The organism is Endozoicomonas gorgoniicola (genome assembly GCF_025562715.2).
Taxonomy (GTDB): Bacteria; Pseudomonadota; Gammaproteobacteria; order Pseudomonadales; family Endozoicomonadaceae; genus Endozoicomonas_A; species Endozoicomonas_A gorgoniicola.
Genome location: NZ_JAPFCC010000001.1, coordinates 1,800,587 through 2,031,272 on the forward strand (window position 1 = coordinate 1,800,587; position 230,686 = coordinate 2,031,272).

Here is a 230,686-nt window from a genome sequence, read left to right on the forward strand (position 1 = left end):
CGTCCCTGAGGCCAGGCCATACGTTTCCAGCAGCCGGTTGGCAATCACTTTTGAAAGATCCGCTTATGGGGTGCCGGGATTTAGAGTGGCTGTCAATACAGCTGCCAGCAGTGTGTATGTATTTATACCAGTTTACATAGATAAGCCGTTTGCTTTATGGTTAAAAAATATACCGTTGTCACAGGAAATGTAAATGTTGTCAGGTTCTGCCATGCGTCTTGAAAAAGCTTCTTCCAAAGCCCGCATCGCTGTGCCTGCCGTCCAGATCATTTCCGCCGCTGTACTACTAGCTGTACTACTAGTAGTCATTAGCTGTTAGCTGACGGTGTAATTTTTCCGTCAGCATGACTGGCGGAAGAAGGCTTTCCAACCTTACCTCTTCCTCTGCCAGAACCTGATGGAACACCTTTTGAATCAAGGTCAGGAGTACTTATGGCACACTCGACAAACAATAAAGCATTAAGTCTTAAAGATACGGTCGTTATCAGTCTGATGACGTTTGCACTGTTTCTTGGTGCAGGGAATGTCATCTTCCCTCCAGCCCTGGGGCTTGAGGCAGGAACAAGCCTGCTGCCAGCCATGTCCGGGTTTCTTTTTACCGCCGTCGGACTGCCTGCTTTTGCTCTGGTTGTACTGGGTATGGTGGGTAAAGCCAACCAGTTAACCTCGCCGCTTGCAACCGTACTGAATCGTGGGTTCTGGATTGGATTATTTGTAGCCATAGGGCCTGCTTTTGCCATGCCCCGTGCTGTCACCGTTGCCTATGAGATGGGGTTACGTCCATTTGTACAGGGTGACTATCTGCTGCCATTTGCCATTGTGTTTTCCCTGATTACCCTGCTCCTGACTTATAACTCACAAAAGCTGGTGGACCTGATTGGCAAAGTGATGACTCCGGCAATGATTATCATGCTGGCTGCTATTGCTGTCGCAGCACTGTTGTTCCCGCTGGGCAATCCTGCAGAACCGGGTGGTCGGTACGCCATTGCGCCTGTAACCGAAGGTGTGATGCAGGGCTACATGACCATGGACGCCCTGGCCGCCGTAGGCTTTGGCTGGGTAATTATTCAGGCCATCAATAGCAAAGGCGTGACCTCCTCTGCCCAGATCGCAAAATCCACAATGCATATCGCCCTGATTTACTCCGTATTGATGGGAGGATGTTATATTGCACTGGGCTACGTTGGCGCAACCGCCACTTCGATTACCCAGGGAGCAGCCAATGGTGGTGAAATCCTGAGCTTCTATGTTTATGAAATCTTTGGCGACTCCGGTCAGTTGCTGCTGGCAGGAATCATTATTCTTGCTTGCCTCAGTACTACCGTTGGTCTGACCCAGGCTAATGCAGAGTATTTCAGCTCAACCTTTAAATTAAACCGGAACACTGTGTCCTTTACGGTTGTGATTGTCACCTGCATCATTGCCAACTTTGGTCTGGAGCAGATTATCACCTACAGCCTGCCAGCCATTTTGATATTGTGTCCAGTTGCTCTTGCCCTGGTGGTGGCATCGTTTGTGTCTCATTATTTTCCGCAGGTTAAGCCTGCTCATAATGTAGCGATGATTCTGACACTGCTGTTTGGTACAGTCGACGCAATGCATATTGTGGGTGTTATTCCTGCCTCTATGGACAATGTATTTGCAGCACACCTGCCACTGTATACTGTCAACACCAGCTGGTTAATTCCATGTCTGACTGGCATTGTCGTACAAAGCCTGATGTCGGTACTGACAGGCTCTGCCACTAAGACCCAGGAAGCAATCTGATCAGTTAGACGACTACAGCCCCAGGTTGGAATGCCTGCGTTAATTTGCCAGTACTCACAGGTTCAGCGCATCATTTGATATGGAAGGAAGATGCGCAGAGCCTGTCAGTCAGGCTGGAGAAAATAGTGACGTTCAACTACCTTCAAACAACGCCTTGCCAGAAGCTTGATATTTCATTCGAAAATGACATAACCAAGATTTCCGTTATGCACCCGTCCACTCTGCAAATGAATCAGCATGAGGAACCTGAAAATGTTTCGTTTTCAGTATTTGCTTTCAATTCTTTTTATTGTCTCATTTTGTAAAAAATCCACCGCAGAAACGGTATCAGTCGCTACCCCGGGTGTGCAAGAGAGCGCTCAGCTGTGTGATGAAGAATCATCGAGGAATACTCTCGAAGGAATTGCATATGTAGCCAGTGCTAAAGTGAAATCAGGGCAAACTGACCCTACATTGACAATATACAAAATCCTCTCAGGAAAAGAGCTTACCCTTTCCGGAACAATGAACCGGGGCAATTTTTATCTACACAGATATTGTGTACACAATGGGTTTCTGACCATTCAATCGGCTGATCTCAAAGAACCATGCACTTCTCGGGTTTTCAGGATCATTGTTAACGGAAGAAAGGTTTATTCCAAAAATGATGATATCGTCACTCCACCTTATGTCGACGTTAATGATTTGCCATTTACATCTAAAACACACCCTCTCGGTTTTACTTATATGGTCACTACGACAGGTGTAGGCTGTGACTTTGGGGCAACGTATAGCGTGTTGTTAAAAAACGAAAATAAATATGACGTTAGTATAATTTGCAAAGATTCACCATGGTAACGGTCTCAGGGTAAAAAGCTGTTGTTCAGCTGTTCAGGCATATAATGAAAAAAGGCAAACCTCGCAGAGAGAAAATATGTCAGGTATGCGGTTTGCCTTTCACCTGGCGAAGAGTATGGCAAAAAAAATGGCACAAGCTCACCGCTTCATTCAGAGGCAAACCCGTTTTCGGTTCTACGCAGAACTGAATGACTACCTGCCTGTAGCTTATCGGTATCAGATAAAGCCCTATACGTTTATCGGCACTCCATCCGTCAAAGATGCTATCGAAGCCCAGCAGGTGCCACATACAGAAGTGGACCTGATCCTGATTGATAGCCAGTCATCCGGTTTTGATAAGCAGATTGAAGGTGGTGAGCAGGTGTCAGTGTACCCGGTTTTTGAGCGACTTGATCTTGAAGGCTTGCAAAAGCTGCGCCCAGCCCCATTGCGTACTCCCTGCTTTATTGCTGACGTACACCTGGGAAAGCTGGCGAGATACTTGCGGATTCTCGGTTTTGATACTTTGTACCGGAACGATTACAGCGATCATGAAATCGTCGATATTGCCCTGAAAGAACACCGGATTATCCTCACTCGAGATCTTGGTATTCTGAAATACCATCAGGTCACTCACGGCTACTGGCCAAGGAATATCCACCCCCGCCTGCAGTTGAAAGAGGTGATAGAGGCACTTCAATTGGACAAACAGTTCAAACCATTCACCCGTTGTAGTACGTGTAATGATCGGTTGGTGCCGGTACCGGCTGAGCAGGTTCGCCATCGCCTACAGGAGCAGACCCGATTGTACTATACCGAGTTTTATCAGTGCCGGGGTTGCCAGCAGGTTTACTGGAAAGGTTCTCATTACCACAAGCTGAGGGCGTGGTTACGGGTATGAGGCTGCTTTCAGTCACACCTTGGGTGTTTCCTATATTACCAGGCCCAATGTGTGACAGCAGTAGTCATATTAGCCATGAATTTGAAATCACGCCCTGCGTGAATTTCACGGAACCTTGGTATGAAAAAACCATTTTCATGCACGTAGCGTCGCCTGTTGATCAACCGGACATTAAAGTCATGGCAAAGCAATTCAGTCAAAACCAGTCTGCCAGATCGTCAAGTGAAAAGCCCCTGTACTCAATATCATACCCCTTCAGTTGCTGCACAAGTTTGGTGGCTTTCTCCTGTAAATGCGTTCTGCGGATATTTTTCGGGTTACGCTTAACTTCAGCAATCAGGACTTTTTTATCCAGTTCATTGACCGCTACAAGATCAATTTCATTCTGATTCCCTCTTTCCCAGTAACTACCCACAATATTGTATTCACCGGTTTCTGCAACCACTTCCCTGACGATTTCTTCCAGCCAGTGACCGCTCCAGGTTGGGTAATCCCGCTCAATGACTTTATGAATAAACGGAAAGTTTCCAATCTCCACTGCGCTGCGGTGCTTATAAATGAAGCGAAACCAAAAAGCCAGGAAAGCATCGGCAATGCGATATTTAACCAACCGGGTTCCCGGTTTAGACAACACTGGTCGATTTCGGCTTATAATATCAAATTCATTTTCCAGACGATCAAGCTGTGGCCCCACAGAAATGCCCAGCAAAGATTCTATTTCAGGCCGGCTCGTACTACCGCAAGCGATAGCCGCCAATATGGAAAAATAGGTACCATGTTCAGGCCCAAACTCTTCGGCCAGACGATAATGCCCTTCCTCAATAACCAGACTGTGTTCATTAATAAGCTGCGACCAGAGGTCAGCTGCAGGGTCAATGTTAAACAGCCACTCCAGATATTTTGGAACACCGCCACTGAGCATGTACCACTGCAAGAGTTTTTCTGGCGTAAACTCCTGCCGATCACTCAACATCTGAGCGATATAGCGGCAACGCAAAGGCTGAAGGTTGATGCGATGATCGGCACGGCCAAACAATGGCTCACGTCCATCCTGAAACAACCGGGTCATAAGGCTGTACAAAGAACCACAGCAGACCAGATGCATACGGCTTTGTTGTCTGTATCGATCCCACAAATCCTGAAGTTCGGAAAAAAACGCTCGATTAACCCGCTGAATATCCTGAAATTCATCCAGTATGACGGTAACAGGCGTAGTGATGCTGAACTGCAACAGAATTTCCATAACTTCCCGAAGGCGTGCAGGCTGACCAAATATGGGGATATTTAAAACCGTTCTGATTTGCTCGACAAACTCTTCACACAGTAATGACTCCTGTTTTCTGGATACAAACAGATAGATAGAGGCAGCAGAAGTCGTGTTCTGAGGAAAGGTTTTATTTAACAGCGCTGTTTTACCGACCCGGCGCCTTCCTACCACAGTTGTCAGGTGAGCCGTTCCTTTAGAGGCTTGTTCACTCCACTCCCGAAGCTGCTCAAGTTCATCTTCTCGATTATAGAATTTCATGTAAAGTTACCGTAGCAATTATTACAGTAACTATATCATAGTTTATTCATTCATACGGAGAGTATGAGTGGTGTCTGTGTATACATACAGCTAAGACGGTGCAGCCAGATCTGCATCCATGAACGGGTTCTACGCCCTTATTTCTAGCACCAGAAAGTACCCCGATTGACCATATCTAACTAATTTTTGGCTCTTTTGAAAAAAAGGGTCATGAATCAGATGGGTGCGGTTCATTTGCTACGACGCTCTACCCCAGCAAAACCAACCACTTTGACGACTGAGAGCAAAGAAAAAAGGGCTGTTTCGTGGTGATATAACGTCGCCAAACAAATAACACCGGAAAAGCAGCCCTTTGTGAACGCATCTTACGCCAATACTCTCGACTTTCAATTTTTTTCTCCTGCACAGGATCACTTTAATAGCATGATCCGCCACCTCGAATCTGCCTGCCTGCAGGAACATGGCACAACTGAAGAGTACATTCGAACCAATGGGGACGAGCTGCTTCGGCTAATGTTTCAGGGCTATCTCGATAAACAGGCTGAAGATGAAGAAAGAGCAGTGTCTGTCACTCCCGCTGACGGCATACCTCGTAACCATATTCGTCAAAATACCAGCCGGGTTCTCACCACGGTGTTTGGCAAGGTAACGGTCAAACGGTTTGCTTATAGCCAGCGCAATGTCTCCAACGAATTCCCACTGGATGCCGGGCTCAACCTTAATAACGACCAATATTCTGATGGTGTACGCAAGCGTGTGGTCACGGATGCTATTGATCGTTCTTATGACAATGTCGTCAAACGGCATCGTGAAAATTGCCCCGGCATAGTTGGCAAGTACCAGACAATAAAGCTGGTTGAAGGCACAGCTCAGGATTTTGTCGAATTCTATGAACAACGAACCATAGAAGATGAGCAAACAGATGACCTATTGGTTCTGAGCTTTGACGGGAAAGGTCTGGTCATGTTGCCAGATGGGTTAAGAGAAGCGACCCGCAAGAATGCAGAGAAAAGCAAGAAAAAACGTCAGACACGTTTAAGTCCGGGAGAAAAGAAAGACCGGAAGCGTATGGCTATGGTGGCGACTGTTTACACTGTGCGGGCAAACCCACGCTCACCAGAGTCCATCATGAACTCTGAAAAGAAAGCGGACAATGTCGTCAAATTTCGACCTCCAATACGCAACAAGAGGGTTTGGGCCAGTGTTGAGAGGGACGGAGAAACAGTCATCGAAGAAGCCTTTGATGAGGCTCTCAAGCGTGACCCGGAACGAAAACGACAATGGGTTGTCCTGGTCGATGGGCATCCGCATCAACTGAAAATGATTGAAAGAGTTGCCCGCAGAAAACAGGTCAAAACCAGCATCATAATGGACTTCATTCATGTGCTGGAATATCTGTGGAAAGCCGCTCATTGTCTGCATGATAAAGGTGATAAATCTATTGAGAAATGGGTTGAGCAGCAAGCACTGAAAATTCTTCATGGGCAGTCGGGTCGGGTAGCCAGGGGCATAAAGCAAAGTGCCACGAAACGAAAATTGAAGAATCGGGAAGCTATTGATAAATGTGCTGGCTATCTGCAAAAAAACAGAGACCGGCTTTGCTACGATAAGGCGCTACGCTCAGGCTTTCCTATTGCCAGCGGAGTGATTGAAGGCGCTTGCCGACATTTGATAAATGACCGTCTTGATATAACAGGCGCACGATGGAGCCTGCAAGGCGCGGAAGCCATTCTGAAGCTTCGCTCAATAAACTCCAGTGGAGACTGGGATGAATACTGGTCATATCACCATTCGTGCTCTAAGAAACGAAATTACGGTGAGTTGATGGTGAATAGGGAGGCTTCGTCGTAGCAAATGAACCGCACCCGAATCAGATGCGTTGATCTCGTATATTTTTCGGAAGAGCTTTGCTGATACTCTATCTATTTTTTCCCTATGGCAATCATTAAAGTTGTATGTGTTCACTGTGATACCACAAATGGAGTTGTGAAAAATGGCAAAGCACCCTCAGGTATACAGCGTTACCTATGTCGAAATTGCAAACACAGCTTCCAGCTTGAGTTTCTCTACAACGCTAACAAACCAGGCACCCACGAGCGCATAGTGAGCATGGCTATGTAACGTCACTCCCTTTCGACAATGAAGAGCTGGTGCTAATCTGCCAGATGGATGAACAATGGTCCTATGTTGGCAATAAGAAAAATCAGCGCTGGCTGTTTTACGCATGGGAGCCTCGCTACCAGAGGGTGATCGCACATATCTTTGGACGCAGAACGAAGAAAACCTTGAAGAAGCTGATAAAGTTGGTCAAACCCTATAAGTTCAGGATCTACTGCACCGATGATTGGAAACCCTATGGCTCAGAGCTACCGGCACAGAGCCATATTATCAGCAAGAAACTGACACAAAGCATCGAAAGAAACAATCTGACACATCGTACACGTCTTAAATGATCAACCCGTAGAACTATCTGCTTTTCTCACTCAGAGGAACTGCACGATAAGGTGATCGGAGAGTTCATCTCACGGATATGGTATCAACCTGTTTGAAACGTGACCCTTTTTTTATGTCGAATGTCCGTGCCTGATCAATACCTTTTTTTCTGACCCGTGCCAGCCAGCCTGATTTTCTCTTTTCGAGCCTCGCCATGATAACTCCGCACTTCTCTGAGAAAGGTAAAAACTGTGTTGATTCTGTGCCAATCCCAGTGCCAAAAATGAGTGGCACAAATGACACAAGCGAAGTTTAGCAAGATGAAGAATGATCAATAAAAGAAATGGTTATATAGGAAGAGTTGAGCGCAACGCCTTGTCGCAGTTGACGTATAGTGAGAAAACGTGGGGAACAGATAGAAAAAAAGCCCATCATTTTCACGATGAGCTTTCTGATTGGTGCCCGAGGCCGGAACAGAATTTATCGGAAAATCAGGCGCTTGCAGAATTTGTTGTGGCTTGTGTTGCGATCAAAAAATTTGAACGTTGCCAGCTTAGCCTTTTTTCTGAAGGCTTTCAGGGTGCCTGTGGTCGGAGCCCGACCGGAACACGTCTCTGTGTCAGGCGTTCACCCTCTGCCTTGATTCCGTCTGGGCAGCAGTAGCATAGTAGCCATAAGTTTGAAATCGTGCGCTACGTGAATGTCAGGAAGGTTTACCCTGAAAATTTTATTTCATGCACGTAGCCGCTCGTGATTTCTTTCCTCTCTAACGATCGAGTAGCCCCGTCTGAAATCCGATTAACTCCCGAATGGTTGAACTTGAAGGATTATATATCCATTCACGATCAAAATGGCTCCTTAACCGGTTAGACATAAATTCATTGCCAATGCAGAGAGAATAGAAGCGGTTGCCATCAAGCCTCTGTTTTTCAATGGTTTCAAGCATCTCTGACGATAGTGATGACATCACAAAGTCGGAAATTATCAGCATATCTGCATTACGGTACTCATCGCTCTCCATGATACCAAGACCATGCGAGATGGCAGGCTCAACGTCAGTTCCCCCATGGAATGATTTTTGAAGAAAAGCGAGTAATGTTTGCAAGTTATAGCCAGCTGACAGATCAAGAGTTTCTATGGCAGTAGAAAAATTGATTAAATAACAAGCCCGCTTATTCTGATTGGCTACCGTTGCCATATACAAGGTAACTGCCTTCGCGATAGTTTCCGGAGATCCATGCATAGACCCACTGGTATCCACGCAGATTACAATTGGCCCCATCTTCTCTTCTTCATTAACCTGCTGCTCCTCTTCGATTTCAACCTCCTTGTTATGACTTTGCATGCCCTGCATATCAAAACACATCAAACGAGATTCAATATATTTCAAATCAAACAGCATAGCGGTGTCTGAATCTGAAAGTAGAGCCAGTTCCGAGGGCAGCAAATGTTCTATATCCTTACCCAGCTTGATGCCAATAATTTCCTCTCTTGAGTTCACATCAGGAATCGTCACGGGTACTGAAACAACTGTTTTTGCCATTTCTACCTTTTCTGAGAGGCTGATCTGGCGAACCTTTCCTAGCAGTTCACAAAGTTCTTTGACTCCTTTATCCTCTGAAAGGTATTTAGCCCAATGTCTAATCTGTTCAATATCAGTAAGCGAAAGCCCTCCCCTTGAAAGGTCCAGAAAATAACCGGGCTCCAATCCTAATTCTTCAAGGTAATTAACAATTTTTTTTAGATTTTCAAGCCATTCATCAATCTGTTTCAAAAACTGTGCTCTGTAACGATTAACGGCATCTAGCTCCCACTCTGATCGTTTTAGTCTGAGCCTCTTTCTCCATTCTTGAAGTAATAGTTTCCTTTGCAATCTGACATCAACTTGCTTGAGATTATTTCCCCTTAAAGCCACTACTGAAGTTGGATAAGCTACAGCTTTTTGCCAATAAGAGATATCTCTTGGAAGTTTGGCGTCTTTGAGGAATGCTTCAAAATCAACCAGATTATTTTTGTAAGCAGAGGCACTATCTGGATGTAACTCAAACTGTGCTTCTGCCTCCGAACACTGTGTCTCGCTTCGAGAAAAAGGAAAGTTCTCAGCAAGTTTCAGCTTTGTATCCAATTCCCAGCTTTTCAGTTCAGAGTTCAATGAATCACTTGCAGCAATGTTATCTTTCAAGAATTTAAGGTTGCTAAGTAGTCATGCATACGAAATCATATATTCCTGACCGACCCCATCAAAAACTCGCTTTACCTCTTTCTCAAAGCCTCTGAAATTCACAATTGATAATATATCGATCCATTCATATTTAGCCTTATCCCATAGAATCTCAATCAGGTTGAGCTCGGGAGAGTATGTGGGGAGAAATAAAACAATCATTTTTTTCTCAAGAATCCAGTCATCAATTCTTGCTCGGAACGCTTTACTGGTGTGAATGCTGGCATTATCAATAATGACCACAGTGTAACGATCATCTCCTCCGTACTCTGGAGCTGTCATCTGATAGGCAAAATAGTCGAAAATATCAATGACTGTCTTGCTATCAACTGATCCAATTACAGGGTAATAAAACAGTTCACAGGAACGGTTCATAAACCCCAGAACATTGATTCTTTTACTTTTTACTGAAGGTATACGGAGCTGTTTGCCTTTCTCCTGCCAGCCATAAGGTACGCAAGGCTCCTGACTAAACCCTGACTCGTCAAAATAGAACAAATTAATTAAACCTTTATCTTCAGCTTCTTGAGCATCTTTCAATGCTGCCTTACTACGCTGAAACTGCTCCTCATCTCTTTTATGCTTGCATGATTTACGGAGTCTTTTGTAAACCATCCCCAGCTTTTTTATTATTCTACCTATTGTCGTCTTTGATGCGGATTTGCCTGTTTCCTCTTCGATTTTGGATTGGACATATGATATACGGCGGGGTTCCTTAGCCACCAGTTCTTTAATGCGCAGTTCTTCTTCAGAATTGTAAATAGGTTTCTTCCCTCCGTCGTGTGTTTTGTATAGCCCTCGAATACCATAATCCTCCCAGTCATCAAGCCAGCGTGATACCGTCTGGTACTGAACCTCAAAGATATCGGCAATTTGAGCCATAGGAAAGCCACGAGAGCTGAGCAGTACAGCGTGTGCTCTTTCTCTGACATAGGGTGTTGGGCCATGACTCCTGGCGATCTGCAGGGTTTCTCTAATGGCCCCATCTGTGATAGGTAAAACGGTTTTCATTTTCGTTGAAGCAGTAACGCAGGTGTTGTTGGTGATAGCTGGAGTATAATCACTACACTGAGCGCTGCCGGTAGAATTGGAATAACTATTTTTAGTAACCGGACGGTCAAAAATATTCGATAGCTAATTTATAACTACTTATCGGAAAGTGATTTCTCTAGGGAAAGCAAGCTTGTTTTCACCACAACCTCACTTACACAGATCAATTAAACGATCACAATCAGCAATTCTCAAATTGAGATCATCAATCTGCTTTGAAATGCCTTCTATAGCAACCGATTGTACCGTCTTTGGTACAAACGGGCTATGTAACATTTTTTCATGCTGCTTTTTATTCTTTTGAACTTTATTTAATGAATCAGTTAGTGATTTTTTAAATTCAAAACCAGCTTTTATAAGTGATTTTATAAGACGTTCATTAATAGTAACTGCTCATATTCCATTGGCAAGAACCGTTTCCTGATAGCCTGATGCCTTCAGGATGAGATGCCCCAGCTGCGGAATCAGATTGGTTCCAGTCAGCCTGTCCCTGAGATAGTTGGCAAAGGACACCCCGTGTTGTTTACAGGTCTTTTTCAAACTGGCAAAGGTGTCGCGGCATTTCCTCCCAAGTTTACTCCGGGTACCACCGCCAACCTTTCGCCGTTTCACATACTCTCTGATCTGCCTCTCGCTCAGGTTGTTGTGCAGTGGCAGCCACGGATACTCAAGAACCAATAACAGCTCTTCCCTGACAACCATCAGTTTGCCCAACTCAGCCTGCAAGGCAGGGTAGTCAACCCGCTGTGTTACCCAACGATCAAACTCCTGGTAGAGCTTCTGTTTCTCCTTGTCCGTTGGTTTTTTCTGGTAGGCCTCAATGTCGTCGTAGAGGCACCAGTACTGATCCTGCACGGTGTCACGGGCGGCTCGTTCCAGGTCATTGGCCGGTATCAGCTTGTCCATGTTTCTTCCCGCATGGTACCAACACAGCGAATGCTGAAAGGCTGTATCAAACTGCCGGGCTCCATCGCTATGGATAATCAGGTTCTCAAGGCGATGATTGAGCATCAATGCGGCCTTTAAAACACCCTCTGTCGCCCAGCGCCTTTGTTGCGGGGCAGCACAACCAATGCTGTTAAGGAAGCTCTCCCACTCTTCTTCTGTTGAGAAACGCTTCTCGCCGCATTCGGATAGCGCAGTGATCCACTTCTTCGACACATCAACCTGATTCTCCATGTAGTCAATGGCAACGTCGTTGAGAAGATAAAGCCGCTGCTGCCCTTGCAGACAGCCCAGGAAATTAATCCTGCTCTTACTGTCGCTGCTATGGAAGTAGGAAAAATAAGGGTTGCCGATAAACAGGCAGTAGCCGTTTTTTCCTTGGTGGCGAGCACCTGTGTCGTCGGCCTGGAGATAATCAGAGCAAGTCAGCCCTGCTTCCAGCAATTCTTCTTTTTCCTGGTGGAAAATATCATGGCCTTTCGTCAGGATGTTGCTCAGGGAACCTTCTGATATTGAGCATCCATGGTCGTGCAGCCAAGATAGCAGTAGTGGCTGTGTCGTACTGCATGAATGATAAAAATCCAGCAGATGGGCTTTCAGGTTGTCGCCAAAACGGTCTTTCACATGATCAGGTAGCGGGGCTGACACCCCGCCTTCCGGAGTTGTGTAATACTCACGCCTGTAGCGAGTAGTGACAAAACGCAAGTCCAGCTCAGTATGGAAAAAGTCGATATAGCACTTGAAGCGCCAGTTCTCACCGGGAGCAGCGATTGAACAGATTTCCTCTCGGTCAACAGTCATTGGTGGTGCAGCGGTTTCACCGGCTTCTTGTGATCGTGGTCGTTTACTTTTCGGCGGACGATCAGTGTCACTTTTCCCGGCAGCCTGATCAGTGTCTTCCGCAGAAGAGCTGTCTTCCTGATCATCGCCCTTGTCCGAGACATTAGGCCTGATTTTAGGCTTGCCCTTGTGCTTCTTCAGGTGGCGAATTTCTGCTCGAAGCTGTTCGTTCTCTTCGACCAGCTGTTCGATCTGAACGCGCTGCCTTTCAATTTGCACAGATTGCTTCTCGACCGTGTCGAGAAGGTTTTTGACGAATGAACGCAACTGTTCATTGTCTGTACTGGAGAATAGTGAGTCAGGCAGGTGCATACGGTGAAATATACGAAAGATCAGGATAACTTTCTTTGACCTGTAGAGGTTGATTTGCCAGTCAATTTTGAGCAGTTACCATTAATATCATCTTTCTTGTCACCTTTGTGGAATATAACTTTTGGAACATAATTCTTTAGCGTGTTATGTCCATGGTAATTGTATTTATACTTAATTGAACAGCTACCTTGAGCATCAAAAGTACAAGTAACTTTGCTCATTTCATTACCGCTACGATCTACGGGATGAAAGTTATTCATAGATTTCATTTTTTCAACACCAATATAAAAATCTATTTTTTCTCCATTACTGCGCCGATTATCAATATCACGCGTCACATGGAAGTATTTTTTACCGGCCAAAGTTTTAGTGTCGTATACATCATGACTATGAAAAAGTTCTTTGTGTATTTCCTGATCCAGCTTTTCTTTTTCCTTGTCGAGCCGAGCCATATCTAAATCAGTACTAAATCCGCAGTCTTTCACTGCATCTTCTACAATTTTAATCATAGTCTCACGATTACTCTCTTCAATCCAAAGACAGTGCCTGAGTAACAATGCATCTGAATGATTTGACTGCTTACGACCACAGAGCATAGCTGACGCCTTCATAACAATAGCCGCTTTCTGCCAGCGACGATCTGAAACATAAACAGGCTCTTCCATTTCCCCCAGTGCTATTCGTATCAGGGAAATAATAGTTAATGTTTCTATAGACAGTTCGACACTATGAATGCCCTGGATGATTTCTTTCCAGGTAGCATTGTCAATTCTAAGCTCTTGAGGAACTTCAATCTCCGCACTGACAGGTTCACCATTGATCAGGCTTTCGAATTTCTCTCGGCTCTGCAACGGAGGAACCAACATGCGAAGGGTGAAACGGTCATACAGTGCATCCAAACCCTGCCCCTCCGCTGGCGTCTCATTTGATGCAGCAAAGAGAGCTTTTAGTGGGGCTTCCTGGGTTTCATCTCCATTACGAAAGAGGCGTTCGTTTGTCAGGGTCAGCAAGGTGTTCAGAACAGCTGGACTGGATTTCCATATCTCATCAAGAAATGCGAAGTCAGCTGTTGGCAAGTAACCATTCGTCTTGCGAGTGTATTTGTCCTCTTTCAACGCCTTCAGTGATACAGGCCCAAACACTTCTTCCGGTGTACTAAACCGATTCATTAGGTATTCGAAGTACTGACTGTCCTGAAACGCACAGGAAATACGGCGGGATATCAGGCTTTTTGCAGTACCTGGGGGACCATACAGAAATGTATTTTGCCCAGACAAGGCGCCCAACAGAGCAACTGCGACAATTTCTTCGCGCTCGTGAAGGCCAACTCCAAGTTTCTCAACCAACTGCTCTACTTTTTCTTTTATTGATCTGCGCACACCCTATGCATGAACTTTTTCTAAGCAAGCATAGGCAGTGTTCTCAGCTCGGAAGAACCCTAAAATCATCTTTTTCTTCCTCTGTATGGATTTCAAACCAGAACTGACCGCTCTGAGAAACTGATCTTTGGTTTTCAACGCCATACGACCTATGCGGCCCGACTTTAATACACTCCAAATGAGTTCTACGGGGTTCAGTTCCGGAGAATACGGAGGCAGTATCTGGATACCCAACAGCCGCTCTTCCTTGCTGAGATATTTCATCACCTTCTTGGCTTTATGTGCCGAGTGTCCATCTGTTACGACCATAACCGGACGATCATGAGAACTGACAATTTGCTTCAGAAACTTGATGAAAACATCGGCGTTGAAGCGACCAGGAATGGTCATGTAGCGCATATGTCCCTCACCACTCACTGCAGAAATCATGTTGATGCCAAACCGGGCTCCTGTCTTTGTGACAGTCGGCGTATAGCCTTTTCGGCTCCAGGTTGTGCCACTGTGATAGTCAGAGCGTATGCTGGCTTCATCAATAAAGTAGATAATTGCTTTCTTTTCTTCAGCCAGTTTGCGAAGGGTCGGATAGCGTATATCCAGATACTCCTGTACTTTTTTTTTTGCTCTGCTGCCAGGCTTTTCGCACCGGCCGCTGAGGAGTTAATCCCATTCTCCTGAGCATCTTACTAACGGCTGCAGGGTGCATGGTTACATCGAATTCTGTTTTTATTACTGAGGCTAGAATATCCCTCGACCAGAGCGTTTTATAAAATCCGTAAGCGGTTGGGTCTTTGGTCAGAATGATTTGGGTCAGGGACTCTCGTTGCTCAGGTGAGAGCTTAGCGTTTTTGCTCTGGGCGATGGGTCGAGTTTTTAGGGCTTCCATCCCGCCATCGCGGTACCTTCCAGTCCACCGATAGATGCAGGATTCATCAGTTCCATACTCTTCAGCAAGGCTCTTTACAGTCGCACCATCAAGCCATTTCTGAATAGCTTCCATGCGAATGGCTTCTCTCACTTCGTGGGAAATTTTGCGACCGTCAACCTTGCTCATAAACACCTCAAAAACAGAGGTGTCACAATACAGACTTTGCACCTGCAAAGTATTGGCTCACATCAATAACTTCATGATACGTCCAATATTTTTGATCCAGCTGCTACTTATGGCAGCAGCTGGGTTAAGGTTGTCGCCCTATTGTTGATTATTTTTTCTTTTGATTAGGGTTTAGCTGCTTGCCTCTGTTTCCCTGATTCTGATCATACTGGCGATTAGTACCAGAGCTTCCTCTATTGGCATTTTGCATATTTGCTGCATTATCTTCTGGCTTGATATTATCTTTGCTCATTTTCAATTCTCTCATATCAGTAAATATGGATAGATTACGCTATGACATAGCATTGCGCCTTCGCTTAAACCTTTTCTCGTAGGACTGTCGATTGAGCAAAGTCATTTCACTTTTATTGCTCTCGGATTTGAGCAGGAGTCTGTGATTTTTTCCTACATGAAATCGAACGAGGCTATCGTTACTACGAATTTTCTTACCTCCAAGCGCCAGGTAAGGGACTCCAGCGTTTAGAGCATTAACCAGATGAACAATCCTTTTTCTGTGGCTATGAGGCAGATTTGTCCATATTATTGGGAGAATCAGACGTTTGCGGCCTTTAGCTTGAAATTCTGGTCACGTTTCAAACAAGTTATTACCACTTTCGTGAGCTGAAGTGGTTTCTGCTACTTAAAGAGAAGACTGATTGTCTGCAGTCAGCTGACCGAGCCAACTATTACGTTTTAGCTCAAGTTCTGCCCGTTTTTTTTCACTGGCATCAATCCAGAGGTGCCCCTTAAAGCCATCCAGAATAACTTTCTGACCGTCACAGGTTTGCTTTATTCCATTTTCCGCTTTAACAATGCTGGGAATTCCCAGTAATCTAGCCAGAATAGCGCTATGAGATGTTTTGCCACCGCCGGTCAGGCAAATACCCAGTACTTTGTCCGGATCGAGATTGACGGTGTCAGAAGGAGCCAGATCGTTCGCCAGCAGAATAACAGGGGAGTTAATCTCCAAAGCAGGAAGTCCATGCTCTAGCAGATGAGTTAACAAGCGACGACCGATGTCTATAATATCGCTCGCTCGCTGACGGGTATATTCAACCTCTGAAGAGCGATAAAGTTCAACCAGTGTGTTGACTGCATTAACCCACGCCTGCTCAGCACAGAGGCCGTTAGATATAGAATGATGAACACTTTCCTGCAGTTCTTGATCATCCAGTAATACTGAGTGGGCATCAAATATTGAAGCGGCTTCAGACCCAACAGAATCAAGGTTTTTTTGATAAAGTTGCTGCAACTCAATGATGGTAGCATCCAGAGCTGCGGTAAAGTTTTGCCACTCAACACTCTCCCCCTTACTCTTACGCTCAGGAAGTTCTGGAATCCCGAAGTGATAGTGCATAACCTGTCCAAATGCTATGCCGTCGGAAGCCGCCAGTCCTGTTACAGCGCCTTCTAAGGATTCTGCTTTTTCAGTGTCGTTTTCGTTTAGTTCGGTTGAACAGCTATGAATATCCTCGCCAAAATGTTCTTCAGCCAGTTTCTGAAAAGCCGCAACAGCCTGTTGAGCCTCAGGGCCTGAGGCAACAAAACGAATTTCGTCGTTTCTGCGAACGGCAAGAGTTGCAATCTGATTAAGGCTACGGGCGTCAGCTGATTGATCACCTTTTAAAAGGGGTATTGCGCCCATTCCCTCGAAAAGTTCACTGTGCATAAATCACACTACTATTGACGATCTGCATTGAAAAATTTAGTGGGTGTGCTGACTGATTCTTGGCAAGACCTCTGGAATCCCCTGGAGCAGTTGCCGCTTCCACTGGCTGACCTGAACGGCTGCGATTTCATGCTCGCTGGCCAGCTGATTTATGGTTTTATTTCCCTTGTAGGCTTCCAGTGCTACCTGTGCCTTGAATTCAGGCTTGTGTCGTTTTCTTTTTGCTGCCATGACTCCCTCCTGAAAGGGTATATTACAGCCAGAAAACTTAACTTAGCTACCTGTCCAGTTTATGGGATCCATCATAGTAAGCACAAAAAATCCCTAGAATAGCTGCCATGGTAACTGCTCCAAAAAGTGTAGAAAAAAATGCACTTTTTCAGAGGGCACCCCCTGATTTTATTGGGCTGTAGCTTACTGACCTGGAAAATTGCCTACGAATTATGAGCAGTTACTTGCCATGCCTAGACGCTTGTTTGTATTATTCAAAGTTACCTTTCGCATCGATGATATGGTGGAGATTCAGAAAGATAACGATGCTGGATTGAGGAATCCAAAATAAAAAAATGGATTAATTATGAACACAATAAAAATGAAAACAGAAGTCGCAAATTGTTTGACAACAGTCCAACTAAAAAACCTCTTCAATAATAACACATTATTATTACGTCTTCCCGAGTTTTTTGATCCGTTTTCATGCGCAACATTGAGCCAGAAGATACATCAGAGAATGCCTCTTGGGTTTTATGAAAATGCCCCAAAAATTGGCCGGATCGGGAAAGCATTCTATGAAACTATTTCAAACCCTGATTCTCATGATGAATATTTTCAGAACTCGTCCCAATGGATTGAGAATCTACGGAAGTGCTGTTTTCCTTACATTAGTCCGATTGATGCTTTGCGAGTAATGCTAGATGATTTGTGGCCCAAAGGTTCAACAGTTGCATCACTCGACGGGCGAAGAATGTTTGTAGGGCTGGCAAGATATTTCACATCCGAATCATCAGCAGAACCGCATCAGGACATTATACAAAGAGATGCTCCTGGAACAGACTTGAGCGCAAAAGTACAAAGGCAGATAGCTTTTAATGTCTATCTGACCACTCCTGAATACGGTGGAGAGATTGAAATCTGGGACTGGATTGCAACTCAAGAAGATTTCTACAGGTTCAAGGACTCCCGCACTGACTTTGCCTATGCTTTTGATAGAACGTTGATACCTGAAGCTGATTTGCTCATTAAACCCAATACGGGAGATTTGATTTTATTCAATTCTAATAATGTTCATGCAGTTACCCCCTCATCGGATGATCGCCTCAGTATTTCATGTTTTATAGGCTACTGCGGAGATGATTCACCATTAGTTCTATGGAGCTAAATTAATTTAATCTACAACTATAAGGATATTTCTATGGATAAGTTGGTTATTTTGGTTGGGATACACTTTTTAGCTTTAGCTAGTCCTGGCCCTGATTTTATTGTGGTTCTACGATCCAGCTTGGCAGGCAAACTCAGAAGAACACTCTTTTGCTGTGCAGGTATTGCTTTAGGTGTTGCATCTCATCTTTTACTAGCTTATTTTGGCTTATCTTTGATTTTAAGTCAGTCAGGTTTTTTGTACAGTGTTATTGTTGTTATTGGGTGTGTTTGGTTGATCAATATGGGGCTTTCAGGTCTAAAATCACAAGGTAGTAATTTTTCCGGGGTAAATCAAATAGACTACTCCAACCATTTTACAGCTTTTCGAGATGGTTACCTTACAAATCTTCTAAACCCTAAGGCTCTAGTTTACTTTGTCAGTGTAATTTCACCTTTCGTAAGACCTGGAGAGGAAAATATTCTCTATGCAGCAGTTGGTTTTATATTCACTATTATGACCTTTATTTGGTTTTCATTTTTGGCAGTATCTTTGAATACGTTTGTTGTCAGGAAACTTTTTGAAAAATACGCATGCTACATAGATCGGTTTTTTTCAATTGTTATTCTGGGGTTGGCATGTTATATGCTTTACCATGAAATTCAGAAGTTGTTTGTGTAAATCTGTCTATGCGACCTATTATTGATCTTCATCGATTAATTACTGTACCTTCAACCATAAGAAAGAGTGATTGGTTCATTCCAATCGCTCGATCTTACACCATGTTCTTGTTCGTGCCTGTAAGTTGGAGAAACACAGATGTGCATCACAAAATGGCTTAAGCTGCAATATCTTGATCTTCAGATACATAATTTGCCAGAGGGTCAACGCTCTCCAGCATACTATAAAGGTTCAACAGACCATCACGATTGCCAAAGACATAATTTCCTGCCAGCTGTATATGAGTCCAGGCCACAGGTGAGAAGCTGGCAATCATATCAACGACTCTTTGGTTGCCGTTTTTCTGGAATTTTTCAATCAGTGCCGACAGTAGAGCCGAGTTATAGTAAATGATGCTGTTGGCGATCAATCTGGCACAGTCATTCCATTGGTCGATCTGATAGTCATTGCCACCCCGGAACAGGTTGCCATTAACTGAAGCGATGGCTTTTCGCAGCTGATGATAAGCCTCACCCCGGTTTAGAGCCTGCTGCACGAACTGTCTCAGGGTTTTGTTATCCACGTAATCAAGAAGGTAGAGGCATTTAATCAGCCGGTCATACTCATGCAGGGCTGACAGGGTTCTGCTGTTTCGCTTGTTGTTGGAAAGCTTTCTGATCACCGTACTTTGCTGAGTGGCTTTCCGGCTCAGTGAGCAAACAATATGCTGAATCTGATCCCATTCTTGCTCAATCAGCCTGCGGTTTATAGGCTTTTTCAGCCTGATTTCCAAATCACCCTTCCCACCAACTACCTCAAACTGATCATTGAAAGCTCGCTTGAACCGCGCATAACGTGGAGAAAACTGATAGCCGAACATATCCAAAATAGCGAAATTGACATTGTTGATGCCGTGGGTGTCCGTTGCCAGCGACTTGGGCTGGATGTCGCTGCTGTTGTTATAGAGCAAGTCAAAGGCAAAGTGACCCTCGTACTCATTTGGCGAAATGACAGCAGTATTAATCGGCACATGGTTAGAGACCAACGTCATTGCAGACACACCTTTGCCTTTTCGGAAATACTTGGCGGAGTATCGGGCCTTGAAGGTATTGATACGGCAGGCGTATTTTTGCCCATCGATGCTACCAAAAGGGGCTGATTCGTTGATCGTGTAGTGCTTGAATACCGGAAGGCTGGCAATGCCATTGGAAATCAGGTCATTAGCTGCGCTGATGGTTTCAGGCCGGACAAACGCATCATTCACCCCACGTAAAACACCTACGCTGCGGTCTGAAATTGCTGCGATCCGGTGAAGCCCGTAATTGGTGCCATTACCAAAAATACAGGCAATCAGATCATCCTCCTCAGCTTTGGTATTACGTTTCCTTGTGGAAATTCCTTCAAATGCATCAAGGAAGCCGGTTTTTCGGTTAACGTAATTCATGATTTCGATAATCCCCATGTGCTTTATCTGGCTGTAAATGGGGTTATCAATATCATCACGCCAGCGTCGGTTTGCCAGAGTCCATGCCAGCTGGTTTGAGCGGGGCTGGAGCTTTACAAAGTCATTGGTATCGTTGGCGATGGTTTCGCCTACCTGAGTCATGCGCTCATTGAGTAGACCCTCAAGTTCATCCAGAGTTTGAGTGACTGGTGTCAGAAGGCGATGCAGGCCGGTCTTGGCAATGATGGATTCTTTGTTGTTTTTCCAATCCCTGACTGGAATCAGGTCATCCTCCAACCGTTTGTTTTTCTCGCTTTCAGTGATATATGCCTTGCCACTATCCAGATGTTTGCTGATTCGGTAATAGAGGTAAAACTCAAAGCGTTTTGCATGAAGCTCACCGTCAACGACCAGATATGGCCGCTCACTTTTCTTGATGAAACTCTGGTTAAAAGTGGTGAGTTTGCGCTTCTCTGCCAGCTCAGTTCTGGAGTGTTCCAGCTGTTCTGACAGAATGACCTGGTTGGCATCACACTCCACATCAATAGCGATGAATAATTTCCGCAGGGTGTTGGCCACCTTTCTGGACTGCTTATCAATATACTCCCAACGATATCCGGCCAGATCAAAATCACTTTTATTCAGGTGTTTACTGATCGCTCCCAGCTCTTCTTTGGAGACCAGAGAAAAAGCCTGCTTGCGGACTTCACCGAAAGTTAGATTGTCACTGACGTTTTCATCCACAAAATAATGCAGAATATTTCCGGCAAATTTCAGTTTCTCGCGGACAGCCTCCAGCTCCTCTCCGACTTTCTGCTGGGCGTGGGCTTTCGACGCTTCCCGGTATTTACGAACCAGATAACAGAATGAAGTGACCAGCTTGTCATTAGTTTCCCGGTAACGAAAATACAGATAGCAGGCCAGATATAAGAGTCCCTGCCAGTGAGGATACCGACGAACCTTATAAACAGAGGTGTGCCGGACGATGGATGCATAGTAAGCCATATTGCCCTGCGACAGTCCCAGGGAAGAAATCAGTGACTTCAACTCCGGGTCCTGTGGAAGAACCCTCGAAAATGACGAGTAGAATTTTACTGCACGATTTCAAGCTCTGACTGCACCATATTTTCCTGATCCAGCCCTTCCCCCTCATCACTCCAAAAGTGCTGTCTCACATGGTCTTCGAGTATTTGTGCCATCGCTTCTACATCAATTTGACCGTTGCTTTTCATGAAACTGTAACGACCAGTTAATAGAGTGTGTGTCCAGGCAATCGGTGAAATCCGGGTGAACTTATCAATGATCTCTTGAGGTGCGCTAGCTGCCAGTAATTAACACTGATAAACCCCCGGCTATGCCGGGGAGACTCTCATAGGTTTAACCGTAGCGACAGTAGCTAACCTTCAGTTTCCGACCAAGAAAATTGAAGGTAAAACCAATGAGAGACTACAAGAGTTTGGCTCATACGCGTTGGGATTGTAAGTACCATATTGTCTTTATCCCAAAGAGAAGACGAAAGGTAATCTATGGGAATTTGAGAAAGTTTCTCGGAGAAATATTTCATGAGCTTGCCAGAAGGAAAGGCTGCAAAATTCTCGAAGGGCATTTGATGTCTGATCATGTTCACATGTGCATCAGTATTCCACCCAAATATCCGGTATCTCATGTCGTTGGATATCTGAAAGGAAAGTGTGCAATAGAGATTGCGAAAAATTTCAAAGGCAAGCAGCGTAACTTTAACGGAGAGCATTTTTGGGCAAGAGGTTACTTTGTCTCAACAGTAGGACTTGATGAAGAAGTGGTTCGGGCATATATCCGAGATCAAGAAAAGAATGATGGAAATAGAGATCAGTATGATCTTGACTGGTAAGCGCCCTTGGGCGCAATAAAAGCCCTTAGAGGGCGTAATCTGATAAGCCTCCGGCTATGCCGGAGGTCAGTTAACTTTTCGTACACAAAATTCAGAATCATGCTGTTGTAGGCAATGATACAGTTGGCAACCAGTCTGGCTGCATGGGCACTAACACGGTTTTCGACAATTCGTTTGCCCCGAAAAATACCGTTATAGGTTTTTCTGATATTACTCTGGAGCTGGTGATAAGCTTCGGTTCTGTTTCTGGCGATCCGGATGGCCTTTCTGAGTTCCATATCATCAATGAGGTTCAGGATGTGTGTGCTCTTGAAGATGGCATTGTATTCAAACAACGCAGCTTTCAGTCTGGCGTATCGGGCATGTGAATTGAGTTTACGTATGATATTGCTCTGGGTGTTCTCCTGCATGATCAGTGACAGCAATACTCGCATCACACCCCGCCGTTGGGAGCGAATTCTTTCAACATTGATAGTTCCTCTTGGCTTTAGGATGCCTGTGTCGTAATCCAGTGGCTGGGCAGCATACAGGTCGTCAGCCGCTTCACGTACATTCTTAATACTGGGTACGTAATCTACATCTATAGAGTCCAGTGCAATAAAATTAAGCTTGTTCAGCGAGTGGTTGTCACCTGTCACCATATGGATATCAATATCGGTTTTGTTGTTGTAGATCATGTCGTACAGGGAGTGACCTTCGTACTCATTCAGACCAATATTCTTGGCGTTTACGGCAACATGGTTAGCGAGCAAGGTGTAAAGCGATATACCTCGACCTTTGCCCAGGTATTTTTTGGAATAACGAGACTGAATAGTGCTATCGGTGGTTGTGAATTTTTGCCCGTCTGCATCTGCCAGTACCTTTTCGCTCATGAGATTCCACTGCTTGAAAATCGGCAGCGAGTGAATATGGTTGCTGACAATATCATTAGCTGCACACAAGGTATCAACACGAACAAAGTCCTCCCGTATTGACCGCAACTGGCTCAATTCGAGATCCGACATATCAGCCATTTTAAGAGCGCCAAATCCAAAGGCTTCTGAAAGCAAGCAAGCGTTTATGACCAGTGGTAAAGGGTTTTTCCGTTTGGTGTAGCGATCCTTCATGTGGGTAAAGCTATTCCACATGCCGATCCGGTCACCAACAAACATTACGATATTTGCTATTTCAGCTTTAGGCAGGCTCTTAAAAAAGGCATTATCCAGCTTCTCTGAGCTGTCATAAAGTAAGCTCCAGCGTTGTTGCCCTGTCCGGGTTTTCCGGATATTAAATCCTGGATTTTTATTCTCTTGAATATTGTCTGTCGTACGTATCCAAGCGTCATTGAGTTCCTGAAGAGCCTCATCAAGACGCTGATCACAATAGATGGGTATCTTTGGATAACCAAACTCCGCAGCAATTGTTTCTGCGTCGTCTACTAAAGAATCGTCGATCAGGTCAGTATCGATATCACAATAGGACACACTGTCATTGCAATACAGCCTGCCCCTATCAATTTCATGATAGATCTTCTGGTACACATAAAATTCAAACAAATACGGGTCCAAGTGCGTATCCGTGGGTTTCTGTTTCAGGTATTGCACCATGCTTTTCGGCACTGTTAGCCCCAGATCATCACAAATTTCCAGCTCTGATGGACTCTTGCCACTCGCGTAATGTGATTTCAGTACATCCATTAAGCTACTGATATGGCTGTTTTTCTTGATGTACTCGAACGTAACGGTGAGGAAAATGGGTCTGAGATAGAGTGAGAATATCCGCGAGGATTTTCCGTAATACTCCCAGAGAGCAGCTTTTTTATCGAAGGACTCTCCATCCAGAAATTTAGCCAGCACAGAGAATTGTTCTTTCGGAAGAATGCCATAAGCAATGGCATTCTGTTCTTCCTGAGTCAGGTTCAAGCTCCGGGCAGGGAACCATTTCAGGAATTTAGCCAGCTTTGGAAAGTCCGTGACGACTTTGGAACTGTGTTCCATTTGTTCCGTTGATGCATAGACTTTGCCTGCATCAATGATTGTTCGTATGCGGTAACAAAAGCTGATGATCAGGTTATCCATGATCTGCTGATAGCGGTGATAAATGAAGCATAAAGCGTGCAGCATCTGCTGAGGCTTATTCAGTCGCCGTAGCCGAGAAGCTGCATATTGCTCGGCAAGATCGGCATAATAGCGTACGGCATTTTTTGCCAGATTCAGCGAAGGGATAAACGCTTTGGTGAAGACGTACAGCTTCTCGATACGCTGAGCTTTATCAATTTCTGTTTTGACCGCCGTGTACTGGAAATCTTTCTGATCGGCGCGAATGATATTCAGTGCGGTAATGCCATCCTTCCGGTGAATTAATGCAGCCAGCTCATCGCTGATCGATGATGGGATCGACTCGATAATGGTCGAAAGCCGCTTATCTTCGGCAGCAAACGCTTGGCTGAAAATATCCTGAAGCGTGGTATAGGAAGGGATGATGATCTTCTGGGGGTATTGCGCCCATTCCCTCGAAAAGTTCACTGTACATAAAACGCACTATCCTTTGAGTGCAATTTCCTCATGTTTCTGAAATTTATTCCCCTGCTGAATTTACGACATTTTTATAGTGAAGGTTTTTCATCTCAATAAAGCTTTCTATGGAGTCAAGGCAAGAAATTTTACTGTGACCAATGTCTCCTTCCAACCTGAAGATTTTGTAGCCCAGAGAACCGAGTCTACTTTGGACTGGGGGATTTTTGTGTGTCGGGATCTACTGCCCGATGGAAATAAATGTATGCAAAACAATTAGAAGACAATTCTCAACCTGTCAGTGCGAGGTTATCAGTCAACAACATCGCTTCTAATATCCCGTATGGGCCGTACTTACAGTCTTAGATTGATGATCTGCCCAGTTTCGCTTCAGGCTCTTAAAAACTCTCCATCACTGTCGTATCATGTCATTCATCTTATAGATATAATAGGCTAATTAATTTATTATATAAAAACATAAGGGTTTATGGTGAAGTACACATTCAGCAATGTGAATGGCTTCAGGCTCAACTCATCGCTTGCTGCTGTTAAGCGAGAGATTGTCTCTAGTGCCAGAGAAACAGTGCCAAAGATCAAACGAGAAGATGGCACTACTTCCCCAGGCTGGTTATTCCTCCTCCGTTGCCAGACAGGAATCGGCAAGACATACGCTTCGGCAGCATTCATTCTGGATGAACTGATTGATGTCGCCAAAAACGCTTATATCCCCAACATGAATGATGCCATTGTTTCTGCGGCTGACTTTCTTGAATGGGCGTCCGGCATCACAGGTTTTGGCAAGACTCAGCGTAGCCCTGCTCTTGCAGCCAGCATCACACTGAAAAAACTAAAAGACAGGAAATTTTGGAATAACGAAAGCTCATCCTACCTGTCATTCATGGATGCCCTGGTTACCAGATGTAGTGAAGTTAATAACCTGATCGTTGAGTCAGCGGCTGATGAAGGTATCAAGACTCACTCTGAAAAGATGTTATCTCGCCTTGTAGCCATTTCTGAAAGGAAGATAGAAAGAAAGCCGATAGTTGCTATCACCGACACCGGAGATAACATCAAGGGTTTTCGTGATGAGCTTTTAGACCACATAAAGGATGACCGACGGCTTGATGACTTCCAGCGAAGCTTCCTCAAGTCTCAGGTAATATTCTTGAAAGCTAACCGTGATCAAGTGGCTGACGTGTTTGAATCCACGGTCAAGCCAGTAATAGAAAACCACTTCTCAGACTCGGAAACACTGAAGGCTTGTCTGGATGAGTGCGAAAGACGCTACAAGCTCAAAGGTGATGACCCTGTCACCAAAGCTGACTTTGGCAAGGCTTGTGATGAGATTAATCGTGAACTCATTGGCGTATACCGGCAATACGTCAAGAAGTGTGAGCAGGACGAAAAGGCAGTCGATAAGGGGCTCGAAACTAAGATCACTAAAGTATTTCCTGCAACCCGGTTTGTGAATGGTGATGTGACAGTTCTGTTCATGACTACGGCTAAATATCTTAATGCTATTACTCATAGCCGAGGCCGGTTCAACTTCCAGAACGACTATAAAGAACACCTTCTGTTTATTGACGAGTCTGATAAGCAGGAGAGTGTTATTGCCAAGACAATCATTGAAGGTCGGTCTTACAAGATCGTTGATGGTTTTCGAGCTGCTCATGAAGCGGCAACTTCATACAAGTTGAGCAATACTCAAAGATATGAAGGTGTCGAAGAAATCATGAAGCCTGCTTTCGAGAAAATCATCGAGGTAGCTTGTGGCAGTTTCCCTCCTGACCATTCCTGGAACGTGAGCAAGGCTCTTTCTTCTCAAGATCCTGTTCAGGCTTTCTCTTCTATGGGTAGCCTTCCAGCAATGGTTTTCAACGGTATGCTAAGAAGTACGAAGGAAGAGTACGACGACAGTGATATTGAATGGGTAACAGCTAAACCCGCCAGTACACGCCATGCAGTCCACATGATCACTACTGGCAATAAAGACTCTGACAGCTCTGATTCTGACGGCGATGGTTTCCCAAAAGTAATCAATGAAATGAGCTTTGCCTATGTCCAGTTTCTTGGAAGCCTGAAGCGTGCTGCCTACAAAATTCTTAAAAATGTTACAGAGGTAGACGCAAAGCGTGCATCGCTAGGCGGAGCTATTAAGTCGCTTATCAAATACTATGGCATAAAGTCTATCAGCAGTGACGTTTACGACTATATCACCAAGACTTCGAGCCTGCGGATCAATCTGGACAGTACGCCCGTTGTTGATACAGGATTTCATACCTCTGGCTTCAACTACACACGAGTTACACGAGAGGATGCCAGCGAAGATTCTGTAGAGTTCCAGCAGTATAAACTTCCAATGTCCGCTACCGGCGTTTTGATGGGGATTGTTACGGGTGGTGCTGAAGTAATCGGTATTTCTGCTACAGCTAACGCAAAGACTTCACTTCACAACTTTGACTATGACGGCATGAAGCGTCAGCTCAGCAAACGGTTTGTTGAAATGACCCCTGAGCAGGCTCATCGTGTCCATGAAGAGTACTGCCAGAAAAGGAACTATGTTGGTCATGGTGTGAAGATTAATATCAACTTCACAAAATCCTGGGAGAAGACACTTGTCGATGTTTTTGACGGAGATTATGGAGCCATGCTTTCGGCTGTAGAAGCAACATTTGATGAAGTTCCTGATAGCAGCAGCATAGACGGGAGGGTCGGCCAGCTCAGTCGTGTTCTTCAAGCCATGAGAGAATTTACTGAGCAGGAAGACACACGCTACATGCTGTGCCTCTGTTCTCGCGGTATTGGTGGAAATGATCAAGAAAAGAAGCTGATTAAAAAGGCACTGGCAAAGTTTGCAGATAAAGGTGAAAAACCGAAGCTATTTGTAAAAATGAATGCTGATGCAATGCGAGCGGGGGAGTTCGATGAAGCACTGGGGGTACTCAGTAGTTCTGCCACCAGGAAAGTGATTATTCTCTCCTCGTTCCAGTCTTTTGGTGCTGGTAAAAATCCTCAGTATATTCCTGGGGTGAAGGCTGACGTAAATAGCCTGATCAAGGTCGATGACACTCGACCAAAGATTGATGAAAAAAAGGCAGATATCGATTCACTGTATGTAGACCTTCCCACTTTTATGTTTCCATGTGGTGATAGTAACAGTCGCCTGATGGATACAAATACACGACTAACCCTGTTCTATAACCTCATGTGCCTGAAGGAAGCTGGAGTTATAGATGGCAAAAAGGCCAAGCAGTTTGTGCTGAATGCTATGGAGGGCAAGCAAAGGGATAAAACGGTTGCTCAGTTTGTTGGAGCATACATGTCGAAGATTTCCACCCACTCAACTTTTGAAAACAGCCGCGACTACTGCTCTGCTGTTATCAAGTACATAGAGCAGGCCGTGGGTCGCATGGCTCGCTCATCGTTCAAACGGAAGTTTATTAATATCTACGCCGACCATGGTTTGATAGACATTATCAGCCGGGATAACCGTAGCCACGATCTACTAAGCCATGAATACATAGCTCTGATGAAAGAGGCCAAGAAAGTAGCTACTGAAGAATGTATAGATTCAGTACTGATCGTTACCAGTGAGCTTGATGATATGACCAGAGCTGCTTTCGATGCCAACGTTAAGGCTCATGATAAGATCATGCGTCAGGTTAAGGCTATCAACAGCTACAGCCGGTACGAAGATCATATTGAGTCTGACATTCCCACCCCTTCGGCTGATGCGCTTTTCGATGCAGCTAAGGCCATATCTGAAATGCCAGAGCCGTCTTTTTGGGAAATGGTAGATATTCTTGAATCGGCCAGTGATGAGGTTGGCGGGGTTAGTCAGGTTGGTAGCTTCGTTGAGGTTATCAGAAATTGTGAAAAAGGCGGCAAGGATATACTCACTACTCAGAAAGCTATAGCTGAAAATTTGGATAGAGTGGCTGATGGCATCAGAAGTAAAACCATTGAGAACGTTGAGAGGGAGAGAGAGAAACGCCGGGTGTCGTCCAGGCTGGTAGTGAAACGATGGGACAGGCTTCGTGTGTATGTTCTGGAGAATCCCACGTTGATCTCTGATGAGGATATTCCGGATGATCTGTCCTGCATCTACATCAAGGTTCCAAAGCCAGATGGTGATGAAGCTTCATACAAGTATCTTGGTACACCGGATGATTCCTCACCTTGGGGGATGGGATACAGAAATATCCGCAAGTATGAATTCTTTGATGGGTTCTCTGGTGGTGGTGTTAAGCGTGTCTGTGCAGATGAAGCAAACCTGTCCCACATCACAGGCAACCCTGTCATCCGGAAACATTTTGAAGATCGTGGATTTGCTACTGCCTGGGAGTCTGGTCAGTGCATGATGACACCTGTTGTATTCACCAATATTTACAGGGCAGCAGTGAGTGAGCAGGCATGCGAGGCACTTCTGAAGGATGCAGGTTTTATCTGTGAGCCATTACCAAAGGGGCTGGAGGAGAAGTTTGACTTCACCATCACAGACCGTAGAACTGGCAACAAAGCACTGGTCGATGTGAAGTTTTGGCGTATGTCCCGAATGCTGAAAGAGGGTGCAGCTGACAAAATAGAAAAGGTTTCAGGCATCACCGGCATTAACCGTGTGATCTATATGAATATGCTTGATTTCGACGGTAATCGTGACATCTATCACACCGACAGGTTTAGCAAGGTTACTGGAACCAATGATGATAATGTGATGGTTATTCCCGGCCTCATGTACAACCACAAGCCAGAAGTAATCCCCGGCCGCATGCAGCGCATTCGTAACTTTATAAATAATTGAGAAAACAGCCCCACAGGAATGAGGGGCATCAAGGAGTGAAAGTGGCTAAATACAAAAAGCCAACGGACTTGAAGCCTTTAGCTGAAGGTATTCGTGCTCAGACTAATGAGATTGACCGTTTTAATACTGTTATAAATATCGACGCTCTGTATGGCATGTTCGATTTCTACACATACCACCTTGGTGATGAAAATACACCTGACAGTGAATATCGTGAGCGTTCGATTTCCATCAGTAAGGCTATGAATGAGTCAGGTGGCCTGCTGGCTTCAAACCATCAAAAAGCCAAAAAAGGTTATCCGGGCTACAAAGCATTTATGGTCAGGAAGGGGTTTGATGTAAGTGCCTATGGCCTGAACAAGACAGACTCAAGTAACCACAACCGTCTTATGAGTTGGGTTATTGAGCACCTGATTGTGAACGGCATGAATGGCGTAGAGAGACTGGTCGGTGACGACGGTTATGCTCATTTGGCAACCCATGAGGAGCGATGCTACCGTATAATCGGTGCGAAAAGATGGAGTGATGTCACCGAGATTCTGAGTGTCCATTGTCAGCTCGCCCCGGACTGGAAGCTTTCAACAACTGAAAGAAGTGGTGGTTCAAAACTACCGGCAGTCTTCAAAGCAGGCACTCAAACGTTCACGAACAAGGAGGCTGTAGAAAAGTCTGGAATGAAGAAGAAGCGTAAGGATGTCCTGCTTGCTTCTGAGCCTTTCAGGCTGACACCTGATTTTGTGGTGCCTGTTTATAACAATAGAGGTGAGCAGGAAATCATTGAAGATACTGGTGAGCTGAGCACTATCTCTGACGGTGAGTTTTGCAAATGCAGCATTAAACGCGGCAACAATCGCGTGAGTGCATACCATGTTGACCATGACACTCTTGCATCCACAGAGCGCACCAGAGCTGGTGTCATGTTTGATCAGATTGAGAAAATCCACAGCGCATACGGCGGAGCAGTCAGTCTTACTTTTAAGTGGCGCGAATTTGATACTGTCTACGACTGGGGTGCCCTTGGTAAGGCAAAAGATGGTGAATATGAACAGATCAAAGAGGTTATTTCCTCACGCACTTTAAGAGTCATTAATAAATCTGATACCACCAAGATCGACAAGGTTCGCAAGGGTATCGCGAAAGCTATTAAGGGCTCTGAAGACAAGTTTACGGTCGAATATGGTGGCGATGTATGCGACGGTGATCTTGTTCTTCTGATCGTGAATTCAGAAGAAAGCTATAGAGACAAGGTTGACCCGTACAAGGAGTTCAAGGCTGTCAATCATAATATACCCTCTCAGGCGGTTGTTATTGAAAATATTGATGCCGTTAAAAATCCTGAGACATCCATTCTCTGTGACATGGCGCAGCTTGTTATCAAGGCTGAGATCCTTGACGGTAAGTTCCTTATGGAGCGTTGCACGATACCAGAGGGAGTCTGGTTCATTGAACCAGTACGAATCAAAGACGATGATGTCATTTCAGATGACGAGGAAGGCGATGAAACAGAAGACACTACGGATTGCTTTGAATATTACCGGGGTATTGTTACCTGCGATGGTCTGAAGTTCTCCAAACTGAATGACAAAGAGGTCAACCTTTTGAAAGGCATCATGAATGACGATGCAGACCTTGTCTTTGGCCGCATGAAGAAGGATGGCACTTATACAAAAGATCGCAACCCCGTTGCATTCTACCCTGAAACTGGGAAGTACATGATTTTTGCGGAAACCAGTCGAAGTATTATTCCAGATCATATCTATATTAACGGCTACAAAAATGATCTGATTGCAGGTGAAGCACAGAAAGTTGGCCGTGGTTTTTTTGAACGGTATGAGAAAAACTCGAAAGCCCGCAAAAAACCAAGAGCTGCAATTGCAAAGATGCTTGCTGACAACCCTGACGCCAGCTCATTTGGCAAGCAGACTGTCTTTGATGCTATTAGCAAATGCCGACAGGACAACCGCGATGAAGTTCCTAACATGATCTATGAAGAACTCGGCATCCAATGGTTGAACATCTCTAAGAAGAAGATCGGCAAAGACCTCGTTAAGCATAAGAGTGGTTTCAATTTTTCATATAAAGAAAAGATGTACTATTCAGGTTCTGTTGGTAGTCATAACGGTAAAAACCCACAGGAGAGCTTCTGCACCCTGTACGAGATATTTACCAACTTCAAAGAGCTGCCGGCAGAAATGCACGAATGGTTTCTGTCATTCTCTGTCCGAAACAAGCAGACAACTGCAAAGCCGTACTTCTGCAAGCACGTTCGTGAATTCGCTCATATTGACCGATTTAAACCTGCCGGAATTATCGAGTCGGTAACTCCTGTTGATAAGGCTCCAGAAGTAGACCCACTAGCAGCCCTGGCTGCCATTCACTAATCACTCATAGCCCGCATTCTTGCGGATATTTTATTAAGTATATAATAGGTTAATTAACCTATTATATACTTAGTGAGGTTTCATATTGTCTTTCAGAAATGACATTACAGGCTACTACCGAAGCATCAGACAGTTTGTTAAATCTATTGAGCATCTTGAAGGCGCTGAGGTTTACGAAGTTCACGACTTGCTAGGTCTTGAGTCCAGACAAAGAGACGACGGGGGTTACTGGCGTGAAAAGTACTTGGTTCTGGTCAATGAAAATACACTGGCAGATATCAGGCCGTCTATAGATGATATTAAGCTGGCCTCAATAGAGCTGAGATCATGCCTGAATAAGAAGACTAGATCATGCCTCCCACCGAGAGTAGTCACAGGTCTTTCAGGTGTCAGGCCCAGAGCTTCAAAAGCTATTCAAAGTATCAGGGCGGATAAAGATGTAGTGTTGAAGACACTAGATAAAGTTCTCAGTCGCCATAGTGAGTGCATAAAAGACCAGAAAAAGTTTGATGAAATGGTCGAGGCCGTCAATATTCACAGCTTTGAGGGACTTAGGGTTATAAGGCACACCGGTTATTCATTCAAAATCGACTATTTCGAGGATGACTACAAGACCGGTGATGATAATTTTGGCACCATAGTTGTAGCATCAGGATATAGCATACCCAAGGTTATGAAGTGGCGACCAAGACAGGAACGATCCGACAAGAAAAAGTGGCAGCCTCTGTTCGATTTTGATGAGTTGATAAGTTATGTGCCCAATCTCCCCATTGGCTCGGGTCATGTGATTTATGAGGAGAGTTCATAACAAACTGATTAACAAAACTATTCTTTGCTCACTGAGAGGGCTGCTCGCCGCTTGATACCAACTCTGATAGAAGGACCATTAAATCAATAAATGTTCCGACAGTTTATGCTGGCTTTAGGGAAGCGGCAAAGTAGAAACTTGCCACTTCAATGATTATTGGTCAGCTTGACAGGTCTTTCTTCTCTTTTCACCAGCAAGCTATCTATGCGTTCTGCCAAGGCGAGAATGTTATCAATACCATTTTTAGTGTCTAAGCCGCAAGATCCTGATCGTCAGGCTCATAGTTTGCCAGAGGGTCAACGCTTTCCAACATACTATAGAGGTTCAACAGACCATCACGATTGCCAAAGACATAGTTTCCTGCCAGCTGTATATGAGTCCAGGCCACAGGTGAGAAGCTGGCAATCATATCAACGACTCTTTGGTTGCCGTCTTTCTGGAACTTTTCAATCAGTGCTGACAGTAGTGCCGAGTTATAGTAAATGATGCTGTTGGCGATCAGCCTGGCACAGTCATTCCATTGGTCGATCTGATAGTCATTGCCACCCCGGAACAGATTGCCATTAACTGAAGCGATGGCTTTTCGCAGCTGGTGATAAGCCTCACCCCGGTTTAGTGCCTGCTGCACGAACTGTCTCAGGGTTTTGTTATCAACGTAATCAAGAAGGTAGAGGCATTTAATCAGCCGGTCATACTCATGCAGGGCTGACAGGGTTCTGCTGTTTCGCTTGTTGTTGGAAAGCTTTCTGATCACCGTACTCTGCTGAGTGGCCTTCCGGCTCAGTGAGCAAACAATATGCTGAATCTGATCCCATTCCTGCTCGATCAGCCTGCGGTTTATAGGCTTTTTCAGCCTGATTTCCAAATCACCCTTCCCACCAACTACCTCAAACTGATCATTGAAAGCTCGCTTGGGTAGTGGGGTAAACCTGATATTTTGTAGTTGTTTGCTAAAATACGGCGTATGCCGTATTTGTCATGGTGCGATATGAAAATGTGCTCCACACCAGTTCACTGCCCGAAATGTGGCGGTAATGATGTTAAAAGCTTTGGTTACAGTGTTCATAATGTTCCTCGCTACTTTTGCTGTAATGCTGAATGTGAAACCAAGTCCTTTATGCTTGAGTACCGGTATAAAGCTTATGAGCCAGGCGTTAAAGAAAAAGTCGTCGATATGGCAATTAATGGTGGCGGCATCAGGGATACAAGCAGGGTTTTGGGAATCAATAAAAAAACAGTAATAAACACATTAAAAAAAAGAGAAAGGCTTAGTTCAAGTTAATCCAAATATTCAGAAAATGGATCTTGGAACGGGTGCTGTGATTCACGTAGGCCGTGCCTGCCAAGAGGCTGAGATAGATGAACAGTGGTCGTATGTGTTTGAAAAAAGTAACCAGCGTTGGCTTTGGCATGCAGTTGATCATGCGACCAATACTGTTTTGGCTTACGTTTTTGGGAAACGAAAGGATGAGGTTTTCAAAAAACTAAAAGAGCTTCTTGAACCATTTGGTATCAAGAAATTTTATACTGATGATTGGGGAGCCTATGAACGTAATCTCGACGAAAGCAGACACATCATTGGAAAAGAAAATACTCAGAAAATTGAACGTAAAAACCTGAATTTTAGAACTTGGATTAAGCGTCTGGCCAGAAAGACAATATGCTTTTCAAAGTTAGAACAAATGCACGATATTGTTATTGGCCTGTTGATCAACAAAATCGAATTTGGCATTGACATCCATGAAATATAACAGGTTTGCCCCACTACCCTCGCTTGAACCGCGCATAACGTGGAGAAAACTGATAGCCGAACATATCCAAAATAGCGAAATTGACATTGTTGATGCCGTGGGTGTCCGTTGCCAGCGACTTGGGCTGGATGTCGCTGCTGTTGTTATAGAGCAAGTCAAAGGCAAAGTGACCCTCGTACTCATTTGGCGAAATGACAGCGGTATTAATCGGCACATGATTAGAGACCAGCGTCATTGCAGACACGCCTTTCCCTTTTCGGAAATACTTGTCGGAGTATCGGGCCTTGAAGGTATTGATACGGCAGGCGTATTTTTGCCCATCGATGCTACCAAAAGGGGCTGATTCGTTGATCGTGTAGTGCTTGAATACCGGAAGGCTGGCAATGCCATTGGAAATCAGGTCATTAGCTGCGCTGATGGTTTCAGGCCGGACAAACGCATCATTCACCCCACGTAAAACACCTACGCTGCGGTCTGAAATTGCTGCGATCCGGTGAAGCCCGTAATTGGTGCCATTACCAAAAATACAGGCAATCAGATCATCCTCCTCAGCTTTGGTATTACGTTTCCTTGTGGAAATTCCTTCAAATGCATCAAGGAAGCCGGTTTTTCGGTTAACGTAATTCATGATTTCGATAATCCCCATGTGCTTTATCTGGCTGTAAATGGGGTTATCAATATCATCACGCCAGCGTCGGTTTGCCAGAGTCCATGCCAGCTGGTTTGAGCGGGGCTGGAGCTTTACAAAGTCATTGTTATCGTTGGCGATGGTTTCGCCTACCTGAGTCATGCGCTCATTGAGTAGACCCTCAAGTTCATCCAGGGTTTGAGTGACTGGTGTCAGAAGGCGATGCAGGCCGGTCTTGGCAATGATGGATTCTTTGTTGTTTTCCCAATCCCTGACTGGAATCAGGTCATCCTCCAACCGTTTGTTTTTCTCGCTTTCAGTGATATATGCCTTGCCACTATCCAGATGTTTGCTGATTCGGTAATAGAGGTAAAACTCAAAGCGTTTTGCATGAAGCTCACCGTCAACGACCAGATATGGCCGCTCACTTTTCTTGATGAAACTCTGGTTAAAAGTGGTGAGTTTGCGCTTCTCTGCCAGCTCAGTTCTGGAGTGTTCCAGCTGTTCTGACAGAATGACCTGGTTGGCATCACACTCCACATCAATAGCGATGAATAATTTCCGCAGGGTGTTGGCCACCTTTCTGGACTGCTTATCAATATACTCCCAACGATATCCGGCCAGATCAAAATCACTTTTATTCAGGTGTTTACTGATCGCTCCCAGCTCTTCTTTGGAGACCAGAGAAAAAGCCTGCTTGCGGACTTCACCGAAAGTTAGATTGTCACTGACGTTTTCATCCACAAAATAATGCAGAATATTTCCGGCAAATTTCAGTTTCTCGCGGACAGCCTCCAGCTCCTCTCCGACTTTCTGCTGGGCGTGGGCTTTCGACGCTTCCCGGTATTTACGAACCAGATAACAGAATGAAGTGACCAGCTTGTCATTAGTTTCCCGGTAACGAAAATACAGATAGCAGGCCAGATATAAGAGTCCCTGCCAGTGAGGATACCGACGAACCTTATAAACAGAGGTGTGCCGGACGATGGATGCATAGTAAGCCATATTGCCCTGCGACAGTCCCAGGGAAGAAATCAGTGACTTCAACTCGGGATAGATATCCTTGATGGTCTGATGGGTTTCCAACTCCCGGTCAAGTTCAGAGGGTGAGAAATCACGGGCTGATCCTTTGTAGACCGATAAGTTGTTCAGTGCGCCTTTGGTCGTGAGTATCTTATTCAATTTATGTTGTGTGGTTTCAGACATCTGCTGTGACAGAACAGCCTCGATGCGCTGCTGCTCTCCCACAAGAGCCTCTGTTACCAGGTTTTGCAAACTGGTGTAACCTGGCAGAGCTATCCGCTGCTGGCCAAGAAAGGCAAGCCCTTCATCAAAAATATATCTGGGATCAGTGCAAATGGTGGCAACATCCTTCATACGCGCAATCAGGTGTGTTTGGTGAGCTTTCGACAAACGAGTAAAACCCAGTGTTTCAAGCATCTTGCCAACCAGTTTAGAGCGTGTACTCTTGGCCATCTGCCCCAAGACAATATGCTCTTCAGGGAAATAGGTTTTGCGAATATACTCGGTATCTCCAGCTACATCGTCCAGGGTGAATTTTGGAATTACCGGCTTGGCTCGGAAGTAGCCAACAAGGAGAATGAAGTAGAGCCTGGTTTCCAGCTTTTCCAATCCTGCAACGATTTCCTGCATATGAGCATCAAGAGAAAAATAATCTTCCCGGTCAGCTTGATTGAATACTGGTCGTTCATAAAGCTCCCTGACTTCATTCGGGCTTAGAATGTGAATCCGCTTCTCGTTCTTCTGTGACATACACTGCTTATACTTTTTTCGAGTATCAAAATTTAGAAAATCTGATACTGTACAGAAGCGTGAGAAAAAAGGTATCAAAAATCTTATTTTTCTGGTTCTGAGACCTGATAGTATCAATTTCGATATTTGATACTGAGATCGATCAAAATGGCACTTCTGGGCTACGCAAGAGTTTCAACGATTCAACAAAAACTGGATATTCAGATTTCAGCCCTGAAAAAAGCCGGAGTTCGTGAAGACCGGATTTTCACCGACAAAATGACCGGCAAAACAGACGACAGAAATGGACTGCAACGACTGCTGGCCAGAGCCGAAAGAGATGACACCATCATTTGTACAAAGATGGATCGTTTAGGCCGTAACACGGCAGACATGATCAAAATCGTTGATAACTGCTACAAAAAAGGAGTTTCCATTCGCTTCTTGGATAACAGTCTCAGCACCGAAGGGACGATGGGAAAAATGATTATCCAGATATTGGCGGCTGTTGCCGAAGCAGAGCGAGAGCGCATTCTTGAACGTACCAACGAAGGTCGTTTAGCTGCCAAAGAGTCTGGCGTTAAGTTTGGCAGAAAGCCCCATAAAAGCACCGATCAAGCCAAAGCCATGATTAGTGAAGGAGTACCCATGAAAGACGTAATGGAAAGGGCTGGAGTATCCAGGGCAACTTATTTCAGGCTAAAAAAAGCGGTCTAATTTTTGTACAGTGAACTTTTCGAGGGAATGGGCACAAACCCCCCTTATTGAGTCTGGTGCAATAGATAACCTCCGCCACTATTTTGAATTTCATGATCAGTTATATAAACTGGTTGAGGAAGGAAACACGCAAGAGGTACATAATACCTTAGCTAAGCGTATGAAATTTGAGTTTCATGAAGTGCAGAGCTGTGTTGAAAACTCTTGCAATGAATTCTGGAAAGACAAAGTAAATCCAGAGTGGGTCGCCAAACACCGCTCTAAATCGGGTAGCCGGAGGTCTCTAACCTCCAGCCCCCACATCACACCGGCGTGCGGGTCCGCACCGGGCGATTCACCGGGGGTGGTGAAACCTGATCCACAAGTCTTTCAGGGAAACAAGCCCGAGTTTACTGAGAAAACTGTCGTTTAATGCTAACTGTGCCGCATAGGTTTTGCTTAGCCGGTAATACCCTTTGCTACTGGCTGCAATCGAGGCGGCCTTGATGTGATCAACACCTAACCTGATCAAATTTCTGTAACGGGTTTTCGGCTTTCGCCATTGTTTGATAAAACAACAGCGAATCCGCCGACGTATCCATTGATCCAGTCGCGGTATAGGACTGTAATATTCGGTTATCCTGAAATAACCCATCCAGCCCCGGATATATTCGGCCAGCTTCTTCAAGCGATATTCCATCGATACTCCCCAGCTTCGGCTGGTGAGTTTCAGGATTTTTCGCCTGAAGCGGTTCAGACTCTTCTCCGACCAGCGGATTCGCTTCCCTGTGAAGGTAAAACTCAGGAACTCAGCTTCGGTAGCTTTCACCACCTTGCTCTTTGTCGGGTTTATCCTCAGTTTCAGCTTGCGCTCAAGGTAACGTGTGATGCTTTCCATCACTCGCTCCCCGGCTCGCTGGCTGCCAACGAGGATCACAAAGTCATCGCAGTAGCGTGCGAAGCAATGCCCCCGGTACTCCAGTTCCTTGTCCAGGTCATCGAGAAGGACATTCGACAGCAGCGGTGAAAGTGGACCGCCTTGTGGCATACCTACCCGGGTTGGTTAGCATTGCCCATCAACCATGACGCCAGCACGAAGGTAGCGGCCAATCAGCTTCAACAGACGCTTGTCGTGAATCTTGCGAGAGACTCTCGACATAAGAACATCGTGGCTGACAGTATCAAAGAATTTACTCAGATCAACATCAACCGCCTGATGCAGCCCCTGCTTAATGTATTGATTAACCTGTTGTACAGCGTCTTGTGCAGACCTTCCCGGTCTGTAACCAAAGCTGCTGGGAGAGAAGTCAGGGTCAAAGATGGGTGATAATACCTGCACAATGGCCTGTTGTATCACTCGATCCATAACTGTCGGGATGCCCAGCAGCCGTTCTCCACCATCGGGCTTTTCTATAACAGCCCGAAGGACGGGAGATGGTCTGTAAGTCCCATTGAGCAAGGCTTGGCGCGCTGAAGGCCAGTGCTGACGGGCAAAGTCAGGATAGGCTTTAATGATGATCCCATCTATTCCGGGAGCCCCTTTGTTACTTCTGACTTGTTTCCATGCTTTCAGCAAATTGGCAGGTTCCAGTGCGCAACTCAGTAGATCGTGGTTCAAAGCTGGTTAAAGATTCTTTCGCCAACTCCAGTGAGTCGCCGGACGGCTGCACTGTGTTGAGGGAATCAGTCTCCTCTTTTCGTCGGTGTTCAGTCCTTCGTTGACGACTTCCAATCGGATTAACGACTTCTGTCGAACAACTACTATGACGTCTGCTGACTTCTGTTCAATCACCACACAGAATTACTTCTGCAGGCGCTATTGGTGGTCATCGGGTTTGCTCGAACAGGGTGATGAACCCTGTCCGCCGAGCCTGTTGTAACCAGTGGCTGAGAACTGGGATTGACCAATCGCATGTTGAACAGACCTCCCCGGATAAGAGCATGAACTTTCAGTACACAACCGCCGCATTTACCGTATCTCTCAAACCAGAGGGCTTTGTGATCCTTGGCTCACTCGCCCACGAGACTCGGCCTTGTATACGATTTCTGTCCGTCGGCTCGCACTTTTGCAGTCAGACTGCCTCCGCACAACCCCTCGTGAGATTGCACTTGCCTTAAGCTAGGAGCCTGACCGAGAATAGGATTTATCTGATATAATAGCGTTCAAAACGCAGCCCTGATGAAGCCTGATGTCGCCACCACCAAAATTCAAGGATAGCCCTGTTGAGTTCGACCAGCACCTGCTGTTTCCAACCAACATCTTTGATCTTCTTCCCAAAGATCATGACTGCTACATCTATGAGACCATCTTCCAGAACATTGATACCTCGGAAGTTGAAAAGCAGTACCATCACCTTGGACAGCATGCCTACCCACCCAAGCTGATCGTAGGTATCCTGATCTACGCCTACAGTCATGGTGTATTCAGCTCCCGTGAAATAGAAAAACGGTGTCGGCAGGACTTGGCATTCATGTACATCTCTCAGATGAATTGCCCAAACTTTCGGGTCCTGGGGGACTTCCGCAAAAACAACCTGTCGTTTTTTCATGACTGTTTCAAACAGTCCGTCAAGCTGGCGATGGAGCTGAAACTGGCATCGCTTGGGCATATCAGCCTGGATGGTTCGAAATTCAAAGCCAACAGTTCAAAGCATAAGGCCATGAGCTACGGCCGGCTTAAAGCCAAAGAGGCAGAACTCAGCGCTGAGGTTGATGAACTGATCAAAAAAGCCAGCCAGTGCGATCAGGAAGAAGACGACGCCTACAAAGAAACCAATGGCTACAGTATTCCTGAAGACCTCCTGTTTAAAGAAGAACGGCTGAAGAAAATTAAGGCTGCTAAAAAAGCACTGGAAGAGCGTGAGAAAGCCCTCAATCCGGACGAGCCAATAGACGACAAGAAACAGATTAGCTTTGCAGACCATGATGCCCGGATGATGAGCAAGAAGGGGTACTGCGAATACAGCTACAATGCTCAAATTAATGTAGATGCGGATCACCAGATCATTGTCGGCCAACACATCAGTCAACGCGCCAACGACGTACAGGAAGTAGAGCCTGCTCTTCAGGCTTTGTCAGAATCTACCGATGGCGCGGCTGTGGATAAATGGAGTATGGACAACGGCTATTTTTCAGGGCCAAATCTGCACACCTTGGATAAACATGGAATAGACGGTTATATCGCTACTGACAAGGAAGAAAAACCGGCTGTTACGGACCTTGAAAATACTGATCGAAAATTTGTCAAAGCGGATTTTACATACAATATTGAAGCTGACGTCTTCATCTGTCCGGCTGGGGAAAAATTGGTTACCAATCCAGCCAGTAAAGCTAAGAGGAAAGGCTACCGGGCAAACAAGGAAGTATGCCGAGAGTGCGCTTACCGCTCCAGATGCAGTGGCTCCAAGAAAAGTGCAGGCAAGGTAATTCGCACAGACAAGTTTGAAACTGCACGACAAGCCATGAATAAAAAAATGGAAACAAGCGAAGCGAAAGCGGTATACGAACGTCGCAAAGTAATAGCGGAACCGCCGTTTGGTCAGATAAAAAACTCTGGATTCAGGAGTTTCAGTCTGCGCGGGAAAGAGAAAGTGGAAGCAGAGTTTTCACTGGTATGCACAGTGCATAATTTCAAAAAAATTGTGAAGAAAGCTTTAACGGGGTCACTCCGTCTTGAGGATTTAAAAAAGGTTGAAAAAGCGGCATAAAGGTAAAGAAAAGCTGTAAATTGGCAAAAATGAGCAAATCAACCTCAAAAAGTGGTTGTTTTTTGCTCATTTTGAATTTTGCGAAACCTTTAGGAGGACTGCCTAAGCTATTCTCGGTCAGGCTCCTAGAGAGGTGAAAGTCCTCTTACCAGGTATTCGCAGAGCCGAAGGTTAGCGAAAGGGCAAGGGCGTTGCCGCGAGGCAGGGTCTGAAGGAAGCCCAACGCAAAACTACGGGGCGACGAACAGAAATCCAATATGAGGTGTGACGTACTCGGGGCCAGTGGGCACGTGACCATTAAGCCCTCCATCTGCAATCGGGGTGCGTTTTATAAATTGGGCGTCTACGTAGTGAAAGTTAAGTGTCTTACCTCGGGAGGTCTGCATTGTGTTGAAGGAACAACTGACACAGGAGCAATCCTGTGTGACCGCAATACAGAAGTCAGCAGAAGGCATAGTACTGAAATCTCAGGAAGGCCTGAACGGTTGAAACTGGGAATCGCTCTATTGGAGAGTTTGTATGGCATCTGTAGGTCGAAAGATCGCTAAGGTGAAACATTCGCTGGCTTTAGGGTAGAACTGAACAGTGTTAGCAAAATTTCATGGTACCTTTCTCAGCATAGAATTGTCTGAGAAGGTATCCGAAAGATAAAGGGTCATAAGGTTCTTATTCCCTGCTTGGTGGTAAAGTACACGCCATTCGTGGCCTGTTGAACCTGAGAACGGATATCCTTCAATAGCTTGAGAGATTGCTAAATTAATCAACCGAACCGCCGTGGTACGTGATCCGTATGCCCGGTGGTGTGGGAGGAGGGGCATCGTGAGGTGCCTCCCTATCCCGATTATATGCATCAAGGAATTTAGGTTATGTATTCTAACCCGGATATTTCATAAAAAGAGGCAAGTTCCGCCCAATCACTTGATATAATTGGGTCGACCAAAAAAATGCTTCGGAAGAAGCAAACCGGAACTTGCCATGAACAAATTTACACAAGAACAGCTTCGTTTTCACCCCTCCAACGGAAAAACTATCCGGGCAGACTTCAATGGCGGAGAATTATCCTCTGATTTTGGCGCCCTGATGCTACGTGAAACAATGCTTCACAGCGGTATCATATCCAGGCTGACTGACGGCATTGACGATAAACGTCATCAATCCTACATCGACCACACCCTGCAAGAACTCATTGCCCAAAGAGTTCTGCAAATGGCCTGTGGTTATGAAGATGCAAACGACAGCAACCATCTGCGTAAAGACCCAATCTTTAAGCTTGCCAATGGAAGAAACCCACTGGACGATGATAACCATCTGGCTTCCGCTCCAACGTATACAAGGCTTGGTCAGTCCATGACCAAACGGGATATTTATAATATGACCAAAGCACTGGCTGATCACTTCATCAGCAGTTATGAATACCCACCATTAGCCATCATTATCGACCTGGATCATACGCCTGCTATCACCCATGGCAGCCAGCAGATGAACCTGTTCAACGCCAAATATCAAGACTACTGTTACTTGCCCTTAATGATCTTTGAGGGGCTCAGCGGCAAGCTGATCACTTCGATCCTGCGTCCTGGAAAAACACCCACAGGCCGAGAGAATGCAGCTATTCTCCAGCGCCTCATTAAGCTGATCCGTACAAGATGGCCGAAAACCCATTTACTGGTTCGTGGGGATAGCCACTTTGCCCAACCAGAGTTAATGCAGGTTGTTCAGGATGACCCTCACTCCGACTACGTGCTGGGAAAAGGCGCAGGACACAAGACGGCCTTGCGACCTAAAGCCAAAGAGTTGCTGGATGAAGCGCGGAAAGCTCTCGACGTTAAAACCGGGCTGGCAAAACTGAACAACATGCCAGAGCCTGAGCGACTCAGGCTCTACGGAGAAACGGACTATCAGGCAAAAAGCTGGAAAGGGCTGGACACCCGGATAATCTATAAGGCAGAGGTCAACCAGAAAGGCGACAATCCCCGCTTTATTGTGACTTCGATGATGGAGGCTTCCCCCGAGGAAATATATGAAGACCTTTATTGTCCCAGAGGGCAGGATGAGAACTTCATTAAGCATCTGAAAAGTGATTTGTCCGGTGATCGCTTGTCAGATCAGGGCTTTCTGGCAAATCACCTGAGAATGTTTTACGCCTGCGCTGCTTATGTTCTTCACTATGAGCTGAGAACCAAGGCACTGAAAGGTACGGAGCTGGAAAAGGCACAGCCATCAACCGTGATCACAAAACTTTGTAAGGTCGCGGTTAAAGTGGTTGAGTATAAAGACCGAATCAAACTTCACTTGCCCCGCAGCTGTCCAATAAAAGGGCTTTTGCAGCATATAACCGAAGTCTTTTATTCAATGCCGCTGCCTCGACCGGGATAGTCAGCTTCATAAACTCAATCAGAATAAAATAGCGACCAACAGAAAGAGTGTTGGGGAATTCTGTTGTCCTGAAAAAGCAGGTGCTGATCAAAAAACATCCGAATTAATGGTGAGTTCGGGTTGTAATACCTTTTTCATGGACAGTAGAGCAACAGACCTCCGAAAAAATCAGAATGGGATGTTTTTTCCGGAACTTGTTGCTCATTTATGAAATATTCGGGCTAACGCTTTCTGTTCAAAGTTTGTAATATTTTTTAGAATTTGTTTCTCTTTGTGTTTTTTCATCTGATCTAGAAAATCTATTTCTTCATAATCGCTCTTCATAGCAGTTAGTTGAAACCTTGAATTTAAAGCACCCATAAACGTCATGTAGTTGTCTGTTGTAATTTCTGAGAATAAAATAACAGAAACGAGATTGTTATTTATAAAGCGAAAGCCAAGATCAACATACTCACCTGCAAACTGCTGTTCATTTAAGCATAAAGCACCTTGTTCAAATTCTTCTGAGCAGTCATAAACCTCAACATCTTTTAGTATTTCATTTTTGGTCATGCCAAACTCGTAGTCTCTGTATAACTTAGACGAAGAGTTTGCACTTCCTGAAATTGATGCGAAAAGACTGAGTAAGCCTGTGAATAATAAGATAAATTTTTTCATAAAATTTCCATTAAAGTAAAAATAAAAAAGTTTGTGCAGCGAAAGGAGGGATAATTATAAAAAAGTTTAATTGTATCTGTCATTAAGCATTTTCTAAACAGCTGAGGTTTGGTGTAGCCAGCTAACGCCTGGTTCAGCCGCGTGCCGAAGGCACGTCGGGTGAGCGAAGCGAACGAACTGCAACCATTTGGTACGCCCGGCATGGGCATGAACTTATGGGGTGAAAGTCCCCTGTGGGTAAACCAGCATCGGATCTGGAGCCGAATAAGCCCACCGATGATAACCACTAGCCCGGATATTTCATAAAAAGAGGCAAGTTCCGCCCAATCACTTGATATAATTGGGTCGACCAAAAAAATGCTTCGGAAGAAGCAAACCGGAACTTGCCATGAACAAATTTACACAAGAACAGCTTCGTTTTCACCCCTCCAACGGAAAAACTATCCGGGCAGACTTCAATGGCGGAGAATTATCCTCTGATTTTGGCGCCCTGATGCTACGTGAAACAATGCTTCACAGCGGTATCATATCCAGGCTGACTGACGGCATTGACGATAAACGTCATCAATCCTACATCGACCACACCCTGCAAGAACTCATTGCCCAAAGAGTTCTGCAAATGGCCTGTGGTTATGAAGATGCAAACGACAGCAACCATCTGCGTAAAGACCCAATCTTTAAGCTTGCCAATGGAAGAAACCCACTGGACGATGATAACCATCTGGCTTCCGCTCCAACGTATACAAGGCTTGGTCAGTCCATGACCAAACGGGATATTTATAATATGACCAAAGCACTGGCTGATCACTTCATCAGCAGTTATGAATACCCGCCATTAGCCATCATTATCGACCTGGATCATACGCCTGCTATCACCCATGGCGGCCAGCAGATGAACCTGTTCAACGCCAAATATCAAGACTACTGTTACTTGCCCTTAATGATCTTTGAGGGGCTCAGCGGCAAGCTGATCACTTCGATCCTGCGTCCTGGAAAAACACCCACAGGCCGAGAGAATGCAGCTATTCTCCAGCGCCTCATTAAGCTGATCCGTACAAGATGGCCGAAAACCCATTTACTGGTTCGTGGGGATAGCCACTTTGCCCAACCAGAGTTAATGCAGGTTGTTCAGGATGACCCTCACTCCGACTACGTGCTGGGAAAAGGCGCAGGACACAAGACGGCCTTGCGACCTAAAGCCAAAGAGTTGCTGGATGAAGCGCGGAAAGCTCTCGACGTTAAAACCGGGCTGGCAAAACTGAACAACATGCCAGAGCCTGAGCGACTCAGGCTCTACGGAGAAACGGACTATCAGGCAAAAAGCTGGAAAGGGCTGGACACCCGGATAATCTATAAGGCAGAGGTCAACCAGAAAGGCGACAATCCCCGCTTTATTGTGACTTCGATGATGGAGGCTTCCCCCGAGGAAATATATGAAGACCTTTATTGTCCCAGAGGGCAGGATGAGAACTTCATTAAGCATCTGAAAAGTGATTTGTCCGGTGATCGCTTGTCAGATCAAGGCTTTCTGGCAAATCACCTGAGAATGTTTTACGCCTGCGCTGCTTATGTTCTTCACTATGAGCTGAGAACCAAGGCACTGAAAGGTACGGAGCTGGAAAAGGCACAGCCATCAACCGTGATCACAAAACTTTGTAAGGTCGCGGTTAAAGTGGTTGAGTATAAAGACCGAATCAAACTTCACTTGCCCCGCAGCTGTCCAATAAAAGGGCTTTTGCAGCATATAACCGAAGTCTTTTATTCAATGCCGCTGCCTCGACCGGGATAGTCAGCTTCATAAACTCAATCAGAATAAAATAGCGACCAACAGAAAGAGTGTTGGGGAATTCTGTTGTCCTGAAAAAGCAGGTGCTGATCAAAAAACATCCGAATTAATGGTGAGTTCGGGTTGTAATACCTTTTTCATGGACAGTAGAGCAACAGACCTCCGAAAAAATCAGAATGGGATGTTTTTTCCGGAACTTGTTGCTCATTTATGAAATATTCGGGCTAGCTTAAGGCAAGTGCAATCTCACGAGGGGTTGTGCGGAGGCAGTCTGACTGCAAAAGTGCGAGCCGACGGACAGAAATCGTATACAAGGCCGAGTCTCGTGGGCGAGTGAGCCAAGGATCACAAAGCCCTCTGGTTTGAGAGATACGGTAAATGCGGCGGTTGTGTACTGAAAGTTCATGCTCTTATCCGGGGAGGTCTGTTCAACATGCGATTGGTCAATCCCAGTTCTCAGCCACTGGTTACAACAGGCTCGGCGGACAGGGTTCATCACCCTGTTCGAGCAAACCCGATGACCACCAATAGCGCCTGCAGAAGTAATTCTGTGTGGTGATTGAACAGAAGTCAGCAGACGTCATAGTAGTTGTTCGACAGAAGTCGTTAATCCGATTGGAAGTCGTCAACGAAGGACTGAACACCGACGAAAAGAGGAGACTGATTCCCTCAACACAGTGCAGCCGTCCGGCGACTCACTGGAGTTGGCGAAAGAATCTTTAACCAGCTTTGAACCACGATCTACTGAGTTGCGCACTGGAACCTGCCAATTTGCTGAAAGCATGGAAACAAGTCAGAAGTAACAAAGGGGCTCCCGGAATAGATGGGATCACCATTAAAGCCTATCCTGACTTTGCCCGTCAGCACTGGCCTTCAGCGCGCCAAGCCTTACTCAATGGGACTTACAGACCATCTCCCGTCCTTCGGGCTGTTATAGAAAAGCCCGATGGTGGAGAACGGTTGCTGGGCATCCCGACAGTCATGGATCGAGTGATACAACAGGCCATTGTGCAGGTATTATCACCCATCTTTGATCCTGACTTCTCTCCCAGCAGCTTCGGTTACAGACCGGGAAGGTCTGCACAAGACGCTGTACAACAGGTTAATCGATACATTAAGCAGGGGCTGCATCAGGCGGTTGATGTTGATCTGAGTAAATTCTTTGATACGGTCAGCCATGATGTTCTTATGTCGAGAGTCTCTCGAAAGATTCACGACAAGCGTCTGTTGAAGCTGATTGGCCGCTACCTTCGTGCTGGCGTCATGGTTGATGGGCAATGCTACCCAACCCGGGTAGGTATGCCACAAGGCGGTCCACTTTCACCGCTGCTGTCGAATGTCCTTCTCGATGACCTGGACAAGGAACTGGAGTACCGGGGGCATTGCTTCGCACGCTACTGCGATGACTTTGTGATCCTCGTTGGCAGCCAGCGAGCCGGGGAGCGAGTGATGGAAAGCATCACACGTTACCTTGAGCGCAAGCTGAAACTGAGGATAAACCCGACAAAGAGCAAGGTGGTGAAAGCTACCGAAGCTGAGTTCCTGAGTTTTACCTTCACAGGGAAGCGAATCCGCTGGTCGGAGAAGAGTCTGAACCGCTTCAGGCGAAAAATCCTGAAACTCACCAGCCGAAGCTGGGGAGTATCGATGGAATATCGCTTGAAGAAGCTGGCCGAATATATCCGGGGCTGGATGGGTTATTTCAGGATAACCGAATATTACAGTCCTATACCGCGACTGGATCAATGGATACGTCGGCGGATTCGCTGTTGTTTTATCAAACAATGGCGAAAGCCGAAAACCCGTTACAGAAATTTGATCAGGTTAGGTGTTGATCACATCAAGGCCGCCTCGATTGCAGCCAGTAGCAAAGGGTATTACCGGCTAAGCAAAACCTATGCGGCACAGTTAGCATTAAACGACAGTTTTCTCAGTAAACTCGGGCTTGTTTCTCTGAAAGACTTGTGGATCAGGTTTCACCACCCTCGGTGAATCGCCCGGTGCGGACCCGCACGCCGGTGTGATGTGGGGGCTGGAGGTTAGAGACCTCCGGCTACCCGATTTAGCTGTTCCTTCTAAGCTGTGAACTCTCGTATTTTTGCCCAATATTATCGACTCTGACCCCAGCCACATACTCTGAACTAAAAATGCTACAAGTTTCACAGATCTTGAGCTTATTTGCCCCAGATACAAACTCTGTTGCCTATTCTGGCGTTGCACGAATGAAAGAAACTCTGAACCTGCTTGCCGACCACAAACTCAGGAGGTGATGCGAATGGAATAAGCCAAAAACTCTTGATTCGATGGTCGGCATTGCACGCTGGAAAAAGTAATAAACCTGATCGCCAGATTGCACAGAACCAAAGAAGTCTTTTGCTGATGAACGCTACCGCCTACCAGCAAAGATAAAACTTACAGTACATTCCTTTGCGCATTTAGGGCTGACATGGATGAAAAATATACGACAGCTCCCAATCGCTAACTTTGTACGCAGAGAATACTGGTTTCAGGTCTTGATTTCGAGGGTTATATGAGATGACAACAGCCTTTTGCTGTAGAGGAAGAAAAGGTACTGAAGTTTAGGAACAGCTAACGCCAATTTCAGGGGCTGCGCCGCAGGCGCAGCCCCCTGGAAATTTTTGGTACGCCCGGCATGGGCATGAACTTATGGGGTGAAAGTCCCCTGTGGGTAAACCAGCATCGGATCTGGAGCCGAATAAGCCCACCGATGATAACCACTAGCTTAAGGCAAGTGCAATCTCACGAGGGGTTGTGCGGAGGCAGTCTGACTGCAAAAGTGCGAGCCGACGGACAGAAATCGTATACAAGGCCGAGTCTCGTGGGCGAGTGAGCCAAGGATCACAAAGCCCTCTGGTTTGAGAGATACGGTAAATGCGGCGGTTGTGTACTGAAAGTTCATGCTCTTATCCGGGGAGGTCTGTTCAACATGCGATTGGTCAATCCCAGTTCTCAGCCACTGGTTACAACAGGCTCGGCGGACAGGGTTCATCACCCTGTTCGAGCAAACCCGATGACCACCAATAGCGCCTGCAGAAGTAATTCTGTGTGGTGATTGAACAGAAGTCAGCAGACGTCATAGTAGTTGTTCGACAGAAGTCGTTAATCCGATTGGAAGTCGTCAACGAAGGACTGAACACCGACGAAAAGAGGAGACTGATTCCCTCAACACAGTGCAGCCGTCCGGCGACTCACTGGAGTTGGCGAAAGAATCTTTAACCAGCTTTGAACCACGATCTACTGAGTTGCGCACTGGAACCTGCCAATTTGCTGAAAGCATGGAAACAAGTCAGAAGTAACAAAGGGGCTCCCGGAATAGATGGGATCACCATTAAAGCCTATCCTGACTTTGCCCGTCAGCACTGGCCTTCAGCGCGCCAAGCCTTACTCAATGGGACTTACAGACCATCTCCCGTCCTTCGGGCTGTTATAGAAAAGCCCGATGGTGGAGAACGGTTGCTGGGCATCCCGACAGTCATGGATCGAGTGATACAACAGGCCATTGTGCAGGTATTATCACCCATCTTTGATCCTGACTTCTCTCCCAGCAGCTTCGGTTACAGACCGGGAAGGTCTGCACAAGACGCTGTACAACAGGTTAATCGATACATTAAGCAGGGGCTGCATCAGGCGGTTGATGTTGATCTGAGTAAATTCTTTGATACGGTCAGCCATGATGTTCTTATGTCGAGAGTCTCTCGAAAGATTCACGACAAGCGTCTGTTGAAGCTGATTGGCCGCTACCTTCGTGCTGGCGTCATGGTTGATGGGCAATGCTACCCAACCCGGGTAGGTATGCCACAAGGCGGTCCACTTTCACCGCTGCTGTCGAATGTCCTTCTCGATGACCTGGACAAGGAACTGGAGTACCGGGGGCATTGCTTCGCACGCTACTGCGATGACTTTGTGATCCTCGTTGGCAGCCAGCGAGCCGGGGAGCGAGTGATGGAAAGCATCACACGTTACCTTGAGCGCAAGCTGAAACTGAGGATAAACCCGACAAAGAGCAAGGTGGTGAAAGCTACCGAAGCTGAGTTCCTGAGTTTTACCTTCACAGGGAAGCGAATCCGCTGGTCGGAGAAGAGTCTGAACCGCTTCAGGCGAAAAATCCTGAAACTCACCAGCCGAAGCTGGGGAGTATCGATGGAATATCGCTTGAAGAAGCTGGCCGAATATATCCGGGGCTGGATGGGTTATTTCAGGATAACCGAATATTACAGTCCTATACCGCGACTGGATCAATGGATACGTCGGCGGATTCGCTGTTGTTTTATCAAACAATGGCGAAAGCCGAAAACCCGTTACAGAAATTTGATCAGGTTAGGTGTTGATCACATCAAGGCCGCCTCGATTGCAGCCAGTAGCAAAGGGTATTACCGGCTAAGCAAAACCTATGCGGCACAGTTAGCATTAAACGACAGTTTTCTCAGTAAACTCGGGCTTGTTTCCCTGAAAGACTTGTGGATCAGGTTTCACCACCCTCGGTGAATCGCCCGGTGCGGACCCGCACGCCGGTGTGATGTGGGGGCTGGAGGTTAGAGACCTCCGGCTACCCGATTTATGTGCGGGGTCAATGCTTTGTTTCTGAGGGGGCTACTGGTACACCCAAAATATATAAGGTATCTTTACTGAAATCTTGTTCATTTGGCCATTCAATTGAACCAAAAGCTACTTTGACTTGTTTAAAATATGACTCGTTTTTTAATTCAGAGAAAATCCCTTTTTCTAAAAAAGGCTCTACATCAAAAACCTTTTGCTCATTATTTTCAAACTCAACTCTGAGCTTGAAATTCTCCAATGCTTCGACACTTTTAACTGATGGATTCATAGTTGCACCTATTTTAAAGGATCAATTTTGAATACCGAGTCACCATTAATGGCTAAATCCCAATTCGCCATTAGGTTTTCTTTGTGAATTTCAATCCAAGCATCTACAAGTTTTTGTTTGTTCTTTGGTAAATTACCTTCGAGCACTTTCCCTGAAGGAATTTCAATGATTGCACTATGATCCTGATAATGAACATGGATATGAGGCATATTATGCTGCTGATTGTCAAAGTAATACATACGAACAATCAGACCATAAAACATTGATATTGTAGGCATTTTCAAATCCCTGGATTGAAGTCACATCTCATTATACCTGATAAATTTTCGATGTTCATTTGAGGTTCTCAGGTTTAGAGTTCTTAAAACATGAACGTTCGGTAAAATATTTAGTGTCGGCACAGCCAACCCCGTCAGGCGCACAATTTAAACCTGCCTGAACCGTTTAAATCATTGGTTCTGAGTTCATTTATGCCGCTTTTTCCAAAAAACTATCCGGACGTTCGTTTTTATCCGGCAATTTCAGCTCTAATTTTTGCTCATATCGGTTCCAGCAGCCACGAATTCGAAACTGCGGAATAATCCAAAACAGCGCGCGCCTAAGCATTCCGGCCGTGACAGTATCGGGATGCCTCCAGGCAGTTTTGGCCAGGGCAATAGCCGCTGGATTTTGACAAATGGTCAGCAATTGCAACAGCGCATACCCTGCCATTTTAATGTGCATCCATCGTAACAGCGTTCTGAGTTTCTGCTGCCATAAATGCTTGCATCCAAACTCGTGTTTCAGTTGCTGGAACATAGGCTCTATAGGCCACCTGAGCGAGTAGGCTAATAGCACTTCATCGGCTTTCAGGTCAGGATTGGTGGACAGAAATAGTTTGGTTTCTGTTTCTCCCTTGTCGTTTTCAAAACGACTCCAGACGATTCGGACAATACGGCCTTTCAAAAAACGAGCCCGGCAAATACAGGAACGAAAAGAGACAGTCCGGTTCTTTCTGTAAAGCCAGAGAGTCATCTTGGTCTCTGGTAATTTCTCTACTTCCTCAGGTGTCATTTTGACACCATACTTACGCTTGCGGCCTTTCCTTTTGAAAGGAGAGGGAGGAAGCGCATCGACTGGAAGCGCATAAAGTGCCCGGTTTTTGGGTATATGGCCAATGACCTCATACCCAAGCTCAAGCGCGGGCTGCATCATGGTGTGATTCATAAACCAGCAGTCAGTGAGTAGCCGCAAAGCTCGCCCCTGAAGAGTCTGCCGTACAGATTTCAGCATGGCCTTTGCAATTTTAAGTTTACTGATATTGCCTGATTTAGGTGATGGAAATGCCATCACTGGAACCGCAGTATGCACCTTGTCTGATGGTCTCTGGAAAGGAATAGCCAGAAAGACCCAGCATTGACCAAGAAGATAAGTACACCGGTTCTTTTTCTTGCTGTGTTGGTGATGTATTCGGCATGCCGGTGCTTTGTCAGAGCAACGTTCGAGTGTCAGGTCGTCAAGAATCAGGGGAATGGTCTGACCGTCAGGCACTTTAGAACTGACCAGCAATATCAGACGATGCGCCAGGTTTCGCCAACGCCACTTACCTTGGGAGACCCAATGATGGTAGCTGTTCCAGAAATTTTCGTAGTGGATCGTCAGAAGGGCTTGTGTAACAAAGCCTTCGCCAGAAAGCATGCCACCCAGAAGTAACTCACAGAACGTCGGTGCCGCAAGTGGTGATAGCGCTTTTGCAAGAAATGTCGTATATAAAGAAAGCTCTCGAAGGATTACTTTCTGATCTGAAGTGAGCATGGCAACCGCTTTTTCCTGGTAGATGAAGCGGTTGCTTAACCTATTTCGGCATCAAAAAATACAAAACGTTAGTACTTATAATTCTCTTCTGAGTAACTCCTTCGGGACTAGTTATTTGCATAGAGTCAAGATGGTGAGGCTGTTTCAATTTCGACCAGTTTGTAACCCATGTCTTCAGCGCGCTTTCTCATGTTTTTAATGACTCGGTCACGGTATTGCTCCTCGTAGTAATCCTGACCTCTATCTACGTACTCTGAGCCGTTTTTCAGCATGCTGTAAATCAGCCGGGCAAGTTTATGTGCAGTCGCTGTAATCGCTTTTGGTGCCCCCAGCTTACTTCTCATTCGACGATAATAGGCTCCCAGCGCACTTTTCGAACTCACCAGAGTCAGTGCAGCCATACGCAGAGCAGAAGCGGCCCGGTTAGGGATTCTTTTGGTCTTGCTGCTCAACACTTTGCCTCCTGATATCTTGTTTCCCGGGCTCAGTCCCAGCCAGGAACAAAAGTGCTTCACTGTCGGCCAGCGACTCATGTCTGTACCAATTTCAGAAACTACCTTCAGGGCGGTATTTTCCTCTATTCCCTCAATCGATGTCAGATCTACCCCTGTCACCCGGTAAAGGTGAGTTCTTACATCAAAAGCAGGGGCGCTGGCTGATTTGCGTTTTGCAGGCAGAGAGATACTCTCGGACTTATCATCAAACTGGTTCAACTGGTCTTCCAATGCCTTGTCACAAGCTTCAATTTGCTTTTCGTAAAAATCATAAAGCTCAACAGACTGCTTTAAGGCAAATAGGTGTTCCACCCGGTAATGCCCATGCAGTGACTTAGCAATGACTTTCTCTGATTTTTTACAATGAGAGTCCCGGTGTTTGGCCAGTACCTCTGGGTCACGCTCTCCCGCGAGAATGGAGAGAATGATACCCATCCCCGTTTTGCCAGTGATATCCGCAACGACATTGTCCAACAACAGGTTCATTTGCCGTAAAGCTTTCTGCATGTGCTGTATGTGCGACGCCCGGTAACGGATCAGGGTTTCACGCTGACGCATATAGGCACGCAAGGCACACACCTGATCTTCAGGGCGAAAAGCTCCCTCAAGCAGGCCATGAGTATGCAGTTGTTGTAACCACTGACAGTCCTGCACATCACTTTTACGACCAGGGACGTTTTTAACATGACGAGCATTCACCAGTTTGACGTCAAGGCCGTGCTCTTCAAGCATTTCGAAAGCGGGAATCCAATAGATTCCGGTAGACTCCATGACCACGGTCGTAATTCCGATTTTCACGAGCCATTGAGTCATCATTTCGAGATCAGAGGTAAAGCAGGCAAAAGACCGAACCGACTGTTCATCGAGCTCTTTAGGGACAGCAACAAAGTGGAACTCTGAACCAATATCAATGCCTGCAGCATAGAGGTTCACGGTTTTTAGATGGCCAGATATCCGCTTTTGAACTTTAGCCGGATTTGGGTTGTGTTTCATGACTGCGTTCCTACACTACTGAACGAAGGCATATCCGGGTATGGGGCTGTCGATCATATGCAGTCTTCTGAACGAGATCGCCAGGCGTCATCAGTGATGCGGTCGCCAGCCTCCCGACCACGCTAAACTTCGGGCAAGAGCACCAGTGTGCGTTCGGTCTCTGGCTCGGATATGCCTCCTTCCTTATCGTAGGACGAAGAATTGAGGTTGGCAGCTAAGAGTTACTCTGGGTTGTGTGCCCGCCGGGCGGGCTAGTCCGCTAAACTCGAGTTGAGGTTGGTATGAGCACATAACGCCTGGTTCAGCCGCCGCCGAAGGCGGTCGGGTGGAGGGGCATAGCCCCGGAACGAACTGGAACCATTTGGTACGCCCGGCATGGGCATGAACTTATGGGGTGAAAGTCCCCTGTGGGTAAACCAGCATCGGATCTGGAGCCGAATAAGCCCACCGATGATAACCACTAGCTTAAGGCAAGTGCAATCTCACGAGGGGTTGTGCGGAGGCAGTCTGACTGCAAAAGTGCGAGCCGACGGACAGAAATCGTATACAAGGCCGAGTCTCGTGGGCGAGTGAGCCAAGGATCACAAAGCCCTCTGGTTTGAGAGATACGGTAAATGCGGCGGTTGTGTACTGAAAGTTCATGCTCTTATCCGGGGAGGTCTGTTCAACATGCGATTGGTCAATCCCAGTTCTCAGCCACTGGTTACAACAGGCTCGGCGGACAGGGTTCATCACCCTGTTCGAGCAAACCCGATGACCACCAATAGCGCCTGCAGAAGTAATTCTGTGTGGTGATTGAACAGAAGTCAGCAGACGTCATAGTAGTTGTTCGACAGAAGTCGTTAATCCGATTGGAAGTCGTCAACGAAGGACTGAACACCGACGAAAAGAGGAGACTGATTCCCTCAACACAGTGCAGCCGTCCGGCGACTCACTGGAGTTGGCGAAAGAATCTTTAACCAGCTTTGAACCACGATCTACTGAGTTGCGCACTGGAACCTGCCAATTTGCTGAAAGCATGGAAACAAGTCAGAAGTAACAAAGGGGCTCCCGGAATAGATGGGATCACCATTAAAGCCTATCCTGACTTTGCCCGTCAGCACTGGCCTTCAGCGCGCCAAGCCTTACTCAATGGGACTTACAGACCATCTCCCGTCCTTCGGGCTGTTATAGAAAAGCCCGATGGTGGAGAACGGTTGCTGGGCATCCCGACAGTCATGGATCGAGTGATACAACAGGCCATTGTGCAGGTATTATCACCCATCTTTGATCCTGACTTCTCTCCCAGCAGCTTCGGTTACAGACCGGGAAGGTCTGCACAAGACGCTGTACAACAGGTTAATCGATACATTAAGCAGGGGCTGCATCAGGCGGTTGATGTTGATCTGAGTAAATTCTTTGATACGGTCAGCCATGATGTTCTTATGTCGAGAGTCTCTCGAAAGATTCACGACAAGCGTCTGTTGAAGCTGATTGGCCGCTACCTTCGTGCTGGCGTCATGGTTGATGGGCAATGCTACCCAACCCGGGTAGGTATGCCACAAGGCGGTCCACTTTCACCGCTGCTGTCGAATGTCCTTCTCGATGACCTGGACAAGGAACTGGAGTACCGGGGGCATTGCTTCGCACGCTACTGCGATGACTTTGTGATCCTCGTTGGCAGCCAGCGAGCCGGGGAGCGAGTGATGGAAAGCATCACACGTTACCTTGAGCGCAAGCTGAAACTGAGGATAAACCCGACAAAGAGCAAGGTGGTGAAAGCTACCGAAGCTGAGTTCCTGAGTTTTACCTTCACAGGGAAGCGAATCCGCTGGTCGGAGAAGAGTCTGAACCGCTTCAGGCGAAAAAATCCTGAAACTCACCAGCCGAAGCTGGGGAGTATCGATGGAATATCGCTTGAAGAAGCTGGCCGAATATATCCGGGGCTGGATGGGTTATTTCAGGATAACCGAATATTACAGTCCTATACCGCGACTGGATCAATGGATACGTCGGCGGATTCGCTGTTGTTTTATCAAACAATGGCGAAAGCCGAAAACCCGTTACAGAAATTTGATCAGGTTAGGTGTTGATCACATCAAGGCCGCCTCGATTGCAGCCAGTAGCAAAGGGTATTACCGGCTAAGCAAAACCTATGCGGCACAGTTAGCATTAAACGACAGTTTTCTCAGTAAACTCGGGCTTGTTTCCCTGAAAGACTTGTGGATCAGGTTTCACCACCCTCGGTGAATCGCCCGGTGCGGACCCGCACGCCGGTGTGATGTGGGGGCTGGAGGTTAGAGACCTCCGGCTACCCGATTTATGCGACGGTTGGCACGGAGTAGAAGTATATGAGTTTGAAAACATTAAAGTCGCTGCACGGTAAAGCTAATGAAAACGACTTCGAGACAATCAATTTTCTTTACCAGAACAGAGGGCAAGATTTATCAGATGCGCTGGATAACTTGATAACTTATTTGAGCAGGGATCAAATCGAGCAAAGGTACTTCAGGCAGTCATCAAGGTTACGAGTTAAAGGCGCTACAACAGGAACGAACTTTAATTATTTCGTTCTTCTGGGGGGAGTGATAACAGTAAACAAATATAGACAAGACGAACTGAAGTGGGTTTTAGGCGCATAACGCCGTTTTCAGGGGTGCGACCACCGGGAGCATCCCTTGGAAAACATTGGTACGCCCGGCATGGGCATGAACTTATGGGGTGAAAGTCCCCTGTGGGTAAACCAGCATCGGATCTGGAGCCGAATAAGCCCACCGATGATAACCACTAGCTTAAGGCAAGTGCAATCTCACGAGGGGTTGTGCGGAGGCAGTCTGACTGCAAAAGTGCGAGCCGACGGACAGAAATCGTATACAAGGCCGAGGCTCGTGGGCGAGTGAGCCAAGGATCACAAAGCCCTCTGGTTTGAGAGATACGGTAAATGCGGCGGTTGTGTACTGAAAGTTCATGCTCTTATCCGGGGAGGTCTGTTCAACATGCGATTGGTCAATCCCAGTTCTCAGCCACTGGTTACAACAGGCTCGGCGGACAGGGTTCATCACCCTGTTCGAGCAAACCCGATGACCACCAATAGCGCCTGCAGAAGTAATTCTGTGTGGTGATTGAACAGAAGTCAGCAGACGTCATAGTAGTTGTTCGACAGAAGTCGTTAATCCGATTGGAAGTCGTCAACGAAGGACTGAACACCGACGAAAAGAGGAGACTGATTCCCTCAACACAGTGCAGCCGTCCGGCGACTCACTGGAGTTGGCGAAAGAATCTTTAACCAGCTTTGAACCACGATCTACTGAGTTGCGCACTGGAACCTGCCAATTTGCTGAAAGCATGGAAACAAGTCAGAAGTAACAAAGGGGCTCCCGGAATAGATGGGATCACCATTAAAGCCTATCCTGACTTTGCCCGTCAGCACTGGCCTTCAGCGCGCCAAGCCTTACTCAATGGGACTTACAGACCATCTCCCGTCCTTCGGGCTGTTATAGAAAAGCCCGATGGTGGAGAACGGTTGCTGGGCATCCCGACAGTCATGGATCGAGTGATACAACAGGCCATTGTGCAGGTATTATCACCCATCTTTGATCCTGACTTCTCTCCCAGCAGCTTCGGTTACAGACCGGGAAGGTCTGCACAAGACGCTGTACAACAGGTTAATCGATACATTAAGCAGGGGCTGCATCAGGCGGTTGATGTTGATCTGAGTAAATTCTTTGATACGGTCAGCCATGATGTTCTTATGTCGAGAGTCTCTCGAAAGATTCACGACAAGCGTCTGTTGAAGCTGATTGGCCGCTACCTTCGTGCTGGCGTCATGGTTGATGGGCAATGCTACCCAACCCGGGTAGGTATGCCACAAGGCGGTCCACTTTCACCGCTGCTGTCGAATGTCCTTCTCGATGACCTGGACAAGGAACTGGAGTACCGGGGGCATTGCTTCGCACGCTACTGCGATGACTTTGTGATCCTCGTTGGCAGCCAGCGAGCCGGGGAGCGAGTGATGGAAAGCATCACACGTTACCTTGAGCGCAAGCTGAAACTGAGGATAAACCCGACAAAGAGCAAGGTGGTGAAAGCTACCGAAGCTGAGTTCCTGAGTTTTACCTTCACAGGGAAGCGAATCCGCTGGTCGGAGAAGAGTCTGAACCGCTTCAGGCGAAAAATCCTGAAACTCACCAGCCGAAGCTGGGGAGTATCGATGGAATATCGCTTGAAGAAGCTGGCCGAATATATCCGGGGCTGGATGGGTTATTTCAGGATAACCGAATATTACAGTCCTATACCGCGACTGGATCAATGGATACGTCGGCGGATTCGCTGTTGTTTTATCAAACAATGGCGAAAGCCGAAAACCCGTTACAGAAATTTGATCAGGTTAGGTGTTGATCACATCAAGGCCGCCTCGATTGCAGCCAGTAGCAAAGGGTATTACCGGCTAAGCAAAACCTATGCGGCACAGTTAGCATTAAACGACAGTTTTCTCAGTAAACTCGGGCTTGTTTCCCTGAAAGACTTGTGGATCAGGTTTCACCACCCTCGGTGAATCGCCCGGTGCGGACCCGCACGCCGGTGTGATGTGGGGGCTGGAGGTTAGAGACCTCCGGCTACCCGATTTAGGTGCATGGCACAGACTGAAAAGGAAACAAAAATGTTTATTTATGAACTAGACCCTATTGATTATTTTTCAGGTTCTATTCCACTGGAAGATTACTTGAAATCAATTAAAGAAATGGATGATACGTTTGGCGAATATGAATTTACCCAGAGACAGATAGGCCGACTAACTTCAAAGATGAAAACCATTAGCTCTTGGGAAGGTGACATAATAGATGGCGTTTATGTGTTTGCTATGCCTGGTAGTAACATGGACACAAATCTCGCTCTTGGGATCGTATGGAAGCAAAGGAGTAATGGGACAACTTTTGTGGTATCAGAGCTGGAACTACCTTGGCTTGAAGAATGCTTAGTATGAGTAGCACCTAACGCCTGGTTCAGCCGCGTGCCGAAGGCACGTCGGGTGGAGGGGCGAAGCCCCGGAACGAACTGGAAGTTTTTGGTACGCCCGGCATGGGCATGAACTTATGGGGTGAAAGTCCCCTGTGGGTAAACCAGCATCGGATCTGGAGCCGAATAAGCCCACCGATGATAACCACTAGCTTAAGGCAAGTGCAATCTCACGAGGGGTTGTGCGGAGGCAGTCTGACTGCAAAAGTGCGAGCCGACGGACAGAAATCGTATACAAGGCCGAGTCTCGTGGGCGAGTGAGCCAAGGATCACAAAGCCCTCTGGTTTGAGAGATACGGTAAATGCGGCGGTTGTGTACTGAAAGTTCATGCTCTTATCCGGGGAGGTCTGTTCAACATGCGATTGGTCAATCCCAGTTCTCAGCCACTGGTTACAACAGGCTCGGCGGACAGGGTTCATCACCCTGTTCGAGCAAACCCGATGACCACCAATAGCGCCTGCAGAAGTAATTCTGTGTGGTGATTGAACAGAAGTCAGCAGACGTCATAGTAGTTGTTCGACAGAAGTCGTTAATCCGATTGGAAGTCGTCAACGAAGGACTGAACACCGACGAAAAGAGGAGACTGATTCCCTCAACACAGTGCAGCCGTCCGGCGACTCACTGGAGTTGGCGAAAGAATCTTTAACCAGCTTTGAACCACGATCTACTGAGTTGCGCACTGGAACCTGCCAATTTGCTGAAAGCATGGAAACAAGTCAGAAGTAACAAAGGGGCTCCCGGAATAGATGGGATCACCATTAAAGCCTATCCTGACTTTGCCCGTCAGCACTGGCCTTCAGCGCGCCAAGCCTTACTCAATGGGACTTACAGACCATCTCCCGTCCTTCGGGCTGTTATAGAAAAGCCCGATGGTGGAGAACGGTTGCTGGGCATCCCGACAGTCATGGATCGAGTGATACAACAGGCCATTGTGCAGGTATTATCACCCATCTTTGATCCTGACTTCTCTCCCAGCAGCTTCGGTTACAGACCGGGAAGGTCTGCACAAGACGCTGTACAACAGGTTAATCGATACATTAAGCAGGGGCTGCATCAGGCGGTTGATGTTGATCTGAGTAAATTCTTTGATACGGTCAGCCATGATGTTCTTATGTCGAGAGTCTCTCGAAAGATTCACGACAAGCGTCTGTTGAAGCTGATTGGCCGCTACCTTCGTGCTGGCGTCATGGTTGATGGGCAATGCTACCCAACCCGGGTAGGTATGCCACAAGGCGGTCCACTTTCACCGCTGCTGTCGAATGTCCTTCTCGATGACCTGGACAAGGAACTGGAGTACCGGGGGCATTGCTTCGCACGCTACTGCGATGACTTTGTGATCCTCGTTGGCAGCCAGCGAGCCGGGGAGCGAGTGATGGAAAGCATCACACGTTACCTTGAGCGCAAGCTGAAACTGAGGATAAACCCGACAAAGAGCAAGGTGGTGAAAGCTACCGAAGCTGAGTTCCTGAGTTTTACCTTCACAGGGAAGCGAATCCGCTGGTCGGAGAAGAGTCTGAACCGCTTCAGGCGAAAAATCCTGAAACTCACCAGCCGAAGCTGGGGAGTATCGATGGAATATCGCTTGAAGAAGCTGGCCGAATATATCCGGGGCTGGATGGGTTATTTCAGGATAACCGAATATTACAGTCCTATACCGCGACTGGATCAATGGATACGTCGGCGGATTCGCTGTTGTTTTATCAAACAATGGCGAAAGCCGAAAACCCGTTACAGAAATTTGATCAGGTTAGGTGTTGATCACATCAAGGCCGCCTCGATTGCAGCCAGTAGCAAAGGGTATTACCGGCTAAGCAAAACCTATGCGGCACAGTTAGCATTAAACGACAGTTTTCTCAGTAAACTCGGGCTTGTTTCCCTGAAAGACTTGTGGATCAGGTTTCACCACCCTCGGTGAATCGCCCGGTGCGGACCCGCACGCCGGTGTGATGTGGGGGCTGGAGGTTAGAGACCTCCGGCTACCCGATTTATGCGTCATTTGCGATACCATACTCGTTCAGGCTTCATGCTTAATTGCCACTTAATATAGTCTTCTGGTGGCCTATCAATATCAATGACATGCTCGGTTGAAAAAGGAATTTCAGCTCCAAATTGGAGGTAAACATCATCATCTTCTTTATCGATACACAATGGTTGAAAGTCAAGTATACCGATATATTTATCTTCGATTACTTCGGAAACAATCAAGTAACCTCTTTCGCCTTCAATAATAATTTCACCATCTTCGGTTTCGCATTCAATTTCAAAAATTACCTTAGCGGCATCACCAACTTTTAGATTTTGTCTTTCTTCTAGAGATGGTATCCAAAAAGTTTCAGGATGCTCTTTATGGCATTCTTCACCATTGCGAAGCTGCCAATAATCTTCTTTGAACTTGGCTAATTGCATGATTACTCCTTGATGACGCATAACGCCTGGTTCAGTGGCAGCCGTAGGCTGTCCATTGGAAGCATTTGTTATGTGGCTGGTTCCAACTTGGAACATACCACGAACAATTTCTATTTTGGAAAGAGTTGGATTAAGCATGAAAAAATATATGTTTGAGGTCTGGCTAACAATAGGTCTATTCGGTGTCGCTATCACTGATTATGACGATCCAGACGGTGCGCTCGAAGGGAACCTGAACGCCATTGGTATAGAGAACTGGATAGAGAACTGGATAAAACCTCAAACTGAAAACGGATTAGAGGTTGGTAACTGGCATTTGAAAGGCACGATTGATGCCACAGACTTCAGTTATACCATTGATTACGCTATGCCTGATTAAGCCACATAACAGTCGCTTACACGAAACCATTTCGCATAACATACTGTAGATTTTTTATCTGTACCAGCAGAAGCCCAAGTCTACCAAGGGGTACAGCATTTTTTTGATCTTTCGTGGTTTATCTGCCAGTTCGTGTTTTGTGATTTGTATATTTTTCGGTTAAGTCATTTTCCCGGTTAAGACTCCTTTTTATATCTTTGATAACAATGGGTTAGTGACACCTTGTATATTTTGCTTATGCGAACTACTTTATCTGTATAAAAATACAGTAAAAGGGCTAATTTACATGCGACTTCAACAAAGGTTTCAGATTGCCATTCGTTCTGCCAATTATTCCCTCGCCACCGAACGTGCCTATTGGGATTGGGTCAAGAGGTTTATCAAATTTCATAAAATGCGCCATCCCGATTCCTTAACAGGAGAAAATATTCGTGATTTCCTCACTCATTTAGTGATGAAAAAACAGGTCGCAGTCAGTACCCAGCAGCAAGCCTTGAGCGCTCTTGTCTTTTTGTATAAGCAAGTACTGGGACGCGATAATATAACAATCACTGACTGGCTCAATGCAAAACGTCCTAAGAAACTCCCTGTTGTGCTATCCACGACTGAAGCAAGCTCTGTACTCTCTTGTCTCAAAGGGACTCCGCTGTTAATTGCTCAATTGATGTACGGGGCTGGCCTCCGGCTCAAAGAGGCTGTACGACTGAGGGTTCAGGATGTTGATTTTGGACGTATGGAAATTACTGTACGCCATGGTAAGGGCGGTAAAGACAGAATGACTTTGTTACCTAAAGTGACCGTTGAATCGTTGCAACAACAAATCGAGATATCCCGACAGCTTCACTGTAAAGCACTGGATGAAGGGGTGTGCTTTGTCCATCTTCCCAATGCGCTTGCAAGAAAATACCCCAATGCCGCAAAAGAGCTGGCATGGCAATATATTTTTTCCAGTACACAGCTGAGTAAAGACCCAAGAACTGGCAACATGGAGCGTCATCACATTAACGAAAGAGGGGTTCAGTCGGCTGTTAAAAATGCTGTCAGGCAAGCCGGAGTCAACAAAAATGCCAGCTGCCATACATTCCGGCATAGCTTCGCAACGCATTTATTAGAAAGCGGTTACGATATCAGAACCGTGCAAGAGCTGCTTGGTCATGCCAATGTTAATACAACGATGATATATACTCATGTGCTTAACCGGGGTGGTAAAGCGGTCTTAAGCCCTGTTGACCGCTAACTTTTTGTTCGTCCACACTACCGCCTAAGACAGAAATAATGGTCGGATATTATTCAGACATCGGTCTCACAGTGGCAGTTAAATTTTAAAACCTGACTATCCTATCATATTTTGTTTACAGTAAGCTGAGCTTTACCAAAACAAGTTCACTATACTTGCCACACTTCAGTGTTTTGTCGGGAAGAAACCAGCGAAATGGGTGCGCTGCATACGTGGCTCGACAAAACCCACCCATGATATTGCCGTGAGGCAACTGGGACTCCCTGCGAGCGACTCATTTGATACCCTGTTACCGATTGACAGGGCAAACCGTCACCGAAAGCGATCTGCTTTTGGTATTTCAACACCTGGCACTGTTCAGACATTCTTTCATTGACTGCTTTTGGCAGGTTTCCCTGATCATTTGATTTTCATTGCTCAGTGTACCGAGCCGGATGATCTGACTACTGTTGTCGGAAGCAGGCTTTTTATCCAAATGACAGAAACCGGACTCACTGTTCAATTCTGCCGTAGGCGCATTCAAACGCCTTGAGAAGCCTACGAGCTGATGAAGCGGATGGTTTGAATTCTGGAGTAGCCTGTAGTGACCGTTGGGTACTGTTTGATAAGTACTTTTTCTGCCGAGCAAGAAGCTGGTATCGAAAGTTCTTCAAAGTGCCTTTAACTCATTAATAGTACTCATCTTTTGACTCCCACTCGGGTTTGAGTAATGGTGCTTGCACAAGTGGTTCACGCACGTACTCAAGGGTCTTAATGAGCCCCGTATTCATGATTATTTTCATCCTGTAATAATGAACGATAGAACCAAAATCATGAGGCTCATTCATATTGGAGAAGACTAAATCTTGCGAATGTTCAATTTATCACCAATCCTATATCGCAGATAAAAAATTGAGCAGTCTCTCATGCGAAGCATTATCAATATCAAAGATGCCCTGCATCAGGCCAAGCCGGATGATCATGTAGGCATTGCCATAGCCCCGCTATCAACCGGCAATGATTTTTGCCTGTTCAGTGCTGAAATCAAGAGCAGTCATAAAGTTGGGTGCCACTATCATGCTGAGGGTGAAGAGATATACTCCATCCTGTCCGGCAAAGGCATCATTTACACGGCCAATGTTGAAGATGACGGTTATGTGGGAGAAACCAAAGCACATACAGTATCTAGCGGAGATAGCTTTACTATCGAACCAGGTACCGCCCATCAGTTGCAGGCAACTTCAGATTTAGTACTGATGTTTGTATGCCCGCCATCACACATAGACTCAGATCGGATTATACTTCCGTCACTGATTTCGTAATCATCAGAACGTAGTCTGAGCTGTCTAAGGGCTCTCCTGAATTTCTGGAGGGCTGTTCTGCAAGGGGGATATTGTTAATTCTGGAGCCTGTGCTGATTGAACCCTATTGACCTTGTTCACAGTGGAAAGGCAATTGATATAATGATTATGAGCTGTCACACCTTGGCTTGTTTTTATACTATCCCCTATCATGTGTGACAGACCAATTTGCTTATGAGCTGCCCGGGAGCTGGCATATCTCCGCATTAACATCAACGATTCCTGATTGATGCTGTAACGCCTGACCCTTATTTCTTTGCCTGTATCAGGGTTAAACTCTCCGGTGCGTATCTGCTGTTTATCAATAATCAGCCCCGCCATTCTCAGCAACTGGTTAACAAAATTACAGGCCGATTTGGGTCGCTGAAACTCTGCGCCTTTCACTGTATTTTTTATCACGCTGTCCGGGATCAGTTTCAGCTGGTTCAGCATAAAAGGTGCTTTCTGATGGTACGCTTCTACCCTGTCCACCATCTGCTTTGCTTCATTTTCTCCCCAGGAATTCTGATAGTCCCCGTTGGGGAATAGAGGTTGTAGCAGCTCTTGGTAAACCTCCACTGCAACAGATTCAAACCGCCTGTGGCATATCGGTGTATTTTCATTGTCTGGTTGAGGCTGGTAATGACTGCCATCGGGTAATGGAAGCTGCATAAACCGCCGCAGTCGTATGAGCCCTACCCGCTTCCAGAACTCAATGTCTTCATCCTTTAATTCACGAGCATGGATGCCCAGCTCTTCACAAATGCGGTATCGCTCACAGCTCAGTATTTCCTGCATTCTTGGTTCTACTTTATGGCTGAGCTGTAAGCGGTTGGGGAACTCCATCTACCCCTATTTCCACCAATCCGCTATTTTTAAATCATCCTGTGTGAGCTTCATAGGCAACAGGTGTTCGACACTGCTGCCTTTGGATAGCTGAGGTAATTTAGACAGTACGTAGCGGAACCATGCATAAGGCTCCAGACCGTTGGCTTTGGCCGTTTCGATCAGGCTGTACAACACTGCGCTGGCTTTGGCTCCATCTACGCATTGGGCGAAGAGCCAGTTTTTGCGACCGATCACAAAGGGTTTTATCGCTCGCTCTGCGGCATTGTTGTCGATATCCAGTAGCCCGCTATCGAGGTAGCGCATCAGATAAGGCCACTGATTTTGCGCATAAGTAATGGCTTTGCCCAGCTTGTTTTTCGGGGCTATTTTCGGTTGCTGCCTGTCCAGCCATTTTTTCAGCTTATCCATAACCGGTCGGCTTTCCGATTGCCGGATCTGGAAGCGTTCTTCAACAGATTTGTCTTTGATCCTTCGCTCTATGGCGTAGAGCGTCTGGATCATGTTCAGCACCTGGGCCGGTTTGCTGATTTTAGTTTGCGGCCCACCCTTCTTTTTGGGGATGGCGTCCAGAGCTTCCTTGAATTTTCTGCGGGCGTGCGCCAGGCAGCCAACCAGTTTAATCTCCGGCTGCTTGCTGCTCAGGGTTTTATAGGCAGGTAAGCCGTCACACTGTAAATAGCCGCTAAAACCTGACAAAAACGCTTGTGGCCGTCCGTGATCCCGACCTGACTGGTAGTTGTACAACACAACGGGAGAGCCCAGCTGTCCTGTCGTACGATACAGCCACATGTAGGACTTGTTTTGCGGTGTACGATCAGGTTCGTTCAATACCTGTAGTGGTGTTTCATCCGCCTGGATGCATGGCTGCTTAACCAGCATCTTCTGTAAAGTGTCGTACAGTGGCTGAAGTAAAACCGACACCCTGATCATCCATTCAGCCATGGACGCACGACGGATTTCTACGCCCATGCGCTTGAGGATAAACTCCTGACGGTACAGTGGCAGGGCGTCACAGTATTTACTGGTGATAATCCAGGCCAGCAGGCCGGGGGTGGCAATACTCTTGGGGATAGGCAGTTTCGGCATCGGCGCGGTCTTGACGCCAGACTCGCACTCACAGCGATACTTTAACCGCTGAAATTCAATGACTTTAACCTGGGCCGGAACAATATCCAGCTTGCAGCTGCTTTCGTGACCAAACGCCTGAAGCTCTTTGCCACAGCAGTCGCATTGTTTTTCTTCTTCGGAGACATCCAGCGTTACAACATCACGGGGCAGGTCTTCAGATAATGTTTTTCTGACAGGCTTTTTCCGCTGGTGAGCCTCAATGGTTTGGGTTTCAGGCTCTTGCTCTTCTTCAGTGGCTTCTTCAGCCAGTTCTTCCGCTTCATTAAAGAGCAGTCCCTGATCTTCAAAACGTTCGCTGGAGGAACCAAATTTCTTATGCTGATATAACCGGAACTGTTCTTCATACCACGCCAGTTTCGTCTTCAGCTGGATAATTTCCAACTGAAGCGATTCAAAGGTCGGGCTGTCTGGCGTAGTGATCGTATTCATGTCGTTTATTATCCGACAGGCGCCCTGTAGTTTGCATTGAAGCAGGTCATGGAAATTCAGGCGGCAGGCTGGTAGTGCAGAGGTTGATGGGCTTTTTTCTGCTCTACCGGCAACCCGTCCAAGAGCCAGTTCAGTTCTCGGCGTGTTAATGCGATGGCCTGATCCGGAGCGTCCTGACGAGGCCAGTTAAAACAGCCCTTTTCCAGGCGGCGATAGTAGAGCCAGAAGCCGTTGGTTTGCCAGTGCAGAATCTTGAGCTTATTGCGCCCCCGGTTGCAGAAGACAAACAGGCTTTCGGAAAATGGATCCAGTTCCAGCACTTCACTGACGATGAGGGACAGGCCGTCAATGGACTTGCGCATATCCGTCACGCCGGGTACCAGGTAAACGCTGAGAGATGAGGATGCACCAATCATGCGACCTCCAGAAGGTTGAGAACCTGCTTTAAAGCACCCGGGTCAAACCCGGCGGCCAGCTCAACCCGGAAGCCCCCGGGGCTGATAAGGGAGATACCTGTTTCGGTTGTTTCTGCGGGTGTCTGTTTTTTGCTGACTGGTTCTTCTGCAATAGAAACAGGAATCAGGGGTTGTGAATCCTGAACTGGCTCAATGACAGCCTGGTTGAAGTGACGTCGCTTGTGATAGCCGAACGTTTTGACCGAAAGCTGATGCTTCCGGGCGTATTCCGTCTGGGACAGGCCGCTTTTATTCCAGGCGTGGATGTGGTTTTTCCAGAAATCGTTGGTGCGATAGGTTGTCATGACTGCTTCCTACAGTTTGGAAGCATTAGTGTTCAGGATTTTAAAGCAGTCTGGTAGATGGAGTTAGCCTGACGCTTACGCTGAGCTGATCATACTGCTCCGCTGAAATAACAGCTGACTGCCGAACAGCCGCCACCTCCTCCCTTTCTAACTCCGTTTCTGCCTCCTTCCAACGTGCCTCAAAACCTTCAGGCTGAACTTCTGACTGGTGATACTCCATAATAAATCCTCTTTCCTGCATCAGATAAAAAAGACCATTGCCGCCCAGTGCTTTAAGTCTCACCTGTCGGCTTCGTTCACCTTCACAAAATCCGTCGTATTCCCCAACAGAAACACCATCGGTATTACGGACATAACGTTCGGCATACTGAAGCGCCCGAAGTCTGGCCAACCAGTCCTCATTACCTTTTTTGGCGGGAATCATATCGGCGACAACGGTAAACTGCCGGGCTGACCGGAAGCGCCTGAGCATTTGCACAAATTCTGTTGGCAGGACGATGTTATGGGAGAAACCAAACACCTGATCGAAAGGTGCCTGAATAGAAACGCCTGACTGAATAGCGGGTGAGTAAATGATGACCTGATATCGCTGGGCTTCCTGATCACAGTTTTGCAGAAAGGCTTTCTGGTCAGGTTCGTTACGGTTTTGTCCGTCGAACCGCAGCAGTGAAATATCAGGAAACTGTTTGCGAATAATTTTTTCCAACTTGCCTGCATAGACCCGGTTGTCAGTGGCAATGGCGATTTTTCTGCCTTGGGCAATCGATGGTAAAACCTGCTGATTGATCACGGACTTTGCACCGTTTTTTCCAGTCGCGAACTCACACACAAAACCAGAGTTCTGGCTGAATGGCATCTCATAAAACTGGATGTCCTTTTCAGGAAACCATTCTTGCAGTAGTCGCACATGGTAAGACGACAAATCGGCATCACAGATAACGACTGTTGGCGTTTGCTCAATTAAATCCAGGTAACGGGAAAGCACGGACGGGTCTTTGATATGCGGACAGGTGCCCAGTACCGAGATGTGCTGCGAGAACTCATCCAGCAGCAATATATCTGGCTGGCCCGATTGCAAATAGCAGCTGACATTCGGCGCACACAAACTGTTGATACAGGTCACAAGCCGGTTAACCGCTGGCATAAAAGACTCAGGTATATTGAGATAGCTTTCCAGACAGAGTCGTTTAGAGAGTTCATGGGCAAGGGACACCAGATGAGTAACCGCCAGTACCCTGTCGCCTTTTTGTTCAGCAGCCATTGATAGTGCAGACATCAGCCTGGTTTTCCCTGCTGCATAAGGGGCTTTGATCAGCGTAATCCGGCCTTTTTCCAGAGGTACTGTTTTAGGGTTGATGGCCGAAACTTTATGGTAATGCTCTGCCAAAGATTGCTTTTTGCAGATACTCAAGCCGCATTCACTCTGAACCACCTGTTGTTGGCGAAAGCAGTAGCCTGCCAGCATTCTTTTCAATTGATTCAAAGTGTCAGGATGAAGCAGATAGGGATTAGCGGCCTGAATTGTCTGAATAAACTCATGCTCATCACACTGAGCCGGAACTTTATGATGAAACCGCTGGACAATGGCTTTTGCCAGAGTAGCGGCACAACGCTCATTGTCTGCCTTTGCCAGTAACTTCAGGCTGCTGTGATAATCTCCGCAACCATTCGCTATCGCCATTTCAACCGTTGGAATCGGGATGGATTTTAAATCGACAGCCTCTATCGGGCTGCGCACTTCCCGCAGTTGTTGCTTTATGCCCTGCAACTCTACATCGTCACGAACATCACTCCAGTCCTCGCCGTATCGCTGCGGAACCACCCAAAGACACCCGGTTCGATGGCAAGCCATAATCCCTGCCAGATCATGATCCAGGGCAACAATGATCTTCCCTTCCAGATGCGGCCATTCCTGTGTCAGCTGCGCAACGATGGACTTAGCGTTATTTTCTCCGACAATGCAGACCACAGGCTCTCCAGTGGCCTGATACACATTTACCGCATCAGCCATACCACCTACGACTCGCAAGTTACCCAGGTATCCGGGTAGTTCTGAAAGAGAGATTCCAACCAGCGAAAAACTTCTGGAAACTGTCGTACCTTTGGTAACTTTCTTATTATCTTTTGGTGCAAAACGATCCGGGCAACGCTTGTGCAGTAACCCTCTGGGATAAATTCGTTCGTGACCTGTTATCTGTCCTTTGACGTTTATCAGTGGGTATTCAAGGCAATCGCCATACCACCAGTCCGGTACAACTCTCAGCCCAACCAGCGAGCTCAATAGCACGAAGTCCAGCTTTTTTTCTTGCAGATAACCAGTCGGATCAACACCGTCTGCAGACAACCTGTTCATGAAAAGAATAAACCTTGCCAGACATGCCATTCTCAACTAAATAAAGGGAAGGCAATGTATGGCTCTCCCAAGACACAGCAAACATGGCTCTTCCTCAATTTGAGTGGGTGATTTATTATATTCTGAAGCACTCAATGCAAGGATGCACCGATGCGTGATAAGCAACTCTATTCTCAAATACTGGGTATTGAGTCTCCTTGGTTCGTTTCTGAAGTTGAATTGTCATTACAGGATCAACAGGTTCGGGTATTCATTGAACACAATGGTAAAAAGGCCTGCAAATGCAGTGTTTGCGATAAGCCCTGCTCTGGCTACGACCACATCACTCAGAAGTGGCGTCATCTGGATACCTGTCAGTTTCAGACTATTCTAGTTGCCAGGGTTCCACGGACCCAGTGCCCTGAGCATAAGGTGTTAGCCATCAATGTGCCCTGGGCTGAATCTGACTCTCGATATACAGCTCTGTTTGAAGCCCTTGTTATTGACTGGCTAAAGGAGGCAACTACGAAGGCAGTTGCACGACAAATGAAGCTTGGTTGGAATGCCATAGACGGTATTCAGCAGCGTGCAGTGAAGAGAGGACTGGCTCGTCGTGATGCTAAGCCACCAAAACGAATCGCTGTTGATGAAACCTCATTTCAAAAGCATCATGAATACGTCACAGTGGTCACTGACCACGACCAAGGCGTTGTTATTCACGTTTCTGATGACCGTAAAAGTGACAGTCTCAACGAGTACTTTGACACACTGCCCTATGACCATAAAGAGGGGATCGAATGCGTGACGATGGACATGTCCAAGGCTTACATCAAGTCAGTCAGTGAGAATGTTCCAGACGCAGATCAGAAGATTGCATTTGATAAGTTTCACGTTGCTCAGTCTCTGGGTAAAGCTGTCAACAAGGTTCGGATAGAAGAGAACAAAGCCCTTGTAAACCAAGGTGTAGAGCTGCTTAAGGGGACTCGCTACGACTGGCTGACTAACCCTGAAAACATGTCTGAAGAGCAGTGGGATAACTTCGAACCACTGAGAAACTCGACACTTAAAACAGCTCGCGCCTGGGCCATCCGGCAAATGGCAATGAGCTTATGGAATTACAAGTCCAGAGCTTGGGCAATCAAGGCCTGGAAGAGGTGGCTATGCTGGGCGCAGAGATGTCGGCTTGAGCCCATAAAAGAAGTTGCCAGAACGGTCAAAGAGCACTTGTGGGGTATCATCAACGCTATTGTCCTTGAGGCTAATAACGGTCGAGCAGAGGGAGTGAACAGCAAGATTCAGAGTTTGAAGAATCGGGCTTGTGGCTTTCGAAACCGTGAAAGATATAAGACAGCGATCTACTTTCATCTTGGAGGCTTGGACTTGTACCCCACTGGCGTACATCGTTGAAAACTACCCACTTAAAACAGGGAAGAACCGCAAACATTGCTACAGAAAGCTCGGTGCCAAAACCGGGCTTTTTTTATGGCGTGCAGAAAACGATGTAATCCGCTGTGTCAGAGTTGAAATATCTGCTGCTGATTGATTTTCAAATCAAATAATCAGCAACAGGGCGCACAGCGGCGGCTACATAAAATGCAGAACCGTTTTCTCAGGGTTGAAACAGGGAAAGTTTCCCGATCGGGCAGTCATTAAACGGGAGTAAGAAAAAATGCCCCTCATATCAACAAGGGGCTCACAAATATCCCGGGCATGCAATACCCGCAAGAGATACGAGAACATAAATACTCCCAAAAAGTATTTACGTCCAAGTCGCAGAACTGACTATACTAACCATCGGTTTCATAGTCAGCCTGTGACTTTGACATAGTGGCAGGGGCTGGTTGAGAAGCCGGTTCACCCCCTGTGGTGAGCGCTGACAGAGTGTTCTTTAGGCAGGGCACTCTGTCTCTTACTGCTTTCAGATACTGCTCTTAGATAAAAGAATATCGAAGTAACAGACTGGCTTCACAATAAATTAAATATCATCACTTTGTTTAAACTTCCCTCAACTCTTCAATCTCCTCATAATTATGTAAAATTTCATCTCCAGAAGGAATATCACGTAAAGCCAACAAGTCTGTATTAACTAATGTTACGTTGGGTTTGTCTGAATGGTTGCAGAACTTAATATCACCAGCTTCTAACCGCCACTTTTTTAATTTTCTGTCAAAATAACCAAAATGTTGCATTGTCACCTGTTGCTCTTCAGTTAACTGATGAAACTCCGCCGTAGAGAGAATAAGATCATCTGACAATATACCTCGATGAACTATGTCATTCTTTTTTACGTTCTGGTTGGCAAAAATTCCAATTCCATTTATGCCACTTGGCTTCAAAAAGTACTTAATCATAAACATAACTTTTTACTCTGGTTTTTAATCAATAACTAACGATATATGACAGTCGCCCATTAATTTTTCAGGAAGAATTTTATGGAAATCTAACCATATGGCTTTTTCGATTAATTGTGGCGTCGTCTGACATCCCAGTTTTTTTCGCATTCGGTCAATGTGACAATTGACTGTACTTAAGCTCAGGTTCAAGTACCTGGCAATACGCTTGGGTTCTACCTGACCAAATAAGAAAAATAAGATCTCGGATTCACGCTGTGTTAAGTTGTTGGTAGTGGTTATTTGCATTGAAACCTGATTTTCTCCCGTATAATAGCGTTGCATGGCCAGTAAATAGCGCATCGATTCTTTCCAAAATTCTATGACAGACTTTCCATGATCAGTTAACCCAATGACTTGATTATTATTAATCAAAGGGGTCCGCTCAAAAATGTAACAAAACCACTCTCCATCATTGTCCACATGGACATCCAATACTTTAACTGGTACGCGGGTATTCATACACATGACATCCTGGCGATAGAATTCCAGAGCGCACTCTTCAAATGGTCGTGACGGGATTTCCGAATAGTGCTTACCCTCGAGCTGAAATGAATCTGACAGACAATTCAATCGTTTCAATGCTGCATTTGCAAAACAGTAATTTCCGTAACAATCGACTACTTCCCATGGTTCGCTAGCACGTTCCATGAAAAGTCTAAAAGCCTCACCAACATAAGCAAGTGTCTCTCTCATTTCAGTCACCCTGTGTTCACGAGCATAGTCACCAATAATATGTTTTTTTTCCGAGGCATGTTATCAAAAACCATAGCTTCATTCTTTGATCACCCTAGCACAGAATTATTTCACAGTTTTTTTTCTTTGCTGTCGTAAAATTTCCTACACACCTTATTCTAGGACATCAGCAAAAAAATCATGTCACATTGTCGCAAGGTCTCTATCGCTTATATTTGCCTGACCAGTTCATTGCCCTGTTTTAGAGCCTTTGTTCTGTCAGAAGATTAAAGCCAGTGCTATTCCAGAGCGTTAATAGATATAGTTGTCCAAGTTATACTCTCTGTCACCTTAAAGTAGGTTATAAGAAGCAATATTGTTTATTAAAAAATAATTTTCAATTTTGCCTCGGCAAATTATTTGGGTCTTCTATAATCTTCTACTGATCAGGTACTTAGCCTAAGAAATATCTGATTTTAAACGACAAGAATTTCTTCAACTTAGTTTTATTTCTTGTTACTGCAACTATGTCAAAGCCACTCGGCTGTTGTTCTTACAGTCAGTTTGTGACTTCGGCATGTACTTCTCTCTGGAGTTGTATCATGACGATCTTACCTTATTCAAAAACCTCTTCTTTGCACTCTGTCTATTTATCAAAACTGTCATCAAAATATACGACATTCGTTTTATTACGATCAGATTAGGACTTAACTCAATTTAAGAACTTTTCTCTGGACTATTCATCTCAATTAATTCCTGTGTTCTGTTTTTCTTTACAAAAAACAGGATATTTCTTGGTCTGCAAAAAATACTTGCCAAATGCCCCTACGGTTGAGGATCGGCGGTAGCGTGTGTGCGAGTTCAGGTTTATCCGAGGTTTGATATGAAAAAACGAGAAAAACGCTCCCAGCCTGCCCTGCTGACGCACTTTAATTTAAAGACGCATCAGGGGCAGAGAATGTGTCTGTGGATGGATTATCGTTTGAAAAACCTGCTGTTTATGCTGGAGGTGGTGTATTCGGAGAATCACGATCTGCAAGACTTGTCGATGAAAGCTATCGAGCAGATCACTACAGAGCTGGAGGAACTGGATCGTTCCCTGCAAAATTTTGTGGACGAAGTGCCACTGCCTGCAAAAGCCGGAGTTTCCATCACCTACAACAAACCTAAAGATTTCACCGTGCAATGCACAACGCCCCAGGCTATCACCTACGTGAACATTCTGAAGAATTATGACCTGTTGATTCAGAAGTGCGACCTACTGTGGCTGACACGACAGTGGAGTCGCAAGGAGTCCAGAGAACCCATCCAGGAGTGGGCTAAAACCCTCTCTAAAGGCATTGATCTCTGCTCGGAACTGTTCTCCCCTCTGCGTCGCCAGTACATCCAATATCAGAAGCAGCATCATAGCGGTGATGAGAGTGAGCAAGCCAAGACTGATGTCAATCCGTCGTAAATGTCTTTTCCGCTGCCTGTTTTTATGTTTGCTAATTGCCAGCAGTATAACTCTGGTTCAGGCCAGTTCCCTGCAACAGGAACTGAATAAAATGCTCAACAGCCTGTCCACTCAGTCAGACCCTGCCGTCTACCAAACTCAACGACGCGGGGTTATTTCCGGTGGCGCATTCCATGCCCGAACCCGTATCAACGAAACCAACCTGACCGGCTTTGTGCCACCGGAGTTTTCTGCCGGTTGTGGCGGGATAGACCTTTATGGCGGGTCGTTCTCGTTTATCAACAGCGAGCAATTCAACAAGCTGATTCGGGATATTGCCGGTAATGCTTCCGGTTATCTGCTGGGGCTGGCTATCAGTGCCATGAACGAGAAAGCCTACCAGCATATCGAAGCCCTGCAGGAAAAGATTATGCACCTGAACAGCCTCTTCTCTAACTCCTGCCAGATGGGACAAGGACTGGTGAACAGTATGCCCATGCCTGCGGCCATGAAGAAATTCCAGACGGACGCTTCACTGAATATCAGTCGAGCCAATGTTGCAGATACGTTTCAGTCGTTTACCGGAACAGGTTTATCTGACCGTGACCCGGTCAAAGCCTGGCGACAATCCGCCAGCCCTCTGGATCAGGAAAAGCTACTGGGCAACCTTGTCTGGAATGCCCTGAAGAAATCCTCAGCTATTACCGGCAATGAATATCGGGAAGCGGTCATGAGCCTTACCGGAACCATTATTGTCTCCATGAATCCCGGTGATACTCAACCGAAGCTGTTCAGCTATATCGGCAACCAACTCAAGGTGGAAGACCTGATTTATGGCTCGGAACAAGTGAGCTTGTACCGTTGCCAAGACCATTCCGGCTGCCTGTCCATGAATCTTGTTGATAAACAAAAGCTATCGGGGTTGGCAGAGCATTTAACCCAACAACTCAATGCCCTTGCGGATCATTGGCATCAGAATGCCAGAAGCATTCTACAAACCGTCAACGGGGTATCAGCAACTGCCCTGCTGCACAATTTACCTGTGGGTACAGGTGCCATGATTCGCAATTTAACGGCAGCGGATGTGCAATTAGCAAAGCTGTTTATCAACCAGGCTTCACCTCATATTGCGTTTTATATGGTGCATCAGTTTATTGAGGATTTGCACCAGATCACCACATCGATCATCAATATGGAAGGTGATTACCACCCCTTTGCCCAGCAGCTGCAAGCAACCCTGAACTCGTCACGCACTCAGTTGCACCGTGAATTGCAAAGACTGGGAGAGCGTTACGGTCGTTTCGGTGAATTGATTCAGGATTATCGTCATATGCTGGCGGTGGCAGAGCAGAAACGCTATCAAAAACTGCCACCGGCAAAGGCTGAGCGATCCCCCTCCCGCGTAAATCCGGCCAATCCATAACATGGAAAGTATCTACTCCATCGGAGATGCCCATTTTCTCTATACCGTTCTGAACGGCCTGGTGTTGATGGTCAGCAACCCTGACTTTCTGTTGACCATTAAAATCGGGTTTATCATCGGTACCTTCTATCTGGCACTGCAGGGGTTAATGGCGGGTAAGTTTCCGGCGTTTCAACATTTACTGCTGAGTCTGCTGATCTATACGGCCCTGTTTGGTTTACCAACGGGAGGCAGTCGTTACAAAGGCATCGACGTGGATATATACGATGTGTACACCGACACCAACCGCAAAGTAGACAACGTACCCTTCGGCATTGCTCTCACCGCCAGCATGCTCTCGACTCTGACCTGGAAAATGACTGAAATCTTTGAACAGGCTTTTCATACGACCGATGCCGTGAAACTGACCAGAAATGGATACCTATCCAGCCTGACCCGGTTGATGGAAGCCCGCAGTAAGGCCATGAACCAGTTTCAAAATACACCTGCTCTGGCGCAGTCATGGCGCAATTACATCAAAGAATGCACGTTGATCGGTATCGACCTGAACTACAAAACCACCCATGAGGTGTTCAGTAATGCTGATGTGATGGCGGCACTGGAATTTCAGTCAGAAGTTTTCGGCACCCTGATTTACCGCAATGGACAACCAACGTCCGTTACCTGCAATGAAGCCTTCGCCTGGCTAAAGCCCCGGCTCACCGCATGGTTTGATCAACAGATTCAGCAAGACAATACGACTTCGGCAAGAAACCTGACACTGAGTTCAGCCCTGCAAGCGTTAAGCCAGGGTGCAGAATCCAGCCGTAACTTTATGATGGCCTCTGCCCTTCTGCCCATTTATCACGATGCCACCATTGAGAAGCTTCAGGATATGCAGCAGCCTCAGGCGGCTATTATGACGCAGCAAGCCATCCTTCAGCGCAATACCCAGTGGGCAGGTGAGCAACATCTGTTCCTGAGCAGTATGCGGGCGATGATGGCGTATATCGAAGGATTTGTGTTTGCGGTGACCCCATTGATGGGATTACTGGTCTGTGTCGGACTCTTTGGTGTACGACTGGCGTTTAAATATCTGATGCTGCTGTTATGGATTCAGCTTTGGATGCCGGTTCTGGCTATCAATAATCTCTACATCACACTGGTTTCACAGGGAGCGATGGCTGCACTGTCAGCCCCCATTACCAGCTTCACCGGTATTATTGAGTCGGGGCCAATTCTGGAGTATTGGTTAGGCGTCGGTGGACTAATGGCGGCTTCTACACCTGCATTGGTTCTGATGTTGCTCTATGGCAGTGCCATTACCGCTACTCATCTTGCAGGCAGGATGCAGAGTGGCGATTTCGTGAATGAAAAAATCAGTTCGCCGGATATTATGATGCCCGGGGCTGCGGTCAATCAGCAGGCGGGCTGGAATATTGGACCACAACAGGGAGCAACACGAGGGCAGATTGATCAGGTGGTTCCGGCTTTATCTGCCAGCAGTCATCTGTCCAGTCTCGTTCAATCAAAAGATGCCGCAAGAAAATCTTCCGGGATGGCTTTTAGTCAGGCAACCAGCCATGCAATTCAACAGCGTTATGGCGACTCCATTGATAGTCGTGAATTGCGGCAGTTCAGCAGTAGCTTGAGCACAGGGGAAAGTCAGGTTACTCAGATGCGGGATGATTTGGCGAGGGATTTACAGAAGCAGTTTGGGCTGAGCTCTCAATCCGCAAAAGATATGGCTACCACCAAGATACTTGAAGCAGGGGGAGGCATTCAGAAAAATGGTCTCTTAGGTAGCTTGTTTGGTGTTAATGGTGGATACCAAAAACAATGGTCAGGAGGAAGTCGCGCAATCAAGACAGAAGCGTTTCAGGATGCAATTTCATACTTAAACAAAGAAAGCTTTTCAAAAAACTGGAGTTCAAATCTGCAAAAAGCTCTATCAATGGATGCCAGTAGCAGCAACTCCCACAGCTGGGTAAAAGAGCTGGGCATGAGCGATAACCAGTCCTACCAAAAAATGGCTCAGGAAAGCCTCAGTACTGAAAAAAGCTATGAACAGGCCAGCCAGTTGCAACAACAACTGGGACAAGCTCTGAATACGGGACCCGCTGTCTGGGCAAATCGTTTATCCTTTTCAGAATCGGCCATGAACACATTGCAGTCCAAGCCCTTTGACCCGGACTTTCAGCAGCAGGTAAACCACAACATGCAAAGATTCAGTGGCCAGTTCGCTAGCTCATCAGAAACATTGGCCGCCGCTCTGGTATCAACCTATTTAGACAGTCCCGATGAGAAAGATTTGGGGCGATTGAGTGAAGCTCTGCAGCAGTCTGGCATAATCAGTGCTGAATCTTTAAAAAGCAGTCCGGAGTCTAATCAAACTCTGGCTTCGCAAAAAAGCAGTGATGGTAGTCTTGCAAAATCAGTAAATGAAGTACTGCATCAACCCGAAAGCATCGACAGCGGTCAGGTCAGACAACACATTTCAGAATCCAGCCAGCTACCGGAACAAAAGGCTTTACAAGACACAAACCTTCAATCATCTGCCATACAGCAACTTCCTGAAGCTCTGCAGCCCCTGGCCAGAACATACAGCCAGTCCAGCCAATCTATCAGTGGTCAGTTTCAGCATTCAGGTCAAAGCAAACCCTATATTACAAGCCTGCTAAAACACAGTGCCTACGGAACTGCCCCTTCCACATCAGGCCCGGGACTCAAGCTGACATATAACGAAGCCTTTGATAGAGCAGTATCCCATGGCCTGACAGACCATCAGGCCGCTGCTTTTGCCTCAATGGTCAAAGATCGTGACCCCAGTTATGAACGAAGTGCTGATCCGGAAGATCGTCGTCATCGTTTGGGGCAATCCATTGCTGAAATCAGCAGAGGCTGGGGTGATCATGGAGCTGTTTTAGGGCAGCATGCCTTCAATCATCTGACACATGCCGCTGACAATCCACAACATACCAATGCAGCACTTACTCTTATCGGAGAAATGAACCGGCTTTATCAGCCTGAACTGAGACAGTATGAGCAGTCAGTTGGAGAGTTGCTGAAGGGACAATCTCTGCTCCCGATGGAAGGCAACTATCTTGATACAACGATGCCTCCTGAACACATAGGCAGCAATGTACTGGATCAACTTAACCAGCGCCAGACGGATAATAACCAGAGAGTGTTTGGCAGGCAGGACAAGGGTCTGTTCCAGGAAGCATCAAGCCGTTTATCGAGAACTCAGCGGGATATGAGCCAGAAATTATCAGGTTTAATTAAACCTGATTCCGGGCATCCTCCGTAAGGTGTTCCACTCGCATCGATACCTCCTACCATTGGCAGTCCCGTTGTCGGGTTTATTCTTCTTTTTGGTCTCCATTGTTCATGGTCTTCTTGAACAGAGAAGTCTTCGGGGCAATTCCGGTTTAAACGCCATAGCAGCAAAAAGCACACAGCAGAGAACAGGCTCCAGAACACCGGAGATCCTATAAGCTTCCACCAGTAGCCTGGTAACAAAAGCAGATAGGCTAACTGCTCCATTAGCAGAGAACAAAAGATCAGGAATATAAGCCCTGCCATAAACCCTTTAATCTGTTTCATTAGATTCATCGTCTTCACCTCCCAGTAGCTCTCTACTGAGTATTTACTTCCGTCAATCAACATAGTTCAAATTAGCCGGAAAATGCCGAATGTTCGCCAATTCAAACACAACTGTGCCAATAGAACCTGAATTCACAGATGCGCTTCTTACGACCCGGGCTTATGACCCTGAAGACAAACTCTTTTTATGCGACGACAAACACCTGTTTTTCGGTTTTCTCTGTATGCCGCTCAGTGGACTGGATTCCGGACTTGATGACCGGCTCAACGGCTTATTGAATCAGGACTGGCCGGGGAACGCGTTGCTGCAATGTGGACTGATTTCCAGCCCTGACCTGATGCTGACCATTCAACAGTTGATGCTTTCCAGGGATCGTGCTGACCCACGCTTCAAAGCCATGCTGAAGCAGAATATTGAACAACTGCAATCCGGTATTCATCAGCCTGTTACCAATGAGCAGATGCTCAGGCATGGCATTTTATGGTTCACCATCAAAGTCCCCATCAATGAGCGTACGCCCGGCGATGATGAGGTGTTACAGATTAAACGCCTCAAATCGTCTTTTGAGGGCGGCATTGAAACCGCAGGATTACTATCTTCGCCCATGAACCAGCACGACTGGTTGCGTCTGAATATGATTCTGGTTAACCACCCGGAACAGGGGAGTTGGACTCTGGACGGAATCAAAGCAGATGCCGAAAAACCTTTGAATCAACAGGTTTTTGATCCGGACACTTCACTGTCCGTGTCCCCTATTCACCTGAGTCTTGGTTCTGGAGATAAGTCCCGAACTGTCAAAGTGCTCGTTGCTAAAAAACTCCCCGCTTATGCCCAGCTTGGACAAGCCTTTAACTATCTGGGTGACAGCCAGAATGGGCATAGAGGCATCAAGTGTTATGCCCAACTTCATGTGCTGCTTCACTTTCCGCCAATAAGACAGTTGCAGTCTTCACTCGCTAATCGACAGAGAATCGCTATTCAGCAATCGTCCAGCCCTATTACCCGCTTTGAACCCCGGTTGACGGAGCGCAAGAAAGATTTTGATGTGCTGTTTGAAGCCCTGAACAAAGGGGATGCACCGTTAATGCTGACGTTTGCCCTGGTTCTGTATTGTGATTCCGAGAAAGAAGCTAATCGACTGTCGTCCAATGCCAGCAGCTACTTCCGTGAACTGGGGTTTATGCTTTATGAAGACGTGTATTTCATGTTACCCATGTTTCTCAACACCCTCCCCGGCAACGCCCAAAAAAGTACACAAACCATTGCCATGCATGAGAAGACCCTGGCAACCCGTCACGCCGTTCCATTACTGCCCTTATTTGATGACTGGTCGGGCCATCGGGAAGCCCTGCTGAATCTTGTGTCCCGTCGTGGACAGTTAATGAATCTGTCGTTGTTTGAATCCAACAGTAATTACAACGCCATTATTGCCGCTACTTCGGGCGCAGGGAAAACCGTGCTGGTAAATGAGATTATCAGCAACATCTTGATTCGTGGCGGTCAATGCTGGGCGCTGGATATTGGCGAGGGTTACAAAAAGCTCTGCCATCATTTTGATGGTCTGTTTCTGGATTTTGATCAGGGCAGCAATATCGGCATGAACCCTTTCGCTCTGGTGCATGATTACGAAGAAGAAGGGGATATTCTGCTGGCACTAATCATTGCCATGGTATCGCCCAGAGAACCACTGACGCCTTATCAGGAAGCGGGACTGAGAGAACAGATTCGTGAGTTATGGGAGCATGAGGGTACGGGAAGCAGTATTGATCTATTGCAGGAGCGGTTAAAGCATCATACGGACGAGCGTATGACCGATCTGGCAGTGCAGCTCAGTGCCTTCACAACACAAGGTGAATACGGTCGCTTTTTCTGTGGTGACAATACGCTGGATATTAACCAGTCATTTACGGTTCTGGAACTGCGCCATCTGGACAACCGGAAACATCTGCAACGAGTGGTGATTCTGGAACTGATCTACCTGATCCAGCAAATCATGTATTTCGGTGATGTCAGCCGCCGTAAACTGGTGGTGATCGACGAAGCCTGGAACCTTATGCGGGACACTCAGGGAGCCGCCCTGTTTATTGAACACGGCTTCCGTCGCTTTCGCCGGTTTAACGGTGCCAACCTGATGGCTGCCCAGCGCATCGAGGACTTTTACGAAACCCCGGCTGGCCGTGCGGCATTAGACAACAGCGCCACCCAGTTTCTGTTGAAGCAGCAGTTGGCCACCATCAATGAGCTGGAAAAACAGCAGCGTTTACCTTTATCGCCTGAAGGCTACAAGCTTTTGAAAACCGTTCATACTGTGGAAGGTAAATACTCTGAAGCACTGGTACTCACAGAACAAGGATCAGGCATTGGCCGCCTGATCCTGAATCCATTTAAAAAACTGCTCTACTCCAGCCATCCGGAAGATGAAGGGGCAATCAGGGCTTACCGCTCTCAAGGCATCACATTGAGTGATGCCATTCTGCAGGTTTTGGAAGATAGAGGAATAAAATGACCGGGGGAAATTGGTTTTGGTTTCAAGTGCGGCTTCAGTCGCTACTTTTTATGGCAGCCCTGCTTAGCTCAATCGTCTACGCAGAACCGGGTGCACCACAGGTTCCAGAGCACAATCATTTTGTCATAGTTGCAAGGCCATTAACCATAGCTGAACGATTACAGATCATGGCTCAAATGCCTTTAATCCACTGCTGCGTTTTTGGAGCAACTTACTCCTTTATCGTTTTCTGGCCTTTCAATTGGCCCAATGGGCTTGAGCAAATCAAAAACTACTGGCTATCGATGTATCCGTCATTCAGCACTTAATCTGAGAATTTCCTAAAACCATCTAAAATGTAAAAAATTTTCAGACTGAGCATATGCCATGCAACCTCATCAATTTCACATTCAACGCATCGACCATACGGGGTTGGTGGCCGGTATGTGCAAAGAGCTCGGGATCGCTAACCTCTTGGATTCTCTGGTTCCCAACCAATCTGAAACCAGAAAGATTTCCTTCGGAGAAACCGTTGTCTCAATGCTGCTTAACGGACTGGGCTTCACTGCTCGCACACTCCACATGTTCCCTGAGTTTCACGCCGACAAACCACTGGATAAACTTATTCGGCCGGGTATAGAGCCGGAACATATCAACGAAAGTGTACTCGGCAGAGCCTTGGATCAAATTTTTGAACTGGGTGTAAGTGAGGTCTATTTATCACTGGCTGTCAAGGCCGTTAATGTCTTGAAACTGCCGTGTAATGCTCTGAATCTTGATTCAACCAGCTTTCATGTGGACGGTCGTTATAACAGTGAGTCTGAAGTCGATGAAGAAGATCTGAACTGCATTAAAATCTGTCGTGGATACAGCAGAGATCACCGACCTGAATTAAATCAGGCGATACTGCTCCTAATGACTGAAAATCAGGCGGGTATTCCCGTATTCATGGCCGCATCCAGTGGCAATATAAACGACAACACTAATTTTAAAAAAGTCATCAGCAAGCATTTGAAATGCTACAAAGAGGCGCTGAATAATCGTTACCTGATCGGCGATGCTGCACTTTATACAACAGACAATGTACAGATATTGCATCAGCAAAAGCAACAGTTCATCACCCGGGTTCCGGCTAAAATAAAATCCGCAAGAGAGCTTGTGGACAGTGTCGCTTCTTGTGCGATGACACCGGTTGAAGATGCCGAAGGTTATGAGAGCTGCGAAGTACTGTCCGACTATGCGGATGTATCTCAACGGTGGGTTCTGATTCGCAGTGAACAGGCTCGGAAAAGCGAACAGAAAACACTGCTCAAAAAACTGTTGAAAAAGTCAGAAAAAGAAGCGGAAGCACTGACCAGCAAGCTGGCGAAGAAACCGTTCAAGTGTGAAACGGACGCATTGCGTGCGTTCAATGAGTGGCAATCAAAAAGCAATTATTGTCAGGCAGAACCTGTAATTACGACAAAACCATGCTATACCAAAGTGGGACGTCCGGAGAAAGACAGCAAACCAGATAGCGTGGAGTATTATGTCAGCGGTCATCCTTGGGTATCCGTTGACTGTCGTAAAGTAGCAGAGGCTTCCCTGGGGTGCTTTGTGTTGGCAACAAATGATCTGGACAGGAGCCGGCTAAGTTCAGCAGAAGTGTTGAGCACTTATAAATCACAGCAGTCGGTGGAGCGTGGATTTCGGTTTCTTAAAAGCCCTGAATTTCTGGTCTCCTCGCTGTTTTTAAAGAAGCCGGAACGTATAGAAGCGTTGCTTATGGTGATGACGCTTTGCCTGTTAGTCTACGCAGCGATACAGCATCGAATCAGGCATGAATTAAAGCGTCAGAGTAGGTTCTTTCCGGATATGAAGCGAAAGCCCTATCAGAATCCGACTGCACGCTGGGTATTTTTTTGCTTTCAGGGAATTAATGTTTTATTGGTCGATGGTCATGAAAAACATGTCGTTGGCTTGCAGGAGAGGCAATTAACCATCATTTCAATTCTTGGTCGACCGTACCAAGAGATTTATTCCTGATATAGGTGCTGAATGACGGATGTATAACAACTCGGTAGAATATCCCCCTGATGATTCTCACGAAAATGAGTAGTGACTTCTGTTACAAAAAACTAATGCACAAACTCATTGCGATAATCTGCATTATGATCATTTTCTCTACAGCGATGGCAAACGAGCTACAAATTAAATTATTTGTTTCTGCAAGTATGGATAAATCGCTATTGACTGCGCTATTAAAAAAGTCTGCGGTTCGCACATTCATTGTCCGGGGGATTGAGGGTCAACATCAGAATTTAGGCATTGCTATTCAAAAATGGCAACAGATTTTGATGACCAATAGAACAACGACCACCGTTGAAATCAATCCTGTAGCTTTCCGGGAATACCAGATTGACCGGGTTCCCGCCATAACATTGCAAGTTGATGGAAAGACAGAGCTGACAGCTTTTGGAGTGACCTCCGTAGATTGGCTGATGCGTCAATATCAATCAGGCAGGCGTGGCCATCTCGGTATTTATGGCACGACTTATCCAATCAGCGAACCGGACTTGCTGGAGGTGTTGCTTCAGCGCTTAAGCCAACAGGACTGGCAAGCAGTAAAGGCAAAAACATCCCAGCGACTACAGAGCAAAGTCTTATCTTTCGGAGCAAAGCTGCCGACCAGTCGACAGGCATCCATCAAAGTTCTGAAAATTTCCGGTCACTGGCGCACTCCCATAATTGCTCTGGATATCAATGATCGCCAGCAACAGAAAGCTGTAATTCCATGGTTACAGCAATACCCCGATGCATTGGTGCTGGTTTCAAATGGTTCGTTGCAACACTTTCAAACGCTGTCTACTGTCTGGCATCAGCATCCGATTTACATCATGCCTCCAGAGTTGATTCATCGCTTTCAACTGACCGCTCTACCCACATTACTGACACCGGAAAGTCAGAATCACTGGCGAGTGACTACCGCAGAAGTGTCACAGTTTTCAGCGATTGATGTGATGTCATGGGCAAGGGCTTTGATTTCCAAATCAGCACAATCAGCCTATGCCGTTGAAGCCACCGACAACCCATCAAAAGCTTTATGCCAGAACGTACCGATCCTGTCAGAAAAACTGATTTCTTCCGTCCCCTGGAAAGAGCTGTTTCCCATCCGAATCGGGTTGGCAAAACTAGGCTCTGGAAAGGAGCCGAATCACAGAGCCAAAACCAGCACAGGGCTCTGTATGTGCGAAGACAGTGCAGGCATGTTTCATCCCGGAGTGACTACCGGGTTCTGGCGACCTCAGCGATTAATTGAACTGACCCGCAGTCCGGGCTGTTTGATGGCTCTGGGTGGTCACAAGCTCCCGATGGTTGACCAGCGTCGTTGGGGAACTCTGGGTTCAGCCAATATTCCCAAAGGCTTAACGTACCTCCATGCACATGTTTACAGCCTGCCCTTGATAGAAATGCTGAATATGTTTACTGGCATTGGTGGCTGCACCAGTGATCTGGTGGATTTTGACCTGATGAACCTGTCCGAAGTCGATCCATCGTGGAATCATCCTGAACTGGCTGCCCTGCTCTCTCCGGATCTGGCGGCTTATGCCAACCCTGCGGCGATGAATGCCTGTACTGCCGACGGACTGGCTGCTTTGAATTCACAACCCATGGATAGCCTGCACTGGTGCGCTGGTAGTTGGGGCAATCTATATCCACTGTCCGGCTTTACCAGTACCTACGGACACTTTGCTGATAACACCAGCCTGCTAGCAACCAGAGCATTAGCCAAGATTCATCGCATCGGACTTGCCCGAAAAACCGTAGGCGCGGATGCACAGTGCCACAGTCGTATTACTCCCTGGCTACCCAAAAGCCAGTACAAGATGAGCATGTTCTGGCCGGAACCGGAGAAGCAGAAAGCCCACTGGGTCGGTGCATCCGCCGCCACCTGGGGAATGCACCGGCATCCATTGGGTAAAGACGATGCCATGTACCTGATCTGGCAGTACCGGGATTGTTGTCAAACGGCTGTAAGCCAGTGAAATACTTCCAGCTCAACAGTCTGTGTTGCCTGCTTCTCTTTTGCATAAGCACTGCCTTTGCAGAAGAAGCCGCTAAAACCTTTGAGCAACACACTCGCTCTCAGTGGCTCAACGACATCAATCATAAGACCGAAGCCATTACCCGGAATCCAGAACCCGTTATTGGTTCTGACCCCACTCTCATCATCGAAAAGTCTGAAGACCATCAACATCGACAACAGCTGGAACGCTTTTATCTCCATGAAGATTTTGACGGCTTGCAAACCTTTGGCGAACACCGAGCAACCCAGTTGGAAACCGAACACTCACCGGAAGGCGAAGCCTGGCGTCTGCTGAATCAATCTCCTGATCGCTATTACCCCGACGCCAATGAACACCGGATTCTCGGGGCTATGGAGCTGGGCGTAAATGCACTGCAACATCCCAACACATGGTCAAAGCAAAAACACTGGCCTACTGATGCTCAGGGCAATCCGGTTTATGACCCTAATGCAGAGATGAGTGCCACCATTGCCCGGCTGCGCCAGCACTTTAAAGGCTGTGACTATCAGAAAACACTGGTGCTGAAACAGGATCAGCAGGTGCATAGCCCCGATATCAGAGAATGCACACGGGCACTGGTTACGGACGACAGCGTAACGCTTAACCGTAAAATCAGAATCAGCCCATTCCTTGAATACGTCTCAAGTTCGGGGTTGGCAGGTATGAACAGCTGTGAAAGCAGTTCTGTCGATGAAGGCTGCATTCAGATTCGATTAGGCAAAGACCCAGGCGCAGATAACTATTACCGCTGTGGCTGTTGTATCAAAGAGGAAACCTTCACTGTCACATTGCCAAGACCGGAAGCCCTTACCCGTGCCGTCATTCAGGAAGCCCGCTGGGATGACCGGATGCAAATCTGGATTAACGATCATAAGGTATGGCAGAGCAATGGTGACTTTCCCCCGGAGAGCGGCGGTGGTTGTGAGCTGGACTCCAACTTTTATCTCAATAGCCCTGTGGTTCTTGATACAGCTCTGGTGACAAACGCAAATCGCCAGCTGACCTTCAAGATCAGAACATCCGTCGGGGGTGATGGTGAGGGCTATGCACTGGTCAAGCTGTATTTTGATACCAGTCAGCTGGTTGAAGATGACCGATGGACGCCCGATTCAGCACTCGCAAAGCTACAGGAAATGCGGCAGTGGCAACTGGATGGACTGTGTAACCTGTCTTACCAGTGTCTTGAATCCATAAGCGATGCTGAACACACCCTTCATGGGAAAGTGATCCCCTTGAGAGCCACTTTGTCGCCTCAATTACCATCTGACTGTAAAATCATCAGAGCTGAAGCTGATTGCTTCTACTACAAGACCACAACCACACAACAGCCTCCCGATAGCTGCGCCCAGTTCGCCAATAATCCTGATTGTGAATTTCTCGGCAGCCGATGTCTGGGAGACTCTCCATCACAAGAATATGGCACCTGCTACACCTCGGAAGACCGCTACGACTGCGGCTACACCGGTTCACTAAATCGCATTGGCATCGAAGAAAGCATTCACTGTGAAGGCCAGCCTATGAAGTGCATGTTAGGAGAATGCCAGGCGGATATTACCGACGCTGATAATACGGATTTTGCCAGTGCAGTAAGTGGGCTCCACGCCGCAAAACATATGGCGCACGACATGGAGTGCGATCCTTATGATGGCGGCTGCCAGATATTCAGCGGTAAAGCCTGCACCTGCAAAAAAGGTATTTTTAATATGGTGGACTGCTGCAACCTGCCCACCAATGTCAATTTTGGAAGCTACCTGAACCTGCTTTTGATGGGCTATCTGTTCGATAAGTCTGCAATCCATCTTCAATCAAACTACCCCAACCAGTTAACCGGCCAGTACCAGAAAATGCGGGAACCTTTGATGCAGGCCATCAAAAAACTCAGCCAACCCGCAAAAAATCTATGGTCAGACGTAGGAAAGAGTTGGGACAAGCTCTCCGAAAAACTTTGGCCAACACCCGCCGAAGTCCACACACAAACCGCTACAGCCCAAGCTATTGCCGGAGATCTGTCGCAAGAAGCGCAGTCATCTCTGTTGGGCAATATGCAGCAACAACTGATGCGAAAAATGGCCGAAGTCGTTCATAAAATACTGGGAGAAGACGCTACCAACCTGCTGTTCCGAACCGTGGGTGACAATTTGGCTTCACAAAGCGGGCAACTAAGTCAGCAAGCATTGATGCTGAACCCAGCCATCACCTCGGCGATCAGTGCCGTTACCATGCTCTACACCGCCTATACCATGACCAAACTGATCATCCAGATCACCAACAAATGTGAAGACGAAGAGTTTGAACTGGCAGCAAAGCGGGAAATGAAAACCTGTCATAAGGTCGGCAGCTACAGAAAATCCAAATTACTGGGGCTCAGCAGCATGAGCTTCAACAGTTACTGCTGTTTCAACTCACCTCTGTCACGCATTCTGCAGGTACAAATCAGACAACAGTTAAACATGGGCTGGGGTTCCGCCAAACATCCGGATTGTTCTGGTATCACCCCCGAAGTTTTACAAGCGGTCGACTGGAACCGAATCGACCTGAGCGAGTGGCTGGCACTCCTGAAGCTGCAAAACAAGTTGCCTGAATTAAATGCCGATACACTGAAGCAGCTCAATCTGGCAACGCTCACCGGCAAAGGTTCCCGACTGGATTTTGATCAACAAAGGCAAGATAGCCGTCAGCGGCTGGAAGACCGTTATCAGGGTATAACACCCAGTCAAACCACCAACTACCAAAGCAATAAAGCGGATTCGTTACGCCGCAGCAAGAGTTACCCCTGATCAGGAAACAAGCCCACAATATGTTTAACCGGAAGCATCAGTGTCATGGGGTTAAATGTTGACTCTTTAAACCCGTACTGAAGGTAGAATTGCCGGGCTTCTTCGGAAATAGCATGAACCAACATGGCTTTGACACCGATGTGCTGGGATACAACCAGTGTTCGCATCATGGCATCTTTCAACAAACCCGAGCCAATACGCATTCCCTGATGCGCTTGATCAATGGCCAGTCGCCCCAGCACCGTCACTGGAATCGGGTCTGGCATATTCCGGGCAAGGGATTTTGGTGTTTGCATTCTTTCAATACTGCCGCTGGACAGTGCGTAGTAGCCAACAACCCTATCGCCTTTGCACACAACAAAGGTACGGCTGGCATTGGCAGATTGATTTTTCAGGGCTGTTTTTTTCAACCATTCTGTCAGTACATCATGGCCACAATCAAAATCGTCTGTATTGTGATCTTTTGTCAGTAATTCCGGTGCCCTGATTACTCCCACGGTGCAGGCTCCGCCAATAGTTTACTCTGTTCAGGAACAGGTGCTTCCAGAGCCTCTTCAAAGGCTTTGGTCTGAGCCTCATCCAGAGTAAATACTCGTTGATCAAGCAATACATTCATCGCTTCCCGACAGGCAACATCAAGAATAAAAGCGGTTCTATCCTTATTCAGCACAGCCGCTGCCATGGTCAGCAAAGCTTGCTGTACGGGTTCAACCCGCATATTGATGGGAACTGTTTTAGCCATATAACACCTCTTGTATATCTGTTGGACTTACAATCAAGTATAGCCATTAGATATACAAAATTCCAAGGAGTTTTGTTCCATGGAAATCCCCTGCACCATCAACGACCCCATCCAGTTCCTGTTCTGGTCACTGGATGAAATCTATCCCGTCGCCGTCGGCCTGATCTGGGGCATCTGGTTTGACCATCTGTTGTTCGGCATTTTGCTGGGCATTATGGCGATACGCCTGTACCGGCGATTTCGGGATCGGCACCCTGACGGGCATCTGAGCCACCGAATGTACTGGCTGGGGTTCTGTTTCTCCCGATCCAAAACACTGCCCAACCCCTATATCCGAACTTTCTACCCCTGCCGCAAATGACCATCACCGAATACCTGCAACGCTTTAAAGAGTGGCGACAACGGCTGTGTATGGATCGGTTGATCCTGCTGGTTCTGGTCGTTACCAACGCCCTGCTGATTGCTCACTGTCTGAGTCGTAAACCAACGGTAGAACTACTGCTGCCGTTTATGGAAACTCAGGCTGGGGTTCATTCCGGTGAGGCTTCTGTCGCTTACCATGAATGGTGGGGGCTGTCGCTGGCTGAACTGTTGGGCAATCTGAACCAACAGAACCTGTCGTTTGTAGAATCCCGACTGCAAAGCCTGTTTGCCCCAAACCTCTACCAGCAGGTGCAGGACACACTGAACAGACAGTTTCGTCAGCTCCGGGAAGATAGAGTCAGCATGAGCTTTGAGCCGTTAAGTATTGAATTTATTGAAGAATCAAAAGCTATAAAAGTCACAGGCAATGCAGTGATGAGCTCTGGTAATCAACGATTGAAGGGACAAAAAACCTTCACGTTCCGGTTCGACATTATCCGCTATCGCCCTGTGCTGGCTGCCATTCAGATTGATTCCAACCTGAAGTAACACTCCGGGAGTACCTCACCATGAACAGAGCATTGGCTTCTGTCGTCTGTGTTTTTTGCTTTTTATTTGGACCACCGTTAACCGCAGCCGGAGTACCCCCGGTAAAATTGCAGGTGTCACCCGGACAACAGCAAATGGTCACATTGAGCCGATTGCACTTGAACCGGATCGTCACCCCTTTTCCTGCACCGCAAGTCCGTACCATTGATCAGGCGGATATTCGTATAGAAGGCAGCGTTATCTATCTTTCATCACGGCAGGAAGAACCGTTTGTGGTCTATATCACGCCTCCGGGCAATGAATCCCACGCGCTGTCGTTATTGGTAACTCTGCTCGATGTGCCACCAAAAGAGATCCAACTCAGCCTGTCCAAACATTGGCAACGAACCCTTTTGGGTAATCGGGAAGCTGCCCGAAAATGGGAAGAGTCCGCAGACTATGAACAGACTATTACCGATATTTTAAAGACACTGGTCAAGGGGCAAATTCCGGAAGGCTACGAACTGGGCAAGTTTACCACCTCCAGTCTTCAACCCTGCCAGCAGGATGGGCTGGTCTTTGACTTTACTCAGGCACAACAGGTGCGGGGACATCATTTTAACGTTCTGGTAGGCACCGCAAGAAACCACACTGAAAAGCCTGTGACCTTCCATGAGCAGAGCTGTCATGGTCACAGCGTCAGCGCCGTATCCATGTGGCCAAAAAACAGTTTATACCCGGGGCAGAAACGGGAGCTGTTTATTGTTTCTCAAACCCAAGAACCGGAATCAGCCCCTGCTGTTCGCCCTTCCTTACTCAGCCACTGACCTTTCTTTTCATAAAAAAACTATGAATACCCTCAACCGCTATTTAACTCCCGGAGTCCGACGTTTAGGCATTGTTCTGGGCAGTACCCTGGTCATCATTATCCTGATTTTTGTCACCAGCAAACAGCATCAACCGGGGAGTGACAAAACTGATGAGACAAAAGCACAGAGCGTGGATTTTACCGGCGTTCCTCCGAAAGAGCTGACCCTGAACCGCATCAGTGCTGATCTGGAAAACATTAACCAGCAACAACAGACACTTCATGAACAACATCAGAAAGAGATGGAGCTGTTACAACAGGAAATTAAACGACTGAATAGTATTGATCTGGTTCAAGGCAAAACTACGGTTGCAGAAATCATTAGTTCACCGGAACCCTTGCCTCCAGATGTATTGAACTGGAACCACTACAACCAACCACCGCCCCCGCAATACCCGGAGCCTGAAGAGCGAGAAGCGCCACTGCCTAAACCCATACGTATGCTCGGTGCTACTTTCACGCCTCCAACAACACCTGATACCAAGACAGATAAGCCAAAGTTACTACGCCTGCCCGCTGGCAGTATTCTGTCCGGTCAACTTATAACCGGGCTGGACGTACCCACCGGCCAGGGCGCACGACGCGAGCCTTATCCCGTTCTTATCCGAATCAAAGCCTCAGCCATTTTGCCCAACCGCTACCGAACCAATGTGCGTGAATGCTTTGTGCTGGCTTCCGGTTATGGCGACCTGAGTTCCGAACGGGCTTACCTTCGCAGTGAAACCTTGTCGTGCATTTTCAGCAACAAAATCAAGGACAAAGAGCAGGTTCTTGAACGACCACTGGAAGGTTATTTAGCCGGAGAAGATGGCAAGGCTGGCTTACGGGGGAGACTGGTCAGCAAGCAGGGACAGGTCATGGCAAAAGCGGCAATGGCTGGATTCCTTGGCGGTGTCAGTCAGGCGTTTGATATCAAACCTGTCCCTGTGTTTTCCGTGGTGCCGAATAAAAACGGTGAAATCCAATCGCCTTTCCAATCCGGGTTAAAAGGCAGTGAAGCCCTGCAAAGCTCCCTGATCAAAGGCAGCAACAAGGCTTTGGAAAAACTGGCAGACTTTTACCTGAAACTGGCAGACCAGATGGTGCCTGTGATTGAGATCAGTGCCGAACGAAAAGTCGATTTGATCCTGACCAGAGGGTTACAGCCATGAGCGTATTGTTTAAACCACAAAGGCACCAAGACACAAAGAAAAAATATTTAAAAGCCTTCGTGTCTTTGTGCCTTTGTGGTTCAACGCTGTTGTTGTCAGGCTGCGCCCTGCTTGGCGTAGGGGAGGCTGAATATGCTTGCGACAAGCCCGGAAAAGGTGTCTGCAAATCCGCCCGGCAGGTCTACAGAGACACTGACCTCTCAACCATAGAACCCATAACACCACCACAACCAACCACCATGACCAGAGCAGAACCAGATCGATCTGTGGTTACACCCGAATCAACCCCAAACCGGTTACCCGCCCAAATCCTGAGAATCTGGATCGCCCCCTGGGTGGATAAACAGGGCAACTGGCACAGCGGTGGCGTGGTTATGACCGATATCTACCCGAGAGAATGGCAGTCCGCCATTCCCGTCTATTCCCCCTCAGGTGATTAAAACCGGAGAACCCGCATGAACTCCCTTCCTCTCACTGATCTGCAAACCTTCACCATTAAACAGCAGCACTGGATGTTGTCACTGGCGACACTGATCATCCTTTCATTGTTACCGCCCGAAGTTCAGGCAGCTGACCCTGTGGTACCGACAGGCTCCACTGATTTCGCTGAAATCTATGCCCGGCTGGTCGGGTGGATTAAAGGCGATCTCGGCAGAACCTTATCCATCGCTTTTGTATTAATCGGGCTGGCTTACGGCATGGCTCGTAACTCCCTGATTGGTTTTGCCACAGGAGTCGGTGCAGCGGTGGGATTGCAGGTCACTCCCACCATCATCAACTCAATATTCGGGCTTTAACCATGACCGCTTCCCAGGTTTTATCGGTGGTTAACCACTGGCTGCACCCCCATCAAAAATCGGAACCTCTGCCAACACCCCAACCAGCACCCGATACTGGTCAGACAGATGGTTGTGCGGGTTATCAGGTGGGAGTGGGTGCCATTCTCCATAAACAACAACCATTGATTCATCAGGTCAATGAACAACTCTGTCTACCTGATGAGCTGCAAGAGTTGTTTAACCAGACGCTGGATCAGCTGGCTCTCTGGCTACATCTTCTACCCGCTCACCCTCTTCATCATTGTGAACCCGCCGGAGCCCTGCGCCATGCACTGGAAACCGCTTTCTGGGCGGTGTCCTCCACACAACAAATCCATGTGGATCATGACCTCTACCCGGATAGACGCCGGGCAAGACAACCCCTCTGGCGATTAATGACAGGTGTCGCCGGATTATTGCATGACAGTGGACGCATGGTCAGCTGTGTAACCATCAGGGATGAGCAGGCTGGACAGTGGATGGCTACTCAGCAAGGTCTGGGAAGCTGGCTGCAACAGCACCGCATTGAGCGTTACTACCCCCACTGGCAGCACTGCGAGTCCCGTCCTGATAAACCCATTCCACAAGAATATACCTGGACAAACCTATTACTGTTGGAGCAACTGATACCCAACAATCTGCGTTATGCCTTACAGCCAGACCGGGATAAGGGCATTCTCTGGCAAACCTTTATCAGCGCACTGGTGGGTCATAGCAGTCCTTTAGCGGTTAAACAACTGGTCAGTGCAGTGGAGGTGGCTCGCCTGAAAAGCGTCAAACTGCATTTTGTGCGGGGGGAGGCTTTGACAGGTCTTAATCAACCAATTGCCCCGGAGCCATCAACTTTAAAAGAAGCGGCGTCAAAACAGCCCGTTTCCAAAGATTTGTCTGAAAACGGATTGGAATGGCTAAAACAGGTGGTATCCCAGCTAAACCCCAATGGCGTGAAATGGGCAAAAGAGTCTCTGCTTTTGAAATGGCCGGAAGATGTCGTTGGGCAGGAAGGATTACCCGACCCTGACGCCCTGCTGGAGTGCTGGCAAGAACAGGGCTGGCTGCGCCCCATCGCTAACCAGGTCATTATTCGTCGCAATGGTCGTCAGGTGATTGCATTACAGCCGGAAATATCTAAACAGTGTCGCCAGTGGTTGACGCCCAGTGACGCAGAGGCGGCTGCAGATGATCAGCGATAAACCTTACCTGCAAAGCTGGCGACCCGTTTATGAACTTAGCTCGGCGGTGCTCTGGTTCACGTCCATGAATATTGCCATTACCCTGATGTTTTTCAGCTCGCTGCCAACGGTTGGTTTTATAGTGACCACCGCCTTGTGCGGCACGATCACCCTGGCACGGTTAGCCCAAGCCCTGCCCCGATGGCAGCGGCACCAGAGATTGAAAGGCAAAAAGCTGACTTTGTTCACGCTGACCGCCAAACAGTGCCAAACCCTCCAACAACAAAATAATGACAAAGGTGTCTGGCTGGGCTGGGGTTTTGAGTGGCAACGACAGCACGGACAGCTGGCATGGGACCTGCTTCGCAGCGATAACCAGCCCGCCAAATCTGAGAGCATTATGGGGGCTGGCTGGATTCATGGCATGGAAGAGCATGAGCAAACACTGTTTCAACCGTTGGCACAGGTTCAGATGCACACCATGGTGATTGGTGTTCCCGGCAGCGGCAAAACCCGGCTGTTTGATCTGCTGGTCACTCAGGCGGTGTTACGCAATGAGCCGGTGATTATCATCGACCCCAAAGGCGACCATGACCTTGCGTCTCATACGCTCAGAAGTTGTGAACTGTCAGGCAGTCAACGTCGTTTTATGAAGTTCCACCCCGGCTTTCCGTCGGATTCCATTCGTATCAACCTGTTGCAGAACTTTAACCGTTCCAGCGAACTGGCCAGCCGGATTGCCGGACTGATGCCGTCTGGTGGTGATAACGCACCGTTTCAGGCGTTTGCCCAGAAAGCAGTGGATGCTGTAGTTCAAGGGTATTTGCTCTGTGGTCAGCGCCCTACTCTGGTACTTATTCGACAGGGGCTGGAAGGTGGCGTAACGCAATTACTAATCAGAGCTTTAACGGCGGTGTGTTCAATCCATTTTCCTGAAGCGGAGAAAAAAATTGCTTCAAAATCACAGCAAAATAAGGTCAATCAAGAGACCATAGCTCATCGTTGGATAGAGCTTTATCGAGAACAGATCATGCCTGAAAACCCCTGTACCGACGTGGAAGGATTGATCTCACTGTTTGAACACGACCGGGCGCACTATGGAAAAATGATCGCTACGCTGCTGCCTGCCTTGGGCATGTTAACCGGCGGTCCTCTTGCACGACTGTTATCACCCGACCCGACAGATATAGACGACCTTCGCCCCTGTACCCATACGGCCAACCTGATTGAACAAAACAAGGTGATGTATTTCGGGCTGGATTCGTTAAGCGACCCGATGGTGGGTAAAGCCATCGGACAGCTGTTACTGGCAGACCTTGCCGCCGTGGCCGGTGATCGTTACAACTACTCATCAGCACACTCGCAACAACACAGCCAGCCCATTAACTTATTCGTGGATGAAGCCGCTGAAGTGCTCTGCCCTCAACTGTTATCCCTGCTCAACAAAGGACGGGGAGCCAATTTCCGGCTATACGTCGCCACCCAGACACTGGCGGACTTTGAGGCGCAGTTGGGCTCAGAAGCGGCTGCGGAACAATTTATCGACAACTGCAACCATTTAATCTGTTTGCGTACCCAGAATCCCGAAACCCAGAAATTTATTACCGATAAATTACCTCCGGTTCGTTACCGCTACTTTATCCGCAACCAGGGCATCAGTACCGATGCCAACCGACCCATGGAATTTACCGGCAACCTGAGTGAACAGCAGCTGGAGGAAACCGGTGATTTGTTTCCACCGCAACTGTTAGGCGAACTGCCCAACCTTGAATACGTGGCACGACTGGGTGGTGGTCGTCTACTGAAAGGTCGTATCCCGATTATCTGCTCTCCAGAATCCTGAACCTCTAATATCAGAACAATCCATGACAAATTCTCAAAAACAGACCAGCCCCATCGTTGTCTGGTGCTATGGGCTGGGTCTCATTCTGCTCTGGCTGGCTATTCCCGGACAAAATATGAATCAATACCTGCAGAAGGAGCAACAACAGTACGCCAGAAGTCTGGGGGAAGAGAACGGCACCTGGATAATTCGCACCGGGCAGCGGTTCTATACCAAGACTGTGTTTGAATCCGGTTTTCAGGGCTTTCTGCTGAAGCACACCACACCGGATCGCAAGATGGGCGAAGGACTCGCCACAACCATCGAGTTTTTTCAGGGCGTTGTCCGAAACTTCCTGACGCTTCTGCAACAATTGTTTTATCGGATTGCCCTGTTAATCGCCTGCTTTCCTTATTGGGGCATCGTTCTGCTGGCGGCGATATTGGATGGATGGCTGATCCGGAAAATACGCTACCACGACTTCCATTACACCAGCCCATTACAAAACCTCTGGAGTCGCAGACTATGCCGATGGATTCCGGGACTGTTCTTATATCTGGTGATGATTCCCTGGTCTTTTCCCGTCTGGCTGTTCCCTGTTATGGCGTGGCTGACCACGCTTTCACTGGGTTGGTGGACAGCCAACTGGCAGAAACGTGTCTGATGTTTTTCTTGCTTCTTTTATTACTGGTTTTTCCAACGCCTGCCAGCACCGACGAGCGATGGTTTGACCGACACTCTGAAGGCTGGTTCTGGTATGAACGCATTCCGGAACCAGAATCAGTGGAAGGCGATCACTCCATGACACCTTCTCCCGTATTACCGGCGCCTCTCTCCACCAGATGGATCAGAAAAAACATAGGAGACTACCTGGACAGGGCGATTGATGAACCCACTAAAGAACATGTCAGTCAGTACCTTTATCTGGACAGACTCGTCAAAGAAAAAGCTGAACGATTCGCCCGTGTGGGCAAACAGGTGATTGAAAGCGATCCTATGCTGGATGAAAACGTCCGACGCCCTATATCTCCTGCTGCGGCCAAAATTAGTGACGACATGGTGCAATACGCCAGAGAACAGGTTTTACGGAAAATAGCGAAAGTTGCCGGAGTTGTCTTTTACTATCAGGGAAGGTGCAAGCTTTGTCAGCTGCAAGCTCAAACATTAATGGCGTTAAGTCAACAGTACGGATTTAAGCTGATTTCTTTTTCCACTGACGGTGAACTCATTTCTGATTTGCCTGATAGCCGTATCGATTGGAAACCTCCTCAGGCACTCAATATACAAGCCTATCCAGCTCTGTTTTTAATGAAACCGCCGGATGAGATCATCCAACTCAGGCAGGGGGTATCGTCTTATATCGATTTACACAACCGTATTGTTGACTCAGCCCACGAAGCCCAATGGATCGGTGAGCAAGAATACAGAAGTACCTTAATTATTCGGGAAGTCTGGAATGACTCCACTACAAATCCAACTGACTCCGTACTCAACAGACTCAGAAATATTATTCAATAGGTGAAATTTAGTATGAATGCTGAAAACCAGCTTTGGTCCATAAAGCGAATCGCAAATTTTCTGGATCTCTCAGTAAACTACACACGGAATGTCATCGTGAAGCAGGCAAACTTTCCCGAACCAAGATTTTCAATCATCGAGGTCAATGGAAAAAAACAGAAAAGCAAACCACGCTGGATCGATACGGAAATTAGTGAATGGGCCAGTCAGGAGTACTGCTCCCAATCTGAAATAGAAGAAAGGCAACCTGCAAAACGAGGTCGAAAAAGAAAAGTATCAGATGAAATTCGAATCTGAACCGGTTGATTTTCAGGCTAATTTACAAGAAAAGTCCTTTGCTGTTTTTCTAAAATACTTCAGTGTTCTGTTCATGTCGGTGTGACCAGCCTGCTTCGCCAGCTCAAACGGTGTTAGCTTTTCAGATAATCGGGTAAGTGCTTCGTGCCTGGAATCGCGAAATTCAAGATCATTGATCAGCGTTTTTCTCACAGCAATGCTAAATATGGAGCTTACGTTTAGGTTTGAGCTAGCAAACCAATAGTCGTCATCGGTTTTACCTAAATTCAATAACCGAACTGCTTCACTGGACAGTGCCAGCGTCTTTTTCTTCTTCTCTTTGGTTCTTTCCGCCGCAAGATTAATCACTCGATTATCAAAATCAATTTCACTGGCGACCAGATATTTCACTTCCTGTTGCCTCATGGCCGTTTCGATGCACAGCTTCCATAACAATGCCACTGTTTGAGCCGGTGTTTCAGGCACCTTATGGTCTTCCCAGTGATCCAGTGCAAAGAGTACTTGCTCGATTTCTTCTTCTGAAACTCTGCGATCCCTTGAAGCTGAACGATCGTCAGAAAATTTCACACTAGAAAAAGGTGACTCTTCGATATAGCCCCACTCCCGAGCCATCGTAAACACATTACACAGAAAGTTCTTCTCCCTGGCCACAGAGCTTTCTTTGACCGTACTGAGCCGGGTCATTTTCCACTCTGCAATATGAAAGCTCTTGATGGAAGAAATGGGCTTATCCATTAACTCCGGAAGAGGGGAATGGTTCTGACTGGTCGCCATCTGCACAAATCGCTGATTTTCCCGTAATGCCGTTTCCCTCCCTTTCTTCCTGGGGCTGACTTCATCAACGTACCGAACAAACGTCTCCCTAAGCGTTTTTCGATACAACTGATGGCGCACCACCTCTTCAGCATTTTTCCCATATTCATCAATTTTTCGTTCAAGGCTGGAAGCCCAGTCAGCAGCTTCTTTTTTTGTGTCGAATGTCCGGGCCTGATCAATACCCTTTTTTCTGACCCGTGCCAGCCAGCCTGATTTTCTCTTTTCGAGCCTCGCCATGATAACTCCGCACTTCTCTGAGAAAGGTAAAAACTGTGTTGATTCTGTGCCAATCCCAGTGCCAAAAATGAGTGGCACAAATGACACAAGCGAAGTTTAGCAAGATGAAGAATGATCAATAAAAGAAATGGTTATATAGGAAGAGTTGAGCGCAACGCCTTGTCGCAGTTGACGTATAGTGAGAAAACGTGGGGAACAGATAGAAAAAAAGCCCATCGATTTCCCGATGAGCTTTCTGTATGGTGCCCGGAGCCGGAATCGAACCGGCACGACCTAACGGTCGGCAGATTTTAAGTCTGCTGTGTCTACCAATTTCACCACCCGGGCGCTTGAAGCATTGTAGCGCTTCAAGCTTTGAAAAAACAACATCTGTTGTCTTTTCAAATATGGAGGCGAGTACCGGAGTCGAACCGGTCTACGTGGATTTGCAATCCAGTGCATAACCGCTTTGCTAACTCGCCTTTTAAACTGAAGCGTGACTCGCTCTTGTTATAAAGAGACGACCCCAACCTTGGCAAGGTTATATCCCACACTCAAAATTTAACTGGAGCGGGAAACGAGACTCGAACTCGCGACCCCAACCTTGGCAAGGTTGTGCTCTACCAACTGAGCTATTCCCGCTTCATCTTTCCGGGAGGTTGTTCCCGTTGAAGATGCTGCGTAGTTTAAGAATTTTTCTCGTTGTGTCAACACCTTGCGCACATCATTTGTGTTCAGCCCTTGGAAAACGGGGATAAATCAGGCCATGCTGCACGAATATACACATACATAGACCATAAGGTCAGCACTGATGAAGCATAAAGAAGTGCCAGGCCAACATAACCAATGATTCCTGCCAAAGGCGCTGGTGTAAGAAGCAGCAAGGTAATTGCCATCATCTGCGCAGCAGTTTTAAGTTTACCTATCCTGTTTACTGCAACGCTGGTCCGCTTACCCAGCTCGGCCATCCATTCCCGCAGAGCTGAAATAACGATCTCCCTGCCTATGATGATCATAGAGGGGACTGTCATCCATAATGCACCAAACTCTTCAATCAACAAACAGAGCGCGGTAGCCACCATGATTTTATCTGCAACCGGGTCAAAGAATGCACCAAAAGGGGTGGTCTGATTCCATCGGCGGGCCAGGTAGCCATCAAACCAGTCGGTTACGGCTGCCACAAAAAAGATGGAGGCAGAAGCCAGATAACGCCATTCAAAAGGCAAATAGAAAACCAGTACCAGAACGGGTACCAGGATAATGCGCAGGGATGTCAGTATATTCGGGACATTCATAATTAGGATTGCAATCCAGCGTGAATCTCTGTCACCACTGATGAGCCGTTATAGCCTCAACTCATCAGTGAATGAAAAACACCATAACTTACACAGATGCTGTTACAAGTACAATCAAATACCTAAACAGAGTTCAGTTAGTGTGTAAGTGTTCGTAAATCTGTTCCGCCAGCTTATGACTAATACCCTCAACTTTCGCCAGTTCTTCAACAGGCGCTTCCATAACACCGTGTCGCCCACCAAAAAACTTCAACAGGGCTGAGCGTCTTTTAGCACCAACACCGGGAATAGACTCAAGGGTAGATTTCTGTCGGGCCTTCTGTCGGCGCTGACGATGGCCGGTAATGGCAAAACGATGCGCTTCATCCCTTATTTGCTGAATCAGCAATAACGCTGCATCATTTCCATTTGAATGCAACTCAGCGCCCTGATAAATCAACGTTTCCAGTCCAGGCTTTCGACTGACGCCTTTAGCGACACCCAGCAGGGGAATATGCTGCAAAGACAGCTCATCCATAACCTCTTCTGCAATGCCAAGCTGCCCTTTACCGCCATCAATAATGATAACTCCCGGTGTATTTTCAGGGTTTTCTTTGAGGTTTTTATAGCGTTTGTGCAAGGCGAAACGCATAGCGCCATAGTCATCACCCGCAGTTACGCCTTTGACATTAAAACGACGATACTCACTTTTTAGAGGACCCGCTGAACCAAATACAACACAGGATGCCACGGTTTCTTCACCAAACGTATGACTGATATCAAAACATTCCATCCGGCTAATGGTTTCTGGCAACGATAAAAGTGACGTCAGTTGTTCTGTTCGTTGCCGACTATGGGTTTTGCTGGCGAGCTGGCTCTCCAGACTCATGTCAGCGTTTTTATTGGCAAGCTCCAGCCACTCACTGCGTTCTCCGCGTACCCGGTGCTTAATAGCGACTTTTTTACCACTCACTTCAGTAATTGCTTCGGCCAGTACGGCTGGTTCCCGGTATTCGACGGGGATAATGATCTCGGCAGGATAGTCACGGCTGTCGCTCAGCTTGATATAAAACTGCCCAAGAAAATCTGCCAGGTAGTCATTTCTGTCGGCTTCAAGCTTGAAGTCAGGGAAATAACTCTTATGCCCCAGCACTCTGCCCCCTCGTACAAACAATACATCAAAACAGACACTGCCGGATTGCTCAGACACTCCAAGCACATCGGCATTCGCCGCCCCTTTATCAGCTGACTGAGCCTCCTGTACCTGTCGAAGATGGTTGATCTGATCACGAATGTCGGCAGCCTGTTCAAAGTTGAGTCGCTCCGACTCGGCTTCCATACGTTTAATCAGTGTACGAATTAACTGCTGACTTTTTCCTTCGAGAAACTGTCGGGTATCAGCCACATCCTGCTCGTACTCTTCTTTACTGACAAGATTGACACAGGGCGCTTTGCAGCGATTAATCTGATACTGAAGACACGGGCGGGTACGGTTGCGAAAATAATTATTATCACACTGTCGTAATTTGAAAACCTTCTGCATCAGGTTAAGGCTATCCCGTACTGCCCAGCCACTGGGATAAGGGCCAAAAAACTGTCCCTTCTTGCTTTTCGGCTTACCCCGCTGGTAGACGACAGCTGGGAATTCATCCTCGGTAGACAGATAAATATAAGGATAGGATTTGTCGTCTTTTAGAAGAATATTGTACTTTGGTCGTCTGTCCTTAATCAGATTCTGTTCCAGAATCAACGCTTCCGTTTCTGAACGTGTAATGGTCAGGTTGATACTGTGAATTTTACTGACCAGCGCCATGGTTTTTGTGGTCAGGCCAGTAGGCCGGAAATAGCGGGACAACCTGTTTTTCAGGTTTTTCGCCTTGCCAATATACAGCGTTTCGCCCTGCTCATTGCGCATATCATAGACCCCCGGTCGGTTGGGAGCCTGCTCAAGAAACGTCTTGTAGTCGAAGCGTTCGGAATGATCGCCTGTATCCATAAAGCCTGATGATAGAGATAGAAATTTCGAACAGTATACCCTTCGAAGCGGGCAGGACTAAACGGTTTCCACAAGGCTGTGTCGTATAGCCAGATGGGTCAGCTCAACATCACTGGAAATATTCAGCTTCTCGAATATTCGGTAACGATAGCTGTTTACTGTTTTAGGACTTAGAGATAACTGATCTGAAATTGATTGCACCTTTTGACAGCCAACAATCATCAGTGCGATCTGCATTTCTCTGGTTGAGAGTACGTCAAACGGAGAGTCGCTGTCTGGTTGTAGCGATTTCAGTGCCAGCAACTGAGCAATATCGGGACTGATATAACGCTGCCCCCTGGCCACTGCTTTTATCGCTGTGACCATTTCATCGATATTAATGCCTTTAGTGACATAACCTGAAGCACCGGCTTCTATTTATTTGGTGGGATAGAGCAGATCATCGCAAACCGTCACCGCAATGACTTTTATGGCGGGATTAAACTGGTGAATTTTACGAGTTGCTTCAAGACCGCCAATGCCCGGCATTCTCACATCCATAAGGACAACATCAATACTCTCTTTATCAGCGCACTCTTTATCAGCGCACTCTTTATCAGCGCACTCTTTATTGCAGACTCTCCGGCAGACTGCAATAGCTTCTTCGCCACTGGATGCTTCAGCAACCACTTCAATACCCAGCATATCGCCCAACATACGTGAAAGACCGGTTCGTACCAGGTCGTGATCATCGACGATCAAAATACGAATCACTGAAAACTCCCGAATATTATTGTCGCTATAAGAGCTTCGCCTTCCACATTTGCAGGTGTACTATCCCTGTCAATCGTCGGACAGGGAACGTTTAAGGTTCCCTGTCCAATTTTTCTACAGTTTCTGCTCCAGTTCAGGCACGGCTTCGAACAGGTCTGCTACCAGACCATAGTCTGCTACCTGGAAAATAGGCGCATCTTCGTCCTTGTTGATTGCCACGATCACTTTAGAGTCTTTCATACCGGCCAGATGCTGTATCGCCCCTGAAATTCCGATAGCAACATACAGGTTGGGAGCAACAATTTTGCCAGTCTGCCCTACCTGCATATCATTCGGCACAAAGCCTGCATCAACTGCCGCACGGGAAGCACCCACCGCAGCCCCCAGCTTGTCAGCGAGTTTATAGAGAATTTCAAAGTTCTCTCCATTACCCATGCCCCTGCCGCCAGATACCACTATTTCTGCGGCAGGCAGTTCCGGACGGTCTGACTCCGCCAGCTCTTCACTGACAAAACTTGAGATACCTGCATCATGAACAATATCCAGTGATTCAACACTGGCACAGCCTCCTTCGGCAACCACAGGGTCAAACCCTGTCGTACGCACAGTAATCACCTTTACAGCCGCAGTAGACTGAACGGTAGCAATGGCATTACCGGCATAGATGGGACGTACGAAGGTGTCATCACTTTCCACACGCATAATGTCGGAAATCTGATCAACGTCCAGTAAGGCGGCCACCCTTGGCATCAGGTTTTTACCTGTTGTGCCAGCGGATACAAGAATGTGGCTGTAATTCTTGCCCAGCTCAGCCACCAGCAGGCTTACATTTTCTGCCAGCTGGTTATCGTAACAGGCGTTATCAGCTAACAGCACTTTACCAATACCGGCAACGGCCGCAGCCCTTTCGGCCACGACCCCGCATCCGGAACCTGCCACCAACAGGTGTATCTCGCCAGCACTGCTGGCAGCAATGGCACCGGCAGCCGCCAGAGTGTTCAGCGTGGCTGCACCCAGGGCTGCATTATCATGATCTGCAACAACGAGAATAGCCATCAGATTACCTTCGCTTCATTTTTAAGTTTTTCTACCAGCTCATCCACACTACTGACCTTTACGCCTGCAGTACGCTGGGTGGGCGGCTCAACTTTCACAGTGGTAATGGTTGAAGAGACGCTGACTCCCAGAGCTTCAGGAGTTTTAACGTCCAGAGGCTTACGCTTGGCTTTCATTATATTTGGGAGTGAGGCGTAACGAGGCTCATTCAGGCGCAAATCGGTCGTCACTACGGCTGGCAGTGTTAAGGTGAGCGTTTGTAGACCACCGTCAATTTCCCGGGTTACGGTCACTTTGTCACCCTCGGCATTCACTTCTGAAGCAAATGTCGCCTGTGGCATACCGGATAATGCTGCCAACATCTGTCCGGTCTGGTTATTGTCGCTGTCGATCGCCTGTTTGCCAAGAATGACAAGGTCTGGCTTCTCTTCATCAACAATGGCTTTTAGCAGTTTGGCAACGCTCAGGGAACTGAGTGGTTCATCGGTTTCAACCAGAATACTCCGGTCAGCACCCAGCGCCAGCGCGGTTCTGAGCTGCTCCTGACACGCTTTAGTACCCAGTGAAACCGCTACAATTTCACTGGCAACCCCTTTCTCTTTCAATCGAACCGCTTCTTCCACGGCGATTTCACAGAACGGGTTGATAGCCATCTTGACATTCGTAAGATCAACATCTGAATGATCCGGCTTGACTCGGACCTTGACGTTGTAGTCGATGACTCGCTTAACGGCTACAAGAATTTTCATGGGTTCGCAGCCTTCCCTTTTTATTTGTCTATGGCTTGATATATGGATGCGTCATATAGACTACGTATGTCGCCCATCTTTCACATCCTCTGCGACTGAGGAGTCTACCAGTCTGTCAATAAGGGTTCAAACGTATAATTCTGTAAAGGCTATTTTAACGGTCGTTATGAACAGAATTCTTTGTGCAGGAGTTCAATAACAGCCTTCTGCACGCCTGCTTAACAGCAGGCGCACTCCCCTTACTACCGGTAAATGCTTATTTTACAGGTGATATTCGTGTTACGTGCGATTATAATCCGTAACAAAATAAAACAACTGTTTGAATTTCTCATAACAATAATAAATGGGCAATCAGCTTAACAGAGGGGGAAATCACCATGGAACGCGAATCTATGGCATTTGATGTAGTCATTGTGGGCGCCGGTCCCTCAGGCTTATCCGCTGCTTGTCGTTTAATGCAGCAGGCACAGGAGTCCGGTCAGGAGGTCAGTGTCTGCGTAGTTGAAAAGGGCTCAGAAGTCGGTGCCCATATCCTCTCCGGTGCCGTTTTTGAACCGACTGCCCTTAATGAACTGTTTCCGGACTGGAAAGAGAAAGGCGCTCCCCTGAACACGCCCGTGGTAGCCGATGATATTTATGTGTTACGCAACGCAGAAAAAAGCATTAAGGTTCCCAACCTGTTTGTTCCCAAAACCATGCACAACGAGGGCAATTACATTATCAGCCTCGGCAACCTGTGCCGCTGGCTGGCAGAACAGGCAGAAAGCATGGGAGCTGAAATCTTCCCGGGTTTTGCCGCATCAGAAGTGCTTTACCATGAAGATGGCAGTGTAAAAGGCATTGCCACCGGCGATATGGGGATAGCAGCTAATGGTGAAAAGAAAGACAGCTATATGCCCGGTATGGAGCTGCACGCCAAATACACGCTGTTTACCGAAGGCTGTCGTGGACACCTTGGCAAACAGTTAATTGCGCAGTTCAAGCTGGATGAAGGCAAAGATCCACAACATTATGGTATCGGAATAAAAGAGCTCTGGGATATCGAACCGGATAAGCACAGGGAAGGACTTGTCGTGCATACGGCAGGCTGGCCGTTGCAGGAAAGCGGCTCAATGGGCGGTGGATTTCTATACCATATTGAAAACCACCAGGTAGTGGTCGGCCTGATTACCGACCTGAGTTATTCCAACCCTCACGTCAGTCCTTTTGAAGAATTCCAGCGCTATAAGCACAACCCGGTCATCAGGCAGTACCTTGAAGGCGGCAAGCGTGTCTCCTATGGCGCCAGGGCTTTAACAAAAGGCGGCCCGCAGTCGCTTCCACGCATGTCATTCCCGGGTGGTTTATTACTTGGTTGTGACGCAGGAACAATGAATTCTGCCAAGATAAAAGGCAGTCATACTGCTATGAAGTCAGGACTGCTCGCAGCAGAAACCGTGTTTGAAGCCCTGAAGTCAGGCTCTGAAGGGCGGGAAAACCTGACCAGCTATCAGGACCGGTTTGATCAGTCCTGGCTTGGCATTGAACTGCACCAGCAGCGTAACTTCAGCCCAGCCATGCATAAGTTTGGCAATATTTTTGGTGCAGCTTTTGCTTTTATTGACCAGAACCTCTTTAACGGTAAGCTGCCTTTTACATTACACGACACAGTTCCTGATTATAAACAGCTGAAACCGGCTGCCGACTGCTCCGGACTGGAATACCCGAAGCCTGACGGAAAAATCAGTTTTGACCGTCTAGGCTCGGTCTTCCTGTCTAATACCAACCATGAAGAAGACCAGCCCTGCCATCTGAAACTGACCGATCCTGATATTCCAATAACCGGCAACCTGCCCATGTTCGATGAACCTGCCCAGCGTTACTGCCCGGCGGGCGTGTATGAAGTGGTTGAAGACGAAGCGACCGGTAAAAAGCAGTTCCAGATCAACAGCCAGAACTGCGTTCACTGCAAAACCTGCGACATCAAAGATCCGGCTCAGAATATTACCTGGGTAACACCGGAGGGTACCGGAGGCCCCAACTACCCGAATATGTGACCGACAGGGCTGTCATCAGGGCAGCCCCCTTTTCAGTTCAGGGCTGGCTGCTGCCAGTAACAGGGCGACGGCATCAGCGTTAGCTTATTCAACCATTCCAAGAGAATAGTAGTGTTCGCCACTATTTATACATAGTTGCTCCTGCCCATGTACCGTCTGCAGTTCTGCCATGCTGACCAGCTCATAATACACATTGCGATGAATACGAGCCTCAAGACGATCCCTGACCAGAATATAAGGCACACCTCTGCCCTTATCTGACAGCCTTAATGGGTGTTGCTGATTCAGCACTACCTTATCGCCAACATTGGTCGTAAACACAAGATGCCCATCTACAACCTCAACAGAAACTGCCACAAAAGGTACATCATCAACAGTTATCCGTACCTTTTCGACAGGCGTGACCAGATAGAAATGCCCGTCATCGTCATGCCGGAGAACCGTCGAGAAAAGGCGCACCATCGACTCTCTGCCAATCGGTGAACCCATATATTCCCAGTGGCCGTCAACACCGATGCGCATATCAATTTCACCGCAAAAGTCCGGGTGCCAGTCATGTACCGGAGGCAGGCCTTTGTGCTGCAATGACTGCAGAGTTTCAGTCAGTGATGTGGGAGTGAGTTTATCTTCAGACACGAGCTGTTCCGTCATTGTCGTTTTGGTTGTCGGGATTATGACTTAAAGCCGCAAGCTAACTTACACGAAGTTGTAACAGGGTCATTATAACGTCAAATTGAAGCCTGAAGGGCGTTAATGTTTATTAACCTCTGAATGAAAACCGCCGATGCTAATCTTTGAGAGAGTAGCTCAATTGCAGGGAACGATAATGCAGCTCGTAAAAACGCTGGCCAGCTGGCTGACGAACTGGCTTATGCAGGAAGCGAACGACATCACCAGTCCTCAATGCGATTTTGAACGCATCCGGCACGAAATCAAACCCTGTGATGTATTGCTGATCGAAGGCCGTTCCAGGGTCAGCAACGTTATTAAGCAGATTACCCAGAGTCCATGGTCTCACGCCATGTTGTATATTGGTCGCCTGCACGATATTGAAGACGACAGGGTTCGGGAAATCATAAAGGAATCCTATAGAGGTTCTCCGGACGAACAACTGGTTATAGAAAGCGAGCTGGGCTACGGCACTGTCGTTCATCCATTAAGCCGCTATGAAGGCGACCATCTGCGTATTTGCCGTCCCAACGGCCTCAGCTACGGCGACAGCCAGAAGGTTATTCATTACGCAGTCAGTCGCCTTGGGCTTGACTATGATGTCCGGCATATTCTTGATCTCGCAAGGTTCTTTTTTCCTTACGCAATTCTTCCCAGACGCTGGCGCTCCAGCCTGTTTGAAAGTTCACCCGGTCAGGAAACCAAAACCGTATGCTCCAGTATGATTGCTGAAGCGTTCAGCTTTATCCATTTTCCGATCCTCCCGCTGGTCAAGCTAGACAGCCAACACGGAGTACAACTGTTCCAGCGCAACCCCAGGCTGTGTACCCCCAGAGATTTTGACTACTCCCCCTACTTTCGCATTATTAAATACCCTTTCCTCGACTATACCCACCACTCTGATTACAAGCTGCTGCCCTGGCACGGTCATGGCGCACTGGAAGGCAAAGAGGCAGAGTTTTACATAACACCTAATAAAATCAGAGAGTTACAGCAGGTAAATTCAGAAAACCTGCACATTACAGGTTCCGATGCGCTGTCTGAGAACAGGGGAATTCCTCCTTCATAATCCAGATATTGAACTGACAAAAGCTGATTATTCAGAAACGGTCTTATACATAAGTGGACGCAGGATAAATCTGCACCATAATTACCCCTGCTGACTTGATCGACTTCCCCCTACGATCAGGCAGCCTGGGTCACATGTTTGACCCTGGTACTTGGATTGTGTACCTATGTTTCACTCCTAATGGTCTTAGCCCGTCACTTCTTCCCCCAGAATGGCGGGTTTCTTTTTGCCTGAAATATCTTTCAAACCCTTGTCTGGCAAGGGTTTAAAGCTAATAGAGAATATTGGTACCGACGTAACATAGCGTTACGCAGGATTGCATATTCTGCTCTATTCCGCTCTCATTTCTCCCCAAATTCTCCCCATTTAGTACACAAAAAAAGTACCAGTTTGATCGGTACTTACTTTAAGTATCAACTATGGCGTAATTATGGCTACTTTTCTTAACCGCACCGGCGCAGACGGTGCTCGTAAAATCAAGGTGCTTGCCCGAGTCTGGCTTAATGGTAAACAGCTCAACAAGATAAAGACGTTCTCTGAAAGAGACGGTTCTGACTATGAACAGCAGGCAAAGAAATGGGCAGAACAAACTGAACAGGCAATGAAAGCAGAAAAGGCCAAGCTCCTTTACCAGTCCTTAGCTGGCTCTGTAGCAGATCAGGCCACACCAACCTTGAAACTGATTGTTTCTGAGCAACAAGGAGTGTCTCTGGGTGACTACCTGTTTTCATTTAAAGAAGCTCTTGAGCACCTGAACACCCATTTTGGCGAAGTCAGCCTGAAAGGCATCACAGCAATCAACACGAATGCCGTCTGGAAATATATTATGTGCCGACATGAAGAAAAGGCGAACCAACAAGCCATTGAGACTGAACTACAGCTGCTCAGAAGTCTGATTTCGCAGCTTAATCCTGAGCAAAAGTCAGATATTGTCAGCCTGGCCTTTCAGGCGGCACAGGCTGATGGAGCAACATTTACTTAACTTCCATGACCGATAGGCACGAAAAGATTGGGGAATAAATTGCATATTGGAATATGATGAAGATATAAATGTTTTCAATGCTTCAGAATTATTTCGTGGAATTTTCAATGGTGTTTGCTTCACTTACAACACAAAAAGCTGCCGTTAGTTTAATTCTTGGGTTTGCGTTGTGTGCCAGTGCTAGCCCGGATATTTCATAAAGAAAGGCAAGTTCTGCCCAATCACTTGACATAATTGGGTCGACCAAAAGAAAGCTTCGGAAGAAGCAAACCGGAACTTGCCATGACCAAATTTACACAAGAACAGCTTTACTAGAAAATGCCCAGCCTTCTACAGTGATCGTGAAGCTATGCAAAATCGCAGTAAAAGTGGTTGAGTACAAAGACCGAATCAAACTGCACCTGCCCAGCAGCTGCCCTTTTAAAGAATTACTTCGGTGCGTGACCGAAATCTTTTACTCAATGCCACGTCTCAAGCCCAGTTAGCAGTCAGAATGACCAAGTGCCTCCGAGAAATCACCCCATTGGCAGAGAGTGAGGGGTTTTCTTTGTCCTGCCAACAGCAAATTGGTTAAAAATAGAACCCGCATGAACTGCTGGAGTGATGCTGTGCGTTTAAAATGAGCTTTCAAGGCGATCCACGGTGATAGCCACAATCAGAATCATAAAAAACCGAGACTTTTGGGTGTCTGCTACATTTTTATGAAATTTTCGGGCTAGAAGAACTATTGCTAGATGGTGGCTACTGTAGCGCCTCCTAAAAAGGTTTGCCGATATTTTTTCGAACACCTATCTTCAAGACCTCTCCCATGAATTGCGCATCAAAATCACTATTGGTATCGAGGTCAGCCCAGTGAGACAAACTATATTGCCAGAAAGCTATTTTCAGAGAATCTACTTCTTACTGTACACGACTATAGTTACCTACTTTCTCTTGCTACCTTTGCCAGCCTCAGCGTACTGGGTTTATATCGGCCCCCCGCTGGCCTTCAGTGCCCATCCGGATAGAGAGCTTATTCAAATGTACCTGCAGCCCAGAGAACATTCCATGGACACCTGGCAATCAACAACCCCCTATGCCCAGCGTAGTGCGTGGCAAAATATAGCAAACCATTTTTTGGCAAATAACCGTTTTCGAGACCTGTATAGGGACTGGTTCAGCGAGGAACCGTCCCCAAGTGATGTGTTTGCGACACTGTTTAGTCCGGTGGATCGCACACATACTTTTGCCATAGACTTTCGATCGGGCAACCTGAGAGGCGTCCTGCTTGAAATTCGCCACAATGAAACCAGCTTTAATTTTGGTGCCCTGCACAGAGCCATGATATCCGGGGATGATATAACAAGGTCATACCGTCGAAACTATGGTCTTCCAACCTTCAATCCATTTAATGCCTTGTGCAACGAGGAGGTTATTCAACAAATCTATTTGGCATCAACGGAAGGCACCGTTGGCTATGTTAGTAATGTTTTGGACATGATTCCTGTAACCAGCCACACAAGTACCTACTTAGATATTTATCATTCACCTCTCGGTCAGCATGATTTCTTCAATGCCAGACCTTATCAGGGCAACCTGCATTACTCGCACTATAATACGCAGTACCCCGACCCTCACCATCTGAATATACTCCCCCTCTCTGGTTTGGTAACGATCAGGATTACTCCGGTAGACCCTGCGCTAATGGCGCAATGGCGGCAGCAGAGAGAGCAGCAGACTACCACAAGTCTATCTGACAGGCTGTGGAGTTTTCTCGCCGGGCACTTTGGGTTCGGGCAAAACAACAATGGACAGGAGCCATCAATTCCAGACCACAGAACCCCGCTTCCCATCCCTCCGGGTTATTACGAATCCACTTATCAACACGACCCTTACCCTAACATTCCCACTGAAAGGCCTTCAGGTAGTTCATATAGTAGTTTTGGTAGTTTTAGTAGATGTTGCGCTGATAGCAGTTGTTGTAATTGTTACGATAATCAGTCCGAGTAGTGCGAAAAAACTTGATAAATTGCCGGTTGCACCGAGTACCTACTAATCTGGATCAAGATTTGATTATCCATTTTTGACATTGGTACAACCAATCTTACAATCTTGCACATAAACGAGGCTGTTATTTCGACTACTTTAGAGAAAGCGTTCAAACAGAGTACAGACTCTCCCTAATTGTCCAGAGGCGCTTTTAACGGATTTTTCCCAAAACGCTCTTTCCAATTCCGGGGAGTCAGCTCATTGATTTGTGACGAGCATTGACAACCCAGACCTTGAGACCTGCTTTAATCAGAGTTTCGTGAACGCATTTCCAGTAAACGCCAGTGCTTTCCATGACTACGAGCTCAACCTGATGTTTCACCAGGTAGTCGCGAAGCTTCCTGCGTTCACGTCGATACGTCTTGAATGATTGAGTGATCTCTTTGATTTCGCCGTTCTCGTCTTCGGTCTGAACAGTCGCCATGACCATCATCTTGTGAACATCGAGGCCAGCACAACATTTCAAAATTGACTGCATCAGACTAATCTCCCTATGGATCATGGAAGATGGCAAGGTCTGATGGATTGTAAGTTGCTTGATAAGACCGCAAAACTATAGAGCAATGATTTTTCTGCGAGTCACTTCACTATGACAGCATGATGACAGGAATAATAAGTATTGACCCGGTAAGCAGTGATTCCAAAAAAATATTTATACCCCTGCTTGAGAGTCTTCTATAGTACAACACGGTTTTACGATCAACCTGTTATTGACATAATGGCAGAGGTTGGTTGTAAAATCGGTTTACCCATTTGGGTGAACATTGACGGAGTGTTCATTCGGCTGAACACTCCGTCCCTGATTGCACTTTGTCATATCTTAGTTGCGATAACCTACGCGAACCCTCACAATTCAATCATTCTGCAAAGCAAACTAAAAAAAGGGTTGACTGTAGCCAACCCCTATTCCTTCGAAAATCAAGCAACTAACAAAAGCCTTGCCTGCTCAAACAGAGCTGACTTTAACTCGTGAAGTTCAGTAATCACCACACTGCGGGGAAATAACTGCTCCACTGAGTGGACGTTAATGCCCAACCCCACGACTTCTATAGCTGATGATTCACAGCGTTTCACCAAGTCCATAACTGGCTGATGATGGTCAAAGTCCGGCGCACCGTCGGTAATCATAATGATCAACCGGCGTTTAGCCCTAGCCTGAAGCACCTGATGGACAGAGTGCCAGAGTCCAGTCGCCATTGGTGTCGAGTCATGTGCATTGAGAGCGGATAAAACCGCAGCCATATCCTGTAGTTGGTCATTCGGTTTCATTACCTCAAATACGCCGCTGTCGTTTTTACCGGGATAGGCAGAAACTGACACAGTAACGCCATTGATCTGGTTCAAGCCATAGGCCAGAGCCAGTACCGCCTCCCTTGCCAGTTCCATTCTGGAAGACATGGACGACGATATATCCAGACAGAGGTGAACGGTCGCATCAATCGTAATGGTTTCAGATCGTTTGCAGAACAAACGACTGTCGCCAATAGCCATACGATGCAGTAGTTTACCATCCAGTTTTTTCCCTCGCTTTCCGGTTCTGTCCCTGCTCATCGTTTTCGCCTGAACCAATCCGGTTAACTGGGCTGCCAGTCGAGAGGATTCAGCTTTGGTTCGCCAGAGCAAGCTCTGTCCTTCTATTTTGTCTGCGTTTAAAACCTCAACACGATCTACCGAGGGTGTTGTGGTAACAGCCGATAATCCGCCTTCCTGCCTTAAACTCCAGCCTTCCATCTCACTTGCCAGAGACTGAAACAGGTCTTCCGGCCAGTCGCTATTGTCAGATTCCAGCACAGTCCTGATGCTCTCTTCCTGAAAATCTTCCGGGGCTTCCGTTGTGTTCTCCCCTGAAGCGTCTCTCTTTCCCTGTGTATCTGCGGATTTAGCATCAGTACTCTGTGTAGAATCTGTTTTCTCCTCCTGTTTTTCCTGCCCCTGTGTATTTTCTGTTTCATGTTCAGTTGCCAACGTAGAATCCGGTTTCTCATCAGTGCCCTGTGAAGGTGCTGATTTTAAATCCGGTTCTTGGTTATCTGAGTTTTCTGACGACAGTGAATCTGTTTTGTCATCGTTCCCTGTGTCGTTGCTGTTGTCTGAATCCTCCTGCTGTTGGTTCTGAAACAACCTAATAATCTCATCGGCTAACTGTTGCGCTTTTCGGGTGTTGCCCATATGCGGCACATCGTCCAATACAGCATCCAGAGATTTCAGCAGTTTCACTGGGAAACAAGCTGCCATTGCCTGTTTTGCCTTGCTTGCTTCTTCCTTCAGAGCTTTCTGTCCCAACACTTCATACCTGAGCATGGCCAGCAATGAATCATGTAACACCTTCACAGGTGGGTCACTCTTTGCCGGTGCAGATAAACGACCTTCAGCGACTAACTGCCTGACGACTTCGGACAGAGTGAATGCAGTGCCGGGATATTCCCGGCTTAAAGCCCGCTCTATCCTGATATCTTCCAACAGGTTGGTTAGCCTGCGCCGAAACGCAGAGCCGCTTTGATCCAGCTCGAAATCCGTGTAGCGGATGTGGGCTGCCTCGTGGGACAAAAAGCCCCAGCTTTTGAGTTCCTGTTCAGGGCGTTCAGGGTCAAAGGCTGGCAAAACAATCCGTTCACCGTCGGTAAACGCATTCCTGCCAGACACTTCAACCTGAACACCCAGCTTCCTTCCCAGTGCAGCACCGACGATCGGTAAGGCACGTTGTAAAGTGGAAACCATGTCATGCTTCTCCTGTTAAAACACAATAAAAATGGGACACGGTTCCCTCTTTATGAAGAGCGGGAACGGTGTCCCGCCTGGGGGAAATAGACTGAAGTCAGTCCGTCGAATTAAAAGTAAAACGTTGCTGCGGCTGGCACTTCCTCTGCCGGATTTACAACGGGTTGAGTGGGTACAGAGTTCTCCTGAACTCTCTCCTCAGCTCTCTCCTCAACAAGTACTTCCTGTGTTTTTTCCTGTGTTGCCTCTGGTGTATTGCCTGAATTTACCGTCTGATCAGAATCCTGCATCTTCACAGGTTCTGTTATAGTGGCAAGCCCTTCAGCACACCGCTGCATCTGTTCAGCAGAACAGAGCAACAGCACTCGCTCCATCAGCTGGGTTAACGCTTCACCCTCAAGAGAACCTTGTTTGGGAATCTGCTTTAAACCAGCATCCAGGCGTTGCACCACGGGGGCTATGCCCTGATCGACAAATGACAAGCTGTGCAACTTATCTCTCAGCTTCAGGATTGGCCTGATGGCCTTGCGACTGACTTTCTGTTTGCCAGAAAAAGTCTGGTCAAACAGAGCCTGAGCGTCCCGGCTGATTTCATCCCTGAGCGTATTTCCCAGCTGGTTAACCTGATGATTCAGGGTATCCGGCCTGGGGGCTTCCGTGACTTTGTAGACGGTATAATCAAAACCAAATCGTTGGCTGACATTCTGCACGTCAGGAACAGCACGCCGTATGGCATCAGCAAAATCAGGATGAGCGGAAACCCATTCCTGGATATGCTGGTCATACTGCGCCAGAAATTCCTGTTTCTGCTGCTGAAAATCAGCCTGTACCTGATCCAGTTCGCTACTGATGTCGTCCACCAGTGAGTCCGCGACGGCATAGCCTCCGAGAAAGCGAACACCTTCCCGGGAGCAGATCCGGCAGGCCTGTTCACGCAGCCGCAGAAATGGCTTGAGCACTCCACGATCACAGAGTTTTTTAGAACCCAGTGACACCACATCATCCGGTGGTAACTGACCGCCCTGCCCTAATGTCAAATCTTCCTGTTTTAAACGACGGGAGCCAGACCAGACGGAACAGTCCACTGAAATGACAGACATTTTATTCAATATCTGGGTAACGGTTGTCACACTCATGATTCACCACCTCAACGATTCAGTAAGGTAAGTCATCGTCTGGACAAGAGGTATCGGTGCTGCTCCATAAGTCACCAAAAATATCCTCTGCCAGTCGATGAATCGCTTGTCGTTCAGCTGGTTCTACTCTCGCTGTCAGGGCTTGCTCCAGCGCATACTCAAACACGCTGGGCGCACCTTTAAACCGCAGGGACAGCTTCGCCCAGCGCACCAGCCCACGAGTGGACAGAGTGCAGCTGAGCTGGGCTTCGCCTTCCCCTTGTCCATCAGAGGAACCCGTGAAAAGACGACGAATCTCTTTAGCAAGCTTCACCATGTTTTCACGCACCAGTAAAGGCAGATCAGGCACCACCTGTTCCAGAATGGATAATTCTGTCGTGTTGTCCGGATAATCCACTTCGATACAACGGAAGCGATCCAGCCAGGCTAACGACTGTCTTAACACACCCTGATACAGCCCTGATCCATCACCTGATCCCGCACTGTTGCCCGTAGCCACAAAACGAAACCGTGGATGTACCGGAATAATCTCTCCGCCGTTCTGCGCCAATACCAAAGGCGCACCGTCCAGCAGATCGTATAATCCAGCGAGTTCACTGGGGTCAGCAATGTCCATTTCGTCCAGGATAAGAATGTGTCCGTCTCGTACTGCAATGCTCAGTGCGCCGTACAAAAAAGGCGTGCTGCCATTGTCGAGTACTTTTTGTCCCAGCATATCGTCCAGTTCTAAACGTCCATGTACCGGAATCATCTGTACCGGCCAGTGCAGCCTTGCCGCTGCCTGACAGACCAGGCTGGTTTTTCCGCAACCGGTCGGTCCTGTCAGGTACAAACCATCCCCCATAGGGTCATCAAAGAAGGCCAGCAACTTACGCAGCCGGTCTCTGTCAAACACATAGGGTTGTTGTGCAGGCACCGCCGGGTGTCCGCAGTCCTTATAGCCTTCCAGCAAAATCAACTGAGTGCTGTTCAGCTCAAAAGTTTCGTTGAGTTCATAGAAAGCAGGCTGCAAAGCCTCTTCAGGGTTCTGGCAAGATCCAGCCTGAGCCTGTTGAACGTCTTGAGTCATATTCGTCTCCTGCCGTTGAATTGGGTTTGAAAACACAAAAAAAGGGCAGAAGATTCCCATGACGGGGAAACAGTCTGCCCCATCCGGGTTCATGAAAAGTTAATCAGAAATAGAAGCTTTGGTTGCTAACCGACTGGTTCAAAACCAATAAATCGCCACCAATAGTTTCCATGGTTGAGTCACTGTCCTGTCGATTTTTATCGACAAGCGTGACTTTGACTTGCTGCCTGCTCTTGCGCCTGAACAGCTCAGGATTGGGCAAAGTAAGGTTGTGTTTCTGGCAAAGGGATTCCAGTGCCTTTTGGTAATCCACTGTGCCGCTGCACGTACTTCGGAAAACCCTAAGGCCATCAAACTCACCCGCCTTAAAATCACCCATCAACTGTTGTAGCTGTTGCTGCAACTGTTTCTGGTGCGATTTTCCAGCGTCGAGTTCACCCTTTAGTTTGTCCAGACGTTTCTGACGCTGGCGGTAAGCCATTGCCAGTTGTTGCCACTGATTTCGCTGCTGCTTTTCCGTTGGTACATACACATCCAGATTCGGGTCTTTGTCCGGCTCATCGCCTTCCTCAACCCGATTCCAGAAATCAATCGCTTCCTGCTGTAGTTGCTGGATTAAAGCGTCATCACGACGAATACATACGGGCAACAGGGGTAAGCCTTGCCGATAAAAGCACAGCCAGCCCAATTGGGAGTCTGCCACTAATATCTGGAACTGCACCTGATAAAAAGCACGACGATAGCCCTCTGACTTGTCCTTCAGAGTTTTTACCTCGTCGTATACTTTTTGCGTTGGGCATTTCAGCTCAACCGGCACACCGTCTTTGGTCAACCCGTCGAAGCTCGCCCGTAACACCGGGTTCTGTTCCCATTCTGCACACACTGGTAAAAGCGGCGCATCATTCAGAGCCTGCTCCATCTGATTGCGAGCATCATCCTCTTGCTCCATACCACGAAGCACATGAGGATTTGCTGACAAGTCAGGTTCTTTGAAGATACTGGATATTTCTGACCCTCTTTTTTCAAGCCAGAGCTGCCACCGTGACTTGTAAGGCGACAGCCCTAAGATCACAGCTGCATCGCTGGCAGAAACACCGCATCGACGCCAGTCCAGCCAGGCCTGTGACCGCTGCTCAATATTGACCTGTTTCATGATGAAGAATCCTGAAACAGTGTCATGCCGCAGTGGACACGGGAGAATGGCTGGCTGCCTGTGCCTGATCCAGCTTGTACAGGCAATAGTTCAGGGCATTGGCATCCTCCTTAAACCGTTCCTCAGCAAATCCTTGTGCTGCTGTGTAAGCGCCTGTCTCTCTGGCACGACCCACGACCTGTTCGATAAACGACAGAATTTGTGGGTCAATGTCTGAAGGTTCAGGTACCTCTACAGAGTCCACTTCAATCACTCCGGCTTGCGGGGCTTCGGTGGTATCGGGAGTTTGGGATTCTCCAGAATCCGGTATTGGTATTGCTGTTTTCTCTTGGGGTTGTGTCGTTGCAGTTTTGTCCGGTTCTACGAGTACCGGGCTATCCGCCACAGCCTGTAAAGACGGAGGCTCTGGCTCACCCAGCTGGGTTTCCAGAATACGTTCCGCTTCATCAGGCTCAAACAGTCCGCTGAGTCCGTAGGCCAATCTTATTCCCTGCGCCTGAGCTTTGTGTCTCAACATTCTTTTTGGACAGGTCTGCCAGGGTCCGGGGAATTTCTTGCCATTCTTGATGGGAGCCGGACGATATAACTCGTCCAGATATTCCCGCACTTTGACTGGATGAGTACGATCCTTTCTGTACACCACACAATCAACCCATTCGTGGCAAGGTTTAGCATCATCATCCATCAACACCATCTGGTCTGAATAAATGAACTCCATACCATCACTTTCCGGATAGGAATTCATCACTTTGATCCAACCATCAACAGATATAACGGGAAAAATGCCGCCTTTTCTGTCGGGTAAGCCCCAGAGTTGACGAATGAATGGGTTAAGTTGATATTGATCTGCCACAGACAATAAGGAAAGCATCTGTTCCCGAGTAGGAAGCGAGCCGTTTTGTTGCCGGAAAGCAGTTTGTGCCAGTGTATTCAGTAATTCATCTTCTCTGAAGCCGTAGCGTTCAGCAAAGCGAGCCACTAAATCGTTAGCACCGTCTTGGTGAGTCATAGAAGTTCTCTCTCTTGATGCTCTTATCGAGCGACACAAAAAAGGCAGAACTTCACTGCCACATGACAGAAAAGCTCTGCCATGCAGAAAGGCGTGTTCTCTCGGTAGAAAAAACACACGGTGATAAACGACTACCGAAGTAGCTGATGGTAGGAATCCGCTGCCTTGTTCGTTACAGAACAGAGACAGGGCTGAAGATAGCCACTCAGCAAAAGCTGCTTGGCTGGATAGGAAATCTATTCACCGTCGGGCAACACCATTGCAGGTATTACCTTTCAGTTATCAACCCGGTCGCCTCGCTCTTCCCGAGGCGCCTCCACAGGGTTACGCAAGTCATGACTGCCGGGTTTGCTGACTTAGCTGGCCACTGTGCGAAGCTCAAGCGTTCGATCTGCGATCTACTGGCTTAAAAATTCTTTTTACCTGCATTCTTTGTAGAGAGCAGAACCGTTTATTTGCCATGAACGGAACACGGTGAGAAGCGGCAGTGCTGTTACGAACAGCACTGGTAATATATCGGGCTTCTCAGGAGCTGGGATCAGTATAGAACAGGGCAAAAAATTCAGCAGGAAATTTGCAGCAGGGTTAATGAACGCCTCCGTGTTCCACCTCGCCTGAATTTGATTGGGAAGAGTCCCAAGATAACAAAACACCCCGCAACATTGACAACAATGGCGAGGCCGAGTGACTTTGTTCCTGTGCTCAATGCTTGGTTTTCTTATCTTCCGTGGACTCACCTTCCGTGTGATGCCTGATACTTTGTCGGCATCTGAAGGTTGCCCTTCTACTGTTCACTGGAACAACCTTAGGGTACGTATTTTCCGGTGCATAAATATTGATCTACATCAATGTATCAATGTTTTGTTTGTTCTCAACATTTCAATTTCTATCACGCTTTTTTTACCGAGCTGGACCTAAATAACTTGCCACCACATCCGTCCTTTGGTGCCCAAGCACCAGGGCTATAGCCTCTCTCGCCTTTCTGTCGACTGACTTCACACATTCCCGCTTACCTGCAATAACAGGCGCAAGATGGTGTGTGATCTGCCAGCAATTCCCGAAAACTATACGACAATATAATTCTATATTTTAATTTCTAAATCAAATGACTCAGGCCGAACCCCATCCCTCTAAGTTAATAGACTATTGATAATCTTTTCGCACACCAAACACTGAAAACTCAAGGCTATTCAAAATTTATGATGTGTCTGAAATAAGGCCCTTAATGCAAATGCTTTTTTCTTCTATTATTGCCTTTAACAGGTCGCTCCATGACCCTATAAGGAACCAATCGAACAAGCCTCTTATGGCATGCCAAAGTGCCGTTTTTGATTTTTTTGCTGCCAAGGCTTTTTGAAATAATGGGCAGGCAAGCTGTTCTATCTGGTCGATGAGAAAGGCGGTAAAAGTAAGGTTGGCAAAATTGGTTGCCAGATGCTCTTTTCCGTGCCCGTAGTTATGTTCGAGATTGTAGCCTTGTGTTTTCAGTGTGTTAAACGTTTCATTCTCAATCTTCCACTTAGCGCGTCCCCCACGCATGACTTTTGCCACGCTTTCTTCGGTAAGTTCAATATCAGTCACCCAGGTGTTAACGTATTTTTTACCCTTAGGGCTAACCGACACATATTCAAGGTAATTAACCAGTACATCTTTATGCGATTTATTGATTGAAACGCCATTCACGAACCTGAACCAGTGTTTAAAACCGTCCTCGTCTGTAAACTCGTAGCGAGAAACTTTGTCCCTTGCGTCCAGCTCATCAACCGCTTCATATAAAGATACATGCGAGGAGTCCTTTGCCACCATGATAAAGCTGTAGTTATAGGACTTGACCAGCCTTATCGTGGGGCCGTCGGAGTATAAATCGTCAAAATTCAGAACCAGCTTAAGGTGCGGATGCTCTCTGGAAGTGTTTTCAAGGAGTCTTTTTAGCGCAGTTTTTTCACAGTCGTTTTTAGAAGCATCCACTTGCTGGATGATCGGTTCCGGTGCCAGAGGAAGGACTTCTTTTTTTCCAGGCCTGACCAGGCACATTCCCAATAGCTGATGGTAATATTGTGGATTCTTGCTGTCTGGTTTTTTTACACAACATTCTTGACAATTAATGCTTCCTGAAGCGAAATGTCCTGTTCCGTCGACAGGAGCAAGGTATCCTTCCTCGAAATATTCAAACTGTTTCAGCCGCCCGGAACGCTGAACATACGAAAACAATGAAGTAAAAAATTTCCGGAAATACCGGGTTTCAATGGGATCGAGCATGTCGCGAAGGTGAGAATCGCTGGGTACTTGTTCAACGCCGTAAAGGGCTTTCAGGTTATTGAGCTTGTCCGGCTTTTCTTTGCAGTCTTCATCAAACCTCAATAGTGACGGATATTTTAAATGCATGACAGCAAGGCCACTCATAATGGCGTCATGGAGAGGGATTTTTTTATGCCCATTATTAGGGCGATGGTCTGGAATCTTCGCAGCTTCCTTTGACACAATATTGATTAATTTATCAGCAAGCGCTTTTTTGTTTGATGGTGCCACAGTAAATACGACGATATATGTATATTGTCGGTCAGTTTACCTCAAAGTCTGCGATTCTGACCACTGCGACTTTCCCTAAAGGGCTTGATATCATTGACATTAATCAACTTGTCGGGAATTGCTGGTGATCTGCTGATACCGTTCACAGGCGTAAGCGGCTCTCAGGTCATGGCGATTTTTCAACCCGTGCTTTTTCAAAACCGCACCGCTGTAATGACGAACAGCTGACAAAAAATCCGGCAGACGTTGGTTTATGGGAACCAGGTTGTCTTTGTTTTCTTGCTGATCATTCTGAATCGCTGCTGCGGCTTCAAGAGATTTCATGGCGGTATCACTGACTGGCACTAACCGTTCGACACGGCTGGGGCTGGTGACAGTAGACTTGCCTCTGCCACCTTTAGTGCCTCGCTCTATATCGATCACACCGTTTTCTTTGGCTTGAATCAGCGCGTTCTGGCAGTCCAGAAGAGCAGCTTCTCTGGAGCGCAGGCCGAGTTCACGACATAAACCCAACAAAGCAGCAATGCGATCATGCCCCTGGCGATAAAGTTCCTGTTGTGCAGCAGCGAGTTTTACACGACTGAGTTCTGGTGCTTCTGTACGGATATGGCAGCGTTTGGCGTCAAGGGCTTCGGCGGGACTAATAAAAATGTCGTTGTTGCCACGCAGGGCTTTAAGAACGGTGTTACAGGTGGATAATCGGTTTTGTGCTGTTGATACGACAATGGGTTTGCCTTGTCCGTTGAGTCTGGCTTTTAAATACCCAGCGTAGTCTTTCAGGGTGTGATTGTTGATTTGATGGGCTTCTTTAATGTCTTGGGTCTTAGCCCAGTCGCAAAACCGCTGCCAGCGTTCCGAATGAGTCGCAATGCTGTGGCGCTGGCCTGCCATAGTGGTTTTCAAAGCATTACGTCCGGCGTAACTGAGTTGCTTGCCATAGCCATAATTCCGGTCAGATTTACTGTGATAACGAGACATATTCTCTCCTGTCCGCCCTTGTCCGGTACACTGGGAACTTCCGTCCTGATAACCCTGTTATTGTTTAATGTGGAACCAGATCACGCTCTGGTCAGGCGGGACAGCCTTGTAACGCAAGGGCTGCGGGCAGTTATGCTCTTTGTGGAACAAGACAGATGCCAGCTGTTACTAACGCGCACCTCATAGCCTTTCTGTATAAAGGCCGGGTTTGGTATGGCGTTTGTGACATTGATAACCGCAGAGTTGCCTCCTGTTTTGCGGCGGCGGTGTGGTTTTGAGCTTGATATACGACGATAGATTTGCTGTGTGGCACGGATGCCAATAAGCCTGAAGCCTGTCTCTTGAAAGGCTTTTGATTGAGCGAATGGTCAACCTGATTTCAGGACAAATAGTTCGCTGTAAAAATGGAAGGATAGAATTGAACAGTGAGTCCGGTTTCTGTCATTTGGATAAAAAGCCTGCTTCTGACAACAGTAGTCAGATCATCCGGCTCGGTACACTGAGCAATGAAAATCAAATGATCAGGGAAACCTGCCAAAAGCAGTCAATGAAAGAATGTCTGAACAGTGCCAGGTGTTGAAATACCAAAAGCAGATCGCTTTCGGTGACGGTTTGCCCTGTCAATCGGTAACAGGGTATCAAATGAGTCGCTCGCAGGGAGTCCCAGTTGCCTCACGGCAATATCATGGGTGGGTTTTGTCGAGCCACGTATGCAGCGCACCCATTTCGCTGGTTTCTTCCCGACAAAACACTGAAGTGTGGCAAGTATAGTGAACTTGTTTTGATATAGCTCAGCTTACTGTAAACAAAACATGATAGGATAGTCAGGTTTTAAAATTTAACTGCCACTGTGAGACCGATGTCTGAATAATATCCGACCATTATTTCTGTCTTAGGCGGTAGTGTGGACGAACAAAAAGTTAGCGGTCAACAAGGCTTAAGACCGCATTACCACTCCGGTTAAGCACATGACGATGCCAAATTCTGACACCAAACCACGCAGCTGATTGATGATACCGGTTCGCATATGCACGTAGCCCTGGCGAATGCGATGGATAATTAATGATGCCTGTTGGTGTACGGTTTTTACCGGCACAAAGCGCATCTTCGGGCGACCAAAGGCTTCGCAGATGGCCTCTGCATCATTACTGTCGTTTTTTTCACCCTGTCGATACGGGGCAACGTATTTCGGAGCCATGATCCGGGCATCGTGACCCAGTTTGATAAATTCACGGGCCCAGTAATGAGCACCGGAGCAAGCCTCCATACCGATCAGGGCTGGAGGTAATTTGGCGACTTCAGGTATCAGTTGCTGTCGTTTTACCGTTTTACGAATGACGGTTCTGCCCTTCTGGTTAACACCATGCAGGCTGAACACATTTTTGGCCAGGTCGATACCGAGGGTTAATGTATTCATGAGCTTCTCCTGATGGAATATATCGCTGGATATACCAGTCTGGCATTATTTACCAAAAGTGGGAGGAGTCCATTTCATTCGTTAACTCCCCTCAGAGTAATAAATAAACATCGTATGTATAATTTAAATTCTCTTTTTGAAAACACCAAGGATGGAATATGACTTTTGAAGTCTTGGTTGAAGATCTCTTTTTAAATACATGCACAGATAAAAGTCTTGTACCAATAGAAAACAAGTCTATATTGTCACTAGCCAATGATTACCAAGAGGGAAAGTGGCGTCATAGTAAATTTCATAATTTTGTATGGGATAACATTGCAGAAACATCTTTATCCTATTCAGAAAGGGAAAGCTTAATAGATCAGTCTCATAGTAAATTGGTTGCCGCTGCACAGAGCTTGCGATTAACTGACTCGGATAGAGATATTGGAAAAGGAAGTGAGTTAGCAGAAATCATACTCTATGGAATAATGCGGTACCACTATAATGCATTACCTGTTGTACCTAAAATATTTTACAAACAGAACTCACAAGACAATGCAAAAGGTGCTGACAGTGTCCACCTTGTTCTTGATGATAAAAATGACTTTACAATTTGGTTCGGGGAAGCGAAATTCTTCAACGACATCTCAGATAGTAGACTTGGCGATATTGTTAAATCTGTTGGTAATTCGCTTGCAACAGACAAATTGAAGCGTGAAAATTCAATAATCACAAACGTTCGTGATGTTGACTATTTAGTATCTGATGAGCATCTACTTGAAAGCATAAAAAGTGCTCTAAGCCAAAGAGAATCAATAGACAACATTAAACCAAAACTTCATATACCAATACTTATTATTCATGAGTGCGAGATCACAGCTAACAATAATAGATTCACGGATGAATACAAGCAAAACATCATTGATCTTCACAAAGATAGAGCAACGGCATATTTCAAAAAACAAATAAAGTCATTGTCAAAAATTGATATGTATGATCGCATTACTTTTCACTTAATATTATTACCTGTGCCGAATAAGGAACAAATCGTTAATCGCTTTGTGAACAAAGTTAAGGTATTCAAAGAGGACGCTGCAGATGAGTGATATTTTTGAAGACCTTCATAATATTAACGACTTCATCAATGCCAACGAAATTGATTTCGCAAGAAATGAAGTAATCAAGTTGCTTGCAAAAATTGAAAAGCAAAATCTTGAATTTCCTGAACTTCTAAACCACTTTATTCGATCAGTCGGACTGTATCCTTATTTAGATTTGGAGAAAGCAAGCTGGCAAGAAAAGTTTATACACGAATCCTTTAAGGTAAATACTGGAGAAAATGATGTCACTTTACATAAAGAGCAGTCATCTCTACTAAAAAAGTTGCTTAAAGGAGAAAACATAGCAGTAAGTGCACCAACAAGCTTTGGGAAAAGCTTTGTTATAGATTCATTTATAGCAATAAACAAACCAAAAAACGTTGTTATTATTGTCCCAACAATTGCACTAACAGATGAGACAAGAAGAAGACTACAAAGAAAGTTCTCCAATAAATACAAGATAATAACAACTACTGATGTAGAACCAAGCAACAACAATATTTTCATTTTCCCACAAGAGCGAGCCATAAGTTACATAGGGATTCTAGAAGAAATTGACATTTTAATCATTGATGAATTTTATAAGGCGAGCAAAAAATATGATAAAGAGCGTTCGCCATCTTTATTAAGAGCAATTTTAAAGTTAAGTAAAATTGCAAAGCAAAGATACTTTTTAGCTCCAAATATAAAACATCTTAATGGCAGCGTATTTACCGAGGGAATGGAGTTCATAAGTCTAAATTACAACACTGTTTTTCTCGAAAAAAACGAAGTTTATAAACAGATTAGCGATGATGTTTACACGAAAAGTGATGCGCTAATCGACATTTTGAAAAAAGAACAAGGTAAAACACTTATTTATGCAGGAACATATTCAAGTATCAATGAAGTTTCAAATCTACTTATTGATGAAACCCCTCAAACAGAAAGTCAACTGCTAATTGGTTTTTCTCACTGGCTAATTAAAAACTATGACCGCAATTGGCAGCTGACAAGCCTAATTAAGCGTGGTTGTGGTGTACATAATGGGCGTTTACATCGCTCATTAAGCCAAATACAAGTCAAGCTCTTCGAAGAGCAAAATGGCTTAAATAGATTATTGTCTACATCTTCAATCATTGAAGGTGTCAATACGTCAGCTGAAAATGTTATTCTCTGGAGGAATAAGAATGGTACATACAATCTTAATGACTTCACATATAGGAATATCATTGGTCGTGGTGGCCGCATGTTCAAACATTTTATTGGCAATATATTCTTGTTAGAAGAGCCACCGAAAAAAGAAGAAAACCAAATAGACCTTGAGTTCAGTGATGAATTGGCAGCGAGTATTGATGAAAAACAATTTTCCCAAGAACTGACGCAAGAACAAATTGCAAAAATAATTGCTTATAAAGAAGAAATGTCAGAGATTCTAGGTGAGGAGTCCTTTGACCGTTTACAAAAAGAACATGCATTTGATGATGCAGATACATCTGTAATATTGCGAATATCAAGAGCTCTTGATGAATCTCCAAATAATTTTAAAGGACTTGGCTACCTTAATTCTAGCGACCCTGAACAATGGGAATATTCTCTTTTTAAAGTCCTTGAGGTCATACCAGGCTATATTGGTGCACCATACAGGCAGTTCGTAGAATTTATAAAAGTTATCTCACAAAATTGGAGCATGAATTTTCACCAATTACTAAACCGTTTAGATCAGCACAATATTGGCATAGATGATTTTTTTGAGCTTGAGAGAAAAGCTACTTTTAAATTTGCATCTTTATTAAATGAAATAAATGTAATTCAGCACGAACTTTATCCAGAGCGATCTATAGATATATCATCGTTTGCTTCCAAGGTTTCATATGCATTTCTTCCTCCGAATGTATATATTCTCGAAGAGTATGGACTACCTAGAATGATTTCTAAAAAAATCCATGATTCAGGTTTAATAAATCTAGAGGACGATGAAATCAGTATTCATGATGTATTAGATTCGTTTAATGAGCTGGGATATGATCAAGTAATCCTGAGGGCTACAGACTTGGATTATTTTGATAAATATATCTTAGAGCATTTTTATGAAGGTATTTATAAACCTGAGCAATCTTAAAACCATACACCCGGAAGTTAAATCGGGTAAGAGCTGGTCTTTCTCCAGCTCTCCCCACACCACACCGGCATGCGAGTCCGCACCGGGCGGTTCACAGAAAGTATTAACCTTCACAGGATTCAATGGCTGGTAGCTATCATCTCTATTCTCTTGCCTGAGTCCGAGGTTCGGCTGTCTGCTCACCCTGTGTTAGCCAGAGCTGGTTTCAAATTCTTTCGCCAATATCGAGTATTGGTTTGTACGCATTATAAGTAACACCTGTCGTTTGGTATTATCTCCTGCTTCATAGATGAGGCAGTAATGAATAATATTGACGGACGCAAAATCTCGGATCAGGTCAGAGAACAAATACGATTTGAGGCCATTAGAGACTGGCATGCAGGCATGAACCCTTCCAGCCTCGCTCGCAAATACGGTACGTCAAGAAAGACTGTCTATGAATGGATTGATCGTTATGAAAGTAATGGTTGGGACGGCCTCAAAACACGTACAGGCAAGACAGGTCCTAAACCAAAACTATCTCCAGAGCAGCAACAACAACTCCACCTGATTCTCAGAAGCAATTCTCCCATAGACTATGGCTACCAAACTCCACTTTGCACTTGTCAGATAGTCGCCAAGCTTATTGATCAGAAATTTCAGGTCAAATATGTATCAGCCTCTGTTGCCAGGCTTCTTAAGCGGATGGGATTTAGCCCCCAGAAGCCCCGTTGGGGAGCATGGCAGCAAGACCAAAAAAAATTGCTGAATGGCTGAATCTCCGCTATCCGCAGATACTCAAAAAAGCAGTTGAGCAAGATGCCATTATTTTCTTTCTGGATGAATCTACGGCCAAGTCAGAAAGTCATCGTGGTCGGACGTGGGGCGTCAAGGGACTCACTCCTGTCGTGAAAGCTACGGGCTCAAGACACAGGTTAAACCTTATTTCGGTTGTAAGTTCCGAAGGGATAATGAGATACAAAACATTTACACTCGATGCTGCAGTTTTTAAGTGATTCGAAGGGGAGTGTCACGGGGGAGGAAAAAAGAAGTAGACTACCACTGCGGCTCCGAAATCAGGCCTTGCGAGATTCCGTCATAGCCACAGCAGCAGGCTGGAAGGTAAGATCGCATAGGAACTTAATTACCGTCAAGTGTCGTTTGTGCTAATCCGCCCATTACCTGCTGTCACCGCCTTTCTGGATGCTCTAAATAGTGCCTGTCAGAAAACCCCTGAAAAACCTCTTCTGATTCTGGCGGGCAGGAATTGATAGTGATCAGATTTCACTGCCAACACAGTGCAAGAGCAGTTTTTATACTATGCTGCTCAAAATTTAATCAAAATCACCTATTTCCGAGCATAGTAAACCCTCACGCATGGCATGATCAAAAGCAAAGGAGCGGGTATCTGGCTCGAAGGTTACTGACGATCTCTGGTCAGAAGAATTTTACCCAGCCGCTTCAAATTACCGGCAACAACCGCCAGTGCAACGTAGCGCTTAAAACCCTCAATGCCTTTATCCGGGCATTTGTCGAGACCGTTCGCCTCCAGTGCATTGATATCAGATTCAACGGCTGAGTGTTTTCTTTTTGCCCGAATAAATTCCGGGTGAGATTCCCGCTTTTTGTCAATGGCTGACAGCCTGCCTTTTTTGGGCAAAACTGCACGTTCCAGCAGCACTTCGAGCTTTTCAAGATTACCCGGACTCCAGAAACCTTTGTCGTAGCTCACCTGGCTTAATGCTGAAAACCGTTTTTTGGCACCCTCTGCCATAGGCACTGTAACCTGGTCGTCTGTCTGCTTTTGCATGACCTGGTGATGCAGGGTAAAACCAAACTGATCCTGCAACACGCAAACCCGTAATCCCAACTCCACCGGGGTTCCGGCTTTCCCCTTGCTGATCCACTCGGTGTGAGGTTCAAAAATTGAGAACACCTTCTCATTATGAGGAATCTGCTCGTACTCAATAACCCGCCGGTAAATCAGGTCTATCTGATGGTGGCTATGGGCAATGTGGTATTTAAGGTTCTCCAGCCTTGGCTCATCCGGTTGTTGTTTGGTCAGCAAAGACAAGGTCAATTCAGCTTTGCGGATAATTGAGGTGCTGTACTTGATGTACTCAAGATGAGCCATTTCAACTTCGTGCTGCCGCAAGCGCTGTTTCAATTCACAGGTAGCGCTGGAATGCTTCAGGTTTCGTGCTTTGTTATAACGCTTGCGGTGCTGATCCTTCAGGTATTCACGCTGACGCCAGCCCGGCAGTCGATACTGGTCAGATAGAGCTGACGCAAACTCGATACTCTTACGACAAGCGTCGCTCAATAAGCCGATATCCGTAGGAAAGTGGACATCGGTTTTAACTACGAACGAATCGGCACGGCCATGTAGCGGTTCATCTTTTTTTTTACGAGCTGATGACCTGCTGCCACTATAATCTGGTTTACCTGATCCAGTATTTCCGGCGTGAAGCAGCTGATATTATCCTGCAGTGTCTGAGTATGGTAAGAGTGCGTGCAGTAAGGGCCGTGACCCAGCATTTTCCTGAGAGTGCCATGCTCATTAGCCAGTTCTTTCAGGCGGTCGTAGTCGCAGTTAGTGACCAGGCGAAGTGTGCCAAACACCAGTATTTTCCAGAACTCCATACCAGGACGGCCATTGTTTTTGTCTGTGGAAGTCATGGTGTCGAGTACTTGAAAAACCTGATTACGCAGCTCAAGGTTTGTCCATATGTGCTGCAAAGCTTTCAGCAGACGGGGGATGTCGTCTCTTGACTTAGCGTCAAAGGTGATGGCAGAGATATCAACCTCGCCCAACTGCATTTGTGGGTTGATGGTTTGGCGCATAAATGTGAAAACAGCCTGTTTTGTAAAATCTTCGAGAACTATATGGGGCTGCAGGCTGCTGTTTTCAAGTGTTTGAGGGTTTTCGGACAGGCACTAAATAACTCACTCAAATCCATCAGTTCGTCTGCACAGCTGAGTAAAAGCCAGAAGGTGACACTGGGTGTTTTTATCATGGGCATTGTCGTAACCAAAGCCATTAACTGGGCCGCTTTTGAACGCAGAAGTTTGGGCAAGTTCAAAACAACCCGCCTGTGCTGGATGTTTTATAAGGCTGAAATAGCATGGCATAGCTTGTTACAGGCCAGCATCAGAAACATACTCTTAAGCTATGGGATAAAAGCCGGAACCCTTGCAGCTGACGACACAGGGAAGAAGCGTACCAAGCGAACCTCCAAAATAGACGGCGCCCACAAGGTAAAAGATAAATCAACGGGCGGCTACTTTAACGGACAGGAACTGGTCTTCATGGTGCTTGTCACTGAAATAGCCACCTTCCCGGTAGGGTTCCGTTTCTATGTACCCGACCCTGCATTGTCGGCGTGGAGGAAGAAAGACAAGTCGCTCAGGAAACAAGGTGTTCAGAACAAAGAGCGACCTGCGCGCCCCGAACCAGACCATGTTCGCTATCCCACCATGCAGTCGTTGACACTGGATATGCTGCAAGAATTTGTTGATGCGTTCCCGGAAATCGCAATCAGAGGTGTACTCGCTGACGCATTGTATGGCACAGGAGACTTCATGGATAAGGCAGCTGCGATAACCGGCGGAGCCCAGGTTATCAGCCAGTTACGCTCCAACCAGAAAGTGTCTAACAGAGGTCATTCTGAAGCTGCCCTGAAAACTTATTTTGCACGTCAAAAGGGAGTTCAGGCCCAACTTATGATCCGAGGTGGCAAAGAAGAGCAAGTCACCATTCAAGCAGCTCGATTGTATGTTAAGGCTCATGGGAAAAGACGTTTTGTTATTGCCCTGAAGTATGAAGGTGAGGAAGATTATCGTTACCTGGTGGCTTCAGATATGTCATGGCGACATACCGATATAGTCAGGCTTTACACCTTGAGGTGGTTGGTCGAGGTTTTTATTCAGGACTGGAAAGCCCACTGCGGCTGGAACAGATTGAGCAAGCAGCAAGGTGCTGATGGATCGCAGCGTGGCGTGATTCTGAGTCTGCTGTGCGAACATATGCTATTGCTGCACCCTGAGCAATTCGTCCTGCTAAAAAACAAACAGCCCGGGATGCCCGTTGGTTGTCTGATCGAGCGCCTCAACGCGGAAGCATTGCTTAACACGGTAAAAGCGGTGGTGGAGTCGGATGATCCGGACAATGAGCTACAGGCTCTTACATTAGCGTTGGAAGACACTCTGCCTAAACGAGAGTCGAGTAGACATATGGCTGGTAGAGACCTGGGAAGACAGGAAGCAACGGACACATTGAAAGCTCATGCTCAGAAATTTGAATTGTTGGACGCAGCTTAGCATTGGGGCGCATGGAGCGTGTTGTTTAAGGGGAGCGGCAATCAACAATTTACCGGCTCCGGAACAATTGCTACACCCCATTTCTTTAACTCAGGGCGGCGAATGATGTGAGGCTGTATTTCAGCTAGTCGCTACCGCAATGCGCGAGACAGCACAGAAAGCACTATAATTTACCGTGTTTTTCCTATGTCAGTAATTTCCAGAAACAGACTTATGATTTGAAACCGGAACATTAATGGCAGTAAAAGAGGTTCTGGTATGCCATTTAGATGTTCAGAATGTGGCAGGAACTGTACGACCCAGTACAAACTCACCAGACACATGCTAACTCATGCAGGCGAAAATCCATATAGCTGTGATTTCTGTGGACAAGATTTTCCCAATGTGTCTGATTTAATCAGACACAAGCGAACCCATACAGGTGAAAAGCCATATAGCTGTGAGGTCTGTGGAAAAAAATTTAGCCAGTCGTATAGTTTAACCAGACACATGCGAACTCATACAGGCGAAAAGCCATATATCTGTGAGGTCTGTGAAAAAGGTTTTACCGCAAAGAGTGATTTAACCAGACACATGCAAGCCCATACAGGGCAAAAGTTTCTTTGCCCAGTCTGTAAATCTGGTTATACACGACGAGATAGACTCCATAAGCACATAGAAAAGCGTCACCCAGCCCCGAATACGCCTGATACAACCGTATTCATTCAGGCGTCCGCCGGAGTAGTCACAACAACACGCTCTTTTAACTCTGGCCTAGGCTCCCCCACAACAATCAGCGTAAGCCATATCAGCTCAACTAATGAAGAAAGACCACCGGTTAGAGTGGTTACTAATTCAACTCCGTTAACAGAGACAACTATTGTCACACAACGTGATGGAAAAGTTATTGTAACTACTGAGCTCCGGGCAGAAACTGATCTCCGTAATCCTTCATCGCAATAAGGGCAGTAGCAGAGAAAAACAACCCATCGAAGGTGGGGATGACGGTTCAGGGTTTATTTCGCATTTTTCACCTTTTGCGACAGCCTCTTCTGCGGGAATGACGAAGCACTGGTATATTCTACAGTGCTGCTTCCCTAAGTAAAAACTGCAGCATCGAGTTACAGGAAGTATGGATCGCTTTGCCTTCGTAAACTTTCTTAAATCTCTGGTTCGAAGCGTTGATAAACCCGTGATTGTAATCACAGATGGACATCCTGCACACAAGGCAAAGCACACGCAAGAATATGTGGCACAGGAGCCAAGGCTGCTCGATCTTCACTTACTGCCGGGCTATTCACCGGAACTGAATCCGGATGAACAAGTTTGGAACCACCTTAAAGAAAAGCTTGGAAAGGTTGCCCTGAAGACGAAAGATGAATTTATAAAGTTCATCCGGGGCAAGATGGGAAGCTTGCAAAAAAGTCCTGAAACAATCAAAGGATTCTTCAGGGAAACCGGTCATTTAAGGACGTCTACCCAAACTCTCCATGACAGCCCATGCTACTCCGGCATTCATCATGCCGGAGATCACCATGGCTACAGAAACAAACCGACCCAAACGACTCAGCCAAAGCCAGTGGCAAGCCCTTATCACCGAACAACAAAACGGTACTGCCACTCAGTCCGAGTTTTGCCGGTCTAAAGGACTCTGCCTGGCTACCTTTTATAACTGGAAGAAAAAACTGAACAATAACGACAAGCCAGCAGAACAGAAAGCCCCTGAATTTATAGAGTTGCCGGTTGCCTCAGAACCTTTGCCCAAACAGACCTGGGACATTGAACTCGAACTCCCCGGCAACGTCATCCTTCGCATGCGGCAGTAACATGTTTTTCCCTGAATCCGGTGTTCGGGTGTGGTTATGCACCCGGCCGACTGACATGCGTAAGTCCTATGATGGCCTGTCGGCACTGGTCAAAAACCAGCTCAAGGAGAACCCTCTCAGTGGACAGCTGTTTGTGTTTATCAACCGCAAAGGCAACCAGGTCAAGATACTCTACTTTGACCGCAGCGGTTACTGCATTTGGAGCAAACGACTTGAACAGGGTACTTTTCGCCACCACTGGCAGGATGCCACAAAACATTCATTATGCTGGACCGATTTGAAACTCTTGCTTGAAGGCATTGACCTCAGCTCTGTCCAGAAATTTAAACGTTATGACCATGAGCTGCACACTGCTGAAAAGCAGCTATAGTCATACCCCATGAATCATTCTGAAACCGCCAATCCCGTTGACCTGCAACTGCAAAACCGCCAGTTGCAGTCAGCGTTGGATACAGCACTTCAGGAACTTTCTTCTGCCAGACAGCAGCTCAACTGGTTTAAACGGCAGGTATTTGGTGAGAAGTCCGAAAAACGACTGACTATTGATAACCCTGACCAGATAGACCTTGGTGAGATTTTCGCCAAGCCAGAGACAACACCGCCCCCTGAAACAGAAACCATCACCTACGAACGACGCAAGAAGCAGCGTTCCGACGATTGCGTCACCGATGAAGGGCTTCGCTTTGACGAACGGGTACCCGTTGAAGTCACTGAATTGCCAGCACCGGAACTGCAGGGTGAGGATGCGGATCAATACGAAGTCATTGACTATAAAACCACCCGAACACTGGTTCAGCGCCCCGGCAGCTACGTCATTCATGAACAGCGTCGCCCAGTAGTCAGGCATAAGCCCAGCCAGACCCTGACGACAGTAGCCGCCCCTTCCGGCATTTTTGACCGCAGCATTGCCGATGTCAGTTTGCTGGCTGGAATGCTGATCGACAAGTTTGTCTTCCACCTGCCTTTATACCGCCAGCATCAGCGCATGGCACTCAGCGGAGTCAAACTGAGCCGGACGACACTGACCAACCTGGTTTATAGAAGCATTGAACTGCTCAAGCCAGTACATAGTGCCTTATTAAAGAGTGTGCTGGAAAGCCGCATACTGGCCATGGACGAAACACCGGGCAAAGCAGGCCGCAAGGAAAAAGGCAAAATGCAGAAAGCCTGGTTCTGGCCGGTCTATGGCGAACGGAACGAAGTGGCGTTTACCCTGTCACTGACCCGATCTACACGGCACATCGAGCCACTACTGAAAGACTTTAAAGGCGTGTTGCTGACTGATGGCTACGGTGTTTATGACAGCTACTGCAAAAAACACCCTGACATCACGCAAGCTCAGTGTTGGGTGCATTGTCGCAGGTACTTTGACTGGGCGAAAGACGATGAACCTGAAGCCGTTGCTCATGCACTCGCCCTGATCGGCAAACTGTATCGCGTAGAAAAACGTATTCGTGATACCGACACTGCCGGAGACGAGAAGCAGTGCATCCGACAGGAGGAGTCACTACCTCTTGTGGATGAGTTTTTTGACTGGTGCCGTAAGGAACGGCAGAGGCCGGAACTGACCAAAACGAACCCATTGAGCAAAGCACTGGCGTATGCTGAAAACCATCAAGCGTCACTGAGAGTGTTTCTGGATGACCCGGATGTTCAGATGGACACCAACCATCTTGAGCGATTACTCCGATGTATCCCAATGGGAAGAAAAAACTACTTGTTTAGCTGGACAGAAACGGGTGCAGAGCATATTGCCATCATCCAGAGCCTGCTGGTCAGCTGTCGCCTGCAAGATATTGACCCCTACAAGTACCTGGTTGACGTCCTCCAAAGAGTCAGCCTCCACCCCGCCCGACAAATCAATGAGCTGATTCCCCGGAATTGGAAAGAGCGTTTTGGGAAAAATCCGTTAAAAGCGCCTCTGGACAAGTAGGGGGAGTCTGTACCCTGTTTGAACGCTTACTCTTCAGGTTACACGATACCAGTTATGCTTGCAGGCAGTGTTACGTATAATATTCAAAGATCAATAAGAGCCAGTCGGCTCGTTCGCTATTGAGGGTACATGACTCCTCTCTGCTTTCTATGTTCAGTCCTTCGTTGGCGACTCCTGTCGAACAACTACGCGGTAACTGCTCCTGCGTTACTCTAGCTCCTGCATCCATGCAGTCGTATGACGTCTGCTGACTTCTGTTCAATCACCATACAGAATTACTCCTGCGGGCGCTATTGGTGGTCATCGGGTTTGCTCGAACAGGATGATGAGCCCTGTCCGCCGAGCCTGTTGTAACCAGTAGCTGAGAACTGGGATTGACCAATCGCATGTTGAACAGACCTCCCCGGATAAGAGCATGAACTGTCAGTGCACAAGGCTTCCGCGTCCTGCTCACGCCCCTCACCTGCATCCATGCAGGCGACCGCCGCATTTACCGTATCTCTCAAACCAGAGGGCTTTGTGATCTTTGGCTCACTCGCCCACGAGACTCGACCTTGTATACGATTTCTGTCCGTCGGCTCGCACTTTTGCAGTCAGACTGCCTCCGCACAATCCCTCGCGAGATTGCACTTGCCTTAAGCTAGTGGTTATCATCGGTGGGCTTATTCGGCTCCAGATCCGATGCTGGTTTACCCACAGGGGACTTTCACCCCATAAGTTCATGCCCATGCCGGGCGTACCAAGAGCTTCGTTCGGACGGCGACGCCGCCGTACAAGCGGGGGTTAGGCAAATAAGGATATATCGTGCCGTCACATATAAAAATTTACATAGAAAACTACATCTCAAAGATAAATGGTGAGGATGTCGAATATACAATTGACTTTGATTCGATTGAAAGCGGTAGAACTCTATTAAAAAGTATTTCTCAAACTGCCGAATACAATCCTGATAAATTCTACAATTTAAGACTACGGTATTCTGGTAGACACCGAATGCACCCTGGCTCTTGGTACTCTCTACCAATAAAGCTGTTCTCTAAGTCAGAATATGACGATATCGGTGAAGATGACGAAGGAAGTGGTGGGTACTCAGGAATTATAAAAGTAAAAAAATCAATTGATAATTACACGCAGTATTTAACAAGCCAATCCAAACATGATTATAAAGTATTTTCCGATATTGAGATTGGATTTAAAAACACAATAAAGGAATTGTCAGTAATCAACTGCGGGCAAGGTAATTGGAACGAAATACATACAGATAATGAAATCTTAATTTATGATACAGGGGCTTCATCTAGATACAAAACTTCAGAAATACAAGACCTTGTAGAAAAGAGATTTTCCACCTTCAAAAACAAAGAAATTTGCATAATAATTAGCCATTGGGACATGGATCACTTTCAAGCATTAAAGTATTTAAGTGATCACCATCTTAGAGGAATAAAATATATTTATGGACCCTCTAATATTCCCAATTCAAATGTATATAAAAGTACTGTAGAACATTTGAAATCTAAAAACGTAGGACTAACATTAATTTCTCCAAGCACTAAACGCACCGGTAGAGCAATAAATTTAAACCAAGTATCATCATCTAACTCTGTTGATGTATATAGAGCTGTTAATGGAAGATCCAGAAATCAAACTGGAATCGTACTCGTCATAAAAGGAAATAGTAAAATTACCATCCTCACTGGTGACCCGTCATTCAGCACTTAATCTGAGAATTTCCTAAAACCATCTAAAATGTAAAAAATTTTCAGACTGAGCATATGCCATGCAACCTCATCAATTTCACATTCAACGCATCGACCATACGGGGTTGGTGGCCGGTATGTGCAAAGAGCTCGGGATCGCTAACCTCTTGGATTCTCTGGTTCCCAACCAATCTGAAACCAGAAAGATTTCCTTCGGAGAAACCGTTGTCTCAATGCTGCTTAACGGACTGGGCTTCACTGCTCGCACACTCCACATGTTCCCTGAGTTTCACGCCGACAAACCACTGGATAAACTTATTCGGCCGGGTATAGAGCCGGAACATATCAACGAAAGTGTACTCGGCAGAGCCTTGGATCAAATTTTTGAACTGGGTGTAAGTGAGGTCTATTTATCACTGGCTGTCAAGGCCGTTAATGTCTTGAAACTGCCGTGTAATGCTCTGAATCTTGATTCAACCAGCTTTCATGTGGACGGTCGTTATAACAGTGAGTCTGAAGTCGATGAAGAAGATCTGAACTGCATTAAAATCTGTCGTGGATACAGCAGAGATCACCGACCTGAATTAAATCAGGCGATACTGCTCCTAATGACTGAAAATCAGGCGGGTATTCCCGTATTCATGGCCGCATCCAGTGGCAATATAAACGACAACACTAATTTTAAAAAAGTCATCAGCAAGCATTTGAAATGCTACAAAGAGGCGCTGAATAATCGTTACCTGATCGGCGATGCTGCACTTTATACAACAGACAATGTACAGATATTGCATCAGCAAAAGCAACAGTTCATCACCCGGGTTCCGGCTAAAATAAAATCCGCAAGAGAGCTTGTGGACAGTGTCGCTTCTTGTGCGATGACACCGGTTGAAGATGCCGAAGGTTATGAGAGCTGCGAAGTACTGTCCGACTATGCGGATGTATCTCAACGGTGGGTTCTGATTCGCAGTGAACAGGCTCGGAAAAGCGAACAGAAAACACTGCTCAAAAAACTGTTGAAAAAGTCAGAAAAAGAAGCGGAAGCACTGACCAGCAAGCTGGCGAAGAAACCGTTCAAGTGTGAAACGGACGCATTGCGTGCGTTCAATGAGTGGCAATCAAAAAGCAATTATTGTCAGGCAGAACCTGTAATTACGACAAAACCATGCTATACCAAAGTGGGACGTCCGGAGAAAGACAGCAAACCAGATAGCGTGGAGTATTATGTCAGCGGTCATCCTTGGGTATCCGTTGACTGTCGTAAAGTAGCAGAGGCTTCCCTGGGGTGCTTTGTGTTGGCAACAAATGATCTGGACAGGAGCCGGCTAAGTTCAGCAGAAGTGTTGAGCACTTATAAATCACAGCAGTCGGTGGAGCGTGGATTTCGGTTTCTTAAAAGCCCTGAATTTCTGGTCTCCTCGCTGTTTTTAAAGAAGCCGGAACGTATAGAAGCGTTGCTTATGGTGATGACGCTTTGCCTGTTAGTCTACGCAGCGATACAGCATCGAATCAGGCATGAATTAAAGCGTCAGAGTAGGTTCTTTCCGGATATGAAGCGAAAGCCCTATCAGAATCCGACTGCACGCTGGGTATTTTTTTGCTTTCAGGGAATTAATGTTTTATTGGTCGATGGTCATGAAAAACATGTCGTTGGCTTGCAGGAGAGGCAATTAACCATCATTTCAATTCTTGGTCGACCGTACCAAGAGATTTATTCCTGATATAGGTGCTGAATGACGGGTGACCATCATTATGAAAAAATTTATGATGCCATAAAAACTCGTTATACAGGAAAGGATATTATTCTTGTGACACCACATCATGGTGGCTATGCTGGAAATCTCACCATTGGAAACTGGCTTTCAGAATTTAACGTAATTGAGTGTCCAATATCTGTTGGAACAAATACATATAGACATCCAAGCCAAAACATTGAAAATTTGAAGAAATTGCAAAAAAGCAAACCACAAATCACTCAAGACATTGGTGATATTACTTTTAAAATTTGAGTGAAATTCGCCTAACAAGTGGTTGGTGTTCGTCGCTGCGCTCCTGGGACACTTTCGGCGCCCCACAACCAAGCGTTGAGCCTGTAGAAAAACCTCTGGGACACAGGCGACACGGGGCTGTTTCTGGTAAAATACCTGCAGTGCCCCTGATAACCATTAGAACCCGCGCTATGCCGAAGTTTCTGCCGTATAACACCAACCAGAACCTGATGATCCCGGTTAACTTGTCTGAACAGCTGGTTCCCGGAACATTCGAGTACTCCCTGAATTACCTGGTGGATCATGAGATGGACACTTCCATCTTTTATGATCACTACAAGAATGATGACAGCGGTCGTCCGGCTTACGATCCGGCTATGCTGCTAAAGGTGGTGCTGTTCGCCTATTCTCGCGGCATTACCTCTAGTCGACAGATTGCCAGGGCCTGCCAGAAGAATGTGGTGTTTATGGCACTGTCTGCTGACAGTCAGCCTCATTTCACCACCATCGCCGATTTTATCAGCCGCATGCACCAGCCGGTTGGTTTGCTGTTTCTGCAAATACTGATGATCTGCGATGAGCTCCAATTGATTGGCCATGAAATGTTTGCCATTGATGGGCGCAAAATGTCGTCCAATGCAGGCAAAGAGTGGAGTGGCACTCACAAGGAGCTGGCAGAAAAGCAACAAAAGCTGCAGATGATGATTGCCAGTCTGATGCAACAACATAGGGAAGAAGACGCAGCAGACAAGGTAAACCCAAAAAACCGGCAGGAAGATGAACAGCGGATTAAATCGTTACGTAAGGCCGCCAGACGGATCAAGACGTTTCTGAAAGACCAGCCAGAAAAACGTAATAAACGTAAGCAGCCGCTTAAGGGCAATGTTAGTCGAGTCTACCAAGGGAACCTCCCCCTCAGCAGCTCACAGAACCGTACTTGAACCTCTCAGCTCATACGGCTCTTCTTATCCAACCGCTGACACACAGCCAAATCGCCAGTGTGCCATTAACAACGGAGCCTTTTTGGCCACTCTCCCCAAGCATCGGGAAGCCCGCCATTTTCGGCCCCTCAATTTCTTGTATTTGCCCATAGCCCAGCGAACCAGCGTCGCTTCCACATAGTTCAGTACTTTCTTCAATTCCGACGGATAGAATTTTCCATAGTAATTGATCCAGCCCCGTACTATCGGATTGATCAGCTTTGCCAGCTCCTCCAGCGAGTACAGCGAACGTTTGGTAGGTATTGCCAGCTCTCTGATGGTATCCCGTATATGCTGAGCCGAAGCCTTGCTTATAGCGGGCAGGAAGCTGACAAAGAACTTGCCGTACTTGCTGCGGGTCATCCTTGGACGAAAGGTGTAGCTCAGAAAGTCAAACGAGGTGTTTTCATGCTTTTCCGGTCGATCATCATCCTTGCAATAAACCAGCTTTGTCTTTATCGGATGCAATGCCAGACCACAGTCTTTTAACCGGTTTCTGACCTGCTCCAGAACAAACTCCGCTTCCTGTCTTGTGCGACAGTGGATCACCGCATCATCAGCATAGCGCTCAAACCAGACATTCGGAATGTGCCGCTCCAGCCAATGATCAAATGCGTAGTGCATGAACAGGTTTGCCAAGAGAGGGCTAATAACTCCCCCTTGTGGCGTCCCTTTGACTCTTGTGATTTTCTCCTTGCCATCATCAACAGGCGCTTCCAGCCAACGTTTTATATACAACAGCACCCAAGGTTCCTGTATATGGTGCCTCACTGCTTTCATCATGAGGTCATGATCAAGATTGTCAAAGAAACCTTTTATATCGAGATCAATCACCCAGTCACGCCGCCAGCAGCGCTTCCGCGCTACCGCCAGCGCCTGAAGAGCGCTTCGATGTGGCCGGTAACCATAGGAGTTTTCGTGAAAAACTGGTTCCACTAATGGCTCTATGATCAATTTGACCACAGTTTGTGCTATGCGATCAGCTACTGTCGGTACTCCCAGCGGTCTCGTGCCTCCATCTTTCTTTTCGATGTCTACACGCATGACGGGGGGAGGAAAGTAACTTCCCGATGACATCCTGTTCCATAGTTTGTACAGGTTACCGCTGAGATTGACTTCATAATCAGCCAGTGACTGACGATCAATGCCGGCGGCTCCCTTGTTGGCCTTCACCTTCTGCCAGGCTTGCCAGACAAGCCTTTTTGAAATTGTGAACGGTTTTGCTTCGGTCATAGACTCATCCCATTTAACTGGTTGATCTACTCCTTCCGCTGGATAAGTCAGCTCCTTAGCTCCACACCCATTACAGGTGCTTCATCACTATTACGGGCTGATCCGCCCCTGTGCTCTGTATTGGTACTCAGAGCCTTGCTGTTTCATCAGCTTGGCTGGCTCCCTTAACACCAGAGCGACAGGTTCTCACGTTCCGCAAAAGAGCCTGAAACCTGCTCATGCCAACTTTGTGCCGGACACCACTCAGGCAGTAACTGGATTTCCCCTGAGCTCATCATGGAGTGGATCTGCCCTCCACTTTTGATGTCAAAATACACGCTTACGACACGTCATCATTGGTTTACTTGCGTTCATCTTCAGGTTTCACACCTGACGCAATCTTGTTGCGCCTTTTCTGTGACGCTCACCACCCTGACTCTTAATCAGCGCAGCTCACAGTGGTTTGGTGGTCGCTTCCAGAAGCCGCCACCGGAGGGCCCACCTCCATCTCTATTGCAGTTACGAGCAGACCGACTCTGCTCTCGTGACACACCAGACCCTGACAGTGCCAAGATGAAAACCTCCAAAGGCGTGATCCAGGGCTATAACGGTGTGGCTGCCGTGGACAATAAACATCAGGTAATCATGCACGCCGAGGCTTATGGCAGTGGCTTGGAGCAGCCCGCACTGATTCCTATGGTGGAAGCAATACGTCAGCATTGCCACTTGCTGGATGACACCCGTGATGTCATGGAGTCTGCGGTGATTACGGCAGATAGTGGCTTCCACAGCAGAGACAATCTGCAACAGCTGATGGATCAGGGCGTCAATGCATATATTGCGGATAACCAGTTTCGCCAGCGTGACCCACGTTTTGACCAGGCTGGGCGGTATAAAACCCGGCACCGTAAAGAACGGCAGGAGTTGGCCAGGAAACAGGACAAGCAGACGGCACCCGGCAAGTTCAGGCCAAAGGATTTGGGTGCGGTTCATTTGCTACGACGAAGCCCCCCTATTCACCACCAACTCACCGTAATTTCGTTTCTTAGAGCACGAATGGTGATATGACCAGTATTCATCCCAGTCTCCACTGGAGTTTATTGAGCGAAGCTTCAGAATAGCTTCCGCGCCTTGCAGACTCCATCGTGCGCCTGTTATATCAAGACGGTCATTTATCAAATGTCGGCAAGCGCCTTCAATCACTCCGCTGGCAATAGGAAAGCCTGAGCGTAGCGCCTTATCGTAGCAAAGCCGGTCTCTGTTTTTTTGCAGATAGCCAGCACATTTATCAACAGCTTCCCGATTCTTCAATTTTCGTTTCGTGGCACTTTGCTTTATGCCCCTGGCTACCCAGCCAGACTGCCCATGAAGAATTTTCAGTGCTTGCTGCTCAACCCATTTCTCAATAGATTTATCACCTTTATCATGCAGACAATGAGCGGCTTTCCACAGATATTCCAGCACATGAATGAAATCCATTACGATGCTGGTTTTGACCTGTTTTCTGCGGGCGACTCTTTCAATCATTTTCAGTTGATGCGGATGCCCATCGACCACGACAACCCATTGTCGTTTTCGTTCCGGGTCACGCTTGAGAGCCTCATCAAAGGCTTCTTCGATGACTGTTTCTCCGTCCCTCTCAACACTGGCCCAAACCCTCTTGTTGCGTATTGGAGGTCGAAATTTGACGACATTGTCCGCTTTCTTTTCAGAGTTCATGATGGACTCTGGTGAGCGTGGGTTTGCCCGCACAGTGTAAACAGTCGCCACCATAGCCATACGCTTCCGGTCTTTCTTTTCTCCCGGACTTAAACGTGTCTGACGTTTTTTCTTGCTTGTCTCTGCATTCTTGCGGGTCGCTTCCCTTAACCCTAAATTCAGCAGTTGAACGCCATTGAGCCATGCCGTTAGGGATAGCTTCTCACAGTTCAGAGCAGCATTTTTTTAAGTTATTAACCCGATCCAATTAATGGTTGCATCGTAATAACCTGCCCCTTTTTCAAAAATTTCGAGACTGCTTTCGTTAAAATACGACACCATGCGTTAATTGGAGTCAACTGCGGTGCGATACTTTTGATTGAATCAAAAAAATCACACAGTTCACTTTGTAATTTCGCAATTTTATACATCCATCGATGCTGGCTTGTCAGCTTTATTTTCTTTTGATTGCCAGAGTGGGTCAGCTTGCCAATTGAACTCATTAATAAGGGACGGCTGGTAATTGATTCTTTATGGGATTCCGGATTACTCAATCGAACGTATAGCGTCCACCAGTTGTAAACCAAGGCAACCATTCGGGCCAGCATTCGACATCTTGCCATATCTTTTGTTACATAACCGCCCCAGCCCCATTGGTTTTTGATTTCATCAAAGTTATTTTCACAGTCAGCCCTGTTGCGATAATGATTAATGATCGAGACTATATCATTATCAAGAGATGTGACCAGAACCGAATACTCGTAAGCTTTTATATTTTCTGGCTCTTCTATTAATGCTAACGTTTGTTGACGTTCTTTTATTCCTTTTTCCAACATCGGTATTTCATTTTCAGGACGCCGTCTTCGAACAATAATTATGCGTCTTTCTTTTTTCCATCCTGACAGTTTAATTACGGATTCTTTTCCCTCCCAATGGTTGTCGTATTTTACCCATCCTCCGCTACAGTGTGCATTCCCTATGGCTTTCTTAACGTTGTCGTGCTTCTTCATTTTAAAAAGATAATGACAACCAGCATCTTCCAATTCGCTCATTACCCGGTCACTTCCCCAATCACAATCACCACGAACAAATTCAGGCCAGCAACATTTTGGAAGTCGATTTAATAGCTCCATTAAACCGGGTAAAGAGTATTTACTTTGACTTTGATTTCCGGGTCTGACTTCAACCTCCAGTATTAATTTAAGATTAGCCATCATATATGAGTGGTAAGTATGAGAGGGCCTCCCTTTCTTATGTGGGTTATAGCCATTAACCGCTCCTTCCTGATGCCCATAAATGGTTTTCACGGTAACATCAACATCCATAATCCATGGAATGGTTAATAACGGATCAAAACAGAGATGGAGGTGTTTTTGCATCCATTCAACGCCTTCATCTTCGTCAATCTTCTTTAAACCACGCCTGGCAGAATCATCGCTGACAATTTTTTTCATCCCAAGCAACTGAGCGTTTACTTTATCACCAATAATTGTTCCGATATGCGCATAGCGTTTATGTCCTGAAAGAATGGAAAGCATTAATGAGCCAATCACATCCACTTTTTGAGGGGCGTTTGGGCTTTTATAAGTTAGTGGGCAATCGTTAATCCAGGGTTCAAATCGGTGACCTGTTTTTAAAAACTGTATAAAAAAAGGAAGCTGTCCCATTGGGGTGACCGATGCTTCAGGCTCCCACTCGACATGAATTTTACCGTCGAAAGAATCGACTTCGAGTTTGACGGATAAGGGGTCTTTTTCCATTTCAGACAACTCACCCTTTGGGGGAGTGGGTTTTGGTGGTCGAATCATCTTCAAGCCCTCAATATTGTTGAGGGTGAGAGTTTAGCTCAGGGGTTAACCGCTGAATTTAGGTTAACCCATCTGGCAACATGACCAGACCTTTCCCGTCAAAGCTCAGAACCAATAGGTCATCTGTTTGCTCATCTTCTATGGTTCGTTGTTCATAGAATTCGACAAAATCCTGGGCTGTGCCTTCAACCAGCTTTATTGTCTGGTGCTTGCCAACTATGCCGGGGCAATTTTCACGATGCCGTTTGACGACATTGTCATAAGAACGATCAATAGCATCCGTGACCACACGCTTGCGTACACCATCAGAATATTGGTCGTTATTAAGGTTGAGCCCGGCATCCAGTGGGAATTCGTTGGAGACATTGCGCTGGCTATAAGCAAACCGTTTGACCTTTACCTTGCCAAACACCGTGGTGAGAACCCGGCTGGTATTTTGACGAATATGGTTACGAGGTATGCCGTCAGCGGGAGTGACAGACACTGCTTTTTCTTCATCTTCAGCCTGTTTATCGAGATAGCCCTGAAACATTAGCCGAAGCAGCTCGTCCCCATTGGTTCGAATGTACTCTTCGGTTGTGCCATGTTCCTGCAGGCAGGCAGATTCGAGGTGGCGGATCATGCCATTAAAGTGATCCTGTGCAGGAGAGAAAAATTGAAAGTCGAGAGTATTAGCGTAAGATGCGTTCACAAAGGGCTGCTTTTCCGGTGTTATTTGTTTGGCGACGTTATATCACCACGAAACAGCCCTTTTTTCTTTGCTCTCGGTCGTCAAAGTGGTTGGTTTTGCTGGGGTAGAGTGTCGTAGTAAATGAACCGCACCCAAAGGATTTTCATTTTGATAGCAAGACCATGAGCTGCACCTGCCCTGCTGGCAAGCCCATGTGGCTGAGCAGTGACCGGGCTGATTTTAATGGTCAGAAGGCGTATGTATTTGAAGGTTATGTGAAAAACTGCCGGGAATGTCCGGTCAAGGCGAAGTGCCTACGCCGGGAAAACCAGAAATCCCCGAGGTCTGTTCACTTTTTCTATAGCCAAATGCCTGAGAGGAATAAACCGGACGTGCTGCAGATTATGAAAGACAAGATCGACAGCGCGGAAGGCAAGCGAATATACAGCAAACGCCTCGGAACGGCTGAGCCGCCGTTTGGTCATATGCAGGAAATGGGTATGACAGAATTTACCCTCAGAGGCCGCGAAAAAGTGAACGGCCAATGGCGGTTGATGTGCTGCCTTCACAACCTGAAGAAAATTCATAGCTTCGGGGGTGAATCATTGGCCAGAAGGATGGAGAAGGCGGTATAAGCCACACAAAGGTGCAATTATAAGCCCTTCTCTCTCTCATTTGAGTGTCCACCTATTTTTTCTGCCCATTAAATCTATCCGGGCAAACACCAGAATCAAGACCAGAATTTTGAATCAGGATAACCAGCCTCTCTCGAGAAGGGTTTTTCTACAGATTCGTTATGCTCTCTTCCAAAAACAAGTTACAATTATTTAATCATTTTTCAAAAGGATATTGATAATGAATTTATTTTCTAAACATAAGATATGGTGGTGGGCTTTACTTTCTATTTCATTTTTTATTGGATATTTAACTAAAGGAGAACTAGGTTTTTTTGGAGCAGCTGGCGCAACATTTGCCTTCATGTTCCTGCCGCTCATACTGGCGCTTATTTATTTCCTCATCTCAAAATTTTCCAAAAAAGAAATTAATAGTTTTCCTTGGATGGTGATGGTAACAGTCATTATTTTACTTTTGGCTTTATCAAAAATAGCAACCAGTAGAGCAAGCATTTCAAGTGCGAACTTTACTTTTAGTCCACAAGGGTGTTCTTACTCTGTAACATTTCCTCAAAAATTCAAAGAGTACAAGATAAACAAACCAGACGCGACTGGAAATATATTCCCCTTATATGGAGCCCAAATAGAATCTAATGATAGCAAGTATTTGCTAAGGGCTGAATGCACAGTTATGGTAACTGCTCAAAATTGACTGGCAAATCAACCTCTACAGGTCAAAGAAAGTTATCCTGATCTTTCGTATATTTCACCGTATGCACCTGCCTGACTCACTATTCTCCAGTACAGACAATGAACAGTTGCGTTCATTCGTCAAAAACCTTCTCGACACGGTCGAGAAGCAATCTGTGCAAATTGAAAGGCAGCGCGTTCAGATCGAACAGCTGGTCGAAGAGAACGAACAGCTTCGAGCAGAAATTCGCCACCTGAAGAAGCACAAGGGCAAGCCTAAAATCAGGCCTAATGTCTCGGACAAGGGCGATGATCAGGAAGACAGCTCTTCTGCGGAAGACACTGATCAGGCTGCCGGGAAAAGTGACACTGATCGTCCGCCGAAAAGTAAACGACCACGATCACAAGAAGCCGGTGAAACCGCTGCACCACCAATGACTGTTGACCGAGAGGAAATCTGTTCAATCGCTGCTCCCGGTGAGAACTGGCGCTTCAAGTGCTATATCGACTTTTTCCATACTGAGCTGGACTTGCGTTTTGTCACTACTCGCTACAGGCGTGAGTATTACACAACTCCGGAAGGCGGGGTGTCAGCCCCGCTACCTGATCATGTGAAAGACCGTTTTGGCGACAACCTGAAAGCCCATCTGCTGGATTTTTATCATTCATGCAGTACGACACAGCCACTACTGCTATCTTGGCTGCACGACCATGGATGCTCAATATCAGAAGGTTCCCTGAGCAACATCCTGACGAAAGGCCATGATATTTTCCACCAGGAAAAAGAAGAATTGCTGGAAGCAGGGCTGACTTGCTCTGATTATCTCCAGGCCGACGACACAGGTGCTCGCCACCAAGGAAAAAACGGCTACTGCCTGTTTATCGGCAACCCTTATTTTTCCTACTTCCATAGCAGCGACAGTAAGAGCAGGATTAATTTCCTGGGCTGTCTGCAAGGGCAGCAGCGGCTTTATCTTCTCAACGACGTTGCCATTGACTACATGGAGAATCAGGTTGATGTGTCGAAGAAGTGGATCACTGCGCTATCCGAATGCGGCGAGAAGCGTTTCTCAACAGAAGAAGAGTGGGAGAGCTTCCTTAACAGCATTGGTTGTGCTGCCCCGCAACAAAGGCGCTGGGCGACAGAGGGTGTTTTAAAGGCCGCATTGATGCTCAATCATCGCCTTGAGAACCTGATTATCCATAGCGATGGAGCCCGGCAGTTTGATACAGCCTTTCAGCATTCGCTGTGTTGGTACCATGCGGGAAGAAACATGGACAAGCTGATACCGGCCAATGACCTGGAACGAGCCGCCCGTGACACCGTGCAGGATCAGTACTGGTGCCTCTACGACGACATTGAGGCCTACCAGAAAAAACCAACGGACAAGGAGAAACAGAAGCTCTACCAGGAGTTTGATCGTTGGGTAACACAGCGGGTTGACTACCCTGCCTTGCAGGCTGAGTTGGGCAAACTGATGGTTGTCAGGGAAGAGCTGTTATTGGTTCTTGAGTATCCGTGGCTGCCACTGCACAACAACCTGAGCGAGAGGCAGATCAGAGAGTATGTGAAACGGCGAAAGGTTAGCGGTGGTACCCGGAGTAAACTTGGGAGGAAATGCCGCGACACCTTTGCCAGTTTGAAAAAGACCTGTAAACAACACGGGGTGTCCTTTGCCAACTATCTCAGGGACAGGCTGACTGGAACCAATCTGATTCCGCAGCTGGGGCATCTCATCCTGAAGGCATCAGGCTATCAGGAAACGGTTCTTGCCAATGGAATATGAGCAGTTACCAGTTATGCAAATTGATATTAATTCTATTAATGAAAGTACTGCCACCATTATGATGCAACAAATAGCCTTAGATATGGGGATTTTTAGACCAAACTATAAATTTGAATCTACGCACTTAGGTAAAGTAGCAACTCTTGTAGGGCTAAAAGAAACTGAGCGAGGGAGAGCCACCATACAAATAGTAAACTACATTTCTTCTGGCTCTATATTTACAACTTATATATCCTCGCTTTCAAGTGATTTTCAAACACCAGAAATGAGAGCATTCGGTTCATCTGTAAAAAATTCAAAATAATCTAGAACGAGCATAAATCGGGTAGCCGGAGGTCTCTAACCTCCAGCCTCCACATCACACCGGCGTGCGGGTCCGCACCGGGCGATTCACCGAGGATGGTGAAACCTGATCCACAAGTCTTTCAGGGAAACAAGCTCGAGTTTACTGAGATAACTGTCGTTTAATACTAACTGTGCCGCATAGGTTTTGCTTAGCCGGTAATACCCTTTGCTACTGGCTGCAATCGAGGCGGCCTTGATGTGATCAACACCTAACCTGATTAAATTCCTGTAACGGGTTTTCGGCTTTCGCCATTGCTTGATAAAACAACAGCGAATCCGCCGACGTATCCATTGATCCAGTCGTGGTATGGGACTGTAATATTCGGTTATTCTGAAATAACCCATCCAACCCCGAATATATTCGGCCAGCTTCTTCAAGCGATATTCCATCGATACTCCCCAGCTTCGGCCAGTGAGTTTCAGGATTTTCCGCCCTGAAGCGGTTCAGACTCTTCTCCGACCAGCGGATTCGCTTCCCTGTGAAGGTAAAACTCAGGAACTCAGCTTCGGTAGCTTTCACCACCTTGCTCTTTGTCGGGTTTATCCTCAGTTTCAGCCTGCGCTCAAGGTAGCGGGTGATGCTTTCCATCACTCGCTCCCCGGCTCGCTGGCTGCCAACGAGGATCACAAAGTCATCGCAGTAACGTGCGAAGCAGTGTCCCCGGTATTCCAGTTCCTTGTCCAGGTCATCGAGAAGGACATTCGAGAGCAGCGGTGAAAGCGAATTTCGACATTGCCGAAATTTTGAATCCTCTGCGGAATCTGGACAAATGGATTCGAAGACGATTGCGATACCATATCTTGAAGCAATGGGAAACAAAGGCTATCGCATGCTCAGAAAGCTGGGAGTCGATAGATTTCTGGCATGGAATACGGCAAATTCTGCTCATGGGGTTTGGCGTCTGAGTGGTAGTCCTGCGCTGACTAAAGCATTGCCCAACAGATATTTTAGGAACCTTGGGTTGCCAGAACTGGCAGCAAGATGAATATAAAAGTAGATTTGAACCGCGATGCTACGTGATCCGTACGACTCGTGGTGTGGGAAGTGCGGAGTCGTGAGGCTCTGCCCTATCCCGATTATGTGCTTCAAATATTTCATGCTCTTTTGCATACATGGTCTATGCTTTTGTTCTTCCAACGGCTAGAGGATAAGCTATGCCAAAGCTCCCTAAACTAATGTCTGGTATGCAAGATCACACAAATAATTTTCATTTCCAGAACATGCCTGATCGTGACAAAAATGAAGGTTCTTCCCTGTTTTAAGTGGGTAGTTTTCAACGATGTACGCCAGTGGGGTACAAGTCCAAGCCTCCAAGATGAAAGTAGATCGCTGTCTTATATCTTTCACGGTTTCGAAAGCCACAAGCCCGATTCTTCAAACTCTGAATCTTGCTGTTCACTCCCTCTGCTCGACCGTTATTAGCCTCAAGGACAATAGCGTTGATGATACCCCACAAGTGCTCTTTGACCGTTCTGGCAACTTCTTTTATGGGCTCAAGCCGACATCTCTGCGCCCAGCATAGCCACCTCTTCCAGGCCTTGATTGCCCAAGCTCTGGACTTGTAATTCCATAAGCTCATTGCCATTTGCCGGATGGCCCAGGCGCGAGCTGTTTTAAGTGTCGAGTTTCTCAGTGGTTCGAAGTTATCCCACTGCTCTTCAGACATGTTTTCAGGGTTAGTCAGCCAGTCGTAGCGAGTCCCCTTAAGCAGCTCTACACCTTGGTTTACAAGGGCTTTGTTCTCTTCTATCCGAACCTTGTTGACAGCTTTACCCAGAGACTGAGCAACGTGAAACTTATCAAATGCAATCTTCTGATCTGCGTCTGGAACATTCTCACTGACTGACTTGATGTAAGCCTTGGACATGTCCATCGTCACGCATTCGATCCCCTCTTTATGGTCATAGGGCAGTGTGTCAAAGTACTCGTTGAGACTGTCACTTTTACGGTCATCAGAAACGTGAATAACAACGCCTTGGTCGTGGTCAGTGACCACTGTGACGTATTCATGATGCTTTTGAAATGAGGTTTCATCAACAGCGATTCGTTTTGGTGGCTTAGCATCACGACGAGCCAGTCCTCTCTTCACTGCACGCTGCTGAATACCGTCTATGGCATTCCAACCAAGCTTCATTTGTCGTGCAACTGCCTTCGTAGTTGCCTCCTTTAGCCAGTCAATAACAAGGGCTTCAAACAGAGCTGTATATCGAGAGTCAGATTCAGCCCAGGGCACATTGATGGCTAACACCTTATGCTCAGGGCACTGGGTCCGTGGAACCCTGGCAACTAGAATAGTCTGAAACTGACAGGTATCCAGATGACGCCACTTCTGAGTGATGTGGTCGTAGCCAGAGCAGGGCTTATCGCAAACACTGCATTTGCAGGCCTTTTTACCATTGTGTTCAATGAATACCCGAACCTGTTGATCCTGTAATGACAATTCAACTTCAGAAACGAACCAAGGAGACTCAATACCCAGTATTTGAGAATAGAGTTGCTTATCACGCATCGGTGCATCCTTGCATTGAGTGCTTCAGAATATAATAAATCACCCACTCAAATTGAGGAAGAGCCAAAATGAATATCTTCAGTACTTGTACGACGTTGGCTACAGCGTTCGAGATATTTCATTGCATGTAGTTCTATCCGAATCCGTTGTTCGCTCTAGGATCAACGCTCATCGTGGCAGAGGCCCGAGTGATCCAGCTCCTTGCACATAAAAAGGATCATCCAGCCGACTGCCGAAGGCAGGTCGGCTGATAACCGGGGTTATACGCCTGAACCAGAAAAGACCTCTATAATGTAAATTCATAATTGGAATATAAAACATAGTTACTTGAGAGACAGAGAGAACTGAAATGTCATTTATAAAAAGAATAAAATTTGCAAATATCTTTCGCAGAAAAGAAGAAGAAGTGTTTTATTCTCAAGTAGCTAAAGAGCTTTCAACGGAAATTCTTCAAGAAGCTCTTTGGGTAAAAGCTTTAGAAAAAGCTCATGGTGATTCAACTAGGCAAATATCTGAGTATATAAAGTTAAGAGTTCAAAGCTTAAAAGACCAAAAAGACATCCAAGCTGAATTGGCTGGAAATAAAAGAGGACAAACATCTGAAATCAACGTTGAAGCAGAATTTATCAAGGCACCAATTGCAAAAAATTATAAATCAAAAAAATTACTTAAAGCTGCTGAAAGCAATGATTATAACAGTGTGCTTTCGGCTTTAAATGATATTACAGCTTCCGAGCAGAGAAGCCTTGTAAATAAAAGCAATGGTGCTGAAAATACAGCGATACATATAGCTGCACGATATGGTAACGTGAAAATAATTAGTCTTCTTGTTAAGAACAATGTTGGAATTAACTTTATAAACTGCTTAGGTTTAACTCCTTTGGATATTGCGAAAAATAAAAAACATTTAGATGCAGTAAGGCTTATAACTGAAGCAGGAGGAAAATCTAATCCTAACTGTCAGCATAGGTATTAAAAGATTTTATTCTAAGATTACTAATCTGAAAGTTCATACCAAGCGTATAAGCCGGGTAGCCGGAGGTCTTTAACCTCCAGCACCCACATCACACCGGCGTGCGGGTCCGCACCGGGCGATTCACCGAGAATGCTGAAACCTGATCCACAAGTCTTTCAGCGGAAAAAGCCCGAGTTTACATCGATAACTTTGCCTCAGTGGCTTTCACCACTTTGCTTTTTACGGGGTTGATCCTCAGTTTTAGCCTGCGCTCAAGGTAGCGGGTGATGCTTTCCATCACTCGCTCCACAGAAAGCTGACCAATCTGCCGGTAACGTTTATCGACTTCATACTGATGGCTCTTGGATTTGTTGCCAGAATTGTTGTCAAACAGTTCGGAGCCCTTTCCAACAGCTCCCTTTTCCAGATACGGTATTTTGCATTGTGAGGTGATAAAAGCGCGCTGGAATACCCAGTCCTTCTTGTTATGGATCAGAACTTACACCCCTGTCTGATTTTTGGGTACCCTTTCATCAGGCAAAGGTTGAACTGTGATGTCTTTGAGGGTAACTGCTATTCCGGGGGATTGAAGGTACTGCCTGATGGTGTCGGTCATCATAGCACTGTCCGTGTGTTTCTTATTTTTTGGGAAAGCGTTCACTCTGTGGGTCTTGATGTTCCGGTAGCGGACATGGTGACTCTGGTACGGCTTTGACGCTGTGAGGTTATTAGATTAATGCTGTATATTCATACAGTCAATGATTTTTTCTGTATTTTTACTTCTACTGATAGGTACGGGTTCTGGGTAGAATGGTTTGTTACAACTTTTTACACCAAGCTACCGGGAACCATGCTTCGCCTGTCGTGAAACGACCATGGCTAAATCTCCGGGCGGTAGCGTACCTGACTTTCATAAAAATCAAACAGGGAACGATATGCCATTCACCGAAGACACACGAGTAAAAATACCCGCTATTTTGCACCTGATCCGATTGGGCTATGAATACCTCTCCCTTAAAGGTGCCAGTTGGGATATCGACACCAACATTTTCCCTGAAATCTTCAAAGAATCTATCGCCCGCATAAACCCGGATATGGATCAGGGCGATGTAACCCGCTTTCTGGAAGAGGTCAAACTAACCCTCGACTATGAAGATCTGGGCGAGGCTTTTTACGAAAAATTGCTGGAACGTTCAGGCAACAAGCTGATCGACTTCACAAACTTCGATAACAATAGCTTCCATGTCGTCACCGAGCTTACCTGCAAAAATGGCGACGATGAGTTCCGCCCGGACATCACCCTGCTCATCAACGGAATGCCCCTGGTCTTTATCGAGGTCAAGAAACCTAATAACCGTGAGGGCATCCTGGCCGAACGAGACCGCATCAACGTTCGCTCGCAAAATAAAAAATTTCGCCGCTTTATGAACCTGACTCAGTTCATGATTTACTCCAACAATATGAAGTATGACGATGCGTCTCCGGAGCCAATACAGGGCGCTTTCTACGCCAGCCCTTCTTACCATAAGCCAGTGTTCAACTATTTTCGGGAAGAGAAAGAGTTTGACCTGAACTACCTGCTTCGAAAGGTCAGTGATGAGACTGAGCTGGCTGTTCTTAAAGACAACAATCAGGAAGTCATTCGCAATAATCCAGATTTCATCAGCAACAAAGAGCCCGGCACACCCACCAATCACATTTGTACTTCACTGCTTAGTCGGGACCGACTGAAGTTCATCCTGCAATACGCACTTGCCTATGTCCATGAACACGACGGTGTTCAGAAGCATATCATGCGCTACCCACAAATGTTCGCCACCAAAGCGATTGAGCAAAAACTGGACGAAGGCAACAAGAAAGGCATCATCTGGCATACTCAGGGCAGCGGTAAAACAGCACTGACCTATTACAACGTCAAGTTCCTGACCAACTATTATCAGCGCCAGAACATAGTCCCAAAATTCTACTTTATCGTAGACAGGCTCGACCTGCTGACACAGGCAAAGCGTGAGTTCAACAAACGGAGACTGAAGGTTCACACCATCAACTCCCGGGATGAGTTCAGTAAAGATATCAAAGCCACCAAGGTCATCCATAACGACAGCGGCAAGCCCGAAATCACCGTCGTCAATATTCAGAAGTTCAAGGATGACCCCAGCGTCGTACAAACCAAAGACTACAACGTCGATATCCAGCGAGTGTACTTTCTGGATGAAGTGCATCGCAGCTACAACCCGAACGGTAGCTTCCTCGCCAATCTGGATGAATCCGACCGGAACGCTATTAAAATCGGCCTGACCGGAACCCCGCTGCTGGGTTCAGATTACAATTCCAAGACATTGTTCGGTGGCTACATTCACAAGTACTACTACAACGCTTCCATTGCCGACGGTTACACCCTGCGCCTGATTCGTGAAGAGATCGCCACGAATTACATCAACGCCATGCAGAAGGCCATAAAAGAAATCGAGGTACAGCAAGGCAACATCAACAAAAAAGAAGTCTACGCCCACCCCCGGTTTGTGGAGCCCATGCTTAATTACATCATTAATGATTTCGAGAAAAGCCGTGGGGCAATGAATGATTCCACCATAGGCGGCATGGTGATCTGCGACAGCTCAGAGCAGGCCAAAGAACTCTATAAGCAGTTCAATGCTGTCTATGCCGAAAAGCCCACATCAGCAGCCAATGATGAAGAAGCCGAACAGAAAAAAGTAGCGGAACCCAGAGCCAGCTATACAGCCAAAGTAAAAAATAACAACAAAGTAAAAACCGCCCGCCTGATCCTGCACGACATTGGAACCAAAGATGAACGCAAAGAATGGGTTGAGGAATTCAAGGCAGGCAAAATTGACTTCCTGTTCGTTTACAACATGCTGCTCACCGGCTTCGATGCCAAGCGCCTGAAAAAACTGTATCTGGGCAGGCAAATTCGCCAACACAACCTGCTACAGGCATTAACACGGGTCAACCGTACCTACAAAGACTTCCGCTATGGCTATGTGGTGGATTTTGCGGATATCAGTGAAGAGTTCAAAGCCACCAACGAAGCCTACTTCAAAGAACTGCAATCCGAGCTGGGCGACGAAATGACCCATTACTCCAACCTTTTCAAGTCTCAGGAAGAAATCAAACAGGAGATTGAGCACGTCAAGGATGTGCTGTTCAAATTCGATACCGAAAACCCAGAAACCTTCTCCCGGCAAATCAGTGAGATGCAAAGCCGGGAAGACGTGCTGGCACTGAAAAAAGCACTGGCCGACGCCAAAAGCCTGTACAACGTCATTCGCATGCAGGGCAACTACGAGATGTTGAGCTACCTGGATTTCCCGATGCTCAACAAGCTCTACCGAATGGCCACCGAGCGACTGGAACTGCTCAACCTCAAGGCCAACATCGAAAAAGGCGACGACACCACCAACCTGCTCAATGTGGCGCTGGAAGAGGTGATTTTCGAGTTCGTCAAAATCGGTGAGGAAGAGCTCAAACTGGCGGATGAGCTGAAAGACACCTTGCGTAAAACCCGTGAAGCCTTGAACAGCAACTTCGACCAGCAAGACCCGAAATTCATCACCCTGAAGGAAGAGCTGGAAAGACTGTTCAAAAAGAAAAACCTTAACGAAGTGACTCAGGAGGAGATGAACAAGAACATCACCGCCCTGAACAAAATCCACGACCGGATCAAAGAGCTGAACCGGGAGAACAACCTGCTGCGCCAGAAGTACAACGGCGACCGCAAGTACACCCGCATCCATAAGCGCCTTAATGAGCAAGCGACAGAAAACCCGGAGCTCTCAGCCACCGAGCGCAACATTTTTGAAGCCCTGATGGGGGTCAAACAGCAAGCCGATGACATCGTGCTGAACAACAGCGACCTGCTGGAAAACGACAGTTACTTTCAGCGCACCATGCAGCCCCATGTTATCCGGCAGTTCAAAACTGAACACCATATCAAACTGAACCCTGACGCAGCACGACACATCAACCAGCTGATCGTCAACGAATACCTGAATGAATACAACGGAGTCAGCGCGTGGTAGAACTCGCTTTTCAGCAACAAACCCAGGAACTGATTGATGGCCTTAAGAGCATCTGTGCCAGCTACGGCCTGGGCAATGACGGCAATGAATTCAAAATCATCACCCAGACCTTTCTGTACAAATTCCTGAACGACAAATTTGCCTATGAAGCCAAGCGCATAGACCCCACCCTTGCCCAGGCCGAAAAATGGGAAGAGCAGCTGGCCGCCCTGTCAGAAGACGAGCTGGAGATGCTGCAAATGCAGATGGACGGCGACACCGCCGAACTTAAACCCGCCCACTTTATCGCCCACCTGTTCAGCCAGCAGAACCAGCCCGAGTTCGCCAAACTGTTCGACGACACCCTGTTTGATATCGCCATTACCAACAACGACGTATTTTCGGTAAAGACCGACGGCGGTGCCAAGTTGGAGCTGTTTGACCGGGTCAGCGAATTTATTGCCGACCCCAGCAAGCGGGATAACTTCTGCAAGGCCATTATCAACAAACTGGTTGAATTCAGCTTTGAGCGGATTTTCACCCAGAAGTACGATTTCTACGCCACCATCTTTGAATACCTGATCAAAGACTACAACAGCAACAGCGGCGGCAAATACGCCGAATACTATACGCCCCATGCGGTCGCCCGGATTATGGCGTCGATCCTGGTACCCAAAGCACAGCAGGGCAAGGTGAAGAATGTCAGCGTTTACGACCCGTCCGCCGGTTCCGGCACCCTGTTGATGAACGTCGCTCACGCCATTGGTGAAAAACGCTGCTCTATTTTCACACAGGATATTTCCCAGAAGTCCTCAAACCTGTTGCGACTAAACCTGATCTTGAACAACCTGGTGCATTCCATTCCTAATGTGATTCAGGGTAATACCATGGAACACCCTTATCATAAGGACGGGAAAGAACTGCGGCAGTTTGATTACATAGTTTCTAATCCGCCGTTCAAAATGGACTTCAGTGATTTCCGGGATAATCTAGATACCCAAGCAAACGCAAAACGCTTCTTTGCCGGTATTCCTAAAGAACCTGCCAAAGCCAAAGATAAAATGGCGATTTACCAGCTGTTTCTGCAGCATATCATTCACTCTCTGAAACCACAGCAATTCCCGCTGATCATTTAGCCCCTTGCAAGACTAAGCCGGCAGCATGAACAAAAAAAATGCTTTCGCAGACTAAAGAGGCTAAAATGAAAAGTTCTTGTACCGGTCGTCGTTGAGTCAATTATGACCACTGCTCTCCAGAAATACAGTAAGCACCTTTGTGTCAAAAACCTTATCCTTCAAGCTTGCAAATGCTTTGATACCATTCCGGACTACCGTCCTAACCACTGTTCCAATGGTATTCCTTTTTCTAATTTTGCAAAGTCTGCTTTTGCCATGATGCATCAGAAATATGATTCTCTTCTGTCGTTTGATACGGATCAGGCCGATCCTGTTATTCGCCATAATCTTGAAACCATGTATCACGTGAAAGACGGAAAAGTACCTTGTGATACCCATATGAGAGAGATTCTTGATCCAATAGCGCCAGAGGAGTTCCGCAAGCCATTCAAAAAACTCTTCTCTTTGGTTCAGCGAAATAAACTTCTCAAGGCGTTTGAGTTCAAGTGTGGAGATTTAAAAGACTGTTACCTGATGCCTGTTGATGGAACTGGCCTATTTTATTCTGGAGAATGCCGTTGCAATGAATGTTGTGTAAAGAACAAGGGGAAGCGCAACGAATCCTATTACCACAACTTAATGGGTGGATGTATAGTTCACCCAGAGCAAAAAACAGTTATTCCCTTTGCACCGGAAGCTATCGTTCTTCAGGATGGTGCCACCAAAAATGATTGTGAAAAAAATGCAATAAAACGCTATTTGGCACACGTCAAACGAGAGCATCCTCATCTTAATTTAGCGATTCTCCTAGACGGCCTCTACGCTGATAACCCCACCATTGAGCTGATCAGGAGCTATGGCTGGCATTACATTATTGTTGCCAAAGACGGGAATCATAAATCGCTTATTGAGGCCATGAATGCGCTGTGCGATCAGGGTAACCTCAAATACCATGAGATAACCAATAAAGAAAAAGGCACTAAACACTGGTTCCGCTACAGCAGTTCCCGATGATAACACGTCGATAGTCGTTTAAAATTATTTCATCGTTTCAAAAAATCAACGGCAACCAATACCCTGCACCCTAAGTGCATCACTGAATATACTGTTGCCCCTGAAACCTTGACTACAGCAACATCCTACGAAGTGTTAATTTTAACCCTGCCCGGCTTTATACCCTTGTTAATCGCTTCAAATAACTCATCCCACCCTTCAAGAAACCAGGACAGGAAAATACGTGTGATTAACTTCCATAGGTAAGTACGAACACCTTTCGATCGTTCTTTTAAGGCTTTTTGAAACTCCGGGCTGGTCATTTCCTGAATTTGATCAACCATAAATGCCAAAAAGGTCAAATAAGCCAGATTCGTAGCCAGATGGTACTTTCCATGACCATAGTTATGCTCAATGTTGTAGCCTTGGTTTTTCAGGGTATTAAACGTTTGGTTTTCTATATGCCAGCGACACCGTCCTCCTATCATTATTTCTTCAACGGTTTCTTCTGTTAACTCAATATCAGTAACCCAGCACCAAGTATGGCGATTACCTTCTTTATCGGTTTCAACGTAATCAAGAACATTTACATTTTCAGCAAAATCGGATGCATTAAGTGGCACGTTATTGGCGTAGCGGAACCAGTGTTTAGTGCCTTTTTCTTTATTGGTTATCTCATGGTATTTGAGGTTACCCTGATCGCACAGCGCATTCATGGCCTCAATAAGCGATTTATGATTCCCGTCTTTGGCAACAATAATGTAATGCCAGCCATAGCTCCTGATCAGCTCAATGGTGGGGTTATCAGCGTAGAGGCCGTCTAGGAGAATCGCTAAATTAAGATGAGGATGCTCTCGTTTGACGTGTGCCAAATAGCGTTTTATTGCATTTTTTTCACAATCATTTTTGGTGGCACCATCCTGAAGAACGATAGCTTCCGGTGCAAAGGGAATAACTGTTTTTTGCTCTGGGTGAACTATACATCCACCCATTAAGTTGTGGTAATAGGATTCGTTGCGCTTCCCCTTGTTCTTTACACAACATTCATTGCAACGGCATTCTCCAGAATAAAATAGGCCAGTTCCATCAACAGGCATCAGGTAACAGTCTTTTAAATCTCCACACTTGAACTCAAACGCCTTGAGAAGTTTATTTCGCTGAACCAAAGAGAAGAGTTTTTTGAATGGCTTGCGGAACTCCTCTGGCGCTATTGGATCAAGAATCTCTCTCATATGGGTATCACAAGGTACTTTTCCGTCTTTCACGTGATACATGGTTTCAAGATTATGGCGAATAACAGGATCGGCCTGATCCGTATCAAACGACAGAAGAGAATCATATTTCTGATGCATCATGGCAAAAGCAGACTTTGCAAAATTAGAAAAAGGAATACCATTGGAACAGTGGTTAGGACGGTAGTCCGGAATGGTATCAAAGCATTTGCAAGCTTGAAGGATAAGGTTTTTGACACAAAGGTGCTTACTGTATTTCTGGAGAGCAGTGGTCATAATTGACTCAACGACGACCGGTACAAGAACTTTTCATTTTAGCCTCTTTAGTCTGCGAAAGCATTTTTTTTGTTCATGCTGCCGGCTTAGTCTTGCAAGGGGCTAAATGATCAGCGGGAATTGCTGGTTCCGCTACGCCAATAACGTGCCACTTAATGCATCCGATTTTGCTGAAAATGTAAATGTTCTTGATTACGTTGAAACCGATAAAGAAGGTAATCGCCATACTTGGTGCTGGGTTACTGATATTGAGTTAACAGAAGAAACCGTTGAAGAAATAATGATAGGAGGACGGTGTCGCTGGCATATAGAAAACCAAACGTTTAATACCCTGAAAAACCAAGGCTACAACATTGAGCATAACTATGGTCATGGAAAGTACCATCTGGCTACGAATCTGGCTTATTTGACCTTTTTGGCATTTATGGTTGATCAAATTCAGGAAATGACCAGCCCGGAGTTTCAAAAAGCCTTAAAAGAACGATCGAAAGGTGTTCGTACTTACCTATGGAAGTTAATCACACGTATTTTCCTGTCCTGGTTTCTTGAAGGGTGGGATGAGTTATTTGAAGCGATTAACAAGGGTATAAAGCCGGGCAGGGTTAAAATTAACACTTCGTAGGATGTTGCTGTAGTCAAGGTTTCAGGGGCAACAGTATATTCAGTGATGCACTTAGGGTGCAGGGTATTGGTTGCCGTTGATTTTTTGAAACGATGAAATAATTTTAAACGACTATCGACGTGTTATCATCGGGAACTGCTGCTGAAACCAGGTGGTAAAGCGGCTGTAGTGGTGCCTACCGGTTTTATCACGGCACAGTCCGGTATCGACAAAAAGATTCGAAAGCATTTGGTAGACAATAAAATGCTGGCAGGCGTTGTTTCGATGCCGAGCAATATTTTTGCGACCACCGGCACCAACGTTTCTATCTTATTTATTGATGCTTCCAACAAAGGCAAGGTGGCATTGATTGATGCCTCTAACCTTGGTCAAAAAGTGAAGGAAGGCAAAAACCAGAAAACCGTTCTGTCCGAAAAGGAAGAGCAGTTTATTATTGACGTGTTTAATGGTCAGGATGTGGAGGATGATTTTTCGGTCGCGGTGAGTTATGAGGAAATTGCGGGCAAAAATTACTCGCTGAGTGCCGGGCAGTATTTTGAGGTGAAGATTGAGTATGTGGATATTACGGCGGAGCAGTTTGCTGAGAAGATGAAAAATTTCAACAATAATCTCAACGCCCTATTTGAACAGTCTCGTGATTTAGAGGGGGAAATTAAAAAAAATCTGGCGGGTTTAAAGTATGAGTGACATTAAAAAAATACAGCTTGGAGATATTGCGGCACCCGGTCGATCTGTAATTTCTGGCCCATTTGGCAGCAGCATTGGCAAACGTTTCTTTAAGGATTCAGGCATACCTGTAATCAGAGGCAACAATTTAACAACCGATTTTAAAAAATTCATTGATGAAGGCTTTGTGTTTTTAACAAAAGAAAAAGCTGATGAACTTAAGGCTGATGCAATAGAGGGTGACATTGTATTCACAGCAGCTGGAACTATTGGCCAGGTTGGCATTATTCCTACGCAAGCAAAATATCAAAGATATGTAATTTCAAACAAACAATTACGATTCCGAGTTGATACGCAAAAAGCTTATCCAAATTACGTTTATTATTGGCTCGCTAGCCCTTGGATATTCCAGACAATTATCAATAGGAATACTGGTAGTACTGTCCCTCTAATAAATCTTGGAATCATCAAATCACTTCCAATTACTTTGCCTAGTGATACAACCGAACAAAAAAAAATTGCTGATGTGCTGTCAGCTATTGATAAAAAAATCGAACTTAACAACCGCATCAACACCGAACTGGAAGCCATGGCAAAAACCCTGTACGACTACTGGTTTGTACAGTTTGACTTCCCCGATGCTAACGGCAAGCCCTACAAATCTTCTGGCGGGAAGATGGTTTATAACGAGGTTTTGAAGCGGGAGATTCCGGAGGGGTGGAAAACAGAACTCATTTTAGATAGCTGCGGTGTCATTGACTGTCTGCACTCTAAAAAGCCTGATTTTCTTCTGGATGATAAAAAACATTATCTCCTTCAGCTTGAGAACATTCTGGATAATGGCCAAGTTGATGTTCGTAATAAATTTTACGTTTCAAAACCAGACTATTTGGCTTGGACTGCTCGAATTGAAGTCAAACACAATGATATTGTGATGACGAATGCTGGTAGAACAGCAGCATTTGCCCAAATTCCCGAAACTGTAAAATGTGGCATTGGAAGAAACATAACAGCTATACGACCAAACTCAATAAACCCAAATTATTTTTTTCTTAGCTTATCTGGAATTGACATTCAGAGACAAATTTTAACAAACTTAGACCACGGAGCTTTTTTCAAAAGCTTCAATGTCAAAGGAATAAAAGCTCTTAAACTAACTCGTCCAATGATAGAAATTGAAAATAAATTTGAAGCTCTAGTTTCTCCAATTATTGAAAAACGAAATAAGTTGGTTTTTGAAAACAATGAACTAAGCAAACTCCGAGACTGGCTCCTCCCCATGCTAATGAACGGTCAGGTCACCGTTAACCCCACCACCGAAAACCCTTAACCAACAGCAGCTCAGCTGGGCTGCTTCCTGCCTACATTCTGCCTTTAAGGCACGCCTGCAAACGCCCACGCTGTAAAGGGATAAAATAATGACTAATCAATGGGACACAGAAGCCAGCCTGTTGCTGGAACTACCCCGCATTCAGGCTTCTTTAATACGCTATGATCATTTTGCTTCTGAAACATTTGGTATACAAGATTCAGATTCTTTCGATACATTTAGACGGTTGAGCCATTGCACAGACGTTGGTCAGCTCATTAACATCATCACCGATGACTGGGGATTTAACGATCAAAGCCCTGCTGTATGGTTCGAAGATGATGTTACTCAAAACGATTTTGACCGTATTGTTTATCAGTTAGTCTACCTTGCCCAGAGTGAGCCTTTTATCATTGCAATGCTCGGCTTGTATGTTCCTATCATTCGTTCGAAGTATCTGGCACATCATGATAAACCGTTTCAAAACCGTATGTTATGGACATTTAAAGACGAAGTAGAGGGCTTTCAACACTGGCAGGATTGTGATCTGTTTTTGTTGAAAGATGAGCATTTTTTCGACTGGAGGGAAGCACGAAATAACCTACCTCCAGAAAGAATTGCAGAATACCTCAAGTTTGCCGGACTGCCCCCACTGGAAGATGCCAATGTTCCTCCAGCCTGGGTTTTCAGAAACCTTTGTTCTGATTCTGTGGCAAACACCAGCACCGATGAAGAACTAAGAGCCGAGCTTTATTGGCTTTATGAAGAACAGGATCGTAAAAAACAACTTGCTTCAAAATTAAGTGTCGATTACACCCAGCCCAATCTGTTCGGCTGGAAATCTTCTCAGGAAAAGGTCGATGACTCCCTCTCTGATCAACTGAACCTGCTTGGTCCAGAGGGCAAACCAACGGTATCAGAGGCCGATGTTCACGATCTTGACCAACTCTTCCAGAGAAGTGTTGAATATAAACAGAGCGCCAACTACCTCGAACTGCTGAACTTCATCAACCAGCAAAAAAACTATGCCCCCTACAATGCTTTCCTGATGCATACTCAGCATCCCGACATGACCCATGCAGAAACGGCTTATGACTGGAAAGAAAAGTACGACAGGGATATCCGCCCCAATGCCCGCCCGCTGGTGATCCTGATTCCATTCGGTCCGGTGAATTTTGTTTACGATATTGAAGACACGGTAGGTCCCCCCTTACCCGTCGATCTCACAGAACCGTTCCGGGCAACCGGCGAGTTACCATCAAAGACTTATGATATTCTCCACGCCAACTGCGCCAGAATGGATGTAGCCATTCAAAAAGTGGAACTGAAAAATAATTTAGCCGGTAATATTCGTGCTGAAGATTATGGCTATACCATCAAAATCAACGAAACTCATTCCAAAGAGGTTCAATTTGCAACGCTGGTGCATGAGCTGGCACACCTGCTTTGCGGTCATTTGGGCGCACGCCCCAAAAAAGACAAATGGCAGGATCGAAGAGGGCTAACCCACAAGCAAATCGAGCTGGAGGCTGAATCTGCTTCTTACCTGGTCTGTAAGCGTCTCGGAATAAAATCTGAAGCCGAGGCATACCTTTCCGGCTATATTTCCGAACATGAAACGGTTGGGGAAATGAGTCTTCACCATGTATTGACCGTTGCCGGGAAAATTATTTCTATGTGTGAAAGGCTTTTGCCACAAAAGAAAAGCTGATAGAAGATCGGGCAACGAAGGTGTCTTCACCTCTTAATTTCTGGACACAGCATATATTGAATAACATTTGAACTAAAATAACAGCCTATGGTCTAAGTGGGTTCTTTTACATTTCCAATATGGTAATTATTTATGGAAACCAAAGAACTCCTTGTCTTAGCCAGATCCAAAAAGCATGGAAAATACTGCGTTGCGGGTAAAACCATCGACTCGAAAATGTGGATAAGAGCTGTCTCTACGCCATGTGGAGCTGCTGTAGGTAGTCACAGTATTTTTTATATTGATAAAGGTGACAACAAGAAATACATTATTTATCAGGGCCAGATTATAAAATTTAATTTCTTTCGCCCAACCCCCTTAACTCATCAACCAGAAAACTGGCATTTCGATCGAATAGTTTCCCCCCAGGAAGCCCCTTATGTTAACAAAAATAACTTAGTCAGCTTCATTGACCAACCTGCAAGCCTTTGGGGAAGAGATAATAAAATATCTTATGCTCAAATCAAGAGTGGTATTTATAAAGTACCGCAATCTCTTTACTTTATTAAGGTTCAAAACCTAAGTGTCCACTCTCAATTTGGAAAGAAGCGAGTTGTATTTACCTACAACAACATCCACTACAATCTGCCTACAACTTTTCACGACGCAGGAAAATATATTGACAAAACCCTAGAAAGCTGCTTTTTATGCGTTAGTCTGGGAGAAGAATACAATGGGTATTGCTACAAGTTAGTAGCCAGCATATTCTTTATATAAAATCTTAAATTAAAATCTACTACTCCCGAGTACAATAATGAAAATTTACACTATCGGCTTTACAAAAAAAAATGCAGAAACATTTTTTAATTTCATTAGGGATTCAAAAATAATAACCTTGCTTGATGTACGGTTAAACAATGTATCTCAGCTGGCTGGATTTGCTAAAAGGGATGATCTCAAATTTTTCTTAAAAGAACTATGCGGTACAGATTATTTGCATACCCCCGAGTTAGCTCCGACAAAAGAAATACTAAATGCTTATAAAAAAGGTGACATGTCCTGGGAAGCCTATGAAGACAATTTCCTCAACTTAATGTCAAAGAGGCAAGTTGAAAAAAATATCAATAGCACTGTACTAGAAAATAGCTGCCTATTATGCAGTGAGCATGAACCTCACTTATGTCATAGAAGGCTGGTAGTAGAGTATTTAAACGAATACTCAGACTTAAATCTCAGCGTTAAGCATTTGTACTAATGAATAGAGTTCTTATTCTTTATCCAAAACTGTTCAACTGCTACTCGAAGTTTTTTCGAAAAGTAAACAAAATAATTAGCCATCTTGGGGATGTTACTTTAGTCTTCCCCAACGATCCAAACAATTTCATTGCCAACTTTATTGGGCAAAATCAATCAGCTATCGGTTCAGATGAACTACCGGAATGGTCAGAAAGTAATATCACTCATGCCATTATTTTCGATGATGGCGAAGAATTCCCAAAAGAGCTGGAAAGAATCAAATCCACAGAAACACCTTGCCGATTTATAAAAATAAATATAACTAGAGTAATAAACATAAAAAACGAAGATACATACAAGTTCATAAAAAGCAGTTCAAACTACGAATACATAGGTAGAAAATCTTATTGGGGAAATCCTCACTCAATGTATGAGGAAGGGGATGATAGAGAAGAAGTCATTAGAAAATATAAATATGATTTTGATTATGAGAAATTCCCAAACAAGAAAAAATCGGAAGTCTTTAAACTGGCAGGTAAGCGTTTAGGGTGTTTTTGTAAACCACTTCCTTGCCATGGTGACGTATTGGCTGATTTTCTAAATAGCTGGGATGATGGGAAATAAAGTTTCAAACTAACCCAAACTTTTCCAAAAATCATTCAGACAGCCATTATTGCTGGGAGCAGAAATTAAAAGATATTATTACAAAGTAATGCTTTATATTAAATCCGCTCTGGAATACCGTCATATCACCGAGCTTGAGATCATCCCGAAGCAGCTTCGAGGCATCTACGCCCTATACCAAAAACGGGGAAAATCCTACGATCTCGTTTACATCGGTATGTCCGGCAAAGGTGCTAATGGCAAAATTCGCAAACGGCTGTTTTCTCACAAGAGAAAACGGGTCGGTGACTGGACTCACTTCTCCTATTATGAGGTGTGGGACAATATCACTGATGCTGAAATTCAGGAGCTGGAAGGACTGTTCCGACAGCTTTACCGCTTCGATGACAGAAGCAATGCCTTGAATATCCAGCAAACGCACAAGCCCTTGGAACGGATTCGTCGTGATACGGAGAAAGAACTTGGACTGAAGCGAATGAGCAAAAAGGCACTTGGTATTTGAAATGATTATGTGATGTAAACTTGAAAGAGTAACGAAAAATAACTGATAGCCTAAATTGAAAGGACAGCTTGATATTTCATGAGGTCTGCGAATGCTTCTGTCTCAGAAAATAAGATTATTAGAAAGCCTTGGTGTGATTGATTGGTTACAAAATGACAAAGAGAATGACCGGTTTCGGGTAGTCATCAATGGCTTAGCAGACTATTTTTTTTATGACTCTGACTACTACGACTTCATGCCTTTTTGCTGGAGCGAGGAGATTATAGACCATTTTCGAGAATCAGGCTATGACGTGGACTGGTACAGCTTTCTTTCCGGTGAGTTTGCCAGAGATATAGAAAAATATTCAACAAAAGATATTTATTACAATGTATCCACCCTTGACTACAAATACGAGTATGAAGATGCAAAGCAATTAATTATCGAGTTTGTCAGAGAATGGTGTGCCAACTGTCGTCAACGTTTTTTGCAAGAGATCAAAAAAACTTAGACATCTGCCTCATACTGCCCCAACTCCGGCGCAGCCCCCTCCACCTCCCCACCCTGCACAAAAGCCTTCTGCCCTACCCCTACCGTTTTACCCTTTACAATCACTACCGTCCCATCCCAAAGCGTTACAGTACTGGTTCCATTCCCGTTGTTAGTAGTGATCGTAATGACGGTTCTTCCTCCTTCCGGGGGCAATGACTTGAACTGTTGCCAGATATTGGTTGTGGCCATGAGCTATCCTCTTTTTGTTATAGATGAGGTTTCAGCTATGGATATCACCGAAGAATACGAAGACGTGCTTCAGAACCTTGAGTTTCCCATCATGAATTACTTCCGCCGTAACTCTGCCCTGCAGGATACGGAAGTAAAACGTTCACTCGAAGCCACCATCGAACACTATCGGGCAGAATATGCGAAGAGAGCCCCGAAAAACATGCACCTCTCAAACGTTGAGCAGAGAATAATGAGAAGGATTGATCTGGAAGCTGTTATAGCGATCACCGATCATTTTGCCTATCAGTTCAACCCGGAGAATTTTGTAAAAACCTCGGAAGAGCTGCAGAAGTGCCTGAAAAGGATTATCAAATCCGTTGACCGGTGGCACAGCCTTGGTGGCCAACAAGGCTATCTGAATTTCACATCGCAGTTTTTTCCACAGGTTTAGTAATGCTGTTCGAGTTCGATAATCTGAACCACTTTCCCTAACGAGTACTTGATACTGGTGGCCAGATGACGCTCATGCTGATAACCATGGCAGCGCAATGTTGCTGTCCATGGTGACACTGCCTTCCCTGTATGATGATCGAAGCTGCTACAGTGGCAATGTTCGCCACGACTTGCCTTGCGGCCTGGCTCTGTCTGTGGCAGATTCCTGACCAGCCAAACCAATTCCTGCTTTTTGTTGATTATCTCGTTTTTGCCAACGCCTAAAATGCCAATCACCAAACCTTTCTAAGGTGCGCCCCGCCGACTCCGTCTTTACTACTTTCCCCTTGACCCGTGACACCTGTTTCAAGCCATGTGCATTGGCTCTTTGTTCGAAGTAATGCTCCATTTTTTGCAGTGATTCGCTGCTTACGTGATACCTCCATTCCCGCCACTTTCCAAGTCGAACCTGATAGCTCTGGTGCTGAATTCCCAGCCGCTTTGATAACAGAAAATTGTTCACAAAATCGGTTGGGTTTTTAGGGCGAACAATTTTTTGGTTACAGCCTTGCCCGGAGATCATGGAGCCGGGAATCAGTTTTAATCGTTGCAACGCCCACTGATCCTGTTCGTTCATTTCCATGATCCGGTCAACCACTTCACTGCTTCTTTACGGCTCCAGGAATCCAGAAACACATAATCATCCTGACACAGAGGCTCCAGCAGGTAATGCAGGTACTTTTGCAGCATTGGCTGGAATTTCTGATCGCATAAGGGCGTCCCTGTTTCATCTTCAATGACGTCAAACCCTCTGGCTGCGGAATAGTTGCACAAGCTGTTTATCCCAACATCCAGCCAGAACTCACAATCCTGTTCCGTCAGTTCTGAAGGAACAATACCCAACCCTTCACAGATACGATATCGCTGACAAGAAAGCTGTTCGGTTTCAGACTTGAATGGCAGACATTTCAGATGTTTAAATTCGGTCTCAGAAAGCGACTTCGCCTGCACCAGTTTTTCCGGCAATGCCTCCCTGTTTTTCTGTTGTATAGCTTTTAACTCATCGGCTGTACCGCTATGGTCGTTGTTCAGGTTCAGGCTTTCAGACAACGGCGTTACAGTAATTTTACGCTGTTCAAGGTAGTCACACAGGGCATTGGCTCCCATCTTCAGTATTCTTGCTTTACTGGTGTTACCTCCGGCAATAAATGACCCCAAATCACCGGTTTGAAATGACCTCTCGATTAACCACTTTATGGCCGATTTCCTTAGTGTTACCAGCACTCAGGGAAAAGAGCCATGATCAACCGAGAGGATTACCTTATGATAAAGCAAGCCAGAGAAAAAGGCTGCTATCTTGAGGACATCGCCTGTCAGAGAGGTTGCTCTGTCAGTACAGTCAAGCGCGCCCTGAAACGACAAGGGCCTCCGCCCAAGCGCAGGCCGGGTATACGCCCCAGTAAACTGGCCCGGATTTTTCATGAAAAGAGGCAAGTTCCGCCCAATCACTTGATATAATTGGGTCGACCAAAAATAAGCTTCGGAAGAAGCAAACCGGAACTTGCCATGCCCAAATGTACACAAGAACAGCTTCGCTTTCACCCCTCCAACGGAAAAACCATTCGAGCAGACTTCAATGGCGGAGAACTATCCTCTGATTTTGGTGCCTTGCTGATACGTGAAGCAATGCTTCACAGCGGTCTCATTTCCAGATTAACTAATGCCATTGACGATAAACGTCACCAATCCTACATCGACCACACTTTGCAAGAACTCATTGCTCAAAGAGTTCTGCAAATGGCCTGTGGTTATGAAGACGCAAATGACAGCAATCGTCTGCGCAAAGACCCAATTTTTAAACTCGCCAATGGTAAGAACCCACTGGACAATGACAACCACCTGGCTTCCGCTCCAACATATACGAGGCTTGGCCAATCCATGACCAGACGGGATATTTATAATATGGCCAAAGCACTGGCTGATCACTTCATCAGCAGTTACAAATACCCGCCGTTAGCCATCATTATCGATTTGGATCATACGCCCGCCATCACCCATGGTGGTCAGCAGATGAACTTGTTCAACGCCAAATATCAAGACTACTGCTACTTGCCCTTAATGATATTTGAAGGTCTCAGTGGCAAGTTGATCACTTCTATCCTGCGCCCTGGAAAAACACCCACAGGTAGAGAGAATGCAGCCATTCTCAAGCGTCTCATTAAGCTGATCCGTGCAAGATGGCCGAAAACCCATTTACTGGTTCGGGGGGATAGCCATTTTGCTCAACCAGAATTGATGCAGGTGGTGCAGGACGATCCGCATTCTGATTACGTTCTGGGTAAAGGCGCGGGACACAAAACAGCCTTACGGCCTAAAGCCAAAGAGTTGCTGGACGAAGCTCGGCAAGCTCTTGAGGTGAAAACCAAACTGGCAAAATTGAACAATATGCCGGAGCCTGATCGGCTCAGGCTTTACGGGGAAACAGATTATCAGGCCAAAAGCTGGAAAGGGCTGGACACCCGGATAATCTACAAGGCAGAGGTCAATCAGAAAGGCGACAATCCCCGCTTTATTGTGACTTCGATGATGGAGGCTTCCCCCGAAGAGATATATGAAGACCTTTATTGTCCCAGAGGGCAGGATGAGAACTTCATTAAGCATCTGAAAAGTGATTTGTCCGGTGATCGCCTGTCAGATCAGGGGTTTTTGGCGAACCATCTGAGAATGTTTTACGCCTGCGCTGCTTACGTTCTTCATCATGAGCTGAGAACCAAAGCCCTGAAAGGTACGGAGCTGGAAAAAGCCCAGCCCTCAACGGTGATCACGAAGCTTTGTAAGGTTGCGGTTAAAGTGGTTGAGTATAAAGACCGAATCAAGCTGCACTTACCTCGCAGCTATCCACTCAAAGGGCTTTTACGGCATATAACAGAAGTCTTTTACTCAATACCGCTACCTCGACCCGGGTAGCCAGCTCGACAAACTCAGACAGACCAAATAGCAACCGACTGAAAGGGGATTGGGGTATTCTGTTGCTCTGGAGAAGCCGATATTGATCAAAAAACGTTAGATTTCTATGTGAATAGGGTTGCCATAGCTTTTTCATGGACAATGAGGCAACAAAACTCCGGAAAAGTCAGAATGAAACGACCTGACCAGAGCATATTGCCTGTTTATGAAACATTCGGGCTGGATGATTTCAAGCCCGTCATTGAGGCCTTGTTGGCAGAAAATGTCTGGAATGCCGAGGTCATCTTTGCTGAAATCAAGGAGCAAGGCTATGTCGGTGGTATCACCATTTTGCGGGATTATATCCAGCCCAAACGCACCCTACGTGAAAGCAAAGCCACTACTCGTTATGAAACGACTCCCGGCCACCAGTTGCAACACGACTGGGGTGAGCTTTTTGTCGAGGTTGCGGGGGAGCTGCGCAAGGTCTATGTCTCCGTGAATGTCCTGGGCTACTCCCGTCGCTTCTACGCATTCGCAGCCTTTAGCAATGATGCTGAACACACCTACGAAAGCCTGATCCGTGCGTTTGAATGGTTTGGTGGTGCCAGTGCCCAGGTGCTGGTTGATAACCAGAAAGCTGCTGTCCTGGAACACCCCGGAAACGGGCAGGTCAAATTCAATGAGGGCTTCCTGCTCCTGGCTCAGCACTATGAGTTCCAGCCCAAAGTCTGTAAGCCCTATAGGGCAAGAACCAAGGGTAAAACTGAGCGAATGGTGCGCTACGTAAAGGAGAATTTCTTCCAGCGTTACCGCAGCTTTGAAAGCCTTGAGCACCTGAACCAGCAGCTCAGCGACTGGCTGACAAAGGTAGCGGACGAACGCCATCATGACACCCTGAAAGAAAAGGTTGCAGATCGTTTCCAGAAGGAGCATCCGCACCTCAACAAGCTACCCGATATCCGTTTCGACACCAGCTACCGGGAAACACGACGAGTGCCCGTTGATGCTTACATTAATGTTCGAACCAATCGCTACAGTGTTCCTGCTGCGCTGGTTGGGCAACAGGTCAGCATCCGCATTGGTCTTGATCGACAGCTCCTGATTTATGGGCCTGACGATACCTTGGTAGCCAGACATTTACAGGTGGAAGGCCAGAACAAGTGGCAACTTGATCCTACCCACCACCGGGCACTCTACGATGAGGTTAAAGTGGAAACCCGCGACCTCAGCCAGTATGAGGAGGTGGTGTAATGGAACAACTAACGACACTGGTCGACCGACTTAAATTAGATCACGTGGCTGACAACCTTGATGCCCTGTGTGAGCAAGCCAGCAAGAAAGACCTGAATTACCGGGAATTCCTCGCAGAAGTGCTCTCAACCGAATGGGCAGGTCGGCACCAAAAAGGGCTGGAAAGCCGCCTGAAGCAAGCCCGGTTGCCCTGGCTTAAAACGCTCGAACAGTTTGACTACAGCTTCCAGCCAAGCATTGATCGAAAAGTGGTTCGTGAACTGTCTGGACTGGGCTTTGTAGATCGTGCTGAAAATGTCGCCTTACTGGGGCCTCCGGGCGTTGGTAAAACGCACCTGGCAATAGCCCTGGCGATCAAAGCAGCTGAGGCTGGTCATCGGGTGATGTTCATGAGTCTCGACAAACTGATGACCACGCTGAAGAAAGCCCAGCAGGAAAATCGGCTTGAAAGGCAGATGCAACAATTGATGTACCCCAAACTGTTGGTTCTGGATGAGATTGGCTACCTTCCTATGGATCAGGACGAGGCTAGCCTGTTCTTCCGGCTCGTGACTCGCCGTTACGAAAAGGCCAGCATCATCCTGACCTCGAATAAAAGCTTTGTGGACTGGGGCGAAATCTTTGGTGATCAGGCGATAGCCACAGCGATTCTGGATCGATTGCTGCATCACGCCACGACCCTGAATATAAAGGGTGAAAGTTACCGTCTTAAAGAGAAGCGCAAAGCAGGAGTATTGAAAGGCACTTCCACCAAGAAATAAACCTGAAAAACACAGTGAACTTAACCGATGATTACGGGTCAAAAGTATTGCTGAAAACGGGTCATCTCAAACCGGTGGAAGAAGGTCATTTCAAAGCGGAGTTAACACTGGCTCTCTGTCGTTCTACAAAACCCACATAATCACTGGCATAAGCAGGCTGTGAGGCACCAAATCCAGCCATTCGCTCCAGGCAGTGAATCCGTTTTAAAAAGTCCTCGCAGTCTTTGGATGGCGGCATTAAATCTGCTACCACGGTAAAACCCTTGGTTTTGCGATAACGGAACATCTGCTGCATGATGGCCGGGGCGTCCAGCTTGTTATAACTGAAAACAAAGCAGTGATCCGGTTTTATACTTGTGAAGGACATGCCTACGGTGTCAGTTGCCGGAGAATACTGAGTACCACGTTAACAATTCTCTTGTCGTGGCTCTAGCACTGTCAGATGCATTGCGCCTGTTGATAGAGGGGACAATATGAAAGTTCGGTTTTTTATGTTCGTAAAATCGAACATTTAATTACAAAGACAATTTTTCTAATAGCATAAATATCTAGCAACTCACCACTAATGTAATAAATTAATGTTTGGCTCAAAAGTCAAAAACAAACCTTGCCCAAAAGATGGCAAAGTTATTTAATTATTGTTTAGTGAGAAATCGAAATGTCTAAAAAAACTACCAAGAAAGGATGTCCTTCTTGGGTCGTTCCATCAAAAAACAAAGAACTCAATTTAAATAAATCCAGAAAACCAAACACAGAATATAATCAAATCAATCTTCCATCTTCTTCAAAAGAACAAAAGCCTTCAAGTTACAAGGCTGAATCCGAAGCTTTAATTGATACTGATAGCTGTCACCTCGCTTCTACCAAAGCCCCAAGTTACAAGGATTCAAACAATATTAACGATATAATAAGCTGTCCACCACTGAAAAAGAGATCATCCGACGATGGTTTTTTCGCCTGCTGTGTTGACAAAGAAAGGTGGGGCAAATTGATAAAAAATGAATTCAATTTCCCGAAAAAAAAGGAATTGAATAAGGCGCTATCTGAGCCTACTTCAACTGAACAGAAATATTACCTCACTTTATTTAAATTGCTGCCCAAGGTGTTAAGAGACAGCATAGATCTGATTACTTACATATTCGATACAGCCGTCATTCAGCACTTAATCTGAGAATTTCCTAAAACCATCTAAAATGTAAAAAATTTTCAGACTGAGCATATGCCATGCAACCTCATCAATTTCACATTCAACGCATCGACCATACGGGGTTGGTGGCCGGTATGTGCAAAGAGCTCGGGATCGCTAACCTCTTGGATTCTCTGGTTCCCAACCAATCTGAAACCAGAAAGATTTCCTTCGGAGAAACCGTTGTCTCAATGCTGCTTAACGGACTGGGCTTCACTGCTCGCACACTCCACATGTTCCCTGAGTTTCACGCCGACAAACCACTGGATAAACTTATTCGGCCGGGTATAGAGCCGGAACATATCAACGAAAGTGTACTCGGCAGAGCCTTGGATCAAATTTTTGAACTGGGTGTAAGTGAGGTCTATTTATCACTGGCTGTCAAGGCCGTTAATGTCTTGAAACTGCCGTGTAATGCTCTGAATCTTGATTCAACCAGCTTTCATGTGGACGGTCGTTATAACAGTGAGTCTGAAGTCGATGAAGAAGATCTGAACTGCATTAAAATCTGTCGTGGATACAGCAGAGATCACCGACCTGAATTAAATCAGGCGATACTGCTCCTAATGACTGAAAATCAGGCGGGTATTCCCGTATTCATGGCCGCATCCAGTGGCAATATAAACGACAACACTAATTTTAAAAAAGTCATCAGCAAGCATTTGAAATGCTACAAAGAGGCGCTGAATAATCGTTACCTGATCGGCGATGCTGCACTTTATACAACAGACAATGTACAGATATTGCATCAGCAAAAGCAACAGTTCATCACCCGGGTTCCGGCTAAAATAAAATCCGCAAGAGAGCTTGTGGACAGTGTCGCTTCTTGTGCGATGACACCGGTTGAAGATGCCGAAGGTTATGAGAGCTGCGAAGTACTGTCCGACTATGCGGATGTATCTCAACGGTGGGTTCTGATTCGCAGTGAACAGGCTCGGAAAAGCGAACAGAAAACACTGCTCAAAAAACTGTTGAAAAAGTCAGAAAAAGAAGCGGAAGCACTGACCAGCAAGCTGGCGAAGAAACCGTTCAAGTGTGAAACGGACGCATTGCGTGCGTTCAATGAGTGGCAATCAAAAAGCAATTATTGTCAGGCAGAACCTGTAATTACGACAAAACCATGCTATACCAAAGTGGGACGTCCGGAGAAAGACAGCAAACCAGATAGCGTGGAGTATTATGTCAGCGGTCATCCTTGGGTATCCGTTGACTGTCGTAAAGTAGCAGAGGCTTCCCTGGGGTGCTTTGTGTTGGCAACAAATGATCTGGACAGGAGCCGGCTAAGTTCAGCAGAAGTGTTGAGCACTTATAAATCACAGCAGTCGGTGGAGCGTGGATTTCGGTTTCTTAAAAGCCCTGAATTTCTGGTCTCCTCGCTGTTTTTAAAGAAGCCGGAACGTATAGAAGCGTTGCTTATGGTGATGACGCTTTGCCTGTTAGTCTACGCAGCGATACAGCATCGAATCAGGCATGAATTAAAGCGTCAGAGTAGGTTCTTTCCGGATATGAAGCGAAAGCCCTATCAGAATCCGACTGCACGCTGGGTATTTTTTTGCTTTCAGGGAATTAATGTTTTATTGGTCGATGGTCATGAAAAACATGTCGTTGGCTTGCAGGAGAGGCAATTAACCATCATTTCAATTCTTGGTCGACCGTACCAAGAGATTTATTCCTGATATAGGTGCTGAATGACGGATACAGAAACGTACTATGGATATTTCGGATGGTACGATATTGAGGAAGGCCAAATGCACAGAGGGGATGTTCGCCTTTGGACTCTGGACATGTGGCTTCTGGATAGCTTGATTGGTCCTTTTGTTCAAGATATGCTTTTTGCGATGGGTATCAAAGGCACTGCCCAGAATAGAGCGTATGTGAATATCCTGAAAGCTATGAACATAAAGTGCGGACTTGGAACAGATTGTTATTTCAATACCGTTAACGGGGGCTGAAGCCTCAAACCCCTTTGAAAATTATTAAAGCTAATGACAATTATTTGAAGGATTCATATAACGTTTTCTATTCTGAACGTACTTTGTGTCATTTTACTAGCGGTATTTTGGATGAGTTTTTCTATAACTATTAAAAGAAAAGGTTGCAGTTCTGGGTATCAGACTAGACTCTTAATAAGTCTGGAGAATAATAATGTATCACCTTAAAGACAACCGCCTCGAAAGACAGAGCTACTGGCAAACACTGGAATTTAATAATATTTCAGCTTATGGAAGTGCATCTTCAGTAAGGAATACTCCAAATGTGCTTATCGTTTCATTTGTTCCAGCTTCACTCCAAAGAGTTATTGATGCTTGGCATGCTATTCAGGGTAAAATTTCTATTTCAGGGGTTGAAATCAGAGGTTATGACGTCAAATCATCAATATCTTCTCAGGAAATAAAAGAGGCTCGCTTACTTTTAAAAAATTCAAAGCCTTACTACATCTTGATAGAGTTGCAATGCCTTTGTTATGAAAGCGGGAGATCATTTAGTAGTTTTTCTGAATTACCCAATACATGGTTCTTAAAAGCAGAAAGTGATTTGCCAAACTTATTGAAATATAGCTAACCCGGATTTTTCATGAAAGGAGGCAAGTTCCGCCCAATCGCTTGATATAATTGGGTCGACCAAAAAAATGCTTCGGAAGAAGCAAACCGGAACTTGCCATACCCAAATGTACACAAGAACAGCTTCGCTTTCACCCCTCAGTCTCTTCCAATATGAAATAATGGAATAGTCCGCCCCGCTCCAAAAGCGGCTTCAAATGAGCCAAGATAGAATGAGTTGTTCGGACATCATTCAGAATAAGAAACGAAGCGAACCATGGGTAAGAGCTGAATTCGTATCATAAGTGCATAACCTCTGTAATCATCTGTCGCTATACACCTTTGAACTAAATCAAGACTCAGGGGTATTCTGTAAAGCGACGAAACCGTACAGAGGAGCCAAGGATGGCCTATACACACCTGAGCCTTGAAGAAAGAAATTATATCGAAATTCAGCGCAAAGAGGGGGTATCAATGAATAAAATAGCTAAAGCCCTTGGACGCGCACAAAGTACGCTCTTTCGAGAACTGGGCCGCAATACTGGTCAAAGAGGTTATCGACATAAGCAAGCGCAACGGTCAGCGCAGGAACGTCATCAGGAAAAGGCCAAATCAGTCAAGCTCACTGACGACATTAAACGACGTATATCGGATGAAATAAAGGAAGACTGGAGTCCTGAACAAGTCGCTGGAAGGCTTGAGCAACAAGGGCTTATAAAGCTTCACCACGAGACCATTTATCAACATGTCTTGGCAGATAAAAAGGCTGGAGGGACACTCTACAAGCATTTACGTCACCAAAAGAAAACTTACCGTAGGCGCTATGGTTCAGCGCACAACCGTACCGGTATCCCAAACCGAGTAGACATTGATAAACGACCAGAAGAAGACAATCAGCGCTTAAGGGTTGGCGATCTTGAAGTAGACACCATCATTGGAAAAAACCACAAAGGGGCTATCCTGCCGTCATTCAGCACCTATATCAGGAATAAATCTCTTGGTACGGTCGCCCAAGAATCGAAATGATGGTTAATTGCCTCTCCTGCAAGCCAATGACATGTTTTTCCTCGAGTTTAGAGAATTATAAGTACTAACGTTTCGTATTTTTTGATGCAGAGATAGGTTAAGCAACCGCTTCATCTACTGGGTATTCCGGAGCCATCCGGCCACCGATTCCGGTAACATCCGGCCACCCATTCCGTTAGTATCCGGCCACTGATTCCGGTACATCCGGCCACCCCATTTCCGACCAGTGGCGCAGTCCCATAATTCACCGCTACCCTCAAACTTGAGACCTCCTCAAGGACGAGTGGATAGCATCATGAAGAGACTGCCCATGCGCAAAATTCGTGAAGTACTCAGGCTCAAATTCGAGCACCAACTCAGCATCCGGAAGATTGCCAGTAGCTGCAATATTTCCAGAGCAACCGTCAGTGATTACCTTAACCGGTTTGCTGCCTCCGGGCTGGAATGGCCTTTGTCATCTAATCTGGATGAGACGACACTGGATCAACAACTGTTTCCCGTTCAGCCACCTGCTTCAAAGCGCCAACTGGCCTTGCCAGACTGGAGCGAAATTCATCAGGAACTTCGCAAGCCCGGTGTCACCCTTATGGTGCTCTGGCAGGAATACAAGACCAACCATCCTGAAGGCTATCAGTACAGTTGGTTCAGTGACCGCTATAGAGAGTGGCGAACGCACCTTGATGTTGTTATGCGCCAAAATCATATTGCAGGCGACAAGCTGTTCATCGATTACGCCGGACAGACGGTTACTGTCGTTAATCAGCACACAGGAGAGGTTCAGCAGGCGCAGGTGTTTATTGCGACGCTTGGTGCCTCCAGTTACACCTATGTAGAAGCTACATTATCTCAGTCTTTGCCAGACTGGATAGGCTCTCACGTGCGTACCTTTGAATACCTGGGTGGAGTACCCAATAACCTGGTGCCGGATAACCTGAAAAGTGGCGTGAAGCATCCTCATCGTTATGAGCCTGAGATCAATCCTACTTATCAAGACCTGGCCGAACATTATAATGTCGCTGTCGTACCCGCCCGGGTCCGATCTCCAAAAGATAAAGGTAAGGTCGAGTCTGCTGTTCAGATAGTTGAACGGTGGATACTGGCGCGTTTACGCCACCAGACATTCTTCTCCCTGGCTTCACTCAATGAGGCTATTGCAGGGTTACTGACAGAACTGAATAACCAACCGTTCCAGAAACTGTCCGGTAGTCGTCGTTCATTGTTTGATTCTCTCGATAAGCCTTCACTGCGCCCACTGCCTGAAATGCGTTATCAATACGCAGAATGGAAGGAGGCACGAGTACATATTGACTACCACGTAGAGGTCGACAAACACTACTACTCAGTCCCTTATCAGCTGGTCAAAAAGCAATTAAGTGTACGCATGACCAGTCAGACGATTGAGTGCTTCTATAAGGGGCAGAGAGTCGCCAGCCACCGCCGTTCGCAGCATAAGGGCAGGCATACTACTCAAGCCAGCCACATGCCGGAAAAGCACCGTAAATATGCCGAGTGGACACCAGAACGAATGCAAAGCTGGGCGGCAAAAATCGGACCTGAAACCGCAGCCGTCATCCAACGCGTCCTTGCAACACGGCGTTATCCTGAGCTGAGTTACCGAAGTTGTCAGGGCATCATCCGTTTAGCCAAAGGCTACGGTAACGACCGACTTGAAAACGCCTGTCGTCGTGCACTTTATGCAGAAACCTGCACTTACCGGAGCATAGAGTCAATCCTGAAGCACAACCTCGATCAGCAACCGCTTCCGGAACTGGAGCCAGAGACGGTGTTGCCTGATGAGCACGAGAACCTTCGGGGTTCAGACTACTTTAACTAACGACGGCAGGAGAATAAAAATGTTAATGAACCCTACGATGGAAAAGCTTCAGGTTCTGAAACTTACCGGTATGCTCGAAGCATTAGATGAGCAGCTTAAAAGTCCGGATATAGAGCAGTTGTCGTTCGATGAACGGCTCGGCTTAATGATTGACCGTGAGATGACCGCAAGGGATAACCGGCGTTTAAAAACACGGCTTAAAAAAGCACGACTACGTCATGATGCCTGCATGGAAGACATAGACTATCGTCACCCCCGTGGTCTTAAACGAGACCAGATACAGCAGTTGTTATCCAGCCACTGGATACGGGAGCATCAGAACGTGATCATTACAGGGCCGACGGGTGTAGGAAAAACCTGGCTGGCCTGTGCAATGGCACAGAAGGCCTGCCGGGATGGGTACACAGTGCAGTACCTCAGGCTGCCGAGATTACTGCAAGATCTGAACCTGGCAAGGGCTGACGGTCGCTATGTGAAACTGATGACAGCACTGGCAAAAACTGACCTTCTTCTTTTAGACGACTGGGGTCTATCACCTCTGACAGAAAGCCAGCGGCGTGACCTGTTGGAAATAGTAGAAGACCGGCACAATGTAAAAAGCACCCTGGTCACCAGTCAGATGCCGGTAGATCACTGGCATGAATTGATCGGTGATCCAACACTGGCAGATGCCATTCTGGACAGGCTGATTCACAACGCTCACCGGGTGCCACTTAAGGGTGACTCCCTGCGCAAGAAACAGTCAAAACTGGCAAAGTCAGAACTTACGTCCTAAGCTGCTATCCGATGCGTCGCTACGCTCCGAAAAGGGGTGGCCGGATACACTGGAACAGGTGGCCGGATGTTACCGGAATGGGTGGCCGAATGCGCTGGAATACCCAATCTACCAGGAAAAAGCGGTTGCCATGCTCACTTCAGATCAGAAAGTAATCCTTCGAGAGCTTTCTTTATATACGACATTTCTTGCAAAAGCGCTATCACCACTTGCGGTACCAACGTTCTGTGAGTTACTTCTGGGTGGCATGCTTTCTGGCGAAGGCTTTGTTACACAAGCCCTTCTGACGATCCACTACGAAAATTTCTGGAACAGCTACCATCATTGGGTCTCCCAAGGCAAGTGGCGTTGGCGAAACCTGGCGCATCGTCTGATATTGCTGGTCAGTTCTAAAGTGCCTGACGGTCAGACCATTCCCCTGATTCTCGACGACCTGACATTCGAACGCTGCTCTAACAAAGCACCGGCATGCCGAATACATCACCAACACAGCAAGAAAAAGAACCGGTGTACTTATCTCCTTGGTCAATGCTGGGTCTTTCTGGCTATTCCTTTCCAGAGACCATCAGACAAGGTGCATACTGCGATTCCAGTGATGGCTTTTCCATCACCTAAGTCAGGCAACATCAGCAAGCTTAAAATTGCAAAGGCCATGCTGAAATCTGTAAGACAGACTCTTCAGGGGCGAGCTTTGCACCTGCTCACTGACTGCTGGTTTATGAATCACACCATGATGCAGCCCGCACTTGAACTTGGGTATGAGGTCATTGGCCATATCCCCAAAAACCGGGCACTTTATGCGCTTCCAGTCGATGCACTTCCTCCCTCTCCTTTCAAAAGGAAAGGCCGCAAGCGTAAGTACGGCGTCAAAATGACACCTGAGGAAGTAGAGAAATTACCAGAGACCAGGATGACTCTCTGGCTTTACAGAAAGAACCGGACAGTCTCTTTTCGTTCCTGTATTTGCCGGGCACGTTTTTTGAAAGGCCGTATTGTCCGAGTCGTCTGGAGTCGTTTTGAAAACGACAAGGGAGAAACAGAAACCAAACTATTTCTGTCCACAAATCCTGACCTGAAAGCCGATGAAGTGCTATTAGCCTACTCGCTCAGGTGGCCTATAGAGCCTATGTTCCAGCAACTGAAACACGAGTTTGGATGCAAGCATTTATGGCAGCAGAAACTCAGAACGCTGTTACGATGGATGCACATTAAAATGGCAGGGTATGCGCTGTTGCAATTACTGACCATTTGTCAAAATCCAGCGGCCATTGCCCTGGCCAAAACTGCCTGGAGGCATCCCGATACTGTCACGGCCGGAATGCTCAGGCGCGCGCTGTTTTGGATTATTCCGCAGTTTCGAATTCGTGGCTGCTGGAACCGATATGAGCAAAAATTAGAGCTGAAATTGCCGGATAAAAACGAACGTTCGGATAGTTTTTTGGAAAAAGCGGCATAAATGAACTCAGAACCAATAATTTAAACGGTTCAGGCAGGTTTAAATTGTGTGCCTGACGGGGCTGGCTGTGCCGACACTAAATATTTTACCGAACGTTCAGGTTTTAAGAACTTTAAACCTGAGTTAAAAATAGCGGATTGGTGGAAATAGGGGTAGATGGAGTTCACCAACCGCTTACGTAAATTAGATTGCGGATTGTATAAAAACTGTACTTTACTGCTAAAAGTACAGCCTGCTCGTTCACCGCTTCAAAGTTAAGCGGGAGTTAAGGAATGCGTAAGTCCTACTTGAATATTCAGGTTTTATGTCAAAGTAATTTTTTTGTTGGCGTAGCTCTAAGTGCGTAGTAGCGATAATGCCTGATCTTTTATTTTTTGAACAAATGCGTATCGCTCTTGTTCATAGTTGTTATTAGGTGTTGTGTTTGTCAGCCAGGATTCCAGCGCTTTAATAAAACCCTTAGCTTCGGGGTGTTGTTTTATTTTGCTTTTAAGTGGTTCCATACTCGATTTGAGTATCTGTTTATACCTTGTATTCAGTGGAGGCTCTTGCTCCAGAAGGAGCTCTTCAGCTTTATTCAAGCTCATCATTGTATGCATGAGTATTGCAAATACACTACTGCCATCATCGTAAAAGATCACGGACTGCGGCACGTACAGCTTCGTATTTAAGAACTCCGGGGTTAGCAGATGTTCATTAAGATGATTGATTCGCTCAGCTAGCAGTACCGCTTCATCTTCTAAAGAACAGAAAGGAATTGAAGCTATTGGCTGAGACTGTCCCTGTAGCCCGGTTCCGGCATCTTCTGTCACTACCGGCAAGACCGGATAGGTCTCCACTTTGACCACCAGTTCTGTCCTGATCCGGGCTGTTGTAAAAGTCATGGAGACTTTTCGTGGTAAATGCAGCTCTCTGCTGCCCGGTGTACTCCAGAACAGGCACTGTGAAGGTATTTCAGGCTCATCGTCATTCTGGCTGTTAAACTCATTGTGTATTTTCTCTGCCAGTTTCTCGATACCTGCATTTGTACCAATCAGGTTGATCTGGTCATCATTTCCTTGCGCGTAGTTGGAAAGACACCTCGTAGTGACTATCACCGGGCTGGGATAAAGGTTGTTAATCTCATTGATCAGGCTCAGAACTCTGGATGACGTACTGTGACGGCTTTCAGGTGCCATCATGCTCAGGGGGAGTGCGCCAGCCGCCTGAACTGTCGGCTGCGTTACCTGTGGTGCTGGTGACTTCCTGGCAGAAGCTGGCTGAGCGGCTTTTTGCTGTTCTCTTTTCCGATGTTTATCACTTCGTTGAGTTTTGACCGGGTTGTCTTCAGGTGCAGGAGGTTTCTTTTTTCCAGGTTGCTGACATTGTTCATCAAACCAGTACAAAAGGGCTGTTTTGACTTTAGATGCAGGGAGATCCCGCAAGGAAGCCTTTACCTGCGCCCGGGATACCTGAGTTCCGTCAAGGAGCCATTGTTGAAAATAACACTCTGCCAGAAAAAAGAACCTTAACTGGATGATCTGCTCCGATACGGGCATCTGCCTTATGTCTCTGGCGATAGTATCGGGTGTTAGTTCACTTCCGGCCGGGTAAGCCGGGAGCCCGTACAGCAAAGCGCGGGTTTTGACTAAAACAGAGTAGTAACCTTTGTCAAAAGTATAATTATTGTCGTCTATGAGGCGCACTGCTTCCTGGTATAGCTGAAGCCTTTTCTCTTCATTGCCGGAGGGGTGGGTCTGGACCCGTTTCAACAGGTAGTCAATCTGGTGTGCTTCTGTCGAAACCGGCAGCTCATAAAACCCTTTTAGCACCGAGTCATCAGAAATTCTTATGTCGGTGGCTTTGCCGGATACTGCCAGGTGCCCAATGAATTTGGTTTTTTCCAAATGACAGCGATTTTTCTGGTAATAATCTATAACTGTTTCTGGTTTTACAGGTTGTCCGTTAAGAGGTATTCCCCTGAAGCAGAGTTCTTCAAGAAAACACCCTTGCTCCAGAGTGGCTCCTGCCTGTTTTAGCTTTTCAACCACAGCCTCCGGTTTTACCAGCATGCCTTTTATCGGGCGTTTTTGCAGGCAGAGTTTCTGTAAGAGCAATCCGTGTTGCAGAAACGCATTTCTCTGTTCCAACTGCTGTATTATCTCTTCAGGGGATACCGCTTTACCGTTCAGGTTTATCTTTTTCAGGCAGAGCTGCTGAAGAAAGCAGCTAAGCCCCAGGTGCCCTTCCCCGGTATCCGGGAAGAGACTCGCCACTTTCTCGGGAGAGACCTCTTTATGATTCAGTTTTATGCCCTTCAGTAAAAGTGCTTGCAGGAAACGAGCCTGTTCCAGCTCACAACCAGTCTCCTGTAATTTTTTCATGACGGTCTCTGGCTTAACAAACCTTCCGTTCATTTTGATGTTATTAAGGCATAACTCCTGAAGAAAGCGTGCTACTCCAAGCCTGCCTTCGTTTGTTTCCGGGAATGCGCTCACTACGTCTTTTGAGGCAATCGGCTTTTTATCTAACTTCGTGCCTTTGAGAAAAAGCTCCTGAAGGAAGCGGGCCAGGTCCATTCTTCCGGACATCGTTGCTGGAAAAAGATCCCTCACTGCTTCCGGGGTTGGGCACTGACCATTTAACATGATGTCATGCAGGCATAAGCGCCTCAGAAAGTGAGCCCTTGCCTGTCTGAACGTTTCAGTTTCCGCTTTACCAAAGGCTGCCTCTACGTGTTCTGCTGCAACGGGGTCATGATACAGACAGGTCCTTTCGAAGAATAAATATTCCTTAAAATGTGCGAGTTCCAGCTGTTTGCTGTCGATATAGTCAGGAACAGCCTGATACGCTTCGTATACGGTTTCTGGTTGGATAAACTCACCATGCAGTTGAATGCCAGCTTCATACATTTTTCTGTAAAATCTGGCTAACTCTAACGAGTTGCCCGGTTGCTTAAGTTTTTCAACGATGGTTTCTGGTTTTACCTGATCATGATCCAGTAATCTTTCTTTCTGGCAGAGTTCACCCATAAACCAGTTCAGTTCTTTTTCTGCTTTTGCGTCTTCATAGGCGGTTATCACAGAATTGGGAGAGACCAATTCACCATTCAGTTTGATTTCCTCCAGGCATAAGTCCTTTAGGAATCGGGCTTTAATTTCCCGTGTACTGGTATGCTCTCCCAGCTCTTTGATGACCATTTCGGGCGTTACAAGTTGTCCGTTCAACGGCATTTTTGCGAGGCATAACTTAGCGTGAAATATGATTTGAGACTGAGGACTTTGCTGATAGAACTGTTCCACCGAGTCGCCTGTCACAGGGCCGTTTTTCAATGGAATTCCATTCAGGCACAGCATTTCAAGAAAACGCCCCTGTGCTTCACTGTCCAGTGATTTTTTATACTCTGCTACTACCTGGTCTGCTGATATGGATTTTGACCACAGTGGAAACGCCCCCCAGAACAGTGACTCAAGAAAACGGGCCTTCATCACAGCAGTGCCCTTCTGTTCTATCATCTCCATCACGCTTTCAGGGGTGACAGGATTGCCGTTAACGGGTATCCGGTTCAGGCACAGGAATGAATAAAAGTATGCCAGCTCTTTTATTCCCTGGGCTCTTTCAAGTACCGATATGACGTATTCTGCCGTGACGGGTCTGCCATTCAGCAGACGGTTATGAAAAAACAGGCTTTGTAGAAAAACGCCTTTTGCCAAAGTGCATTTTCTTTGATTCGGAGACTTGTCGTACTCCTCCACAACCATCAGTGCGGTAACGGGGCCACCGTAAATCGTTCTACCTTCTTCGTACAGCTCCCTCAGTAAGGAGGCTCGCCTGTAGCTGGTTTTATCACTGAGTTGTCGTTCATATTTTTGCTCAGGGGTCTCAGTTTCTGGCTGAGTTTCAGAATGATCACGTTGACGGTTGGCAGAGGGGGGGGTGAGTTTTTTGGGTCGACAAACAAAGGCTGAAAAGACTTTTGGTTCATGTTCAGATGTGCTTCTGGCCTGGTGGAATGATGGGGTGATATCTTCGTAGGGTCTGGCTTTTTCTAGGAACTGGTCTATCTCTCTATCGGCGTCCACACGTGTATATTCGTCCAGCACCATCTGTGACGTTACAGGGCCTGACTCCAGAGGAATTTTATTCAGGAATAATCCCTCAAGGAATTTACCTTTTACGTAGGGCGACTTTATCGGTGCCAGCAGTGACATGACCTTTTCGGGTTTGACAGGCTCACCGTGCACTCTGATTCCCTGAAAGCAGAGGTTTCTGTAAAAGTACGCAATTTCCTCCGATGCTTTTGCTATTTTAAACACGGATAAAACATCCTCGGGGGGCACCGGATGACCGTTAAGCGTGTGATTGTTGAAAAATAGTTTCCTCAGGAAGACCCCTTTTTGCAGGACGCATTTTGTCTGGTTAGGAGATTTGTCAAACTCCTCTATTACCTGTTCTGCCGTAACGGATTTGTTGAACAAGGTTTTGTTTTGAAAATACAAGTCACCCAGAAAACAGGCCATTCTTAAATGGGTAGTATCATTGCTCAACCGTTCGTGTTTTTGCTCAGGGGTTTCTACGCTACTGCTGGAAGCTTGTTGCCTGGTGCTTCGGGTAGCTATAGAAGCTTCCCGCCTCCCGGAGTGACTGCTAGCCGTTTGAGAGGCTGGCATTGATGTTGTTGTCCGCCCACGGAAATGGCTTCTTCTTCCTCTGGAGCGATCACGCATGCCCTGGTAGTTCTGGTTTTCGCTACGATCATGAAGAGAGGGGGGCGAACCAGACAAACCAAAGTGACTGTTACGACTAGTAGTAGAATCCATTCCTGAAACTTCCTTCTAATTGGCTATTAGGGTGGTGGTATGAATGTCAATCTTTCTTGCGTTATTTAGAACTGAGACAGGATAAAGAGCCAGAGGTTCCTTCCAGAGTGCTGAGGTCGAGCGGTGCCAGCCCGGTATGGAAGTCAGTAAAGCAGATAACACCCTATACATCGTTTTGAATGTAAGGGGAAACATAGTCTGAGACCACGGACAGCTCCAGTGATACACGGGTATACCTGCATAGCTCAGGGTATAAGTGGTTGGAAGGGTAAGCAATCACGCTGCTTTCAGCCTGACCAGATAGCACGACAAGCCCAGTACTTTTAGTGCTGGGAAGGATAGTGCGGAGTCCGAAAGACTCATCTATACTACGAATCGCTGTGTTGCTTCTTCCGGCGATTACGCTATCAGCACAGTTTGAGTTAAACATAAACTTACCTCCGCTTTCTGCCCGTGTTTTTAACAATCCGAAAGGTAGAGCAGATTGTCGAATAAGGTGTGTCTTGCTACTGGTAAGAGACACACTGCGGCGGGGCATCGCCGTCTAGGAGCCTGACCGAGAATAGTATTTATCTGATATAATAGCTTTCAAAACCCAGCCCTGATGAAGCCTGATGTCGCCACCTTCAAAATTCAAGGATAGCCCTGTTGAGTTCGACCAGCACCTGCTGTTTCCAACCAACATCTTTGATCTTCTTCCCCAAGATCATGACTGCTACATCTATGAAACCATCTTCCAGAACATTGACACCTCGGAAGTTGAAAAGCAGTACCATCACCTTGGACAGCATGCCTACCCACCCAAGCTGATCGTAGGTATCCTGATCTATGCCTACAGTCATGGTGTATTCAGCTCCCGTGAAATAGAAAAACGGTGTCGGCAGGACTTGGCATTCATGTACATCTCTCAGATGAATTGCCCAAACTTTCGGGTCCTGGGGGACTTTCGCAAAAACAACCTGTCATTTTTTCATGACTGTTTCAAACAGTCCGTCAAGCTGGCGATGGAGTTGAAACTGGCATCGCTTGGGCATATCAGCCTGGATGGTTCGAAATTCAAAGCCAACAGTTCAAAGCATAAGGCTATGAGCTACGGTCGGCTTAAAGCCAAAGAGGCAGAGCTCAGCGCTGAAGTTGATGAACTGATCAAAAAAGCCAGCCAGTGCGATCAGGAAGAAGACGACGCCTACAAAGAAACTAATGGCTACAGTATTCCTGAAGACCTCCAGTTTAAAGAAGAACGACTGAAGAAAATTAAGGCAGCCAAAAAAGCACTGGAAGAGCGTGAGAAAGCCCTCAATCCGGACGAGCCAATAGACGACAAGAAACAGATTAGCTTTGCAGACCATGATGCCCGGATGATGAGCAAGAAGGGGTACTGCGAATACAGCTACAATGCTCAAATTAATGTAGATGCGGATCACCAGATCATTGTCGGCCAACACATCAGTCAACGCGCCAACGACGTACAGGAAGTAGGTAAGCGCCAAATAAACCAGCGTACTGGCTAGCCTTGCCGAACTCTCTTATTCTTGACTGGCCTTAACTGCCCAGGGCAGCAGACGCTCTAATTTATCAAGAGCGCCCCAAGCCGCTTGCGGCTTAACATCTACGAGTAACTTTTTCCGCTATCTGCGTAAGCGGTTGGTGAACCCCATCTACCCCTATTTCCACCAATCCGCTATTTTTAAATCATCCGGTGTGAGATTCATTGGTAACAGGTGCTCAACACTTGCCCCTTTAGGTAATTGCGGAACTCTGGACAGCACATAGCGGAACCATGCATAAGGCTCCAGACCATTGGCTTTGGCCGTTTCAATCAGGCTGTACAACACTGCGCTGGCTTTGGCTCCATCTACGCATTGGGCAAAGAGCCAGTTCTTGCGACCGATCACAAAGGGTTTTATCGCTCGCTCGGCAGCATTGTTGTCGATATCCAGTAGCCCGCTATCGAGGTAGCGTAACAGGTATGACCACTGATTTTGCGCATAAGTAATGGCTTTGCCCAGCTTGTTTTTCGGGGCTATTTTCGGTTGCTGCCTGTCCAGCCATTTTTTCAGCTTATCCATAACCGGTCGGCTTTCCGATTGCCGGATCTGGAACCGTTCTTCAACGGATTTGTCTTTGATCCTTCGCTCTATGGCGTAGAGCGTCTGGATCATGTTCAGCACCTGGGCCGGTTTGCTGATTTTAGTTTGCGGCCCACCCTTCTTTTTGGGGATGGCGTCCAGAGCTTCCTTGAATTTTCTGCGGGCGTGCGCAAGGCAGCCAACCAGCTCAATCTCTGGCTGCTTGCCGCTCAGGGTTTTATAGGCAGGCAAGCCGTCACACTGTAAATAGGGGGCTTTTACAGGTTGGCTGATGGAAAATGAGGGGTTGCAACAGAAATAGCCTTTCAGGAAAGATTGATTTGAACAGATCAAAATTTCTGAAGGATCAGACATGTGTACAACACCCTCACTACGTCCTATGTTCGCATTTCCCGGCTGGGTAATCGAGCAGATTGATATTGATTGGGAAGTCAAACAAGCTTTTGTCTATCTCCGCAGGGATGGCCGAATTCAGCACGAGAAATGCAGTCAATGTGAAACCCCTATGGGACAAATGAAGACAAAAGATCGGTGTGTCCAGGATTTACCACTGGGAGTTCTACAGGTAAATCTTCTCTTCACAGCTTTTCAGGGCCGCTGCTCACACTGCAACAATATTGAAACCGTTACTATTCCTGGTTTAACTCCCAAGGCTCAGGCAACCGATCGCCTTAAACGACACGTCAGCCATTTATGTCGCTATATGCCCTGCGACAAGGTGCCTGAATTCATTGCTATATCCGGTGGTACTGCCCGTCGTTGGGATAAAGAGATGCTGCTGAGAATGCTTTCAGCTCCAAAGCGTGACGGTATTCGCGCTCTGCTCATTGACGAAAAATCCATTGGCAAAGGCCATCAGTATCTTACCGTTGTTCTTAACGCCGACTCAGGAGAAACCCTCTTCCTTGGTGAAGGCAAGCGAAAAGAGACTCTGGATGAGTTCTTGAGCAGCCTGACTGAAGAGCAAAAAGCGAGCATCGAGTGTGTTGGCATAGACCGTGGTGGCAGCTATCAGGCTTCGGTGAAAGAGCACTTGCCCAATGCGGATATTGTATACGACAAGTTTCACATTATTGCCAATTATAATGATGTGATAGATCAGATAAGGCGCAGGGAGTGGCGTCAGGCTGAAGAAGAGAACAAGCCCTTTATCAAGGGTCAGCGGTTCAACCTGTTCATGAACCCTGAGAACCTGACTCCAAAGCGAGAAAGCAGTCTGAAAGAGCTCTTGAGCATGAACGAGGATCTCAATCAGGCTTACATCCTGAAAGACATGCTCAAACAGCTATGGACGTACACGTACAAAGCGTGTGCCGGCAAGTTTCTGGATAGATGGATAGAGTTAGCAAAAGAAACCGGAATTGCAGAACTTAAGAGGTTTGCTAAGGGCTTGGACAGGGCAAGAGAGGGCTTGCTGTCGTACTGCCATCATCGTATAACCAGCGCGAAGATTGAAGCTTTCAATGGAGTCATCAAACGGATTATCTACAAAGCTTGTGGCTACAATGATCTTGATTACCTCTATCTTAAAATCAGGCAGGAGGCTGTAAAATGATCAGCCAACCTGTAAAAGAGCCGTAAATAGCCGCTAAAACCCGACAAAAACGCTTGTGGCCGTCCGTGATCCCTGCCTGACTGGTAGTTGTACAATACAACGGGAGAGCCCAGCTGTCCTGTCGTACGATACAGCCACATGTAGGACTTGTTTTGTGGTGTACGATCAGGTTCGTTCAATACCTGTAGTGGTGTTTCATCCGCCTGGATGCATGGCTGCTTAACCAGCATCTTCTGTAAAGTGTCGTACAGTGGCTGAAGTAAAACCGACACCCTGATCATCCATTCAGACATTGACGCACGACGGATCTCTACGCCCATGCGCTTGAGGATAAACTCCTGACGGTACAGTGGCAGGGCATCGCAGTATTTACTGGTGATAATCCAGGCCAGCAAGCCGGGGGTAGCAATACTCTTGGGGATAGGCAGCTTCGGCATCGGCGCTGTCTTAACGCCAGACTCGCACTCGCAGCGATACTTTAACCGCTGAAATTCAATGACTTTAACCTGGGCCGGAACAATATCCAGCTTGCAGCTACTTTCGTGACCAAACGCCTGAAGCTCTTTGCCGCAGCAGTCGCATTGTTTTTCTTCTTCGGAGACATCCAGTGTTACAACATCACGGGGCAGGTCTTCAGATAACGTTTTTCTGACAGGCTTTTTCCGCTGGTGAGCCTCAATGGTCTGGGTTTCAGGCTCTTGCTCTTCTTCTGTGACCTCTTCAGCCAGTTCTTCCGCTTCATTAAAGAGCAGTCCCTGGTCTTCAAAACGCTCACTGGAGGAACCAAATTTCTTATGCTGATATAACCGGAACTGTTCTTCATACCACGCCAGTTTCGTCTTCAGCTGGATAATTTCCAACTGAAGCGATTCAAAGGTCGGGCTGTCTGGCGTAGTAATCGTATTCATGTCGTTTATTATCCGACAAGCGCCCTGTAGTTTGCATTGAAGCAGGTCATGGTAATTTAAGCGGCAGGCTGGTAGTGCAGAGGTTGATGGGCTTTTTTCTGCTCTACCGGCAACCCGTCCAGAAGCCAATTTAATTCACGGCGGGTTAATGCTATGGCCTGATCCGGAGCGTCCTGACGGGGCCAGTTAAAACAGCCCTTTTCCAGGCGGCGATAGTAGAGCCAGAAGCCGTTGGTTTGCCAGTGCAGAATCTTGAGCTTATTGCGCCCCCGGTTGCAGAAGACAAACAGGCTTTCGGAAAACGGGTCCAGTTCCAGCACTTCACTGACGATGAGGGACAGGCCGTCAATGGACTTGCGCATATCCGTCACGCCGGGTACCAGGTAAACGCTGAGAGATGAGGATGCACCAATCATGCGACCTCCAGAAGGTTGAGAACCTGCTTTAAAGCCGTTGCGTCAAATCCGGAGGCCAGCTCAACACGAAGGCCGCTGGGGCTGACAAGGGTAATGCCTGTTTCCTGTGTTTTTTGAGGTTCCGGCTCTTGTGCGACGGAAACAGGAATCAAAGACTTTGGCTCTTTTGAATCGAGAGCGGACTGAATGATCCTTTGATTATCGAGGCGTCTTTTATGGTATCCGAATGTTTTAACCGGGAGTTCATGCCGGCGGGCATATTCGGACTGGGAGAGCCCGCTTTTTTTCCAGGCTCGGATATGGTGTTTCCAGAAGTCGGTGGGGCGATGGGTTGTCATGGCAACTTCCTGAATGTTTGGAAGCATTAGTGTTCAGGATTTTACAGTGGGGTAGTAGATGTAGTTGGCCTGACGCTTACGTTGATCTGGTTATTTCAAACCATTGCCAAACTGGGCGGCTGGTGCGATTCCAAACACACAGTTCGCCCTGGTTGTCTGGCCGTTTGGAAAGGGTGGTTCAAATTACAAATCGGCGTAGAAGTCTGGCGCATGGCCCGCCAGTTCTGGGGTGTAGAGATATGATAAAGAGATAGCTTTAGGGAGGGGAGGATGTCAACGATAGCAAGAAGGATGTTGGCATTGCGCTTCTTGTACTGTGCAACCCTTGGCTTTTCTTGTTTGATAAACCTCTTAAGCATTAAGCGCTCGTCTTCACTGAGCCGAACATGATACTTGATAGCCATGATAACTCCGTCTTTTTACCAGGGCGGCAGTAATAGAAGCACACAAGCTGATATTCGGGTAACAGATTCCACAGTATGCCGAGCCAACGAACTCCTCTCTGAGGACGGTGTAATTAACATCATTTCTGGTACGGATAGGCATAATTGCATCTCATTGTTCACAGATTGAGTTCTTTGCAGCAAATTAACGTTGTTGAACATTCTAATATTTTTAAAGCTCCCTTGTGTCGGCAGTTGTATGAAGCTATATCGAATCGGAGAAATCAGTCAGTTATACGGCATCAGTGTCGATACCCTGCGGCATTACGAAAAGATGGAAATTCTGATGCCCGAACAAGTAAGCGACAGTGGTTATCGCTACTACTCCAACCGGCAGATCTGGCAGCTGAATATCATCCGTACCCTGCGGCAGCTGGGCATTGGGTTGTTAGATATTCGCGATTACATGAGCCATCGGACCCTGGATAAAAGTCAGGCTCTGGTGGAATTTCAGCTAGACACCATTGACCAAAAACTGCGGGAACTGAATCGCCTGAAACAGGAGCTGGAAGATAGGCACTATTATTTTCAGGAATCACAACAGGTAGAAGTTGGTGAAATAAAGCTCAAAACACTTCCTGTGCGAAAAGTCTAGATTGAGATGCGTGACGTTCGGACAGTCTGGGAAATTGATCGTCTGCACAAAGAGATAGAGCTGAATATTGAAGAGTCACGACTGAGCTATTTTGCCTGGGGACGTGCCGGAGCTTTTATCAGTGAAGGCGATTTTCACAAGGGCAATCATACCCATTACAACGGCTCTTTTATTATCGACAAACTGGCTGATAAAGAGATCCCGGCAGGAGACTACCTGTGTATGCATTTTCAGGGTGAATACAGCCAGCAGAATATAGACAGTCAATATCTCCGAATGAAAGACTACATGAAAAATCATTCACTGGAGCTGACTGGACCCGTCGTCGAAATTTATAAGCTTGATATCCATGAAACGGATGATCAGCAGGAGTATCTGACCGAGCTATGTACGGGACAAAACATAAAGCAGGTCCGAAAAAGATGTTTCATCACTTCGACGGCATGAGTTCACAAGTACCCGTCGCAGCAAGTCCAAGCCAAGCCGAAAAAGACTATTTTGAGGGCGGTAGTGTTTATTCAGAGGCAGCTGATCGGCTTCACCGTATTTCCAGTGGCCTGCAACCATACACCAGAGAAAAGTCAGCGCAAGAATTGCCATGAGCTTGTCCATTTTTTCAGGCTCTGTCATATGAGTGGACTCAATCTCAAATCCTCGTTTTTTCAAGCAACCAAACAGAGTCTCTATACTCCAGCGTTGAGAGTAATCATCAATCATGGTCTCCGGATTTTTCGTGCCAACAACGATTAACAACCCTTTCGGTGACCGCCTTGCAGCAATGTAGAGCAAAACATCAGACACACGACGCTTAGTCATCCAAACTTCAGACTGGCCATATTTTAGATGACGAAACAGCTGGCCTGCTCGCAACTTTTTGCCGTTGCGCCCATCGATGCTAAAGTCTTCACGAATACGCAGTCGAAACAAAAGATGATTCTGTTCCAGCCATTCGAACCATTCCCTGCCAATAAACTCACGATCTGCCAGCAGATTGTCGATCTTTTCTGCAGGTATCAGGGCGATCACTTTCTTCATAAGATCAATGCGCTCCTGTGTACTTGAATTGCCTCCTCCTTTAGTCAGGCAGACCCATGCGATGGGGATGGAGACCCCTTGCCATGCTACAGACACTACAAGATAGTTGATGTCTTTACCGCCGTATTTCCAGTTGGTTCGATCCATGCACAATGTATAGCGTTCAAGACCAAGCCAGTGGAGGATAAGCTTCCCGATTTGCTTCAGACAGACTTCATAGCCCCAGAAAAAACGCTTTATGCGCCTGTAGCTGGACTCCGTGAGCGCAGTACTCTGAAAATTCTCAGCAACCCGATACAGGTTGGTAGAGCGTGCTCGCAACAAGGAGAGCATAAACTGGGCAAGGAAAATAATTCGGGCTTGATGCCAGGGCAAATGGGCTTTAAGCTCTGCGGCTAATGAGCTGACTTCTTTCATGTACGACAACGGTAAACTGTACGGAGTTAAGAGACCGGATAGGTTACCTGACGGGAAGGTCAGCTCATACCCTCCAGCTCCCATAAATCCTGACTTTTATACTTTTTGTCCCGTACATAGCTGACCGAGATTCAAATTCCTGTCAGTTTTCACAATCAGGCTGATGAGTTAAATCTGAAGAATTGATAGCTATGCTTTGAATCAGGCTGGGCAGTTCTTGGCCTAGATTCAATGTATTGAGATTATTTGCAATAGTACAACTTCTACCAATTAAATGAGTTTTCTTCTATTTCATCCGCATATTGATAACCAAAATCTGTTTTTACTATGACTCTATCCTCGGGATTATCAAGATCCATATCCCTGAATAATCCACCACGTCTCAGAGACATGTAAACACCATGAATATGATCTTTACCTTGAATCACAAGGATAACCTGCTGATCCGGAAAGTTTTTCATAATCTTTTTTAGGTTGTGTACTGCTCTATTGTTTCTTTTGTGTACTAGATAATATTCATAAGAGCCACCACAACTGATGCAATAGTCGCCTTCCAACCAGTGATTTATATACTTAAAGTTATTCAGCGCAGATGATTTAAGCTTTTTGTCCACAGAAAATCTATAGTCTTCTTGATATTCATTACAATCTCCAAGCATCTCTTCAGACCAATAGTATTTATTAGTTAAGCCGGCATGCAACATATGAATCCATTGTTCTGATGTAAAGCATTTGAAATTTTTATCACCATTAGTATTTTGACCAAGACCAATTAAATATCGGCCTTGATATCCAACGGATATTGCTCCAGCCTGATTGACCGCAGAAATAAGCAATGAGGGTAACTGTTCTGATCGGTAATAATTGTTCCCTACGAGTTCATCCAGTGCTTCAGAAAAGCCAAACTGCCTGGCTTCATCATTAGGAACACCCTCAATAACTCTATGTTTAAAATGGCGGATGAATTCAGAGCCGGCATCAAAAGCATCCTGATTGTGGACATGAGTTTCGCCCAATAGAAACACCACTTTTCCATCTGAGCTTCGCAAACCTCTCAACATATAATGATCACTGCCAGTAGCCGTTTCATTATAATCCAGAAAAGCTTTAACAGGAGCTTCCAGACCATGTTCATGCAAAAACTGTTTATCACTGAGTACTTCTGCTTTTGAACAAATGCAAAAAGATACTGTTAAGGTCAAAAGAATTAATAAATTCCATTTGTTCATATATCACCTGTTTTTATATTTTCGACGTGCAGCAAAAACTGCGACTATTAATCCTTTGATGCTCTTAGCTTTTAATGGTTAATATTGAGACAATCGTACATTAAAAAAGTTCACATCCTTTTGAATAGGTGATGATGCTTCAGAACTGTTGATAATATGTTGTTAGCAATTTATTGAATTGGGCAGAAGCAAACTTAACTTCTTTCATCTTAACCTCGCGAGAAACCCCGTACTTTTAGTGCGGGGATGGATAGCGTGGCTTGCGTAGAGCAAGCCTGTGTATTATCGTTCTTCCTGTCTCTTGCAGATCTACCTCCGGACTGGAGGAATGTTAAGCCTGCGGAGTTCGTGTGAGACTTGGGGAACATGAGTTGGTTCGTAGCCGTAAAAGTTCCCACTGCGGAACTTTATGCGACAACCAAGCTGTTCCCTGAGCAACGAACTGTGAAACAGGAAACCCCGTTAGGTGACTAACAGGAATCCACTTCCTTTAGAGGCTGTCGCAAAAGGGCTACGCTTGCCAATACCGCGTTAAAAAATGGCTCAAAATGCTCATTTACTCGGTGTAAACTGCGCTTTTTCGCCATTTTTTTACCTTGTCTTGCCTGCGCTCGCTGCCTTTACGACAGCCTCTTTAGGGAGGGGAGGATGTCAATGGCTGAGAACAGACAACAAGCTTCTATCGCAATTGTCGTTAAATTCGGAAGGAGTATTAAACGTTCATGGCCGGTAACTGGCCACCCCGAAACATGAAAATGTTGAAGTCTTCATCCAGACTTGGAGTGGGCGGCAAGGCCTGATCATGGTCGACAAATTTTTCAGAGGCTTTTGACCCTGAACCTAAACTGACCTAGACGGATCGCTCGTACCCCTAATCGTTTCCCGCCTTACAGCGTTGAACGGATAGTAAAAAGACCTCTGCCGATCCTCGGCTTATGGCCCACGATCAATCCATCAGACCTTGCCATCTTCCATGATCCATAGGGAGATTAGTCTGATGCAGTCAATTTTGAAATGTTGTGCTGGCCTCGATGTTCACAAGATGATGGTCATGGCGACTGTTCAGACCGAAGACGAGAACGGCGAAATCAAAGAGATCACTCAATCGTTCAAGACGTATCGACGTGAACGCAGGAAGCTTCGCGATTTCCTGGTGAAACATCAGGTTGAGCTCGTGGTCATGGAGAGCACAGGCGTTTACTGGAAATGCATTCACGAAACTCTGATTAAAGCAGGCCTCAAGGTCTGGGTTGTCAATGCCCGTCACGTCAAGAATGTGCCCGGTCGCAAGACCGATGTCCAGGACAGTCAGTGGCTGGCAACACTGGGTCGGTGTGGTTTGCTTCGCCCCAGCTTTGTACCGCCCCCTGATATCGAGCAGCTGAGGTTGCTGTTCCGCCGTCGTCAGAAACTGGTGGGGCAAATTGCCGGTGAAAAGACTCGTCTGCATAAAGTTCTGGATGATGCCGGTATCCGTCTCGGTGGCGTAGTGAGTGACATACATGGCAAGTCCGCACAAGACATGATTCAGGGACTGATTGACGGCCTGCCTCCGCAAGAGCTGGTTAAGTTTGCGCGTGGCAAGCTGAAGAGCAAAACCAAACGTAACTATTCAGCCCCTACACGATAGACTGGAATTTTTGTGATTTTGTGCCATTTTGAAAGACAGTTTTCAGACATCTACACGTCATGAGTCAACCCGCTCCCGAATTCCAGATTATCGTCGCTCTCCTTACTGCTGTGAACGAGCAACAAGAGCAGATTACTCGTTTGAGTGAGCAAGTTTCAAAACTGGAAGCAGAGAACAAGGAGCTGAGCGACAGGCTCAAGACCAACAGCCGGAACAGTAGCAAGCCTCCTTCTACTGATGGTTATGCCAAGCCTTCCGGCAAGTCAAAAGACTCATCTGGCACGGCGCCGGACAAGGACAGTGATCCGAAAGACGACAAGCCCAACCCCAAAAGCTTACGAGAGAAGTCTGGTCGCAAGCCCGGTGGCCAAAAAGGTCATAAGGGCTCTACGCTTGGGCAGGTCGAAGCCCCTGGGCGTACCCAATACCATCCGGTCATAAACTGCGAGAGCTGCCATCGCTCATTACGTTCCGCTAAAGTCGTCAAGCTGGTTGAGAGACAGGTGTTCGAACCTGGTCGTTTTGGTCACTTTGATGTCACGGCTCATGTGGCGGAAGTCAAAAAGTGTGAATGCGGTCATGTAACCCTCGGCAGCTTCCCGGAAGGCGTTGACTCCCATGTTCAGTATGGACCTGCTACCCAGGCGCTGGCGGTGTATCTCTGCCAGTACCAGTTGGTGCCATACAAACGCGCTTCCCAGTTTTTTCTGGATATTTTCGGGCTGGAAGTCAGTCCGGGTTCCATTTGTGCGTTCCAGGAGAATGCCTATGATCAACTGGCCAGCACCGAGCAGGCGATTGTGGACGCTCTTAAGAACGAACCCATTGCTGGTGCTGATGAAACAGGCATGCGGGTGGCTGGTTCGCTGTGGTGGATGCATGTCCTGCGTAGTGAAAAATGGACGCTGTATCACCTTGATCCCAGTAAAGGCCACTCTGCCATAGAGTCAATGGGCGTTTTGCTGACTTTTGCCGGAATACTGGTTCATGACCATTACAAGGCTTACTTCCGCTATGCCGCTCTTCATGTGCTGTGCAACGCTCATCACCTGCGGGAGTTACAGGGTGTTGTTGACCGGGATTGCAACCATCTGGCTGCACGCCTTCAGCGGATGCTAAGGCTGGCTTGGCATCTCAGCAACGGTTTCAAAAAAATTGGCATGGAGGCGGTGCCAGAGACTATTCGCCAACGGATTAGTTCACTGTTCGAGCGTACTGCGAAAAGGGCTCAGGCCGAGGAAGCCGAATATGTGGAACGCCTCCGACAACGGCGGGGCGACGAAAAAGTGAGAAATACGAAAGCCTTTAACCTGTTCAAGCGACTGGTGAAATTCAAGGAAGCAACCTTGAGGTTCATGACTGACTTCAGAATACCCTTCGACAACAATGGCCGTGAGCGAGACATCCGGAATGGTAAGGTAAAACAGAAAATATCGGGATGTATCCGAAGTAAGAAAGGGGCGGAATGGTATAGCCGCATCCGAAGTTATGTCTCATCGGCGAGAAAGCAGGGGCATAACGTTTATGAAGCCTTGCTTATTGCGATGAAGAATTACAGCGATCAACCTTTGTTGGGTGCTGAATAGTTACAACCAAAGAGCTATTCGACAGCATGGAGGGCTCCCTGTCTTCAGCACACCTGACAGTGCTTAAGAGCATCCGGAAACATATTCAGTACCTGGATGATGAGGTTGCTGAATTGGATGCAGGAATACGCAATATTGTACAAACTCAGTACCGGGAACCCTGGCAGCTATTGCAAACCCTTCCTGGAGTCGATGAGATCGCAGCAGCAGGGTTGATTGCTGAGATCGGTGATGACATAAGTGCCTTTGGCAGCCGGGAGTCTCTGGCATCCTGGGCAGGCCTCTGTCCAGGTAACAATGAAAGCGCCGGTAAGCGTAAGAGTGGTAAAACTCGTAAGGGCAACCAGTCCTTACGACGGCTGATGTGTGAGATCAGTCAGGCAGCTGTAAAGACCAAAAGCCAGTTCAAAGGCAAGCATCAGAGCCTGACCATTCGCCGAGGATATAAGCGCAGCATCATTGCCATCGGACATAAAATGTTGCGGGTGATCTACTGCATCCTCACTAAGCTTACGCCCTACAAGGATCCAGAGATTGATTACGAAGCACTGACGGTTCAAAGGAATGCACCGCGCTGGTTACAGATGCTCCAGAAATATAATTATCTGCCAGCTTTAACCAAAGAATAAAAGTTCATCAGAGGCTGCGAGTGAGAACCTTGCCTGTCGGCGAGGATGGAGTGCTTTGCGAGTTCGGAGCACTATTTTCATAGTAAACTGCAATGACTGACTACAGGGTAGCACCTCCAGAAATCAATGCCTGTTTGCAACGGAACCCGACAAGTTGTATGAGTTTAGATCATCAACCTTTTAATGGAACATAGCCAAATCTTCAGATTTTCTTTTCAATTACAACAGGTTGCGAGCGATCAGGCTGCATCAACCCCGGCTTATCGGCCATCCCTCCACTCCCACCAGAAATTCTATTCCTGCTGAAAACTTTCGGACTTACTGGGTTAACCTCAAATAAACAGACATGCTTATAATTCATCATCACCGTTTTTTTAGATAATTTTTCAAAGAATTCACTTAACGAATCTGAGCTAACTAATGATTCACCAGATTGATGGGTAAAAAACTTAAACATCTCTCCTTTTTTTATAACAGCTATTGCACCTGAAGTTGCCGAGATTGGACCCACCCGGAGTAAAATCCCTATAAAATCACAATCCTTTTGTACAAGACTGATTATGTTGTTTATGTCTATCAGGCCATTTATATCCGGCCGGTTAAAGTGAAAACCAACCGCTCGTATTGATATAGGCAAATAATATATCGATGTTATAACAAGGGGCAGGAGCTCGCGGATTATTCAGCTCAAAGGTTGGGTTAATGCGTTGAATAACTTCTTGGTCGATTTCGATGGCTTGCTGCACAGCAATAGAAGAGTTCAAAGCTGACAATATGCATGCCTCATCTTTAAAGTCTAAATTAAATTTTATCCATACCAATGAAATCCCTATGCCCGCATGTTTTTCAACATCAAGCCCATAAAATCTGGAAGCCTCTAGCTGGTTGTACTGTCTCCGACTCTCCTCGTAGTGTCTGGTGCCTTGTGTGGCTGATCTGGCTCTGGTGAAGCTGGATCTGAAACTGGGTCTGAAACTGGAGAAGCTATAGGTGCTGCCGGATCTAAACGTCAGCCCCACGGTTTTAGGTTGTTTTAGCACCATTTGTTTTGGTAATGTTGAGACCTTTCTTTCCGGCACACTGGGCTGCCTGCTGATAGACTGGGAATTGCCACAAGGCGCATCAATATCGTGATCGTAGGTTAATGGCTTAATATTATTATCTATTGTCACATCGTGACCTGAAAAGTCTTTGCTTTTGATGCTACACGGGTAAAGTTCCCTGGTGTGAGTACCGTAACCCGAACCTGAGTGTACTGGGGGGGTGCCTTCCATTTGAATAACCTCTTGAATGTTATGGTTCCATTTTGAGTGACTTCTCATTTAGTCTGAAAAAAGACATAAAGGTTCCCACTAGTGCTGAAAAGCGTTAATATCCATGCACCACAAATCATGCCCCTTCATACCTGTAATGGTCGAGCTTTATAAGTCCACTTAAAAGGCTTGGCCATCCTCTTATTGAAGAAATCTATGAAACCGTGAAGTCTGGTCTTCAAATCTTCTGTTGAGGTAAATACGCCTCTTTTCAAAAACCTTCTTACCAAAATGGAAAACCAGATTTCGATTTGGTTCAGCCATGATTCGTGCTTGGGAGTGTAGTGAAATACGATTTTATCCGTCATTCAGCACTTAATCTGAGAATTTCCTAAAACCATCTAAAATGTAAAAAATTTTCAGACTGAGCATATGCCATGCAACCTCATCAATTTCACATTCAACGCATCGACCATACGGGGTTGGTGGCCGGTATGTGCAAAGAGCTCGGGATCGCTAACCTCTTGGATTCTCTGGTTCCCAACCAATCTGAAACCAGAAAGATTTCCTTCGGAGAAACCGTTGTCTCAATGCTGCTTAACGGACTGGGCTTCACTGCTCGCACACTCCACATGTTCCCTGAGTTTCACGCCGACAAACCACTGGATAAACTTATTCGGCCGGGTATAGAGCCGGAACATATCAACGAAAGTGTACTCGGCAGAGCCTTGGATCAAATTTTTGAACTGGGTGTAAGTGAGGTCTATTTATCACTGGCTGTCAAGGCCGTTAATGTCTTGAAACTGCCGTGTAATGCTCTGAATCTTGATTCAACCAGCTTTCATGTGGACGGTCGTTATAACAGTGAGTCTGAAGTCGATGAAGAAGATCTGAACTGCATTAAAATCTGTCGTGGATACAGCAGAGATCACCGACCTGAATTAAATCAGGCGATACTGCTCCTAATGACTGAAAATCAGGCGGGTATTCCCGTATTCATGGCCGCATCCAGTGGCAATATAAACGACAACACTAATTTTAAAAAAGTCATCAGCAAGCATTTGAAATGCTACAAAGAGGCGCTGAATAATCGTTACCTGATCGGCGATGCTGCACTTTATACAACAGACAATGTACAGATATTGCATCAGCAAAAGCAACAGTTCATCACCCGGGTTCCGGCTAAAATAAAATCCGCAAGAGAGCTTGTGGACAGTGTCGCTTCTTGTGCGATGACACCGGTTGAAGATGCCGAAGGTTATGAGAGCTGCGAAGTACTGTCCGACTATGCGGATGTATCTCAACGGTGGGTTCTGATTCGCAGTGAACAGGCTCGGAAAAGCGAACAGAAAACACTGCTCAAAAAACTGTTGAAAAAGTCAGAAAAAGAAGCGGAAGCACTGACCAGCAAGCTGGCGAAGAAACCGTTCAAGTGTGAAACGGACGCATTGCGTGCGTTCAATGAGTGGCAATCAAAAAGCAATTATTGTCAGGCAGAACCTGTAATTACGACAAAACCATGCTATACCAAAGTGGGACGTCCGGAGAAAGACAGCAAACCAGATAGCGTGGAGTATTATGTCAGCGGTCATCCTTGGGTATCCGTTGACTGTCGTAAAGTAGCAGAGGCTTCCCTGGGGTGCTTTGTGTTGGCAACAAATGATCTGGACAGGAGCCGGCTAAGTTCAGCAGAAGTGTTGAGCACTTATAAATCACAGCAGTCGGTGGAGCGTGGATTTCGGTTTCTTAAAAGCCCTGAATTTCTGGTCTCCTCGCTGTTTTTAAAGAAGCCGGAACGTATAGAAGCGTTGCTTATGGTGATGACGCTTTGCCTGTTAGTCTACGCAGCGATACAGCATCGAATCAGGCATGAATTAAAGCGTCAGAGTAGGTTCTTTCCGGATATGAAGCGAAAGCCCTATCAGAATCCGACTGCACGCTGGGTATTTTTTTGCTTTCAGGGAATTAATGTTTTATTGGTCGATGGTCATGAAAAACATGTCGTTGGCTTGCAGGAGAGGCAATTAACCATCATTTCAATTCTTGGTCGACCGTACCAAGAGATTTATTCCTGATATAGGTGCTGAATGACGGTTTTATGGGAAGGAGTGCCCAGATAAGCAGCCCGGGTTTCCATGCTTTTTAAAATGCCGGACTTCCCCTTCACTCCCAGCTCCTCTGCCGAAGTGCCCTCTATCTCAGCAACTTTCAGGACAGCCGCTTCAGACATATGCGTATTCAGCCTGTCCATTACCAAATGCCAGCCTGCTGCGTTTGGATCACTGGCCAAAACCGTAGCCAGCCAGTCGGAAAAATCTTCTTCAGTCCGAGTGTCTCTTACCAGGGGAATAATCTTTCCAGTGACCACATCCATGCCAGCAAGCAAAGCCTGTGTTCCGTGGCGAACATATTCAAATTCTCGCTTTTCTACATGACCCGGCTTAACCAGTTTGTTTGGCTTTACGGGTTCCAGAGCCTGCATGCCTGTCTTTTCGTCGAAAGAGACGGTATTGATTCCTTGCTCAGCACGTTCAACTGCTTTCTGGTAGGTCTCACATATATCGGCGCAGCGGATATCAAACGCCTCATCCTTTGGAGTATCGACCCAGCCCTTGACCTTATCTGGGCGAATGTCGGCCTGATTTTAAAAAACGTCCCACCTGTCTCTGTGAGATAGATGGAACGATTTTTTTATCAACGGCAGCCATGGCTAATGAATTTTCTGACCAGTGACTGAATGGGTAACCATGGTCTTCTGGCTTGTCGCATGACAGAGCAACAATCTGGCAAATCTGTTCAGCGGTAAATTTGGGTGGAGTGCCCGGTCTTGGGGCTTCTTGTAATCTTTCCAGAGTAGGTAAGTCGTCCGATCGATCAACCCAGTGCCTGCGCCAGCGGGTAACTGTTTCTCTGGTGCACTTCAATGCCTTTGATGTACCCAGTAGGCTTTACCTTCAGCACCAGCGAGTATTATTTTAGCTCTGAGAACCAGTGACTGGCTGCTTTTTCGCTTACGAATTATAAGCTCAAGATCTTCACGCTGCCGCTCTGATAAAATGATTTTCTGGGTATGTTTTGAGGTGTATGTGTATTAGGGCTTTCCAGCACTAGTGCAGCACCGTAACGATCAGGAATGCCTCAGTCGTGCAATTTCTGACCAGTAAGAGCCTCCTGATCAAAACCACATCTATATTGCCTCCCTGAACTTTTCACAGACAAGAATGTCTTAAATTCTATTGGATAGAAAACAGGGAAGTAAGCCAATGAAACCGATTATTAGAGCCATTTTTGTACTTTTAACCCTTGCATCGAATCACCTGCTGGCAGAACAGCCAGACTTCAGACCCGATTTTGCGACGGCTTATCGTCACTACGAGGCGATTGAATCACGCTTTGATACCGATGGCGATAACCAGCTCTCCTATGAAGAGCTGATAGAGGCCTTTCACGCGCCCCACCTGACCAAGTCCCAGTATCAGGCTGTCCGGCTTTATCTGGTTAATTTCGATACACTTCAAACTACCGGAACAGCCCGACTCAGTCAGAACAGCTTGATTCAGGCTAATTTTTCAGGGCAGCAACTGCTCTACAACCATGAAAAAGACTGGCTATTCTGGTCTGACTGGCTCTCTCATCCAGATCGATCAGCCCATGCAATTATTTACTATTTGATGTTTCCTTATGGGTTGACCAGTATTACACCGGATAATATCCTTCAAAAAAACTACCCCGATTGCGTTTTAATAGCCGCTCTTGCCAGTATTGCCAACTCAGAAACAGGCAAAAGGCTTATTCTCCAGTATTTTCAGGGCGGTGATTCAGGCGGTGTCTATGTTGCTTTCCCGGGAGTTCCTGAGCAGAGCTTCTATATCCGGCTGTATGACATTGTGGCCAATGAAAACCTGGCAGAATCCAGAGACAGGGGCTTGTGGCCAGGAGTCTTAGAAAGTGCTTTCGCCGTTCTTCCAAAAAACCGAAAATTTAAATATAACAATGGTCCGTTAACACAAATAAAATATGGAAAGTTTGCCAAACTGCACGGTGTCGACCCCAGCCTTGCATTCGCTGTACTGACGGGAGCTTCCACTGAAATAGATAATATTCAATTACAAACAGAAGATCATCTGGCACAGCAGCTAAACAAGATTATCAAAGAAGACCGGATTGCGTTTCTGACTATGGAGTCAACGTATAGCCATTTTAGAACAGGTCTGATGTCCAAAATAATTCCTTATCATGCCTACAGCATTATTGGTTATAACGAGGCTCAGCGGCAGGTATTGTTAAGAAACCCCCATGGAAATTCAAGCATCATTCAACAATCCTTTTCTGTACTGCCTCACAAGACAAATACTTCGGGGAAACCCCAGTTTGTTTACGAATTTCTATTTCATTCATTTCCCAAACACCTAAGAAAATCATTTCTGTTCACAGAAGAACAGGCAAGGTCGTATGCAAGCCCAGCTTCAAATATTACCAGTAATTTAATAAAGTCAATTTTTCAATCTGCTATTGATAACAAAAGAGGCATCGACGGCGCTTACTTTATTAGAGCACCCAGCAATTCAGAGACATCCCAGGAGCTGACAGGCATTGTCCGAATGAGCCTTGAAGAGGCCATACATTCATTTAATCACCTGACATACACTGCCTGCGGGCTTTCTTACTGCTTCCCATGAGCCTGTTCGCAGGCTCATTACTCAACAGGAATGTGCGACAATTCATCCTGATAGCGACCCTCCCAGCCGCAGGTACTCAGCAATAACAGAATGGCACAGAAAGCCATCAGGTACGCTGGCGCCATCACCCTCCCAAGACTGCAGAACCATTCCAGCAACATGGGAGTGGAACCGGCAAACAGGGCAAATGCCAGATTGTGACAAAACGCCACACCTGAATAGCGGGAGCGGGTGGGAAATAACTCAACCATCGAGGCTTCATAAGCCCCCATAAACGTAACTTTTCTACAAACCGCTTCAAAATCAGCAATTAAGACACCACTTTTCCCTATTGTTGCCTCCAATTGTTATACCTTTGGCGGATCATGATTACGCATTTCACAAAGCCGCTCCTCACTCATTAACCAGGGCAGATAAGGAGTGAGATCATCAGGTGGCTTCCTGCCATTTATGGCACAAGCCTCAAGATAGGCACCCAGCCAGATTTTTGGATTAATATCCCAAAGCTTTAGCGTCATAAAAACGCTGAACAGAAAAGCGGCTATATCAGCACTCCATACGCTGCCAGAGCCGTAGTAATTCTTCCTGCCAACGACACCTGTGCGCAGTGCTTGCTCTGCAGCGTTGTTATCCATGGGGATACCGGGATTAGTGACAAAGCGGGTCAATCCTTCCCAGTGATTCTGCAGACTTTCGAGCACTTTTTTCGCCCTGACTCGCAGTTTAGGACGATTAAGTTCCTGATCCCTCTGGGTTGCAATCTACTCTACCTGATGTTCAAGCCGTAACTGCTGTGTTGCTAGCTGCTCTGGTTCATCAAGCACTTCAAGTCGCTGACTATTAAGATGATATAAACGACCAATCCTGTTCACCCAGGTGGCGCTCCACTTCTCCAACTCCGGATCACCTCGTTGAGCGTCAATAAAATCCCGCCTGACGTGAGCCCAGCAGAAAGCTAAATCAATAGAAACTACATCATTCGCGAGTTTCTTGTAGGCTGAGTATCGGTCACACACCAATGTACCAGCCCCGTCACCAATGACTGACTCCGGTACGACAGCCGCGCGGGAGTCAGCAATACTGAAATAAACCGCCTGGTCACAGAGAAATACCCACAGCCAATGTTTGTGGGAACCTGTCGTCTCATGTGCCCAGGTGATCCACCGGGTTTCATCAGCATGCCACTGATCGCTACTGGCGACGAATTCCCGAGTAGCTTCGGCAACCGGCTCAAAAAAGGGCGTTATAGCTTCCAGGCCAAAGGAGATGGTCGCCTGCGACAGTTCCAGTCCCAGAGTCTTATAAGACTCAAGTTGCCTGTTTATGGGGATGCCGTATGCGTACTTATTCAGCAACAGCTCCACCCAGACAGAAATACCAAGCTTTCCTCTGTTAATGAGTCTTGGTGGAGGTGGTGGAGTAGTAATATTGGGCGTTTCAGGGCACTGGCAATTTTTTTGGTAATGCCTTCGGTGATAACGACGAACGTGAGCCTTAACTTCAACTTCAATTACGTCGCAGCTGTCGTCATTGAAAAAAGACTTGAATGGCCGGTGACAGACTGTACAACACTGTTTGTCCACTGGTAAGTCTACAGACTCATGAACCACTGGCAGACTGTTGTGAAGATGGCGACCAGAGCCGGGGACTCCGGGCTGGTGACCTCGTTTTCGATTTGAAGGTGGTCGGGTAGTATTGCCACTTTTCTTTGAAGAAGAACTGGTCTTCTCTGATTTACGACCGAAAAGCAAGTGCTTCATGTGTGCCAGTTCTGATTTCAGATCAGCGACCTGGGTGTTCAACCCAGCTATTTCGACTTTATGCTGAGCGATAAGAGAGGCATTTTTAGCCAGTACTTTTTGCTCTCGGCCACAGGCCGCCTTCCACATGGCATGCCAGAGGTTGGCCTGCTGTTTTAGCTGGATGTGTTCCTGCTTGGTGAGGATAACCTGCGAGGTAGCGAAGGGGGCAGGCAGTAATGCAGGTGTTGTGCTTGATCCTGAAACATGAGCATTTTGCATACTCTAAAAGTAGACGACTTTGAGCTGATGTTTAGTGGTTTGTAGAATAGTTACTTGTTATGAAAATATGATGACGCCGTACGAAAAGTTCAAATCGCTGGCCAGAAGTGAACAATACCTCAAGAAAGGAATCACTCTTGAAGATTTACAAGCACAGGCTGATTCCATGAGCGATAATGAGGCGGCAGAACGACTACAGTCTGGCAGAGAAACACTTTTTAAAACTGTTTTTGAACGAAAGGCCTGAAAGCACTGGCTGGCACCTCTTTCAGGCTCACTTTAGGATTGGAAAATACTGATGGGGTATTTTGCTCTTCTACCTCTCTTAGCAGTCTTTCAGTGCATTATTGACTAATTTTCAAAGAGAGCAGGTATCCCCCCCTTTATTAGAAATCACAGGTATTACAGAACGAGAAGGTTGTAGCGATGTCCCTTATTGTATGTAAACAAGTAACTGTACGGCTTGCTTTCTTTTTACTCTTATCGGTTGCGACTGACTGGACTTTTGCTCAGAACATTACAACTACAGCCATTAGCACAGTGACGATGGCATCGACCCTATCCAGTCTGATAGTGGCTGCTAAACACAATCTCGCCTTATGCGATACGAAAGTGGATTCAAATGACCGAAGCACCTGCCGGAGCATTATGAAAAAGCTACCAGCCTCCGCCCAAAGATATAAGGGTGTAAAAGTTTACAAAGAAAAGTGGTGGACCAGTGCATACATAACAGCTGATACTCCTGACACGGTCCATATAATTGATGGCGATCTGACACTGGGAGGCTCCATAATAGTCACTGCGGATAATGTGGTCATTATTGGCTCTGATAATCCGCAACTCAAACTATCCAGTACAATATTGCTAGGTCTTCACAGTATTATTTATTCGACAGGCAATAACTTACTTGTCGAAGGGTTACAAATTGACCCAAAAGGCCTTCTTCTTCATCACCTGAATCATGTGGTGAATCACTTTATACAGATAAAAGAAGGTAGCGCTTCAATCAATAAAGTCAGCATGCTCAGTGCAGAAACCGCCGACAAATCGATTATTCTGGCTGAAGGCGAAGTAAGTGCAGACAACACATCCTCTCTGGCGCTTACGGATGTTGAAATCAGGGAGAATGATGAAGATGTTCACAGTTATGCGGTAAAAACATCAGGTATTAACCGGGTAAGCCTGAAGAGAGTCAAAACTCATAACTTCATTTCGGGCTGCGCATTATTTTCATTTGAAAATGCTCGTTCAATAAAACTGACTTCTATCCAGTCAGTCATTGACAATCAGAAAGCGTCAAATGCATCAGGTATTTTAGCGATTTACACCCAACCTTCGTCTGACTTAGAGCTTGACTTTGAAAATGTCAGCTTCTTTTACAAAGTTACAAAACAACAGTCGCCCGTTATTATTGCCACAAAAGACGCCATCAGCGGGCAACTGTCGCTGGCAGGCGAAAATTCATTTGATCCTTTTGCAATTCGTTACCCAACCGGGCTGACAATCTTTACCAAACCTTGGGAAGAACCAACAGGGCTTACCAGTACAGAAAGCACAATAGCCAGCACCACTACAATCACTGCCGCTCCCTCTGTTCCTGAGTACTGGTGGTCAGATTTACCAGATTGCGCCAGTAGCCCCTATCAGGAATACCCAAACTTAACCAACAGTACTGAGTGGCTAAGCATTCCAAACAGTACTGTAACCCAATGGCCAGTTACTGCTACGTCTCATCTGTCAAAGACTTCCAACGTAGACGCAAAGACACCAACGACTTCCATAACCTTAGCGTTATCTTCTATCCAACCGAGCCCTAAAACAACAGCTAGCTCAACGCTAACAACAGAGCCTTCATCAGTACTAAGCCCCAGCACAATAAAACCATCTTTTATCGTACACTCATCCCCTTATCAAACGACCAGAAAATCAACTCCAACATTACAACTATCCCCTGACAAACATACAACGACTGTCAGAAATACGCCGTCTGCAATGCCATTTACCACTAAAAACAGCTCTGCATCGGTTTTATCAACTCGCCATGATGTTAACAAAGGCCTGACGACACGCTCACCAAATGAGACTGACAACACACTCTCAGAAATGTCCAGTTCAGACAAATCGAAAGCAGGGAGTTTAACGTCAGCACTGAACTCGAAATATTTAGGCTTCATTGCTTTGTTAGTTGTTCCCATCTATGCAGTACCTGCAATAGGTTGCTTTAAATATAAAAACATTAAGTCCTGCGCAACTCTTAATCTTCTTGTGCTCAACACGCTGAAGTGCACACAATATCCAAAGTACATGTCAATCATGTTTGATCAACCAGGCAGTTGTTTGACTGATATTGAATTGGGTAGTAATCAATTCTATGACTCTAAAGATCAACTGATTCCAGAGTCGTAGTTCTGGATAAGACAAAGACTGCTTGCTTATTTTATGGGACACCCGTATGAACCAACGTTCAACGGATGCCCCATAATAATGGCTTTTTAATTTGATTCAGGTATTTTCTACTCATTCGTTAACTTCCGAGTAACTCCTTCGGGACTAGCTATTTGCATAGAGTCAAGATGGTGAGGCTGTTTCAATTTCGACCAGTTTGTAACCCATGTCTTCAGCGCGCTTTCTCATGTTTTTAATGACTCGGTCACGGTATTGCTCCTCGTAGTAATCCTGACCTCTATCTACGTACTCTGAGCCGTTTTTCAGCATGCTGTAAATCAGCCGGGCAAGTTTATGTGCAGTCGCTGTAATCGCTTTTGGTGCCCCCAGCTTACTTCTCATTCGACGATAATAGGCTCCCAGCGCACTTTTCGAACTCACCAGAGTCAGTGCAGCCATACGCAGAGCTGAAGCGGCCCGGTTAGGGATTCTTTTGGTCTTGCTGCTCAGAACTTTGCCTCCTGATATCTTGTTTCCCGGGCTCAGTCCCAGCCAGGAACAAAAGTGCTTCACCGTCGGCCAGCGACTCATGTCTGTACCAATTTCAGAAACTACCTTCAGGGCGGTATTTTCCTCTATTCCCTCATCGATGTCAGGTCTACTCCTGTCACCCGGTAAAGGTGAGTTCTTACATCAAAAGCAGGGGCACTGGCTGATTTGCGTTTTGCAGGCAGAGAGATACTCTCGGACTTATCATCAAACTGGTTCAACTGGTCTTCCAATGCCTTGTGACAATCTTCAATTTGCTTTTCGTAAAAATCATAAAGCTCAACAGACTGCTTTAAGGCAAATAGGTGTTCTGCCCGGTAATGCCCATGCAGTGACTTAGCAATGACTTGGGTGAAAGTTTCATATTGACTCTCTTTTCAGGGTCTGCAGCCCAATAAGTGTAGCCGCTTGAAAACAAAACAGGCTCTGCTTGAAAACAGAGAGCATTTCCTGCTCACAATCATTGAAAATAAGAATCTGCTTGTGCTCACAATCATTGATAATGAAACCACAATCATTGAAAACAAGCCGAAAACAGCCAGTTCTGCTCACAATCATTGAAAATAAGCGTTAGCCCTTGTGCAGCAAACGCTACAACGGTCTACTGGTCTTACAGAACTATTCCAAGAGTCTTGATGCCGTCCATGATCTCATCTCGGCGAGAGCCATTCAGACCACCTTTGATGAAGCTACGGGCTTCCTTAACCTTGATATCCAGAGCTTCTGCCAGAGTACGAGGGTCATAACCCTGCCTGATCAATTGTGCTTCTCTGCCGTTCAAATCAAAAGCCAGAACCGACTTCACCAGGTCTTCAGTCACAGGCTTGATACCTGCACGGTAGCCTTCAGTCAGAGCCAAGTTGAGATACTGGTGAATCTGCAAAGGTGTTGACAGCTGACTGGCAAGGAAGTCGATAGCATCGGGCTTTATAATCGACTCCATTTTTACTTTTGGCTTCAGGCACTGTTTGAACAAATAGTCGATGTACTCTTTCTTCTGCTTCTGGATACCGTCAAGAATAAAGGCTGTTGCTCTGGCTCCTATTTCTTCCATTGTGGGACGTTTCAGGTCGTTCGACAGTTTGGGATGACCGGCAAGAACAATGGATAAAACACCACCGCCTCCCTGCATGACTTCAATCAGTCGTTTCAATGCCACTAGTGTTTTGCCATGCAGGTCATGGGCTTCATCAACGAACAAAACAACGGGTTTCTTCTTGTTTTTTACCATGTCCCTGAGATGCCTTTCCCGCTGTTCCGGTTGCGAAGGTAGCTTCTCAGTTTTCGTCCGGCGTAAGTCACAGAACAGAGCTGTAATCAGGGTTCCCAAGGTCAAGCGGTTTTTCTCAACAGACAGTGACTGGCACACGACCACATTCTTCTCTTTTTTCAGGGTCTCATGCAGCTGGCTGAGTATGCGTGTTTTTCCACACCCCACAATGCCGGTTAATGCGATCAAACGTCCGCCCTGTATGTTATGGCGCACTTCCTGAAGGATGTTCTTGAACTCCTCCGTTTCGAAAAAATCGACCCGATCAAACTCCCTGGTGATCTCATAGTGGGACATGACTTCACTCAACATGGTGTACTACCTCGGTGGTACTTGGATTCAAGGCTGAGTCAACACGGCTCAGAACAGCTTCCTTATCCAGCGTTTCTTCAAGAATCTGCCGGATCACCTCAAGTTGCTCCCCGGAGAGTCTTGCCAATGGTTCCCCCAAGTGGTCAGCAATGGCTTTCCGGGCAGTGATGGCATCAGGCCAGCAGGTTTCATGAAAGGGGTCTTGCAGGGAGAACGGTATAGAAGACGGTGGATCTTCTGATACGGAAGAAAAAGACTCAACGAGTCCGGCATCACGGTAAGCCGCTTCTGGTAATGACAGGATTTTTGCCAACTGGTCTATCCTGTCTGCTCGCTTCTCCCGTGAGGTCTTTTTGTGAGCGCGATATTTATGTAGAGGAATCGGACCTTTGGATGGGTAGTAAGGTCCGAACCGTTTTCCATGGTACTCTACGAATACTTCTTCATCGTAAAGCCCCCACCAGATGACCACCTCTTCTCCCGCCAGCTCTGCGGAGGCTTCATAAGCCACGCCATTAACTTCAAACCGGGCATCAATACCGACTTTGCGCTTGACCGGTTCCCTTGCAAAATGACAGAACTGTTCCCAGTCACACATATTTCTATAGCCATCTTTGGGCAGATGCTTCAACCAGTCTTCGATACGGCTGCATGGCTCGGAGCGATGATCCGAGTGATTGTATTGCACAAGAAAACGATTGAGCCAGGCGTTCGCTTCATCTTCTGTTTCGGGTTCACGAAAGTGATACAGGGTCTCATGCAATTCTTTAACGGTTCGAAAGGGGCGTTCAACCTTGCCTTTGGATCGTGCAGTTACCCGTCGCCCGTCACTGCCTGCCGGAAGATGGGATTTTACTTCGATATTAAGGTAGGCCATCACCCGATGAAAAACCTGGCTACGCATAATCGGGCCATTGTCCGTGTAGATCATGCTGGGTATGCCAAAAGGAAAATCATTACTCTCTTTGGGAGACATTGCCCGGAATAAAAAGCGCAATGCAGCTTCCACATCTTCCCCGTATACACAGTGGTACTCCTGATAAGCAGCACCGCTACGGTCATCGACAATGCTGTAAATCATTAGCGTCGGAGAACCTGCACCTTCCCTAAGCCAGGGTGGTCGTTTGATGTGTTTTAAGTCAGATGGACTCAGGTCAAAATGCCAGCACTCATTACTGTACTGAGCCTGAAAGCGAACAGCCGCCGGTTGGCGTGATAACGTCACACGATCATAACCCCAGGCGCGTAAATATCGGTTAACTGTCGAGCACTTCAATTTTCCGGGAGGTACTTTGACCAAGCCTTTCCCAGTCTCAACGCCTGTCGTTTCCAGCAACCTTATTGCCCCTGTTGTGGGCAAGCATCTTGCCTTTTTATTGCAGGTTCTGACTTTGATTGCTGCAATAATCTCGCAGTAACCTTCCAGCTCTTCCAAAGGCATCACCCTTGGTATGCCCTGATCCTTTCTTCTGGCGGTGTGAGGCTTTCCCAGTTTTTGCAAAGCACGATAAAGGCTGACCTCTGAAACACCATACAGGCTGGCGGCTTCAGTGATGATCTGTCGTCTTTCCGGGCTGCGTGATGGCAGGGATAAGCGGCGACGACGGATATCAAACAGAGCTTCATCGGGTATCGGCTTACGGTTCATGACAAATGACACGCTGCTGAGTATTACCACCGACGGGTACGCCGCGATGACGCAAATACGAGTAAAGGGTTGTTTTACAGATATTCAGTTGTCGGGCTATTTCATCCACGGTCAACTTGCCTTCCTGATACAACGTTTCAGCGGCACAAGCCACTGGCAGAGCCTTTGCAGGCAAACCTTTGGGGCGACCACCTTTGCGCCCTCGGAGCCTTGCCGATGAAAGACCAATCTGGGTGCGCTCCCGGATAATTTCTCTTTCAAATTCAGCCAGGGCTGCAAACAGATTAAAGCTTAAACGCCCCTGAGCCGTTGAGGTATCTACAGGATCATTCAGGCTGAGTAGGCCAACACCTTTTTCCATGAGTTCATTCGCCAGCGTCACCAGGTGTTGCAATGACCTTCCCAGCCGATCCAGTTTGCAGATAACCAAAACATCACCCGGCCTGATGGCTTTCAGTAAATCATCCAGTCCGGATCGTTTTGCTTTTGCACCACAAGCAACATCCTGAAAAATTTTTTCACAGCCTGCTTTGTGCAGAGAATCGAACTGAGAGTCCAGCTTCTGATCGCATGTACTGATTCTTGCATAACCAATTTTCATGGGAATCGAACTACGTGTAGGGTTTTCTCATGCAGATAGAGAAAAAGTAGACGACAAAATTATGGACGGCAAAAGCGAACGCTTTCTGTTGGGCTGGCGACAGGTTCGGATCGATCGTTCTACATTCCAGAATAACCCTCGTTAAACTGAACTGTCAGCTTGCACTTCATAAACTGCCTGAAGACCATAGTACAAAAGCATTAAACCATTTTTTTAATGGCGATCCTGACTGGATGGGCTACTCTTCCCTGCCATCAAACCTGACCTTTCTGGCAGGTTTCCAATTAGTTAAATGCCGTCGTGCGTTAAAACCTTTGTCCATCACCACTTTCACATATTGAGAGTTCTGTTTGATGAATATGAAGCGTAAAAGCAAATCGCTCTCAGCTCTTTTCATTGCCTTATTGGCTACTTCGACTTCTTTGATGAGTCCTTCTTTATGGTCTGCGAATTTAGTACTGAATGGCGGTACTTTTTCGGGAGACATTACAGGTGATGGAAAAGGTGGATTTATTATTTCCGGTGAGTCAGTTGCCATGAAGGGGGTAAAACTCGATGTCCAGGGTGGTAGCGTTAAAGTTAAAACCCGGGTCTTTTCCGAAACCGGGAAATCCGAGCTGAAAGCAACGAAGGATGTCTCTGTAGAAACGAGTCAGGCTCACATAAAAGACAGCACGCTCACTGCCGGTAAAAACCTCAAAGTAAAAGCTGAACAGGATTTATATATTGAGTCCAGCCAGCTGACAGCCAAAGAAGGCAGTGCCACTCTTTCGGGTCAGACTGTTGTGATCTCTTCAGGCAGGGAAACCAGCGCAGAATTTGAAAGTGACACCAAACGAGGCTTTCTGGGAACCAGTAAACGCACCTCAGAACACCAGGAAAAACACGACACCGCCGTTCCTACGGAAATTGAAGCCGACAGGATTCATATCAAAGCCAATACACTGATGACTGAGGCCACCCGGGTTAAAGCCGCCCATGGTATTCGGTTTGATGCCCGGCAATGGTTGAATCTGGCCGTTCGGGATCACCACTGCATTTCCGATGAAGTGAAACGTTCCGGCCTGCTCAGCACCTCTCATAAAATCAGTGGTCACTGCCGGACAGAGACCGTCCACACCCGGCTTGATCCCGGTGATGGCGTATTGACCCTGAATGTCCAGAAGGTCGAGGCAATGGTTGGCATTGAGCCTGGGCAATCATTGAGCGAGGCTCTGGATCATCTGGTGTCAACCTACCCTGATCTGGCCTGGATTGCCCAGCTACGGAACCACCATCAGGTTCAATGGCAAACCGTTGAGAACAGCTACCAGGAGTGGAGTAACAAAACCCAAGGCATCAGCCCACTGCTGGGTGTTATTGTCACCGCCGCTGTCACTGTTGCGACCCAGGGCGTCGGTGCCTCTTTTCTGCCAGCTGTCATGAACGGCAGCCTTATTGCCACCAATGCCGCCAACGCTGCCTTCAGCACACTGGTGGCCAAAAGTGCGGTCGATCTGGCCAGTAACGGCGGGGATATTGGCCAGACTGCAACACAGCTTTTCTCTGAAGACACTATAAAAACCGTAGCCGTTGATACCATTGCCGGTGGGTTGATGGGCGCGGCCAACACGCCTTACCTGGTGTCACCCTCTGCGCCACTGGCACAGCGGATTCAGGCGTTTGGCGTTCGTGCTGGTAGTCGTACCGGAGCGGGGATGGTGGTTGAGGGTGGATCACTGGAAGACCAGTTATCTTCCAGTTTAAGCCGCGAAGCCTGGCAGGAACTGGCGGCGCAGGCCAACTACTGGGCAGGTGATTACGCCAAATCACGGGGCTGGGAAGAAGGGGGATCGGCCAAAGTCGCCCTCCACTCCAGCGTCGGGGCAGTACTGGGTGAATTAAAAGACGGCAAACCACTGGCTGGAGCAGCAGCGGCGGGAACAGCCCAGGCGACCGCAGGACTGACCGAGGACTTGTCCCATGAAGTCCAGGAAGCCACCAGTACGATTATCGCAGCCGCTGCTGCGCAGTTAGCCGGTGGTGATCCGCAAACCGGTGCCTGGCTTGGTCAGACCCAGCACCAATACAACCGGGAGCTGCACCGTGAAGAAGCCGGGTTCCTGCAAAAACAAATTGAGGGACTGGACGAAGAACAGCAGGCACGCTGGCTGGCGGCAGTCTGCGCTAAAGTACACTGTTCACAGGGTCTCAGCCCTGACGATCCGCACTACAACACCTTCAGAACTCTGGAGCTGGCTGGCTCAGACTGCACAACAGAATTAACCCAGCTGGAAGCATCCGAACTATTCACCTACAGCCGCAAAGACGCCATCGAAGATTACCTGAGTCGCCACGATGAAGGCATCACCCGATTCACCGGAATTGTGCAGACACTGACAGGTGTCGGCACTGTAGCGGGCTCTGTGACCGGAGGGTCGGTATTGTGTGTCAGCGGCATTGGTTGCGGCCTGGGAGCCCTGATCAGTTCTGCGGGCATCACTGCAGGCATTGAAGAATACCGGGAAGGCATCACCAAACTTACCACGGAATATACAACGAACCAGGTCGACAGGGTGGCCGCCTCCTTCCACCCTGACACCCATCCCGGAGAACAGGGCAAAATAGAAGAACTGGGACGTGTGGCTGTGGTGGCCTCTGTGGAGCTGGCGGTTGCAAGACTTGGGTTGAGGTTAGTTGCAACATCAGAAGTGCAGAGGTCAATTAATAAAGGTACAGGAATTCAGGATAACTCTGGATTGAAACAAACTGGTGGAGGTGGGTTCACTGATTTTGCAGATGGTTTATATGATTTGATTCGTGCAAGTGATTCTGATGTGTCTAGGATTGCGCAGAATACTGGAATTAAGCCCGAAAATATTCAAAAAGTTAAAGATCATGTTTTCTATAACAAACACTTGCTAGATAAATATGTCGATTATGGCGTACCAGCTGAACGGGCAAGATTCGACAGTAATTTAAGTCAGGCGAAAGCATGGAAAAGGCTTGAGACAGGTGATTATACTAGAGCTGATATCAAATGGTTAAAGCACGAAGTGGCCGAACGCTGGTATGAGTTAAGGCATAAATCAGGATATACAGAATCTCACAATGCAGCTGAACGAAAGTGGACTGGAAACCCTTGGGGAGAAAACTAATGCAGTTTATAAAAGAGAAAAATTTCTTCAAGGTTGCAAGAATCACAGGTCCTACCCATAATCTTTTATCAATTAGGTTGTCCAAAAGTAAGTGTTCTCCAAAGATCACTCCATTACCTGTTAAGAGGGGAGAGATTGAGCGACTTAAGGGGGAGGCGGTATTGACTCAGGTCTTAGCTGGCCTAGATATTGTTAATAAAGAGTTACAAAAGCAATATTTTGTGTTGGAAATACAGTTTATCCCTTCGGATTCGCAACCTGCATCTGTTTATAACCTTCTTGTTCAGGAGTTAATCAAACGTATAGATTCTAATGGCGAATTTGTAGTGGTTTTATAGCTGTATGAAAACACCCTAAGCCGTAGTAATTTTGATTAAAGGTGCAAAGAAATACGCCAACCTTGTGGCTGGCGCACTTTAGAGAAGCTTCATAGTGCCTCCGATCTGTTTTTGTCCTTCCTTGTTTGCCTGAGCAAGCAATTCCGTTTCATCCCCGTAATCCCTTGAGTCGAAGTATCCCAATTATGGGGCAACCTCTTGCATCAGGAAAAGTGCGTGAGGTCATACGCAGAAACTGATGGAAGAGGTGGTTTTGAGGTTCTGCACAGCCAGGATTGACGAAGAAACTTCCGCAATCATGCGCAGCCTCAAACTATCTAGCGCATCCCACCTATTTTGACACCTGCAGCTTTCAGTTTGTTTCAGTGAATATGAGTAAAATCTTTTGAGTCACCGAAGCCCTTGGGGTACAGAGGATAGCCGTTATTTTCAATGATTGTGAGCAGAACCGGCTGTTTTCGGCTTGTTTTCAATGATTGTGGTTTCATTTTCAATGAATGTGAGCACAGCCGGAATCTTATTTTCAATGATTGTGAGCAGGAAACGCCCTCTGTTTTCAAGCAGAGCCTGTTCTGTTTTCAAGCGGCTACAAATAAGTATGCAGTAGCAACAAATTTTCCTTGCCCAGCAAGGGTAACGGCCAAACACCGCTATGATGTTTACTGATAAAACGACACCATATTAGTGAGATGCCGCCCCGATGGAAGTATGTCAGCCACTGACTGAAGTCGCCAATTCTTCCTGCCATGCAATTCAGCAGCTTGATCATAAACTGGCAGCTCTACGTCAACAGCATACTTTTTGGGCTGCAGACCCTGAAAAGAGAGTCAATATGAGACTTTCACCCTAACAGGTTTGCCTCACTACCCGGGAACTTAATGAGGATTCAGAAGTCAAAAGAACCTCTTAGTTCGAATAATTTAAAAGGAATTTCACATGGAACCAAGTCCACTAAACAAAAATACGCCCTCACTATCCGGCGGATTCACTCTCCAGGCACAGAGCGTCAATGAGCAAAGCCGTGTCGCTCCCCGTTCTGACAGTAGCTCGCCTTATATTCCAGCTGGCACATCGGCTGAATTCGATTTACCGGGCAAACAACTTAAGCAGAGATATTCTCAGCATGCCTGTAACCACAGTGAACAGCCAGTCTATAACCAGAATAAAGAGCTACTCAGACTGGCGTTATTATCAAATCACCCCGCCACACAGGCTGCTATTAAAGCATGTGAAACAGAGGCCGCCGCCTTTCGTGGAAAGGGTTCCAAATACAGATTCACCGCCTCTACTGAAGCAGAGCAACTGCGGGGTTTAAAACAAAAACTTAACCACTTGCAGTCCGAAACACCGGTTCCGGAAGTCAATTATTGTCACGCTTACGACCCGAATCGGAATTCATTTGGCACACCTGTTGATTATAAGTTAACTATAAATGGTGAGAAACAGACCTTAACGGATCAACAGCGATTAAGGCTCGCCAATGATGTCTTGCTGGATGAGATTTCAGATCAGTTAAAAAGCATTTCCAAATCGAGCCAGGCCAGCAAATGGAAAGGCGATCTGGAACGAAGCGATATCGTACTGCAAGTAGAGGTTCAGGATAGCTGTGTTGATGACCGTTGGATTCTACCTATACATTCAGTCAACCCGAACCGAAAGAGCAATCAGATAGTCTCTGATAAGAAAAGCACCACTCCAGTGAAAACGGTTGAGCAAAAAGAAAAAGAACTGATAGATAAGTTAGAAAGAACAATTCCTGGCTCAGTCCCTGTGCTTCAGGATGCATTAAGACAGGATGTTCTCAATCCAATTTACCTTTTTATTGCTGATGAACTTGGTATTACTCCAAAACCATCATCACAGGTTTATTCTGTCGAAGTGACCGCAATTAATCAGGATGAATTCAAAGTAGAAAGTAAAGCCAGATTTACTCGGTACACAAAACCCGGTGTGAACAAAAGTAACGAAGGTGAAACGACGATTCACGTACAGTCTCATTTCAAACGAGACAATGGGGCGTTCGTTCCTTCCTGGTTGTCGACCGATATTCAACTTAACGGGATAAAAGCCAAGCATTTGAAAACTCAACCAAAAATGAAGCGTGCTAAAAGTGCCGATGCCTTAAGGGAAGTAAAAGGCAACCTTATCTCATCTTTATCTCCGCAAAGGCCGGCTTCCACTGTCATGGCAGATTCCCTTCTTCGCTGGAATGAGGGTATATTCTGTGGTGCCACTTCCCTAAATGGTTCTAAGGCCACACGACCAGCTAGTCACTTTTTTCCGTTTACTCCCGTGGAGCGTCAAATATCCCAGCAAAGAGGTGCCACACAAAAGCTGACACTTACACAGGTTGATGGCCAGCTCTACGCAACCAATATGCCTCAGACTGAATTAGAGCAGCGAATACAGGAAAAAACGACCATAAGAGACTATAAAAAAAGTCTGCATGAGGCCCAAAAGGTTTGGGACAGTCCACCCAGGGCGAGTTCAATGTCGATCCCACACCCCCTTAACCAGACTTCCGCTCAACTGAGTAAACTGATCACCAACAGGCCAACACCTGATTTTTTTGAACAGAATAAAAAGGGTATTATAGCCAGCACACCGGGCACTATAACTACCATGAAACAAGCGGATCTGGCTTATAAAAATCTTTGGTTGAATAAAGCAAATGAATTAAGTCAAGGCAGTTCTGACCATGCATACCATTTAGTTATCCATTCATTACCCAGCCTAACCTTGCAGGGAGAAAAAGTCGCCCAGTTTGTAGAGTTGTCTTCAAAATTGAAAATAATGAGCAATGCCATGGTGAAGCTTTCTGAAGAGGCTAGGGAAGCCAAAGAGGTTTTTTCCAGAAAAGCAATAAACCAGAAGCAACTTCTGGGCTGGCTTCTCAAGATTAAAACCGAATCATCAGAACAGCTTAAAAAGCTGCGCGGCTCAGGGTGCGAATTCAGCACACTATGCGAGCAGTATGGTTTCTATAAAAACCAAAGCCCTGTTGATGGCTATCAAAACGCTGCTCAATACCTTGAAGAGCAGAAAAAACGGGTCATTCTGGAAGAAAAGAAGCTGATGGCTGCCGTCATGATTGCGACTATTGAGTCAAAAGATACCGTTCCGGGTTCTGACACTCTTCCCGGTTATGATGATTATGCTAAATTCATCAACGACATGGCAGTTTATGATAAAAATGGATCTGCCACCCCACTGGTTTCTCATATGCTGGGCAACTCCAAACGTTTCAATGGTTATAAACTCTTTGATAACGAAGGCAACTTCAGATTACCAGAACAGCTGGTTAAAGAGGTGGAAGCACAGGCAATAGAAAAGCTGGTTAAAGAGGTGGAAGCACAGGCAATAGAAAAGCTAGCTATGTACGGGACAAAAAATCCAGAAGCTAAAACTTGCAAGGGCTGGAGGGTATGAGCTGGCGCTCCATGTAGGGAAACCGGTTCCGTTGCAAACAGGTATTGATTTCTGGAGGTGCTACCCTGTAGTCAGTCATTGCAGTTTAGTGCATCGTGAAAACCCACGTCCTATGGACGTGGTCATGAATGGTTGGCTCCGCCTGCCATGAACTACCCATGCTACTCCTTATCTCTGAGTTGTCCCCACAACTACTAGAGATAGGAAGTAGCATGAGTAGATTTCTAGTTGTGTCTGGAGGCTATGTACGGGACAAAACCCCGGAAAGCCAAGCACAGCAATGGTTTGAGAGGGTGAGCTGACACTCCAGTCCGGCTACAGTATCCTGTATGGTCTCTAACCTCCGTACAGAACAGTAGTCGTACATGGAAGACGTCAGCTCACTGGCCAGAGAGCTTAAGGCTCATCTACCCTGGCATCAAGCCCGCATCATATTTCTCGCACAGTTCGTTCTCTCCCTGATCAGAGGGCGTTCGACCAACCTCTACCGGGTTGCAGAAGAGTTCCAGAGCTCTGCTCAATCAGAGTCCAGCTACCGGCGTATCAAACGTTTCTTTGCAGGCTATACCTACTGTTATGAGCAACTTGGCAGGCTCATTCTCCATTGGCTAAAGCTGGATCGCTACACCCTGTGTATGGACAGGACAAACTGGAAGTTTGGCAGCAAAGATATCAACTACCTTGTTGTAGCTATCGCGTGGCAAGGGGCTGCTATTCCTATCGTTTGGACGTGTCTGGACAAGAATGGTGGCAACTCAAATACTGATGAGCGGATTGCCATTATGAAAAGAGTCCCGGAGCTGATTCACGCTGAAAAAATTGACGGGCTTTTGGCTGATCGAGAATTCATTGGCCATGAATGGTTCAAGTGGCTTGATGAGCAGAAAATTCTGTGTCGGCTAAGAATTCGTGGGAATATCAAGGTACTTGGCAGTTGCGGTCGGGACATTGATGCCGTCAGGCTCTTCTGGAACGTCAAGCTCAACCAAACGGTCACATGGCACAGTAAACGCCGGGTATCCGGTGTGGATCTGTATATTGGTGCCAGACGCACCCTGAAGGGACTCCTGATCATTGTCGCCACCAGAAAGCCAGAAAGCCAGAAAGCATGATTGAGGATTATTACAAACGTTGGGCCATAGAGACGCTGTTTGGTTGCCTCAAAAGCCGTGGTTTTGACCTTGAATCGACCCATATGACTGATCTCGACCGCATGGATAAGCTGATGGGCATTCTGGCATTAGCATTTGCGTGATGTTTGATTATTGGCCATTGGCAGTATGGTGATGCCAGCCTACTCCCTCTGAACAAGCATGGGCGGCCTGCCAAAAGTCTGTTCAGACTGGGTTTGGATATGCTGAGGCGAGTTTTGAAAAACGCATGCTCAAAAAACGATCAAATTGATTTCCTGACGATGCTACGGGTTTTGTCCCGTACATAGATCTGGAGGATAGGTCTTTATGGTCTATCGAAATATTTGCAACGGAACCGTCTCTCAGACTGCTCGCTTGTATCCCCCACTTGGGTCAATGGGGGTATTACGCGAATTTTTGATAAAAAAGAGAGCGATAATACCTCTGTGCTGGCTGAAAACCACAGAGGGTGACAGGTTATTTAAACATGCTATTTCAGCAACAACGCTTTAATTCTCTGCCCATAATCCTCATCACAACGGGTGAAGTGCTCAACCATACGACTCTGTACGGACTCCGTTGCCTGACTCAGGCCATCGACAATATTACTCACCAGTTGCTGCTTCTGGACCTCTGACATTATGCGATACAGATTACCTGCCTGAGAGTAATTATCTTCATCAGAAGAATCATAGGCTTTTAACCAGGCATGATTTTCCAGAGGCATTGATGGCTCACCAAACTGTGGTGCTGGTACAGGCGCATCAGAACGGTCATTGGGGTAGAAGTTAACATCGGCATTTTGCAGATGACCGGTTACAGAACAACCACTGGCTCCAGCCATAACGCCATCACGTTGATAATGATGCACCGGACATATCGGTTTGTTGACCGGAATCTGCTGATAGTTCACACCCAGGCGATGACGATGCGCATCGGCGTAAGCAAACAGACGCCCTTGCAGAACCTTATCCGGTGAGACACCAACGCCGGGCACCAGGTTGGAAGGCGCAAAGGCTACCTGCTCGGTTTCGGCAAAGTAATTACCAACATTGCGATTCAGCTCCAGTGTACCAATGTCGTTTAATGGAAACTCTTTATGAGGCCAGACCTTGGTTAAATCAAATGGATTGAACTCACACTGCTTTGCCTGCTCATCAGTCATCATCTGAATTTTCACCGACCAGCCTGGAAAATCACCTCTCTCAATCGCTTCAACCAGATCCCGTTGCATACCATCGCCCGGCTGTTTAGCGGCCTCATCATTGGTCAGCGTTTCAATACCCTGGTTGGTCTTGAAGTGCCACTTAACCCAGAAGCGTTCTCCCTCTTTATTCCAGAGGCTCAGAGTGTGGGAACCATAACCATTCATGTGCCTGAGCGATCCGGGAATACCCCGGTCAGACATAAGAATGGTGATCTGGTGCATGGCCTGCGGATGATTTGCCCAGAATTCAAAATGATGGGCCGGATCAGGCAGGTTGGTTTTCGGGTCTTTCTTTTGAGAGTGAATGAAGTCAGGGAATTTGGCGGGGTCACGAATAAAGAAAACCGGCGTATTGTTACCAACGATGTCGTAGTTACCCTGTTCTGTATAAAAGCGCAGGGCAAAACCTCTCACGTCACGGACATAATCGCTAGAGTCCTGACCGCCGGCAACGGTAGAAAAACGCAGGAAGACGTTTGTTTTTTTATCCGCTCCCTGAAGAAAGTCAGCAATCGTATAATCCGATAAATCTTTATTCAGTGTAAAGGTGCCATAAGCACCATAACCCCTGGCATGAACAACACGCTCAGGAATTCGTTCACGGTTGAAGTGCGCCAGTTTTTCGAACAGGTGGACATTGTCAAATGTTAACGAACCTCGCTCCCCGGCAGAGATACTCGTGTCGTCATCAGCGACCGGAGCTCCATTAGCAGTAGTCAAATATGTCTTGCTCATTCCAACCTCCGTTAAGGTGGGGGTTTTTATTATATGCAATCACAACTTTACGGATGGGTGCAATTAAAAATATGGTTCCGTTGCAAGTATTTCGATAGACCATAAAGACCTATCCTTCAGACACAACTAGCCCGGATATTTCATAAAAGAGCAATAATCTCCGGTCAGGTCGTTTCACTCTGGCTTTTCCGGAGGTTTGTTGCTTCACTGTCCATGAAAAAGCTATGGCAATCTGGCTCCACCTAGAATCCGAACGTTTTTTAGTCAGTTCCTGCTTCTTCAGAACAACAGAATGCCCCAGCACTCTCTCAGTTGGTCGCTATTGGGGCTGGCTGAGTTCGTGCAGCTGGTTATCTCGGTCGAGGCAACGGCATTGAATAAAAGATTTCTGTTATATGCTGCAAAAGCCCCTTGAATGGATAACTGCGAGGTAAGTGCAGCTTGACCCGGTCTTTGTACTCAACCACTTTGACCGCAACTTTACAGAGCTTCGTGATCACCGTTGATGGCTGCGCTTTTTCCAGCTCCGTACCTTTCAGTGCTTTGGTTCTCAGCTCATAATGAAGAACGTAAGCAGCGCAGGCGTAAAACATTCTCAAATGGTTCGCCAAAAAGCTCTGGTCTGACAAGCGGTCACCGGACAAATCACTTTTCAGATGCTTGATGAAGTTCTCATCCTGTCCTCTGGGACAGTAGAGTTCTTCATATATCTTCTCGGGAGAAGCCTCCTTAATCGAGGTCACAATAAAGCGTGGATTGTCGCCTTTCTGGTTGACCTCTGCTTTGTAGATTATCCGGGTATCTAGCCCTTTCCAGCTTTTGGCCTGATATTCTGCCCCCCGTAAAGTCTGAGGCGCTCTGGCTGCGGCATGTTGTTCAATTTTGCCAGTCCGGTTTTTAACCCTCAGAGCTTTCCGTGCTTCATCCAGCAACTCTTTGGCTTTAGGCCGCAAGGCCGTCTTGTGTCCTGTGCACCTTTACCCAGCACATAGTCGGAGTGAGGGGCATCCTGAACAACCTGCATCAACTCTGGTTGGGTAAAGTGGCTGTCTCCACAAACCGGTAAATGGGTTTTCGGCCATCTTTTACGGATCAGCTTGATGACTCGCTTGAGAATGGCAGCATTTTCTTCACCTGTAGGTGTTTTTCCCGGGCGAAGAACAGCTGTAATCAACTTGCCGCTGAGTCCCTCAAAAATCATCAGAGGTAGATAACAGTAATCCTGATACTTGGCTTGGCATTGAACAGGTTCATCTGTTGACTGCCATGAGTAATAGCAGGAGTATGGTCAAGATCGATAATCGCTGCTGCAGGAGGTAGTTCGTAACTGCTGATGAAGTGCTCTGCGAGTGCCTTGGCGAGCCTGTAAATGTCTGCCCGGGTCATAGACTGCCCCAGTCTTGTATAAGTGGACGCTGACGCAAGGTGATTATCATTGTCCAGCGGGTTCCGTCCGGTGACGAGCTTGAACATAGGGTCTTTACGCAGATGATTGCTGTCGCTGGCATCCTCATAACCGCAAGCCATTTGCAAGACTCTCTGGACCAGAAGGTCTTGCAAAGGATGATCAATATAGGATTGATGACGTCTGTCGTTGATGGCACTGCTCAACTTCTCAATGAGTCTACTGTGAAGGATGGTTTCCCGCAGCAGCAATGCACCAAAATCAGAGGATAATTCCCCACCATTGAAGTCTGCACGGACAGTTTTTCTATTTGACGGGTGAAAACGAAGTTGTTCTTGTGTAGATTTGGTCATGGCAAGTTCCGGTTTGCTTTTTCCGAAGCATTTTTTTGGTCGACCCAATCATATCAAGTGACTGGGCAGAACTTGCCTTCTTTCATGAAATATTCGGGCTAGAAAGTCAATTTTGTGATTTTTGCCGCGTAGCGGCTTGGTTCAACAAGCACTTTCAGTTCGCTCGCTTCACTACCCTGACGTGCCTTCGGCACGCGGCTGAAGCAGGTGTTATGCGGAAAAAGCGAGATCTGTGCCTCACTCCTTTGAAGCACAGAAGTCAAGGTTAATTTTGGAATCGTCTTAGTTGAGTTGCTAATTGTTCGGCTGGGTGAAGTTGCTCTGCGAGTGCCTGCACAGTCACTTCATCATGAGCTTGCTGCGCTGCTTGGATCGCCTGCCTTGTAGTTTGAGAGAACTGCTCACAAACTTTAGCCAAGTAATCAGCATTTTTTTGCACATCAGTACTTTGTGGGGGAGACTCAATCTTAGAATATTCACTCAAATCGTGATAAGTTGATGGAATTCTTGCTCCCATCATGCTGATTCTCTCAGCCACTTCATTTGACGGAGTAAAAGGTTGGACAGTTTGCTGCCCTTGCTGTCGGGTATTCTGCGTATCAGGAGAAACGGCCGAGAGGATTTGTGTAAATTCTGCCGACCTGCTGCCTTGGGTGTTCCATTGGCAGGCTCGAATAAGATTTTCAAGAGCTTCCCGTTCGCAATAAACGGAGTTTAACTTCTGAACAAGTTGCTCTTTTTTCCCTTGTTCAATGCCCAGTTGGGCCTCTTTCATATTTGCCATTGCTCAATCCAAAGGTATGCTCGTATGAGCAAAGGCAATGTACAAATATCATGTAGAAAGCACAAATGTTTCTTTATACATTTTTAACATTGAACAGAAGTATATAAGTTAACTTTCGAATAAATCAGGTAGCCTGAGGCCTCTAACCTCCAGCCCCCACTTCATCACGGCTTGCGGATCCGCACCGGGCGAGTCACCGAGGATGATGAAACCTGATCCGCAAGCCTTTAACGGAAACAAGCCCGAGTTTATATGTAAGCGTCAGGCCAACTACATCTACTACCCCTCTGTAAAATCCTGAACACTAATGCTTCCAAACATTCAGGAAGTTGCCATGACAACCCATCGCCCCACCGATTTCTGGAAACACCATATCCGAGCCTGGAACAAAAGCGGGCTCTCCCAGTCCGAATATGCCCGCAGGCATGAACTCCCGGTTAAAACATTCGGCTACCATAAAAGACGCTTCGATAATCAAAGGATCACTCAGTCCGCTCTCGATTAAAAGAGCCAAAGCCTTTGATTTCTGCTTCTGTCGCACAAGAGCCGCAACACCAAAAAACACCGGAAACAGGCATCACCCTTGTCAGCACCGGCTGGCTTCGTGTTGAGCTGGCTACCGGATTTGACGCAACGGCTTTAAAGCAGGTTCTCAATATTTTGGAGGTCACTGACAGGGGTTCAGAGCAATACCCGAATTTGTTTGCACACTGGGGGATTGAAATGGTGGAGGGTTTGCCTGATGGAAGCTCAGTGAGCTGAGAGGTTCATGCTGAATTTTGCGAGAAGCTGGCGGAGAAGTTCCGCTGCCTTACTCTCCATGAATTAGCCTCCGTTTTTCGTTTAATAGATTTTATCTATTGAAGACATATCCAAAGCAAATTATAAACATTGTCGCTTTACTGTTGTAATGACCTTTCTATAAAAAAACAAAAAAAATACTGCCAGTGCTGGTGTGCTCACAATGGTTTGTATCAGCGCCGTTATCAGATGGCAGCATTTATTTGAAAGGGGGACCTTATGAAGGTTTTTAAATACAGCATTCTATTTTCGACTATCTTTGCAGCCAGCACTCAGGCTGAAACGCTCACTCGGGATAATGGTGCAGCGGTGGGTGATAACCAGAATTCCTATACAGCTGGGGAGCAAGGCGCAGTTTTCCTTCAGGATGTTCAACTGATTCAAAAACTGCAACGCTTTGCCAGAGAGCGTATTCCTGAGCGTGTAGTGCATGCTCGTGGTACCGGTGTTCATGGTGAGTTTGTTGCCAGCAAAAATATTTCTGACTTAACCTTTGCTTCTGTCTTTGAAAAAGGCAAAAAAACTCCTGTATTCGTTCGATTTTCAACGGTCATTCATGGAAAGGGATCTCCCGAAACTCTCCGTGATCCAAGAGGCTTTGCCACCAAATTTTATACGGATGACGGGAACTGGGATCTGGTAGGTAACAATTTACCTGTATTCTTTATCAGGGATGCGATTAAGTTTCCGGATATGGTTCATTCCCTGAAGCCTTCACCTGTGACTAATCAGCAGGACCCTAACCGCTTCTTTGACTTCTTCAGTCACGTGCCAGAGTCTACTCATATGTTGACCTGGGTTTATTCTGACTACGGTACTCCGGCTAATCTCAGGCAGATGGATGGGTTTGGCGTACATGCCTATAAAATGATTAATGAGGAGAATAAAGTTTCCTACGTTAAATTCCAGTGGAAGAGCCAGCAGGGCATTAACAATCTGAATGCCAGTGAAGCCGCTGAGATACAAGGCAAAGACTTTAGTCATGCGACTCGTGATATGTATACTGCTATCGAAAAAGGAAACTACCCCAAATGGGATCTGTACGTTAAGGTACTATCCCCCTCTCAGTTAAATGACTTTGACTATAACCCTCTCGACGCAACCAAGAGATGGCTGGATGTTCCGGAAACCAAAGTGGGTACTATGACGCTGAACCGGGTACCGGATAATTTCTTTCAGGAAACTGAGCAGTCAGCATTTGCACCGGCCAATCTTGTACCGGGTATAGAACCATCGGAAGATCGCCTGTTACAAGGCCGGGTTTTTTCCTACGCCGATACCCAGATGTACCGCTTGGGAGCCAACCATCAGCAACTCCCCATAAACCGTGCCAGAGTTCCTGTTACTAACTGGAATCAGGATGGTCAGGGCAACCAGGGTAATCAGACATCCGATGTTAATTACCAGCCGAGCCGTCTTGACCCAAGAACAGAAAGTTTGGAAGGGCGCTATAGTGCAATGCCTTTGAGCGGAAACTACCAACAGAAAGCCATCAGCAAGCAGCAACCCTTTGCCCAGGCTGGTGTACTGTATCGAAGCTTCAGCAAGGAAGAGCAAGATAACCTGATCAGTAATCTGGCCGGTGATCTTGGAAAGGTCAGGGACGACGAAACCAGGCACATTATGCTGAGCCACTTTTATCAGGCAGACAAAAACTATGGGACCCGGTTGGCCAAAGCTGTTGGTGGTGACCTGAGAAAAGTTAAAAATCTGGTGGCCATGTGATACCCGTTATTTAAGGCGTATTGATTGAAATGAGGCTATTTGGAACGGCTTATGTTTCTATAGCCTCTATCATTCCGGATAGAATTATGAACCGTACACTGACTCTGGTTAGTATTCTTTTTGTGTCACTGAGTACATGGGGCAGCAATAGCCAAAAAGAGGCTAATGAGTTATTAGATTACTTTTTTGCCGCAGCCCGCACCAATAACACCGAAGTATTAAGCACATTTGCGGAGGCTGGTTTTCCTGTGGATGCCAGTAATCAAAAAGGATATACGGCCCTGATGGTAGCCACTTACAATGGCCAGCGTAATGCATTTGACTACCTTTTGAAAATAGGTGCCAACCCTTGCTTGCAGGACAACAAGGGTAATACTGCCCTGATGGCCGCCATATTCCGTGGTGAACTCTCTATGACTTATCGCTTAATGCAAGAAGGTTGTGACACAGCCCAGACCAATAAGGCCGGAAACGATGCCAAAGCCTTTGCAGAGGTCTTTGGGCGTAATCAGATTCTACAAAAACTGAAAGCCGACAAGGCTCAGAAGTTTTCAAAATGACTCTTGACATCACCATGCAAACCGACTTGTGGCCGTAACCTCAGTCTTTCTTTTTTCTGTATGGCTCTTAGGGAAGCAGCACTGTAGAATATACCAGTGCTTCGTCATTCCCGCGAAAGAGGCTGTCGCAAAAGGTGAAAAAATGCGAAATAAACTCTGACCGTCATTCTCGCCTTCGATGGGGTGTTTTTATCTTCTACTTCCCTTATTGCGATGAAGGATTACTGGGATCAGACTCTGCCCGGGGCTGAATAGTTGCAATAACTTTTCCATCAGGTTGTGTGACCATGATTGTCTCTGTTAACGGAGTTGAATTAGTAACCACTCTAACCGGTGGTCTTTCTTCATCAGTTGAGCTGATATAGCTTACGCTGATTGTTGTGGGGGAGCTTGGGCCAGAGTTAAAAGAGCGTGTTGTTGTGACTACTTCGGCGGACGCCTGAGTGAATACGGTTGTATCAGGCGTATTCGGGGCTGAGTGACGCTCTTGTATGTGCTTATTGAGTCTATATCGTCGTGTATAACCAGATTTACAGACTGGGCAAAGAAACTTTTGTCCTGTATGGGTTTGCATGTGTTTGTTTAAATCACTCTTTCCGGTAAAACCTTTTTCACAGACCTCACAGCTATATGGCTTTTCACCTGTATGGGTTCGCTTGTGTATGGTTAAATTAGATGAATGGCTAAAATTTTTTCCACAGACCTCACAGCTATATGGCTTTTCACCTGTATGGGTTCGCTTGTGTATGGTTAAATTAGACGCATTGGCAAAATCTTGTCCACAGAAATCACAGCTATATGGCTTATCGCCTGTATGAGTTAGCATGTGTCTGGTGAGTTTGTACTGGTTCGTACAGTTCCTGCCACATTGTGAACATCTAAATGGCATACCAGAACCTCTTTTACTGCCATTAATTTTCCGGTTTCAAATCATAAGTCTGTTTCTGGAAATTACTGACATAGGAAAAACATGGTAAATTATAGAACTTTCTTTGCTGTCTCGCGTATTGCAAGCGTTCACTGGAAGTTCCGAACTGTTTATGTTGGTGCAGCCGGAACTGTACTTCATACCACGCCAGCTCCAGAAGATTGAGAACCTGCTTTAGAGCCGTTGCGTCAAATCCGGCGGCCAGCTCAACACGAAGTCCGCCGGGGCTGACAAGGGTGATGCCTGTTTCCGGTGTTTTGTGAGGTTCTGGCTCTTGTGCGACAGAAACAAGAATTAGCTGAAATACAGCCTTACATCATTCGCCGCCCTGAGTTAAAGAAATGGGGTGTGGCAATTGCTCCGGAACCGGTAAATTGTTAATTGCCGCTCCCCTTAAGGCTCCCTGTACAACTTTATCATTACCCGTTGATAGCTGCCTGGCTCTACAGCGCCAACGTCTCGCATGCCAGTTAGCAAATGTTTCTGGTGGCTGCCCCAAAGCCTCCGGCTTATATAATTTCCCTTTAATCTGTGACACCCTGTTCAT

Annotated in this window: 195 protein-coding genes, 3 tRNA genes and 13 pseudogenes (1 of these 211 only partly in view); 120 read left to right on the top strand and 91 right to left on the bottom strand. The window is 46.5% G+C overall.

The annotated features are described in order from the left end of the window. Nucleotides 1-432: 432 nt before the first annotated feature. From brnQ to NX722_RS08220, 4 genes are all read left to right on the top strand, one after another. Complete coding sequence (brnQ, locus tag NX722_RS08210) at nucleotides 433-1,767, top strand: branched-chain amino acid transport system II carrier protein (RefSeq protein ID WP_262567580.1); 1,335 nt, start codon at nucleotides 433-435, stop codon at nucleotides 1,765-1,767. Nucleotides 1,768-2,019: 252 nt separating this feature from the next. Beyond that, nucleotides 2,020-2,604, top strand: coding sequence for a hypothetical protein (locus NX722_RS08215; protein WP_262567581.1), 585 nt, complete (start codon nucleotides 2,020-2,022; stop codon nucleotides 2,602-2,604). 44 nt (nucleotides 2,605-2,648) lie between these two features. Beyond that, complete coding sequence (locus NX722_RS28815; RefSeq protein WP_407647969.1) at nucleotides 2,649-2,792, top strand: DUF2256 domain-containing protein; 144 nt, start codon at nucleotides 2,649-2,651, stop codon at nucleotides 2,790-2,792. Then, nucleotides 2,732-3,484: a Mut7-C ubiquitin/RNAse domain-containing protein gene (locus NX722_RS08220; protein ID WP_262567582.1), complete on the top strand. Its 753-nt coding sequence runs from the start codon at nucleotides 2,732-2,734 to the stop codon at nucleotides 3,482-3,484. Before NX722_RS28815 ends, NX722_RS08220 begins: the two co-directional genes overlap by 61 nt. 196 nt (nucleotides 3,485-3,680) lie before the next feature. On the opposite strand, the gene NX722_RS08225 is transcribed toward NX722_RS08220, so the two are convergent. Beyond that, nucleotides 3,681-5,009, bottom strand: a complete 1,329-nt coding sequence (locus NX722_RS08225) for an ATP-binding protein (protein WP_262567583.1) — start codon at nucleotides 5,007-5,009, stop codon at nucleotides 3,681-3,683. 354 nt (nucleotides 5,010-5,363) lie between these two features. Between NX722_RS08225 and NX722_RS08230 the strand changes: the two genes are divergently transcribed. From NX722_RS08230 to NX722_RS08240, 3 genes and pseudogenes are all read left to right on the top strand, one after another. Next, nucleotides 5,364-6,860, top strand: a complete 1,497-nt coding sequence (locus NX722_RS08230; protein WP_262567584.1) for an ISKra4 family transposase — start codon at nucleotides 5,364-5,366, stop codon at nucleotides 6,858-6,860. A gap of 84 nt (nucleotides 6,861-6,944) precedes the next feature. Beyond that, nucleotides 6,945-7,558, top strand: a pseudogene (locus NX722_RS08235) (IS1 family transposase). A gap of 211 nt (nucleotides 7,559-7,769) precedes the next feature. Then, nucleotides 7,770-8,105, top strand: coding sequence for a hypothetical protein (locus tag NX722_RS08240; protein ID WP_262567585.1), 336 nt, complete (start codon nucleotides 7,770-7,772; stop codon nucleotides 8,103-8,105). A 103-nt stretch (nucleotides 8,106-8,208) separates the two neighbouring features. On the opposite strand, the gene NX722_RS08245 is transcribed toward NX722_RS08240, so the two are convergent. The 10 genes from NX722_RS08245 to NX722_RS08285 all read right to left on the bottom strand — a co-directional run bounded on the left by NX722_RS08245 (nucleotide 8,209) and on the right by NX722_RS08285 (nucleotide 17,179). Next, nucleotides 8,209-9,624 carry a VWA domain-containing protein gene (locus NX722_RS08245; protein ID WP_262567586.1) on the bottom strand — a complete coding sequence of 472 codons (1,416 nt, stop codon included), beginning with the start codon at nucleotides 9,622-9,624 and terminating at the stop codon, nucleotides 8,209-8,211. A 21-nt stretch (nucleotides 9,625-9,645) separates the two neighbouring features. Further along, on the bottom strand, nucleotides 9,646-10,674 hold the full coding sequence (locus tag NX722_RS08250; protein WP_262563789.1) for an IS630 family transposase: 1,029 nt from the start codon (nucleotides 10,672-10,674) through the stop codon (nucleotides 9,646-9,648). 432 nt (nucleotides 10,675-11,106) lie between these two features. Further along, nucleotides 11,107-12,810 (bottom strand): IS66 family transposase, encoded by a 1,704-nt coding sequence (locus NX722_RS08255; protein ID WP_262567587.1) that lies wholly within the window; start codon nucleotides 12,808-12,810, stop codon nucleotides 11,107-11,109. A 20-nt stretch (nucleotides 12,811-12,830) separates the two neighbouring features. Beyond that, nucleotides 12,831-14,189 (bottom strand): AAA family ATPase, encoded by a 1,359-nt coding sequence (locus NX722_RS08260; protein ID WP_262567588.1) that lies wholly within the window; start codon nucleotides 14,187-14,189, stop codon nucleotides 12,831-12,833. A 3-nt stretch (nucleotides 14,190-14,192) separates the two neighbouring features. Next, the gene (locus NX722_RS08265) at nucleotides 14,193-14,786 is read right to left on the bottom strand and encodes an IS630 family transposase (protein WP_322740969.1); all 594 of its coding nucleotides are present in this window, start codon (nucleotides 14,784-14,786) and stop codon (nucleotides 14,193-14,195) included. Next, nucleotides 14,749-15,240 (bottom strand): helix-turn-helix domain-containing protein, encoded by a 492-nt coding sequence (locus tag NX722_RS08270; protein ID WP_262567589.1) that lies wholly within the window; start codon nucleotides 15,238-15,240, stop codon nucleotides 14,749-14,751. The genes NX722_RS08265 and NX722_RS08270 overlap by 38 nt, the downstream gene beginning before the upstream one ends. A gap of 148 nt (nucleotides 15,241-15,388) precedes the next feature. Beyond that, entirely contained in the window at nucleotides 15,389-15,532 is a 144-nt protein-coding gene (locus NX722_RS08275; protein ID WP_262567590.1) for an alpha-amylase, read from the bottom strand. Nucleotides 15,533-15,571: 39 nt separating this feature from the next. Next, a complete protein-coding gene (locus NX722_RS29070; RefSeq protein ID WP_456077475.1) occupies nucleotides 15,572-15,835 on the bottom strand; it encodes a ParE family toxin-like protein in 264 nt (87 codons plus the stop codon). Between the two features lie 84 nt (nucleotides 15,836-15,919). Beyond that, nucleotides 15,920-16,948: a phosphoenolpyruvate-utilizing N-terminal domain-containing protein gene (locus tag NX722_RS08280; RefSeq protein WP_262567591.1), complete on the bottom strand. Its 1,029-nt coding sequence runs from the start codon at nucleotides 16,946-16,948 to the stop codon at nucleotides 15,920-15,922. Nucleotides 16,949-16,984: 36 nt separating this feature from the next. Further along, nucleotides 16,985-17,179 carry a transposase gene (locus NX722_RS08285; protein ID WP_407647970.1) on the bottom strand — a complete coding sequence of 65 codons (195 nt, stop codon included), beginning with the start codon at nucleotides 17,177-17,179 and terminating at the stop codon, nucleotides 16,985-16,987. A gap of 346 nt (nucleotides 17,180-17,525) precedes the next feature. Between NX722_RS08285 and NX722_RS08290 the strand changes: the two genes are divergently transcribed. Both NX722_RS08290 and NX722_RS08295 read left to right on the top strand, forming a co-directional pair. Next, on the top strand, nucleotides 17,526-18,326 hold the full coding sequence (locus NX722_RS08290; RefSeq protein ID WP_262567592.1) for a 2OG-Fe(II) oxygenase: 801 nt from the start codon (nucleotides 17,526-17,528) through the stop codon (nucleotides 18,324-18,326). A gap of 33 nt (nucleotides 18,327-18,359) precedes the next feature. Next, a complete protein-coding gene (locus NX722_RS08295; RefSeq protein WP_262567593.1) occupies nucleotides 18,360-18,986 on the top strand; it encodes a LysE family translocator in 627 nt (208 codons plus the stop codon). Between the two features lie 157 nt (nucleotides 18,987-19,143). Here NX722_RS08295 and NX722_RS08300 read toward each other — a convergent pair whose 3' ends face one another. Then, a complete protein-coding gene (locus NX722_RS08300; protein ID WP_262567594.1) occupies nucleotides 19,144-21,456 on the bottom strand; it encodes a Tn3 family transposase in 2,313 nt (770 codons plus the stop codon). Between the two features lie 44 nt (nucleotides 21,457-21,500). Beyond that, nucleotides 21,501-21,641: a hypothetical protein gene (locus NX722_RS08305; protein WP_262567595.1), complete on the bottom strand. Its 141-nt coding sequence runs from the start codon at nucleotides 21,639-21,641 to the stop codon at nucleotides 21,501-21,503. 206 nt (nucleotides 21,642-21,847) lie between these two features. Between NX722_RS08305 and tnpA (NX722_RS08310) the strand changes: the two genes are divergently transcribed. Beyond that, nucleotides 21,848-22,279 carry an IS200/IS605 family transposase gene (gene tnpA, locus NX722_RS08310; RefSeq protein WP_262563698.1) on the top strand — a complete coding sequence of 144 codons (432 nt, stop codon included), beginning with the start codon at nucleotides 21,848-21,850 and terminating at the stop codon, nucleotides 22,277-22,279. Here the strand turns inward: tnpA (NX722_RS08310) and NX722_RS08315 are convergent. After that, nucleotides 22,258-24,783 (bottom strand): Tn3 family transposase, encoded by a 2,526-nt coding sequence (locus NX722_RS08315; protein WP_262567596.1) that lies wholly within the window; start codon nucleotides 24,781-24,783, stop codon nucleotides 22,258-22,260. The two genes, tnpA (NX722_RS08310) and NX722_RS08315, sit on opposite strands and share 22 nt — an antisense overlap. Nucleotides 24,784-25,258: 475 nt before the next feature. Between NX722_RS08315 and NX722_RS08320 the strand changes: the two genes are divergently transcribed. The 3 genes from NX722_RS08320 (at nucleotide 25,259) to NX722_RS08330 (ending at nucleotide 32,761) form a co-directional block, all read left to right on the top strand. Next, nucleotides 25,259-29,572 carry a hypothetical protein gene (locus NX722_RS08320; protein ID WP_262567597.1) on the top strand — a complete coding sequence of 1,438 codons (4,314 nt, stop codon included), beginning with the start codon at nucleotides 25,259-25,261 and terminating at the stop codon, nucleotides 29,570-29,572. 41 nt (nucleotides 29,573-29,613) lie between these two features. Beyond that, the gene (locus tag NX722_RS08325; protein ID WP_262567598.1) at nucleotides 29,614-31,953 is read left to right on the top strand and encodes a hypothetical protein; all 2,340 of its coding nucleotides are present in this window, start codon (nucleotides 29,614-29,616) and stop codon (nucleotides 31,951-31,953) included. 85 nt (nucleotides 31,954-32,038) lie between these two features. Next, nucleotides 32,039-32,761, top strand: coding sequence for a hypothetical protein (locus NX722_RS08330; protein WP_262567599.1), 723 nt, complete (start codon nucleotides 32,039-32,041; stop codon nucleotides 32,759-32,761). Between the two features lie 250 nt (nucleotides 32,762-33,011). On the opposite strand, the gene NX722_RS08335 is transcribed toward NX722_RS08330, so the two are convergent. Then, complete coding sequence (locus NX722_RS08335; protein WP_262567600.1) at nucleotides 33,012-33,626, bottom strand: transposase; 615 nt, start codon at nucleotides 33,624-33,626, stop codon at nucleotides 33,012-33,014. Nucleotides 33,627-33,749: 123 nt separating this feature from the next. On the opposite strand from NX722_RS08335, the gene NX722_RS08340 reads away from it, so the two are divergent. Further along, nucleotides 33,750-34,043, top strand: coding sequence for an IS1-like element transposase (locus NX722_RS08340; RefSeq protein ID WP_262566541.1), 294 nt, complete (start codon nucleotides 33,750-33,752; stop codon nucleotides 34,041-34,043). 16 nt (nucleotides 34,044-34,059) lie between these two features. Further along, the gene (locus NX722_RS08345) at nucleotides 34,060-34,512 is read left to right on the top strand and encodes an IS1 family transposase (protein ID WP_262566540.1); all 453 of its coding nucleotides are present in this window, start codon (nucleotides 34,060-34,062) and stop codon (nucleotides 34,510-34,512) included. Between the two features lie 13 nt (nucleotides 34,513-34,525). Here NX722_RS08345 and NX722_RS08350 read toward each other — a convergent pair whose 3' ends face one another. Then, on the bottom strand, nucleotides 34,526-36,913 hold the full coding sequence (locus NX722_RS08350; RefSeq protein WP_262567601.1) for a Tn3 family transposase: 2,388 nt from the start codon (nucleotides 36,911-36,913) through the stop codon (nucleotides 34,526-34,528). 147 nt (nucleotides 36,914-37,060) lie between these two features. Here NX722_RS08350 and NX722_RS08355 point away from each other — a divergent pair, with 147 nt between their 5' ends. Next, nucleotides 37,061-37,609 (top strand): recombinase family protein, encoded by a 549-nt coding sequence (locus NX722_RS08355; protein ID WP_262567602.1) that lies wholly within the window; start codon nucleotides 37,061-37,063, stop codon nucleotides 37,607-37,609. 334 nt (nucleotides 37,610-37,943) lie between these two features. On the opposite strand, the gene NX722_RS08360 is transcribed toward NX722_RS08355, so the two are convergent. Both NX722_RS08360 and ltrA (NX722_RS08365) read right to left on the bottom strand, forming a co-directional pair. Next, nucleotides 37,944-38,417: a group II intron maturase-specific domain-containing protein gene (locus NX722_RS08360; protein WP_262568631.1), complete on the bottom strand. Its 474-nt coding sequence runs from the start codon at nucleotides 38,415-38,417 to the stop codon at nucleotides 37,944-37,946. Beyond that, nucleotides 38,391-39,206: pseudogene (gene ltrA / locus NX722_RS08365) on the bottom strand (group II intron reverse transcriptase/maturase); the annotation flags it as partial. The pseudogene ltrA (NX722_RS08365) and the gene NX722_RS08360, both read right to left, overlap by 27 nt. Nucleotides 39,207-39,777: 571 nt before the next feature. Between ltrA (NX722_RS08365) and NX722_RS08370 the strand changes: the two are divergent. Together NX722_RS08370 and NX722_RS08375 are read left to right on the top strand one after the other, a co-directional pair. Then, nucleotides 39,778-41,295, top strand: coding sequence for an IS1182 family transposase (locus NX722_RS08370; protein WP_262563985.1), 1,518 nt, complete (start codon nucleotides 39,778-39,780; stop codon nucleotides 41,293-41,295). Between the two features lie 975 nt (nucleotides 41,296-42,270). Further along, the gene (locus tag NX722_RS08375) at nucleotides 42,271-43,671 is read left to right on the top strand and encodes an IS1380 family transposase (protein WP_262567603.1); all 1,401 of its coding nucleotides are present in this window, start codon (nucleotides 42,271-42,273) and stop codon (nucleotides 43,669-43,671) included. 201 nt (nucleotides 43,672-43,872) lie between these two features. On the opposite strand, the gene NX722_RS08380 is transcribed toward NX722_RS08375, so the two are convergent. Then, nucleotides 43,873-44,328, bottom strand: coding sequence for a hypothetical protein (locus tag NX722_RS08380; RefSeq protein WP_262567604.1), 456 nt, complete (start codon nucleotides 44,326-44,328; stop codon nucleotides 43,873-43,875). Nucleotides 44,329-44,716: 388 nt separating this feature from the next. On the opposite strand from NX722_RS08380, the gene NX722_RS08385 reads away from it, so the two are divergent. From NX722_RS08385 to ltrA (NX722_RS08395), 3 genes are all read left to right on the top strand, one after another. Further along, nucleotides 44,717-46,117, top strand: coding sequence for an IS1380 family transposase (locus tag NX722_RS08385; protein ID WP_262563762.1), 1,401 nt, complete (start codon nucleotides 44,717-44,719; stop codon nucleotides 46,115-46,117). A gap of 726 nt (nucleotides 46,118-46,843) precedes the next feature. After that, entirely contained in the window at nucleotides 46,844-48,106 is a 1,263-nt protein-coding gene (ltrA, locus tag NX722_RS08390) for a group II intron reverse transcriptase/maturase (RefSeq protein WP_262565434.1), read from the top strand. Nucleotides 48,107-49,357: 1,251 nt separating this feature from the next. Next, nucleotides 49,358-50,620, top strand: coding sequence for a group II intron reverse transcriptase/maturase (gene ltrA, locus NX722_RS08395; protein WP_262565434.1), 1,263 nt, complete (start codon nucleotides 49,358-49,360; stop codon nucleotides 50,618-50,620). Nucleotides 50,621-50,702: 82 nt separating this feature from the next. Here ltrA (NX722_RS08395) and NX722_RS08400 read toward each other — a convergent pair whose 3' ends face one another. The 4 genes from NX722_RS08400 to NX722_RS08415 all read right to left on the bottom strand — a co-directional run bounded on the left by NX722_RS08400 (nucleotide 50,703) and on the right by NX722_RS08415 (nucleotide 54,241). Next, complete coding sequence (locus NX722_RS08400; protein WP_262567605.1) at nucleotides 50,703-50,960, bottom strand: DUF2442 domain-containing protein; 258 nt, start codon at nucleotides 50,958-50,960, stop codon at nucleotides 50,703-50,705. Between the two features lie 8 nt (nucleotides 50,961-50,968). Beyond that, nucleotides 50,969-51,238 (bottom strand): type II toxin-antitoxin system toxin DhiT, encoded by a 270-nt coding sequence (gene dhiT, locus NX722_RS08405; protein ID WP_262567606.1) that lies wholly within the window; start codon nucleotides 51,236-51,238, stop codon nucleotides 50,969-50,971. Between the two features lie 190 nt (nucleotides 51,239-51,428). Further along, nucleotides 51,429-52,754 (bottom strand): IS701 family transposase, encoded by a 1,326-nt coding sequence (locus NX722_RS08410; RefSeq protein ID WP_262564860.1) that lies wholly within the window; start codon nucleotides 52,752-52,754, stop codon nucleotides 51,429-51,431. A 125-nt stretch (nucleotides 52,755-52,879) separates the two neighbouring features. After that, nucleotides 52,880-54,241 (bottom strand): IS110 family RNA-guided transposase, encoded by a 1,362-nt coding sequence (locus tag NX722_RS08415; RefSeq protein ID WP_262563664.1) that lies wholly within the window; start codon nucleotides 54,239-54,241, stop codon nucleotides 52,880-52,882. A gap of 1,007 nt (nucleotides 54,242-55,248) precedes the next feature. Between NX722_RS08415 and ltrA (NX722_RS08420) the strand changes: the two are divergent. From ltrA (NX722_RS08420) to ltrA (NX722_RS08450), 7 genes and pseudogenes are all read left to right on the top strand, one after another. Further along, a pseudogene (ltrA, locus tag NX722_RS08420) lies at nucleotides 55,249-56,064 on the top strand (group II intron reverse transcriptase/maturase); the annotation flags it as partial. A gap of 61 nt (nucleotides 56,065-56,125) precedes the next feature. After that, nucleotides 56,126-56,242, top strand: a pseudogene (locus NX722_RS08425) (group II intron maturase-specific domain-containing protein); the annotation flags it as partial. Nucleotides 56,243-56,293: 51 nt separating this feature from the next. Next, a complete protein-coding gene (locus NX722_RS08430; RefSeq protein ID WP_262568759.1) occupies nucleotides 56,294-56,470 on the top strand; it encodes a hypothetical protein in 177 nt (58 codons plus the stop codon). Between the two features lie 101 nt (nucleotides 56,471-56,571). Beyond that, nucleotides 56,572-56,862 carry a hypothetical protein gene (locus NX722_RS08435; RefSeq protein WP_262567607.1) on the top strand — a complete coding sequence of 97 codons (291 nt, stop codon included), beginning with the start codon at nucleotides 56,572-56,574 and terminating at the stop codon, nucleotides 56,860-56,862. Nucleotides 56,863-57,512: 650 nt separating this feature from the next. Beyond that, a complete protein-coding gene (gene ltrA / locus NX722_RS08440; RefSeq protein ID WP_262565434.1) occupies nucleotides 57,513-58,775 on the top strand; it encodes a group II intron reverse transcriptase/maturase in 1,263 nt (420 codons plus the stop codon). Between the two features lie 78 nt (nucleotides 58,776-58,853). Continuing rightward, entirely contained in the window at nucleotides 58,854-59,204 is a 351-nt protein-coding gene (locus NX722_RS08445) for a hypothetical protein (protein ID WP_262567608.1), read from the top strand. Nucleotides 59,205-59,889: 685 nt separating this feature from the next. Beyond that, a complete protein-coding gene (gene ltrA / locus NX722_RS08450) occupies nucleotides 59,890-61,152 on the top strand; it encodes a group II intron reverse transcriptase/maturase (RefSeq protein ID WP_262565434.1) in 1,263 nt (420 codons plus the stop codon). A gap of 77 nt (nucleotides 61,153-61,229) precedes the next feature. Here the strand turns inward: ltrA (NX722_RS08450) and NX722_RS08455 are convergent, their stop codons facing one another. Next, nucleotides 61,230-61,781, bottom strand: a complete 552-nt coding sequence (locus NX722_RS08455; RefSeq protein WP_262567609.1) for a hypothetical protein — start codon at nucleotides 61,779-61,781, stop codon at nucleotides 61,230-61,232. On the opposite strand from NX722_RS08455, the gene NX722_RS08460 reads away from it, so the two are divergent. The 3 genes from NX722_RS08460 to NX722_RS08470 all read left to right on the top strand — a co-directional run bounded on the left by NX722_RS08460 (nucleotide 61,780) and on the right by NX722_RS08470 (nucleotide 64,560). Next, nucleotides 61,780-62,022, top strand: a complete 243-nt coding sequence (locus NX722_RS08460) for a hypothetical protein (RefSeq protein ID WP_262566130.1) — start codon at nucleotides 61,780-61,782, stop codon at nucleotides 62,020-62,022. The two genes, NX722_RS08455 and NX722_RS08460, sit on opposite strands and share 2 nt — an antisense overlap. 286 nt (nucleotides 62,023-62,308) lie before the next feature. Beyond that, on the top strand, nucleotides 62,309-63,259 hold the full coding sequence (locus tag NX722_RS08465) for an integron integrase (protein WP_262567610.1): 951 nt from the start codon (nucleotides 62,309-62,311) through the stop codon (nucleotides 63,257-63,259). A gap of 905 nt (nucleotides 63,260-64,164) precedes the next feature. Continuing rightward, the gene (locus tag NX722_RS08470) at nucleotides 64,165-64,560 is read left to right on the top strand and encodes a cupin domain-containing protein (protein WP_262567611.1); all 396 of its coding nucleotides are present in this window, start codon (nucleotides 64,165-64,167) and stop codon (nucleotides 64,558-64,560) included. A gap of 24 nt (nucleotides 64,561-64,584) precedes the next feature. On the opposite strand, the gene NX722_RS08475 is transcribed toward NX722_RS08470, so the two are convergent. Genes NX722_RS08475 through NX722_RS08495 form a run of 5 tightly spaced genes read right to left on the bottom strand, consistent with a single transcriptional unit; the run spans nucleotide 64,585 to nucleotide 70,097 of the window. Next, nucleotides 64,585-65,424, bottom strand: coding sequence for a hypothetical protein (locus tag NX722_RS08475; protein ID WP_262567612.1), 840 nt, complete (start codon nucleotides 65,422-65,424; stop codon nucleotides 64,585-64,587). Nucleotides 65,425-65,430: 6 nt separating this feature from the next. Then, entirely contained in the window at nucleotides 65,431-66,984 is a 1,554-nt protein-coding gene (tnpC, locus tag NX722_RS08480) for an IS66 family transposase (protein WP_262566696.1), read from the bottom strand. Between the two features lie 56 nt (nucleotides 66,985-67,040). Further along, nucleotides 67,041-67,400, bottom strand: coding sequence for an IS66 family insertion sequence element accessory protein TnpB (gene tnpB / locus NX722_RS08485; protein ID WP_262565324.1), 360 nt, complete (start codon nucleotides 67,398-67,400; stop codon nucleotides 67,041-67,043). Further along, the gene (gene tnpA / locus NX722_RS08490) at nucleotides 67,397-67,744 is read right to left on the bottom strand and encodes an IS66 family insertion sequence element accessory protein TnpA (RefSeq protein WP_262566697.1); all 348 of its coding nucleotides are present in this window, start codon (nucleotides 67,742-67,744) and stop codon (nucleotides 67,397-67,399) included. The genes tnpB (NX722_RS08485) and tnpA (NX722_RS08490) overlap by 4 nt, the downstream gene beginning before the upstream one ends. 40 nt (nucleotides 67,745-67,784) lie before the next feature. Further along, entirely contained in the window at nucleotides 67,785-70,097 is a 2,313-nt protein-coding gene (locus tag NX722_RS08495) for a hypothetical protein (protein ID WP_262567613.1), read from the bottom strand. Nucleotides 70,098-70,247: 150 nt separating this feature from the next. Here NX722_RS08495 and NX722_RS08500 point away from each other — a divergent pair, with 150 nt between their 5' ends. Then, on the top strand, nucleotides 70,248-71,483 hold the full coding sequence (locus tag NX722_RS08500) for an ISL3 family transposase (RefSeq protein ID WP_262563604.1): 1,236 nt from the start codon (nucleotides 70,248-70,250) through the stop codon (nucleotides 71,481-71,483). Nucleotides 71,484-72,070: 587 nt separating this feature from the next. Here the strand turns inward: NX722_RS08500 and NX722_RS08505 are convergent. Next, complete coding sequence (locus NX722_RS08505) at nucleotides 72,071-72,433, bottom strand: SET domain-containing protein-lysine N-methyltransferase (protein ID WP_262567614.1); 363 nt, start codon at nucleotides 72,431-72,433, stop codon at nucleotides 72,071-72,073. 18 nt (nucleotides 72,434-72,451) lie between these two features. Next, on the bottom strand, nucleotides 72,452-73,162 hold the full coding sequence (locus NX722_RS08510) for a helix-turn-helix transcriptional regulator (RefSeq protein ID WP_262567615.1): 711 nt from the start codon (nucleotides 73,160-73,162) through the stop codon (nucleotides 72,452-72,454). Between the two features lie 862 nt (nucleotides 73,163-74,024). On the opposite strand from NX722_RS08510, the gene NX722_RS08515 reads away from it, so the two are divergent. The 7 genes from NX722_RS08515 to traN all read left to right on the top strand — a co-directional run bounded on the left by NX722_RS08515 (nucleotide 74,025) and on the right by traN (nucleotide 88,914). Further along, nucleotides 74,025-74,597, top strand: a complete 573-nt coding sequence (locus NX722_RS08515; protein ID WP_262567616.1) for a hypothetical protein — start codon at nucleotides 74,025-74,027, stop codon at nucleotides 74,595-74,597. Continuing rightward, complete coding sequence (locus tag NX722_RS08520; RefSeq protein WP_262567617.1) at nucleotides 74,563-75,999, top strand: conjugal transfer protein TraH; 1,437 nt, start codon at nucleotides 74,563-74,565, stop codon at nucleotides 75,997-75,999. Before NX722_RS08515 ends, NX722_RS08520 begins: the two co-directional genes overlap by 35 nt. Nucleotide 76,000: 1 nt before the next feature. Next, nucleotides 76,001-79,288 carry a conjugal transfer protein TraG N-terminal domain-containing protein gene (locus tag NX722_RS08525; RefSeq protein WP_262567618.1) on the top strand — a complete coding sequence of 1,096 codons (3,288 nt, stop codon included), beginning with the start codon at nucleotides 76,001-76,003 and terminating at the stop codon, nucleotides 79,286-79,288. A 385-nt stretch (nucleotides 79,289-79,673) separates the two neighbouring features. Next, nucleotides 79,674-82,091 (top strand): type IV secretion system protein TraC, encoded by a 2,418-nt coding sequence (gene traC / locus NX722_RS08530; RefSeq protein ID WP_262567619.1) that lies wholly within the window; start codon nucleotides 79,674-79,676, stop codon nucleotides 82,089-82,091. A gap of 366 nt (nucleotides 82,092-82,457) precedes the next feature. Beyond that, nucleotides 82,458-84,095 (top strand): IS1634 family transposase, encoded by a 1,638-nt coding sequence (locus NX722_RS08535; protein WP_262564376.1) that lies wholly within the window; start codon nucleotides 82,458-82,460, stop codon nucleotides 84,093-84,095. Nucleotides 84,096-84,190: 95 nt separating this feature from the next. Further along, nucleotides 84,191-86,095 carry a TrbC family F-type conjugative pilus assembly protein gene (locus tag NX722_RS08540; RefSeq protein WP_262567620.1) on the top strand — a complete coding sequence of 635 codons (1,905 nt, stop codon included), beginning with the start codon at nucleotides 84,191-84,193 and terminating at the stop codon, nucleotides 86,093-86,095. Continuing rightward, nucleotides 86,092-88,914, top strand: a complete 2,823-nt coding sequence (traN, locus tag NX722_RS08545) for a conjugal transfer protein TraN (protein WP_262567621.1) — start codon at nucleotides 86,092-86,094, stop codon at nucleotides 88,912-88,914. The genes NX722_RS08540 and traN overlap by 4 nt, the downstream gene beginning before the upstream one ends. Here traN and NX722_RS08550 read toward each other — a convergent pair. Together NX722_RS08550 and NX722_RS08555 are read right to left on the bottom strand one after the other, a co-directional pair. Continuing rightward, nucleotides 88,905-89,411: a GNAT family N-acetyltransferase gene (locus NX722_RS08550; protein WP_262567622.1), complete on the bottom strand. Its 507-nt coding sequence runs from the start codon at nucleotides 89,409-89,411 to the stop codon at nucleotides 88,905-88,907. The two genes, traN and NX722_RS08550, sit on opposite strands and share 10 nt — an antisense overlap. Beyond that, nucleotides 89,402-89,656 (bottom strand): type II toxin-antitoxin system TacA family antitoxin, encoded by a 255-nt coding sequence (locus NX722_RS08555; RefSeq protein WP_262567623.1) that lies wholly within the window; start codon nucleotides 89,654-89,656, stop codon nucleotides 89,402-89,404. The genes NX722_RS08550 and NX722_RS08555 overlap by 10 nt, the downstream gene beginning before the upstream one ends. Nucleotides 89,657-89,735: 79 nt before the next feature. Between NX722_RS08555 and traL the strand changes: the two genes are divergently transcribed. From traL to NX722_RS08610, 11 genes are read left to right on the top strand one after another with little or no spacing between them, the layout of a single operon-like run. After that, entirely contained in the window at nucleotides 89,736-90,017 is a 282-nt protein-coding gene (gene traL, locus NX722_RS08560; protein WP_262567624.1) for a type IV conjugative transfer system protein TraL, read from the top strand. Next, on the top strand, nucleotides 90,014-90,568 hold the full coding sequence (locus tag NX722_RS08565; protein WP_262567625.1) for a type IV conjugative transfer system protein TraE: 555 nt from the start codon (nucleotides 90,014-90,016) through the stop codon (nucleotides 90,566-90,568). Before traL ends, NX722_RS08565 begins: the two co-directional genes overlap by 4 nt. 20 nt (nucleotides 90,569-90,588) lie before the next feature. Then, nucleotides 90,589-91,374 (top strand): type-F conjugative transfer system secretin TraK, encoded by a 786-nt coding sequence (locus tag NX722_RS08570; protein ID WP_262567626.1) that lies wholly within the window; start codon nucleotides 90,589-90,591, stop codon nucleotides 91,372-91,374. 22 nt (nucleotides 91,375-91,396) lie between these two features. Next, complete coding sequence (locus NX722_RS08575) at nucleotides 91,397-92,566, top strand: TraB/VirB10 family protein (RefSeq protein WP_262567627.1); 1,170 nt, start codon at nucleotides 91,397-91,399, stop codon at nucleotides 92,564-92,566. Continuing rightward, nucleotides 92,563-93,006 carry a TraV family lipoprotein gene (locus tag NX722_RS08580; protein WP_262567628.1) on the top strand — a complete coding sequence of 148 codons (444 nt, stop codon included), beginning with the start codon at nucleotides 92,563-92,565 and terminating at the stop codon, nucleotides 93,004-93,006. Before NX722_RS08575 ends, NX722_RS08580 begins: the two co-directional genes overlap by 4 nt. Nucleotides 93,007-93,021: 15 nt before the next feature. Next, nucleotides 93,022-93,363 carry a TraA family conjugative transfer protein gene (traA, locus tag NX722_RS08585; RefSeq protein WP_262567629.1) on the top strand — a complete coding sequence of 114 codons (342 nt, stop codon included), beginning with the start codon at nucleotides 93,022-93,024 and terminating at the stop codon, nucleotides 93,361-93,363. Between the two features lie 2 nt (nucleotides 93,364-93,365). Then, on the top strand, nucleotides 93,366-94,577 hold the full coding sequence (locus NX722_RS08590; RefSeq protein ID WP_262567630.1) for a TraI domain-containing protein: 1,212 nt from the start codon (nucleotides 93,366-93,368) through the stop codon (nucleotides 94,575-94,577). Beyond that, nucleotides 94,564-96,399: a conjugative transfer system coupling protein TraD gene (gene traD / locus NX722_RS08595; protein WP_262567631.1), complete on the top strand. Its 1,836-nt coding sequence runs from the start codon at nucleotides 94,564-94,566 to the stop codon at nucleotides 96,397-96,399. The genes NX722_RS08590 and traD overlap by 14 nt, the downstream gene beginning before the upstream one ends. A 22-nt stretch (nucleotides 96,400-96,421) precedes the next feature. Next, entirely contained in the window at nucleotides 96,422-97,042 is a 621-nt protein-coding gene (locus NX722_RS08600; RefSeq protein WP_262567632.1) for a DUF4400 domain-containing protein, read from the top strand. After that, the gene (gene traF / locus NX722_RS08605) at nucleotides 97,042-97,896 is read left to right on the top strand and encodes a conjugal transfer protein TraF (protein ID WP_262567633.1); all 855 of its coding nucleotides are present in this window, start codon (nucleotides 97,042-97,044) and stop codon (nucleotides 97,894-97,896) included. Before NX722_RS08600 ends, traF begins: the two co-directional genes overlap by 1 nt. A gap of 12 nt (nucleotides 97,897-97,908) precedes the next feature. Further along, a complete protein-coding gene (locus tag NX722_RS08610) occupies nucleotides 97,909-98,193 on the top strand; it encodes a hypothetical protein (protein ID WP_262567634.1) in 285 nt (94 codons plus the stop codon). 12 nt (nucleotides 98,194-98,205) lie between these two features. Here the strand turns inward: NX722_RS08610 and NX722_RS08615 are convergent, their stop codons facing one another. From NX722_RS08615 to NX722_RS08655, 9 genes and pseudogenes are all read right to left on the bottom strand, one after another. Then, a complete protein-coding gene (locus NX722_RS08615) occupies nucleotides 98,206-99,246 on the bottom strand; it encodes a tyrosine-type recombinase/integrase (protein ID WP_262567635.1) in 1,041 nt (346 codons plus the stop codon). Between the two features lie 240 nt (nucleotides 99,247-99,486). Further along, nucleotides 99,487-99,573 (bottom strand) — tRNA-Leu (locus NX722_RS08620). Nucleotides 99,574-99,633: 60 nt separating this feature from the next. Then, a tRNA-Cys gene (locus NX722_RS08625) sits at nucleotides 99,634-99,707 on the bottom strand. Between the two features lie 84 nt (nucleotides 99,708-99,791). After that, nucleotides 99,792-99,867: transfer RNA gene (locus tag NX722_RS08630), tRNA-Gly, on the bottom strand. Between the two features lie 92 nt (nucleotides 99,868-99,959). Then, nucleotides 99,960-100,520, bottom strand: coding sequence for a CDP-diacylglycerol--glycerol-3-phosphate 3-phosphatidyltransferase (gene pgsA, locus NX722_RS08635; protein WP_262567636.1), 561 nt, complete (start codon nucleotides 100,518-100,520; stop codon nucleotides 99,960-99,962). Between the two features lie 133 nt (nucleotides 100,521-100,653). Then, complete coding sequence (uvrC, locus tag NX722_RS08640; protein ID WP_262567637.1) at nucleotides 100,654-102,495, bottom strand: excinuclease ABC subunit UvrC; 1,842 nt, start codon at nucleotides 102,493-102,495, stop codon at nucleotides 100,654-100,656. 57 nt (nucleotides 102,496-102,552) lie between these two features. Continuing rightward, nucleotides 102,553-103,248 (bottom strand): annotated as a pseudogene (locus NX722_RS08645) (response regulator). A 114-nt stretch (nucleotides 103,249-103,362) separates the two neighbouring features. Next, nucleotides 103,363-104,304, bottom strand: coding sequence for an electron transfer flavoprotein subunit alpha/FixB family protein (locus NX722_RS08650; RefSeq protein WP_262567638.1), 942 nt, complete (start codon nucleotides 104,302-104,304; stop codon nucleotides 103,363-103,365). Next, the gene (locus tag NX722_RS08655) at nucleotides 104,304-105,053 is read right to left on the bottom strand and encodes an electron transfer flavoprotein subunit beta/FixA family protein (protein ID WP_262567639.1); all 750 of its coding nucleotides are present in this window, start codon (nucleotides 105,051-105,053) and stop codon (nucleotides 104,304-104,306) included. Before NX722_RS08655 ends, NX722_RS08650 begins: the two co-directional genes overlap by 1 nt. A 377-nt stretch (nucleotides 105,054-105,430) precedes the next feature. On the opposite strand from NX722_RS08655, the gene NX722_RS08660 reads away from it, so the two are divergent. Further along, the gene (locus NX722_RS08660; RefSeq protein ID WP_262567640.1) at nucleotides 105,431-107,089 is read left to right on the top strand and encodes an electron transfer flavoprotein-ubiquinone oxidoreductase; all 1,659 of its coding nucleotides are present in this window, start codon (nucleotides 105,431-105,433) and stop codon (nucleotides 107,087-107,089) included. Between the two features lie 84 nt (nucleotides 107,090-107,173). On the opposite strand, the gene NX722_RS08665 is transcribed toward NX722_RS08660, so the two are convergent. Beyond that, nucleotides 107,174-107,725: a DUF1285 domain-containing protein gene (locus tag NX722_RS08665; RefSeq protein ID WP_262567641.1), complete on the bottom strand. Its 552-nt coding sequence runs from the start codon at nucleotides 107,723-107,725 to the stop codon at nucleotides 107,174-107,176. A gap of 190 nt (nucleotides 107,726-107,915) precedes the next feature. On the opposite strand from NX722_RS08665, the gene NX722_RS08670 reads away from it, so the two are divergent. The 4 genes and pseudogenes from NX722_RS08670 (at nucleotide 107,916) to NX722_RS08685 (ending at nucleotide 111,798) form a co-directional block, all read left to right on the top strand. Beyond that, on the top strand, nucleotides 107,916-108,827 hold the full coding sequence (locus tag NX722_RS08670; RefSeq protein ID WP_262567642.1) for a YiiX/YebB-like N1pC/P60 family cysteine hydrolase: 912 nt from the start codon (nucleotides 107,916-107,918) through the stop codon (nucleotides 108,825-108,827). Nucleotides 108,828-109,257: 430 nt separating this feature from the next. Further along, complete coding sequence (locus tag NX722_RS08675) at nucleotides 109,258-109,809, top strand: hypothetical protein (RefSeq protein WP_262567643.1); 552 nt, start codon at nucleotides 109,258-109,260, stop codon at nucleotides 109,807-109,809. Between the two features lie 311 nt (nucleotides 109,810-110,120). Next, nucleotides 110,121-110,294, top strand: a pseudogene (locus tag NX722_RS08680) (transposase); the annotation flags it as partial. Nucleotides 110,295-110,829: 535 nt separating this feature from the next. After that, a complete protein-coding gene (locus NX722_RS08685) occupies nucleotides 110,830-111,798 on the top strand; it encodes a hypothetical protein (protein ID WP_262567644.1) in 969 nt (322 codons plus the stop codon). Nucleotides 111,799-112,030: 232 nt separating this feature from the next. Here the strand turns inward: NX722_RS08685 and NX722_RS08690 are convergent, their stop codons facing one another. The 9 genes and pseudogenes from NX722_RS08690 to NX722_RS08730 form a co-directional block, all read right to left on the bottom strand. Next, nucleotides 112,031-112,315 carry an IS110 family transposase gene (locus tag NX722_RS08690; RefSeq protein WP_262567645.1) on the bottom strand — a complete coding sequence of 95 codons (285 nt, stop codon included), beginning with the start codon at nucleotides 112,313-112,315 and terminating at the stop codon, nucleotides 112,031-112,033. Nucleotides 112,316-112,755: 440 nt separating this feature from the next. Further along, the gene (locus tag NX722_RS08695) at nucleotides 112,756-114,555 is read right to left on the bottom strand and encodes a VWA domain-containing protein (protein WP_262567646.1); all 1,800 of its coding nucleotides are present in this window, start codon (nucleotides 114,553-114,555) and stop codon (nucleotides 112,756-112,758) included. Nucleotides 114,556-114,665: 110 nt separating this feature from the next. Next, nucleotides 114,666-115,691, bottom strand: coding sequence for a DUF3150 domain-containing protein (locus NX722_RS08700; RefSeq protein WP_262567647.1), 1,026 nt, complete (start codon nucleotides 115,689-115,691; stop codon nucleotides 114,666-114,668). A 19-nt stretch (nucleotides 115,692-115,710) separates the two neighbouring features. Next, on the bottom strand, nucleotides 115,711-116,760 hold the full coding sequence (locus NX722_RS08705; RefSeq protein ID WP_262567648.1) for a CbbQ/NirQ/NorQ/GpvN family protein: 1,050 nt from the start codon (nucleotides 116,758-116,760) through the stop codon (nucleotides 115,711-115,713). Between the two features lie 103 nt (nucleotides 116,761-116,863). Continuing rightward, complete coding sequence (locus NX722_RS08710) at nucleotides 116,864-117,913, bottom strand: lambda-exonuclease family protein (protein WP_262567649.1); 1,050 nt, start codon at nucleotides 117,911-117,913, stop codon at nucleotides 116,864-116,866. 22 nt (nucleotides 117,914-117,935) lie between these two features. Further along, entirely contained in the window at nucleotides 117,936-118,922 is a 987-nt protein-coding gene (locus tag NX722_RS08715; RefSeq protein ID WP_262567650.1) for a recombinase RecT, read from the bottom strand. Nucleotides 118,923-120,119: 1,197 nt separating this feature from the next. Continuing rightward, the gene (locus tag NX722_RS08720; RefSeq protein ID WP_262567651.1) at nucleotides 120,120-121,403 is read right to left on the bottom strand and encodes a hypothetical protein; all 1,284 of its coding nucleotides are present in this window, start codon (nucleotides 121,401-121,403) and stop codon (nucleotides 120,120-120,122) included. A gap of 147 nt (nucleotides 121,404-121,550) precedes the next feature. Beyond that, nucleotides 121,551-122,429: an integrase domain-containing protein gene (locus NX722_RS08725; RefSeq protein WP_262567652.1), complete on the bottom strand. Its 879-nt coding sequence runs from the start codon at nucleotides 122,427-122,429 to the stop codon at nucleotides 121,551-121,553. A 967-nt stretch (nucleotides 122,430-123,396) separates the two neighbouring features. After that, a pseudogene (locus NX722_RS08730) lies at nucleotides 123,397-123,846 on the bottom strand (IS110 family RNA-guided transposase); the annotation flags it as partial. A gap of 158 nt (nucleotides 123,847-124,004) precedes the next feature. Here NX722_RS08730 and NX722_RS08735 point away from each other — a divergent pair. From NX722_RS08735 to NX722_RS08750, 4 genes are all read left to right on the top strand, one after another. Next, entirely contained in the window at nucleotides 124,005-124,934 is a 930-nt protein-coding gene (locus tag NX722_RS08735; RefSeq protein ID WP_262567653.1) for a HamA C-terminal domain-containing protein, read from the top strand. Next, entirely contained in the window at nucleotides 124,927-127,029 is a 2,103-nt protein-coding gene (locus tag NX722_RS08740; RefSeq protein ID WP_262567654.1) for a DEAD/DEAH box helicase, read from the top strand. The genes NX722_RS08735 and NX722_RS08740 overlap by 8 nt, the downstream gene beginning before the upstream one ends. Before the next feature lie 300 nt (nucleotides 127,030-127,329). Next, nucleotides 127,330-127,785, top strand: coding sequence for a helix-turn-helix domain-containing protein (locus tag NX722_RS08745; protein ID WP_262567655.1), 456 nt, complete (start codon nucleotides 127,330-127,332; stop codon nucleotides 127,783-127,785). Continuing rightward, nucleotides 127,749-128,024, top strand: coding sequence for a transposase (locus tag NX722_RS08750; RefSeq protein ID WP_262567656.1), 276 nt, complete (start codon nucleotides 127,749-127,751; stop codon nucleotides 128,022-128,024). Before NX722_RS08745 ends, NX722_RS08750 begins: the two co-directional genes overlap by 37 nt. Nucleotides 128,025-128,428: 404 nt before the next feature. On the opposite strand, the gene NX722_RS08755 is transcribed toward NX722_RS08750, so the two are convergent. Further along, nucleotides 128,429-129,852, bottom strand: a protein-coding gene (locus NX722_RS08755; RefSeq protein WP_262567467.1) for an ISNCY family transposase whose coding sequence is annotated in 2 segments (ribosomal slippage) — nucleotides 128,429-129,408 and nucleotides 129,408-129,852 — 1,425 coding nt in all. Because the reading frame shifts where the segments join, the coding sequence is not laid out codon by codon here. Here NX722_RS08755 and NX722_RS08760 point away from each other — a divergent pair. The 10 genes from NX722_RS08760 (at nucleotide 129,844) to NX722_RS08795 (ending at nucleotide 139,692) form a co-directional block, all read left to right on the top strand. Beyond that, nucleotides 129,844-131,328 (top strand): transposase, encoded by a 1,485-nt coding sequence (locus tag NX722_RS08760; protein WP_262567657.1) that lies wholly within the window; start codon nucleotides 129,844-129,846, stop codon nucleotides 131,326-131,328. The two genes, NX722_RS08755 and NX722_RS08760, sit on opposite strands and share 9 nt — an antisense overlap. 258 nt (nucleotides 131,329-131,586) lie before the next feature. After that, on the top strand, nucleotides 131,587-132,270 hold the full coding sequence (locus tag NX722_RS28820) for a C2H2-type zinc finger protein (protein WP_407647971.1): 684 nt from the start codon (nucleotides 131,587-131,589) through the stop codon (nucleotides 132,268-132,270). A gap of 145 nt (nucleotides 132,271-132,415) precedes the next feature. Then, nucleotides 132,416-132,952 (top strand): transposase, encoded by a 537-nt coding sequence (locus NX722_RS28825; protein ID WP_407648064.1) that lies wholly within the window; start codon nucleotides 132,416-132,418, stop codon nucleotides 132,950-132,952. Then, nucleotides 132,843-133,133 (top strand): IS66 family insertion sequence element accessory protein TnpA, encoded by a 291-nt coding sequence (gene tnpA / locus NX722_RS08765; RefSeq protein ID WP_262567658.1) that lies wholly within the window; start codon nucleotides 132,843-132,845, stop codon nucleotides 133,131-133,133. The genes NX722_RS28825 and tnpA (NX722_RS08765) overlap by 110 nt, the downstream gene beginning before the upstream one ends. Nucleotide 133,134: 1 nt before the next feature. Next, nucleotides 133,135-133,503 (top strand): IS66 family insertion sequence element accessory protein TnpB, encoded by a 369-nt coding sequence (tnpB, locus tag NX722_RS08770; RefSeq protein WP_262567659.1) that lies wholly within the window; start codon nucleotides 133,135-133,137, stop codon nucleotides 133,501-133,503. A gap of 9 nt (nucleotides 133,504-133,512) precedes the next feature. Further along, a complete protein-coding gene (gene tnpC, locus NX722_RS08775) occupies nucleotides 133,513-135,066 on the top strand; it encodes an IS66 family transposase (protein WP_262567660.1) in 1,554 nt (517 codons plus the stop codon). A gap of 804 nt (nucleotides 135,067-135,870) precedes the next feature. Then, entirely contained in the window at nucleotides 135,871-136,788 is a 918-nt protein-coding gene (locus tag NX722_RS08780; protein WP_262567661.1) for a ComEC/Rec2 family competence protein, read from the top strand. Between the two features lie 58 nt (nucleotides 136,789-136,846). After that, entirely contained in the window at nucleotides 136,847-138,484 is a 1,638-nt protein-coding gene (locus NX722_RS08785; protein ID WP_262564376.1) for an IS1634 family transposase, read from the top strand. A gap of 12 nt (nucleotides 138,485-138,496) precedes the next feature. Continuing rightward, nucleotides 138,497-138,772 carry a ComEC/Rec2 family competence protein gene (locus NX722_RS08790; protein ID WP_262567662.1) on the top strand — a complete coding sequence of 92 codons (276 nt, stop codon included), beginning with the start codon at nucleotides 138,497-138,499 and terminating at the stop codon, nucleotides 138,770-138,772. A 170-nt stretch (nucleotides 138,773-138,942) separates the two neighbouring features. Beyond that, nucleotides 138,943-139,692: a transposase gene (locus NX722_RS08795; protein ID WP_262567663.1), complete on the top strand. Its 750-nt coding sequence runs from the start codon at nucleotides 138,943-138,945 to the stop codon at nucleotides 139,690-139,692. A 24-nt stretch (nucleotides 139,693-139,716) separates the two neighbouring features. Here the strand turns inward: NX722_RS08795 and ltrA (NX722_RS08800) are convergent, their stop codons facing one another. Further along, a complete protein-coding gene (gene ltrA / locus NX722_RS08800; RefSeq protein ID WP_262567664.1) occupies nucleotides 139,717-140,964 on the bottom strand; it encodes a group II intron reverse transcriptase/maturase in 1,248 nt (415 codons plus the stop codon). Between the two features lie 276 nt (nucleotides 140,965-141,240). Between ltrA (NX722_RS08800) and NX722_RS08805 the strand changes: the two genes are divergently transcribed. Then, on the top strand, nucleotides 141,241-142,011 hold the full coding sequence (locus tag NX722_RS08805; protein ID WP_265442343.1) for a transposase: 771 nt from the start codon (nucleotides 141,241-141,243) through the stop codon (nucleotides 142,009-142,011). Here NX722_RS08805 and NX722_RS08810 read toward each other — a convergent pair. Genes NX722_RS08810 through NX722_RS08820 form a run of 3 tightly spaced genes read right to left on the bottom strand, consistent with a single transcriptional unit; the run spans nucleotide 141,940 to nucleotide 145,140 of the window. Continuing rightward, nucleotides 141,940-142,875 (bottom strand): ISKra4 family transposase, encoded by a 936-nt coding sequence (locus NX722_RS08810; RefSeq protein ID WP_322740970.1) that lies wholly within the window; start codon nucleotides 142,873-142,875, stop codon nucleotides 141,940-141,942. The genes NX722_RS08805 and NX722_RS08810 overlap by 72 nt on opposite strands. 20 nt (nucleotides 142,876-142,895) lie before the next feature. Next, the gene (locus tag NX722_RS08815) at nucleotides 142,896-144,449 is read right to left on the bottom strand and encodes a transposase (RefSeq protein ID WP_262566687.1); all 1,554 of its coding nucleotides are present in this window, start codon (nucleotides 144,447-144,449) and stop codon (nucleotides 142,896-142,898) included. Between the two features lie 58 nt (nucleotides 144,450-144,507). Then, the gene (locus NX722_RS08820; protein ID WP_262567666.1) at nucleotides 144,508-145,140 is read right to left on the bottom strand and encodes a UPF0236 family transposase-like protein; all 633 of its coding nucleotides are present in this window, start codon (nucleotides 145,138-145,140) and stop codon (nucleotides 144,508-144,510) included. A 161-nt stretch (nucleotides 145,141-145,301) separates the two neighbouring features. Here NX722_RS08820 and NX722_RS08825 point away from each other — a divergent pair, with 161 nt between their 5' ends. The 4 genes from NX722_RS08825 (at nucleotide 145,302) to NX722_RS08840 (ending at nucleotide 148,514) form a co-directional block, all read left to right on the top strand. Continuing rightward, a complete protein-coding gene (locus NX722_RS08825; protein ID WP_262567667.1) occupies nucleotides 145,302-145,754 on the top strand; it encodes a transposase in 453 nt (150 codons plus the stop codon). A 220-nt stretch (nucleotides 145,755-145,974) separates the two neighbouring features. Then, complete coding sequence (locus NX722_RS08830; RefSeq protein ID WP_262567668.1) at nucleotides 145,975-146,445, top strand: hypothetical protein; 471 nt, start codon at nucleotides 145,975-145,977, stop codon at nucleotides 146,443-146,445. Between the two features lie 61 nt (nucleotides 146,446-146,506). Continuing rightward, nucleotides 146,507-148,210 carry an IS66 family transposase gene (locus tag NX722_RS08835; protein ID WP_262563696.1) on the top strand — a complete coding sequence of 568 codons (1,704 nt, stop codon included), beginning with the start codon at nucleotides 146,507-146,509 and terminating at the stop codon, nucleotides 148,208-148,210. Next, complete coding sequence (locus NX722_RS08840; protein ID WP_262567669.1) at nucleotides 148,200-148,514, top strand: hypothetical protein; 315 nt, start codon at nucleotides 148,200-148,202, stop codon at nucleotides 148,512-148,514. The genes NX722_RS08835 and NX722_RS08840 overlap by 11 nt, the downstream gene beginning before the upstream one ends. Nucleotides 148,515-148,600: 86 nt before the next feature. On the opposite strand, the gene NX722_RS28830 is transcribed toward NX722_RS08840, so the two are convergent. The 3 genes and pseudogenes from NX722_RS28830 to NX722_RS08850 form a co-directional block, all read right to left on the bottom strand. Further along, the gene (locus NX722_RS28830; RefSeq protein WP_262567670.1) at nucleotides 148,601-148,945 is read right to left on the bottom strand and encodes a group II intron maturase-specific domain-containing protein; all 345 of its coding nucleotides are present in this window, start codon (nucleotides 148,943-148,945) and stop codon (nucleotides 148,601-148,603) included. A gap of 103 nt (nucleotides 148,946-149,048) precedes the next feature. Then, nucleotides 149,049-149,375, bottom strand: a pseudogene (locus tag NX722_RS28835) (reverse transcriptase domain-containing protein); the annotation flags it as partial. Between the two features lie 454 nt (nucleotides 149,376-149,829). Beyond that, the gene (locus tag NX722_RS08850) at nucleotides 149,830-151,065 is read right to left on the bottom strand and encodes an ISL3 family transposase (protein WP_262563604.1); all 1,236 of its coding nucleotides are present in this window, start codon (nucleotides 151,063-151,065) and stop codon (nucleotides 149,830-149,832) included. A 349-nt stretch (nucleotides 151,066-151,414) separates the two neighbouring features. Here NX722_RS08850 and NX722_RS08855 point away from each other — a divergent pair, with 349 nt between their 5' ends. From NX722_RS08855 to NX722_RS08875, 5 genes are all read left to right on the top strand, one after another. Further along, nucleotides 151,415-152,041, top strand: a complete 627-nt coding sequence (locus NX722_RS08855) for an ankyrin repeat domain-containing protein (RefSeq protein WP_262567673.1) — start codon at nucleotides 151,415-151,417, stop codon at nucleotides 152,039-152,041. A 523-nt stretch (nucleotides 152,042-152,564) separates the two neighbouring features. Beyond that, nucleotides 152,565-152,735 (top strand): hypothetical protein, encoded by a 171-nt coding sequence (locus tag NX722_RS08860; protein WP_262567674.1) that lies wholly within the window; start codon nucleotides 152,565-152,567, stop codon nucleotides 152,733-152,735. 160 nt (nucleotides 152,736-152,895) lie between these two features. Continuing rightward, nucleotides 152,896-156,060 carry a type I restriction endonuclease subunit R gene (locus tag NX722_RS08865; protein ID WP_262567675.1) on the top strand — a complete coding sequence of 1,055 codons (3,165 nt, stop codon included), beginning with the start codon at nucleotides 152,896-152,898 and terminating at the stop codon, nucleotides 156,058-156,060. Beyond that, nucleotides 156,054-157,175: an HsdM family class I SAM-dependent methyltransferase gene (locus NX722_RS08870; RefSeq protein ID WP_262567676.1), complete on the top strand. Its 1,122-nt coding sequence runs from the start codon at nucleotides 156,054-156,056 to the stop codon at nucleotides 157,173-157,175. The genes NX722_RS08865 and NX722_RS08870 overlap by 7 nt, the downstream gene beginning before the upstream one ends. A 102-nt stretch (nucleotides 157,176-157,277) precedes the next feature. After that, entirely contained in the window at nucleotides 157,278-158,168 is an 891-nt protein-coding gene (locus tag NX722_RS08875) for a hypothetical protein (protein ID WP_262567677.1), read from the top strand. 125 nt (nucleotides 158,169-158,293) lie between these two features. On the opposite strand, the gene NX722_RS08880 is transcribed toward NX722_RS08875, so the two are convergent. Further along, nucleotides 158,294-159,655 (bottom strand): transposase, encoded by a 1,362-nt coding sequence (locus NX722_RS08880; RefSeq protein WP_262563772.1) that lies wholly within the window; start codon nucleotides 159,653-159,655, stop codon nucleotides 158,294-158,296. A 106-nt stretch (nucleotides 159,656-159,761) separates the two neighbouring features. Between NX722_RS08880 and NX722_RS08885 the strand changes: the two genes are divergently transcribed. The 9 genes from NX722_RS08885 (at nucleotide 159,762) to NX722_RS08925 (ending at nucleotide 166,794) form a co-directional block, all read left to right on the top strand. After that, entirely contained in the window at nucleotides 159,762-160,277 is a 516-nt protein-coding gene (locus NX722_RS08885) for a hypothetical protein (RefSeq protein WP_262567678.1), read from the top strand. Between the two features lie 141 nt (nucleotides 160,278-160,418). Beyond that, the gene (locus tag NX722_RS08890; protein ID WP_262568633.1) at nucleotides 160,419-160,964 is read left to right on the top strand and encodes an SAM-dependent methyltransferase; all 546 of its coding nucleotides are present in this window, start codon (nucleotides 160,419-160,421) and stop codon (nucleotides 160,962-160,964) included. Continuing rightward, nucleotides 160,957-162,273 (top strand): restriction endonuclease subunit S, encoded by a 1,317-nt coding sequence (locus tag NX722_RS08895; protein ID WP_262567679.1) that lies wholly within the window; start codon nucleotides 160,957-160,959, stop codon nucleotides 162,271-162,273. Before NX722_RS08890 ends, NX722_RS08895 begins: the two co-directional genes overlap by 8 nt. Before the next feature lie 88 nt (nucleotides 162,274-162,361). Continuing rightward, entirely contained in the window at nucleotides 162,362-163,963 is a 1,602-nt protein-coding gene (locus NX722_RS08900) for an ImmA/IrrE family metallo-endopeptidase (RefSeq protein ID WP_262567680.1), read from the top strand. A gap of 132 nt (nucleotides 163,964-164,095) precedes the next feature. After that, nucleotides 164,096-164,719 (top strand): dual OB domain-containing protein, encoded by a 624-nt coding sequence (locus NX722_RS08905; protein ID WP_262567681.1) that lies wholly within the window; start codon nucleotides 164,096-164,098, stop codon nucleotides 164,717-164,719. A gap of 37 nt (nucleotides 164,720-164,756) precedes the next feature. Further along, a complete protein-coding gene (locus NX722_RS08910) occupies nucleotides 164,757-165,197 on the top strand; it encodes a DUF488 domain-containing protein (protein ID WP_262567682.1) in 441 nt (146 codons plus the stop codon). After that, nucleotides 165,197-165,802: a DUF4326 domain-containing protein gene (locus NX722_RS08915; protein WP_262567683.1), complete on the top strand. Its 606-nt coding sequence runs from the start codon at nucleotides 165,197-165,199 to the stop codon at nucleotides 165,800-165,802. The genes NX722_RS08910 and NX722_RS08915 overlap by 1 nt, the downstream gene beginning before the upstream one ends. Before the next feature lie 88 nt (nucleotides 165,803-165,890). Beyond that, nucleotides 165,891-166,304, top strand: a complete 414-nt coding sequence (locus tag NX722_RS08920; RefSeq protein WP_262567684.1) for a hypothetical protein — start codon at nucleotides 165,891-165,893, stop codon at nucleotides 166,302-166,304. Between the two features lie 91 nt (nucleotides 166,305-166,395). Further along, complete coding sequence (locus tag NX722_RS08925; RefSeq protein WP_262567685.1) at nucleotides 166,396-166,794, top strand: hypothetical protein; 399 nt, start codon at nucleotides 166,396-166,398, stop codon at nucleotides 166,792-166,794. On the opposite strand, the gene NX722_RS08930 is transcribed toward NX722_RS08925, so the two are convergent. Then, entirely contained in the window at nucleotides 166,791-167,024 is a 234-nt protein-coding gene (locus NX722_RS08930; protein ID WP_262567686.1) for a hypothetical protein, read from the bottom strand. The two genes, NX722_RS08925 and NX722_RS08930, sit on opposite strands and share 4 nt — an antisense overlap. Between NX722_RS08930 and NX722_RS08935 the strand changes: the two genes are divergently transcribed. Beyond that, nucleotides 167,023-167,457, top strand: coding sequence for a hypothetical protein (locus NX722_RS08935; protein ID WP_262567687.1), 435 nt, complete (start codon nucleotides 167,023-167,025; stop codon nucleotides 167,455-167,457). The genes NX722_RS08930 and NX722_RS08935 overlap by 2 nt on opposite strands. Here NX722_RS08935 and NX722_RS08940 read toward each other — a convergent pair. Genes NX722_RS08940 through NX722_RS08950 form a run of 3 tightly spaced genes read right to left on the bottom strand, consistent with a single transcriptional unit; the run spans nucleotide 167,454 to nucleotide 168,722 of the window. After that, on the bottom strand, nucleotides 167,454-167,576 hold the full coding sequence (locus NX722_RS08940; RefSeq protein ID WP_262567688.1) for a hypothetical protein: 123 nt from the start codon (nucleotides 167,574-167,576) through the stop codon (nucleotides 167,454-167,456). The two genes, NX722_RS08935 and NX722_RS08940, sit on opposite strands and share 4 nt — an antisense overlap. A 28-nt stretch (nucleotides 167,577-167,604) precedes the next feature. Continuing rightward, on the bottom strand, nucleotides 167,605-168,075 hold the full coding sequence (locus tag NX722_RS08945; protein ID WP_262567689.1) for a hypothetical protein: 471 nt from the start codon (nucleotides 168,073-168,075) through the stop codon (nucleotides 167,605-167,607). Continuing rightward, the gene (locus NX722_RS08950) at nucleotides 168,072-168,722 is read right to left on the bottom strand and encodes a hypothetical protein (RefSeq protein WP_262567690.1); all 651 of its coding nucleotides are present in this window, start codon (nucleotides 168,720-168,722) and stop codon (nucleotides 168,072-168,074) included. Before NX722_RS08950 ends, NX722_RS08945 begins: the two co-directional genes overlap by 4 nt. Nucleotides 168,723-168,737: 15 nt before the next feature. On the opposite strand from NX722_RS08950, the gene NX722_RS08955 reads away from it, so the two are divergent. The 4 genes and pseudogenes from NX722_RS08955 (at nucleotide 168,738) to istB (NX722_RS08970) (ending at nucleotide 172,399) form a co-directional block, all read left to right on the top strand. Then, entirely contained in the window at nucleotides 168,738-168,956 is a 219-nt protein-coding gene (locus tag NX722_RS08955; protein WP_262567691.1) for a hypothetical protein, read from the top strand. Between the two features lie 48 nt (nucleotides 168,957-169,004). After that, nucleotides 169,005-170,405, top strand: coding sequence for an IS1380 family transposase (locus tag NX722_RS08960; protein WP_262567692.1), 1,401 nt, complete (start codon nucleotides 169,005-169,007; stop codon nucleotides 170,403-170,405). Nucleotides 170,406-170,624: 219 nt separating this feature from the next. Further along, nucleotides 170,625-171,638 (top strand): annotated as a pseudogene (gene istA / locus NX722_RS08965) (IS21 family transposase); the annotation flags it as partial. Continuing rightward, complete coding sequence (istB, locus tag NX722_RS08970; RefSeq protein ID WP_262567694.1) at nucleotides 171,638-172,399, top strand: IS21-like element helper ATPase IstB; 762 nt, start codon at nucleotides 171,638-171,640, stop codon at nucleotides 172,397-172,399. The pseudogene istA (NX722_RS08965) and the gene istB (NX722_RS08970), both read left to right, overlap by 1 nt. A gap of 85 nt (nucleotides 172,400-172,484) precedes the next feature. Here the strand turns inward: istB (NX722_RS08970) and NX722_RS08975 are convergent, their stop codons facing one another. Then, nucleotides 172,485-172,766 carry a hypothetical protein gene (locus NX722_RS08975; protein ID WP_262567695.1) on the bottom strand — a complete coding sequence of 94 codons (282 nt, stop codon included), beginning with the start codon at nucleotides 172,764-172,766 and terminating at the stop codon, nucleotides 172,485-172,487. A 291-nt stretch (nucleotides 172,767-173,057) separates the two neighbouring features. On the opposite strand from NX722_RS08975, the gene NX722_RS08980 reads away from it, so the two are divergent. The 8 genes and pseudogenes from NX722_RS08980 (at nucleotide 173,058) to NX722_RS09015 (ending at nucleotide 181,216) form a co-directional block, all read left to right on the top strand. Further along, on the top strand, nucleotides 173,058-173,570 hold the full coding sequence (locus tag NX722_RS08980; RefSeq protein WP_262567696.1) for a hypothetical protein: 513 nt from the start codon (nucleotides 173,058-173,060) through the stop codon (nucleotides 173,568-173,570). A gap of 53 nt (nucleotides 173,571-173,623) precedes the next feature. Then, on the top strand, nucleotides 173,624-175,261 hold the full coding sequence (locus tag NX722_RS08985) for an IS1634 family transposase (protein WP_262564376.1): 1,638 nt from the start codon (nucleotides 173,624-173,626) through the stop codon (nucleotides 175,259-175,261). A gap of 12 nt (nucleotides 175,262-175,273) precedes the next feature. Further along, a complete protein-coding gene (locus NX722_RS08990) occupies nucleotides 175,274-175,537 on the top strand; it encodes a hypothetical protein (RefSeq protein WP_262567697.1) in 264 nt (87 codons plus the stop codon). 193 nt (nucleotides 175,538-175,730) lie between these two features. Continuing rightward, entirely contained in the window at nucleotides 175,731-176,147 is a 417-nt protein-coding gene (locus NX722_RS08995) for a hypothetical protein (protein ID WP_262567698.1), read from the top strand. A gap of 383 nt (nucleotides 176,148-176,530) precedes the next feature. Continuing rightward, a pseudogene (locus NX722_RS09000) lies at nucleotides 176,531-177,088 on the top strand (IS30 family transposase); the annotation flags it as partial. A gap of 358 nt (nucleotides 177,089-177,446) precedes the next feature. Next, nucleotides 177,447-178,985, top strand: a complete 1,539-nt coding sequence (istA, locus tag NX722_RS09005) for an IS21 family transposase (RefSeq protein WP_262567700.1) — start codon at nucleotides 177,447-177,449, stop codon at nucleotides 178,983-178,985. 19 nt (nucleotides 178,986-179,004) lie between these two features. Continuing rightward, a complete protein-coding gene (gene istB, locus NX722_RS09010) occupies nucleotides 179,005-179,760 on the top strand; it encodes an IS21-like element helper ATPase IstB (RefSeq protein WP_262564275.1) in 756 nt (251 codons plus the stop codon). A 58-nt stretch (nucleotides 179,761-179,818) separates the two neighbouring features. Further along, on the top strand, nucleotides 179,819-181,216 hold the full coding sequence (locus NX722_RS09015) for an IS701 family transposase (RefSeq protein WP_265442345.1): 1,398 nt from the start codon (nucleotides 179,819-179,821) through the stop codon (nucleotides 181,214-181,216). Between the two features lie 335 nt (nucleotides 181,217-181,551). Here the strand turns inward: NX722_RS09015 and NX722_RS09020 are convergent, their stop codons facing one another. Next, complete coding sequence (locus tag NX722_RS09020; protein ID WP_262567702.1) at nucleotides 181,552-186,015, bottom strand: hypothetical protein; 4,464 nt, start codon at nucleotides 186,013-186,015, stop codon at nucleotides 181,552-181,554. 614 nt (nucleotides 186,016-186,629) lie between these two features. Here NX722_RS09020 and NX722_RS09025 point away from each other — a divergent pair. Next, on the top strand, nucleotides 186,630-187,526 hold the full coding sequence (locus NX722_RS09025) for a transposase (RefSeq protein ID WP_262567703.1): 897 nt from the start codon (nucleotides 186,630-186,632) through the stop codon (nucleotides 187,524-187,526). A gap of 153 nt (nucleotides 187,527-187,679) precedes the next feature. Here the strand turns inward: NX722_RS09025 and tnpC (NX722_RS09030) are convergent, their stop codons facing one another. Continuing rightward, nucleotides 187,680-188,459 carry an IS66 family transposase gene (gene tnpC / locus NX722_RS09030; RefSeq protein ID WP_262567704.1) on the bottom strand — a complete coding sequence of 260 codons (780 nt, stop codon included), beginning with the start codon at nucleotides 188,457-188,459 and terminating at the stop codon, nucleotides 187,680-187,682. On the opposite strand from tnpC (NX722_RS09030), the gene NX722_RS09035 reads away from it, so the two are divergent. Further along, nucleotides 188,458-189,660, top strand: coding sequence for an ISL3 family transposase (locus NX722_RS09035; RefSeq protein WP_262563783.1), 1,203 nt, complete (start codon nucleotides 188,458-188,460; stop codon nucleotides 189,658-189,660). The genes tnpC (NX722_RS09030) and NX722_RS09035 overlap by 2 nt on opposite strands. On the opposite strand, the gene tnpC (NX722_RS09040) is transcribed toward NX722_RS09035, so the two are convergent. The 4 genes from tnpC (NX722_RS09040) to NX722_RS09055 all read right to left on the bottom strand — a co-directional run bounded on the left by tnpC (NX722_RS09040) (nucleotide 189,627) and on the right by NX722_RS09055 (nucleotide 191,726). After that, nucleotides 189,627-190,568 carry an IS66 family transposase gene (gene tnpC, locus NX722_RS09040; protein ID WP_262567705.1) on the bottom strand — a complete coding sequence of 314 codons (942 nt, stop codon included), beginning with the start codon at nucleotides 190,566-190,568 and terminating at the stop codon, nucleotides 189,627-189,629. The two genes, NX722_RS09035 and tnpC (NX722_RS09040), sit on opposite strands and share 34 nt — an antisense overlap. Before the next feature lie 56 nt (nucleotides 190,569-190,624). After that, the gene (gene tnpB, locus NX722_RS09045) at nucleotides 190,625-190,984 is read right to left on the bottom strand and encodes an IS66 family insertion sequence element accessory protein TnpB (RefSeq protein ID WP_262565324.1); all 360 of its coding nucleotides are present in this window, start codon (nucleotides 190,982-190,984) and stop codon (nucleotides 190,625-190,627) included. Then, entirely contained in the window at nucleotides 190,981-191,322 is a 342-nt protein-coding gene (tnpA, locus tag NX722_RS09050) for an IS66 family insertion sequence element accessory protein TnpA (RefSeq protein ID WP_262567706.1), read from the bottom strand. The genes tnpB (NX722_RS09045) and tnpA (NX722_RS09050) overlap by 4 nt, the downstream gene beginning before the upstream one ends. Before the next feature lie 95 nt (nucleotides 191,323-191,417). Then, nucleotides 191,418-191,726 (bottom strand): hypothetical protein, encoded by a 309-nt coding sequence (locus NX722_RS09055; protein WP_262568761.1) that lies wholly within the window; start codon nucleotides 191,724-191,726, stop codon nucleotides 191,418-191,420. 238 nt (nucleotides 191,727-191,964) lie between these two features. Here NX722_RS09055 and NX722_RS09060 point away from each other — a divergent pair, with 238 nt between their 5' ends. Both NX722_RS09060 and NX722_RS09065 read left to right on the top strand, forming a co-directional pair. Continuing rightward, nucleotides 191,965-192,360 carry a MerR family transcriptional regulator gene (locus tag NX722_RS09060; protein WP_262567707.1) on the top strand — a complete coding sequence of 132 codons (396 nt, stop codon included), beginning with the start codon at nucleotides 191,965-191,967 and terminating at the stop codon, nucleotides 192,358-192,360. 6 nt (nucleotides 192,361-192,366) lie between these two features. Further along, entirely contained in the window at nucleotides 192,367-192,807 is a 441-nt protein-coding gene (locus NX722_RS09065) for a GyrI-like domain-containing protein (RefSeq protein ID WP_262567708.1), read from the top strand. Here the strand turns inward: NX722_RS09065 and NX722_RS09070 are convergent. Then, nucleotides 192,745-193,812 (bottom strand): IS4 family transposase, encoded by a 1,068-nt coding sequence (locus NX722_RS09070; protein ID WP_262565188.1) that lies wholly within the window; start codon nucleotides 193,810-193,812, stop codon nucleotides 192,745-192,747. The genes NX722_RS09065 and NX722_RS09070 overlap by 63 nt on opposite strands. 263 nt (nucleotides 193,813-194,075) lie before the next feature. Next, entirely contained in the window at nucleotides 194,076-195,041 is a 966-nt protein-coding gene (locus tag NX722_RS09075; protein WP_262567709.1) for a hypothetical protein, read from the bottom strand. Nucleotides 195,042-196,038: 997 nt separating this feature from the next. On the opposite strand from NX722_RS09075, the gene NX722_RS09080 reads away from it, so the two are divergent. Genes NX722_RS09080 through NX722_RS09090 form a run of 3 tightly spaced genes read left to right on the top strand, consistent with a single transcriptional unit; the run spans nucleotide 196,039 to nucleotide 198,886 of the window. Further along, nucleotides 196,039-196,671: an IS110 family RNA-guided transposase gene (locus NX722_RS09080; protein WP_262567710.1), complete on the top strand. Its 633-nt coding sequence runs from the start codon at nucleotides 196,039-196,041 to the stop codon at nucleotides 196,669-196,671. Between the two features lie 59 nt (nucleotides 196,672-196,730). Then, nucleotides 196,731-198,257, top strand: a complete 1,527-nt coding sequence (gene tnpC, locus NX722_RS09085; RefSeq protein ID WP_262567711.1) for an IS66 family transposase — start codon at nucleotides 196,731-196,733, stop codon at nucleotides 198,255-198,257. 26 nt (nucleotides 198,258-198,283) lie between these two features. After that, nucleotides 198,284-198,886: a transposase gene (locus tag NX722_RS09090; RefSeq protein ID WP_262567712.1), complete on the top strand. Its 603-nt coding sequence runs from the start codon at nucleotides 198,284-198,286 to the stop codon at nucleotides 198,884-198,886. 202 nt (nucleotides 198,887-199,088) lie between these two features. Here NX722_RS09090 and NX722_RS09095 read toward each other — a convergent pair whose 3' ends face one another. The 3 genes from NX722_RS09095 to NX722_RS09105 form a co-directional block, all read right to left on the bottom strand. After that, nucleotides 199,089-199,397, bottom strand: coding sequence for a hypothetical protein (locus tag NX722_RS09095; protein WP_262567713.1), 309 nt, complete (start codon nucleotides 199,395-199,397; stop codon nucleotides 199,089-199,091). An 88-nt stretch (nucleotides 199,398-199,485) separates the two neighbouring features. Then, the gene (locus NX722_RS09100) at nucleotides 199,486-200,160 is read right to left on the bottom strand and encodes a hypothetical protein (protein WP_262567714.1); all 675 of its coding nucleotides are present in this window, start codon (nucleotides 200,158-200,160) and stop codon (nucleotides 199,486-199,488) included. A gap of 125 nt (nucleotides 200,161-200,285) precedes the next feature. After that, nucleotides 200,286-200,507, bottom strand: a complete 222-nt coding sequence (locus NX722_RS09105) for a transposase (RefSeq protein WP_407647972.1) — start codon at nucleotides 200,505-200,507, stop codon at nucleotides 200,286-200,288. Between the two features lie 69 nt (nucleotides 200,508-200,576). Here NX722_RS09105 and NX722_RS09110 point away from each other — a divergent pair, with 69 nt between their 5' ends. Next, the gene (locus NX722_RS09110) at nucleotides 200,577-202,214 is read left to right on the top strand and encodes an IS1634 family transposase (RefSeq protein WP_262564376.1); all 1,638 of its coding nucleotides are present in this window, start codon (nucleotides 200,577-200,579) and stop codon (nucleotides 202,212-202,214) included. Here NX722_RS09110 and NX722_RS09115 read toward each other — a convergent pair. Both NX722_RS09115 and NX722_RS09120 read right to left on the bottom strand, forming a co-directional pair. Beyond that, the gene (locus tag NX722_RS09115; protein WP_322740971.1) at nucleotides 202,205-202,771 is read right to left on the bottom strand and encodes a transposase; all 567 of its coding nucleotides are present in this window, start codon (nucleotides 202,769-202,771) and stop codon (nucleotides 202,205-202,207) included. The genes NX722_RS09110 and NX722_RS09115 overlap by 10 nt on opposite strands. Further along, nucleotides 202,758-203,063 (bottom strand): helix-turn-helix domain-containing protein, encoded by a 306-nt coding sequence (locus NX722_RS09120; RefSeq protein WP_262567715.1) that lies wholly within the window; start codon nucleotides 203,061-203,063, stop codon nucleotides 202,758-202,760. The genes NX722_RS09115 and NX722_RS09120 overlap by 14 nt, the downstream gene beginning before the upstream one ends. A gap of 339 nt (nucleotides 203,064-203,402) precedes the next feature. On the opposite strand from NX722_RS09120, the gene NX722_RS09125 reads away from it, so the two are divergent. Beyond that, the gene (locus NX722_RS09125) at nucleotides 203,403-204,818 is read left to right on the top strand and encodes a C2 family cysteine protease (RefSeq protein ID WP_262567716.1); all 1,416 of its coding nucleotides are present in this window, start codon (nucleotides 203,403-203,405) and stop codon (nucleotides 204,816-204,818) included. Nucleotides 204,819-204,835: 17 nt separating this feature from the next. Here the strand turns inward: NX722_RS09125 and NX722_RS09130 are convergent, their stop codons facing one another. Beyond that, nucleotides 204,836-205,162 (bottom strand): MFS transporter, encoded by a 327-nt coding sequence (locus NX722_RS09130; RefSeq protein WP_262567717.1) that lies wholly within the window; start codon nucleotides 205,160-205,162, stop codon nucleotides 204,836-204,838. Between the two features lie 3 nt (nucleotides 205,163-205,165). After that, nucleotides 205,166-206,839, bottom strand: a pseudogene (gene tnpC, locus NX722_RS09135) (IS66 family transposase). A gap of 426 nt (nucleotides 206,840-207,265) precedes the next feature. On the opposite strand from tnpC (NX722_RS09135), the gene NX722_RS09140 reads away from it, so the two are divergent. Next, nucleotides 207,266-209,245, top strand: a complete 1,980-nt coding sequence (locus NX722_RS09140) for a hypothetical protein (RefSeq protein ID WP_262567718.1) — start codon at nucleotides 207,266-207,268, stop codon at nucleotides 209,243-209,245. 162 nt (nucleotides 209,246-209,407) lie between these two features. On the opposite strand, the gene NX722_RS09145 is transcribed toward NX722_RS09140, so the two are convergent. From NX722_RS09145 to NX722_RS09160, 4 genes are all read right to left on the bottom strand, one after another. Then, a complete protein-coding gene (locus tag NX722_RS09145; protein WP_322740972.1) occupies nucleotides 209,408-209,875 on the bottom strand; it encodes a transposase in 468 nt (155 codons plus the stop codon). A gap of 508 nt (nucleotides 209,876-210,383) precedes the next feature. Next, on the bottom strand, nucleotides 210,384-211,355 hold the full coding sequence (locus NX722_RS09150; RefSeq protein ID WP_262567719.1) for an ExeA family protein: 972 nt from the start codon (nucleotides 211,353-211,355) through the stop codon (nucleotides 210,384-210,386). Continuing rightward, nucleotides 211,345-212,988, bottom strand: coding sequence for an IS481 family transposase (locus tag NX722_RS09155; RefSeq protein WP_262568636.1), 1,644 nt, complete (start codon nucleotides 212,986-212,988; stop codon nucleotides 211,345-211,347). Before NX722_RS09155 ends, NX722_RS09150 begins: the two co-directional genes overlap by 11 nt. 4 nt (nucleotides 212,989-212,992) lie before the next feature. Then, a complete protein-coding gene (locus NX722_RS09160) occupies nucleotides 212,993-213,604 on the bottom strand; it encodes a recombinase family protein (RefSeq protein ID WP_262564259.1) in 612 nt (203 codons plus the stop codon). Between NX722_RS09160 and NX722_RS09165 the strand changes: the two genes are divergently transcribed. The 5 genes and pseudogenes from NX722_RS09165 (at nucleotide 213,603) to NX722_RS09185 (ending at nucleotide 221,949) form a co-directional block, all read left to right on the top strand. Continuing rightward, entirely contained in the window at nucleotides 213,603-213,749 is a 147-nt protein-coding gene (locus tag NX722_RS09165) for a hypothetical protein (RefSeq protein ID WP_262564258.1), read from the top strand. The genes NX722_RS09160 and NX722_RS09165 overlap by 2 nt on opposite strands. Before the next feature lie 280 nt (nucleotides 213,750-214,029). Next, the gene (locus tag NX722_RS09170) at nucleotides 214,030-216,741 is read left to right on the top strand and encodes a DUF637 domain-containing protein (protein WP_262567720.1); all 2,712 of its coding nucleotides are present in this window, start codon (nucleotides 214,030-214,032) and stop codon (nucleotides 216,739-216,741) included. Then, entirely contained in the window at nucleotides 216,741-217,079 is a 339-nt protein-coding gene (locus NX722_RS09175; RefSeq protein ID WP_262567721.1) for a hypothetical protein, read from the top strand. Before NX722_RS09170 ends, NX722_RS09175 begins: the two co-directional genes overlap by 1 nt. Before the next feature lie 1,698 nt (nucleotides 217,080-218,777). Beyond that, nucleotides 218,778-220,508, top strand: coding sequence for a hypothetical protein (locus tag NX722_RS09180; RefSeq protein ID WP_262567722.1), 1,731 nt, complete (start codon nucleotides 218,778-218,780; stop codon nucleotides 220,506-220,508). 365 nt (nucleotides 220,509-220,873) lie between these two features. Beyond that, nucleotides 220,874-221,949, top strand: a pseudogene (locus NX722_RS09185) (IS4 family transposase). A 182-nt stretch (nucleotides 221,950-222,131) separates the two neighbouring features. Here the strand turns inward: NX722_RS09185 and NX722_RS09195 are convergent. The 3 genes and pseudogenes from NX722_RS09195 to NX722_RS09205 all read right to left on the bottom strand — a co-directional run bounded on the left by NX722_RS09195 (nucleotide 222,132) and on the right by NX722_RS09205 (nucleotide 226,125). Beyond that, nucleotides 222,132-223,583: a catalase gene (locus tag NX722_RS09195; RefSeq protein WP_262567725.1), complete on the bottom strand. Its 1,452-nt coding sequence runs from the start codon at nucleotides 223,581-223,583 to the stop codon at nucleotides 222,132-222,134. Between the two features lie 350 nt (nucleotides 223,584-223,933). Further along, a pseudogene (locus NX722_RS09200) lies at nucleotides 223,934-225,341 on the bottom strand (IS1380 family transposase). A 265-nt stretch (nucleotides 225,342-225,606) separates the two neighbouring features. Continuing rightward, nucleotides 225,607-226,125 (bottom strand): ferritin family protein, encoded by a 519-nt coding sequence (locus NX722_RS09205; RefSeq protein ID WP_262567726.1) that lies wholly within the window; start codon nucleotides 226,123-226,125, stop codon nucleotides 225,607-225,609. A 334-nt stretch (nucleotides 226,126-226,459) separates the two neighbouring features. Here NX722_RS09205 and tnpA (NX722_RS09210) point away from each other — a divergent pair, with 334 nt between their 5' ends. The 4 genes from tnpA (NX722_RS09210) (at nucleotide 226,460) to NX722_RS09225 (ending at nucleotide 229,211) form a co-directional block, all read left to right on the top strand. Further along, the gene (gene tnpA, locus NX722_RS09210; protein WP_262567727.1) at nucleotides 226,460-226,630 is read left to right on the top strand and encodes an IS66 family insertion sequence element accessory protein TnpA; all 171 of its coding nucleotides are present in this window, start codon (nucleotides 226,460-226,462) and stop codon (nucleotides 226,628-226,630) included. A 14-nt stretch (nucleotides 226,631-226,644) separates the two neighbouring features. Continuing rightward, on the top strand, nucleotides 226,645-226,887 hold the full coding sequence (locus NX722_RS09215; protein WP_262567728.1) for a hypothetical protein: 243 nt from the start codon (nucleotides 226,645-226,647) through the stop codon (nucleotides 226,885-226,887). Nucleotides 226,888-227,145: 258 nt separating this feature from the next. Continuing rightward, nucleotides 227,146-228,651, top strand: a complete 1,506-nt coding sequence (locus tag NX722_RS09220) for a catalase (RefSeq protein ID WP_262567729.1) — start codon at nucleotides 227,146-227,148, stop codon at nucleotides 228,649-228,651. A gap of 86 nt (nucleotides 228,652-228,737) precedes the next feature. After that, nucleotides 228,738-229,211, top strand: a complete 474-nt coding sequence (locus NX722_RS09225; RefSeq protein WP_262567730.1) for an ankyrin repeat domain-containing protein — start codon at nucleotides 228,738-228,740, stop codon at nucleotides 229,209-229,211. Nucleotides 229,212-229,416: 205 nt separating this feature from the next. Here the strand turns inward: NX722_RS09225 and NX722_RS28840 are convergent, their stop codons facing one another. The 3 genes in view from NX722_RS28840 to NX722_RS09230 are tightly spaced (at most 22 nt apart) and all read right to left on the bottom strand, a layout consistent with a single transcriptional unit that may run on beyond the window. Continuing rightward, nucleotides 229,417-230,100: a C2H2-type zinc finger protein gene (locus tag NX722_RS28840; protein WP_407647973.1), complete on the bottom strand. Its 684-nt coding sequence runs from the start codon at nucleotides 230,098-230,100 to the stop codon at nucleotides 229,417-229,419. A gap of 22 nt (nucleotides 230,101-230,122) precedes the next feature. After that, nucleotides 230,123-230,434 (bottom strand): IS66 family transposase, encoded by a 312-nt coding sequence (locus tag NX722_RS28845; RefSeq protein ID WP_407648065.1) that lies wholly within the window; start codon nucleotides 230,432-230,434, stop codon nucleotides 230,123-230,125. Between the two features lie 21 nt (nucleotides 230,435-230,455). Further along, nucleotides 230,456-230,686: the 3' portion of an AAA family ATPase gene (locus tag NX722_RS09230; protein ID WP_262567731.1), read on the bottom strand. The gene runs 2,643 nt beyond the window's last position; the window shows 231 of its 2,874 coding nt (coding positions 2,644-2,874); its start codon lies beyond the right edge, outside the window; the stop codon is at nucleotides 230,456-230,458.

What these genes read in the sequence shown, in the direction of transcription:
- brnQ (WP_262567580.1), top strand. Translation starts at nt 433, where the DNA reads ATGGCACACTCGACAAACAATAAAGCATTAAGTCTTAAAGATACGGTC.
- NX722_RS08215 (WP_262567581.1), top strand. Translation starts at nt 2,020, where the DNA reads ATGTTTCGTTTTCAGTATTTGCTTTCAATTCTTTTTATTGTCTCATTT.
- NX722_RS28815 (WP_407647969.1), top strand. Translation starts at nt 2,649, where the DNA reads ATGAAAAAAGGCAAACCTCGCAGAGAGAAAATATGTCAGGTATGCGGT.
- NX722_RS08220 (WP_262567582.1), top strand. Translation starts at nt 2,732, where the DNA reads ATGGCACAAGCTCACCGCTTCATTCAGAGGCAAACCCGTTTTCGGTTC.
- NX722_RS08225 (WP_262567583.1), bottom strand. Translation starts at nt 5,009, where the DNA reads ATGAAATTCTATAATCGAGAAGATGAACTTGAGCAGCTTCGGGAGTGG.
- NX722_RS08240 (WP_262567585.1), top strand. Translation starts at nt 7,770, where the DNA reads ATGATCAATAAAAGAAATGGTTATATAGGAAGAGTTGAGCGCAACGCC.
- NX722_RS08250 (WP_262563789.1), bottom strand. Translation starts at nt 10,674, where the DNA reads ATGAAAACCGTTTTACCTATCACAGATGGGGCCATTAGAGAAACCCTG.
- NX722_RS08255 (WP_262567587.1), bottom strand. Translation starts at nt 12,810, where the DNA reads ATGCACCTGCCTGACTCACTATTCTCCAGTACAGACAATGAACAGTTG.
- NX722_RS08270 (WP_262567589.1), bottom strand. Translation starts at nt 15,240, where the DNA reads ATGAGCAAGGTTGACGGTCGCAAAATTTCCCACGAAGTGAGAGAAGCC.
- NX722_RS08275 (WP_262567590.1), bottom strand. Translation starts at nt 15,532, where the DNA reads ATGAGCAAAGATAATATCAAGCCAGAAGATAATGCAGCAAATATGCAA.
- NX722_RS08280 (WP_262567591.1), bottom strand. Translation starts at nt 16,948, where the DNA reads ATGCACAGTGAACTTTTCGAGGGAATGGGCGCAATACCCCTTTTAAAA.
- NX722_RS08285 (WP_407647970.1), bottom strand. Translation starts at nt 17,179, where the DNA reads ATGGCAGCAAAAAGAAAACGACACAAGCCTGAATTCAAGGCACAGGTA.
- NX722_RS08290 (WP_262567592.1), top strand. Translation starts at nt 17,526, where the DNA reads ATGAACACAATAAAAATGAAAACAGAAGTCGCAAATTGTTTGACAACA.
- NX722_RS08295 (WP_262567593.1), top strand. Translation starts at nt 18,360, where the DNA reads ATGGATAAGTTGGTTATTTTGGTTGGGATACACTTTTTAGCTTTAGCT.
- NX722_RS08305 (WP_262567595.1), bottom strand. Translation starts at nt 21,641, where the DNA reads ATGAAAAGCAACGGTCAAATTGATGTAGAAGCGATGGCACAAATACTC.
- tnpA (WP_262563698.1), top strand. Translation starts at nt 21,848, where the DNA reads ATGAGAGACTACAAGAGTTTGGCTCATACGCGTTGGGATTGTAAGTAC.
- NX722_RS08320 (WP_262567597.1), top strand. Translation starts at nt 25,259, where the DNA reads ATGGTGAAGTACACATTCAGCAATGTGAATGGCTTCAGGCTCAACTCA.
- NX722_RS08340 (WP_262566541.1), top strand. Translation starts at nt 33,750, where the DNA reads ATGAAAATGTGCTCCACACCAGTTCACTGCCCGAAATGTGGCGGTAAT.
- NX722_RS08345 (WP_262566540.1), top strand. Translation starts at nt 34,060, where the DNA reads ATGGATCTTGGAACGGGTGCTGTGATTCACGTAGGCCGTGCCTGCCAA.
- NX722_RS08350 (WP_262567601.1), bottom strand. Translation starts at nt 36,913, where the DNA reads ATGTCACAGAAGAACGAGAAGCGGATTCACATTCTAAGCCCGAATGAA.
- NX722_RS08355 (WP_262567602.1), top strand. Translation starts at nt 37,061, where the DNA reads ATGGCACTTCTGGGCTACGCAAGAGTTTCAACGATTCAACAAAAACTG.
- NX722_RS08370 (WP_262563985.1), top strand. Translation starts at nt 39,778, where the DNA reads ATGTCGCCACCACCAAAATTCAAGGATAGCCCTGTTGAGTTCGACCAG.
- NX722_RS08375 (WP_262567603.1), top strand. Translation starts at nt 42,271, where the DNA reads ATGAACAAATTTACACAAGAACAGCTTCGTTTTCACCCCTCCAACGGA.
- NX722_RS08380 (WP_262567604.1), bottom strand. Translation starts at nt 44,328, where the DNA reads ATGAAAAAATTTATCTTATTATTCACAGGCTTACTCAGTCTTTTCGCA.
- NX722_RS08385 (WP_262563762.1), top strand. Translation starts at nt 44,717, where the DNA reads ATGAACAAATTTACACAAGAACAGCTTCGTTTTCACCCCTCCAACGGA.
- NX722_RS08400 (WP_262567605.1), bottom strand. Translation starts at nt 50,960, where the DNA reads ATGAATCCATCAGTTAAAAGTGTCGAAGCATTGGAGAATTTCAAGCTC.
- dhiT (WP_262567606.1), bottom strand. Translation starts at nt 51,238, where the DNA reads ATGCCTACAATATCAATGTTTTATGGTCTGATTGTTCGTATGTATTAC.
- NX722_RS08410 (WP_262564860.1), bottom strand. Translation starts at nt 52,754, where the DNA reads ATGCTCACTTCAGATCAGAAAGTAATCCTTCGAGAGCTTTCTTTATAT.
- NX722_RS08415 (WP_262563664.1), bottom strand. Translation starts at nt 54,241, where the DNA reads ATGAAACACAACCCAAATCCGGCTAAAGTTCAAAAGCGGATATCTGGC.
- NX722_RS08435 (WP_262567607.1), top strand. Translation starts at nt 56,572, where the DNA reads ATGAGTTTGAAAACATTAAAGTCGCTGCACGGTAAAGCTAATGAAAAC.
- NX722_RS08445 (WP_262567608.1), top strand. Translation starts at nt 58,854, where the DNA reads ATGGCACAGACTGAAAAGGAAACAAAAATGTTTATTTATGAACTAGAC.
- NX722_RS08460 (WP_262566130.1), top strand. Translation starts at nt 61,780, where the DNA reads ATGAAAAAATATATGTTTGAGGTCTGGCTAACAATAGGTCTATTCGGT.
- NX722_RS08455 (WP_262567609.1), bottom strand. Translation starts at nt 61,781, where the DNA reads ATGCTTAATCCAACTCTTTCCAAAATAGAAATTGTTCGTGGTATGTTC.
- NX722_RS08465 (WP_262567610.1), top strand. Translation starts at nt 62,309, where the DNA reads ATGCGACTTCAACAAAGGTTTCAGATTGCCATTCGTTCTGCCAATTAT.
- NX722_RS08470 (WP_262567611.1), top strand. Translation starts at nt 64,165, where the DNA reads ATGCGAAGCATTATCAATATCAAAGATGCCCTGCATCAGGCCAAGCCG.
- NX722_RS08475 (WP_262567612.1), bottom strand. Translation starts at nt 65,424, where the DNA reads ATGGAGTTCCCCAACCGCTTACAGCTCAGCCATAAAGTAGAACCAAGA.
- tnpC (WP_262566696.1), bottom strand. Translation starts at nt 66,984, where the DNA reads ATGAATACGATCACTACGCCAGACAGCCCGACCTTTGAATCGCTTCAG.
- tnpB (WP_262565324.1), bottom strand. Translation starts at nt 67,400, where the DNA reads ATGATTGGTGCATCCTCATCTCTCAGCGTTTACCTGGTACCCGGCGTG.
- tnpA (WP_262566697.1), bottom strand. Translation starts at nt 67,744, where the DNA reads ATGACAACCTATCGCACCAACGATTTCTGGAAAAACCACATCCACGCC.
- NX722_RS08495 (WP_262567613.1), bottom strand. Translation starts at nt 70,097, where the DNA reads ATGAACAGGTTGTCTGCAGACGGTGTTGATCCGACTGGTTATCTGCAA.
- NX722_RS08500 (WP_262563604.1), top strand. Translation starts at nt 70,248, where the DNA reads ATGCGTGATAAGCAACTCTATTCTCAAATACTGGGTATTGAGTCTCCT.
- NX722_RS08505 (WP_262567614.1), bottom strand. Translation starts at nt 72,433, where the DNA reads ATGTTTATGATTAAGTACTTTTTGAAGCCAAGTGGCATAAATGGAATT.
- NX722_RS08510 (WP_262567615.1), bottom strand. Translation starts at nt 73,162, where the DNA reads ATGAGAGAGACACTTGCTTATGTTGGTGAGGCTTTTAGACTTTTCATG.
- NX722_RS08515 (WP_262567616.1), top strand. Translation starts at nt 74,025, where the DNA reads ATGAAAAAACGAGAAAAACGCTCCCAGCCTGCCCTGCTGACGCACTTT.
- NX722_RS08525 (WP_262567618.1), top strand. Translation starts at nt 76,001, where the DNA reads ATGGAAAGTATCTACTCCATCGGAGATGCCCATTTTCTCTATACCGTT.
- traC (WP_262567619.1), top strand. Translation starts at nt 79,674, where the DNA reads ATGTTCGCCAATTCAAACACAACTGTGCCAATAGAACCTGAATTCACA.
- NX722_RS08535 (WP_262564376.1), top strand. Translation starts at nt 82,458, where the DNA reads ATGCAACCTCATCAATTTCACATTCAACGCATCGACCATACGGGGTTG.
- NX722_RS08540 (WP_262567620.1), top strand. Translation starts at nt 84,191, where the DNA reads ATGCACAAACTCATTGCGATAATCTGCATTATGATCATTTTCTCTACA.
- NX722_RS08555 (WP_262567623.1), bottom strand. Translation starts at nt 89,656, where the DNA reads ATGGCTAAAACAGTTCCCATCAATATGCGGGTTGAACCCGTACAGCAA.
- traL (WP_262567624.1), top strand. Translation starts at nt 89,736, where the DNA reads ATGGAAATCCCCTGCACCATCAACGACCCCATCCAGTTCCTGTTCTGG.
- NX722_RS08565 (WP_262567625.1), top strand. Translation starts at nt 90,014, where the DNA reads ATGACCATCACCGAATACCTGCAACGCTTTAAAGAGTGGCGACAACGG.
- NX722_RS08570 (WP_262567626.1), top strand. Translation starts at nt 90,589, where the DNA reads ATGAACAGAGCATTGGCTTCTGTCGTCTGTGTTTTTTGCTTTTTATTT.
- NX722_RS08575 (WP_262567627.1), top strand. Translation starts at nt 91,397, where the DNA reads ATGAATACCCTCAACCGCTATTTAACTCCCGGAGTCCGACGTTTAGGC.
- NX722_RS08580 (WP_262567628.1), top strand. Translation starts at nt 92,563, where the DNA reads ATGAGCGTATTGTTTAAACCACAAAGGCACCAAGACACAAAGAAAAAA.
- traA (WP_262567629.1), top strand. Translation starts at nt 93,022, where the DNA reads ATGAACTCCCTTCCTCTCACTGATCTGCAAACCTTCACCATTAAACAG.
- NX722_RS08590 (WP_262567630.1), top strand. Translation starts at nt 93,366, where the DNA reads ATGACCGCTTCCCAGGTTTTATCGGTGGTTAACCACTGGCTGCACCCC.
- traD (WP_262567631.1), top strand. Translation starts at nt 94,564, where the DNA reads ATGATCAGCGATAAACCTTACCTGCAAAGCTGGCGACCCGTTTATGAA.
- NX722_RS08600 (WP_262567632.1), top strand. Translation starts at nt 96,422, where the DNA reads ATGACAAATTCTCAAAAACAGACCAGCCCCATCGTTGTCTGGTGCTAT.
- traF (WP_262567633.1), top strand. Translation starts at nt 97,042, where the DNA reads ATGTTTTTCTTGCTTCTTTTATTACTGGTTTTTCCAACGCCTGCCAGC.
- NX722_RS08610 (WP_262567634.1), top strand. Translation starts at nt 97,909, where the DNA reads ATGAATGCTGAAAACCAGCTTTGGTCCATAAAGCGAATCGCAAATTTT.
- NX722_RS08615 (WP_262567635.1), bottom strand. Translation starts at nt 99,246, where the DNA reads ATGGCGAGGCTCGAAAAGAGAAAATCAGGCTGGCTGGCACGGGTCAGA.
- pgsA (WP_262567636.1), bottom strand. Translation starts at nt 100,520, where the DNA reads ATGAATGTCCCGAATATACTGACATCCCTGCGCATTATCCTGGTACCC.
- uvrC (WP_262567637.1), bottom strand. Translation starts at nt 102,495, where the DNA reads ATGGATACAGGCGATCATTCCGAACGCTTCGACTACAAGACGTTTCTT.
- NX722_RS08650 (WP_262567638.1), bottom strand. Translation starts at nt 104,304, where the DNA reads ATGGCTATTCTCGTTGTTGCAGATCATGATAATGCAGCCCTGGGTGCA.
- NX722_RS08655 (WP_262567639.1), bottom strand. Translation starts at nt 105,053, where the DNA reads ATGAAAATTCTTGTAGCCGTTAAGCGAGTCATCGACTACAACGTCAAG.
- NX722_RS08660 (WP_262567640.1), top strand. Translation starts at nt 105,431, where the DNA reads ATGGAACGCGAATCTATGGCATTTGATGTAGTCATTGTGGGCGCCGGT.
- NX722_RS08670 (WP_262567642.1), top strand. Translation starts at nt 107,916, where the DNA reads ATGCAGCTCGTAAAAACGCTGGCCAGCTGGCTGACGAACTGGCTTATG.
- NX722_RS08675 (WP_262567643.1), top strand. Translation starts at nt 109,258, where the DNA reads ATGGCTACTTTTCTTAACCGCACCGGCGCAGACGGTGCTCGTAAAATC.
- NX722_RS08685 (WP_262567644.1), top strand. Translation starts at nt 110,830, where the DNA reads ATGTACCTGCAGCCCAGAGAACATTCCATGGACACCTGGCAATCAACA.
- NX722_RS08690 (WP_262567645.1), bottom strand. Translation starts at nt 112,315, where the DNA reads ATGCAGTCAATTTTGAAATGTTGTGCTGGCCTCGATGTTCACAAGATG.
- NX722_RS08695 (WP_262567646.1), bottom strand. Translation starts at nt 114,555, where the DNA reads ATGGTTTCCACTTTACAACGTGCCTTACCGATCGTCGGTGCTGCACTG.
- NX722_RS08700 (WP_262567647.1), bottom strand. Translation starts at nt 115,691, where the DNA reads ATGAGTGTGACAACCGTTACCCAGATATTGAATAAAATGTCTGTCATT.
- NX722_RS08705 (WP_262567648.1), bottom strand. Translation starts at nt 116,760, where the DNA reads ATGACTCAAGACGTTCAACAGGCTCAGGCTGGATCTTGCCAGAACCCT.
- NX722_RS08710 (WP_262567649.1), bottom strand. Translation starts at nt 117,913, where the DNA reads ATGAAACAGGTCAATATTGAGCAGCGGTCACAGGCCTGGCTGGACTGG.
- NX722_RS08715 (WP_262567650.1), bottom strand. Translation starts at nt 118,922, where the DNA reads ATGACTCACCAAGACGGTGCTAACGATTTAGTGGCTCGCTTTGCTGAA.
- NX722_RS08725 (WP_262567652.1), bottom strand. Translation starts at nt 122,429, where the DNA reads ATGTCTCGTTATCACAGTAAATCTGACCGGAATTATGGCTATGGCAAG.
- NX722_RS08735 (WP_262567653.1), top strand. Translation starts at nt 124,005, where the DNA reads ATGACTTTTGAAGTCTTGGTTGAAGATCTCTTTTTAAATACATGCACA.
- NX722_RS08740 (WP_262567654.1), top strand. Translation starts at nt 124,927, where the DNA reads ATGAGTGATATTTTTGAAGACCTTCATAATATTAACGACTTCATCAAT.
- NX722_RS08745 (WP_262567655.1), top strand. Translation starts at nt 127,330, where the DNA reads ATGAATAATATTGACGGACGCAAAATCTCGGATCAGGTCAGAGAACAA.
- NX722_RS08750 (WP_262567656.1), top strand. Translation starts at nt 127,749, where the DNA reads ATGGCAGCAAGACCAAAAAAAATTGCTGAATGGCTGAATCTCCGCTAT.
- NX722_RS28820 (WP_407647971.1), top strand. Translation starts at nt 131,587, where the DNA reads ATGCCATTTAGATGTTCAGAATGTGGCAGGAACTGTACGACCCAGTAC.
- tnpA (WP_262567658.1), top strand. Translation starts at nt 132,843, where the DNA reads ATGGCTACAGAAACAAACCGACCCAAACGACTCAGCCAAAGCCAGTGG.
- tnpB (WP_262567659.1), top strand. Translation starts at nt 133,135, where the DNA reads ATGTTTTTCCCTGAATCCGGTGTTCGGGTGTGGTTATGCACCCGGCCG.
- tnpC (WP_262567660.1), top strand. Translation starts at nt 133,513, where the DNA reads ATGAATCATTCTGAAACCGCCAATCCCGTTGACCTGCAACTGCAAAAC.
- NX722_RS08785 (WP_262564376.1), top strand. Translation starts at nt 136,847, where the DNA reads ATGCAACCTCATCAATTTCACATTCAACGCATCGACCATACGGGGTTG.
- NX722_RS08790 (WP_262567662.1), top strand. Translation starts at nt 138,497, where the DNA reads ATGACGGGTGACCATCATTATGAAAAAATTTATGATGCCATAAAAACT.
- NX722_RS08795 (WP_262567663.1), top strand. Translation starts at nt 138,943, where the DNA reads ATGCCGAAGTTTCTGCCGTATAACACCAACCAGAACCTGATGATCCCG.
- ltrA (WP_262567664.1), bottom strand. Translation starts at nt 140,964, where the DNA reads ATGACCGAAGCAAAACCGTTCACAATTTCAAAAAGGCTTGTCTGGCAA.
- NX722_RS08805 (WP_265442343.1), top strand. Translation starts at nt 141,241, where the DNA reads ATGGAGTGGATCTGCCCTCCACTTTTGATGTCAAAATACACGCTTACG.
- NX722_RS08815 (WP_262566687.1), bottom strand. Translation starts at nt 144,449, where the DNA reads ATGATTCGACCACCAAAACCCACTCCCCCAAAGGGTGAGTTGTCTGAA.
- NX722_RS08825 (WP_262567667.1), top strand. Translation starts at nt 145,302, where the DNA reads ATGAGCTGCACCTGCCCTGCTGGCAAGCCCATGTGGCTGAGCAGTGAC.
- NX722_RS08830 (WP_262567668.1), top strand. Translation starts at nt 145,975, where the DNA reads ATGAATTTATTTTCTAAACATAAGATATGGTGGTGGGCTTTACTTTCT.
- NX722_RS08835 (WP_262563696.1), top strand. Translation starts at nt 146,507, where the DNA reads ATGCACCTGCCTGACTCACTATTCTCCAGTACAGACAATGAACAGTTG.
- NX722_RS08840 (WP_262567669.1), top strand. Translation starts at nt 148,200, where the DNA reads ATGGAATATGAGCAGTTACCAGTTATGCAAATTGATATTAATTCTATT.
- NX722_RS28830 (WP_262567670.1), bottom strand. Translation starts at nt 148,945, where the DNA reads ATGGAATATCGCTTGAAGAAGCTGGCCGAATATATTCGGGGTTGGATG.
- NX722_RS08850 (WP_262563604.1), bottom strand. Translation starts at nt 151,065, where the DNA reads ATGCGTGATAAGCAACTCTATTCTCAAATACTGGGTATTGAGTCTCCT.
- NX722_RS08855 (WP_262567673.1), top strand. Translation starts at nt 151,415, where the DNA reads ATGTCATTTATAAAAAGAATAAAATTTGCAAATATCTTTCGCAGAAAA.
- NX722_RS08865 (WP_262567675.1), top strand. Translation starts at nt 152,896, where the DNA reads ATGGCTAAATCTCCGGGCGGTAGCGTACCTGACTTTCATAAAAATCAA.
- NX722_RS08875 (WP_262567677.1), top strand. Translation starts at nt 157,278, where the DNA reads ATGACCACTGCTCTCCAGAAATACAGTAAGCACCTTTGTGTCAAAAAC.
- NX722_RS08880 (WP_262563772.1), bottom strand. Translation starts at nt 159,655, where the DNA reads ATGACCACTGCTCTCCAGAAATACAGTAAGCACCTTTGTGTCAAAAAC.
- NX722_RS08885 (WP_262567678.1), top strand. Translation starts at nt 159,762, where the DNA reads ATGATCAGCGGGAATTGCTGGTTCCGCTACGCCAATAACGTGCCACTT.
- NX722_RS08895 (WP_262567679.1), top strand. Translation starts at nt 160,957, where the DNA reads ATGAGTGACATTAAAAAAATACAGCTTGGAGATATTGCGGCACCCGGT.
- NX722_RS08900 (WP_262567680.1), top strand. Translation starts at nt 162,362, where the DNA reads ATGACTAATCAATGGGACACAGAAGCCAGCCTGTTGCTGGAACTACCC.
- NX722_RS08905 (WP_262567681.1), top strand. Translation starts at nt 164,096, where the DNA reads ATGGAAACCAAAGAACTCCTTGTCTTAGCCAGATCCAAAAAGCATGGA.
- NX722_RS08910 (WP_262567682.1), top strand. Translation starts at nt 164,757, where the DNA reads ATGAAAATTTACACTATCGGCTTTACAAAAAAAAATGCAGAAACATTT.
- NX722_RS08915 (WP_262567683.1), top strand. Translation starts at nt 165,197, where the DNA reads ATGAATAGAGTTCTTATTCTTTATCCAAAACTGTTCAACTGCTACTCG.
- NX722_RS08920 (WP_262567684.1), top strand. Translation starts at nt 165,891, where the DNA reads ATGCTTTATATTAAATCCGCTCTGGAATACCGTCATATCACCGAGCTT.
- NX722_RS08925 (WP_262567685.1), top strand. Translation starts at nt 166,396, where the DNA reads ATGCTTCTGTCTCAGAAAATAAGATTATTAGAAAGCCTTGGTGTGATT.
- NX722_RS08935 (WP_262567687.1), top strand. Translation starts at nt 167,023, where the DNA reads ATGAGCTATCCTCTTTTTGTTATAGATGAGGTTTCAGCTATGGATATC.
- NX722_RS08930 (WP_262567686.1), bottom strand. Translation starts at nt 167,024, where the DNA reads ATGGCCACAACCAATATCTGGCAACAGTTCAAGTCATTGCCCCCGGAA.
- NX722_RS08945 (WP_262567689.1), bottom strand. Translation starts at nt 168,075, where the DNA reads ATGAACGAACAGGATCAGTGGGCGTTGCAACGATTAAAACTGATTCCC.
- NX722_RS08955 (WP_262567691.1), top strand. Translation starts at nt 168,738, where the DNA reads ATGATCAACCGAGAGGATTACCTTATGATAAAGCAAGCCAGAGAAAAA.
- NX722_RS08960 (WP_262567692.1), top strand. Translation starts at nt 169,005, where the DNA reads ATGCCCAAATGTACACAAGAACAGCTTCGCTTTCACCCCTCCAACGGA.
- istB (WP_262567694.1), top strand. Translation starts at nt 171,638, where the DNA reads ATGGAACAACTAACGACACTGGTCGACCGACTTAAATTAGATCACGTG.
- NX722_RS08975 (WP_262567695.1), bottom strand. Translation starts at nt 172,766, where the DNA reads ATGTCCTTCACAAGTATAAAACCGGATCACTGCTTTGTTTTCAGTTAT.
- NX722_RS08980 (WP_262567696.1), top strand. Translation starts at nt 173,058, where the DNA reads ATGTCTAAAAAAACTACCAAGAAAGGATGTCCTTCTTGGGTCGTTCCA.
- NX722_RS08985 (WP_262564376.1), top strand. Translation starts at nt 173,624, where the DNA reads ATGCAACCTCATCAATTTCACATTCAACGCATCGACCATACGGGGTTG.
- NX722_RS08990 (WP_262567697.1), top strand. Translation starts at nt 175,274, where the DNA reads ATGACGGATACAGAAACGTACTATGGATATTTCGGATGGTACGATATT.
- NX722_RS08995 (WP_262567698.1), top strand. Translation starts at nt 175,731, where the DNA reads ATGTATCACCTTAAAGACAACCGCCTCGAAAGACAGAGCTACTGGCAA.
- istA (WP_262567700.1), top strand. Translation starts at nt 177,447, where the DNA reads ATGAAGAGACTGCCCATGCGCAAAATTCGTGAAGTACTCAGGCTCAAA.
- istB (WP_262564275.1), top strand. Translation starts at nt 179,005, where the DNA reads ATGTTAATGAACCCTACGATGGAAAAGCTTCAGGTTCTGAAACTTACC.
- NX722_RS09020 (WP_262567702.1), bottom strand. Translation starts at nt 186,015, where the DNA reads ATGGATTCTACTACTAGTCGTAACAGTCACTTTGGTTTGTCTGGTTCG.
- NX722_RS09025 (WP_262567703.1), top strand. Translation starts at nt 186,630, where the DNA reads ATGTCGCCACCTTCAAAATTCAAGGATAGCCCTGTTGAGTTCGACCAG.
- NX722_RS09035 (WP_262563783.1), top strand. Translation starts at nt 188,458, where the DNA reads ATGTGTACAACACCCTCACTACGTCCTATGTTCGCATTTCCCGGCTGG.
- tnpC (WP_262567704.1), bottom strand. Translation starts at nt 188,459, where the DNA reads ATGTCTGATCCTTCAGAAATTTTGATCTGTTCAAATCAATCTTTCCTG.
- tnpC (WP_262567705.1), bottom strand. Translation starts at nt 190,568, where the DNA reads ATGAATACGATTACTACGCCAGACAGCCCGACCTTTGAATCGCTTCAG.
- tnpB (WP_262565324.1), bottom strand. Translation starts at nt 190,984, where the DNA reads ATGATTGGTGCATCCTCATCTCTCAGCGTTTACCTGGTACCCGGCGTG.
- tnpA (WP_262567706.1), bottom strand. Translation starts at nt 191,322, where the DNA reads ATGACAACCCATCGCCCCACCGACTTCTGGAAACACCATATCCGAGCC.
- NX722_RS09055 (WP_262568761.1), bottom strand. Translation starts at nt 191,726, where the DNA reads ATGGCTATCAAGTATCATGTTCGGCTCAGTGAAGACGAGCGCTTAATG.
- NX722_RS09060 (WP_262567707.1), top strand. Translation starts at nt 191,965, where the DNA reads ATGAAGCTATATCGAATCGGAGAAATCAGTCAGTTATACGGCATCAGT.
- NX722_RS09065 (WP_262567708.1), top strand. Translation starts at nt 192,367, where the DNA reads ATGCGTGACGTTCGGACAGTCTGGGAAATTGATCGTCTGCACAAAGAG.
- NX722_RS09070 (WP_262565188.1), bottom strand. Translation starts at nt 193,812, where the DNA reads ATGAAAGAAGTCAGCTCATTAGCCGCAGAGCTTAAAGCCCATTTGCCC.
- NX722_RS09075 (WP_262567709.1), bottom strand. Translation starts at nt 195,041, where the DNA reads ATGAACAAATGGAATTTATTAATTCTTTTGACCTTAACAGTATCTTTT.
- NX722_RS09080 (WP_262567710.1), top strand. Translation starts at nt 196,039, where the DNA reads ATGCAGTCAATTTTGAAATGTTGTGCTGGCCTCGATGTTCACAAGATG.
- tnpC (WP_262567711.1), top strand. Translation starts at nt 196,731, where the DNA reads ATGAGTCAACCCGCTCCCGAATTCCAGATTATCGTCGCTCTCCTTACT.
- NX722_RS09090 (WP_262567712.1), top strand. Translation starts at nt 198,284, where the DNA reads ATGGAGGGCTCCCTGTCTTCAGCACACCTGACAGTGCTTAAGAGCATC.
- NX722_RS09100 (WP_262567714.1), bottom strand. Translation starts at nt 200,160, where the DNA reads ATGGAAGGCACCCCCCCAGTACACTCAGGTTCGGGTTACGGTACTCAC.
- NX722_RS09105 (WP_407647972.1), bottom strand. Translation starts at nt 200,507, where the DNA reads ATGACGGATAAAATCGTATTTCACTACACTCCCAAGCACGAATCATGG.
- NX722_RS09110 (WP_262564376.1), top strand. Translation starts at nt 200,577, where the DNA reads ATGCAACCTCATCAATTTCACATTCAACGCATCGACCATACGGGGTTG.
- NX722_RS09125 (WP_262567716.1), top strand. Translation starts at nt 203,403, where the DNA reads ATGAAACCGATTATTAGAGCCATTTTTGTACTTTTAACCCTTGCATCG.
- NX722_RS09140 (WP_262567718.1), top strand. Translation starts at nt 207,266, where the DNA reads ATGTCCCTTATTGTATGTAAACAAGTAACTGTACGGCTTGCTTTCTTT.
- NX722_RS09150 (WP_262567719.1), bottom strand. Translation starts at nt 211,355, where the DNA reads ATGTTGAGTGAAGTCATGTCCCACTATGAGATCACCAGGGAGTTTGAT.
- NX722_RS09165 (WP_262564258.1), top strand. Translation starts at nt 213,603, where the DNA reads ATGGGAATCGAACTACGTGTAGGGTTTTCTCATGCAGATAGAGAAAAA.
- NX722_RS09160 (WP_262564259.1), bottom strand. Translation starts at nt 213,604, where the DNA reads ATGAAAATTGGTTATGCAAGAATCAGTACATGCGATCAGAAGCTGGAC.
- NX722_RS09170 (WP_262567720.1), top strand. Translation starts at nt 214,030, where the DNA reads ATGAGTCCTTCTTTATGGTCTGCGAATTTAGTACTGAATGGCGGTACT.
- NX722_RS09175 (WP_262567721.1), top strand. Translation starts at nt 216,741, where the DNA reads ATGCAGTTTATAAAAGAGAAAAATTTCTTCAAGGTTGCAAGAATCACA.
- NX722_RS09195 (WP_262567725.1), bottom strand. Translation starts at nt 223,583, where the DNA reads ATGAGCAAGACATATTTGACTACTGCTAATGGAGCTCCGGTCGCTGAT.
- NX722_RS09205 (WP_262567726.1), bottom strand. Translation starts at nt 226,125, where the DNA reads ATGGCAAATATGAAAGAGGCCCAACTGGGCATTGAACAAGGGAAAAAA.
- tnpA (WP_262567727.1), top strand. Translation starts at nt 226,460, where the DNA reads ATGACAACCCATCGCCCCACCGATTTCTGGAAACACCATATCCGAGCC.
- NX722_RS09220 (WP_262567729.1), top strand. Translation starts at nt 227,146, where the DNA reads ATGAAGGTTTTTAAATACAGCATTCTATTTTCGACTATCTTTGCAGCC.
- NX722_RS09225 (WP_262567730.1), top strand. Translation starts at nt 228,738, where the DNA reads ATGAACCGTACACTGACTCTGGTTAGTATTCTTTTTGTGTCACTGAGT.
- NX722_RS28840 (WP_407647973.1), bottom strand. Translation starts at nt 230,100, where the DNA reads ATGCCATTTAGATGTTCACAATGTGGCAGGAACTGTACGAACCAGTAC.